210 protein-coding genes and 4 pseudogenes (2 of these 214 only partly in view) are annotated in these 226,797 nt (G+C 71.8%); 124 read left to right on the top strand and 90 right to left on the bottom strand.

The window, feature by feature from the left end; genetic code table 11:
- The 3 genes from IQ210_RS06370 to IQ210_RS06380 all read right to left on the bottom strand — a co-directional run.
- On the bottom strand, positions 1-638 hold the beginning of the coding sequence (locus tag IQ210_RS06370; protein ID WP_194078198.1) for a carbohydrate-binding protein. The gene continues 1,900 nt to the left of window position 1, outside the view; only the first 638 of its 2,538 coding nucleotides appear in the window; the start codon lies at positions 636-638; its stop codon lies beyond the left edge, outside the window.
- A gap of 110 nt (positions 639-748) precedes the next feature.
- Entirely contained in the window at positions 749-1,288 is a 540-nt protein-coding gene (locus tag IQ210_RS06375; protein ID WP_194077855.1) for a MarR family winged helix-turn-helix transcriptional regulator, read from the bottom strand.
- Positions 1,285-2,925, bottom strand: coding sequence for an FUSC family protein (locus IQ210_RS06380; protein ID WP_194077856.1), 1,641 nt, complete (start codon positions 2,923-2,925; stop codon positions 1,285-1,287). Before IQ210_RS06380 ends, IQ210_RS06375 begins: the two co-directional genes overlap by 4 nt.
- A gap of 153 nt (positions 2,926-3,078) precedes the next feature.
- Between IQ210_RS06380 and IQ210_RS06385 the strand changes: the two genes are divergently transcribed.
- The 6 genes from IQ210_RS06385 (at position 3,079) to IQ210_RS06410 (ending at position 7,541) form a co-directional block, all read left to right on the top strand.
- Positions 3,079-3,612 (top strand): DUF5134 domain-containing protein, encoded by a 534-nt coding sequence (locus tag IQ210_RS06385; RefSeq protein WP_194077857.1) that lies wholly within the window; start codon positions 3,079-3,081, stop codon positions 3,610-3,612.
- A 94-nt stretch (positions 3,613-3,706) separates the two neighbouring features.
- Positions 3,707-4,651: a M56 family metallopeptidase gene (locus IQ210_RS06390; protein WP_194077858.1), complete on the top strand. Its 945-nt coding sequence runs from the start codon at positions 3,707-3,709 to the stop codon at positions 4,649-4,651.
- A 132-nt stretch (positions 4,652-4,783) separates the two neighbouring features.
- A complete protein-coding gene (locus tag IQ210_RS06395; protein ID WP_194077859.1) occupies positions 4,784-5,455 on the top strand; it encodes a phosphatase PAP2 family protein in 672 nt (223 codons plus the stop codon).
- Positions 5,452-5,952, top strand: a complete 501-nt coding sequence (locus IQ210_RS06400; protein WP_194077860.1) for a hypothetical protein — start codon at positions 5,452-5,454, stop codon at positions 5,950-5,952. Before IQ210_RS06395 ends, IQ210_RS06400 begins: the two co-directional genes overlap by 4 nt.
- Before the next feature lie 9 nt (positions 5,953-5,961).
- On the top strand, positions 5,962-6,678 hold the full coding sequence (locus tag IQ210_RS06405) for an HAD family hydrolase (RefSeq protein WP_194077861.1): 717 nt from the start codon (positions 5,962-5,964) through the stop codon (positions 6,676-6,678).
- 173 nt (positions 6,679-6,851) lie between these two features.
- Entirely contained in the window at positions 6,852-7,541 is a 690-nt protein-coding gene (locus tag IQ210_RS06410) for a TetR/AcrR family transcriptional regulator (RefSeq protein WP_194077862.1), read from the top strand.
- On the opposite strand, the gene IQ210_RS06415 is transcribed toward IQ210_RS06410, so the two are convergent.
- The gene (locus IQ210_RS06415) at positions 7,529-9,031 is read right to left on the bottom strand and encodes an LVIVD repeat-containing protein (RefSeq protein WP_407699685.1); all 1,503 of its coding nucleotides are present in this window, start codon (positions 9,029-9,031) and stop codon (positions 7,529-7,531) included. The genes IQ210_RS06410 and IQ210_RS06415 overlap by 13 nt on opposite strands.
- A gap of 236 nt (positions 9,032-9,267) precedes the next feature.
- On the opposite strand from IQ210_RS06415, the gene IQ210_RS06420 reads away from it, so the two are divergent.
- The gene (locus tag IQ210_RS06420) at positions 9,268-9,861 is read left to right on the top strand and encodes a DUF305 domain-containing protein (RefSeq protein WP_194078199.1); all 594 of its coding nucleotides are present in this window, start codon (positions 9,268-9,270) and stop codon (positions 9,859-9,861) included.
- Between the two features lie 9 nt (positions 9,862-9,870).
- Here the strand turns inward: IQ210_RS06420 and IQ210_RS06425 are convergent, their stop codons facing one another.
- Positions 9,871-10,332, bottom strand: coding sequence for a DUF6214 family protein (locus tag IQ210_RS06425; protein WP_194077864.1), 462 nt, complete (start codon positions 10,330-10,332; stop codon positions 9,871-9,873).
- 200 nt (positions 10,333-10,532) lie between these two features.
- On the opposite strand from IQ210_RS06425, the gene IQ210_RS06430 reads away from it, so the two are divergent.
- Positions 10,533-11,876 carry an FAD-dependent oxidoreductase gene (locus IQ210_RS06430; RefSeq protein WP_194077865.1) on the top strand — a complete coding sequence of 448 codons (1,344 nt, stop codon included), beginning with the start codon at positions 10,533-10,535 and terminating at the stop codon, positions 11,874-11,876.
- A 130-nt stretch (positions 11,877-12,006) separates the two neighbouring features.
- Positions 12,007-13,377, top strand: coding sequence for a nucleobase:cation symporter-2 family protein (locus tag IQ210_RS06435; RefSeq protein WP_194077866.1), 1,371 nt, complete (start codon positions 12,007-12,009; stop codon positions 13,375-13,377).
- On the opposite strand, the gene IQ210_RS06440 is transcribed toward IQ210_RS06435, so the two are convergent.
- Positions 13,303-13,650 (bottom strand): ArsR/SmtB family transcription factor, encoded by a 348-nt coding sequence (locus IQ210_RS06440; protein ID WP_194077867.1) that lies wholly within the window; start codon positions 13,648-13,650, stop codon positions 13,303-13,305. The two genes, IQ210_RS06435 and IQ210_RS06440, sit on opposite strands and share 75 nt — an antisense overlap.
- 173 nt (positions 13,651-13,823) lie before the next feature.
- Here IQ210_RS06440 and IQ210_RS06445 point away from each other — a divergent pair, with 173 nt between their 5' ends.
- Positions 13,824-14,903, top strand: a complete 1,080-nt coding sequence (locus tag IQ210_RS06445; protein ID WP_194078200.1) for an NADH:flavin oxidoreductase/NADH oxidase — start codon at positions 13,824-13,826, stop codon at positions 14,901-14,903.
- 301 nt (positions 14,904-15,204) lie between these two features.
- Here IQ210_RS06445 and IQ210_RS06450 read toward each other — a convergent pair whose 3' ends face one another.
- On the bottom strand, positions 15,205-16,452 hold the full coding sequence (locus IQ210_RS06450; protein WP_194078201.1) for an extracellular catalytic domain type 1 short-chain-length polyhydroxyalkanoate depolymerase: 1,248 nt from the start codon (positions 16,450-16,452) through the stop codon (positions 15,205-15,207).
- A 352-nt stretch (positions 16,453-16,804) separates the two neighbouring features.
- On the opposite strand from IQ210_RS06450, the gene IQ210_RS06455 reads away from it, so the two are divergent.
- Entirely contained in the window at positions 16,805-17,608 is an 804-nt protein-coding gene (locus tag IQ210_RS06455; protein ID WP_194077868.1) for a pectate lyase, read from the top strand.
- A gap of 89 nt (positions 17,609-17,697) precedes the next feature.
- On the opposite strand, the gene IQ210_RS06460 is transcribed toward IQ210_RS06455, so the two are convergent.
- Positions 17,698-18,432 (bottom strand): PaaX family transcriptional regulator C-terminal domain-containing protein, encoded by a 735-nt coding sequence (locus tag IQ210_RS06460; RefSeq protein ID WP_194077869.1) that lies wholly within the window; start codon positions 18,430-18,432, stop codon positions 17,698-17,700.
- 65 nt (positions 18,433-18,497) lie between these two features.
- On the opposite strand from IQ210_RS06460, the gene IQ210_RS06465 reads away from it, so the two are divergent.
- The gene (locus IQ210_RS06465; RefSeq protein WP_194077870.1) at positions 18,498-20,150 is read left to right on the top strand and encodes an acyl-CoA dehydrogenase family protein; all 1,653 of its coding nucleotides are present in this window, start codon (positions 18,498-18,500) and stop codon (positions 20,148-20,150) included.
- A gap of 100 nt (positions 20,151-20,250) precedes the next feature.
- Entirely contained in the window at positions 20,251-22,260 is a 2,010-nt protein-coding gene (locus IQ210_RS06470) for a HEAT repeat domain-containing protein (RefSeq protein WP_194077871.1), read from the top strand.
- Positions 22,261-22,420: 160 nt separating this feature from the next.
- On the opposite strand, the gene IQ210_RS06475 is transcribed toward IQ210_RS06470, so the two are convergent.
- Positions 22,421-23,005, bottom strand: coding sequence for an Rv1733c family protein (locus IQ210_RS06475; protein WP_194077872.1), 585 nt, complete (start codon positions 23,003-23,005; stop codon positions 22,421-22,423).
- Between the two features lie 271 nt (positions 23,006-23,276).
- Here IQ210_RS06475 and IQ210_RS06480 point away from each other — a divergent pair, with 271 nt between their 5' ends.
- The 4 genes from IQ210_RS06480 to IQ210_RS06495 all read left to right on the top strand — a co-directional run bounded on the left by IQ210_RS06480 (position 23,277) and on the right by IQ210_RS06495 (position 27,340).
- Positions 23,277-24,362, top strand: a complete 1,086-nt coding sequence (locus IQ210_RS06480; protein WP_194077873.1) for a WD40/YVTN/BNR-like repeat-containing protein — start codon at positions 23,277-23,279, stop codon at positions 24,360-24,362.
- 73 nt (positions 24,363-24,435) lie between these two features.
- Complete coding sequence (locus IQ210_RS06485; protein ID WP_194077874.1) at positions 24,436-25,113, top strand: uracil-DNA glycosylase; 678 nt, start codon at positions 24,436-24,438, stop codon at positions 25,111-25,113.
- Between the two features lie 224 nt (positions 25,114-25,337).
- On the top strand, positions 25,338-26,300 hold the full coding sequence (locus IQ210_RS06490) for an N-acetylglucosamine kinase (RefSeq protein WP_194078202.1): 963 nt from the start codon (positions 25,338-25,340) through the stop codon (positions 26,298-26,300).
- 119 nt (positions 26,301-26,419) lie between these two features.
- The gene (locus IQ210_RS06495) at positions 26,420-27,340 is read left to right on the top strand and encodes a sirohydrochlorin chelatase (RefSeq protein WP_194077875.1); all 921 of its coding nucleotides are present in this window, start codon (positions 26,420-26,422) and stop codon (positions 27,338-27,340) included.
- Positions 27,341-27,442: 102 nt separating this feature from the next.
- Here IQ210_RS06495 and IQ210_RS06500 read toward each other — a convergent pair whose 3' ends face one another.
- Positions 27,443-28,474, bottom strand: a complete 1,032-nt coding sequence (locus IQ210_RS06500; protein WP_194077876.1) for a lactonase family protein — start codon at positions 28,472-28,474, stop codon at positions 27,443-27,445.
- Positions 28,475-29,100: 626 nt separating this feature from the next.
- Entirely contained in the window at positions 29,101-30,591 is a 1,491-nt protein-coding gene (locus IQ210_RS06505; RefSeq protein WP_194077877.1) for an FUSC family protein, read from the bottom strand.
- Between the two features lie 205 nt (positions 30,592-30,796).
- Between IQ210_RS06505 and IQ210_RS06510 the strand changes: the two genes are divergently transcribed.
- Together IQ210_RS06510 and IQ210_RS06515 are read left to right on the top strand one after the other, a co-directional pair.
- Positions 30,797-31,273, top strand: coding sequence for an Lrp/AsnC family transcriptional regulator (locus tag IQ210_RS06510; protein WP_126270403.1), 477 nt, complete (start codon positions 30,797-30,799; stop codon positions 31,271-31,273).
- 20 nt (positions 31,274-31,293) lie between these two features.
- Positions 31,294-31,989, top strand: coding sequence for an HAD family hydrolase (locus IQ210_RS06515; protein WP_194077878.1), 696 nt, complete (start codon positions 31,294-31,296; stop codon positions 31,987-31,989).
- A gap of 63 nt (positions 31,990-32,052) precedes the next feature.
- Here IQ210_RS06515 and IQ210_RS06520 read toward each other — a convergent pair whose 3' ends face one another.
- The 3 genes from IQ210_RS06520 to IQ210_RS06530 all read right to left on the bottom strand — a co-directional run bounded on the left by IQ210_RS06520 (position 32,053) and on the right by IQ210_RS06530 (position 37,163).
- Positions 32,053-33,468: an FAD-binding oxidoreductase gene (locus IQ210_RS06520; protein WP_194077879.1), complete on the bottom strand. Its 1,416-nt coding sequence runs from the start codon at positions 33,466-33,468 to the stop codon at positions 32,053-32,055.
- 102 nt (positions 33,469-33,570) lie between these two features.
- Positions 33,571-36,213, bottom strand: a complete 2,643-nt coding sequence (locus IQ210_RS47865; RefSeq protein ID WP_194077880.1) for an AAA family ATPase — start codon at positions 36,211-36,213, stop codon at positions 33,571-33,573.
- Between the two features lie 170 nt (positions 36,214-36,383).
- Positions 36,384-37,163, bottom strand: coding sequence for an SDR family NAD(P)-dependent oxidoreductase (locus IQ210_RS06530; protein WP_194077881.1), 780 nt, complete (start codon positions 37,161-37,163; stop codon positions 36,384-36,386).
- Between the two features lie 54 nt (positions 37,164-37,217).
- Here IQ210_RS06530 and IQ210_RS06535 point away from each other — a divergent pair, with 54 nt between their 5' ends.
- Both IQ210_RS06535 and IQ210_RS06540 read left to right on the top strand, forming a co-directional pair.
- The gene (locus tag IQ210_RS06535) at positions 37,218-38,822 is read left to right on the top strand and encodes an outer membrane protein assembly factor BamB family protein (RefSeq protein ID WP_194077882.1); all 1,605 of its coding nucleotides are present in this window, start codon (positions 37,218-37,220) and stop codon (positions 38,820-38,822) included.
- Positions 38,823-38,959: 137 nt separating this feature from the next.
- On the top strand, positions 38,960-41,764 hold the full coding sequence (locus tag IQ210_RS06540) for a beta-L-arabinofuranosidase domain-containing protein (RefSeq protein ID WP_194077883.1): 2,805 nt from the start codon (positions 38,960-38,962) through the stop codon (positions 41,762-41,764).
- Here the strand turns inward: IQ210_RS06540 and IQ210_RS06545 are convergent.
- The gene (locus IQ210_RS06545; RefSeq protein WP_194077884.1) at positions 41,761-42,528 is read right to left on the bottom strand and encodes a LysR family substrate-binding domain-containing protein; all 768 of its coding nucleotides are present in this window, start codon (positions 42,526-42,528) and stop codon (positions 41,761-41,763) included. The two genes, IQ210_RS06540 and IQ210_RS06545, sit on opposite strands and share 4 nt — an antisense overlap.
- Positions 42,529-42,595: 67 nt before the next feature.
- Here IQ210_RS06545 and IQ210_RS06550 point away from each other — a divergent pair, with 67 nt between their 5' ends.
- The 4 genes from IQ210_RS06550 to IQ210_RS06565 all read left to right on the top strand — a co-directional run bounded on the left by IQ210_RS06550 (position 42,596) and on the right by IQ210_RS06565 (position 48,324).
- Entirely contained in the window at positions 42,596-42,994 is a 399-nt protein-coding gene (locus IQ210_RS06550) for a DUF5997 family protein (protein WP_194077885.1), read from the top strand.
- A 659-nt stretch (positions 42,995-43,653) separates the two neighbouring features.
- Positions 43,654-46,569 (top strand): glycosyl hydrolase 115 family protein, encoded by a 2,916-nt coding sequence (locus IQ210_RS06555; RefSeq protein ID WP_194078203.1) that lies wholly within the window; start codon positions 43,654-43,656, stop codon positions 46,567-46,569.
- Between the two features lie 10 nt (positions 46,570-46,579).
- Complete coding sequence (locus tag IQ210_RS06560; RefSeq protein WP_194077886.1) at positions 46,580-47,332, top strand: SDR family NAD(P)-dependent oxidoreductase; 753 nt, start codon at positions 46,580-46,582, stop codon at positions 47,330-47,332.
- 239 nt (positions 47,333-47,571) lie between these two features.
- Positions 47,572-48,324 (top strand): helix-turn-helix transcriptional regulator, encoded by a 753-nt coding sequence (locus IQ210_RS06565; protein ID WP_194078204.1) that lies wholly within the window; start codon positions 47,572-47,574, stop codon positions 48,322-48,324.
- Here the strand turns inward: IQ210_RS06565 and IQ210_RS06570 are convergent.
- The 4 genes from IQ210_RS06570 to IQ210_RS06585 all read right to left on the bottom strand — a co-directional run bounded on the left by IQ210_RS06570 (position 48,313) and on the right by IQ210_RS06585 (position 56,534).
- A complete protein-coding gene (locus IQ210_RS06570) occupies positions 48,313-49,788 on the bottom strand; it encodes an MFS transporter (protein WP_194078205.1) in 1,476 nt (491 codons plus the stop codon). The two genes, IQ210_RS06565 and IQ210_RS06570, sit on opposite strands and share 12 nt — an antisense overlap.
- 184 nt (positions 49,789-49,972) lie before the next feature.
- Positions 49,973-53,347: a pyruvate carboxylase gene (locus IQ210_RS06575; RefSeq protein ID WP_194077887.1), complete on the bottom strand. Its 3,375-nt coding sequence runs from the start codon at positions 53,345-53,347 to the stop codon at positions 49,973-49,975.
- Between the two features lie 101 nt (positions 53,348-53,448).
- Complete coding sequence (locus tag IQ210_RS06580) at positions 53,449-54,615, bottom strand: cytochrome P450 (RefSeq protein WP_194077888.1); 1,167 nt, start codon at positions 54,613-54,615, stop codon at positions 53,449-53,451.
- Between the two features lie 428 nt (positions 54,616-55,043).
- Positions 55,044-56,534, bottom strand: a complete 1,491-nt coding sequence (locus IQ210_RS06585) for an MFS transporter (RefSeq protein WP_228047064.1) — start codon at positions 56,532-56,534, stop codon at positions 55,044-55,046.
- 511 nt (positions 56,535-57,045) lie between these two features.
- On the opposite strand from IQ210_RS06585, the pseudogene IQ210_RS06590 reads away from it, so the two are divergent.
- Positions 57,046-57,339, top strand: a pseudogene (locus IQ210_RS06590) (PLP-dependent transferase); the annotation flags it as partial.
- A pseudogene (gene metX, locus IQ210_RS06595) lies at positions 57,324-58,133 on the top strand (homoserine O-acetyltransferase MetX); the annotation flags it as partial. The pseudogenes IQ210_RS06590 and metX, both read left to right, overlap by 16 nt.
- On the opposite strand, the gene IQ210_RS06600 reads toward metX, so the two are convergent.
- Together IQ210_RS06600 and IQ210_RS06605 are read right to left on the bottom strand one after the other, a co-directional pair.
- Positions 58,066-58,653 carry a barstar family protein gene (locus IQ210_RS06600; protein WP_194077889.1) on the bottom strand — a complete coding sequence of 196 codons (588 nt, stop codon included), beginning with the start codon at positions 58,651-58,653 and terminating at the stop codon, positions 58,066-58,068. The pseudogene metX and the gene IQ210_RS06600 sit on opposite strands and share 68 nt — an antisense overlap.
- Positions 58,654-58,657: 4 nt before the next feature.
- Positions 58,658-59,863 carry a cysteine desulfurase-like protein gene (locus IQ210_RS06605; protein ID WP_194077890.1) on the bottom strand — a complete coding sequence of 402 codons (1,206 nt, stop codon included), beginning with the start codon at positions 59,861-59,863 and terminating at the stop codon, positions 58,658-58,660.
- A gap of 156 nt (positions 59,864-60,019) precedes the next feature.
- Between IQ210_RS06605 and IQ210_RS06610 the strand changes: the two genes are divergently transcribed.
- Positions 60,020-60,466: a DUF6174 domain-containing protein gene (locus IQ210_RS06610; RefSeq protein ID WP_194077891.1), complete on the top strand. Its 447-nt coding sequence runs from the start codon at positions 60,020-60,022 to the stop codon at positions 60,464-60,466.
- Here IQ210_RS06610 and IQ210_RS06615 read toward each other — a convergent pair.
- Positions 60,463-60,912, bottom strand: a complete 450-nt coding sequence (locus IQ210_RS06615) for a hypothetical protein (RefSeq protein WP_194077892.1) — start codon at positions 60,910-60,912, stop codon at positions 60,463-60,465. The genes IQ210_RS06610 and IQ210_RS06615 overlap by 4 nt on opposite strands.
- A 64-nt stretch (positions 60,913-60,976) precedes the next feature.
- The gene (locus IQ210_RS06620; RefSeq protein ID WP_194077893.1) at positions 60,977-61,816 is read right to left on the bottom strand and encodes a helix-turn-helix transcriptional regulator; all 840 of its coding nucleotides are present in this window, start codon (positions 61,814-61,816) and stop codon (positions 60,977-60,979) included.
- Between the two features lie 185 nt (positions 61,817-62,001).
- Here IQ210_RS06620 and IQ210_RS06625 point away from each other — a divergent pair, with 185 nt between their 5' ends.
- The 3 genes from IQ210_RS06625 to IQ210_RS06635 all read left to right on the top strand — a co-directional run bounded on the left by IQ210_RS06625 (position 62,002) and on the right by IQ210_RS06635 (position 65,664).
- Positions 62,002-62,772, top strand: coding sequence for an SDR family oxidoreductase (locus tag IQ210_RS06625; RefSeq protein WP_194077894.1), 771 nt, complete (start codon positions 62,002-62,004; stop codon positions 62,770-62,772).
- Positions 62,773-62,932: 160 nt separating this feature from the next.
- A complete protein-coding gene (locus IQ210_RS06630) occupies positions 62,933-64,285 on the top strand; it encodes an MFS transporter (protein ID WP_194077895.1) in 1,353 nt (450 codons plus the stop codon).
- Positions 64,282-65,664: an alpha/beta hydrolase family protein gene (locus tag IQ210_RS06635; protein ID WP_194077896.1), complete on the top strand. Its 1,383-nt coding sequence runs from the start codon at positions 64,282-64,284 to the stop codon at positions 65,662-65,664. Before IQ210_RS06630 ends, IQ210_RS06635 begins: the two co-directional genes overlap by 4 nt.
- Position 65,665: 1 nt before the next feature.
- Here the strand turns inward: IQ210_RS06635 and IQ210_RS06640 are convergent, their stop codons facing one another.
- The 3 genes from IQ210_RS06640 to IQ210_RS06650 are packed head-to-tail and all read right to left on the bottom strand — an operon-like array spanning position 65,666 to position 68,405.
- Positions 65,666-66,250: a hypothetical protein gene (locus IQ210_RS06640; protein ID WP_194077897.1), complete on the bottom strand. Its 585-nt coding sequence runs from the start codon at positions 66,248-66,250 to the stop codon at positions 65,666-65,668.
- Positions 66,247-67,716, bottom strand: coding sequence for a sensor histidine kinase (locus IQ210_RS06645; RefSeq protein ID WP_322656320.1), 1,470 nt, complete (start codon positions 67,714-67,716; stop codon positions 66,247-66,249). Before IQ210_RS06645 ends, IQ210_RS06640 begins: the two co-directional genes overlap by 4 nt.
- On the bottom strand, positions 67,713-68,405 hold the full coding sequence (locus tag IQ210_RS06650; protein ID WP_194077898.1) for a response regulator transcription factor: 693 nt from the start codon (positions 68,403-68,405) through the stop codon (positions 67,713-67,715). Before IQ210_RS06650 ends, IQ210_RS06645 begins: the two co-directional genes overlap by 4 nt.
- Before the next feature lie 390 nt (positions 68,406-68,795).
- Here IQ210_RS06650 and IQ210_RS06655 point away from each other — a divergent pair.
- A pseudogene (locus tag IQ210_RS06655) lies at positions 68,796-69,350 on the top strand (DUF3152 domain-containing protein); the annotation flags it as partial.
- 23 nt (positions 69,351-69,373) lie between these two features.
- On the opposite strand, the gene IQ210_RS06660 reads toward IQ210_RS06655, so the two are convergent.
- The 4 genes from IQ210_RS06660 to IQ210_RS06675 form a co-directional block, all read right to left on the bottom strand.
- Positions 69,374-69,724, bottom strand: coding sequence for an ArsR/SmtB family transcription factor (locus IQ210_RS06660; protein ID WP_194077899.1), 351 nt, complete (start codon positions 69,722-69,724; stop codon positions 69,374-69,376).
- A gap of 166 nt (positions 69,725-69,890) precedes the next feature.
- Entirely contained in the window at positions 69,891-70,298 is a 408-nt protein-coding gene (locus IQ210_RS06665; RefSeq protein ID WP_194077900.1) for a pyridoxamine 5'-phosphate oxidase family protein, read from the bottom strand.
- A complete protein-coding gene (locus IQ210_RS06670) occupies positions 70,295-72,025 on the bottom strand; it encodes a SulP family inorganic anion transporter (protein WP_194077901.1) in 1,731 nt (576 codons plus the stop codon). The genes IQ210_RS06665 and IQ210_RS06670 overlap by 4 nt, the downstream gene beginning before the upstream one ends.
- Positions 72,026-72,252: 227 nt before the next feature.
- Positions 72,253-72,612, bottom strand: a complete 360-nt coding sequence (locus tag IQ210_RS06675; protein ID WP_228047065.1) for a zinc ribbon domain-containing protein YjdM — start codon at positions 72,610-72,612, stop codon at positions 72,253-72,255.
- A gap of 46 nt (positions 72,613-72,658) precedes the next feature.
- Between IQ210_RS06675 and IQ210_RS06680 the strand changes: the two genes are divergently transcribed.
- Positions 72,659-73,543: a S1 family peptidase gene (locus IQ210_RS06680; RefSeq protein WP_194077902.1), complete on the top strand. Its 885-nt coding sequence runs from the start codon at positions 72,659-72,661 to the stop codon at positions 73,541-73,543.
- Between the two features lie 120 nt (positions 73,544-73,663).
- Here the strand turns inward: IQ210_RS06680 and IQ210_RS06685 are convergent.
- From IQ210_RS06685 to IQ210_RS06695, 3 genes and pseudogenes are all read right to left on the bottom strand, one after another.
- Positions 73,664-74,470: pseudogene (locus tag IQ210_RS06685) on the bottom strand (EamA family transporter); the annotation flags it as partial.
- A gap of 26 nt (positions 74,471-74,496) precedes the next feature.
- Positions 74,497-75,102, bottom strand: a complete 606-nt coding sequence (locus tag IQ210_RS06690; RefSeq protein WP_194077903.1) for a TetR/AcrR family transcriptional regulator — start codon at positions 75,100-75,102, stop codon at positions 74,497-74,499.
- Positions 75,103-75,182: 80 nt separating this feature from the next.
- The gene (locus IQ210_RS06695) at positions 75,183-75,611 is read right to left on the bottom strand and encodes a YjbQ family protein (protein ID WP_079309552.1); all 429 of its coding nucleotides are present in this window, start codon (positions 75,609-75,611) and stop codon (positions 75,183-75,185) included.
- A 122-nt stretch (positions 75,612-75,733) separates the two neighbouring features.
- Here IQ210_RS06695 and IQ210_RS48450 point away from each other — a divergent pair, with 122 nt between their 5' ends.
- The 5 genes from IQ210_RS48450 (at position 75,734) to IQ210_RS06715 (ending at position 79,679) form a co-directional block, all read left to right on the top strand.
- Positions 75,734-75,817 carry a putative leader peptide gene (locus IQ210_RS48450; RefSeq protein ID WP_313884353.1) on the top strand — a complete coding sequence of 28 codons (84 nt, stop codon included), beginning with the start codon at positions 75,734-75,736 and terminating at the stop codon, positions 75,815-75,817.
- A gap of 113 nt (positions 75,818-75,930) precedes the next feature.
- Positions 75,931-76,806 (top strand): ABC transporter permease, encoded by an 876-nt coding sequence (locus IQ210_RS06700; protein WP_194077904.1) that lies wholly within the window; start codon positions 75,931-75,933, stop codon positions 76,804-76,806.
- A complete protein-coding gene (locus IQ210_RS06705; RefSeq protein WP_194077905.1) occupies positions 76,779-77,519 on the top strand; it encodes an ABC transporter ATP-binding protein in 741 nt (246 codons plus the stop codon). Before IQ210_RS06700 ends, IQ210_RS06705 begins: the two co-directional genes overlap by 28 nt.
- A gap of 32 nt (positions 77,520-77,551) precedes the next feature.
- Positions 77,552-78,571 (top strand): ABC transporter substrate-binding protein, encoded by a 1,020-nt coding sequence (locus tag IQ210_RS06710; RefSeq protein WP_194077906.1) that lies wholly within the window; start codon positions 77,552-77,554, stop codon positions 78,569-78,571.
- A gap of 40 nt (positions 78,572-78,611) precedes the next feature.
- Positions 78,612-79,679 (top strand): NAD(P)-binding domain-containing protein, encoded by a 1,068-nt coding sequence (locus IQ210_RS06715; RefSeq protein WP_194077907.1) that lies wholly within the window; start codon positions 78,612-78,614, stop codon positions 79,677-79,679.
- Positions 79,680-79,691: 12 nt separating this feature from the next.
- Here IQ210_RS06715 and mltG read toward each other — a convergent pair whose 3' ends face one another.
- Both mltG and IQ210_RS06725 read right to left on the bottom strand, forming a co-directional pair.
- Positions 79,692-80,534, bottom strand: a complete 843-nt coding sequence (gene mltG, locus IQ210_RS06720) for an endolytic transglycosylase MltG (RefSeq protein ID WP_194077908.1) — start codon at positions 80,532-80,534, stop codon at positions 79,692-79,694.
- Between the two features lie 43 nt (positions 80,535-80,577).
- On the bottom strand, positions 80,578-82,386 hold the full coding sequence (locus IQ210_RS06725) for an ABC transporter ATP-binding protein (protein WP_194077909.1): 1,809 nt from the start codon (positions 82,384-82,386) through the stop codon (positions 80,578-80,580).
- Positions 82,387-82,479: 93 nt separating this feature from the next.
- On the opposite strand from IQ210_RS06725, the gene IQ210_RS06730 reads away from it, so the two are divergent.
- Positions 82,480-82,938: a MarR family winged helix-turn-helix transcriptional regulator gene (locus tag IQ210_RS06730; RefSeq protein ID WP_194077910.1), complete on the top strand. Its 459-nt coding sequence runs from the start codon at positions 82,480-82,482 to the stop codon at positions 82,936-82,938.
- A 55-nt stretch (positions 82,939-82,993) separates the two neighbouring features.
- Here the strand turns inward: IQ210_RS06730 and IQ210_RS06735 are convergent, their stop codons facing one another.
- From IQ210_RS06735 to IQ210_RS06745, 3 genes are all read right to left on the bottom strand, one after another.
- The gene (locus IQ210_RS06735) at positions 82,994-84,394 is read right to left on the bottom strand and encodes a cation:dicarboxylate symporter family transporter (RefSeq protein ID WP_194077911.1); all 1,401 of its coding nucleotides are present in this window, start codon (positions 84,392-84,394) and stop codon (positions 82,994-82,996) included.
- A 172-nt stretch (positions 84,395-84,566) separates the two neighbouring features.
- On the bottom strand, positions 84,567-86,150 hold the full coding sequence (locus IQ210_RS06740) for a peptide-N4-asparagine amidase (protein ID WP_194077912.1): 1,584 nt from the start codon (positions 86,148-86,150) through the stop codon (positions 84,567-84,569).
- A gap of 57 nt (positions 86,151-86,207) precedes the next feature.
- Complete coding sequence (locus IQ210_RS06745; RefSeq protein ID WP_194078210.1) at positions 86,208-86,888, bottom strand: L,D-transpeptidase family protein; 681 nt, start codon at positions 86,886-86,888, stop codon at positions 86,208-86,210.
- Between the two features lie 161 nt (positions 86,889-87,049).
- On the opposite strand from IQ210_RS06745, the gene IQ210_RS06750 reads away from it, so the two are divergent.
- On the top strand, positions 87,050-88,825 hold the full coding sequence (locus IQ210_RS06750) for an ABC transporter transmembrane domain-containing protein (protein WP_194077913.1): 1,776 nt from the start codon (positions 87,050-87,052) through the stop codon (positions 88,823-88,825).
- Entirely contained in the window at positions 88,822-90,603 is a 1,782-nt protein-coding gene (locus IQ210_RS06755) for an ABC transporter ATP-binding protein (RefSeq protein ID WP_194077914.1), read from the top strand. Before IQ210_RS06750 ends, IQ210_RS06755 begins: the two co-directional genes overlap by 4 nt.
- Positions 90,604-90,676: 73 nt before the next feature.
- Here IQ210_RS06755 and IQ210_RS06760 read toward each other — a convergent pair whose 3' ends face one another.
- Entirely contained in the window at positions 90,677-91,204 is a 528-nt protein-coding gene (locus IQ210_RS06760) for a COG4315 family predicted lipoprotein (RefSeq protein WP_194077915.1), read from the bottom strand.
- Between the two features lie 109 nt (positions 91,205-91,313).
- On the opposite strand from IQ210_RS06760, the gene IQ210_RS06765 reads away from it, so the two are divergent.
- The 4 genes from IQ210_RS06765 to IQ210_RS06780 all read left to right on the top strand — a co-directional run bounded on the left by IQ210_RS06765 (position 91,314) and on the right by IQ210_RS06780 (position 93,504).
- Positions 91,314-91,913 (top strand): RNA polymerase sigma factor, encoded by a 600-nt coding sequence (locus IQ210_RS06765; RefSeq protein WP_322656321.1) that lies wholly within the window; start codon positions 91,314-91,316, stop codon positions 91,911-91,913.
- Entirely contained in the window at positions 91,903-92,580 is a 678-nt protein-coding gene (locus IQ210_RS06770; RefSeq protein WP_194077917.1) for an anti-sigma factor, read from the top strand. The genes IQ210_RS06765 and IQ210_RS06770 overlap by 11 nt, the downstream gene beginning before the upstream one ends.
- 171 nt (positions 92,581-92,751) lie before the next feature.
- Positions 92,752-93,222, top strand: coding sequence for a DUF5709 domain-containing protein (locus tag IQ210_RS06775; protein WP_194077918.1), 471 nt, complete (start codon positions 92,752-92,754; stop codon positions 93,220-93,222).
- A gap of 15 nt (positions 93,223-93,237) precedes the next feature.
- On the top strand, positions 93,238-93,504 hold the full coding sequence (locus IQ210_RS06780; RefSeq protein WP_059198427.1) for a type B 50S ribosomal protein L31: 267 nt from the start codon (positions 93,238-93,240) through the stop codon (positions 93,502-93,504).
- A 35-nt stretch (positions 93,505-93,539) separates the two neighbouring features.
- Here IQ210_RS06780 and IQ210_RS06785 read toward each other — a convergent pair whose 3' ends face one another.
- Entirely contained in the window at positions 93,540-94,334 is a 795-nt protein-coding gene (locus tag IQ210_RS06785) for a metal-dependent hydrolase (protein WP_194077919.1), read from the bottom strand.
- A 145-nt stretch (positions 94,335-94,479) separates the two neighbouring features.
- Between IQ210_RS06785 and IQ210_RS06790 the strand changes: the two genes are divergently transcribed.
- Both IQ210_RS06790 and IQ210_RS06795 read left to right on the top strand, forming a co-directional pair.
- Complete coding sequence (locus IQ210_RS06790; protein ID WP_194077920.1) at positions 94,480-96,993, top strand: DEAD/DEAH box helicase; 2,514 nt, start codon at positions 94,480-94,482, stop codon at positions 96,991-96,993.
- A gap of 19 nt (positions 96,994-97,012) precedes the next feature.
- Positions 97,013-97,882, top strand: a complete 870-nt coding sequence (locus tag IQ210_RS06795; protein WP_194077921.1) for an acyl-CoA thioesterase — start codon at positions 97,013-97,015, stop codon at positions 97,880-97,882.
- A 42-nt stretch (positions 97,883-97,924) separates the two neighbouring features.
- Here the strand turns inward: IQ210_RS06795 and IQ210_RS06800 are convergent, their stop codons facing one another.
- The 7 genes from IQ210_RS06800 to IQ210_RS06830 form a co-directional block, all read right to left on the bottom strand.
- The gene (locus IQ210_RS06800) at positions 97,925-98,845 is read right to left on the bottom strand and encodes a DUF6397 family protein (protein WP_194077922.1); all 921 of its coding nucleotides are present in this window, start codon (positions 98,843-98,845) and stop codon (positions 97,925-97,927) included.
- A 126-nt stretch (positions 98,846-98,971) separates the two neighbouring features.
- Complete coding sequence (locus tag IQ210_RS06805; RefSeq protein WP_194077923.1) at positions 98,972-99,385, bottom strand: roadblock/LC7 domain-containing protein; 414 nt, start codon at positions 99,383-99,385, stop codon at positions 98,972-98,974.
- 152 nt (positions 99,386-99,537) lie between these two features.
- Positions 99,538-100,146: a GTP-binding protein gene (locus IQ210_RS06810; RefSeq protein ID WP_194077924.1), complete on the bottom strand. Its 609-nt coding sequence runs from the start codon at positions 100,144-100,146 to the stop codon at positions 99,538-99,540.
- A 147-nt stretch (positions 100,147-100,293) separates the two neighbouring features.
- Complete coding sequence (locus IQ210_RS06815) at positions 100,294-100,707, bottom strand: DUF742 domain-containing protein (protein ID WP_194077925.1); 414 nt, start codon at positions 100,705-100,707, stop codon at positions 100,294-100,296.
- 20 nt (positions 100,708-100,727) lie between these two features.
- Positions 100,728-101,162, bottom strand: a complete 435-nt coding sequence (locus IQ210_RS06820; protein WP_194077926.1) for a roadblock/LC7 domain-containing protein — start codon at positions 101,160-101,162, stop codon at positions 100,728-100,730.
- A complete protein-coding gene (locus tag IQ210_RS06825) occupies positions 101,159-103,702 on the bottom strand; it encodes a sensor histidine kinase (protein ID WP_194077927.1) in 2,544 nt (847 codons plus the stop codon). Before IQ210_RS06825 ends, IQ210_RS06820 begins: the two co-directional genes overlap by 4 nt.
- A 43-nt stretch (positions 103,703-103,745) precedes the next feature.
- A complete protein-coding gene (locus IQ210_RS06830; protein WP_194077928.1) occupies positions 103,746-104,522 on the bottom strand; it encodes an MHYT domain-containing protein in 777 nt (258 codons plus the stop codon).
- 152 nt (positions 104,523-104,674) lie between these two features.
- Between IQ210_RS06830 and IQ210_RS06835 the strand changes: the two genes are divergently transcribed.
- Positions 104,675-105,274: a class I SAM-dependent methyltransferase gene (locus IQ210_RS06835; RefSeq protein ID WP_194077929.1), complete on the top strand. Its 600-nt coding sequence runs from the start codon at positions 104,675-104,677 to the stop codon at positions 105,272-105,274.
- A gap of 97 nt (positions 105,275-105,371) precedes the next feature.
- Here IQ210_RS06835 and IQ210_RS06840 read toward each other — a convergent pair whose 3' ends face one another.
- Positions 105,372-106,127, bottom strand: coding sequence for an alpha/beta fold hydrolase (locus IQ210_RS06840; RefSeq protein WP_194078211.1), 756 nt, complete (start codon positions 106,125-106,127; stop codon positions 105,372-105,374).
- Between the two features lie 109 nt (positions 106,128-106,236).
- On the opposite strand from IQ210_RS06840, the gene IQ210_RS06845 reads away from it, so the two are divergent.
- On the top strand, positions 106,237-106,761 hold the full coding sequence (locus IQ210_RS06845) for a PadR family transcriptional regulator (protein WP_194077930.1): 525 nt from the start codon (positions 106,237-106,239) through the stop codon (positions 106,759-106,761).
- On the opposite strand, the gene IQ210_RS06850 is transcribed toward IQ210_RS06845, so the two are convergent.
- Positions 106,747-107,643 carry an oxygenase MpaB family protein gene (locus tag IQ210_RS06850; RefSeq protein ID WP_194077931.1) on the bottom strand — a complete coding sequence of 299 codons (897 nt, stop codon included), beginning with the start codon at positions 107,641-107,643 and terminating at the stop codon, positions 106,747-106,749. The genes IQ210_RS06845 and IQ210_RS06850 overlap by 15 nt on opposite strands.
- 102 nt (positions 107,644-107,745) lie before the next feature.
- Here IQ210_RS06850 and IQ210_RS06855 point away from each other — a divergent pair, with 102 nt between their 5' ends.
- The 3 genes from IQ210_RS06855 (at position 107,746) to IQ210_RS06865 (ending at position 110,604) form a co-directional block, all read left to right on the top strand.
- On the top strand, positions 107,746-108,042 hold the full coding sequence (locus IQ210_RS06855) for a hypothetical protein (protein ID WP_194077932.1): 297 nt from the start codon (positions 107,746-107,748) through the stop codon (positions 108,040-108,042).
- Positions 108,043-108,176: 134 nt separating this feature from the next.
- A complete protein-coding gene (locus IQ210_RS06860) occupies positions 108,177-109,040 on the top strand; it encodes a hypothetical protein (RefSeq protein WP_194077933.1) in 864 nt (287 codons plus the stop codon).
- A gap of 160 nt (positions 109,041-109,200) precedes the next feature.
- On the top strand, positions 109,201-110,604 hold the full coding sequence (locus tag IQ210_RS06865; RefSeq protein WP_194077934.1) for a tannase/feruloyl esterase family alpha/beta hydrolase: 1,404 nt from the start codon (positions 109,201-109,203) through the stop codon (positions 110,602-110,604).
- 10 nt (positions 110,605-110,614) lie between these two features.
- Here IQ210_RS06865 and IQ210_RS06870 read toward each other — a convergent pair whose 3' ends face one another.
- Positions 110,615-110,797, bottom strand: a complete 183-nt coding sequence (locus tag IQ210_RS06870) for a hypothetical protein (protein WP_059198412.1) — start codon at positions 110,795-110,797, stop codon at positions 110,615-110,617.
- 274 nt (positions 110,798-111,071) lie between these two features.
- Between IQ210_RS06870 and IQ210_RS06875 the strand changes: the two genes are divergently transcribed.
- From IQ210_RS06875 to IQ210_RS06885, 3 genes are all read left to right on the top strand, one after another.
- Complete coding sequence (locus IQ210_RS06875; protein WP_194077935.1) at positions 111,072-113,945, top strand: DEAD/DEAH box helicase; 2,874 nt, start codon at positions 111,072-111,074, stop codon at positions 113,943-113,945.
- On the top strand, positions 113,942-115,219 hold the full coding sequence (locus IQ210_RS06880) for an SWIM zinc finger family protein (protein WP_194077936.1): 1,278 nt from the start codon (positions 113,942-113,944) through the stop codon (positions 115,217-115,219). The genes IQ210_RS06875 and IQ210_RS06880 overlap by 4 nt, the downstream gene beginning before the upstream one ends.
- Before the next feature lie 135 nt (positions 115,220-115,354).
- Positions 115,355-116,695, top strand: a complete 1,341-nt coding sequence (locus tag IQ210_RS06885; RefSeq protein WP_194077937.1) for an esterase-like activity of phytase family protein — start codon at positions 115,355-115,357, stop codon at positions 116,693-116,695.
- Here the strand turns inward: IQ210_RS06885 and IQ210_RS06890 are convergent, their stop codons facing one another.
- Positions 116,696-117,292, bottom strand: a complete 597-nt coding sequence (locus IQ210_RS06890; RefSeq protein WP_194077938.1) for a hypothetical protein — start codon at positions 117,290-117,292, stop codon at positions 116,696-116,698.
- A gap of 486 nt (positions 117,293-117,778) precedes the next feature.
- Positions 117,779-118,945: a xylose isomerase gene (gene xylA / locus IQ210_RS06895; protein ID WP_194077939.1), complete on the bottom strand. Its 1,167-nt coding sequence runs from the start codon at positions 118,943-118,945 to the stop codon at positions 117,779-117,781.
- A 139-nt stretch (positions 118,946-119,084) separates the two neighbouring features.
- Between xylA and xylB the strand changes: the two genes are divergently transcribed.
- From xylB to exaC, 6 genes are all read left to right on the top strand, one after another.
- On the top strand, positions 119,085-120,521 hold the full coding sequence (gene xylB / locus IQ210_RS06900; RefSeq protein WP_194077940.1) for a xylulokinase: 1,437 nt from the start codon (positions 119,085-119,087) through the stop codon (positions 120,519-120,521).
- A gap of 42 nt (positions 120,522-120,563) precedes the next feature.
- A complete protein-coding gene (locus tag IQ210_RS06905) occupies positions 120,564-121,772 on the top strand; it encodes an ROK family transcriptional regulator (RefSeq protein ID WP_194077941.1) in 1,209 nt (402 codons plus the stop codon).
- A gap of 289 nt (positions 121,773-122,061) precedes the next feature.
- Positions 122,062-123,075, top strand: a complete 1,014-nt coding sequence (locus IQ210_RS06910; RefSeq protein ID WP_194077942.1) for an acetamidase/formamidase family protein — start codon at positions 122,062-122,064, stop codon at positions 123,073-123,075.
- A gap of 44 nt (positions 123,076-123,119) precedes the next feature.
- Positions 123,120-123,725, top strand: a complete 606-nt coding sequence (locus IQ210_RS06915) for an N-acetylmuramoyl-L-alanine amidase (RefSeq protein WP_194077943.1) — start codon at positions 123,120-123,122, stop codon at positions 123,723-123,725.
- A gap of 92 nt (positions 123,726-123,817) precedes the next feature.
- Positions 123,818-125,083 carry a GAF domain-containing protein gene (locus IQ210_RS06920; RefSeq protein ID WP_194078212.1) on the top strand — a complete coding sequence of 422 codons (1,266 nt, stop codon included), beginning with the start codon at positions 123,818-123,820 and terminating at the stop codon, positions 125,081-125,083.
- A gap of 77 nt (positions 125,084-125,160) precedes the next feature.
- Entirely contained in the window at positions 125,161-126,684 is a 1,524-nt protein-coding gene (exaC, locus tag IQ210_RS06925; protein WP_194077944.1) for an acetaldehyde dehydrogenase ExaC, read from the top strand.
- A 47-nt stretch (positions 126,685-126,731) separates the two neighbouring features.
- On the opposite strand, the gene IQ210_RS06930 is transcribed toward exaC, so the two are convergent.
- The 5 genes from IQ210_RS06930 to IQ210_RS06950 form a co-directional block, all read right to left on the bottom strand.
- Positions 126,732-129,665 carry a hypothetical protein gene (locus tag IQ210_RS06930; RefSeq protein ID WP_194077945.1) on the bottom strand — a complete coding sequence of 978 codons (2,934 nt, stop codon included), beginning with the start codon at positions 129,663-129,665 and terminating at the stop codon, positions 126,732-126,734.
- A gap of 2 nt (positions 129,666-129,667) precedes the next feature.
- Entirely contained in the window at positions 129,668-131,506 is a 1,839-nt protein-coding gene (locus tag IQ210_RS06935) for an HSP90 family protein (protein WP_194077946.1), read from the bottom strand.
- A gap of 157 nt (positions 131,507-131,663) precedes the next feature.
- Positions 131,664-132,653, bottom strand: a complete 990-nt coding sequence (locus IQ210_RS06940) for a hypothetical protein (RefSeq protein ID WP_194077947.1) — start codon at positions 132,651-132,653, stop codon at positions 131,664-131,666.
- Positions 132,654-132,756: 103 nt separating this feature from the next.
- The gene (locus IQ210_RS06945) at positions 132,757-133,374 is read right to left on the bottom strand and encodes a TetR/AcrR family transcriptional regulator (RefSeq protein WP_194077948.1); all 618 of its coding nucleotides are present in this window, start codon (positions 133,372-133,374) and stop codon (positions 132,757-132,759) included.
- Positions 133,367-133,837 carry a DUF1569 domain-containing protein gene (locus tag IQ210_RS06950; protein ID WP_194077949.1) on the bottom strand — a complete coding sequence of 157 codons (471 nt, stop codon included), beginning with the start codon at positions 133,835-133,837 and terminating at the stop codon, positions 133,367-133,369. Before IQ210_RS06950 ends, IQ210_RS06945 begins: the two co-directional genes overlap by 8 nt.
- 60 nt (positions 133,838-133,897) lie before the next feature.
- Between IQ210_RS06950 and IQ210_RS06955 the strand changes: the two genes are divergently transcribed.
- The 3 genes from IQ210_RS06955 to IQ210_RS06965 all read left to right on the top strand — a co-directional run bounded on the left by IQ210_RS06955 (position 133,898) and on the right by IQ210_RS06965 (position 138,916).
- Positions 133,898-135,298, top strand: coding sequence for an aldehyde dehydrogenase family protein (locus IQ210_RS06955; RefSeq protein WP_228047066.1), 1,401 nt, complete (start codon positions 133,898-133,900; stop codon positions 135,296-135,298).
- A gap of 71 nt (positions 135,299-135,369) precedes the next feature.
- Entirely contained in the window at positions 135,370-137,349 is a 1,980-nt protein-coding gene (locus tag IQ210_RS06960; protein WP_194077951.1) for a sensor histidine kinase, read from the top strand.
- A 244-nt stretch (positions 137,350-137,593) separates the two neighbouring features.
- Positions 137,594-138,916 carry an MFS transporter gene (locus IQ210_RS06965; RefSeq protein ID WP_194077952.1) on the top strand — a complete coding sequence of 441 codons (1,323 nt, stop codon included), beginning with the start codon at positions 137,594-137,596 and terminating at the stop codon, positions 138,914-138,916.
- Between the two features lie 325 nt (positions 138,917-139,241).
- Here IQ210_RS06965 and IQ210_RS06970 read toward each other — a convergent pair whose 3' ends face one another.
- A complete protein-coding gene (locus IQ210_RS06970) occupies positions 139,242-140,153 on the bottom strand; it encodes a LysR family transcriptional regulator (protein ID WP_194078213.1) in 912 nt (303 codons plus the stop codon).
- Positions 140,154-140,289: 136 nt separating this feature from the next.
- Between IQ210_RS06970 and IQ210_RS06975 the strand changes: the two genes are divergently transcribed.
- The 9 genes from IQ210_RS06975 to IQ210_RS07015 all read left to right on the top strand — a co-directional run bounded on the left by IQ210_RS06975 (position 140,290) and on the right by IQ210_RS07015 (position 148,571).
- Positions 140,290-141,270 (top strand): fumarylacetoacetate hydrolase family protein, encoded by a 981-nt coding sequence (locus IQ210_RS06975; protein ID WP_194077953.1) that lies wholly within the window; start codon positions 140,290-140,292, stop codon positions 141,268-141,270.
- Positions 141,267-142,223, top strand: a complete 957-nt coding sequence (locus IQ210_RS06980; protein ID WP_194077954.1) for a cyclase family protein — start codon at positions 141,267-141,269, stop codon at positions 142,221-142,223. The genes IQ210_RS06975 and IQ210_RS06980 overlap by 4 nt, the downstream gene beginning before the upstream one ends.
- Before the next feature lie 69 nt (positions 142,224-142,292).
- The gene (locus IQ210_RS06985; RefSeq protein WP_194077955.1) at positions 142,293-143,441 is read left to right on the top strand and encodes an FAD-dependent oxidoreductase; all 1,149 of its coding nucleotides are present in this window, start codon (positions 142,293-142,295) and stop codon (positions 143,439-143,441) included.
- Positions 143,438-144,448 (top strand): amidohydrolase family protein, encoded by a 1,011-nt coding sequence (locus tag IQ210_RS06990; RefSeq protein ID WP_322656322.1) that lies wholly within the window; start codon positions 143,438-143,440, stop codon positions 144,446-144,448. Before IQ210_RS06985 ends, IQ210_RS06990 begins: the two co-directional genes overlap by 4 nt.
- Before the next feature lie 4 nt (positions 144,449-144,452).
- Complete coding sequence (locus IQ210_RS06995) at positions 144,453-145,385, top strand: VOC family protein (protein WP_194077957.1); 933 nt, start codon at positions 144,453-144,455, stop codon at positions 145,383-145,385.
- A 63-nt stretch (positions 145,386-145,448) separates the two neighbouring features.
- Positions 145,449-146,420 carry a fumarylacetoacetate hydrolase family protein gene (locus tag IQ210_RS07000; RefSeq protein WP_194077958.1) on the top strand — a complete coding sequence of 324 codons (972 nt, stop codon included), beginning with the start codon at positions 145,449-145,451 and terminating at the stop codon, positions 146,418-146,420.
- Entirely contained in the window at positions 146,417-147,142 is a 726-nt protein-coding gene (locus tag IQ210_RS07005) for an SDR family NAD(P)-dependent oxidoreductase (RefSeq protein WP_194077959.1), read from the top strand. Before IQ210_RS07000 ends, IQ210_RS07005 begins: the two co-directional genes overlap by 4 nt.
- A gap of 26 nt (positions 147,143-147,168) precedes the next feature.
- Positions 147,169-147,924 carry a CoA transferase subunit A gene (locus tag IQ210_RS07010; protein WP_194077960.1) on the top strand — a complete coding sequence of 252 codons (756 nt, stop codon included), beginning with the start codon at positions 147,169-147,171 and terminating at the stop codon, positions 147,922-147,924.
- Positions 147,921-148,571 (top strand): CoA transferase subunit B, encoded by a 651-nt coding sequence (locus IQ210_RS07015; protein WP_194077961.1) that lies wholly within the window; start codon positions 147,921-147,923, stop codon positions 148,569-148,571. The genes IQ210_RS07010 and IQ210_RS07015 overlap by 4 nt, the downstream gene beginning before the upstream one ends.
- A 53-nt stretch (positions 148,572-148,624) precedes the next feature.
- Here IQ210_RS07015 and IQ210_RS07020 read toward each other — a convergent pair whose 3' ends face one another.
- Positions 148,625-149,731: an NAD(P)/FAD-dependent oxidoreductase gene (locus IQ210_RS07020; RefSeq protein ID WP_194077962.1), complete on the bottom strand. Its 1,107-nt coding sequence runs from the start codon at positions 149,729-149,731 to the stop codon at positions 148,625-148,627.
- A gap of 116 nt (positions 149,732-149,847) precedes the next feature.
- Positions 149,848-150,849 carry a LacI family DNA-binding transcriptional regulator gene (locus IQ210_RS07025; protein WP_194078214.1) on the bottom strand — a complete coding sequence of 334 codons (1,002 nt, stop codon included), beginning with the start codon at positions 150,847-150,849 and terminating at the stop codon, positions 149,848-149,850.
- Between the two features lie 179 nt (positions 150,850-151,028).
- Between IQ210_RS07025 and iolC the strand changes: the two genes are divergently transcribed.
- The 9 genes from iolC to IQ210_RS07070 are packed head-to-tail and all read left to right on the top strand — an operon-like array spanning position 151,029 to position 161,391.
- Positions 151,029-151,982, top strand: coding sequence for a 5-dehydro-2-deoxygluconokinase (gene iolC, locus IQ210_RS07030; RefSeq protein WP_194077963.1), 954 nt, complete (start codon positions 151,029-151,031; stop codon positions 151,980-151,982).
- Complete coding sequence (locus IQ210_RS07035; protein ID WP_456115054.1) at positions 151,975-152,844, top strand: Cgl0159 family (beta/alpha)8-fold protein; 870 nt, start codon at positions 151,975-151,977, stop codon at positions 152,842-152,844. Before iolC ends, IQ210_RS07035 begins: the two co-directional genes overlap by 8 nt.
- Complete coding sequence (iolB, locus tag IQ210_RS07040) at positions 152,841-153,710, top strand: 5-deoxy-glucuronate isomerase (RefSeq protein ID WP_194077965.1); 870 nt, start codon at positions 152,841-152,843, stop codon at positions 153,708-153,710. The genes IQ210_RS07035 and iolB overlap by 4 nt, the downstream gene beginning before the upstream one ends.
- Entirely contained in the window at positions 153,707-155,584 is a 1,878-nt protein-coding gene (gene iolD / locus IQ210_RS07045; protein ID WP_194077966.1) for a 3D-(3,5/4)-trihydroxycyclohexane-1,2-dione acylhydrolase (decyclizing), read from the top strand. Before iolB ends, iolD begins: the two co-directional genes overlap by 4 nt.
- Before the next feature lie 13 nt (positions 155,585-155,597).
- Positions 155,598-157,088: a CoA-acylating methylmalonate-semialdehyde dehydrogenase gene (locus IQ210_RS07050; RefSeq protein WP_194077967.1), complete on the top strand. Its 1,491-nt coding sequence runs from the start codon at positions 155,598-155,600 to the stop codon at positions 157,086-157,088.
- 21 nt (positions 157,089-157,109) lie between these two features.
- Positions 157,110-158,060, top strand: coding sequence for a TIM barrel protein (locus IQ210_RS07055; RefSeq protein WP_194077968.1), 951 nt, complete (start codon positions 157,110-157,112; stop codon positions 158,058-158,060).
- Positions 158,061-158,070: 10 nt separating this feature from the next.
- Positions 158,071-159,492: a sugar porter family MFS transporter gene (locus tag IQ210_RS07060; protein WP_194077969.1), complete on the top strand. Its 1,422-nt coding sequence runs from the start codon at positions 158,071-158,073 to the stop codon at positions 159,490-159,492.
- A 19-nt stretch (positions 159,493-159,511) separates the two neighbouring features.
- On the top strand, positions 159,512-160,528 hold the full coding sequence (locus IQ210_RS07065) for a Gfo/Idh/MocA family oxidoreductase (RefSeq protein ID WP_194077970.1): 1,017 nt from the start codon (positions 159,512-159,514) through the stop codon (positions 160,526-160,528).
- A complete protein-coding gene (locus tag IQ210_RS07070; protein WP_194077971.1) occupies positions 160,525-161,391 on the top strand; it encodes a sugar phosphate isomerase/epimerase family protein in 867 nt (288 codons plus the stop codon). The genes IQ210_RS07065 and IQ210_RS07070 overlap by 4 nt, the downstream gene beginning before the upstream one ends.
- Positions 161,392-161,447: 56 nt before the next feature.
- On the opposite strand, the gene IQ210_RS07075 is transcribed toward IQ210_RS07070, so the two are convergent.
- Positions 161,448-162,236 carry an SAM-dependent methyltransferase gene (locus tag IQ210_RS07075; protein WP_194077972.1) on the bottom strand — a complete coding sequence of 263 codons (789 nt, stop codon included), beginning with the start codon at positions 162,234-162,236 and terminating at the stop codon, positions 161,448-161,450.
- Positions 162,237-162,449: 213 nt separating this feature from the next.
- On the opposite strand from IQ210_RS07075, the gene IQ210_RS07080 reads away from it, so the two are divergent.
- The 3 genes from IQ210_RS07080 to IQ210_RS07090 are packed head-to-tail and all read left to right on the top strand — an operon-like array spanning position 162,450 to position 164,918.
- The gene (locus IQ210_RS07080) at positions 162,450-163,817 is read left to right on the top strand and encodes an MBL fold metallo-hydrolase (RefSeq protein ID WP_194077973.1); all 1,368 of its coding nucleotides are present in this window, start codon (positions 162,450-162,452) and stop codon (positions 163,815-163,817) included.
- Between the two features lie 22 nt (positions 163,818-163,839).
- A complete protein-coding gene (locus tag IQ210_RS07085; protein WP_228047072.1) occupies positions 163,840-164,178 on the top strand; it encodes a rhodanese-like domain-containing protein in 339 nt (112 codons plus the stop codon).
- Positions 164,175-164,918: a sulfite exporter TauE/SafE family protein gene (locus IQ210_RS07090; RefSeq protein ID WP_194077974.1), complete on the top strand. Its 744-nt coding sequence runs from the start codon at positions 164,175-164,177 to the stop codon at positions 164,916-164,918. Before IQ210_RS07085 ends, IQ210_RS07090 begins: the two co-directional genes overlap by 4 nt.
- A gap of 2 nt (positions 164,919-164,920) precedes the next feature.
- Here the strand turns inward: IQ210_RS07090 and IQ210_RS07095 are convergent, their stop codons facing one another.
- Positions 164,921-165,199 carry a metal-sensitive transcriptional regulator gene (locus IQ210_RS07095; RefSeq protein ID WP_194077975.1) on the bottom strand — a complete coding sequence of 93 codons (279 nt, stop codon included), beginning with the start codon at positions 165,197-165,199 and terminating at the stop codon, positions 164,921-164,923.
- Positions 165,200-165,272: 73 nt separating this feature from the next.
- Between IQ210_RS07095 and IQ210_RS07100 the strand changes: the two genes are divergently transcribed.
- Entirely contained in the window at positions 165,273-165,833 is a 561-nt protein-coding gene (locus tag IQ210_RS07100; RefSeq protein WP_194077976.1) for a rhodanese-like domain-containing protein, read from the top strand.
- Positions 165,834-165,977: 144 nt separating this feature from the next.
- Positions 165,978-167,294, top strand: coding sequence for a YhgE/Pip domain-containing protein (locus IQ210_RS07105; protein ID WP_194077977.1), 1,317 nt, complete (start codon positions 165,978-165,980; stop codon positions 167,292-167,294).
- A gap of 3 nt (positions 167,295-167,297) precedes the next feature.
- On the opposite strand, the gene IQ210_RS07110 is transcribed toward IQ210_RS07105, so the two are convergent.
- A complete protein-coding gene (locus IQ210_RS07110) occupies positions 167,298-167,753 on the bottom strand; it encodes an SRPBCC domain-containing protein (RefSeq protein WP_194077978.1) in 456 nt (151 codons plus the stop codon).
- Positions 167,754-167,814: 61 nt separating this feature from the next.
- On the opposite strand from IQ210_RS07110, the gene IQ210_RS07115 reads away from it, so the two are divergent.
- Together IQ210_RS07115 and IQ210_RS07120 are read left to right on the top strand one after the other, a co-directional pair.
- Positions 167,815-168,174 (top strand): DUF779 domain-containing protein, encoded by a 360-nt coding sequence (locus IQ210_RS07115; protein ID WP_194077979.1) that lies wholly within the window; start codon positions 167,815-167,817, stop codon positions 168,172-168,174.
- A 132-nt stretch (positions 168,175-168,306) separates the two neighbouring features.
- Entirely contained in the window at positions 168,307-169,494 is a 1,188-nt protein-coding gene (locus IQ210_RS07120) for a phosphodiester glycosidase family protein (RefSeq protein WP_256781250.1), read from the top strand.
- Positions 169,495-169,497: 3 nt separating this feature from the next.
- On the opposite strand, the gene IQ210_RS07125 is transcribed toward IQ210_RS07120, so the two are convergent.
- The 6 genes from IQ210_RS07125 to IQ210_RS07150 all read right to left on the bottom strand — a co-directional run bounded on the left by IQ210_RS07125 (position 169,498) and on the right by IQ210_RS07150 (position 174,736).
- On the bottom strand, positions 169,498-169,692 hold the full coding sequence (locus IQ210_RS07125; RefSeq protein ID WP_194077981.1) for a hypothetical protein: 195 nt from the start codon (positions 169,690-169,692) through the stop codon (positions 169,498-169,500).
- A gap of 117 nt (positions 169,693-169,809) precedes the next feature.
- Entirely contained in the window at positions 169,810-170,667 is an 858-nt protein-coding gene (locus IQ210_RS07130) for a phosphatidylinositol-specific phospholipase C/glycerophosphodiester phosphodiesterase family protein (protein ID WP_194077982.1), read from the bottom strand.
- A gap of 172 nt (positions 170,668-170,839) precedes the next feature.
- Entirely contained in the window at positions 170,840-171,913 is a 1,074-nt protein-coding gene (locus IQ210_RS07135; protein ID WP_194077983.1) for an acyl-CoA dehydrogenase family protein, read from the bottom strand.
- Complete coding sequence (locus tag IQ210_RS07140) at positions 171,910-173,094, bottom strand: acyl-CoA dehydrogenase family protein (protein ID WP_194077984.1); 1,185 nt, start codon at positions 173,092-173,094, stop codon at positions 171,910-171,912. Before IQ210_RS07140 ends, IQ210_RS07135 begins: the two co-directional genes overlap by 4 nt.
- The gene (locus IQ210_RS07145; protein WP_194077985.1) at positions 173,091-174,068 is read right to left on the bottom strand and encodes an NADPH:quinone oxidoreductase family protein; all 978 of its coding nucleotides are present in this window, start codon (positions 174,066-174,068) and stop codon (positions 173,091-173,093) included. Before IQ210_RS07145 ends, IQ210_RS07140 begins: the two co-directional genes overlap by 4 nt.
- An 86-nt stretch (positions 174,069-174,154) precedes the next feature.
- Positions 174,155-174,736 (bottom strand): helix-turn-helix domain-containing protein, encoded by a 582-nt coding sequence (locus tag IQ210_RS07150; RefSeq protein ID WP_194077986.1) that lies wholly within the window; start codon positions 174,734-174,736, stop codon positions 174,155-174,157.
- A 64-nt stretch (positions 174,737-174,800) separates the two neighbouring features.
- On the opposite strand from IQ210_RS07150, the gene IQ210_RS07155 reads away from it, so the two are divergent.
- The 8 genes from IQ210_RS07155 (at position 174,801) to IQ210_RS07190 (ending at position 182,482) form a co-directional block, all read left to right on the top strand.
- Positions 174,801-175,724 (top strand): NAD(P)/FAD-dependent oxidoreductase, encoded by a 924-nt coding sequence (locus tag IQ210_RS07155; protein ID WP_194077987.1) that lies wholly within the window; start codon positions 174,801-174,803, stop codon positions 175,722-175,724.
- An 80-nt stretch (positions 175,725-175,804) separates the two neighbouring features.
- Positions 175,805-177,343, top strand: coding sequence for an ATP-dependent DNA ligase (locus IQ210_RS07160; RefSeq protein WP_194077988.1), 1,539 nt, complete (start codon positions 175,805-175,807; stop codon positions 177,341-177,343).
- Entirely contained in the window at positions 177,340-177,801 is a 462-nt protein-coding gene (locus IQ210_RS07165; protein ID WP_194077989.1) for an NUDIX domain-containing protein, read from the top strand. The genes IQ210_RS07160 and IQ210_RS07165 overlap by 4 nt, the downstream gene beginning before the upstream one ends.
- Positions 177,802-177,868: 67 nt before the next feature.
- Positions 177,869-179,254, top strand: a complete 1,386-nt coding sequence (locus IQ210_RS07170) for an NADP-dependent succinic semialdehyde dehydrogenase (protein WP_194077990.1) — start codon at positions 177,869-177,871, stop codon at positions 179,252-179,254.
- Between the two features lie 25 nt (positions 179,255-179,279).
- A complete protein-coding gene (locus tag IQ210_RS07175; RefSeq protein ID WP_079309507.1) occupies positions 179,280-179,516 on the top strand; it encodes a DUF6213 family protein in 237 nt (78 codons plus the stop codon).
- A gap of 146 nt (positions 179,517-179,662) precedes the next feature.
- On the top strand, positions 179,663-180,748 hold the full coding sequence (locus IQ210_RS07180; RefSeq protein WP_228047331.1) for a type III polyketide synthase: 1,086 nt from the start codon (positions 179,663-179,665) through the stop codon (positions 180,746-180,748).
- 1 nt (position 180,749) lies between these two features.
- The gene (locus IQ210_RS07185; RefSeq protein WP_194077992.1) at positions 180,750-181,964 is read left to right on the top strand and encodes a cytochrome P450; all 1,215 of its coding nucleotides are present in this window, start codon (positions 180,750-180,752) and stop codon (positions 181,962-181,964) included.
- Positions 181,961-182,482, top strand: a complete 522-nt coding sequence (locus IQ210_RS07190; RefSeq protein ID WP_126270499.1) for a cupin domain-containing protein — start codon at positions 181,961-181,963, stop codon at positions 182,480-182,482. Before IQ210_RS07185 ends, IQ210_RS07190 begins: the two co-directional genes overlap by 4 nt.
- Here the strand turns inward: IQ210_RS07190 and IQ210_RS07195 are convergent.
- Positions 182,479-183,705: an acyl-CoA dehydrogenase family protein gene (locus IQ210_RS07195; protein ID WP_194077993.1), complete on the bottom strand. Its 1,227-nt coding sequence runs from the start codon at positions 183,703-183,705 to the stop codon at positions 182,479-182,481. The two genes, IQ210_RS07190 and IQ210_RS07195, sit on opposite strands and share 4 nt — an antisense overlap.
- 176 nt (positions 183,706-183,881) lie before the next feature.
- Between IQ210_RS07195 and IQ210_RS07200 the strand changes: the two genes are divergently transcribed.
- Positions 183,882-184,526 carry a TetR family transcriptional regulator gene (locus tag IQ210_RS07200; RefSeq protein ID WP_109500438.1) on the top strand — a complete coding sequence of 215 codons (645 nt, stop codon included), beginning with the start codon at positions 183,882-183,884 and terminating at the stop codon, positions 184,524-184,526.
- Positions 184,527-184,581: 55 nt separating this feature from the next.
- Here the strand turns inward: IQ210_RS07200 and def are convergent, their stop codons facing one another.
- Entirely contained in the window at positions 184,582-185,136 is a 555-nt protein-coding gene (def, locus tag IQ210_RS07205; protein ID WP_194077994.1) for a peptide deformylase, read from the bottom strand.
- Between the two features lie 105 nt (positions 185,137-185,241).
- On the opposite strand from def, the gene IQ210_RS07210 reads away from it, so the two are divergent.
- The 7 genes from IQ210_RS07210 to IQ210_RS07240 all read left to right on the top strand — a co-directional run bounded on the left by IQ210_RS07210 (position 185,242) and on the right by IQ210_RS07240 (position 193,065).
- Positions 185,242-186,480, top strand: a complete 1,239-nt coding sequence (locus IQ210_RS07210) for a MurT ligase domain-containing protein (protein ID WP_194077995.1) — start codon at positions 185,242-185,244, stop codon at positions 186,478-186,480.
- 17 nt (positions 186,481-186,497) lie between these two features.
- The gene (locus IQ210_RS07215) at positions 186,498-187,226 is read left to right on the top strand and encodes a type 1 glutamine amidotransferase (RefSeq protein WP_079309501.1); all 729 of its coding nucleotides are present in this window, start codon (positions 186,498-186,500) and stop codon (positions 187,224-187,226) included.
- Between the two features lie 201 nt (positions 187,227-187,427).
- A complete protein-coding gene (locus IQ210_RS07220) occupies positions 187,428-188,453 on the top strand; it encodes a 6-phosphofructokinase (RefSeq protein ID WP_194077996.1) in 1,026 nt (341 codons plus the stop codon).
- Positions 188,454-188,605: 152 nt separating this feature from the next.
- On the top strand, positions 188,606-189,556 hold the full coding sequence (locus tag IQ210_RS07225; protein WP_194077997.1) for a cytochrome c oxidase assembly protein: 951 nt from the start codon (positions 188,606-188,608) through the stop codon (positions 189,554-189,556).
- Between the two features lie 173 nt (positions 189,557-189,729).
- Positions 189,730-190,986 (top strand): PASTA domain-containing protein, encoded by a 1,257-nt coding sequence (locus tag IQ210_RS07230; RefSeq protein WP_322656327.1) that lies wholly within the window; start codon positions 189,730-189,732, stop codon positions 190,984-190,986.
- A gap of 28 nt (positions 190,987-191,014) precedes the next feature.
- Complete coding sequence (locus IQ210_RS07235) at positions 191,015-192,871, top strand: serine/threonine-protein kinase (RefSeq protein ID WP_194077998.1); 1,857 nt, start codon at positions 191,015-191,017, stop codon at positions 192,869-192,871.
- Between the two features lie 23 nt (positions 192,872-192,894).
- The gene (locus IQ210_RS07240; protein WP_015662072.1) at positions 192,895-193,065 is read left to right on the top strand and encodes a hypothetical protein; all 171 of its coding nucleotides are present in this window, start codon (positions 192,895-192,897) and stop codon (positions 193,063-193,065) included.
- A gap of 3 nt (positions 193,066-193,068) precedes the next feature.
- On the opposite strand, the gene IQ210_RS07245 is transcribed toward IQ210_RS07240, so the two are convergent.
- Genes IQ210_RS07245 through IQ210_RS07260 form a run of 4 tightly spaced genes read right to left on the bottom strand, consistent with a single transcriptional unit; the run spans position 193,069 to position 197,090 of the window.
- The gene (locus IQ210_RS07245) at positions 193,069-194,250 is read right to left on the bottom strand and encodes a sensor histidine kinase (protein ID WP_194077999.1); all 1,182 of its coding nucleotides are present in this window, start codon (positions 194,248-194,250) and stop codon (positions 193,069-193,071) included.
- Positions 194,247-195,959 (bottom strand): sodium/solute symporter, encoded by a 1,713-nt coding sequence (locus IQ210_RS07250; protein ID WP_194078000.1) that lies wholly within the window; start codon positions 195,957-195,959, stop codon positions 194,247-194,249. Before IQ210_RS07250 ends, IQ210_RS07245 begins: the two co-directional genes overlap by 4 nt.
- The gene (locus IQ210_RS07255) at positions 195,956-196,318 is read right to left on the bottom strand and encodes a hypothetical protein (protein ID WP_194078001.1); all 363 of its coding nucleotides are present in this window, start codon (positions 196,316-196,318) and stop codon (positions 195,956-195,958) included. Before IQ210_RS07255 ends, IQ210_RS07250 begins: the two co-directional genes overlap by 4 nt.
- A 1-nt stretch (position 196,319) precedes the next feature.
- A complete protein-coding gene (locus IQ210_RS07260; RefSeq protein WP_194078002.1) occupies positions 196,320-197,090 on the bottom strand; it encodes a LytR/AlgR family response regulator transcription factor in 771 nt (256 codons plus the stop codon).
- A gap of 113 nt (positions 197,091-197,203) precedes the next feature.
- On the opposite strand from IQ210_RS07260, the gene IQ210_RS07265 reads away from it, so the two are divergent.
- From IQ210_RS07265 to IQ210_RS07285, 5 genes are all read left to right on the top strand, one after another.
- Positions 197,204-197,701: an Lrp/AsnC family transcriptional regulator gene (locus IQ210_RS07265; protein WP_194078003.1), complete on the top strand. Its 498-nt coding sequence runs from the start codon at positions 197,204-197,206 to the stop codon at positions 197,699-197,701.
- A 154-nt stretch (positions 197,702-197,855) separates the two neighbouring features.
- Positions 197,856-198,680, top strand: coding sequence for a dimethylargininase (ddaH, locus tag IQ210_RS07270; RefSeq protein ID WP_194078004.1), 825 nt, complete (start codon positions 197,856-197,858; stop codon positions 198,678-198,680).
- On the top strand, positions 198,677-199,900 hold the full coding sequence (gene rocD, locus IQ210_RS07275) for an ornithine--oxo-acid transaminase (RefSeq protein ID WP_194078005.1): 1,224 nt from the start codon (positions 198,677-198,679) through the stop codon (positions 199,898-199,900). The genes ddaH and rocD overlap by 4 nt, the downstream gene beginning before the upstream one ends.
- Positions 199,901-200,173: 273 nt before the next feature.
- Positions 200,174-200,899 carry a lysophospholipid acyltransferase family protein gene (locus IQ210_RS07280; protein WP_194078006.1) on the top strand — a complete coding sequence of 242 codons (726 nt, stop codon included), beginning with the start codon at positions 200,174-200,176 and terminating at the stop codon, positions 200,897-200,899.
- Positions 200,900-200,972: 73 nt separating this feature from the next.
- Positions 200,973-201,989 (top strand): NAD-dependent epimerase/dehydratase family protein, encoded by a 1,017-nt coding sequence (locus tag IQ210_RS07285; protein WP_194078217.1) that lies wholly within the window; start codon positions 200,973-200,975, stop codon positions 201,987-201,989.
- A 44-nt stretch (positions 201,990-202,033) separates the two neighbouring features.
- Here the strand turns inward: IQ210_RS07285 and IQ210_RS07290 are convergent, their stop codons facing one another.
- The 8 genes from IQ210_RS07290 to IQ210_RS07325 all read right to left on the bottom strand — a co-directional run bounded on the left by IQ210_RS07290 (position 202,034) and on the right by IQ210_RS07325 (position 209,071).
- Positions 202,034-203,635 (bottom strand): alpha/beta hydrolase, encoded by a 1,602-nt coding sequence (locus IQ210_RS07290; protein WP_194078007.1) that lies wholly within the window; start codon positions 203,633-203,635, stop codon positions 202,034-202,036.
- A 115-nt stretch (positions 203,636-203,750) separates the two neighbouring features.
- Positions 203,751-204,506 carry an urease accessory protein UreD gene (locus IQ210_RS07295; RefSeq protein WP_194078219.1) on the bottom strand — a complete coding sequence of 252 codons (756 nt, stop codon included), beginning with the start codon at positions 204,504-204,506 and terminating at the stop codon, positions 203,751-203,753.
- Positions 204,503-205,180, bottom strand: a complete 678-nt coding sequence (gene ureG, locus IQ210_RS07300) for an urease accessory protein UreG (protein WP_194078218.1) — start codon at positions 205,178-205,180, stop codon at positions 204,503-204,505. The genes IQ210_RS07295 and ureG overlap by 4 nt, the downstream gene beginning before the upstream one ends.
- A 103-nt stretch (positions 205,181-205,283) precedes the next feature.
- Positions 205,284-205,958, bottom strand: coding sequence for an urease accessory protein UreF (locus IQ210_RS07305; protein ID WP_194078008.1), 675 nt, complete (start codon positions 205,956-205,958; stop codon positions 205,284-205,286).
- The gene (locus IQ210_RS07310; protein WP_194078009.1) at positions 205,958-207,679 is read right to left on the bottom strand and encodes an urease subunit alpha; all 1,722 of its coding nucleotides are present in this window, start codon (positions 207,677-207,679) and stop codon (positions 205,958-205,960) included. Before IQ210_RS07310 ends, IQ210_RS07305 begins: the two co-directional genes overlap by 1 nt.
- Positions 207,672-207,983 (bottom strand): urease subunit beta, encoded by a 312-nt coding sequence (locus tag IQ210_RS07315; RefSeq protein WP_059198332.1) that lies wholly within the window; start codon positions 207,981-207,983, stop codon positions 207,672-207,674. Before IQ210_RS07315 ends, IQ210_RS07310 begins: the two co-directional genes overlap by 8 nt.
- An 11-nt stretch (positions 207,984-207,994) precedes the next feature.
- A complete protein-coding gene (locus tag IQ210_RS07320; protein WP_010355509.1) occupies positions 207,995-208,297 on the bottom strand; it encodes an urease subunit gamma in 303 nt (100 codons plus the stop codon).
- A 111-nt stretch (positions 208,298-208,408) separates the two neighbouring features.
- Positions 208,409-209,071 (bottom strand): TetR/AcrR family transcriptional regulator, encoded by a 663-nt coding sequence (locus IQ210_RS07325; RefSeq protein ID WP_194078010.1) that lies wholly within the window; start codon positions 209,069-209,071, stop codon positions 208,409-208,411.
- 116 nt (positions 209,072-209,187) lie between these two features.
- Between IQ210_RS07325 and IQ210_RS07330 the strand changes: the two genes are divergently transcribed.
- Positions 209,188-210,201 carry an ABC transporter permease gene (locus IQ210_RS07330; RefSeq protein ID WP_194078011.1) on the top strand — a complete coding sequence of 338 codons (1,014 nt, stop codon included), beginning with the start codon at positions 209,188-209,190 and terminating at the stop codon, positions 210,199-210,201.
- Between the two features lie 118 nt (positions 210,202-210,319).
- Here the strand turns inward: IQ210_RS07330 and IQ210_RS07335 are convergent, their stop codons facing one another.
- Complete coding sequence (locus tag IQ210_RS07335) at positions 210,320-210,607, bottom strand: type II toxin-antitoxin system Phd/YefM family antitoxin (protein ID WP_097261012.1); 288 nt, start codon at positions 210,605-210,607, stop codon at positions 210,320-210,322.
- 63 nt (positions 210,608-210,670) lie between these two features.
- On the opposite strand from IQ210_RS07335, the gene IQ210_RS07340 reads away from it, so the two are divergent.
- The 3 genes from IQ210_RS07340 (at position 210,671) to IQ210_RS07350 (ending at position 212,649) form a co-directional block, all read left to right on the top strand.
- On the top strand, positions 210,671-211,306 hold the full coding sequence (locus IQ210_RS07340; RefSeq protein WP_194078012.1) for an ATP-dependent Clp protease proteolytic subunit: 636 nt from the start codon (positions 210,671-210,673) through the stop codon (positions 211,304-211,306).
- 7 nt (positions 211,307-211,313) lie between these two features.
- Positions 211,314-211,622 (top strand): hypothetical protein, encoded by a 309-nt coding sequence (locus tag IQ210_RS07345; protein ID WP_194078013.1) that lies wholly within the window; start codon positions 211,314-211,316, stop codon positions 211,620-211,622.
- Positions 211,623-212,175: 553 nt separating this feature from the next.
- Positions 212,176-212,649 carry a C40 family peptidase gene (locus tag IQ210_RS07350; protein ID WP_194078014.1) on the top strand — a complete coding sequence of 158 codons (474 nt, stop codon included), beginning with the start codon at positions 212,176-212,178 and terminating at the stop codon, positions 212,647-212,649.
- Between the two features lie 79 nt (positions 212,650-212,728).
- Here IQ210_RS07350 and IQ210_RS07355 read toward each other — a convergent pair whose 3' ends face one another.
- Positions 212,729-213,367: a LysE family translocator gene (locus IQ210_RS07355; RefSeq protein WP_194078015.1), complete on the bottom strand. Its 639-nt coding sequence runs from the start codon at positions 213,365-213,367 to the stop codon at positions 212,729-212,731.
- A 102-nt stretch (positions 213,368-213,469) separates the two neighbouring features.
- Here IQ210_RS07355 and IQ210_RS07360 point away from each other — a divergent pair, with 102 nt between their 5' ends.
- On the top strand, positions 213,470-214,390 hold the full coding sequence (locus tag IQ210_RS07360; RefSeq protein WP_194078016.1) for a LysR family transcriptional regulator: 921 nt from the start codon (positions 213,470-213,472) through the stop codon (positions 214,388-214,390).
- On the opposite strand, the gene IQ210_RS07365 is transcribed toward IQ210_RS07360, so the two are convergent.
- A complete protein-coding gene (locus IQ210_RS07365) occupies positions 214,387-214,845 on the bottom strand; it encodes an ATP-binding protein (protein WP_194078017.1) in 459 nt (152 codons plus the stop codon). The genes IQ210_RS07360 and IQ210_RS07365 overlap by 4 nt on opposite strands.
- A gap of 212 nt (positions 214,846-215,057) precedes the next feature.
- Here IQ210_RS07365 and IQ210_RS07370 point away from each other — a divergent pair, with 212 nt between their 5' ends.
- A complete protein-coding gene (locus IQ210_RS07370) occupies positions 215,058-215,927 on the top strand; it encodes a helix-turn-helix domain-containing protein (protein WP_194078018.1) in 870 nt (289 codons plus the stop codon).
- Positions 215,928-215,936: 9 nt separating this feature from the next.
- Positions 215,937-216,158 (top strand): DUF397 domain-containing protein, encoded by a 222-nt coding sequence (locus IQ210_RS07375; RefSeq protein WP_079309483.1) that lies wholly within the window; start codon positions 215,937-215,939, stop codon positions 216,156-216,158.
- 41 nt (positions 216,159-216,199) lie between these two features.
- Here the strand turns inward: IQ210_RS07375 and IQ210_RS07380 are convergent, their stop codons facing one another.
- Positions 216,200-217,333, bottom strand: a complete 1,134-nt coding sequence (locus IQ210_RS07380; protein ID WP_194078019.1) for an 8-amino-7-oxononanoate synthase — start codon at positions 217,331-217,333, stop codon at positions 216,200-216,202.
- A gap of 147 nt (positions 217,334-217,480) precedes the next feature.
- Here IQ210_RS07380 and bioB point away from each other — a divergent pair, with 147 nt between their 5' ends.
- From bioB to bioD, 3 genes are read left to right on the top strand one after another with little or no spacing between them, the layout of a single operon-like run.
- The gene (bioB, locus tag IQ210_RS07385) at positions 217,481-218,698 is read left to right on the top strand and encodes a biotin synthase BioB (protein ID WP_194078020.1); all 1,218 of its coding nucleotides are present in this window, start codon (positions 217,481-217,483) and stop codon (positions 218,696-218,698) included.
- A complete protein-coding gene (locus IQ210_RS07390) occupies positions 218,691-219,965 on the top strand; it encodes an adenosylmethionine--8-amino-7-oxononanoate transaminase (RefSeq protein WP_194078021.1) in 1,275 nt (424 codons plus the stop codon). Before bioB ends, IQ210_RS07390 begins: the two co-directional genes overlap by 8 nt.
- 1 nt (position 219,966) lies before the next feature.
- Complete coding sequence (bioD, locus tag IQ210_RS07395) at positions 219,967-220,683, top strand: dethiobiotin synthase (protein WP_194078022.1); 717 nt, start codon at positions 219,967-219,969, stop codon at positions 220,681-220,683.
- A 288-nt stretch (positions 220,684-220,971) separates the two neighbouring features.
- Here bioD and IQ210_RS07400 read toward each other — a convergent pair whose 3' ends face one another.
- Complete coding sequence (locus IQ210_RS07400) at positions 220,972-223,248, bottom strand: helix-turn-helix transcriptional regulator (RefSeq protein ID WP_194078023.1); 2,277 nt, start codon at positions 223,246-223,248, stop codon at positions 220,972-220,974.
- A gap of 115 nt (positions 223,249-223,363) precedes the next feature.
- Between IQ210_RS07400 and IQ210_RS07405 the strand changes: the two genes are divergently transcribed.
- Entirely contained in the window at positions 223,364-224,050 is a 687-nt protein-coding gene (locus IQ210_RS07405) for an esterase/lipase family protein (protein WP_194078024.1), read from the top strand.
- A gap of 74 nt (positions 224,051-224,124) precedes the next feature.
- The gene (locus IQ210_RS07410) at positions 224,125-224,805 is read left to right on the top strand and encodes a class I SAM-dependent methyltransferase (protein WP_194078025.1); all 681 of its coding nucleotides are present in this window, start codon (positions 224,125-224,127) and stop codon (positions 224,803-224,805) included.
- On the opposite strand, the gene IQ210_RS07415 is transcribed toward IQ210_RS07410, so the two are convergent.
- Both IQ210_RS07415 and IQ210_RS07420 read right to left on the bottom strand, forming a co-directional pair.
- The gene (locus IQ210_RS07415; protein WP_194078220.1) at positions 224,806-225,144 is read right to left on the bottom strand and encodes a fic family toxin-antitoxin system, toxin component; all 339 of its coding nucleotides are present in this window, start codon (positions 225,142-225,144) and stop codon (positions 224,806-224,808) included.
- A gap of 43 nt (positions 225,145-225,187) precedes the next feature.
- On the bottom strand, positions 225,188-225,415 hold the full coding sequence (locus IQ210_RS07420; RefSeq protein ID WP_194078026.1) for an antitoxin: 228 nt from the start codon (positions 225,413-225,415) through the stop codon (positions 225,188-225,190).
- Positions 225,416-225,613: 198 nt separating this feature from the next.
- Here IQ210_RS07420 and IQ210_RS07425 point away from each other — a divergent pair, with 198 nt between their 5' ends.
- Positions 225,614-226,507, top strand: coding sequence for an ABC transporter ATP-binding protein (locus tag IQ210_RS07425; protein WP_194078027.1), 894 nt, complete (start codon positions 225,614-225,616; stop codon positions 226,505-226,507).
- Positions 226,508-226,511: 4 nt separating this feature from the next.
- Positions 226,512-226,797: the start of an ABC transporter permease gene (locus IQ210_RS07430; protein ID WP_194078028.1), read on the top strand. The gene runs 2,282 nt beyond the window's last position; 286 of the gene's 2,568 nt are visible here — the first part of the coding sequence; it begins with the start codon at positions 226,512-226,514; the stop codon falls past the right edge of the window.

Below are 226,797 nucleotides of genomic sequence, written 5' to 3' on the forward strand. Positions count from 1 at the left end.
ACGTCGGGCAGGACGTCGTTCTCCTTGGCGAACCTCAGGAATCCCTTGATCTCGGGGTAGAGGACGCAGGTGTTGGGGCCGGCGATCCGGGCGTCCGGGTGGCGGTCCTTGATCATGCGGTACACGTCGCGCCAGGCGGCGAAGTAGTGGCGCGGGTCGGTGCGCCAGGAGGTGCGGTCGTAGCTCCACTCCCCCTCGCCGAACATGTTGCCCTCGGGTTCGTTGAACGGCACGAAGACGACGTGGGACGCCAACTCGCCCATCGTCAGGACCTGTTCGACCTGTTTGCGGATGCTCTCCTTGAATCCGGCAAGGCGTTCCTCGCCGGTCGCGCCGGGCCATTCGTAGGGGAAGCCGCGCAGGATGTCGGTCATGTAGAGGTAGACGTCCCGGCCGCCCGCCGCGACGAAGGCAGGGAGGATCTCCAGGCCGTCGGCTCCGGGGTGCTGGACGCCGTCCTGGGCCTTGGTCGCGACCGTGCGGACGTACATGCCCTCGACTACGGCCCGGCTCGGGACCCCGTCGCCGTACAGGCCGTAGAGCGTGCCACTGGCGCCGCCGTGGAAGGGGCCGGTCTCGGTCCCCAGGTCGACGGTGAGCGTCTCGGCTGCCACGGCGTCCCTCTTTCGCCAGGACATGCGCTTGTTCGGCATGTCGTACACCAGTCGGCAAATCGAACCGACCGTAGAGACCGGACGTGGATCACGTCAACGGTGCGCGCGCCTCCTGGGCACGTCCCTCGGCGGGATCAGGCGCGCAGCGCCCCCAGCCGCCCTTCCAACTGACCCAGCAACTCACCGAGCAGTCCCGCGAGTTCGCCCTGACGCCGCTGGTCGAGGACGGACAGGACGGCCGTCTCGTACGCGAGTTGCTCGGGCAGGATGCCGTCGACGATCTCGCGGCCCGCGTCCGTGAGGCGGACGTGGGCGACGCGGCGGTCCCGGGTGTCCCCGCGGCGTTCGACGAGGCCACGCTCGGTCAGCTGCTTGAGGCGCTTGGTGACGGCGGCGCCGGAGGAGAAGGTCTCCCGGGCCAGGTCGCCCGGCGTCAGTTCGTGCCCGGTGCGGCGCAGGGCGCCGAGCAGGTCGAACTCGGGGCGGCTGAGTCCGGCCCGGCGCAGTGGGGCGTCCTCGGCCTGCTGAAGGAGGGCGGCGCAGCGGTTGACGCGGCCGATGATCTCCATGGGGCCGGTGTCGAGACCGGGGTGGACGGCCTGCCACTGCCGGACGACCGCGGAGACGGTGTCGCCCCCGGTCGCGTCCGCCTGCCGTCCGTTCGGTGCCGTCATGGCCGTATGCCCTCCGTCGTCGTGCTCCGGCGCACCTCCTGGTGCCGTACCGTCGCGGCGAGCGTACGGTGTCCGGTCTGCTCGGCGCGCACGACCCGCTCCTGGGGCAGCGCGCCCTGCCACCACTCGCCGGACGCGGCGTCGACGGCGGCCCGCAGCTCCACCAGGTGGGCGGCGAGGGCGCGACGGGCCGACTCCAGGGCGCGGGAGTCGGGGTGCGGCTCGGCGAGGAGGCGGGCGGTGTGTTCGCGGGCGCGTTCCACGGCGGCCAGCGTCCGCTCGATGCGGTTGCCCGCGCGGCGGTTGGTGACGACGATCGCGGCGCCGAAGCCGACCAACGCGCCGACGAGGGTGTCCACGACCCGCTCGGTGATCAGCCGGCCGGGCTCCTGGAAGCCGGCGAACTCGGTGATGAGCAGCGCCATCGGGGTGACGCAGACGCTGCCGAGCCAGTAGTTGCGGCCGATGAGCGCCTCGGCGCCGAAGTTGAAGGCGAGGCAGACCAGGACGAGGGCGGCCGGGCCGAGGTGGGCGAGCGGGACGACGGCGGCGAAGAGGAGGACGCCGGCGAGATTGCCGACGACGCGCTGGACGCCGCGGCTCCAGGTGAGGGTGAGGTTGGCCTGGTAGAGCGAGGCGGCGGTGACCAGGGCCCAGTACGGGCGGCCGACGCCGAGCGCGAGGGAGGCGTATCCGGCGAGGGCGCAGCCGATGGCGGTGCGCAGGGCGAGCGGGGTCAGCGGGCCGAGCCGGCGCCACAACGGGGTGGCAGGGGTGGCGAGTTCGGCGTCGACGCCGAGGAGTTCGCCGTGGTCCTCGGTGGGCGGGACAGGACCGTTGCCGCGTAGGTCGCGGGCCCAGGCGCGCAGGCGTCGCGGGTCGGAGTCGACGGGGGCCGCGAGGGCGACCTCCGCGCGGACGACCAGCCGGTCCAGGGCGCGGCGGGTGGGGGTGCGGGCGCCGGCGGACAGCAGGGACTGCCAGGCGGCCTGGATCGCGGCGGCCGCGGCGGCCCTGCTCCGGGGGTCGCCCTGCTCGACGTACGCGGCCGTGGCGTTCAGGGCATGTGCGGTGGCCCGGCGCTCCGGGCCGTGCGGCCGGACCAGTCCGGGCGCCATGCCGACGATCCAGGCCCAGGCGCCCGCCGCGAGCGCGAGGGCGAGGTGGCCCGGCACCTGGGCGAGGGTCTGCGGGGCGAACAGGGAGGCCGCGGTGATGAAGGTGAGGACCACGTTGCCGGGCGGGCCGACCCGGGTCGCGTCGCACAGCACCTTCTGCACGGCGGCCAGCAGGGCGCCGACGGCGACCAGGACGGCGGCGCTCGTGGTGAGCGAGGCGGTGACGAGGGAGACGGCGAGGCCGCCGACCATGCCGAGCACCACCCAGGCCAGGGCGCGGGCCCGTGCGGCGTAGGGGCGGTTGTGGGCGTACAGCGCGCACAGGGAGCCGGCCATGGTGTACATCGCCAGGTCGAGACGGCCGAGCGCGAGCAGGGTGAGGTTCGGCGGGGCGACCGCGGCGACGACGCTCAGGGCGGGCTTGAACCAGATGTCCGAGGGGCGGCCGAGTCGGAGGACGCCGGCCAGGGGGAGGCGCCGGACGCGTGAGGGGGCGGGGGCGGGCGTGGCACTGCTCATGCTCATAAGCTTAACAGGTGTTTTACCTGTAAAAGATAGCTGGCGACCTGCTGTGCTCCGTCGAATGCTCCCCGTGTACACCCTTGCGCTTGCGTGCGCGCCGCGTGACCGGGGCATCCCCTCCCCGTCCGACCGTCTAGCGGGGAGGCGCGTGTGCACGGACCGGCTTCGCCCGGCTGGCTGCTGGTCGCGCTGTGCGCGGCGACCGGGGCCTACTGCCTGCTGCGGATGCGCAGCGACGTCGAGGAGCAGCGCCGCGCGGCGGGCGGCGAGGCGCTCATGGGCTTCGGCATGGCCGCGATGGCCGTCCCGGCCGCGGTGTTCACCCCGCCCTCGTGGGCCTGGGCGGCGTACGCGGCCGTGTTCGGAGCGGCGGCCCTGCGGGCCCTGTGGGCGGCGCGGACCAGCGCCCACCATCTGCATCACCTGGTGGGGGCGTCGGCGATGGTCTACATGGCGGTCGTGATGGCGGCGTCACCCGGGCATCACGGCGGCGGCTCCGGGGTTCCCGTGGTGACGGGGGTACTGCTGCTCTACTTCATGGGCTACGTGCTGCTCTCCGGCGTACGGCTGGTGCCCGCCACGGCCGGGGGCGGAACCGTCGGGTGGGGCGACCGGCCCGAAGTGGCGCGGGCATGCCGGCTGTCGATGGGGATCGCGATGGTGGCGATGCTGGCGACGCTCTGACGACTCCGCACCACTGTGGCCGTAGCCGTGTCCTGCGTCACTTTGCCGCGGGATGTCGTACCCGTGGGCGGCGGGCCGCTCATAGGGTGCTCCCATGATGGTCCCCGCGGCACTGTTGCTGCTCGGCGCCCTGACCGCCGTAGTCGCCCCTCGGCTACTCGCCCGGGCCGACTGGCCGGACCGTGAACCGGTGGTCGCGCTGTGGGCGTGGCAGTGCGCGGTGGCGGCCGTACTCCTGTGCTGCGCCCTGTCGATGACACTGAGCGCGGCGGCGGCCTGGCAGGCGGTGCGCGGCCATGTGTTCGCGCCGGCACCGCGCTCGGTGGTGGAGGCCTACGCGCTCGGGGCGGGCGGCACCTGGGCGGCGACAACGGCCGTGACGCTGGCGCTCGGTGGGGTGTGGAGCGCGGCGATGCTGGTGCGCGAGGTCGTACGGGCGCGGGCGCGGCGTCGGCTGCGCCGGGCCGAACTCCTGGTACGGGCCCCGCTGTTGCCCGGCGAGGAGGGCAGCACCGGTCGTCTCGTGGTCCTCGAGGGTGAGCGCCCCGACGCCTGGTGGCTGTCCGGTCCGGCACCCCAACTGGTCGTCACCACGGCCGCGTTGCGACGCCTGAAGGGCCGTCAGCTCGATGCCCTGCTGGCCCATGAGGAGGGGCACGCGCAGGCCCGGCACGACTGGCTGCTGCACTGTTCGTCGGCGTTGGCGGGCGGGTTTCCCCAGGTGCCGGTGTTCGCGGCGTTCCGCGACGAGATGCACCGGCTGGTCGAGCTCGCCGCGGACGACATGGCGTCCCGCCGCTTCGGCCGGTTGACCACGGCGCTGGCGCTGGTGGAACTCAACGAGGACCGCGGTGTGTTCGGCCCCGGCCCGACCCCGCAGGCCCACGTGCCCCAGCGCGTCCACCGCCTCCTCACGCCCCCGGACCGGCTGCCGCCCACCCGGCGCCTGGGACTCACCGCCACGGCGGCGCTGGTGCCGTTGGTGCCGCTGCTGGTGGCGTTCGTACCGGGGTTGCGGGCGCTGGGCTGGGGCGGCTGAGCGGCGGGCGCCACCCGGTCGTCGATCCCGGCGGTCCGGCTCGATACCTCGTCACCCTCGCCACCACGGCGTGATCCACGGGGCAACCGGCGGAATTGGCCTCCGGCCCCCATGGTCGGCGAGGATCGTTGTATGCACTCCCCGCCCGTCGACGCCCCGCCCAGCCCGCCGGACCACCGCATCGCCGTCCGGGCGGCCGGGGTCCTGACCGTGTGCTCCGTGCTGCTCCTCACGCTCGTCGCGGTCCGCTGGCATCCCCTGATGAGCTTCGACGGGGACATCGCCGACACGACCCATCGGTGGGCGGTCGAGGATTCCGGGCTGACCCACACGTTCCGCATCCTCACGGACTGGGTGTGGGACCCGTGGACGATGCGATTGCTGTGCGCGGTGGTCGTGGTGTGGCTGGTGTGGAGACGGGCGGCGTGGTGGACGGCGGGGTGGCTGGCGGTCACGTGCGCGGTCGGCACGTTGATCCAGCAGTCCCTCAAGGCGGCGGTGGACCGGCCCCGCCCGGTCTGGCCGGACCCGGTCGACACGGCCCACTTCGCGGCGTACCCCTCGGGTCACGCGATGACGGCCACGGTCGTCCTGGGCCTCCTCCTGTGGCTCCTGCACCACCACGGCGTGCGCCGCGCCCTGTGGCGCACGGCCCTCACCCTCTCCGTCGTCTCCGTCCTGGGCGTCGGCCTCACCCGCATCTGGCTCGGCGTCCACTGGACCTCGGACGTCCTCGGCGGCTGGCTGCTGGGCGCTCTGGTGGTGGCGGTGGCAGTTCTGGTGCACGGGCGTCGACAGGCGTGAGGTACACGTACGTGGGGCCGCCCGAGATCAGGGCGTCGGTGCGACCGGGCTCCGAGGGCCGCGCCATCCGCTCCGCCGCGGATCTCGACGTCTGGGTGTCCGAGCGGGGCGCGGACGAGGCGGCCGAGCCGTACACCTTCGTCGTCGACCTGGACGGCGTCCTGCGGCTCGCGCCCCGGCGCAGCGAGCATGTGGCGTGTGCCGGGGGTCGTGCCGTCCTGGCCGCGGGCGAGATGGCATTCGTCCGCGTCGCGGGGCGCTGGACCGTTCACGAGGTCAGCAACCACTCGACCGGCTACTGCCCGGACCTGGCGTCATGGGCGGCGGTCGCCCACGCGCTCGACCTGGCCGGTGTCGCCCGTCCCGGGCGCTTCACCCACGAAGTGGTGTTCCGGCGCTGCGAGGGCTGTCGTGCGTGTTCGGTCGTGCGCGAGGGGGATTTCGTCTGTGTGTTCTGTGGCGGTGAGCTGCCTCTGGAGTGGAACGTCGGCTCGTAGGATCTCCGCATGATCGCTGTGCTGTTCGACTTCTCCGGGACCCTCTTCCGTATCGAGTCCGCCGAGTCCTGGTTGCGGGGCGGGCTCGCCGAGGCCGGGATCGTGCTGGCCGAGCGGGAGGTCGTCGAGACGGCGCGGGCGCTGGAGGTGGCGGGGGCGCTGCCGGGTGGCACGAGCCCCGTGCGGGTGCCCGAGGAGATGGCCGGGGCGTGGGCGACGCGCGACGAGAGCGCCGAGCTGCACCGGGCGGTGTACACGGGGCTGTCGCGACAGGTGGCGCTGCCGGACCCGGCGCTGCACGACCTGCTCTACGACCGCCACATGTCCCCGGCCGCCTGGCGGCCCTACCCCGACGCCGGCAAGGTGCTGCGGGCGCTGCGCGAGCGCGGGATCGCCATCGGGGTCGTCAGCAACATCGGCTGGGATCTGCGGCCGGTGTTCCGGGAGCACGGGCTCGACCCCTACATCGACGCCTATGTGCTGTCGTACGAGCACGGCGTCCAGAAGCCCGACACCCGGCTGTTCGCCGCCGCCTGCGCCCACCTCGGCGCGGAGCCGCACCGGACGCTCATGGTCGGCGACGACCGGCGGGCGGACGGCGGGGCCGCCGCGCTCGGGTGCGCGGTGCACTTCGTGGATCATCTGCCGGTGACCGAGCGGCCGGACGGGCTGCTGCCGGTGCTGGATCTGGTGGACGAGGACGGAAACGCCTCGACGGCCGACTGAACGGCGGGCCAGTAAGTAGCCTCAGGCCACCAGTGGGGTGAGAAGAACCGTCCGTCTCGGACGATCCCCCGCGTCGCCCGAGACGGACGGTAGCCCTGACCAGCCGTTTCATCGGCCGATCCGGACGCGTTGAGTATAGTTGGCTGGCAGCCAGTCAACGCAGGAGTTACAGCATGTCCCCGCGCAGCGCCTCGGTCAATGAAGAATTGCGGCGGCGATCCCGTGAGCGGCTGCTCCAGGCGGCGGTCGAGGTGGTCAGCGAGCACGGGTACGAGGCGACGACGCTCGGCGACATCGCGGACCGGGCCGGCTCCGCGCGCGGACTGGTGTCGTACTACTTCCCCGGCAAGCGCCAGCTGGTGCAGTCCGCCGTGCACCGGCTGATGCACCGCACGCTGGAGGAGGCACTGGAGCGGGAGCCGCACACCGAGGACGGCCGGGAGCGGATGGCGCGGGCCATCGACGCGATCCTGGGCCTGGCCCGGGACCGGCCGGTGCTGATGCGCCAGCACATGGCGGGACTGCTGCAGGCCGAGGGGTTCATGCCGTGCCCGGAACAGCGACGCCTGGCCGAGCTGCTGCGGGACACCGTCGCACGGCACGGCTCGCCGGATCCCGACGCCGACTACCCCATGCTGCGGGCCCTGTTGATGGGCTCGGTCTACGCCGCCCTCGTGCCGGGCGTGCCGATGCCGCTGCCGGTGCTCCGTGCCGAACTGTTCAAACGCTACCGGCTGGACTGGGAGTTGGGAGTCCCGCCGGACACCGAGGCGGCGTCCGGCGGGACGGGCGACACGGATCTGTCGCGGTTCTTCGCGACCGGGGCCGCACCGGAGTGCGGCCCTGAGGGTCAGTCGAAGTAGTCGGGCTGCGTCTGGGTGTTGAGCTCCTTCAACCGGACCCACTTGGCGGGGTCGGTGCGCCGGTCGCTCAGCTTCAGGACGTCGAAGCCCTTGGCGATGTCGTTCGAGTAGATGTAACCGTTGTAGTAGTACGCCGACCAGGAACCGCCGACGGTGAGCGTGTCGGTGGTCAGCGGGCCGCGCTCGAAGTAGCCGATCTCCTTGGGCTTCGAGGAGTCGGTGAACTCCCAGACGGAGACGCCGCCCTGGTACCAGGCCTGGACCATGATGTCCTTGCCCTTGACCGGGATCAGCGAGCCGTTGTGGGCGACGCAGTTCTCGGTGTCGGCCTGGTGGCGCGGGATCTTGAAGTAGCTGCGGAAGACGAGCTTGCGCTTGTCGCCCTTGCCGACGATGTCGTAGATGCCGTCGGCACCGCGGTTCGCGCCGACCGTCGCGTTGCAGGTGGCGCCGACGCCGCCGCCCAACTCGTCGGTGAACACGACCTTGTTCGCCTTCTGGTTGAAGGTCGCCGAGTGCCAGAACGCGAAGTTCACGTTGTCCTGCACCTGGTCGATGACCTTCGGGTGCTCCGGGTCGGCGATGGAGAACAGGATGCCGTCCCCCATGCAGGCGCCCGCGGCGAGGTCCTTCGAGGGCAGCACGGTGATGTCGTGGCAGCCGGTGGTCTTGGAGACACCCGGGTTGGTGGGCGCGCCCGGGTTGCCGCCGCCGTCCGGGCCCTCACCCGGGAACAGCACCGGGAAGCCCACGACCGCCGCCTTCTCGGGGGCGTTGCGCGGCACCTTGATGACCGAGATGCCGTCGTGCGGGGGCTGGCAGTCGGGGTAGGAGGCGTTCGGTGAGTACGAGGAGACGTAGATGTAGACGTTCTTGCGCTCGGGCACCAGCGTGTGGGTGTGCGAGCCGCAGGCGGTCTCGACGGCGGCGACGTACTTGGGGTTGGTCTTGTCGCTGATGTCGAAGACCTTCATGCCCTCCCAGGAGGACTTCTCGGTCGCCGGCTGCGTGGTGCTGTTGCAACTGCTGTCGCTGCGCGAGGAGTCGGTCGACAGGAACAGCAGGTTGCCGGAGACGGAGATGTCGTTCTGGGAGCCGGGGCACAGCACCTGGGCGACCGTCTTCGGCGCCTTCGGGTTGCTGATGTCGAAGATGCGGAAGCCGTCGTAGTTGCCGGCGAAGGCGTACCTGCCCTGGAAGGCGAGGTCCGAATTGGTGCCGGGCAGCGCGTCCTTGGGGATGTTGGTCAGGTGCTCGATGTTGTCGGAGTGGACGACCTCGTCCTTGCCGGGTATCTCGCCGTCGGCTATCGCGGCCTTCACCTGGGCCTCGGTGCTCTGCGACACCTCCTTGCCGGAAGCGGCCGTGCCGTCCCCGGGGTCGGGGGTCGCGGCGGCCGGGACGGCTGTCAGCAGGGCCGCGAGGAGTCCGGTCGCGGCGGCGACAACTCCCAGGCGTCTGTGGCGGGTTCGGGGATCTTTCAGGATCACTGCTTCCTCCCTGGTTCCGTTCGCCTCGGAACGGTTCACACACCACCGAAGTATGGTCTTGACCATGCACACACCAACAGGGGGCAACAGAATCGCAATGAAGTTTTCTGCTCGATAAACCGCGGAAGCGTGCTAGGACAGTCACGGCACTCACGAGGTGCCACCCAACCCGCCTGCCACAGGAGGTCGTTGTGCTCATCCGCCGCGCGTCCCTCGCCACGGTGACCGTTCTGGTGATGCTCGGCCTCGGGGCCTGCGACTCCGACTCCGATGGCAAGTCGGCGGCGGCGACCGGACCTTCGGTGCTCGCACCCGGCGAGCCCGGCGAGGCGAACCGCACCCTGTCCGCCGAGGAGGCCGCGGATCAGCGGGCCGAGGACGACTCCCCCAACTCGGCGGACGTCTCGTACGCCCGGATGATGATCGTGCACCACACCCAGGCCCTGGAAATGACCGAACTCGTCCCGGACCGCGCCGAGTCCACCAAGGTCAAGAAGCTCGCCGAGCGCATCGCGGCGGCGCAGGAGCCGGAGATCGAGGCCATGGAGAGCTGGCTGACGTCGTACGACAAGGACACGAAGCCGGGCACCCACGACCACGCCTCGATGCCGGGCATGGCCACCGAGGCACAGTTGAAGAAGCTGAAGGCGGCCAGAGGGAAGGCCTTCGACCAGCTGTTCCTGACCCTGATGATCACGCATCACGAGGGGGCGCTCACCATGGCCACGGACGTGAAGGGGCAGGGCAACAACATCCGCATCGAGGAGATGGCCGACGACGTGGTCGCCCAGCAGACGAGCGAGATCTCCAGGATGCGGGACATGCTGTAACACGCGTGTTCAGCGGCGCGCGTGACGTGGTGTCAGGTAGCCGGCGTCACGGGCCTGAGCGATCATCCTGAGCGACTTGCGGCGGCTGTGCCCGGTCGCGCACATCACCGCGAGCACCGGGTCGACGCCCTCCTCCTGGGCCGCCCGGTACTCCTGCGCGACGAGCCACCGCCCCTCGACGCCCCGCGGCCACGCGGGCCGGGCCCGCCGCGAGACGCCCGGCTCACCCTCCTCCGGAACCGGTCCGAGGCCGCACGCCTCGAAGAGCGGACCCTCGATCCAGTCGGCGAGGACCGCGAGGTCGTCCAGGGAGAGCGCCGGCTGGGCCCGCACATCCTCCAGGGAGGCGCAGCCGTCGGCCACCACGGCCAGCAGGTCGACCCGGGCGCCGTCGGTGAACGCCAGCCGGACGTGGAACCACGAGGTGGCGACCTCGTCCTCCTGCACTTCCCACGCGGGCCACACGGACACGGCACCGTCCGTCGGACAACGATCAGAAAGATTAAGAAACGATGCTTCTAGCACACACGGAACGTAACCGCATGATCACTTTCCATACCAACGGACACGCGTCCCCGGCCGCGTACAGCACCCTGTCAGCGCAGCAGCCGCGGTGCGATGCTGGAGACATCAGCGATCTGCTCTGATCCCCACGGGTAAGGAGTACCGCCGTGCTTCGTGTCGCCGTCGTCGGCTCCGGGCCGAGCGGGTGCTACACCGCCCAGAGCCTCGTCCAGCTGGACCCCGCGGTGTACGTGGACGTCCTGGACCGGCTGCCGTGCCCGTACGGACTCGTCCGCTACGGTGTGGCCCCCGACCACGAGAAGATCAAGTCCCTCCAGAACAACCTGCGCACGGTCCTGGAGCACGAGCGGGTCCGCTTCCTCGGCGGCGTCAGGATCGGCGCCGGCGGAGTACCGACCGCCCGGCTGCGGGAGCTGTACCACGCCGTCGTGTACTGCGTGGGCGCGGCGACCGACCGGCACCTCGGCATCCCCGGCGAGGACCTCCCGGGCAGCTTCTCGGCCACCCAGTTCGTGTCCTGGTACAGCGCCCATCCGGACGCCGTCGACGACGGTTTCGTCCGCGCGGCCCGCTCGGCGGTCGTGATCGGCGTCGGGAACGTCGCCGTCGACGTGACCCGGATGCTGGCCCGCGGCCCCGCCGAACTGAGCCCCACGGACATGCCTCAGTCGGCCCTCACCGCACTGACCGCGAGCCGGGTGACGGACGTCCACATGGTCGGCCGCCGCGGCCCCTCCCAGGCCCGCTTCACCACCAAGGAGCTGCGCGAGCTGGGCGACCTCCCGCACACCCAAGTGGCGGTGGACCGCGCGGAGTTGGCCCTCGACCCCGCCTACCTGGACCCCTCACCGCTCCCCGCCGCCCAACGCCGCAACGTGGAGGTGCTGCGCGGCTGGGCCGACTCCCCACCGACGGAGACTCCGCGCCGCATCCACCTCCGCTTCTTCCTGCGCCCCGTCGAACTCCTCGCCGAGGCGGGCCGGGTGAGCGCGGTGCGCTTCGAGCGGACGGTGCCGGATGGGCACGGCGGCGTGACCGGCACGGGCCAATACGAGGAGATCGAGGCCCAGTTGGTACTGCGCTCGGTGGGCTACCGCGGAGTCCCCCTGGAGGGCCTGCCGTTCGACGAACAGAACGGCACGGTCCCCCATCTCGCCGGCCGCGTGCTGCGCGAAGGCGTGGTGTCGCCGGGCGAATACGTGGCCGGCTGGATCAAGCGGGGCCCGACAGGAGTCATCGGCACAAACCGCCCGTGCGCGAAGGAGACGGTGACGTCGCTGCTGGAGGACGCCGACATGCTCGTACGCGCGCAGCTCCCGGATGATCCACTCGCGGCGCTGCGGGCGGAAGGTGTCGAACCGGTCGAGTGGGCAGGCTGGTGCGCCATCGAACAGGCAGAGGCAGAACTCGGGGCTTCGCTCGGACGCGGAGTAGTGAAACTCCCTGACTGGGGAGCACTGCTGAACGCCGCGCACGGCAATGCCGGTTAGGGGCGCGGGGCTGTATCAATATGCGGCTCCGCCGCGTGGGCGCGACCAGCCACACACAACCCGCACCGAGCAACGCACCCGCAACACCCCCGAAATCAACAATCTGTTCAAGGAGCCTACGGTCCCACCCATGACCACGCACCCTGTCGACGAAGTCCCACCCGCCCGCCACCTCCTCGCCTTCGGCCTCCAACACGTACTCGCCATGTACGCCGGTGCCGTCGCCGTCCCCCTGATCGTCGGCAGCGCGATGAAACTGTCGCCCGCGGATCTGGCCTATCTGATCACCGCCGACCTCCTGGTGTGCGGCATCGCGACCCTCATCCAGTGCATCGGCTTCTGGCGCTTCGGCGTACGCCTGCCGATCATGCAGGGCTGCACGTTCGCCGCCGTTTCCCCCATGGTGCTGATCGGCACGACCGGCGGCGGCCTCCCCGCGATCTACGGTTCCGTCATCGTCGCGGGCCTCGCGATCATGCTGCTCGCGCCGGTCTTCGGCAGACTCCTCCGTTTCTTCCCGCCGCTCGTCACCGGCACCGTGATCCTGATCATCGGCCTGTCACTGCTGCCGGTCGCGGGCAACTGGGCGGCGGGCGGGGTAGGTTCGGCGGACTTCGGGGAGCCGAAGAACCTGGGCCTGGCGCTCTTCGTACTCCTCGTGGTGCTGGGCGTGCAGCGCTTCGCGCCCGCCTTCCTCAGCCGGATCGCGGTGCTGATCGGCATCGTGGTCGGGTTGGCCGTCGCCGTGCCGTTCGGGTTCACGGACTTCGACGGGGTCGGCGACGCCGACTGGCTCGGGATCAGCACGTCGTTCCACTTCGGGGCACCCACCTTCGAGGCCTCGGCGATCGCGTCGATGCTGGTGGTGGCGCTGGTGACGATGACCGAGACGACCGGTGACCTGATCGCGGTCGGCGAGATGACCGACCGCAAGGTCGAGCCCCGCACGCTGGCGGACGGTCTGCGCGCCGACGGCCTGTCGACCGTCCTCGGCGGTGTCTTCAACACCTTCCCGTACACGGCGTACGCCCAGAACGTCGGCCTCGTCGGCATGACCCGCGTCCGCAGCCGCTGGGTCGTGGCCGCCGCGGGCGGCATCCTCGTGCTGCTCGGTCTGCTGCCCAAGCTGGGCGCGGTGGTCGCGGCGATACCGGCGCCCGTGCTCGGCGGCGCGGGGCTGGTGATGTTCGGGACGGTGGCCGCCAGCGGCCTCAGGACCCTCTCGACCGTCGACTTCAAGGGCAACAACAACCTGACGGTGGTGGCCGTCTCGGTGGCGATGGGCATGCTGCCGGTCGGTGTGCCGACGGTCTACGAGAAGTTCCCGGACTGGTTCCAGACGGTGATGAACAGCGGTATCAGCGCGGGCTGCCTGACGGCGATCGTGCTGAACCTGCTGTTCAACCACCTTCCCTCGAAGTCGGATTCAGCCGAGCCGGACGGCCTGGCGGTCGGCGGCGCCGAGAAGGGCGTCCAGGAGCCCCGGGAAGAGGTCGTCTAGGTCGTCCTTGCGCAGGCCGTTCATCTTGGCCGTGCCCCGGTAGATCTGCCGGATCACCCCCGCCTCGCGCAGCACCCGGAAGTGGTGCGTGGTGGTGGACTTGGTGACGGGCAGCTCGAACTGCGAACACGTGAGCTCGTCACCGACGGTGGCGAGCTCTCGCACGATCGCGAGGCGCATCGGGTCGGAGAGCGCGTGCAGAACCGGCTCCAGCCGGATCTCGTCCCGGGCCGGGTGCGGCAGGTCACGGCTGCTGACAGCGGGCGAGGTCACGGCGGCTCCACCTCTTCGAGAAGGCTTCGGGAAGGCTTTCGGAAGCCTTCGGGATGGCTTCCGATGCCTTCGGGACGCCCATTGTACGAAACCCTTCGTAGTTTGACATCCACCGTAATACGATGGCTATCGTACGAGTCGAGCACTGGTCCCGTGACGAATTGGAGCCCGCCGTGAGCGCACTCTTCGAGCCCTACACCCTGCGTGACCTGACGATCCCCAACCGGGTGTGGATGCCGCCGATGTGCCAGTACTCCGCGGCACCCGAGGGCCCGGACACCGGGGCGCCCAACGACTGGCACTTCGCGCACTACGCGGCGCGGGCGGCCGGCGGTACGGGCCTGGTCATCGTCGAGGCCACGGGCGTGAGCCCCGAGGGCCGGATCTCGCCGTACGACCTCGGCATCTGGAACGACACCCAGGTCGAGGCGTTCCGCCGGATCACCCGCTTCCTGGTGAGCCAGGGCACGGTCCCGGGCATCCAGCTCGCGCATGCCGGGCGCAAGGCCTCGACGGAGCGACCCTGGAAGGGCGGCGCGCCGGTCGGGGCGGAGGGTTACGGCTGGCAGCCGCACGGGCCGAGCCCGGTGGCGTTCGACGAGGAGCACCCGGTGCCGACCGAGCTGACGGCCGCTCAGATCCGGGACATTGTCGGGCAGTTCGCGGATGCCGCCCGTCGCGCCCTCGCCGCGGGCTTCGAGATCGCCGAAATCCATGGCGCCCACGGCTACTTGATCGGCAACTTCCTCTCCCCGCACTCCAACCACCGCACCGACGCCTACGGCGGCTCGTACGAGAACCGCACCCGCTTCGCGCTCGAAGTCGTGGACGCCGTACGGAAGGTGTGGCCCGAGGACAAGCCGCTGTTCTTCCGGATCTCGGCGACGGACTGGCTGGAGGAGGGCGGCTGGACGCCGGACGACACCGTCCGGTTCGCCGCCGATCTCCAGGCCCACGGCATCGACCTGCTCGACGTCTCCACCGGCGGCAACGCCTCCGGCGTGCGGATGCCGATCGGCCCCGGCTACCAGGTGCCGTTCGCGGCCCGCGTCAAGGCCGAGACGACGCTGCCGGTCGCCGCGGTCGGCCTGATCACCGAGCCCGAGCAGGCCGAGAAGATCCTGGTCAACGGCGAGGCGGACGCCGTGCTCCTGGGCCGTGAGCTGCTGCGCAACCCGTCCTGGGCGCGGCAGGCCGCGCGGGAGCTGGGCGGGGACGTGCACGTGCCGGAGCAGTACCACCGGTCGGTCTGAGCCGACGGCCCGCGGCTTCGGGAGGACCGGGACCTGGGGAGTACGTGCCGGTCCTCCCGAAGAAGTAGGGCGGCCCCGGCGGTTGCTCCCCCCAGGTCAGGGGTAATGCCTTCCCAGGCACGATGTGCCAGGCGCCCGCGACAGCGAGGCTGTTGGTATCAGGCATGAGGAGGGCGTCATGAAGGGCCAGACCCGTATCCGTGTCATCCGCAGGCCCGCCCCGCGCCGGGACGAGACGATCGACCGCAGGACACCGTCGGGACGACTGCTGCCGTACTGACGGCACCTGCGGCCGGAGCCGTCAACCGACCGTGCAGGCCGTTCCGTTGAGACTGAAGGCACCCGGCGCCGCACTGTTCCCGGTGTGGGTCGCCTGGTAGCCGATGCTGACGCTCGCGTTCGGGGCGAGCGTCGCGTTGTACAAGGCGTTCGTCGCCGTCACCGCGCCGGAACTCGGCGCGTACGTGGCGTTCCAGCCGTTGGTGATCGTCTGCCCGCCGGGCAGCGTGAAGGCGAGCTGCCAGCCGTTGACCGTGCTCGTGCCGGTGTTGGTGATCGTCACGGACGCGGTCAGGCCGGTGTTCCAGGCGTTGGTGGTGACGGTCACCTTGCAGGGCCCGGCCGGGGGTTGGGGCACGGTGCCGCCGCTGTCGAGGCCGAAGAACGTGAGCACGCGGGCGGCCATCCCCCAGGCGTACAGGTTGTGGCCGACGCCCTGGAGGCTGATCGCCTCGACCTGGGCGCGGTCACCGGTGCCGCCGTAGCGGGTGCGGGTCCAGCCGGACTGGGGCGAGTCGGTGGCGGCCGGGGTCTGGCTCACCCCCTGCACGTTCGTCCACTGCTTGATCTCCTCGCCGAAGTTGGGATAGCGCAGCACGTCGTCCTCGGTGCCGTGCCACAGCTGCATGCGCGGGCGGGCTCCCGTGTAGCCGGGGTAGGCGGCGCGGGCGATGTCGCCCCACTCCTGCGCGGTGTGGGTGATCGTGCCCTGCGCGCAGGCGCTGTTCCACTCGGAGCCGTCGGTGGTCGCGAAGCAGCCGAACGGCACGCCGGAGAATGCGGCGCCCGCGGCGAAGACGTCCGGGTAGTCGCCGAGCAGGACGTTGGTCATCATCGCGCCGGAGGAGATGCCGGTGGCGAAGACGCGGCTGGTGTCGGCGTCGTAGGCGTCGACCGTCCAGTCGACCATGGACTTGATGCCGACCGGGTCGCTGCCGCCGCCGCGCTTGAGGGCCTGGGGCGAGGAGACGTCGAAGCACTTGCTGGAGCGGGTGACGGACGGGTACACGACGATGAACCCGTACTGGTCGGCGAGCGAGGCGTACTCGGTGCCGGAGTACATCGCCGGCCCGGAACCGGTGCAGTAGTGGACGGCCACCAGGATCGCCGGATGGGCGGTGACGGTCTCGGGGACGTACAGGTACATCTGCAGGTTGCTGGGGTTGGCGCCGAAGTTGGTGATCTCGGTGAGGGTCGCGGTCGGGGCGGCCTCCTTCGCGGCGGCCGGGGGTGCGGTGAGGAGCGCGGCGGCGAGTAACGCCACCAGCATTCCGTGGAGCGCGACAAGGACCGCGCGCAGCGGTCTCCTCGCGAGGGTGCCGGCAGTGGCGGACACGGTGGGGTCCCTTCGTGATGGCGGCTCGTGGGGGCATCGCTGAGGGGAGCAAAAGGAATGGTGGCATGCACATGGCCACCATGGAAGCGCTCCCACGCCACAGAAACCTTCTGCGCGAAGCGTTGACCAGAAAGCGCTTACCCTCTACGTTCCGTTCAGCAGGGTGACCGAACGGCGCGATTTTCCCTGGGAGAGCCGCATGGATCTGTGCGCGTCGTTCGTAATGGCACACATCGTTCATGTATGCGATCAACGACCAAACCCCCCGCACAGAAGGAATCGGGACATGACTTCTTCACCACCTCCCCGCACACACCGGCGCGCACTGACCGGCGCGACGGCCGCACTCGGCCTCTCAGTTGGCATGATCATGGCAATCAACACGCCGACCGCGAGCGCCGCGACCTGGCCCACCCCGACCAGCAGCAAGGCGGTCACCGCCACCATCTCGGTGTCCGGCACCAAGGACTACGGGATGCAGCGCCTGTACGGCTCAGGCGACCTGGGCAGCGGCAGCCAGGACGAGGACCAGGGCCCGATCCTGAAGCTCGCCGCCGGCACCGTCCTGAAGAACGTCATCATCGGCGCGCCCGCCGCGGACGGCATCCACTGCGAGGGAAGCTGCACGCTGCAGAACGTCTGGTGGGAGGACGTCGGCGAGGACGCGGCGACGTTCAAGGGCTCCTCGTCGTCGAACGTGTACACCATCTCCGGTGGTGGCGCGAAGGAAGCCAGCGACAAGGTGTTCCAGTTCAACGGCGCCGGGACGCTCAACGTCTCCAATTTCGCGGTGAAGAACTTCGGCACCTTCGTCCGCTCGTGCGGCAACTGCTCGACGCAGTACAAGCGGACGATCAACCTCAACACCATCGAGGCGACCTACAAGGGCAGCAAGCTCGTCGGCATCAACACCAACTACGGCGACAGCGCGACCCTGCGGGGCATCACCATCGTCGGGGACTCCAGCAAGAAGATCGTCCCCTGCCAGAAGTACATCGGCAACAACACGGGCAAGGAGCCGACCACCAACGGTTCGGGTCCTGACGGGACGTACTGCAAGTACTCGTCCTCGGACATCACGTACAAGTAGTCACGTCAGCCCGTCTCCCCCCACGGTGAAGGCGGCCGTCCGAAGCGTCCCCGCACGGCGCTTCGTACGGCCGCCGCATCATGTGCGGCTCACGGCGTCCCGAGTTCGCGCCGGTAGTCGGCGTACGCGGTGCGCAGGGCGCCTCCCGGCCAGTCGGCGGGCAGGAGTTCGGCGGGCAGGACCGGGTCCGCGAGCAGATGACGTACGACCGCCGCGAACGCGGTGAAGCGGTCGGCGGGGCCGTCCACGCGCGCGGTGTGGGCGAGCAGGGCCCGGCCCTTCGCGGCCCAGGCGTCCAACGGCCAGAGAGCCGCCGCCAGTTCGGCAGCGGGGCGCTCGGGACGGGCCGTGCACCGCTCCCCCACCTGGGCGAGGTCGTCCGGCAGCGGGCGGCTCAGATTGGCCGGGCGCAGCCAGACACCCTCCCGGAGCTCGGCGAGCCGCAGCGAGGCCAGCCGGGTCCGCAGATCGGCCCGTTCGGCGGGGCCGCGACCGGTCGCCGTGATCACGAACATCTCCCAGTCGCCGTCCCACGCGCGCGTGCGGGGATGCACGGCGTCGTCCTGGCGCCGCTGCCGCTCCAGGAGCCGGTCGCTCAGGCGGTGGACGGTGTCGGTGCGGCGCAGGTCACCGGCTGCGACCATGCGGCTGAGCGCGGCCCGCGCGGTGGAGCCGCCGACACCGAAGGGCTCCACCCGGCGGACCAGCTCCTTCACCGGCAGCTCGGGCGGATGCGCGCCCAGCAGCAGGCTCAGGACCACCGAGCGTGCGGACAAGGGACGCAGTTCGAGCTGGTCGGGCTGCTCAGCCTGGTTCGTCCGCATGGTCACGTACTGTATTGCGTATTGCAGCATTGCTACAGCCGTAGAGATAGTGCAACACTCGATCCATGGTCTTCTCACTGGCCCACGAGGGCAGCGCGACGCACGACGTCACCAATCAGCCCCCTCCCCTGGCCCCGTACGACGCGTCGGAGGACGCGGCCCTGCTGGAGGGGCTGCGCAGAGAGGGCGCCGGCTGGGCCGAGGAGGACGTACGGCGGATCGGCCGGCTCGCGGGCAGCGCCGAGGCGCAGGAGTGGGCCGCTCTCGCCAACCGTCACGAGCCCGAGCTGCGCACGCACGACCGCTACGGCCATCGCGTCGACGAGGTCGACTTCCATCCGAGCTGGCACCACCTGATGCGGACCGCGGTCGCCGAGGGGCTGGCCGGCGCGCCTTGGGCCGACGACCGCTCAGGCGCCCATGTGGCGCGTACGGCGGGCGGGTTGGCGTGGGGGCACACCGACGCCGGGCACGGCTGTCCGACCTCGATGACGTACGCCGCCGTCCCCGCGCTGCGTCACCAGCCGGACCTCGCGAAGGTCTACGAACCGCTGCTGACCGGCCGGGAGTACGAGCCGGACCTGCGTGTGCCCACCGAGAAGCGCGGGCTGCTGGCGGGCATGGGGATGACCGAGAAGCAGGGCGGCTCCGACGTCAGGACGAACACGACGGTGGCCGTGCCGACCTCGGAGCCGGGCGTGTACACCCTGCGCGGGCACAAGTGGTTCACGTCGGCGCCGATGTGCGACGTGTTCCTGGTGCTGGCACAGGCACCTCAAGGGCTGTCCTGTTTCCTGGTGCCGCGCGTCCTGCCCGACGGCAGTCGCAACACCTTCCGCATCCAGCGGCTGAAGGACAAGCTCGGCAACCGGTCGAACGCCTCCTCCGAGCCGGAGTTCGACGGGACCGCGGCCTGGCTCGTCGGGCCCGAGGGGCGGGGCGTGAAGACCATCATCGACATGGTCAACTGCACGCGCCTCGACTGCGTGATGATGTCGGCCACGCTGATGCGCAAGACGCTCGTCGAGGCGGGACACCACGCCCGGCACCGCAGCGCGTTCGGGGCCCGGCTGGTCGACCAACCGCTGATGCGCAACGTCCTCGCCGATCTCGCCCTGGAGTCGGAGGCGGCCACGACCCTGACCCTGCGGCTGGCGGGCGCGGCCGACCGGGCGGTGCGCGGGGACGTGGATGAGCAGGCGTTCCGGCGGATCGCCACCGCCGTCGGCAAGTACTGGGTCACCAAGCGGGGCCCGGCCTTCACCGCGGAGGCCCTGGAATGCCTCGGCGGCAACGGTTACGTCGAGGACTCCGGCATGCCCCGCCACTACCGCGAGGCTCCCCTGCTGTCGATCTGGGAGGGCTCGGGGAACGTCAACGCCCTCGACGTACTGCGGGCGTTGACGCGGGAGCCGGGGACCGCCGAGGCCCTGTTCGGTGAACTGGCCCTGGCGCAGGGGGCGGACGCCCGGCTGGACGCCGCGGTGAGCCGCCTGAAGGGCTTGTTGCGCGACGGCTCGGAGGCCGGGGCGCGGCGCCTGGTGGAGCAGATGGCCCTCACCCTCCAGGCCTCCCTCCTGGTCCGGCACGCGCCGCCCGCGATCGCCGATGCGTTCTGCGCGACCCGGCTCGGCGGCGACTGGGGGCACGCCTTCGGGACGTTGCCGGATGCGGCGGACGTGGGGGCGATCCTGGGGCGGGCGTTGCCCACTGGCTGAGCCGCATTGGCCGACAGACCGTCACCCCGTGATTCCGCTTCGTTGTCAGTGCCGTGGTGCAGACTCGGGATCACTTGGCACTACGCCTGGGGAGGGCAGCGTGTTCACGGGGATCGACGAGGTCGACTGGGCTTCGATGCGGCATGCGTACGGCAGCGCGGAGGACGTTCCGGGACTGCTGCGGGGGCTGGCCTCCGCGGACCCGGCCGAGCGGGAGATCGCGCTCGACGGGATGTACGGCGCCGTGCACCACCAGGGAGACGTGTACGACTCGACGCTCGCCTGCGTTCCGTATCTCTTCGCGCTCGCCGCGCGCGAGGAGGTGCGGGACCGGGGCGGGATCGTGGAACTCCTCGTCAGCATCGGTGGCGACGGGGAGGTCCCCGAGGGCGCGGGCGCGGGTCACGCCATGGCCTGTGCGGCGGTCCGGGCCGGCGCGGAGGTCTTCGTCCGGCTGGCCGCGGATCCGGACGCGAGAGTGCGCCGGACCGCCGCGAGCGCCGCCGTGCGCTTCCTCGACCGGCCGGAGCGGGTGCTGAGCCTGCTGCGCGAGCGGCTCACGGTGGAGCGGGACGACCGGGTGCTGCTCGCGCTGACCGAGAGCCTCGGTTTCCTGGCCCGTCGGCACCCCGGGCACACGGCGGAGGTGGTGGATCTCCTCACGGCCCTGAGCAGGGCGCCCTACGGCCCGGAGCAACGGCTGGCCGCGCTGGGGCAGTTGGCGGGCAGCGCGCCCGACCGGCTCCCCGCCGACCTGGTGCCCATGGCCGTCGGACTGCTCCGGGAGCGGTCCGGCCAACGCCTCGACCCGTCGTGCGAACCCGATCGTCCGGACACCAACACGCTGGTGGGCCGGCTGCGGCGGCTGCGCCCCTCGGACGAGGAGGGCTCCCAGCTGCTGCGGACCCTGCACACCGCGCTCGGCGGCCGGCTGGCCGACCGGATCGCCCTGCTGAACGGACAGTTGACGAGCCCGGACCCGACCGACCGGTGCAACGCGATGTGGATGTCCTCAGGGCTCTTCCGCGACTGGCGCGCCGACTACAGCACGCCCGTCGCCCTGATCGGCGCCCAGCTCGCCGCCGAGGAGGACCAGTTGCGCGATGCCGCGACCTACGTCCTCGAGAACCTCTACCATCTGGCCGCGCCCGCCGCCGACGATCTGCACGCCCTGGTGACGTCCCGCCCCGACCTGTGGGTGCGGCACTGGGAACACGGCGCGCCGACGCTGGGCGAGCCGCTCAGGGCGCTGGCCAGGTGCGGGGATCCGCGCGCGGTGCCGGTGCTGGGGCAGCTCCTGGCCACCTCCGACGCTCCCTACGACCTGGGGCAGGTCGTCGACCACCTGGGCCCGGCCGCCGCACCTCTCGCGCCGGCGCTGCGGGAGAGCCTCGCGGGTCTTTCCTTCGACGGCCCCGACGACCACAGCCGTGCGGTGGCGCTGCTGTCGGCGCTCACGGCACTGGAGGACACCAAGAGCGTGCCGGTGATCCTGCGGCTGCTGACCGGGCTGCCGGAGCACAGGATGCGGTCCTTCGTCATCGGTGCGGCGCTCCGCGCGCTCGGGGCGTCCGGTGCCGGGGCCGTCGAGGCGATACCTGTCGTGCGGAGGCTGTTGGCGGGGGAGCACGCGATCGAGGCCGCGGATGCGCTCTGGGCCCTGGAGGGCGACGCCGAGGCCGTCCTCCCCGTTCTGGTGATGCCCGAGGGCGATGGCGTCGCGCAGAGGAGGGCGGCCGAGGTGCTGGCCCGGCTGGGTCCGGCGGCCGCGCCCCCGAGGGCCGGACTCCGGCGGGTGGTCGAGGACCCGAACGTCTGGGTGCGGACGCCCGCGGCGTGTGCGCTGTGGCGGATCGGCGACGAGGCGGAAGCGGATCTGGTTCTTCCGCTGCTGCGGGACACCTGGACGGGGACGCCGGCCCTCCGGCAGCCCATCGTCGAGTGTGTCGCGGCCATGGGCCCGGCGGGGGCACCGTTGCACGATCTGCTGCGGGCGGAGCTGGCCGCCCCGCAGCGGCACACGGCCCCGTCCGAGGTGCACTCGCCCCTGGCCGTCCTCTCCGACGAGCAGTTGCTGCGGAGCTGCCGGGAGGCACTCGGCGTCGGCTGACGACCGAACTGCCTCAGAGCTGCCTCAGAGCTGCCTCAGAGCTGCCCGGGGGTGCCCCACCGCCTTGGTGAACTCGCGGAACAGGTCCCACACCTCGCGACGGACCGCGGGGGAATCGGCGCCGGCCGCTCGCTCGCCGTCCCGCGTCGGCGTCGGTCCCTCAACCCGCCGTCCGCCCCCGCTGCTGTCCGAACCGGGCCCACTCCGCGTCCCATTGGTCGATCCGGCGGCGTTCCAGGCGGGCGCAGAGGGTGCGGCCGCCGACGAACGGCACGATCGCCGCGCTCGCACCCACGAGGGCGCCGATCAGAGCCGAGCGGAGGTGGGCCTGCGCCGGGGTCGTGGGGCGGGTGACCAGGCGGCCCTCCGCGTCGGTCCAGACGCTGACCGGAGTGCCCGTGGCGCTGCCGGGGCGGACGCGGACCTGGCCGGTGTGCGAGGAGCCGTCCGGGGCCGCCCAGCGCACCTTCGCCCACACCTGATCGCTGCTCGCGGTGCCGGTCTGCCCGGCGAAGGTGCCGGGTGCCTTGGCCACGAGCCGGGCCTCGACCTGCCGCCACTCGACGCGCTCCCGGGCGAGGGTGCCCTCGACGGACCGGCTCGCCGCCAGGCCGGCGAACACTCCCGCGAGGGCGGTGAGCAGCCAGGCGCCGAGCACGACCCAGGCCTCCACCTTGTCGGCGCGACGCCGGAGCGGATTGCGCCGCCAACGCCACAGCCACACCTTCGAACCACGGAACGCCATCGAAGGCTTCCTCCTCATGTGCGCATGAACATGCCGGGCCGCCCTTCCATACGGGGGAGGTCGCCGAGGTGCTCACGGCGAGTCCCCACGACTCGACCGTCGCACAGGCCCCGCGGCCCCGTCCGGTCTTCGCGAAAGCGGCCCGCGGATCGCCGACACGCGTTACCATCACCGCCCTGACCTGCGACGGAGCCCTTTCCGGGGGTGACTGTCAGTGGCTGGGTGCAGACTGGCCGATATCTGAGACAAGGACGTCGCGGAGGTGATCGGCATGACCGAGGTACTGCTCGCCGTGGGAACCCGCAAGGGCCTGTTCATCGGGCGCAGGCGGGGTGGGACCTGGGAGTTCGACGAGAGTCCGTATTTCAACGCGCAGGCCGTGTACTCGGTCGCGATCGACACCCGGGGCGAGCGGCCGCGGCTGCTGGCGGGCGGCGACAGCGCGCACTGGGGGCCGTCGGTGTTCCACTCCGACGACCTCGGCCGCACCTGGACCGAACCGGCCCAGCCCGCCGTCAAGTTCCCGAAGGACACCGGCGCTTCACTGGAGCGGGTGTGGCAGCTGCATCCGGCGGCCGCGGAGCCGGACGTGGTGTACGCGGGCACGGAGCCGGCGGCGCTGTACCGCTCCGAGGACCGCGGCGAGACCTTCACGCTGGTCCGCCCGCTGTGGGAGCACCCGACCCGGTCGAAGTGGGTCCCGGGCGGCGGCGGGGAGGGGCTGCACACGGTCGTCACGGACAAGCGTGACCCGCAGGCGGTGACGGTCGCCGTGTCGACGGCCGGGGTGTTCAAGACGTCCGACGGCGGCGCGAGCTGGGCGCCCTCCAACTCCGGTGTCTCCGCGGTGTTCCTGCCCGATCCGAACCCGGAGTTCGGCCAGTGCGTGCACAAGGTCGCCCAGGACCCGGCGACTTTGGACCGGCTGTATCTCCAGAATCACTGGGGCGTCTACCGCAGCGACGACTCGGGTGCGCACTGGACCGACATCGGCGAAGGGCTGCCGTCCACCTTCGGCTTCGCGATGGCGACGCACCCGCGCCGCGGCGACACGGCGTACGTGTTCCCGATCAACGCCGACGCGGACCGGGTGCCCGCCGACCACCGCTGCCGGGTGTTCCGTACGACGGACGCGGGCAAGAGCTGGGAGCCATTGTCCGCGGGTCTGCCGCAGGGCGACCACTACGGCACGGTGCTGCGCGACGCGCTCTGCACCGACGACGCGGACCCGGCCGGGGTGTACTTCGGCAATCGCAACGGTGAGGTGTTCGCCTCGGCCGACGACGGCGACAGTTGGCAGCAGCTCGCCTCGCATCTGCCGGACGTGCTGTGTGTGCGGGCCGCGGTGGTGGGATGAGCCACGAGGGGGGACCACCGGGCCTTGGCCACCGGTTGATCGCCGTTGCCTGTACGGCAGTAGGGTGACGCCCGTGGCACCACGACCCTTGCATGAGATCGTCGAACCGGGCTGGGCGAAGGCCCTCGAACCCGTCGCCGGACGGATCGCCGAGATGGGCGACTTCCTGCGGACGGAGATCGCCGCGGGACGCACCTATCTCCCGGCCGGACCCAACGTCCTGCGGGCCTTCCAGCAGCCCTTCGACGACGTCCGCGTCCTGATCGTCGGACAGGACCCTTACCCGACGCCCGGTCATGCGGTGGGGCTGTCGTTCTCGGTCGCGCCCGAGGTGCGTCCGCTGCCCGGCAGTCTGATCAACATCTACCGCGAGCTGAACACCGACCTGGGGCTGCCGCAGCCCTCCAACGGTGATCTGACGCCGTGGACCCAGCAGGGCGTGCTGCTGCTCAACAGGGCGCTCACCACGGCCCCGCGCAAGCCGGCCGCACACCGGGGCAAGGGCTGGGAGGAGGTCACCGAGCAGGCGATACGGGCGCTGGCCGCACGCGGCAAGCCGCTCGTGTCGATCCTCTGGGGGCGCGACGCCCGCAATCTGCGTCCGCTCCTCGGCGACCTGCCGTCCGTGGAGTCGGCGCACCCCTCCCCCATGTCGGCGGACCGCGGTTTCTTCGGCTCCCGTCCGTTCAGCCGGGCCAACGACCTGCTGGTCCGGCAGGGAGGACAACCGGTGGACTGGCGCCTGCCGTGACCGCAAGGGGCGCGGGCGACGGGGGACTTGTGACCGGCGCAGGTGGTGACGGCGGCCTCCCGGCCCCGAGCGGCGCGGATCGCGAAAGGGGCTTCTTGCCCCCGGTCGGCGCAGGTGGTGACGGCGGCCTCCCGGCCCCGAGCGGCTCGGGTCGCGACAGGGGCCTCTCGACCCCGGTCAGCCCGGGTGGTGACAAGGGCCTCCCGGGCCCGGTCGGCCCGGGAATCCTCGCGGTCGATTCCGGCGGCTCCGGTCTGCGGGTCGCCCTCGGTACGGCGGAACGCGGTGCGCTGGGGCTGCGGGAGTCGCGGGTGCCGGTGCGTACCGGTGCACGGGGCATCGATCCCGCGCACCTGATGGAACAATTGGTGCCGATGGTTCGGGAGTTGGCCGCCGAGACGGGTGTGACCCGGCCGGGCACGGCCGTCGTGGGGGCCGCCGGACTGACCACGCTCGGCGACGCCCTGCGCGCCGAACTCCCGGGCGCGCTGCGGCGGGAGTTCGGGGTCGGGTCGCTCGCGCTCGTCGCGGATGCCGTCACCGCCTACGTGGGCGCCCTCGGGCCGCGGCCGGGGGCCGTGGTCGCGGGCGGTACGGGACTCATCGCCGTCGGCACGGATCTAACCGGCTGGCGTCGGGCGGACGGCTGGGGGCATCTGCTGGGCGACTGCGGCAGCGGTGCCTGGATCGGCCGGGCGGGGCTGGAGGCGGCCCTGCGGGCGTACGACGGGCGGCCGGGCGGCTCCGCCGGGCTGCTGGCCCGCGCCGAGGGCAAGTTCGGGCCGCTGCCCGGACTGCCCGGCCTGCTCTACCCGCGCCCGGACCGGCCCGCCGTCCTCGCCTCCTTCGCACCGCACGTCGCCGCCTGCGCGGACGCCGACGACCCGGTGGCCACCGGCATCCTGCACGCGGCGGCGCGGCACATCGCCGAGTCGGCGGCCGCGGTCTGTCCGACCGGCGGCGAACCCCAGGTGGCCGTCACCGGGGGGCTGTTCAAGATGGGCGCCCCGCTCCTCGTACCCCTGGAAGAGGAGTTGGCGAAACGACTGCCGCACGCGCTGCGCGTCGAGGCCGCCGGGGACCCGTTGCAGGGGGCCGTGCGGATCGCGACGGACCTGGCGTCGGGGGCGCTCACTCTGCCGAGTGATGCGTCGATGGTTCACGTGATGACCGGAACGGGCGACTGATCCCGACAGGGCGCCCGCTTCCGATCCGTACGTAACTCATCAGACAAAACCGGACGGATACCGCTCACCTGCACCCTCCCCGAACAGGGAAGCCCAGTAAGCCAGTAACATGCGGCGCCATGAGCTCCCCCACTGGGCCCGCCGGCCTGCCAGTACGAATGCCGCGCCCCCGTCAGCCCGGACGGCACCGCCGTCCCGAGCCGCTGGCGGCTCCCGAGGGCGCGCCCGCGCTCGTCCTCGCGGTGCCGGGCACGCCGAGCGCTGCCACCCGCAGCCTCGCCGAGGAGGTCGTGAGCATCGCCCGCTCCGAGCTCCCCGGCCTCGACGCGCGGATCGGCTACCTCGACGGGGACGACGCGGAGTTCCCCACGCTCCAGTCCGTGCTCGCGCACGCCGGCGAGGAGCGCACCGCCCGCTACGAGCAGGCCAGGGCCGCGGGACTCGACGTCAAGGAGCCCGAGGGCCCCGTCGCCGTCGTCGTGCCGCTGCTGGCCGGACCGGACAGCGCGCTGCTGCGGGTGGTCCGCCAGGCCGTGATGGACAGCCGTGTCGCGGCCGACCTCACCGATGTGCTCGGTCCGCACCCGCTGCTCGCCGAGGCGCTGCACGTGCGGCTGTCCGAGGCCGGTCTGGCCCGCGCCGACCGTGCCCGGCTGTTCACCGTGGCGACCGCCGCGGACGGCATCATCCTGGCCTCCGTGGGCGGTGACGAGGCCGTGCAGGCGGCCGGGATCACCGGCATGCTGCTCGCCGCGCGCCTCGCCGTGCCGGTGATGGCGGCCGCGCTCGACCAGGAGGGTTCGATCGCGTCCGTGGCCGAGCAGCTGCGGGCGTCGGGTTCGCAGCAGCTGGCGCTGGCGCCGTACCTGATAGGGCCGGAGATCGACCCGGGTCTGATCGAGGAGGCGGCCAAGGAGGCGGGCTGCTCCGCGGCCGAGGCGCTCGGCCCGTACCCGGCGATCGGCAAGCTGGCGCTGGCGAAGTACACGACGGCGCTGGGCATCGCCCCGCAGCAGCCGCAGGGGGCTCCGACGCGCTGAGACGCGCGTACGGGACGAGCATGACGTGAGCAATGCCGAAGGGCCCGCTCCCACTACGGGAGGCGGGCCCTTCGGCGTACGGCATCGACGGCCGGGGCCGTCTCAGTCGAGGACCACGCAGGACGCCGCCGGCACCTTCACCGCGCCGGCACGGGTCGGCAGCCCCGTCTCCGGGTCGAGCGTGAACCAGGTGACCTCGCCGGAGCGCTCGTTGGCGACGTACAGGAATCCGCCCGACTCGGCGATCGCCCGGGGCCAGTGACCGCCGCACGGAACGGTGGCGACGAGCCGCAGTTCGTCACCGGCGACGGCGAAGGTGGACAGGACGTCCTCGCCGCGGGTGGCGGTCCACACGAAACGTCCGTCGGCCGAGACGACGACGCCGGAGGGGTAGGCGTCGCCGGCCGGGGCGTCCGTGAGCACCTGGACCTCCGTCAGCGGCTTCAGCAGGCCTTCCGTGGCGTCCCAGCGGCAGACGGTGAGGGTCGGGGCGAGTTCGTTGACGACGTAGGCGTACGTGCCGTCCGGGTGGAAGGCCAGGTGGCGCGGTCCTGAGCCGGGGCGCAGGGCGATCTCGCGGTGCGGGTCGGGCGTGCCGCCGGTCAGCGTGCAGACACGTACGGAGTCCGTGCCGAGGTCCACGCTGACGGCCCAGCGTCCGCTCGGGTCGGCCTGCACCTGGTGGGCGTGCGGGGCCTGCTGGCGCCGGGTGTGCGGGCCCGAGCCGGTGTGGCGCAGGGTGCCGGAGGCGGGGCCGGCGAGGGTGCCGTCGGGGCGCAGCCGTACGGCGGTGACGCTGCCGGAACCGTAGTCGGCGGTCAGGACGTGGCCGTCGTACAGGCCGAGGTGGGTGGGGCCGGCGCCGACCGGTACCGGGCGTCCGGCGGGTTCGGGGCGGTCGCCGGTGATGCGGAAGGCGGCCACCGTGCCCTCGGCGGTCTCGCTGACCGCGTAGAGCGTGCCGCCGTCCGGCGCCAGGGCCAGGTAGGAGGGGTCGGGCAGGCCGTCGTGGCTGCTCAGGAGCGTGAGCGCGCCGGTGTCCGGGGTGATGGCCGCCGTCACGATTCCGGGGCCTCCGGCCGCCGTGAACGACCCGATGTAGGCCTTCCGCTGCCGCTCGCCACCGTCTGCCACCGCTGTCCCCTCTCGGTCCTGAGCCGTTGGGGGTGACGGTAGCAGCGGTCTAGACCATACGGCGAAGGTTTCGCCCCGCCACGGCGGAAGCGGCGGTGCCGGCGCGCGAAAGGACGGGGAAGCGCGGGCGGCGGATGGGCGACGGTCGATGTGCGCGCTTCCGAAGGTGCGGCGGTGAGTGGGCGTGGCGCCGCCCGCCTGGGGTCGGGGACAGCGGACAGAGGCAATCCACGAGCGGTCGAGTGCGGCGGCGCGTGGGCGGGCTCGCCGAGCGAGCGGCCGGTACGGGCGCACCGCGGTCGCGGCGCCGGTCCGGCGGCGGTCCGGCGGCGGTCCGGGGCCAGGGTGCCCATCCGCGACGGACCACGGCGGTGCCGGGCCCGGGGTGCCCACCCCGCGAGGGACCACGGCGGTCCCGGGTCCGGGGCCCACCCCGCGACGGACCACGGCGGTCCCAAGCCGCAGCGCCCACCGCACGGCACCCCAAAGCCAAGGCACCCGCCCCACGACGCCCCACGGCCGTCCCAGCCGCAACGCCCACCCCACGGCACACCCGAAGCCAGGCACCCATCCCACGACGCACCACGGCGGTCCCGGAACCGGAGTGACCCGGCGGTCCCGGTGGTTCAGGCTCCGACCAGCGGTGATCCCGGCGGCGTACGCAATGGCGTCGCCAGGTCGGCCAGTGCTCGCTCCAGGCTGTGCAGGTGGGCCAGGGCGGGGCCCTCGGCGGGTGGGTGGTCCGTGAGCGGCAGGTCGTCGTGGGTGCCGCCCGTGAGAGCCTCGACCGCGGCCTCCACACGCCAGCAGGCGGCCGCGAGGCGGGCGTCGTGGGACGCCTCGGGGTCGGCGGCGACGGCGACCAGGCCACGGATCTCGCGGGCGCAGTCGTCGAGGAGTGCGAGGACCCGGCGGGCGCGCCGCTTGCGGCCGAGCATCGGGTTCAGCGGGTGCACGAGCGGGGCCACGGAGAGCCGTACCCGGGCCAGCAGCTGCTCCAGTTCGGCCACGCGCGGGGCCGGATCGGCGTCCGCCCCGGCGAGGCGCGCGGCGGCCTCGGCGGTGCAGGCGTGGACGCAGCGCAGGGCGCGCTGGATCCAGGCGTCGGTCGTGGTGTGGGTGGTGACCGGCAGGACGAACAGCACGGCGAGGGCCGCGCCGAGTGCCCCGATGCCGGTCTCCGCCAGGCGCAGCGCGAGCAGGCCCGGAGTGAGGACGCCGAGGAGGCCGTAGAGCAGCTCGGCGAGGACCGTGACGCAGAGCATCATCCAGGTGTACGAGACCGCGGCCGTGTAGAAGATCCCGAAGACGCAGGCGGCGAGGAGCACGGCCGTGGGGAGCCCGGCCCCGTTCAGCGGGACGGCGACGAGCAGGCCGAGGCCGATGCCGATCACGGTGCCGAGGACCCTGCGGAAGCCGCGGACGAGGGTCTCGCCGCGTGAGGTGGTGTTGACGAAGACCCACCAGGTGGCGCCGACGGCCCAGTACCAGCGGTCCCCGGACACCAGCTGGCCCACGACGAGCGCGAAGGCCGCGCCGACGGTGGCCTGGACGGCCTGGCGGGTGGTCACCCGGGCCAGGCCGGTGCCGGCGGGCGGGGCGGGCACGGCGGGCGGGGGCAGTCGGCGCTCGTAGCACCACAGGCCGAAGCGCACGGCCGCCGCGACGGCCACGGAGAGCAGGACGGCGGCGAACAGCTCGGGCAACTGGTCGGTGCCGGCCCGCAGGAACTGCGCCACGAAGAAGGTCATGAACGCGAACACGCCGAGGCTGTGCCCGCGCGGACCCCACCGGCGCGCGTACACGCCCGCGCCGATCACGGCGAGGAAGGTGAGGTCGCGGGCGACGGGGTGGTCGTGCAGCGCGGCCGCGGCGGCCAGCACGGGCAGGCCCACGGCGGGCAGCAGCGCGGTGGTGACGGCCTGGCCGCGGACGGTGGCGTCGGTGACGGTGAACAGGGCGAGCAGCGCGGCGAGCCCGCCGGTGACGGCGCCGACGAGGGAGTGCCCGGCGACACCGCACACGACGACCGCGAGCCCGATGCCGACGACGGCCCGCGCCGCGAAGCGCAGCCGCACCCGGCCCGGGTCGGGAGCCACGAACACCCTCTTCAGCACTGCTTCCCGCCCCCTGCGTCTCTTGGCACACCGGCATGAAAAAGGCGCCGCGGGTGTCCGCAGCGCCATCGACGCGTTCATTGCAGCACCAGCCCCGCGACTGGCTCAAGTGGCGTCGAATATGCTGGGCCATTGGCACAGACAAAAGGGATCAGGCCCGTCCATCAGCGGGCCAACGGACCATGGACGAGGAGAGCTGGGCGCGATGGCCGTGGACGAGCTCGACACCCGCATCCTGCGGCTGCTGCTGGAGCAGCCGCGCACGAGCGTGCGCGAGTACGCCCGCATCCTCGGGGTCGCGCGCGGCACTCTCCAGGCCCGCCTGGACCGGCTGGAGCGGGACGGGGTGATCACCGGCACGGGGCCCTCGCTCTCCCCCGCCGCGCTCGGCCACCCGGTGCTGGCGTTCGTGCACATCGAGGTCACCCAGGGGCGGCTCGACGACGTGGGCGACGCGCTGGCCGCCGTACCGGAGATCGTCGAGGCGTTCTCGATCGCGGGCGGCGGTGACCTGCTGACGCGGGTGGTGGCGCGGGACAACGCGCATCTGGAGGACGTGATCCAGAAGGTGATCAGCCTGCCGGGCGTGGTCCGCACCCGTACCGAGGTGGCGCTGCGCGAGCGAGTGCCGCACCGGCTGCTGCCACTGGTGGAGTCGATCGGCCGCGCGGCCCGTAACTGACCTTTGACATCCTGGACGCCATGAGCAATCTCGGCCCGACCTCGGTCATCTTCGATCTCGACGGAACGCTCGTGGACAGCGAGCCGAACTACTACGAAGCCGGCCGTCAGGTCCTCGCCGAGTACGGCGTCCCCGGCTACACGTGGGCGGACCACGAGCGGTACGTCGGGATCAGCACCCTGGAGACGGTCGGGATCTGGAAGCGGGAGTACCGTCTCGCGGCCTCCGTGGCGGAGGTGTTCGACGCCAAGAACCGCCGCTACCTGGAGCTGGCCCGCGCCGCCACGCGCGCGTACCCCGAGATGCGCAAGTTCGTCGAACTGCTGGCGACCGAGGGCGTCCCGATGGCCGTGGCGTCGGGTTCGTCGCCGGAGGCCATCGAGGCGATCCTGGCGGGCACCGGTCTGGACGCCTTCCTGCGCACCGTCGTCTCCGCCGACGAGGTCGAGCGCGGCAAGCCCGCCCCGGACGTCTTCCTGGAGGCGGCCCGCCGGCTCGGCGCGGCCCCGGCCGACTGTGTGGTCCTGGAGGACGCGGCCCCGGGTGCCGCCGCCGCGCACGCGGCCGGGATGCGCTGCATCGCGATCCCGTACGTCGCCGCCCAGGCCGACGCCCCGGAGTTCGCGACCGCCGGCCTGCTGCTGCGCGGCGGCCAGGAGGAGTTCACGGCGCGGGGCGCGTACGACTGGCTGGCGGCGTCGGCCCGCCCGTCCTGATCGGCCGGCGACCGGCGCGGTGCCCCGCCCCGCAGCCGGGGCACCGCTCGCTCGACGTACGGACTACGGTCGTGACCCGTGCGTCGGCTTCGGGGCCGGCTGGATGTTCTGGTTGAGGCGGAAGACGTTGTCCGGGTCGCGGTCGGCCTTGATGCGGGCCAGGCGGTCGTAGTTGTCGCGGTAGCTGGCCCGGACCCGCTCCTGCCCCTCGTCCATCATCATGTTCACGTAGGCGCCGCCCGCCGAGTACGGGTGCAGGGCGTCGAAGTAGTCGACCGTCCAGCGTTTGATGAGCTCGGCGTTGGCGGGGTCGGGGTCGACTCCGGCGTACACGGACGCCCAGTTGGCGTGGCGGTAGGCCCAGGGCGTCTCGTCCTGGCCGACGTCGTGGGCGGCGCCGTCGATCGGGTAGAGGTGCATGGTCGACTGCATGGTGGGGACCTCGGCGCCGAACTTGGCGTGGAGGGCGACGGCGTCGTCGGGGACGGTCTCGACGAAGTCGGCGCGCCAGTACCACTGGTGGCCGGGCGGGTAGAGCCCGTCGAACATCGTCTGGAGTTCCGGGTGTTGCAGCACCATGGGCGCGTGCAGCAGCGGCGCGGGCAGTGCGTCGAGCAGGGGGGCCATCTCACGGGCGGCGGCCTCGGGGTCGGCGCCGGTGTGGCACCAGACGATGCCGGCGGTCTTGCGGAGCTGGATCTCCTCGGGGAACGGCGGGGCGGGCGGCACGGTGCCGTGCAGGAAGAAGCCGTTGAGTTCGCGAGGGGCGTTCGGGATGAAGTCCCGGTAGGCGGCGAGGACTTCGGCGCTGTCCTCGACGGCCCAGAAGGTGGGCCCGGCGACGACCGTGCTGATCTCGTGCAGCCGGAACAGGAACGAGGTGACGACCCCGAAGTTGCCGCCGCCGCCCCGCAACGCCCAGAACAGGTCGCTGTTCTCGTAGCCGCTGGCGGTCACCTTCCGGCCGTCGGCGAGGACGACCTCGGCCTCCAGCAGGTTGTCGATGGTGAGCCCGCACTTGCGGGTGAGGTGGCCGAGTCCGCCGCCGGTGGCGAGGCCGCCGACGCCGGTGGTGGAGATGATGCCGCTGGGCGTGGCGAGGCCGTGGGCGTTGGTGGCGCGGTCGACCTCGCCCCAGACGCAGCCGCCGCCGACCCGGACGGTGCGGGAGTCGGGGTCGACCTCGATGTCCTTCAGCGGGGACAGGTCGGCGACGACGCCGCCGTCGACGGTGCCGAGGCCGGCGCCGTGGTGGCCGCCGCCCCGTACGGCGAGGGGCAGGTCGTGGGCGCGGGCGAAGGCGATGACGCGGGCGACGGCGTCCGCGTCGGCGCAGCGGGCGACGAGGGCGGGGTGCCGGTCGATCATCGCGTTGTAGACGCCTCGGGCCTGCTGGTAGGCGGTGTCGTCGGGGCCGATCAACTCACCGTTGAAGGAGGTGAGTTCCGTGCGCGCCGCGTGGGCGATGGTGCTGGACATGCGGTCCCCCGTTTCGGAAATTCGGGTCGATTCGCCCGTTCTACTCGCGTCGTCACCGAACGGACATCCGTGTGCGTCACCCAGCTCGGGTCCGCCGGGTACCTACGTTTCGGCGTGCGGAAGCGGTCCCTCGGGCTCCGGTAGCGGGCCCTCGCCGTCCGCCAGCAGTCCGAGGCGTGCCGCGCGGTCGGCCGCGTGCCGTCGGGTGGGGGCGTCCAGCTTGTCGAGGACGGCCCGTACGTGGTTGTCGACCGTCCGCACCGACACCACGAGCCGGGCGGCGATCTCCGCGTTGGTCAGTCCGTCCGCGAGCAGCCGCATGACCTGGAGCTGGCGCCGGGTGAGGCCGGCGGGGTTCTCCCGGGTCGCGGCGAGCGGGCCGCGCGGGATGTGCCGTACGCCGATCCGGCGCAGCTCGGTGCGGAGCAGCCGGGCCCGCGGTTCGGCGCCGAGGGCGTCGAGGGTGGTGAGCGCGGTGAGTTTGTCGGCGGGGTCGGGGCTCTCGGCGAGCGCGACGGCGTGTTCGTAGGGGCAGCCCGCCTCCAGCCAGCGGGTGGCGGCCTGCCGCCAGAGGCCGCGGGCCTGGAGGGCGTACGGATGGTCCGAGTCGTCGAGCCGGACGGGGTGGCCCGCCTTGGTGAGCCAGTAGCCGAGCTCGGCGCGGTAGGGGACGCCGGGCAGGTGGTCGGCCTGGGCGTGGACGGGTCCGGCGGCCTCCGCGACGGTCGCGAGGTCGCCGCGCAGCCAGGCCGCCTCGGCGAGCGCCGCCGCGACCGGCCCGGTGCGCTGGAGTTCCCTGGTGCGTACGGCGATCTCGCGGGCCTCGGCGAGGAGTTCACCGGCGCCGGGGCGGCCGCAGCGGACGCGGACCCGGGCGAGGACGGTGAGCGCGGGGCAGCGGGCGGGGACGAAGTCGTGCATGCCGTACTCGGCGTGTTTCTCGGCGTCCTCCCAGTCGGCGGCGGCGAGACGGCGTACCGCCAGCTCGACATGGAGGTAGTTGAGGAAGCCGAGGTGTTCGGCGCGGTCGGCGAGGTCCATCGCCGGGGGCAGGAACAGGTCGGCCTCGTCGTACCGGAGGTTGTCGAGGAGGGTCCAGATGAGGTTGGCGTAGGAGCGGCAGGCGTGTTCGACCTCGCCCGCGGCGAGCGCCACCTCCAGGCTCTCCTCCAACTGGAGCCGCCCGCCGGGGTCGCCGCCGCGCCAGCGGGCCGTGCCGACGTTGTTGAGGGCGTGGGAGAGGATCGCCGCGTCGTCGGCCTTGCGGGCCAGGGCGATGGCGCGTTCGCCGTGTTCGACGGCCTCGGCGTAGCGGTCGGAGAGCATGCGCAGTTGGGCGGTGTTGCTGACGGCGAGGGCGAGGAGCCGGTCGTCGCCGGCGTGTTCGAGGACGGCGACGGCTTCGCGGGCGGCCTCCTGCGCCTGGTCGGCGTCGCCCGCCCACCAGTGGATGCGGGACAGCCAGCGCAGGTCGGCGCCGAGCCCGAGGGTGTCGCCGAGGGAGCGGCGCAGGGCGACGGCCTCGTGCTGGGCGGTGACGGCGGCGGCCGAGTCGGCGATGGTGTAGCTCTCCACGGCGTAGCGTTCGAGCAGGTCGGCGAGGTCGGCCGGGCCGTAGCGGTGCCGTTGGTGCAGGACGAGACGGAGTTGGGCGGCGGCCTCGCGGTGGGCGCCGGCGCACGCGGCGTCCTTGGCGGCGTCGGGTCCGTAGCGGGCGATGGCGTCCTGGTCGCCGGCCTGGTCGGCGTGGTGGACGATACGGGCGGCGTCGCAGCCGGGCCGGGCGACGAGCGCGGCGAGGACCGCACGGTTGAGGTCGATACGGCGGGCGGCGGGCAGGGAGTCGGCGACGGCTCGCCGGATCAGCTCGTGCCGGAAGGTCACCCGGTCCGGCTCCACCGTGAGCAGTCCGCGTTGCTCGGCGGTGGCCAGCACGGCCACGCCGTCCGTGAACAGGGCGTCCACCAGGGGCCGTTCGACGGCGGAGGGCACGACGGCGAGCTGCTCCAGCGCGTCCACCGTCGCCGGGTCCAGGCCCCGCAGCCGGGCCAGGACGGCGTCGACGACCGTCGGTGGCACTTCCCCGGTGCCGCCCGCGGCGACGATCTCGGCGACGAAGAACGGGTTGCCGGACGTCACCTCGTACACCTGGGCGGCATCGAGTCGGCGGGAGGCGCTGAGCGCCCGTACCGCGTCGAGGGAGAGCCGGGCGAGGGGCAGCCGGTGCACCCGGGACGTGCGGGAGACCTGGCCCAGCAGGTGGCGCAGGGGGTGTTCGCGGCTCAACTCGTCGTCGCGGTAGGTGAGGACGAGGAGCGCGGGCAGCCCTTCCATCCGGCGGACCAGGAAGCGCAGGGCGTCCAGGGAGGCCTCGTCGGCCCAGTGGACGTCCTCGACGACGAGGACCGCCGGGTGCGGGGTACCGGCGAGTTCGCCGTACAGGGCTTCGTAGACGCGGTGGCGGTCGCCGCCCTCCATGACGGCCCGGGCGAGGTCGGCGCCGACGCTGCCGACCAGGTCGCGGAACGGGCCGAGGGGGCGGCGGGTGGCGAGGTCGTCGCACTGGCCGACGAGGACGCGCGCCTGCGCGGGCAGCCGCTCCGGCATGGCCTTCACCAGGCTGGACTTGCCGATGCCGGCCTCACCGAAGACGAGCGCCACCGAACCGGCACCGGCTGCCGCCTCCCGGGCGGCCGCGGCCAGTCGCGTCAACTCGCACTCGCGTTCGAGGATCCACCGATCCACGGGCCGATTCTGCCAGAGCGCTCCGCTGGGGAGCCGGGTCGGGAAGGTGCCGGATGCGGACATCCTGCCGGGTGCGGTCGTTCTGCCGAGTGCGGCGCCGTCGAGGCTGGTCGCGCCCACGGAGGGTGCTCCGCGCCGCCAAGGAGCTGTACATCGACGTGCGGCGGGAGTCAGTGCACGGAGAGCCCGCCGTCCACGAAGATCGACTGGCCGGTGACGTACGCGGAGGCGCGGCTCGCGAGGAAGACCGCCGCGCCTTCGAAGTCCTCGGCGAGGCCGTTGCGCCCGATCATCGTGCGGGCGGCGAGCGCCTCGACCTTCTCGGGGTCATTCGCGAGGCGGGCGTTGAGCGGGGTCATCACGAAGCCCGGCACGAGGGTGTTGCAGGTGACGCCGTACGGCGACCAGGCCTCCGCCTGTGACCGGGCGAGCGACTCCAGGCCGCCCTTGGAGACGCCGTAGGCACCGCTCTGCACGAAGGCGCGGTGGGCCTGCTGGGAGGTGATGTGGATGATCCGTCCGAAGCCGCGCTCGGCCATGCCGGGGCCGAAGCGCTGGCCCAGCAGGAAGGGCGCCTCCAGGTTGACGGCCAGGGTGGTGTCCCACACGTCCTCGGTCAGCTCGCCCATCGGGGGCCGCAGGTTGATGCCGGCGGAGTTGACGAGGATGTCGGGCTCCCCGAAGGCCCGCACCGCCTCCTCGGCAGCGGTGCGCACGCCGTCGCGGGTGCCGAGGTCGGCGCTGACCCACGCGGCGCGGCAGCCGTCGGCGGTCAGTTCGTCCACGGTCGCCGCCAGCTCCGCCTCCTTGCGGGCCACGACGACGACACTCGCCCCGGCGCGGGCCAGGGCACCCGCGACGGCCCGGCCGATGCCCGAGCTGCCGCCGGTGACGAGAGCGACGCGGTTTTCGAGGGAGAACAGTTCCGAGAGGTAGGCCTGCGAGATCATGCCCGCACCCTATTTCAGTACCGTCGGACGTCCCTGATCACCGAAGATGCCCGTATGACCGCACCGCTGTCCGTCCGCCGTGTCCTCGGCGACCACCCCTTCGCCGAGATCGGGAAGCCCTCGGCCGTCGCCGTGAGCGAGGACCGAGGCCTCGTCGCCGTGGGCGGCGACCTCGGTTACCTCCAGTGGTCCGGCGACGGCACCGGCGGGAGCCGGTGGCGGCAGCACCGGGTCGGTGTGTACGGCACCGCGGATCTGCGCTGCCGCCACGTCGTGGAGTCCCGGTGGCCCGTGCACTCCGTGGCCTTCCATCCGACGCTGCCGCTCGTGGCCGTCGGCACGGGGTCGTACGACGGCGGGTACTTCTTCGAGGGCGAACTGCTGCTGGTCCACCTGGAGTCGGGGCGGGCGACTTCGGTGCTGCGCGGGAAGCGCGAGGTGCTGAAGCTGGAGTGGGAGAGCCCGGCGGAACTGCGGCTTCTGCTGGCTCCGCCGGACGAGGAGGAGGACGAGGAGAGGGCGCACACGCACGCGATCGAGGTGGTCGTGGAGCGGCCCGACTGGGCTGCTGTGGCGCCGGGTTCGGTGCGGCAGGAGGAGCTGGCCGGGCGGTGGATCGCGTACGAGCGGCCCGTGGGCGGCGATGACGTGGCCGAGCGGCTGACCGCCTTGACCGGGGAGCCCTGGTGGGAGCCGCGTCGGTTGGTCTGGGACGTGCGCGGTCTCGCGGACGGGCGGGTGCTGGCGTGTCTGGAGGAGGTGCTCGCCGAGGCCTGGCTGCCCGACGGTCGTCTGGACTGGTCCGTTCCGGACGAGGAGGGCGGCCGGCAGCTGGTCGTCCGTGAGCGGGACGCCTGGGTGAACGTGGAGCGGCGGCGGGTGCGCTATGTGGGGCGGGAGCGGGTGAGCGAGCCGCCGTTCGTCGCCCGGGTCTCGCTCACGGACGGCGAGCGGCTCGGCGCGCTCACGCTCGGCCGATCCGTCACGTTCAGCACGCGCCGGGACGGCTGGCTCGCGCTCCGCGCGACCGAGGCGGTCATGCGGCGGCGCCCGCAGCCGGTCGACCTGGTCCCGCCCGGCGGCGACACTCCGACCCGGGCCGTGACCCTGAACGGCTTCGACCTCTTCAACCACCCTTTCCCGATCCGCCGCGCCGGTCGGCTGCTCCTCCTCCAGGGGAGCGAGCGCGAACCATGGCGGGACAAGTGGGTGGTCGAGGTCGATCCGTACGGCACCGGCGAACCGCGCCGGCTGCTCCCGCTCGACTGGCGGACGCCCGCCAGGCATCTGTTCGGCGGGCCGGGTGTCGAGGTCGGTGGGGATCTGGTGCACGCGGGGGCGGTGCACGACGGTGCCGGGCTGCTGCCGGGCAACGCCTTCGTCGTACGGCGGAGTCTCACGGACGGGGCATTGCGCTGGGAGTTCGCCGCCGACCACCCCGCGACCGCCGTGGACGGCGACGAGGACACGGTGTACGTGGCGTACAACTCGGGTGAGCTCGTGGCCCTCAACGCCCTGGACGGGGCCATCCGTTGGCGGCAGCACCTGACGGTCGACGGGCAGCCCGTCGTACCGCTGTCTCTCGAACTCACCGCGGCGGGCCGGCTGTTGATCGGGACGGTGGACGGCCGGATTCTCGACTGTTCGGTCGCACCGTAGCGAACGTCCGGAACTGAACGCTCCCGACCCGTTGACGCTCCCCCGCCCCCTCCCTATCGTCTGGCCGACCATTCGAATGGCGTTCGTAATCCCGAACCATTCGAACCCCCTCCAGAGGATGCACCTGAGGAGCACACATGGCCCCGCCCCTCTCCAGACGACACCTCCTCCAGGCCGCCGCGCTCGCCGCGGTCGCGCCCGCGATCTCGTACACGACGAGCGGCAAGGCCGTCGCGGCGACCGCCGCCGCACCCGCCGCCTGGTCCGTACAGCCGTTCTCGCTGGACGAAGTCGCCCTGAAGGCAGGCGTGTTCGCCGACAAGCGGCAGCTGATGCTCGACCACGCGCGCGGCTACGACGTGAACCGGCTCGTCCAAGTCTTCCGCGCCAACGCCGGTCTCTCCACCGGCGGCGCGGTCGCGCCCGGCGGCTGGGAGGGGCTGGACGGCGAGGCCAACGGCAATCTGCGCGGGCACTACACCGGGCACTTCCTCACCATGCTGTCGCAGGCGTACGCGAGCACCGGCGAGCAGGTCTTCGCCGACAAGATCGCGACCATCGTGGGGGCGTTGACCGACGCCCGGGCCGCTCTGCGCACCGACCCCAAGATGCTTGCCGTCACCGGGAGATGGGGCGGCGCGCTGGAGAACGTGCGCGGCTCCTACCAGTACGTCGACCTGCCCGCGGCGGTGCTCGGCGGCGCCTCCGCGATCACCCTGTCGGTGTGGGTGAAGCCCACGCACGACGCCAACTGGCAGCGGGTCTTCGACTTCGGCAACAACACCACCCGGTACCTGTACCTGACCACCCGCAACGCGAGCGGTGTGCCCCGGTTCGCCATCACCACCAGCGGGGCCGGTGGCGAACAGGGCCTCAACGGGACGGCCGCGTTGCCGCTGAACCAGTGGAGCCATCTCGCGGTCACGATCTCCGGCAGCACCGGCACCCTGTACGTCAACGGCACGGCCGTCGCCACGAACACCGCGATGACCCTCAACCCCGCCGCGCTCGGCACGCTCACCAACAACTGGCTCGGCCGCTCGAACTACTCGGGCGATCCCGTCTACGCAGGCGGCTTCGACGAGTTCAACGTCTGGTCACGGGCGCTCACGCAGGCCGAGATCACCTCGTTGCAGTCCAACGAGGCCAAGCTCTCCACGGCCGGACTCGGCAACCTGGCGTCGTACTACTTCCAGGCCACGAGCGGCGGCACCTTCTCCGACGCGTCCGGCCGCGGCCTCACCGCCACGCTGCGCCGCACCTGGGGCGGGCCGAGCCACCCCGGGTTCCTGGCGGCCTACCCGGAGACGCAGTTCATCGCCCTGGAGTCGATGACCGCGAGCGACTACACCAAGGTGTGGGCGCCCTACTACACGGCGCACAAGATCCTGCGCGGTCTGCTCGACGCGTACACCGCCACCGGCGACGCCCGCGCCCTCGACCTCGCCTCCGGTATGGGCGACTGGATGTACTCCCGGCTGTCGGTGCTGCCGGAGGCGACGCTCCAGCGGATGTGGGGGCTGTTCTCCAGCGGGGAGTTCGGCGGCATCGTCGAGGCGATCGTCGACCTGCACTCCGTCACCGGGAAGGCCGAACACCTCCAGCTGGCCAAGCTGTTCGACCTCGACTCGCTCATCGACGCCTGCGCCGCGAACACCGACACCCTCAACGGCCTGCACGCCAACCAGCACATACCGATCTTCACCGGTCTGCTGCGGCTGTACGACGCGACGGGCGAGACGCGTTACCTCACCGCCGCGAAGAACTTCTGGGGCATGGTCGTCCCGAACCGCATGTACGGCATCGGCGGCACCAGCACCGGCGAGTTCTGGAAGGCGTCCGGACTGATCGCGGGCACGATCAGCGACACCAACGCCGAGACGTGCTGCGCGTACAACCTGCTCAAGCTCAGCCGGACCCTGTTCTTCCACGAGCAGACCCCGAAGTACATGGACTACTACGAGCGGGCGCTCTACAACCAGGTGCTCGGTTCCAAGCAGGACAAGGCCGACGCGGAGAAGCCGCTCGTCACCTACTTCATCGGGCTGACGCCCGGTCATGTGAGGGACTACACGCCCAAGCAGGGGACCACCTGCTGCGAGGGCACGGGCATGGAGAGCGCCACCAAGTACCAGGACTCGGTGTACTTCAAGGCCGCCGACGGCAGCGCGCTGTACGTCAATCTCTACAGCCCGTCCCAACTGGCCTGGGCGGAGAAGGGGGTGACGGTCACTCAGGCCACCGACTATCCGCGGGAGCAGGGCAGCACCCTCGCCTTCGGCGGCGGCAGCGCGTCCTTCGCGCTGAAGCTGCGGGTGCCGTCGTGGGCGACGGCCGGGTTCCAGGTGACCGTCAACGGCGGTGCGGTGAGCGGGACTCCGGTCGCCGGGAGCTACTTCACGGTGTCCCGGACCTGGAAGGCGGGCGACGTCGTCCGCGTCACCGTCCCCTTCCGGCTGCGGGTCGAAAAGGCCCTGGACGACCCGTCGTTGCAGGCCCTCTTCTACGGCCCCATCAACCTGGTCGCCCGCAACTCGGCCACCAGCTACCTCCAGTTCGGGCTGTACGCCAACGCGGCCCTCTCCGGCGACCTGCTGCCCACCCTGACCCCGGTGAGCGGCAAGCCCCTCCACTACACCCTGAACGGCACCGAGTTCGCGCCCTTCATGGAGGGAACGGAGGCCGCGACGCACGCCTACTTCCGGCGCGTTGAGCCCAAGGTCGTCTTCGGGAACCTCGACTCGGGCGTCGCCAACCCCGCGAAGTCCGACGGCACGACACTGCTCGACGACATCTGGGCGGGGGCGCCCTTCGCGAGCAAGAGCGCACTGGTCGCCAAGGTGACGAGCACCGTGAACGCGTGGGTGTCGGCCGGGCTGCTCACCCAGGCCAACGGCCAGGTGGTGATCAACACGGCGGGACAGGCGACCTACGTGTCCTAGGACCTGCGCTTGGGCTTGCCCCGCTTGGCGGCGGGCGGCTTGCGCCGTCCGCCGGCCGGGGCCGCCCGCTTCTGCTGCGGCTTCCTGGGCTGAGCGGACGACTTGGCCTTCGCAGGCTTCGCCTCGGCCTGCTCCTTGGCACGGCCCCGCGTGCTGTTGACCGTGCGGCCGCGGACGATGCCGATGAAGTCCTCGACCATGTCCGTGGTCGCCTCCTCCGGCCACGACAGGGCGACAGAGGACTCGGGGGCGTCCGTGACCGGCCGGTAGGTGAGGTCCCTGCGGTGGTGCAGGCGGGCCAGCGACTGCGGGACGACGAGCACCCCGATACCGGCCGCGACCAGCTCGATCGCGTCCTCCGTGGTAGCGGGCCGCTCGAAGGCGGGCTCCCCCGGCGGCTGCTCCCAGTCGAAGACGTCGTCGAGGGGGTGCAGCACGGTCTCGTCGGCCAGATCCTCCAGGGTCACCTGCTCGACGGCGGCGATGACGTGGTCCTTCGGGACGACGACGACCGTGGTCTCGGTGTAGAGGGGGATGGCGCTGAAGAACGTACGGTCGACCGGCAGCCGTACCAGACCGGCGTCCGCGGAGCCGTCCCGCAGCGCGTCGACCGCCTCGGCGCCGGAGAGCTGGAGGAGGGTCAGCGGGATGTCCGGCAGCCGCTCCTGCCAGATCCGCACCCACTTCGCGGGCGTCGCTCCCGGGACGTAGGCGAGCCGGAACGCCGGGGTTGCTTCCGGGCCTGTCTTCGGGGGTTCGTCCACGCCTGTCACCTGGCCAGGTTACCCGCCGTGGTCGGCGGAGGTTCACCCAGTCGATACCCTGGACACCATGACGCAGCACCAGAGCACCCAGACGATGAAGCCCGCGACCGCGGCCAAGAAGCTGGGTGTGTACCTCGAGGCCACCCCCGCCGAGTTCCGTGAGGGTGTCGTCTCGCGGGCCGAGCTCAACCAGCTCCAGGCCGATCCGCCCCAGTGGCTCCAGGACCTGCGCGCCAACGGCCCGCACCCCCGTCCGGTGGTCGCGGCCAAGCTCGGCGTGTCCATCGCCGGACTGGCGCGCGGCGGCGTGACCGAGCCGCTCACCACGGAGCAGATCGAGGCGCTCAAGCAGGAGCAGCCCGAGTGGCTGGTCAAGGAGCGCGCCACGCAGGCCGAGGTCCGCAAGGAAGGCGCCCGCGTCAAGAAGCTGCACGCCGAGAAGGCGGCCCGCGCCGCCCGCGACTGACGTAGGACGCTTGGTTCCTTTCAGGGCTGGGACAGCCGCCCCTGACGTCCGAGACTGAGGTCAGCGACCGCCACCTCCCACCGGAACGTCACGGCTGACTCCCTCGGCTCTGAAAGGACCGGAGGCATGACCAAGGACGTCAAGAGCACCGCAGCGTTAACCCCGCCCCACCCGGCCCAGCTGTCCGCGCGGCTCGATCCCGGGCTTTCCCGCTGGCTGTGGCTGGTGAAGTGGCTGCTCGCGCTCCCGCACTATCTGCTCCTGACCGCCTTCAGCGGGGGCCTGCGTGCCCTGAGCGTCCTGCTCACCCTGTACGCCGGGATCGCGCCGGCGTTCACCGGCGTCTACCCACGCGGCATCTTCGACCTGGTGATCGGCCTCAACCGCTGGGCCCATGCGGGTCGCCGTGTACGCGGCCCTGCTCACCGACACGTATCCGCCGTTCCGGCTCGACCAACGCGGTGCGGAGCCGGTGACGGCCTGACCCCGGCCTCTCAGGTCCTCCGTTTCCCCTGCTGCACCACTCTGGACGCCCCGCGAAACCCTGACCTACGCTGCGCGAGAAAGCGCTTTCTAGCCTGGCCATGCCAACGGAAAGGCAGCATCTCGTGCCGCACCACGAGTCATCGTCCTGGACGCGCAAGTCGTTCCTGAAGGGAATGGCCGCCGTGGGAGCGGCCCCCTTGCTCCCCGGCCTGTCGCCCACGACCGCGCACGCCGCGTCGGCGACCCGCCCCGACTTCCCGCTGGTCGACGCGGGCGCCGCCGTCGCCGTCTTCGTGGACGCGGCCGACGACCCCGCCGTGATCCGCGCGGCCGGCGATCTCCAGGCGGACATCGAGCGGGTCAGCGGCGTGCGCCCCGAGCTGCTCGACACCCTGCCGGACCGGGCGACGGGTCTCGTCCTCGTCGGCACCCTCGGATCGAGTCCCGTCATCGACAAGCTCGTCGACGACGGACGCCTCGACGTCTCTCACGTGCGCGGCCGCTGGGAAGCCTCCGTGACCCAGGTCGTCGAGCACCCGGTGCCCGGCGTCGAGCGCGCTCTGGTGATCGCGGGAAGCGACCGGCGCGGCACGATCTACGGCGTCTACGACACCTCGGAGCGCATCGGGGTCTCGCCCTGGTACTGGTGGGCCGACGTCCCGGTGGAACGCCGTGACACGGTGACGCTCCCCGCCGGCCGGTTCCTGCGCCGCGAACCCTCCGTCCGCTACCGCGGTGTCTTCATCAACGACGAGCAGAACCTGACCACTTGGTCCCACCGCACCCAGGAGCCGGACAAGAACATCGGCCCGGAGACGTACAAGCGGATCTTCGAGCTGCTGCTCCGCCTGAAGGCCAACTACCTGTGGCCCGCGATGCATCCGTACTCCGACTTCTTCAACAAGTACCGCGAGAACCCCGAACTGGCCGACGAGTACGGGATAGTCGTCGGTTCGAGTCACCCCGAGGCGCTGCTGCGCAACGGCGTCCACGAGTGGGAGCCGTGGGCCGCCGAGCACCCGAACGCCGACGGGAGTCTGCCGGTCTACGACTACACCGTGAACCCGGCCGTCATCTCCGACTACTGGAGAGCCCGCGCAAGACAGAACGCCGCCTACGAGAGCAGCTGGACGCTCGGCATGCGTGGGTTGCACGACAGCGCGCTGGAGACGAAGTACGCGACGACGGTCCCCGAGAAAGTCGTCGTGATGAACGACATCATCGCCGACCAGCGCCGCATCCTCACCGAGGAGGTCGGCGCCGCGGTCGAGCCGCAGATCTTCATCCCGTACAAGGAAGTTCTGGAGCTGTACAACGCGGGTGTCCAGATCCCCGACGACGTGACGCTGATCTGGCCGGACGACAACCACGGCAACATGCGCCAGCTGCCGAACGACACCGAGCGCGCCCGCTCCGGCGGCAACGGCATCTACTACCACCTCTCCTACTGGGGCCGGCCGAAGAGCTATCTGTGGCTGGACACCACCCAACTGGCCAAGGTCTGGCAGGAGTTGCGTCGGGTGTACGAGCATGGCGTGGAGCGCATGTGGATCTTCAACGTGGGTGATCTGAAGTCGATCGAGACCGGGCTGTCGTTCTCGATGGACATGGCCTGGGACGTGGACCGTTGGGGCCCGGACGAGGTCGAGGACTTCCTCGCCGAGTGGGAGGGGCGGCAGTTCGGGCGCCGGTACGGGCGGGAGATCGCCGCGATCCGTACCGAGTACTACCGGCTCGCGGCCGAGCTGCGCCCCGAGTTCATCGCGCCGGGCATCCTGTCCGTGATCCACCACGGCGACGAGGCCGGGCGGCGGATGGCCGCGTACCACGCACTGTTGGAGCGCGTGCGAGCCGTCGCCGCCAAGGTACCCACGGAGTACGCGGACGCCTTCTACGAGCTGGTCGAATACCCGGCGCACGGGGCGTACTTGATGAACCTGAAGTACTACTGGGCGGACCGCAACGCGCTCGCCGTCCGGCAGGGGCGCGGGGCCGGTGCGAACCGTTTCGCGGACCTGGCGCTGGCCGCGCACGCGGACGAACAGGCGCTCACGCTGCGGTACAACACCCAGGTGGCGGGCGGGAAGTGGGACGGGTACATCAACCCGTACCCCTCGCAGATCCCCAAGGCGCCGGGGCGGCCGACCGTCACCCGGGTGCCCCGGACGGAGACGTCCGGGCTCGGGGTGGCGGCGGAGGGGAACGAGACGGGGGTGGCCCGGCCGCTGCTCTTCTCCTCCTACACCCGGGACCGGCGGTTCGTGGACGTCTTCAACACCGGTTTCCTGACGCTGGACTGGGCGGCGGAGGCGGGTGCCTCCTGGGTGCGGCTGAGTGCGTCCGGCGGCTCGCTGACCGAGCAGACGCGGGTGTGGGTCGACGTCGACTGGGAGCGGGCGCCGGAGGGCACGCTCGACACCTCCGTCACCGTCACCGGTGGCGGGCGCAGCGTCGAGGTGCCGGTGCGGGTGGTCAACGACGGTGCGCGGGCGCGCCGGCGGGCCCGGGGGTTCGTCGAGGCCAACGGGTATGTGTCGATCGACGCCGCGCACTTCGAGCAGCGGGTGGCGCGGGGCGGGGCGCGCTGGCGGGTCGTACGGGGGCTCGGGCGTCGTACGGGAGCCGTGGAGGCGGTGCCGTCGACGGCGGCCTCGGTCACCTCGGACTTCGCCTCGCGGGCACCGGAGTTGAGGTACCGGGTACGATTCTCGTCGACCGGCACCTTCCCCGTGACCGTGTTCCGGCTGCCGTCGCTCGACGAGCGCGGGTATCGCCGGGTGGCCGTGGCGCTGGACGACCAGTCGGCCGCCGTGCTCACCGGACAGGCCGTCGCCACCGGCAACCGGGGCGACGCGTGGGCCCGTAACGTCGAGGACGGTGTGGAGAAGCTGATCACCACCGTGACCGTCGCCGAGCCCGGTGAGCATGTGCTGCGGATCTTCATGGTGGACGCGGCGATCGCCGTGGACCAGATCGTGGTCGACACCGGCGGGTTGCCCGTGAGTTACCTGGCCGCGCCCGAGAGTCATCACCCGGTGTTCAACCCCGAGCCGTCCTACGAGCCGGGGCTGGACGTGCCCGGCCAGTAGGTTGTCCGGCATGAGCGAGAGCACGACCCGGCTGGCCGGGAAGGTCGTTGTCGTCACGGGCGCCGCCCGCGGTCAGGGTGCCGCGGAGGCGGCCGCCCTGGCCCGGGCCGGGGCCCAGGTGGTCGCCACCGACGTACGTCCCGCGGGCGACGGCTGCCGTCGCCTCGACGTGAGCAAGGAGACCGACTGGGCCGAACTGGCCGCCGAACTCGAGGAGTCGTACGGGCACGTCCACGGCCTGGTCAACAACGCGGGGATCATCCAGCGCGGCCGGCTCGGGGAGGTGACGGCCGCGGACATGGCACAGGTCCAGGCGGTCAACACCACCGGTCCGCTGCTCGGCATCCAGCACCTCGCCCCGCTGATGCCGCCGGGCTCCTCCGTCGTCAACGTCGGTTCCTCCGCCGCCCTGACCGGCTACTACCCGGTCGCGTACACCGCCAGCAAGTGGGCGCTGCGCGGGGTGTCGAGGATCGCGGCGACGGAGCTGGGGCCGCGTGGCATCCGGGTCAACACGATCCATCCGGGGTACATCGAGACGGAGATGACCGCCGCCGCCACGGAGGCCTTCCGTGAGACGACCCTGCGGGAGACGCCGCTGGGGCGCAGTGGCACGGTCGACGACATCGCGCCGCTCGTGGTGTTCCTGATCTCCGACGAGTCGTCGTTCATCACCGGCGCGGACATTCCGGTGGACGGGGGGCTCACGGCGCACGGGGGCGTCAAGTCCATCTCGGACGCGATGCGGCCGGACGCCTCGTAGGCCGGCCGCCGTGCGGGCCGTCGACCGCCTTATACGCGGAGCTGCCGTGCGGGCCGCCGGTCCCCCGTTCCGGCGGCCCGCACGGAAGAGGGAGAGAACCAGGCACCCCCTCCGGGCCTGTTCTCCCCCAGCTGTTGCATTCTGGAACGGCGGGGTGACACGCAGGTATGGGTACAACTGCGTACGCGAGCGGGCGGAGAGGGAACGTGGCACAAGGGCTGGGCGGGGCCTACGAACAGATGCTGTCGGTGGCGGTGGCCGCACTCCACGAACGGGACCCCGACCTGCTCTGGCCGCTGGTGGCGGCCGCTCTCCCGGGGCTGTGCGGCGGCGAGGCGCTGATCTACAAGCTGGACGACTGGAGCGAGGACGGCGGCACGCTGGGCCTGTCCACCGATGTCGCCCCGGAGTTCGGCGGTCTCGGGGAGGAGGCGATGGCTTTGCTGCGCGCGGGCTACCCCTTCGCCGGGCACTACGCGGCCGTACCGGACCGGGCGCCGGTGACGGCGCGGACGGCCGCGGGGCGGGCGTGGGGCGCGAGCCGGACCGCGCGGCTGCTCGACGAGCTCATGGACGTCGACCATGTGCTGGGGATTCCGCTGCCGGACTCCGGCTCCCCCGTCACCGGCTGTCTCGTCTACCGCTCGGGCCGGGACTTCACCGAGGACGAGGTGCGGGTCGCCGGGCGGCTCCAGCCGCTTCTCGCCGGGATCGAACAGCAGCGGCAGCTCCTGGAACGCGCGCGGCGGACGGCGGTGCCGGACGCGGGGACGGCCGAGGCGGGGCTGACGCCCCGGGAGACGACCGTGCTGCTCCTGCTCACCGACGCGCTGACCGCCGCCGCCATGGGCCGCAGGCTCGGTATCTCGGAGCGGACGGTGCACAAGCACGTCGCGAACATCTACCGCAAGCTCGGCACCCACGACCGGCTCGGCACCGTACTGCGCGCCCAGCAGTTGGGCCTGGTGCCGACGCCCGCCTCACTGCGGTGAGGGCATCCCGCCGCCGTTGCCCTGGAGCCGCTCCAGGTCGGACGGCCGTACCTGGATGGCGAGTACGGCGATCAGCGCGGCGACCGCGGTGAAGATCGCCGCGACGATGAACGCGGCCGAGACACCGGCGGTGAGGACCTGGTCGGCCCACTTGCCGGGCAGTTGCCCCGTGCGCTGGAAGAAGCGCTGCTCGACCGGCGTGGCCTGCTCGAAGAACTTCTCGGTCTCGTTGCTGCTGGCCGTGCCGAACGTCGTCACCAGGATCGACAGCCCCAGCGAACCGCCCACCTGCTGGGTGGCGTTGAGCAGCCCGGAGGCCGCGCCGGTCTCCTGCACGGGCACGTCGGAGAGCGCCATCAGCGTCAGCGACACGAACTCCATGCCCATGCCGAGGCTGAACACCAGCATCGGGCCTAGGACACTGCCCGCGTAGGTGGAGTGGATGTCGGTCAGCGTCAGCCAGGCGAGACCGGCCGCGGCGAGGATCGCGCCCACCACCATGAACGGCTTGGGCCCGTAGACGGGCAGGAACCGCGAGGCCAGTCCTGCGCCGACCGCGATGACCGCGCTGACCGGCAGGAACGCGAACCCGGCCTGCAACGGGCTGAAGTCCAGCACGTTCTGCACGAACAGCGTGAGGAAGAAGAACATCCCGAAGATCGCGGCCGCGAGGCAGAGCATGATGCCGTACGTCCCCGCCCGGTTGCGGTCGGCGAACATGTGCAGCGGCGTGATCGGCTGCCGGGAGCGCCGCTCGATGAGGACGAACGCGGTGAGGACGACGACCGCCGCGCCGAACGACCCCAGCGTGTACGCGTCCCGCCAGCCCTCCTGGGCCGCCCTGATGAACCCGTACACCAGCAGGACCATGCCGACGGTGGAGGTCAGGGCGCCGGCGATGTCGAAGTGACCGGGATGGCGCTCGGACTCCCTGATCCAGCGGGGTGCGGCGGCCGCGATGAGCAGTCCGATGGGGACGTTGACGAACAGCACCCAGCGCCAGTTGAGGTACTCGACGAGGATGCCGCCGGCCAGCAGTCCGATCGCGCCGCCGCCCGCCGAGACGGCGGCGAACACCCCGAACGCCCGGTTGCGTTCGGGGCCTTCGCGGAACGTGGTGCTGATCAGGGCGAGGGAGGTCGGGGAGGCGATGGCGCCGCCGACACCCTGGAAGGCGCGTGCGGCGAGGAGTTGGGCCTCGTTCTGGGAGAGGCCGCCGAGCAGGGAGGCGAGCACGAAGAGCAGCACGCCCACGATGAACATCCGCCGCCGCCCGAGGATGTCACCGGTCCGCCCGCCGAGCAGCAGCAGCCCGCCGAAGGTCAGCGTGTAGGCGTTGACCACCCAGGACAGGCTGGTGGTGGAGAAGTCGAGCGAACGCTGGATGTCCGGCAGGGCGATGTTCACGATGGTGATGTCGAGGACCACCATCAGCTGACACGAGGCGATGACCAGCAGCGCCATGGCGTTTCCGCCACCCCCGGTGCCGGGGGTGGCCGTCTTCGCCGCGGAACTGGAGCTGGTCATGGGCGTCGCACTCTCGGGAGTGGCACCGTCACCACGGGTCAGTGAACGGTGCCGTCCACTAGACGACCGTACGCCGGTGTGACGCCCGTCACCACTCGATCGGGAAATCCGCCCGGGCGGCTCAGCCGATCACGAACAGCAGATCGCCGCCCTCCACCTGCTGGATCTTGTTGATGGCCAGCCGGGAGACCTTCCCCGCCTTGGGCGCGGTGATCGCGGCCTCCATCTTCATCGCCTCGATGGTGGCGACCGTGCCACCGGCCTCGACCTCGTCGCCCTCGGCGACCGCGAGGGTCACCACCCCGGCGAACGGGGCTGCGACATGGCCCGGGTTGGAGCGGTCTGCCTTTTCGGTGACCGGGATGTCGGAGGCGGCGGCGACGTCACGGACCTGGATGGGCCGCAACTGGCCGTTGAGCGTGGACATCACGGTCCGCATCCCGCGTTCGTCGGCCTCACCGACGGCCTCGAGACCCATCAGCAGCCGGACGCCGGGCTCCAGGTCGACGGCGTACTCCTTGCCCGGGCGCAGCCCGTAGAAGAAGTCTTTGCTGTCGAGGACGCTGGTGTCGCCGAAGGTCTGGCGGTGCGTCTCGAACTCCCGCGTGGGGCCGGGGAAGAGGAGCCGGTTGAGGGTGGCGCGGCGGTCCTTCTCCAGCCCGTCGCGGTCCTCGGCCGTCAGCTGCGGCGCGGGCTTGGGGGCGGCGCGGCCCTCCAGGGCCCGGCTGCGGAACGGTTCCGGCCAGCCGCCGGGCGGGGTGCCCAGCTCACCGCGGAGGAAGCCGATGACCGAGTCGGGGATGTCGAAGCGCTCCGGGGTCGCCTCGAACTCCTCCGGTGACACCCCGGCGCCCACCAGGTGCAGGGCGAGGTCGCCGACCACCTTGGACGACGGGGTCACCTTCACCAGATGGCCGAGGATCTTGTCGGCGGCCGCGTACATCGCCTCGATGTCCTCGAAGCGGTCGCCGAGCCCGAGGGCGACGGCCTGGGTGCGCAGGTTGGAGAGCTGGCCGCCGGGGATCTCGTGGTCGTAGACCCGGCCGGTCGGCGAGGCGAGGCCCGCTTCGAAGGGGGCGTAGATCCGGCGGACGCTCTCCCAGTACGGCTCCAGGTCGCCGACCGCGAGCAGGTCGAGGCCGGTGGGCCGGGCTGAGTGGTCGGTGGCGGCGACGATCGCCGACAGCGACGGCTGGGACGTCGTACCGGCCATGGAGGCCACCGCCCCGTCCACGGCGTCCGCGCCCGCCTGGATCGCGGCCAGGTAGGTGCCGAGCTGGCCGCCCGCGGTGTCGTGGGTGTGGATGTGCACGGGCAGGTCGAACTCCCGCCGCAGCGCCGATACGAGGGTGGCGGCGGCCGGCGCCCGCAGCAGACCGGCCATGTCCTTGACGGCCAGGACGTGCGCGCCGGCCTCGACGATCTGCTCGGCGAGCTGCAGGTAGTAGTCGAGGGTGTAGAGCCGCTCCGCCGGGTTGGACAGGTCGCTCGTGTAGCAGAGGGCGACCTCGGCGATCGCGGTGCCGGTCTCGCGTACGGCCTCGATGGCGGGGCGCATCTGGCCGACGTCGTTGAGCGCGTCGAAGATGCGGAAGATGTCGATGCCGGTGGCGGCGGCCTCCTCGACGAAGGCGTCGGTCACCTCGGTCGGGTACGGCGTGTAGCCGACGGTGTTGCGGCCGCGCAGCAGCATCTGGAGGCAGATGTTGGGGACGGCCTCGCGCAGGGCGGCGAGCCGCTCCCAGGGGTCCTCGGCGAGGAAGCGGAGGGCGACGTCGTAGGTGGCGCCGCCCCAGCACTCCAGGGAGAGGAGCTCGGGCAGGGTGCGGGCGACGACCGGGGCGACGGCGAGGAGGTCCTTGGTGCGTACCCGGGTCGCGAGCAGCGACTGGTGGGCGTCGCGGAACGTGGTGTCGGTGACGCCGATGGTCGGGGACTCCCGCAGCCAGCGGGCGAAGCCCTCCGGGCCGAGTTCGGTGAGCTTCTGCTTCGAACCGGCGGGCGGCACCTCGCTCGTGTGGCGCGGGAGCTTGGTGGTGGGGTCGATCAGCTCGGGACGCTCGCCGTGCGGCTTGTTGACCGTGACGTCGGCGAGGTAGGTGAGCAGCTTGGTGCCGCGGTCCGCTGAGGTACGGGAGGTCAGCAGGTGGGGGCGCTGCTCGATGAACGACGTGGTGACGCGGCCCGCCTGGAAGTCCGGGTCGTCCAACACCGCTTGGAGGAACGGGATGTTGGTGGCGACGCCGCGGATGCGGAACTCGGCGACGGCACGCCGGGCGCGCTTGACGGCGGTGGTGAAGTCCCGGCCCCGGCAGGTGAGTTTCACCAACATGGAGTCGAAGTGGGCGCTGATCTCCGTACCGGCGTGGGTGGTTCCGCCGTCGAGGCGGATGCCGGAGCCACCGGGCGAACGGTAGGCGCTGATGCGGCCGGTGTCCGGGCGGAAGCCGTTGGCGGGGTCCTCGGTGGTGATCCGGCACTGGAGGGCGGCGCCGTGCAGGGTGACCGTCTCCTGGGAGAGTCCCAGGTCGGCGAGCGATTCACCGGCGGCGATGCGGAGTTGGGACTGGACGAGGTCGACGTCGGTGACCTCCTCGGTGACCGTGTGCTCGACCTGGATGCGCGGGTTCATCTCGATGAAGACGTGGTTGCCTTCGGGGTCGAGGAGGAACTCGACGGTGCCGGCGTTGCGGTAGCCGATCTCTCGGGCGAAGCGGACGGCGTCGGCGCAGATGCGGTCGCGCAGCTCCGGGTCGAGGTTCGGTGCCGGGGCCAGCTCGATGACCTTCTGGTGGCGGCGCTGGACGGAACAGTCACGCTCGAAGAGGTGGATGACATTGCCCTGGCCGTCCGCGAGGATCTGCACCTCGATGTGGCGGGGGTCGACGACGGCCTTCTCCAGGAAGACGGTCGGGTCGCCGAACGCGGAGGCCGCCTCGCGGGCCGCCGCCTCGATGGACTCCCGCAGCTGCGCCGGGTCCTCGACGCGCCGCATACCGCGCCCGCCGCCACCGGCGACGGCCTTCACGAACACCGGGAAGCCGATCTCCTCGGCCGCCCGCACCAGCTCGTCGACGTCGCTGGAGGGCTCGGAGGAACCGAGGACGGGTACGCCGGCCGCGCGGGCGGCGGCCACGGCACGGGCCTTGTTGCCGGTGAGCTCCAGGATCTCCGCGCCGGGTCCGACGAAGGTGATCCCGGCTTCCTCGCAGGCGCGGGCCAGCTCGGGGTTCTCGGAGAGGAACCCGTAGCCCGGGTAGACGGCGTCGGCACCGGCTTGCTGGGCGGCGCGGACGATCTCCTCGACGGAGAGGTAGGCCCGCACCGGGTGGCCCGGCTCGCCGATCTCGTACGCCTCGTCGGCCTTGAGCCGGTGCAGTGAGTTGCGGTCCTCGTGCGGGAAGACGGCGACGGTCCTCGCGCCCAGTTCATAACCGGCGCGGAAGGCGCGAATCGCGATCTCGCCTCGGTTGGCTACCAGTACCTTGCGGAGCATTCCCGATCCCTTCGGCCTGCCGGTGACGGACACCATGGTCGCGGCTATGGCCTCCGGGTGCCATGAGAGGCAGGTCACTCGGAAACGGAGATTTGACCTGTTTACCCGTTCCGGCCCCATCGGACGTGGAGCGCGGTCGGCTTCCGGAAGACCAGACCGTACGGTGCCGCCGTGTGCTCCTCGTCCAGGCGCAGGTCCGGGAGGCGGGCGAGGAGCGTGCGCAGGGCGATGCGGGTCTCCAGGCGGGCCAGGTGCGCGGCGATGCAGTGATGGGGGCCGTGGGCGAAGGCCAGTTGAAGGCGGGCGTTCTCACGGCGGACGTCGAAGCGGTCGGGGTCGGGGAAGACGACCGGATCGCGGTTGGCGCCGGCGAGGGAGACGGTGACCAGGTCGCCGCGCCGGATCGTCGCCGGGCCGAGGTCGGTGTCGCGGGTGGCGTAGCGGTCGACGACGGCGGCGCCGGGTTCGAGGCGCAGGGACTCCTCGATCGCGCCGTCGAGGAGGTCGGACTCGGCCTGGACGAGGGCGAGTTGATCGGGGTGGCGCAGGAGGTGGAGGAGGGCGTTGGTGATCATCGCCTCGGTGGTCTCGATGCCGCCGAACATCAGGACCGCGGCGTTGGAGGCGACCTCGGGCAGGGACAGCCGGTCGGCGGCGCCGCCGAGCAGGGAGGACGTGCCGTGGGTGGCGTCGACGGCCGCCCGCAGCTGTGCGTAGGCGGCGGTGCCGGCGGGGCTGGGGGCGTGTCCGGCGGTGATGTCGGAGACCGACGCCACGATGGCCTCGTACCAGGAGAGGACGGTGTCGGTGCTGACGCCGGACAGGCCGAGCGCCTCGGTGACCACGGCGACCGCGAGCGGGCCGGCGAAGGAGCGGCGCAGCTCGGCGGCGCCGGCCGGTTCGAGGGCGGTGACGAGCCGGTCGGTCTCCTCTTCGATGAACGCGGCGAACCGGTCGTACGTCTGCCGTGGCTTGAAGGGCGCGGCGAAGGGCTCGCGGTGCCGGGCGTGCTCGGGGCCGTCGAGGGAGAGCATGCTCGGGCCGACGACCTGGGCGGTGGAGAAGCGGGGGTCGTCGACGGTGAAGGTCCGGGCGTCCCGCATCACCGTCAGGGCCAGATCCCGGCGGGTCACCAGCCAGCCGTCGAGCTCGGGCAACCAGGACACGGGCTCATGGGCGCGGAGCAGGGCGAGACGGGGGTGCGGGTTGTCGGCGAGCTCGGCGAGGGTGGTGGCTGCGCCGAGGGGGAAGCGGGCGGCGAGGGGCATGGGGCGTCCAGGGTGGGGCGGGGAGGGTGGCTGCTCGCGTCGGGGGAGGTCGGTGGGTGAGGGTTGATGGGTGGCGGCCTGTTGACGGGGGTCTGTTGACGGCGGCTTGCGGTGGTGGCGGCTTGGCGATGGCGGTGTTGACGCCTGCCGGCGGTGGCGGCGGCTTGCCACGGCGATGCGGTCGGCGACAGCGGTGGCGGCTTGGCAGCGGTGGTGGTGTTGGCCATGGCGGTCGTGACGCCGTGGCGGTGGCGGCGTGGCGTTGGCGGCTTGGCGACGGCGGAGGTGTCTTGGCAGCGGCGGTGGGGCTTGGCGACGGGCGGTCGTGACGCCTTGGCCATGGCGGTCGTGACGCCGTGGCGGTGGCGGCTTGGCGGTGGCGTGGCGGTGGCGGCTTGGCGGTGGCGGCTTGGCGGTGGTCGTCAAAGTTATCCCTCCCGGCGCGACGGGTCCGGGCCGGGTCCGAGGGGCGCCAGCGGGTCCGCGGGTCTCGGTGTCGCCGCTGTCCGCTGTGGGGCGGGGCCGCGCAGGAGCGAGAGGGTCAGGGCCACGGCGAGCAGACCGGCGCAGACGCAGGAGGCCAGTGCGTACGCCGTTCTCGGGGAGGTCGGCGCGATGTGGAGGTAGACCGCGGAGACCGCGCTGAGGCACACCGCGGCGGCGATGCGCTGTGCCATCTGAAGGAGGCCGCCGCCCACGCCCGCGGCCTCCGGCGGAGCGTGCTGGAGCACCTGGGTCTGGTTCGGCGAGACGGTGAGTCCCCCGGCGACACCGCCCAGCGCCTGTGTGGCGGCGAACGCGAGCGGCAGGGCCGCGACCGGCGCCCGCAGCGCGACCGCCGCCCCCGCGAGCGCGGCGCAGATCCCGAGGGCCAGTCCGACGGTCACCGTACGCGGCCCGATCCGTCCAACCAGCCGCCAGGCGAGTCCCGAGGAGACGCCCATGGCGATCGCCGACGGCAGCGCGACCGCCGCCGTCACCAGGGCGGACAGTCCGAGCCCGTCCTGGAGGAAGACGGTGAGCACGAGATACGACGACAGCGAGGAGCCGAACTGGGCCATGGCGACGGCCGTGCCCAGCACGTACGGCCGGGACGACGTCAGCGCCGGGTGCAGCAGTGGCCGACGCCCTCTGCGGATCCGGAGTCGCTGCTGTGCGGTGAAACCGGTGGCGAGGGCGGCGACCAGGGCCGCCCACCCCAGTGCCGCTCCCCCGCTGTCCGGGGTGCGGATGAACGGCACCATCAGGGCGAGGGTGCCCGCGCAGATCAGGGTGAGGCCGAGGACGTCGAGGCGGGAGTCGCGGGCGGTGCGCCGGGGCGGGGGCAGCCAGTGGGCGGCGAGGGCGAGGGTGACGAGGGCGCACGGGGTGCTCAGCAGGAGGCAGTACCGCCAGCCGGTGGCGGGGCCGAGGCCGGCGACGAGCGCACCGCCGAGCGGCGGGCCGAGCGCCGAGGCCACCCCGGCCGTCACCGCGTAGCAGCCCAGCGCGCGACCACGGTCCTGCCCCTGGAAGACGTCCTGAAGGGTGCCGATCACCTGGGAGTTGACCAGCCCGGCCGCGACGCCCTGCACCAGCCGGGCGGCGATCAGGGTCCCCGGTCCGCCGCCGGTCGCGGCCGTCACCCCCGCGAGGAGGAAGACGGCCATGCCGGCGAGGAAGAACCGCTTGCGCCCGTGCAGGTCGCCGAGGCTGCCGCCCGGTACCAGTGCCAGACCGAAGGTCAGTGAGTAACCGGCGACGATCCACTGGACGTCCGCCGCCCCTGCTCCGAGCGACTCCCGCATGCCGGGCACGGCGATGTTCAGCACCGCCTGGTCCAGCAGGGTCGTCGCACCGGCGGCCATGCACACCAGCAGCACCCGCCGGGCGGCTCGGTCCTTGCCGGGGAGCATGACGTCCTCTCCGCGGGTGCGCATCGCAACAGGCGGATGGCACGGCTGGTTGACGGCAGATCAGAAAGACACGGAGGAAGGGGAGTTGGCCGCGAACCGAATGGCGGCGGTCAGCGACAGACCTGGTCGAACTGGTCGGCGCGGCGGCTCACCCAGAACGGGTCGAGCAGCACCGTGTGTGCCTGGCCAGTGATCTCCATGGCCCGGATCAAAGCACACGCGGGAAGGTGCGTCCACCATACGTCCCGCACCATGAGACGTCCTCGGCATGCTGGCGCGGAACGCCCGCGCTGTGGTTGTCTGGCCGCATGACCGTGCTCGTGACCCGCCGCCACGTCGACTACGTGCGTGTCACCACCACGGGTTGTCGCGCCGCGAGCTGACGCCTCGCTCCGGCTTCCGACCAGCACCTTTCACCTTCTCTCAGCATCGCGCTGACCGCTTCACCGCTTCCCCCGCCGCCGCGTTCCGCCGTGGCCGTGGGCGCGGTCGCGCCTGCCTGCCCTCCTCCGCACTCCGTACAGGGAGCAGCACCATGAGCCAGCCCATCGACTCCGTCACCGCCGGCCACACCCCCGAGGAAACGTCCTCGGGGCCCGACACCTCGGCGTGGTCGTTCGAGACCAAGCAGATCCACGCCGGGGCCGCCCCCGACCCGACGACCGGAGCCCGGGCGACGCCGATCTACCAGACGACGTCGTTCGTGTTCCGCGACACCCGGCACGCCGCCGACCTGTTCGCGCTGGCCGAGCCAGGCAACATCTACACCCGCATCCACAACCCCACGCAGGACGTCTTCGAGCAGCGGATCGCCAGGGCAGCACCGGGCCCTCGTCGCTCACCCCGGCGGGGCGCCGTTGGGGCGGCGACTTCCCGTTCCTGACCCAGCGCGACCAGGTCGCCGTGGAGGCCGAGCTGGCCGACGCGCTCGGCATCGACAGCTGGGCGCTGGTGATCGGCGGGTCGATGGGCGGGATGCGGGCGCTGGAGTGGGCGGTGACGTATCCGGAGCGGACCCGGGCGCTGCTGCTGCTCGCCACGACGGCCGCCGCGAGCGCGGAGCAGATCGCCTGGGCGAACATCCAGCTCCACGCCATCCGCAGCGACCCGCACTGGCGCGGCGGCCACTACCACGACACGGGCCGGGGCCCGCACACCGGACTCGGCCTCGCCCGCCGTCTCGCCCACGTCACCTATCGCAGCGAGCCCGAACTCGCCGTCCGCTTCGGCCGTTCGCCGCAGGGCGACGAGATTCCGTGGCACGGCGGCCGGTACCAGGTCGAGTCCTATCTCGACCATCACGCGGCCAAGTTGACGCGCCGCTTCGACGCGGGCAGTTACGTCGTCCTGTCCGAGGCCATGAACAGCCATGACGTGGGGCGGGGGCGGGGCGGCCTGCGGAGCGCCCTGAGCCGGGTGACCGCCCGCACGCTGGTGGCCGGGGTCGACTCCGACCGGCTCTATCCGCCGTCCCAGCAGGCGGAGTTGGCCGCGGGCATCAGCGGCGCGGACCGGCTCCGGACGATCGAGTCGCCGTACGGGCACGACGGTTTCCTCATCGAGGTGGAGCAGGTGGCGGCCCTGGTGACGGAACTCGTCGGACAGGCCAGTCCTCGTCGGTGAGGGTCGCCGTCAGGCGTTCTCCGTCGCGGGCCACGCGCACGTCCATGCCGCTCGCCACGGCCGGGCCGAAGGCGGCGGGCGGGGTGTCGTCGAGGAGGAGGACGAAGTGCAGGGCGAACGCGGGCAGGTCCTGCGGCATGCCGTCGGCGTCGAGCCTCAGGTTGGCCTGCCAGGCGGCCTGGCACAGGACGGAGACGAACAGGCCGAGGAAATCGGCGCTCAGCATCGCGTCGGCGTGATCGATCAGCACGGCCGTCCCCTGCGGGCCGCCCCCGCGGAAGTGCCGGTCGTGCAGGCAGTCCGCCAGGGCGTCCCAGTTGCGGCCGAAGTAGGAGGGGAAGGAGAGTTCGTCGGCGAAGGCGGTGAACACGGCTGCCGGGCTGGACAGTTGGCGTCCGTCCAGGCGGAACACGTGTCCGCCCCGCGCCCGCAGCTCGGCGGTTTCCGCCGTCACCCAGGGGTCGTCGCGGCCGGCGACGACGACCCAGGGCGGGCGGCGGTCGATGAGCGTGGCGTGCACGGGCTCAACGCGCCAGGAAGTCGGCCAGGCCTGTCAGGAGCCGGTCGACGTCGTCCGCGTCGTTGTAGGGCGCGAGGCCGATGCGCAGGCCGCCGGTGTCGCCGAGGCCGAGTCGCCGGGAGGCCTCGATCGCGTAGAAGGAGCCGGACGGCGCGTGAACGCCGCGGTCGGCGAGGAAGCGGTACGCGTCCACCGTGCCGTGTTCCTCGAAGGTCAGCAGCAGGGTGGGCGTGCGGTCGGCCGCCCGGGAGTGGATCGTGATCCCGTCGAGCGCGGCCAGCCCCTTGTCCAACTGCGTGCGCAGGGCCTGCTCGTGCGCTTCGAGCTCCGCGAAGGACGCCTCCAGGCGCTGTCGTCGCGTTCCCGTGGCCTCGGCGTCCATGCCCGCGAGGAAGTCGACGGCCGCCCGGGTGCCGGCGAGGAACTCGTAGGGCAGCGTGCCCAGTTCGAAGCGTTCCGGGACGACGTCGGTGGACGGCAGGAGCTTGTCGGGGCGCAGGGTCTCCAGCAACTCCGGGCGGGCGGCGAGGACTCCGTGGTGCGGGCCGAGGAACTTGTACGGGGAGCAGATGTAGAAGTCGGCGCCGAGTCGTGACAGGTCGAGCAGGGCGTGCGCGGTGTGGTGGACGCCGTCGACGTAGGCCAACGCCCCTGCCTCATGGGCCAGTCGGGAGATCGCGGGGATGTCGGGGCGGGCGCCGATGAGGTTGGAGGCGGCGGTGACGGCGACGAGCCGGGTCCGCTCGGAGAGTACGGCACGGATGTCGTCGACTGTCAGTTCGCCGGTGGCCGGGTCGAAGTCGGCCCAGCGCACGACGGCTCCGACGCGTTCGGCGGCCTGCACCCACGGGCGGATGTTCGCGTCGTGGTCGAGCCGGGTGACGACCACCTCGTCGTCGGCAGACCAGGTCTTGGCGAGCGTGCGGGAGAACTCGTAGGTGAGCTGGGTGGCGCTGCGGCCGAAGACGATCCCGGACGCCTCCGCGCCCAGCAGGTCGGCGAGGGCGGCGCGGGTCTCGGTGACGATCGTCTCGGCGTTGCGCTCCCCCGGCACGCCGTGCCCGCGGTTCGACAGGGGGTGTGCCAGGGCGTCGGCGATGGCGTCGATGACCGGCTGGGGTGTCTGGGTGCCGCCGGGACCGTCGAAGTGGGCCGTGCCGGCCGCGAGGGCGGGGAACCGGGAGCGGAGGGCGGCGATGTCGTACGTCACGTGCAGCTCCTTCGATGGTGGCCGGTGCACGAGTCAACCTCATCGAGCGGACGCGGGCGACCTCGCCCCCCGCGCCAAGGAGCCCGAACGTCCGAGGGGTGAGCGGCGTCCCAGGAGTGACGTGCTCCAGGGGGGGCGACGAACGAAGGGACCACGATGACGGTCGTACGCACCTGTGCCGGGCTGCTCGCCACGGCCGGACTGATCTGCGCGGTGGCCGCCTGCGGCGCGGAGACCTCCGCGACCTCGGCCCGGGAGGAGGTGACATGGGAGGAGCCCGCCTCGTACAGCTACACCCTGAGGTCCAGCGAGGGCGAACGGTCCCTCATCGGCAGGTTCCGGGTCACGGTCAGGGACGGCAAGGTCACGGAGGCGGTCGGTCTGGACGACAGCGCACGCCGGTTCGTGGCCCGGACGCCGGAGCAAGTACCCACCCTCGGCGCCCTGTTGGGCGAGCTGGAGCAGGCCCGGAGCGACGACGCGGACATCGCGGAGGCCGAGTACGCGGCGGACGGGCACCCGGAGCGGATCTTCCTCGACCGGGACGAGAACGCGGTCGACGACGAGGCACGGTACGTCGTCGAGTCGTACGAACCCGCCTAGCTGCTCGCGCCCCGCAGCTGCTGGATGGTGCCGCCGATCCTGGGGCGGGCCTCCTTGAGGAGGTTCACCTTGGCGCTGACGGCCCAGCGCGTGCCGACGAGGTAGGTGCCGCCGTACAGGGAGGCCGCGTCCAGCCAGGTCAGTTTGAGGCGCTCCTCGGGGAAGGTCGTGATGAGGTAGTCGCCCTTGGCGCTGTGGCAGGTGCCTTCCCGCAGTTCGTCCGCCTCCGTGCGGATCTCGGCCTCGCAGCCGATCAGCCCGGCGATGACCTCGACCTTCGCCGGGGCCACGACCCCGGCCGAGGGGGCCGCCGTCACCGCCACGTCCGCGGCGGCTTTCCGGGCGTCGTCCTCTTCTCCCCCGCCGCAGCCCGCGGCCAGCGGAAGGAGGACGAGGCTGCCGACCGCCGCCGCGGTGCGCAGCGGGCGTGAGGTGGGCTGGGGCACGTACCTCTCCGTTTCGGGCGTGGGGTCCTGACGCCCAGAGGTACGGGAGAGCCGCCGGGGCCGTTCAGCGGATGCTCATGGCGTTGAGCAGCCGGAGCGAGGCGGCCGTCTCCGAACCCGGCTCGACGTTGTAGACGCACAGGGTCTGGTCGGTGTCGCCGGGCGGTTCGAAGGACTCGTAGGAGAAGCGCAGTTCGCCGACGAGGGGGTGGTAATAGTGCTTGGTGCCGTGGGTGCGGTGGAGGACCCGGTGGTCGTTCCACCAGCCGCTGAACTCGGGGCACTTCAGGGTGAGTTCGCCGACGAGGTCGGCCAACTGCCGGTCCTGCGGGTACCGTCCGGCCTCCAGGCGCAGCACGGCGACGGTGTCGGTGGCGATCTGCTCCCAGTCGCCGACGCGGGTACGGGCCTCGGGGTCGAGGAGGTAGTAGCGGGCCAGGTTGCGGCGGTTCGCGGGGAGCGCCTCGAAGTCGGTGAGGACCTCGCGGGCGAGGCGGTTGGCGGCCAGGACGTCGGTGCGGCGGCCGAGGACGAACGCGGGCACGTGGTCGAGGGTCTGGAGCATCAGGTGCAGGCCCGGCCGGACCCGCTGCGGGGCGACCGGGGCGCGGCGCGGTGCGGACGGGCGGGCCAGCAGGTCGGTGAGGTGCTCGCGCTCGGAGAGGTCGAGTTGCAGGGCGCGGGCGAGGGCCTCGACGACCTCGGGTGAGGGGTTCTGGGCGCGGCCCTGTTCGAGGCGGGTGTAGTACTCGGTGCTCACCCCGGCCAGGCGGGCCGCCTCGTCGCGGCGCAGGCCGGGGACCCGGCGGACTCGGCCGTCCTCGGGCAGCCCGGCCCGGTCGGGGGTGAGGCGGGCCCTGCGGGAGCGCAGGAAGTCGGCGAGTTCTCTGCCACGGTCGTCCATGCGGTCCAGTCTGCCGAAGGCGGACGTGACCTGCCCCGGCGTGGGTGGTCCTGCCAGTACCTGCCTCGCGGATACCTGCCCGGTCAGGGCACTTTCCGGCGCCCCGCGAGGGCCCGGCGGGCGGTTGTCTGGATGAGGGCCGCAGCGGCCCGCTGCATCTCTCATCGCTACGGAAGGCATCCCTCATGACCACCTCCGCACTCCCCCTCTCCGGCCGTGTCGCGGTCGTCACCGGCGCCTCCAGCGGCATCGGTGAGGCCTCCGCCGAGCACCTGGCCGCGCTGGGCGCCCGGGTCGTCGTACTGGCGCGTCGCGCCGGGCGGTTGGACGATCTGGTCGCCCGGATCGAGAAGAACGGCGGCCAGGCTCTCGCCCTCTCCGTGGACGTCACCGACGCGGCGGCGGTGCAGGCGGCGGCCGACCGGGTGGCGGCCGAACTCGGGGGCGCCGACCTGCTGTTCAACAACGCCGGCGTCATGCTCCCCGCTCCCGTCGAGGAGTTGGCCACGGAGCAGTGGCGGCAGCAGATCGACCTCAACGTAAACGGGCTGATGAACGCCATCGCGGCCTTCACGCCGCAATTGGTGAAGTCCGCCGCCGAGCGCGGTGTGGCCGACCTGATCAACACCTCGTCGATCGCGGCGCAGAACATCTTCCCGACGTTCGCCGTCTACTCCGCGACGAAGGCGTATGTCAGCCATCTCTCCCGGCATCTGCGGGCGGAGTTGGGCGCGAAGAACGTCCGTGTCTCGGCGCTGGAGCCCGGCATCGTCGGCACCGAGTTGCAGAGCCATGTCACGGACGAGGGCGCCCGCGCCTGGCTGGACGGTGCCCGGGAGTCGATGGAGTGGCTCGTCCCGCGGGACATCGCCGAGACCGTCGGATTCATCGCGTCGCTGCCGCCGCGGGTGAACGTCCAGCAGGTCACGGTCATGCCGACCGGCCAGGCGAGCTGATCGCCACGACAAGGGCTCCCGGAGGCCTCGGCTCAATGTTGTGCACTTTATTGACGGCAGTCATCTGAGGGCCTAATTTCGCGGTGTCCTTCCCCGCTCATGAGAGACCGCTCTCCAGGGTCACCGCTCTCATGGCAGACCGCCTCCAAGGGAGACCGCGATGCCCTCGTCCCCCGTCGCCGCACCGCCCACGGCCTCCGAACGAACCCGCCAGCTGCGCCGAGTGGCCCTCTCCGGGCTGCTCGGCACAGCCGTGGAGTTCTACGACTTCCTCGTCTACGGAACCGTCGCCGCGCTCGTCTTCGGCGAACTGTTCTTCCCGGGCGCCGATCCGGCCGTCGGCACGATCGCCGCCTTCGGCACCTTCGCCGCCGGTTATGTCGCCCGACCGCTCGGCGGCGTCCTCTTCGGCCACTTCGGCGACCGGCTGGGCCGCAAGTCGATGCTGCTGCTCACGATGGGCCTGATGGGCGGCGCCAGTTTCCTCATCGGGCTGCTGCCCACGTACGAGACGATCGGCGTGTGGGCGCCGGTCCTGCTGATCGCCCTGCGCGTCGTCCAGGGCATCGCGATCGGCGGCGAGTGGGGCGGCGCCACCCTGATGGTCGTCGAGCACGCCGGGGAGCGGCGCCGCGGCCTGTGGTCCAGCTTCACGCAGATGGGAGCCCCGCTCGGCTCCCTGCTGTCCACGGCCGTCGTGGCGTACGTCGTGACGCTGCCGAAGGAGGAGTTCGCGGCCTGGGGCTGGCGGCTGCCGTTCCTGCTGAGCGTCGTCCTGCTCGGCGTCGGCATGTTCGTGCGGCTGAAGGTGGTGGAGAGCCCGCTGTTCGCCGAGGTGAAGAAGGACAGCGCCGAGTCGCGGCTGCCGATCCTCGACGTGCTGCGCAACCCGCGCCCGGTGCTGTTGGCCTGCTGCGTGGGCATCGGCGCCTTCACCGCCCAGTCCCTGCTGACCAGTTACATGATCGCGTACGCCACCGGCATCGGATACGCCCGCCCGCAGGTGCTGGACGCCCTCACCGTCTCCGCCTGTGTCGCCCTCGTGGTGCTGCCGTGCGCCTCCGCGCTCTCCGACCGCGTCGGCCGCCGCCCGGTGGTCCTCGCCGGAGCCGTCGCCTCGGCCGCGCTCGCCTTCCCGGTGCTCTCGCTGGCCGACTCGAAGTCGCCGGGGCTGCTGATCCTGGCCGTGGTCCTCGGTCACGGCATCGCCCAGTCGACGATGTACGGCCCGCTGGGCGCGCTGCTCACCGAGATGTTCGGCACCAAGGTCCGCTACACCGGCGCCTCGCTCGGCTACCAGGGCGCGACCCTCATCGGCGCCGGCTTCTCCCCCATGATCGCCGGCAGCCTGGTGGCGGGCAGCGGCAGCGGCGCGCCGGTCGCCTGGCTGCTCTGCGGCGGCGCCGCGATCACCGCGCTGACCGTGTGCTTCGTCCGCGAGACCCACCGCACGACCCTCACCGAGCCCGCCGCACAGACCACCGCCCCCCACACGGAGGAGATCTCCGCATGACGACCCGTACCCGCACGGCGTCCGGGCTCGCACTCCTGCTCGCCGTCGCCGCCCTGCCCACCTCGGCAGCGGCGGCCGCCCCGGAGACCAGTCACATCGAGGGCCAACTCCCCTCCGGCGCGGCGTACATGATGGACGTGCCCGCCGACTGGAACGGCACCGTCCTGCTCTTCAGCCACGGCTACCGCCCCAAGGGCGCCCCCAACCCCGCCCAGAACGCCCCGGACGACTCCACCAAGTCCCTTCTGCTGAAGCAGGGTTACGCCCTCGTAGGCTCCTCCTACGCGAGCACCGGCTGGGCGGTGACGGACGCGGTGCCGGACCAGCTCGCCACTCTCGCCACCTTCAAGGACCGCTTCGGGGCGGCTCGCCGGACCATCGCGTGGGGGCAGTCGTACGGCGGGCTCGTCACCACCGCCCTCGCCGAGCGCGCCCCACGGCGCATCGACGGTTCCCTGGCGATGTGCGGACTCGTCCACGGCGGCGTCGCCAACTGGAACAACACCCTCGACCCGGTCTTCGCCCTCAAGACGCTGCTCGCGCCGGACTCCGGCATCCCGCTCGTCGACTTCCCGGACCAGGCCGCGGCCACCGACGCCGCCAACACCCTGACGTCCGCGGTGGATTCGGCCCAGGCCACGGCCGCGGGGCGGGCCCGCATCGCGCTGGCCGCCGCCCTGCACAACATCCCGGGCTGGAACGACCCCTCCCAGCCCCGGCCCGCCGAGACCGACTGGGACAGCCGGGAGGCCAACCAGTACGGCGCCCTCAAGGGCCTGGTGCAGCTCCCCGCGTTCAGCTGGCGGCTGGAGGCCGAGACCCGGGCGGGCGGGAACATGTCCTGGAACACCGGGGTGGACTACGCGCGGCTCCTCGGGAAGTCCTCCGTCCGCAAGGAGGTCACCGAGCTGTACAAGAAGGCGGGTCTGTCGCTGCGCGCGGACCTCGCCACCCTCAACAAGGCGCCGCGGATCGCCGCCGACCCGTCCGCCGTCGCCTGGATGAGCGGCACGAGCGCCTTCACCGGCAAGCTGACCAAGCCGCAGCTGGACATCCACACCATCGGCGACGCTCTCGTCCCGGTCCAGACGGAGAGCGCCCTCAAGCGCACGGTCACCGCCGCCGGAACGTCGGCCCTGCTACGGCAGGCGTACGTCGACAACGCCGGCCACTGCACGTTCAGCCCGGCCGAACAGCTCGGCGCCCTGCACACGCTGGAGGACCGCATCGGCACGGGCAAGTGGCGGGGCACGGACGCGGCGTCCCTCAACTCCCGTGCCACGGCGGCCGATCCCACGACTCCGGCCCGCTATGTGACGTACCGCCCGACGCCGTACCTGCGCCCCTACGACCTCGCGCACCCGGGCGACGGCCGGTAGTTCAGTCGACCGGGAGCGCGGGGCACCCCTCGTCGGACCCGCCGGCGTGCCATCCGCTGCCGTCGGTCACCTCGACGGTGACCGGGGCGGCGGACGGGGCGGTGACCCGGTGGGCCGCCGCGGCCGTGCAGATGACCTGCCGGGTCGCCATGCGGGTCAACGGGCCGGTGCCGAGAGGCAGTCGGAGGGTGAGCCGGTCGCCCCGCACGTCGGCGGTGGGCTCGTCGGTCGGTGTCTGCCATTGCAGGTCGGTGGGTGCGTCGGTCGGCGGCTCGCTGGGGGCCGACGTCGGTGATGCCGGTACCGACCGCCGCCCCCGGATCGCCGTGGTCAGACGCTTCCCCGCCTCCCCGGGCGTCGGCCCGCGCAGCAGCAACCGCACCGCTTCCCCGGCGTCCCCGGGCCACGCGGTCGTGCGCGGGACCGCGACGAGTGTGCCGTCGCGGACGAAGTAGACCGGCGTGACCGGCCTGATCCCGCTCGCGGGCTCACCGGCCTCCACCACGCCGGTCGTGGGGATGTCGCAGGACGCGAGCGCGAGAAGCGCCGGCACCGCGAGCAGCGCGAGGCGGCGTGCGGCCTTCATGACGGGTGCTCCTCGGACAACTCGTCCCGCTGCAAAGGAAGTTCTACGGTGAAGACGGCGCCGCCCGCCGGATGGTTCGCCGCGCGGACGGTGCCGCCGTGGATGCGGACGTTCTCGGCGGTGATCGCCAGGCCGAGGCCACTGCCCTCGGAACGGCTGCGGGCGGTGTCGGACTTGTAGAACCGCTCGAAGACATGCGGCAGGACGTCGTCCGGGATGCCGGGCCCGCTGTCGCGCACCTCGATGACGGCCTCGCGTTCGCCGGAGCCGTGCACGTCCAGGCGTACGCGCACCGGTTCGCTGCCGTGCTTGAGCGCGTTGCCGACCAGGTTGGCGACGACCACGTCGAGGCGCCGCGGGTCCACGCGTCCGCGGGCGGTGTGAGGGGGCGGCAGTTCTGTGTCGACCCTGTCCGACCAGCCGCGGGCGGCGAGCGTGCGCCGGATCGACTCGGCGAGGTCGATCTCGTCGAGGTGCAGCACCGCCGCTCCCGCGTCGAATCTGGACATCTCCATCAAGTCGTCGACGAGTCGGGTGAGTTTGACGGTCTCCTCGCTGATCAGCCGGACCGCGGTGGCCGTGTCGGGGTCCAGCCGGGCGGCGTCCTCGTCCAGGACGTCGGTGACGGCCGACATCGCGGCGAGCGGCGTGCGCAGTTCGTGCGAGACGTCCGCGGCGAAGCGCCGGGCCCGTGCCTCCATCTCGCGCAGTTCCGCCACCGACGTCTCCAGCGCGGCGGCCGTCTCGTTGAACGCGTGGGACAGTTCGGCGAGTTCGTCGGAACCGTTGACGTCGAGCCGGGTGTCGAGGCGGCCCTCGGCCATCCGCCGGGTGGCCTGCCGGAGCGCCCGCACCGGGACGAGCACACCCCGGGCGGCGAACAGCGCGAGCACCACGGCGAGGCCCAGGGCCGGCACCATGGCCCGCTCGACGGCGCTGACCAGGGCGTCGACGGAGGCCTGTTCCGTGGTCTGCGGCACGACGAGGAACACCCGGACGCCGGACGCCAGCCGGGACCCGTCCGGGTCGCCGAAGGTGACCGACATGCCGACGACGAGGGACGTACGGCCGCCCTCGCTCACCCGCTGGAAGACGGTGGCCCGGCTGGTGGCGACGGCCGTGCGGACGGCGGGCGTCAGCTCGGCGAAGCGGTCACCGGGCACGGAGGAGGCGCTCAGCTCCCGGTACGTCACCAGCACCCGCCAGCTGCCCGACGCGTCGGCCGCCGCGACGTCCGTCGCGAACCTCCGCAGCGCCGACTCGCCCGGAGGGTAGGGGAGTTCGGGGGCCCGCTCGCTCAACCGCGCCCGCAACTGCCCGATCACCGCGTCCTGGCTCTGCTGGAGGACTCCGATGCGGGCCTCCCGGAAGGTCAGCGCGCCGGTCGTGGCGGCGGCGACACCGGCGACCAGCCCGAAGGCGACGACGAGGCGCGGCCGCAGCCCGCGCAGTACGCGGCGCTTCACGGGGCGGCGAAGCGGTAGCCGAAACCGCGGACCGTGTGGATGTACCGGGGTGCGCGGGGCGGTTCGGACATCTTCGTGCGCAGCCGCTTGACGCAGGCGTCCACCAGCCGGGCGTCACCGTGGAAGTCGTGCTCCCAGACGGCCTCCAGCAGCTGCTGACGGCTGAACACCCGGCCCGGCGAGGCGGAGAGCGTGAGCAGCAACCGCAGTTCGGAAGGGGCGAGCGCGATCGGTTCGCCACCCAGACTGACCGTCAACCCGGCCCGGTCCACGGACAGTTCACCGTAGGTGTCGATCTTCGGCAGCCCTTCGCCGGCGGGCACACCGCCCGAGCGGCGCAGGACGGCGCGGATGCGGGCGTCGAGCACCCGGGCGGTCACGGGTTTGACGACGTAGTCGTCGGCTCCCGCCTCAAGACCGATGACGATGTCCACCTCGTCGCCGCGGGCCGTGGCCATGACGATCGGCAGCGCCTGGTCGACGGCGCGTATCGCGCGGCAGACGTCGAGTCCGGTCATGCCGGGCAGCATCAGATCGAGGACCACGATGTCCGGCCGGAACGACCGCAGTTGCGCCAGTCCCTCCTCCCCCGTCGAGGCGGCGGCGACATCGTGGTTCTGGCGGCGCAGGGCCAGGGCGACGCCCTCGCGGACGGCACGGTCGTCTTCGATCAACAGCACACGTGGCATGGGCTCAGTATCCACAAGGGCACCACCAGCCACGGGAGTTACCCTTTCGTTATCCGCCGGGCCAGGTCCGATCACATGGCGATCACAACGTGAGTGACCGTGACCAAGCACAAGCGAAAACCCGTCAGCAGCCATCGCCGCAGGGGCTCCGCGCCCGCCCCCGCACGGCGTGGCAGAGGCCGACTGGCGGTCGGACTGGCCGCGTTGACCGTCCTCGGGGCCGTCGGCTGCACGGTGGTGGCATGGCCGCGGTCGGGCCCGCCACCGCGATCCTCGGACAACTCCCTGTCGGAGCCGACCAGACGCCCGTCACCGGCTCCGACTCCGAGCAGCACGCCCCGACCTGAAACCTCCCCGAGCGCCTCGAAGCCCCCTGCCCTCCCCCGGCAAGGTCCCGGAACGTACGTCACGGCACCGGGCGGGAGCGCAAGAGTCGGCGAGGGAACGCCGTTTCGCTACCGGGTCGAGGTGGAGAAGAACATCGACCTGTCCGCCACGGAGACCGCCGAGGCGGTGGACCGCATCCTCGGCGACCCCCGTGGCTGGACCGCCGACGGGCACTCGGCGTTCCAGCGGGTCGCCGACGGCCCCACCGACTTCGTCGTCCGCCTCGCCACGCCCGCGACCGTCGACGCCGTCTGCGGGCAGAGCGGCCTCGACACGGGCGGCAAGTACAACTGCTCGGCGAACGACCAGGTCATGGTCAACCTCGACCGCTGGGTGCTGGCGACCCCGGTCTACGCCAAGGACGTCACCGCCTACCGCGCCCTGATCATCAACCACGAGGTGGGCCACTTCCTCCACCACGGCCATGTCACCTGCCCCGGCAAGGGCAAGCCGGCCCCCGCGATGATGCAGCAGATCAAGGGCATGCACGGCTGCGTCCCCAACGTCTGGCCGTACGACGCCGAGGGCCGGCTCATCACCGGCCCCGCCGCCCCGTGACACCGCGCCCGCCGAGGTCCCCGCTACCTCTGCTGCTTCGCCTCCCCCTGTGCCGCCTGGAGGTCGGCGAGCAGTTCGGCCTGGCCGGCCAGGACGCCGGAGAGGATGGTGCGGGCCACGCGGAGCAGCTCCACGACGTGCGGGCTGGTCAGCGAGTAGTAGACGGTCGAGCCCTCCTTGCGCGTCACGACCAGGTTGGCCCGCCGCAGCACGGCCAGCTGCTGGGAGAGGTGGGCGGGCTCGATGCCGACCTCGGGCAGCATCTCGGCGACGGCGTGCTCGCGCTCGCTCAGCAGTTCCAGGACCCGGATGCGGGCCGGGTGGCCGAGCGTCTTGAAGAACTCGGCCTTCAGTTGGTACAGCGGCGTACTCACCCTGCCGTCGCCTCCCCGGTGCGGCAGCACGGCCCCGTCGGCCGGCCCCCGGCCCCTCGCGTCCACCCACTCGTCACGTCCATGCGCCCCATCCTCGCCTGTGCGCCCGACAGCACCGAATCAGACCCGGTCGCCGGGGTCCGCGCCCCGTCCGCGTCGCCACCGGTCAGCCCGCCGCGCGGGTGAGGCGGAAGCCGGTGACGGTCTTGGGGTGCAGGCGCAGCAGGGTGTCGTGCGGGCCGTGGGTCCAGCCGGCCAGGGTGCGGTGGTGGTGGGCGGCCTCGTCGGGATCGGTGATCACCTCGGCGGGCCCGTGGACGGTGACGGTCCAGCCGGTGCCGTGCACCGCGCGGATCTCGTCCACCTGGTACGTCGCCGTCGCGGCCACCGACTGAGCCGGGACCGGCGTACGGACGACCAGGCGCCCGTACTCCCACACGTGCCGGGCGGGCCGGACCGTCGTCGCGTCCCGGTGGGCGTACACCAGCCGGCCCAGGCTGCTGCCCTCCAGCAGCCACAGGGCCTCCGCGCCGGAGAGCTCGACCATGCGCAGAAGGGGCGGGGGTGTGCTCATCGGGCGGCTTCCTCGCTGGACGTTCGGGACGGGGACGCGGCGCGGGCCGGCAGCAGTCCGGCCGTCTCCAGGTGGTCGCGGGCGGCGCGGATCGCCTCGGGTGTCGTGGCGTACTCCCGGCCCTCGTGTCGCAGCAGCGCCAGCGCGCCCGTGGAGTCGAGGACCTGGCGCTGGCCGGCGCGTATCCCGGAGGCGAGGACGAGGATGCCGCGCCGGTGCAGCCTCTCCACCGCGTCCTTCAGGAGCAGGGCGCCGGTGGCGTCCATGGTCGAGACCCGGGACATGCGCAGGACGACGACCCGGACATCGGCCACCTCGGTCAGTTCCAGCAGGAAGCGGTGGGCGGCGGCGAAGAACAGGGGGCCGTCGATGCGGTACGCCACGATGTGCTCGGCCAGCAGGGCGTGCTCCTCGGCGCTGTGGTCGCCGCGGTCGAGGGGCACCTGGTCGAAGCGGGCCTGCTTGGCCACGGCACGCAGGGCGAGGGCGCCCGCCGCGGCCAGGCCGATGATCACGGCGTACACCAGGTCCAGGACCAGGGTCGCGGCGGCGGTCAGGACGAGGATCAGCGCGTCGGAGCGGGTGGCCTTCGCCATCGCCCGCAGGGAGCCGGTCTCGACCATGCGGACGGCGGTGGCCAGCAGGACGCCGGCGAGCGCGGCGAGCGGGATCTTGGACACGAGCGGTGCCGCCGCGAAGACGATGACGGCGAGGATCGCGGCGTGGGTGAGGGCGGCCAGCCGGGAGCTCGCGCCGGTGCGGACGTTGACGGCGGTGCGGGCGATGGCGCCGGTCGCCGGGACCCCGCCGAACAGCGGGGCGGCGATGTTCGCCAGGCCCTGGCCGAACAGTTCCCGGTCCGGGTCGTGCTTCTGGCCCACCGTCATACCGTCCGCCACCGAGGCCGACAGCAGGGACTCCAGGGCCGCCAGCGCCGCGACCGCCACGGCTGGGGCGAGCAGCGTGCCGAGCGAGGCGAGCTCCAGGAAGGACAGCGAGGGAGCGGGCAGCCCGGACGGCAGGTCGCCGATCGGCCGCGCCGCGTCCAGGCCCACGGCCTGGGCGACCACCGTGGCGGCGACGACCGCGAGGAGGGAGAAGGGGACGGTGGGCCGCCACCTGGCGCCGACGAGCATGACCACCGCGACGCCGGCGGTGAATCCGACGGCGGTCCAGTTCGGGGACTTCGCGAACTCCTCGACCGCCCGCCAGGCCACCACCAGCACCCGGTCGCCCTCGGGCTTGGGCACGCCGAGCGCGTTGGGGATCTGCTGGAGGCCGATGACGCAGGCGATGCCGAGCGTGAACCCCTCGACCACCGGGGCGGGCACGTACTGCATGTACCGGCCGGCCCGCAGCGCGGCCAGGGCGACCAGCATGACGCCGGCCATCAGCCCCACCGTGAGGACGCCCGTCGGACCGTACTCCGCGACGATCGGGACGAGGACCACGGTCATGGCGCCGGTCGGACCCGACACCTGCAGATTCGATCCGCCGAAGACCGCGGCGAGCGCGCCCGCGACCACCGCGGTCGCCAGTCCCGCCGCCGCGCCCAGCCCCGAGGAGACCCCGAAACCGAGGGCCAGCGGCAGCGCCACGATCGCCACGGTCAACCCGGCCAGCAGGTCCCGTCGCGGATCGCGCCGCATCTCGGCGAGGTCGTCCCGACCGGGCAGCAGCGCGCCGATCCGGGCCCGGACGGCCCGGGCGCGGGCCGTCGCGCTCATCGCACGACGACCTTGGCCTCGTACGGCTGATACGGCTGATGTGGCTGGTGCACGACGCCTCGGCTTCCCCTGCGAGCCCCACCCCGGTGGCGGACGCGAAAGGCTGTGCCCGCGGCTACCTGCGAGCACAGCCAACCCAGCATCTAACCAATTGCGAAATTATGCAATTGCGCATCAAGCCATGACGCCCGCGACCCCGCCGGAGAGCGGGCTCGCGCCCCGGGGTGTCAGCCCTTCTTCACCACGCTGGACTTCAGCTGCATCGCCCCGAAGCCGTCGACCTTGCAGTCGATGTCATGCCCGTCGACGCCGTCGACCAGCCGGATGTTGCGCACCTTGGTCCCGGCCTTGATCCCCGAGGGGCTGCCCTTGACCTTGAGCGCCTTGACGACCACCACGGTGTCGCCGTCCTGGAGCACGTTGCCCACGGAGTCCTTGACGACCCGCTCACCGGCACCCGCCTCGGCCTCGGTCGAGGCTTCGGTAGGCACCCACTCATGGCCGCACTCGGGGCACACGATCAGGGCGTTCATCTCGTAGGTGTACTCGCAGGAGCACTTCGGACAGGGGGGAGGATTCTCGATCATCCCGTCAGGGTAGCCACCCACCCCATCGTGCTCATCGGAGGCATCGGTGTTCAGAAATCGACGCACCACCCTCAGGCGCTCACGCTTATCCACCACGGTCCTGGGCCTGCTGGTCCTCGCCGCCGTCGCGGGGTCCGGCACGGGAGCCGCCGCTTCGCCCGCGGCCGGCGCCTCGGTGACCGGCGCGGCCGCCGCCGTCGAATCGCTGGGGGTCGCCGGGACGAGCTGGGTCGTGGACGAACACACCGGGCGGTTACGGGTGTTCGCCGACTCCACGGTCTCGGACACGGACCTGACCAGACTGCGGCGGACCACCGGACGGTTCACCGGCGCCGCGACCCTCGCCCGGCTCGACGGCCGGCTGCGCACCCTCGTGTCGGGCGGTGACGGCATCTACGCGGCCGCCTGGCGCTGCTCGGCCGGGGTCAACGTCCAGAGCGGCAGCACGTACTACTTCGTCACCGCCGGCCACTGCACCGACGGTGCGGCCACCTGGTACACCGGCTCCGCCATGACGACGCCGATCGGCCCGACCACCGCCACCAGCTTCCCCGGCGACGACTTCGGCATCGTCCGTTACACCAACTCGGCCGTACCGCACCCCGGAACCATCGGCACCGTCGACATCACCGGGACCGCCACCGCCTACGTCGGCCAGACCGTCTGCCGCCGGGGAGCGACCACCGGCGTCCACTGCGGCAGGGTCACCGCGCTGAACGCAACCGTCAACTACGGGGGCGGGGAGGTGGTCTACGGGTTGATCCAGACCAACATCTGCGCGGAACCCGGCGACAGCGGCGGCCCGCTCTACGCCGGCGACAAGGTCCTCGGCATCCTCTCGGGCGGCTCCGGGAACTGCACATCGGGCGGGACCACCTACTACCAGCCGATCCAGGAGGCGCTGAACGCCTACGGGCTGTCGGTCTACTGAGCCCCGCGGTCGACGAGCCGCTCCCTCGCCGGGTCGGCGGCGGACGGTCGGCGCCGGGGTGGTGAGCACGGCGAGACAGGCGATGACGAACGCGATCCCGGCCCAGCCGGCGGCCGGGAGGCGCTCACCGACGACCAGGACGGCGAGCACGGCCGCGACCGCCGGTTCGAGGAGGGACAGGGTCGTGGCGGTGCTCGCCGGGACGTGCGCGAGCCCCCAGCCGAACAGCACGTACCCGGCGAACATGGGGACGACGGCCATGTAGGCGCCGACGGCGGCATTGGACCAGGAGCTGACGAGCGCGCCACCGGTCACCAGCAGGACGGGTACGAGGAGCAGCCCGCCGAGCCCGAACACGGCGCCCATCGCCGCGCGGGAGGGGATTCCACGGGTGATGAGCCGGTGCGCGGCCCAGGAGTAGAGGGCGTACGTCGTGGCGGCGACCAGACCCAGGCCGACACCGAGCAGTGTGGCCGTCATCGAGCCGGCGTCCGTGGCGTCGGCGTGGGCGGCCTCGGCGACGCACAGCAGGGTGGTGCCGAGCAGGCCCAGGGCGGCGGCGAGCAGCCAGCGCCGGGTGAGCCGGCGGCGGTCCAGGACGCGTTCGATGACCGCCGAGGCCAGCGGGGCGGTGCCGATGGAGACGACGGTGCCGACGGCGACTCCGGCCAGGTGCATCGAGGTGTAGAAGGCCAGCGGATAGATCGCCACCGAGACCGCGCCGAGGAGCACTGTGCCCCGCCGCGCACGCAGCCGGTCGGCGTCACGGGCGATCCGCGGTGCGGCGACGAGGGCCTGGAGGAGTCCGCCGAGGCCCATCGCGACGGCGCCGATGGCGAGCGGGCCGACCTGGGGGGCCAGGGTGGCGGCCGTGCCGGTCGTTCCCCACAGCACGGAGGCCGCCAGCACGCACAGGGCTCCGGTCATGGCGGAACCGCCGGGTGCGGTGCCCTTCACAGGCGGTCCAGCAGGGCCGCCGCGAGGGTGCGGGCGTGCCGGAGGCGCTCGCCGTCGCCTTCCAGACCGGCGCGGGCCATCGCGCCCTCCAGCAGGAAGGAGAGGTGCTCGGCCGTGGCGTGGGCGGTGTCGGGGCGGTCGGGCAGCAGCTCCTCCAGATGCCCGGCGATCAGGCGCTCGACCTCCTCCTTGTGGGCGCGGACCACGGCTCGGCCCTCGTCCCCGGCCGGGAGTTCGGCGGCGGCGTTGAGCAGCCCGCAGCCGCGGAAGCCGTGTTCGTAGGCGAACGCGGCGTGGTCGGCGTAGGCATCGAAGACCGCCAGCACGCCGGCCCGTGGCCCCTCGGCCCGCTCCAGACGCGCCCGGTACAGCCCGAGCCATTCCTCGTGCCGGGCGTCCAGATAGGCGCGGACCAGGTCGGCCTTGGAGGAGAAGTTGTTGTAGAGGCTCATCTTGGCCACACCGGCGTCGGCGGTGATCGTGTCGATGCCGGTCGCGGCCACGCCGTCGGCGTAGAACCGGCGGGCCGCGGCCGCCAGCAGCCGTTCCCGGGCGGGCCGCCGCCGCGGCTTCCCGGCGGCGCCCGCGTCGGATTCACTCATCACTGGGTCCAAACTAGGTAGGTAGGTCTACCTAGACTGTAGCGGACGGCGCCGCCGCCGGGCCCCTGGTTTCGACCGCCTCAGGAGCCCGCGAGGAATGTGAGGCGCACTTTGCGCTGCGGGTTGTCCTTGTTGGTGTCGACCAGGCACACCGACTGCCACGTCCCGAGTTCCAGCCGCCCGTCGATCACCGGCAGCGTCGCGTGCGGCGGCACGAAGGCCGGGAGGACATGGTCGCGGCCGTGGCCGGGGCTGCCGTGCCGGTGCTGCCAGCGGTCGTCGGCGGGGAGGAGGGTGTGCAGGGCGGAGAGCAGGTCGTCGTCGCTGCCGGCGCCCGTCTCGATGATCGCGATCCCCGCGGTGGCGTGCGGGACGAAGAGGTTGAGGAGGCCGTCCCGGCCGGCGGCGGCCTCGCGCAGGAAGGCCGCGCAGTCGCCGGTGAGGTCGACCACGCGCTCGGTCGATCCGGAGGTGATGTTCAGTACTCGGGTGGTGAACGCATCTGACATACCGCCATCGTCACCCATCCGTCCGGCCGCGAGGGTGATCCGCCGCCCGCCCTGCGATACGGCGGGTCCATTCCGCGAGACGCCATTGACCATGGCCACGCCATCTGGCTACGTTCTGCGGCATGTTGCGTTCAGCCCTGCTCACCACGCGCGGTCACATCGACCTGCTGCGGGTGGCCTCCGCCGCGTGTCGCCGCGGCCGCTGACGCCCTTCACCGCCTCCTCCCTGCTTCTCGCACCCGCGCCACCTCCTGCCCGTCCGCGTTTCTGACGCGGCGGCGCTGCGGCGCACCCCGCTCTCCCCCTCCGTGGAGCACTCATGAGCATCAGCCATGCCCCACCCAGCAAATCTGGGCCGGATATTTCCGATATACCCGGTAAAGACGCCCCGTTGGAGCTCGACCCCCTCGTCCCCACCTCCTCCCGCCGCACCCGCGTCCCCCGCTGGCTGCGCCGCACGACCGGCCCCGTGGTGCTGGTCCTGCTGTGGCAAGTCCTCAGCGCCACCGGCGTGCTGACCTCCGACGTGCTGGCCTCCCCCGGGCGGATCGCCCAGGTCGGGAGCGATCTGATCGCCGACGGCTCGCTGGCCTCCGCCATGGGCACCTCACTCCAGAGGGTCGCGGCGGGACTGCTCCTCGGCACACTCGTCGGCACCGGACTCGCTCTGGTCTCGGGCCTGTTCAGGATCGGTGAGGACCTGGTGGACGCACCCGTCCAGATGCTGCGGACCGTGCCGTTCGTGGGTCTGATCCCGCTGTTCATCATCTGGTTCGGCATCGGCGAGGCACCGAAGATCGCCATCATCACGCTCGGCGTGACCTTCCCGCTCTACCTCAACGTCTACGCCGGAATCCGCGGCGTGGACTCCCAACTCATCGAGGCCGGTGAGTCGTTGGGGCTGTCCAGGTGGGGGCTGGTACGGCACGTCGTACTGCCGGGCGCCCTGCCCGGTGCCCTGACCGGGCTGCGTTACTCCCTCGGCATCGCCTGGCTCGCGCTGGTCTTCGCCGAGCAGGTCAACGCGGACTCCGGGATCGGGTTCCTCATGGTGCAGGCGCGGGACTTCCTGCGGACCGACGTGATCGTGGTCTGCCTGATCGTCTACGCCTTCCTCGGCCTGCTGGCCGACTTCGTCGTCCGCTCCCTCGAAAGGCTGCTGCTGCAATGGCGACCGACGTTCACCGGCCGGTGACCGGACACGCGGCGGTGCGGGTCGAGGGACTGACCCGCTCCTTCGACGACCGCGCCGTCATCGACGATCTCCGACTCGATGTCCGACAGGGCGAGTTCGTGGCTCTCCTCGGCCGCAGCGGCTGCGGCAAGTCCACCCTGCTGCGCATCCTCGCCGGTCTCGACCGGGACATCGAGGGCACCGTCCTGGTGCCGCGCCGCAAGGCCGTCGCGTTCCAGTCGCCCCGGCTGATGCCGTGGAAGAAGGTGTGGCGCAACGTCCTGCTGGGTCTGCCCGGCAAGCCGGGGCGTGGCGTCGCCGACCAGGCGCTGGACGAGGTCGGCCTCGGTCACCGCGCGGACGCCTGGCCCAAGACCCTCTCCGGTGGCGAGGCCCAACGTGCCTCCCTGGCCCGGGCGTTGGTCCGGGAGCCCGATCTCCTGCTGCTCGACGAGCCGTTCGGCGCGCTCGACGCCCTGACCCGCATCAAGGCCCAGCGTCTGGTGGGCGAGTTGTGGCAGCGGCGCGGCTGCGCGGTCCTGCTCGTCACGCACGACGTCGAGGAGGCCGTCCTGCTCGCCGACCGTGTCCTGGTGATGGACGACGGGGTCATCGCCCATGAGCAGCCCATCGACCTCGACCGCCCGCGCGACATCACCGACCCGCGCTTCGCCGAGCTCCGCGCCCAACTGCTGGAACGGCTCGGCGTCGACACCGCCGCCGAAGCCGCCTGAACCACCGCCCCCACCCCATGAACGGAACCGTCATGCGACGACGCCTCGCCCCCGCCGCCCTGCTCCTCCCGCTCGCCCTCCTGCTCACCGCCTGCGGCGGCAGCGCCACCGCAGGCACCGGCTCCGACACCGACGGCCAGGGTTCGCTCACGCTCAACGTCGGTGACCAGAAGGGCGGTTCGGAGGCAATCCTGCGGGCCGCCGGTGAACTCAAGGGTCTCGACTACAAGATCAAGTGGTCCACGTTCACCTCGGGCCCGCCGCTGCTGGAGGCCGTCAACGCCAAGGCCGTCGACATCGGCGGGGTCGGCAACACCCCGCCGGTGTTCGCCGCGGGCGCGGGCTCGAAGATCACGGTCGTGTCCGCCTTCCACGGCACGTCCAAGGGCGACGCCATCCTCGTACCGAACGACTCGAAGCTGACGGCACCCGAGCAGCTGAAGGGCAAGTCCGTTGCCGTGGCGCAGGGTTCGTCCGCCAACTACCAGCTGGTGGCCTCACTGAAGAAGGCCGGGCTGAGCCTGTCCGACGTGAACGTGAAATACCTTCAGCCGGCTGACGCGCTCGCCGCGTTCACGTCCGGCAAGGTGGACGCGTGGGCGGTCTGGGACCCGTACACCTCGCAGGTGCTCCAGGCCAAGCAGGGGCGCATCCTGACCACCGGCGACGGGATCACCAACGGTCTGACGTTCCAGGTGGCGGCGCCCTCCGCCCTGCGGGACAAGAAGAAAGCGGCCGCCATCGAGGACTACCTGGAGCGGCTGCGGCGGGCCACGGCGTGGGTGCACGACCACCAGGAGGAGTGGGCGAAGGTCTGGGCGAAGGACACCGGGCTGCCCTACGAGGTCGCACTGGCCTCGGTCAAGCGGACCAACGCCACCCGGATCTCGGTCGCGGTCGACAAGCCGCTGGTCGCCTCCGAGCAGGAGATCGCCGACACCTTCACCGAGCTGAAGCTGATCCCGAAGAAGGTCGACTTCGCCGACTTCGTGGACACGCGGTTCAACGCCGATCTGCCGCCGTCGACCACGCCGGCGCGCGGCGAGGGCTGAGCCGGGGAAGATCCAGGACCCCGACACGGTTAGTAGAAGGGTGAACAACACTGAGGTCGTCGTCATAGGCGCTGGACAGGCCGGTCTGTCCAGCGCCTATCACCTGCGCCGGACCGGTTACGAGCCCGAGCGCGACTTCGTCGTGCTGGACCACTCCCCCGGCCCGGGCGGCGCCTGGCAGTTCCGGTGGCCCTCGCTGACGTACGGCAAGGTGCACGGGATGCACTCGCTCCCGGGGATGGAGCTCACCGACGCCGATCCCGCGCGGCCGTCCTCCGAGGTGATCAGCGAGTACTTCGCCACGTACGAGCGGACCTTCGACCTGCGGGTGCGGCGGCCCGTGGACGTGCAGGCGGTGCGGGAGGGCGAGGGCGGGCGGCTGCTCGTCGAGACCTCGGCCGGCACCTGGGCGACCCGGGCGCTGATCAACGCGACCGGGACCTGGGACCGGCCCTTCTGGCCGCGCTATCCGGGCCAGGAGACCTTCCGGGGGCGGCAGTTGCACACCGCGCAGTACCCGGGACCCAAGGAGTTCGCGGGGCTGCGGGTCGTGGTCGTGGGCGGCGGCGCGTCCGGCACCCAGCACCTGATGGAGATCGCCCCGTACGCGGCCGCCACCACCTGGGTGACCCGGCGGCCGCCGGTCTTCCGTGAGGGCCCCTTCACCGAGGACGTCGGCCGGGAGGCCGTGGCGATGGTCGAGGAGCGGGTGCGGCAGGGGCTGCCGCCGAAGAGCGTGGTGTCGGTGACCGGGCTGCCGCTCAACGACGCGATCCGGCAGGCCATCGCGGACGGTGTCCTCGACCGGCAGCCGATGTTCGACCGGATCACCCCGGACGGCGTGGCCTGGGACGACGGGCGGCACGTCGACGCCGACGTCATCCTGTGGGCGACCGGATTCCGGGCGTCCATCGACCATCTGGCACCGCTGAAGCTGCGCGAGCCGGGCGGCGGCATCCGCGTCGAGGGCACGCGCGCGGTCGCCGACCCGCGGGTCCACCTCGTCGGCTACGGCCCCTCGGCCAGCACCATCGGCGCCAACCGGGCGGGGCGGGCGGCCGTGCGGGACATCAGGCGGCTGCTGGCCGGGGAGCCGGTCGCCGCCTGACGCCCCGGGACGTCACTTCTTGGGCTGCGCGCTCTTCTTCTGGTTGGCGTTGAACTCGGCCACGTTGCGCAGGTGTTCCTGGTAGTTGGCGGTGAAGCGGGTGTCCCCTGGCTTCACCGTGACGAAGTACAGCCAGTCGCCCGGCGTCGGGGTGATCGCGGCGCGCATCGCCTCCTCGCCCGGGTTGTCGATCGGGGTCGGCGGCAGGCCCATGCGCTGGTACGAGTTGTAGGGGCTGTCGATCCGGGTGTCGGCGTCGGACGTCCTCAGCGTGGAGCGGTTCAGCGCGTAGTTGATGGTGGAGTCCATCTGGAGCGGCATCCCGCGCTCCAGGCGGTTGAAGATGACCCGGGCCACCTTGCCCATGTCGGCCTTGGCTGCGGACTCCGCCTGGACGATGCTCGCGATCGTGACGGCCTGGTAGACGTTCATCGCGTTGCGCTGGGCGCCGGCGGCGATCGGCGCCCCGTTGAACTTCTGGTTCGCGGTGTTGACCATGAACGACAGCAGCGACTCGGGCGTCGTCTTGTCGTTCAGCGGATACGTCGCCGGGAAGAGGTAGCCCTCCGGGTTGCCCTCGGCGTCGTTCGGCAGTTTCAGAGCGGCCCTGGCCAGCGCCTTCTTGGCGGTGCCGGCCGGTCGGGCGAGGGCCTTGTCGACGGCGTCGTACACCTGACTGGAGCGCCAGCCCTCCGGGATCACCAGCGAAGTGGGCTTGGCGTCCTTGTCGCTGTCCAGGCTCAGCAGCGGCACCGCCACGGCGGTGCCGGCCACGACGGCCCCGGTCGCGATGAGGACGAGTCGGCCCCGGCGCGTCAGTCGAATCGTGCTCCGTGACGGAGTGTTCTGGTACATGCGGGCACGGTAACCCTCAGATCGTTACAAACCCGGCATATCTTCAGCTTGTCGGTTCCAGTTGAGCATCCCGGCGTACGAGGGCCGCGTACCGCCCGTCCAGTTCCAGCAGTTCCTCGTGCGTGCCGCGTTCGGCGGTGCGGCCGGCGTCCAGGACCACGATCTGGTCGGCGCCCCGGACCGTGGAGAGCCGGTGCGCGATGGTGAGCGTGGTGCGGTTGGCGGACAGGGCGTCGATGGCCTCCTGGACGGCGCGTTCGGTGCGGTTGTCCAGGGCGCTGGTCGCCTCGTCGAGGATCAGGACCGGCGGATCGCGCAGGATCGTCCGGGCGATGGCCAGCCGCTGCTTCTCGCCGCCGGAGAACCGGTGGCCGCGCTCGCCGACGACCGTGTCGTAGCCGTCGGGCAGGCCCGCGATGTGGTCGTGGATCTGGGCCGCCTTCGCCGCCGCGTGCAGTTCCTCGTCGGTGGCGTCCGGCTTGGCGAAGCGCAGGTTGTCGGCGACCGAGGCGTGGAAGAGGTACGTCTCCTGGGAGACGACGCCGACCGCGCGCGCGAGCGTGTCGAAGTCGAGGTCGCGGACGTCGACGCCGTCGAGGGTGACCCGGCCGCCGGTCACGTCGTAGAGCCGCGGCACCAGGTGGCCCAGGGTGGACTTGCCGGCGCCGGTCGGGCCGACGACCGCGAGACTGCCGCCCGCGGGGACGGTGATGTCGACGCCTGTGAGGGTGGGGGCGCTCTTCTCGTCGTACCGGAACTCGACGTTTTCGAACCGGACCTCGCCCTTGACGGTGTCCAGGTGGACGGGGTGTTCGCGCTCGGTGATGTCTATCGGCAGGTCGAGGTACTCGAAGATGCGCTGGAACAGGGCGAGGGAGGCCTGTATCTGGACGCCGGTGCCGAGCAGGCTGACCGCCGGGCGGAACAGGCCCTGCTGGAGGGAGACGAAGGCGACGATGGTGCCGATCGAGACGTCGGGGCCGCCCATCTGGAGGGCGAGGCCGGCGGTCCAGTAGATGACGGCGGGCATGGCGGCCATGACGATCGTGATGACGGCCATGCGCCAGCGGCCCGCCATGTTCGACCGCACTTCGAGGTCGACCAGGCGCTCGGACTCCTCCGAGAAGGACTGCGTCAGCGAGTCGGAGCGGCCCATGGTGCGGCCGAGGAGGATGCCGCTGACCGAGAGGGACTCGGTGACGGTGGCGGCCATCGCGGCCATCTGCTTCTGGCGCTGGGTGGTGATCTTCTTGCGTTCGTTGCCGACCCGGCGGCTGATCCACACGAAGACGGGGAGCAGGAGCAGCGAGACGACGGTCAGTCGCCAGTCGAGGGCAACCATCGCGACGATCGTGGCGACGACGCTGGTGGCGTTGGAGACCAGCGAGGTCGCGGTGGAGGTGACGGTGGCCTGCATGCCGCCGATGTCGTTGGCGATGCGGGACTGGACCTCGCCGGTCCGGGTGCGCGTGAAGAACGCCAGCGACATGCGCTGGAGGCGGTCGTAGACGGCGGTGCGCAGGTCGTGCATGACGCGCTGGCCGACCGTGGTGGAGATCAGGGTCTGCAGGACACCGAAGACGCTGGTCAGCACGGCGCTGAGGATCATGCCGAGCGCCAGCAGGCTGAGCAGGCCGGTGCGGCCCTCGGGGATCGCGACGTCCAGCGTCTCCTTCAGCATGAAGGGCGTGGCGACGGAGACCAGCGAGGCGGCGCCGACCAGCAGGCCGACGACGGCGAGGCGGCTGCGGTAGGGGCGGAAGAGTTTCAGGATGCGGCGGACCTGCCGGGGCTGCTCCGCGGATTCGGAGTCGCCGAGCGGCGTCCATTTGGGGGCGTTGTCGGGGTGCATGGGCTCCTTCGGAGGCTTGTCGCAGGGGACTCACGGACCTTAGCTCATTGTTACCTATACTCACAATGCACATGGTCCTGTTATTGTTCCCATATGACCACCCCCGATTCCGACGGCTTGCTCGCCGAGCAGCTGCTCCGGTTCACCCGCCGTGTGCACCGCATCCAGAAGCGGCACATCGAGCAGAGCGGTCTGGGCGTCACACCGGCCCAGTCGCGGTTGCTGCGCACCCTCGCGCACTACGGCTCGCCGCCGCGGATGGCCGATCTCGCCGAGCGGCTCGAGGTGGTGCCGCGTGCGGTGACGTCGTTGGTCGACGGCCTTGAGGGGAGCGGCAAGGTGCGGCGGGTGCCGGATCCCGCGAACCGGCGGGTGATCCGGATCGAGCTGACGGACGACGGGCGCAAGGCGCTGCGCGAGCTGCGGGAGGCGCGGAGGTCGGCTGCGGCGGAGATTCTGGCGCCGCTGACGGAGAAGGAGCGCGCGGTGCTGGGCGTGTTGCTGGACACGCTGGTGGACGGGGACGTTCCTGAGGCGGGGAAGCGCTGTTGAGGGCATGAGGAAGGGCCGCGGCTGGTCGCCGCGGCCCCTTTTGTTGTGGGTGAGGTCAGCCGGCCTCGGTGACGGTCTCCTTGGTCGGCTGAGCGGGGGCCTCGGGAGCGGTGGCCTTCTCGGCCTCACCGGCGGGAGCCTCGGGAGTGGTTTCCTGAGCCTCTTCGACCTCGCCGTCCAGCACCCTCCTCGCCTTCTCCAGATCCAGCGCCCCCTCCCACCGGGACACCGCGAACACCGCGACGCAGTTGCCGAGCAGGTTCGTCACGACGCGCATCGAGTCCATGATCCGGTCCACGCCCAGCAGCAGCGCCACCGCACCGGCCGGGATCGCGCCCAGCGAGGACGCGGTCGCGGACAGGGCGAGGAAGGCCGAACCGGGGATGCCGGCCATGCCCTTGCTGGTGAGCATCAGCACGAGGACCACGGTGATCTGCTGGCCGAGGCTGAGGTCGACGCCGACCGCCTGGGCGATGAACAGCGTGCCGATGGACAGGTAGAGCGAGGCGCCGTCGAGGTTGAAGGAGTAACCGGTCGGCAGCACCAGACCCACGGCGTCGTCACGAGCGCCCGCCTTGCGCAGCTTCTGCATGACACGCGGCATGACCGACTCGGTGGACGCGGTGCCGAGCGCGAGCAGCATCTCGGCGCGGATGTAGCGCAGGAACTTCCAGAGGCTGAGCCCGGTGACCATGCGCAGGGCGACGGCGAGCAGAGCGATGAAGAACGCGGCGGCCGCGTAGCACAGGACGATCAGCTTGGCGTACGTCTCGATGACGCCGAGCCCGTACTGCCCGATCAGGACGGCCATCGCGCCGAAGACCGCGATCGGGGCGAGCCGCATGATGAAGCCGACGACCGCGAAGATGATCTCCTGGGCCTGCTCGACGGCGGGCAGCACCTTGGGCACCTTGGTGTGGCCGAGGTGGAGCAGCGCGGCGCCCACCAGGCAGGCCAGGATGAGCACTTGGAGGAGCTCGTTCTCGGCGAACGCGCCGATGAAACTGGTCGGGATCGCGTTGACGATGAACTCGGTCGTCGAGGGCAGCGAGCCCCCGCCGGTCTTCGCGTCGACGGCCGAGGCGTCGAGCGTCGAGGGGTCGACGTGCATGCCGGAGCCGGGCTGGACGACGTTGGCGGCGAGCAGGCCGATGACCAGTGCGAGCGTGCTCGCCACCTCGAACCAGATCAGGGCCTTGAGCCCGATCCGGCCGAACGCCTTGAGGTCACCGGCCTTGGCGATGCCGACGACGACCACGCAGAACACGAGCGGGGAGATGATCGTCTTGATGAGCCGGGTGAAGCCGTCGCCGAGCGGCTGGAGGTCGGCGGCGAAGCCGGGCCAGAGCTTTCCGACAACGATGCCGAGGACCAGCGCACAGAGGACCTGGACGAAGAGAGAGGTACGCAGTATGTGTGCGACGCGTCGCGGCAGGGACGGGACGGACGGCGGCACGGGCACTCCTTGTGGGGGACGTGGGCGCACAGAAGTCCATGGGGGAAACTTCTGCGATACGGAAAGCGGCTTCCGTGTCGATCACTTTGACCGCGCCGTTGATCTCCCACAAGACCGCCGTGTTTCGGCCGCGTAAATGACGCCTTGAGTGACGCATCGCACACAACTCCCGTCAGCAGCCCGCGCGATCCTCGGTGAGCACCCCCTGGACGCTGGTCAGCGAACGGTCGTAGCAGCGGCCCGGGCTCTCCAGCCGGTAGTGCTCGCTCGTCGTGCCGACGGCGTGCCGTTGGTCGCGCGGGACGTTGAGGGTCCAGGTGGCGTCGCCGGTGTAGGTGTCGTCGAGGCGCTGCCGCAGCCGTCCGTCCGCGACGACCGAGGCGCGGTCCCCGAGCGTCAGCACGGTCCGCAGCCGGTCGTCCGCGCCGATCGTCGTGGTGCCGTCCATCGTGTACGTCCGTTGCGTGCGCGTGGTGTGCGCCGGGCCGCGTCCGTCGACGGTGACCGACTCGGTGTCCGTCCAGGTCGCGTCGAGTCCGTCGAGGTTCTCGCCCTCGGTCCAGCGGTGCGTGGAGGTGTTCGTCAGCGACCGGCGGACGGTGGTGGCGACGCGGCCGTGCGAGGTGTCGACGTATCCGGCGACGGTGAGCCGATGGGCGCCCTCGGTGTCCAGGCGGTGCTCCGAACCGGGCGTGTGCGCCGAGGAGTTGGTGAGGTCGCCGACGGTGTGCGTGGTGAGCTTTCCGGTGACGTGCGCGCTCTTGGCATCCTGCCAGACGGCGACGTTCACGGGCGCGCTCCAACCGCTCTGTCCTTCGGGGACGCCGACGACATCGACCTGGAGGCGATGCGGCTTGCCGTCGTTGAGGAGACCGGCGAACGGTGTCAGGTCGTATTCGATCGGCTTGACGTCGAAGGCGCGCGGTCCCGGAATGACGTACCAGAGGAAGGGATTGGACCAGCCACCGGTCCACACGTGCGGGAACGGGGCGGCGATTCCGGCGAGTTGGCCGTCGACCTTGATCTGCACCTCGCGGTAGGGGCCGCCGGCCGCTTTGCAGGAGTACGGCGCCTCGTCGGGCACCGTCAGATACCAGTACTCCTCGCACCCGCCGCCGGACCCGGTGGCGTACACCTCGGCGACGATGCGTTCGCTGTTGCGCGGGGTGGTGACGGTGCCGTCGGTGAGGGGCAGAACCCGGTCGGGGGTCTTGGTCGCGTCCGGCCGGCCCGCGTAGAACGTCAGCGTGACCTTGACGTCGATGACACCCGTGTACGTGTCGTCGACGACGTTGCCGATGAGCATCTCGACGTCCTGGGCGGAGCGGAGGGTGTCGCTGTAGTGCGTGACGTCCTTCTCGACCGACCACTCGATCCCGTCGGGCGACGGCTCCGGAGTCGACGTACGGAAGATCTCGATCCCGCCGACGCGCAGATAGCCGAGCCGGTCGTACTGACGGCCCTTCACCTTGCCGTCCATCCGCAGGACGACCTTGCTCCAGCGGTCGCCGCAGCCGTCGGGAGGTGTGTAACTCCCCTTGTACGGCGTGAAGTCGCGGAACTGGGCTTCCGCGAGGGTGCCTTGGCAGGACTTGCCGGAAGGCTTGGTGACCGGCGGGGCAGCGGTGATCGGGTCGTGCCAGTCGCTGCCGAACTCGGCCGGTACGTCGGCGGATCGGGCCGGAGCCGCTCCCAGGAGGGTGCTCGCGAGGAGGGTCGCCCCGGCGAGCATGGACATGATGAGCCGTCTCTTCATGGCCGGTGTTCTACGGCGAGTCGGGCGCCCCGCGCAATGACGCCTCCCACGTGAGTACTAGCCGGCCAGGTCGGCCCTGTCCCCCATCACCACCACAGGATGCCGGTCCGGGTCGAGTGTGCGCAGCAGGTACTCCATCGCGGACCTGGACAGGCTGACGCAGGCCGACGTGCCGCTGCCGTGGTCCATGTGCAGCCAGATCCCACCGCCCTTGCCGTCGCCCTCGGGACGGGTCGGGTCGTTCGGCGGGGTGCCCCTGACGCGGTTGTAGTCGATGGCGATGACGTAGTCGAAGTCGTGCCAGTGCGACTTCGCCCACCAGCGCGGGGCCGTGAAGGCGGCGGACCGCGTGTACGGGAGTTTCGAACCCGGGTTCGTCAGCACGCCGCCCGCGTCGGTGAGCGTGAACACGCCCACGGGGCTGCGTTTGTCGCCCTCGTGGTGGTCGGTCGTCCAGCCCTTCTTGCCGTTGTGCGCGGGCCAACTGCGCGTGCGGTCCCAGCCGGTGCCCCGCTTCGTGTAGAGCACGACCGTGGAGTCCGGCGCGTCGACGCCGTCGCCGTAGACCGCGACGACCTGGCGGGCGTCGGCGCGGATGCGGCGCTGGAAGCGGTCACCGAGGTCGGGGATGCCGGTCGGGGCCGCGGTCGTGACGCGGGCCTGCGGTTTCGCCGGTGGTTCGGCGTCCCTCGGCCCCGCGCAGGCGGCCAGGGTCAGGGCCAGGGAGCCGCAGAGCATCGCACGCCGTACATCGATCGCCACCCCGCCATGGTCCCACCCGGCCGCGCGGAAAACCGGTTGCTTCCGACCACGCAATGACGCGAACCTTTCACGGTTTGCTACCGCCGTCCGCGGTCCCACCCACCCCCCTGACACGAGCCACTGGGACGTCATCCGTCATGCAGATTCAAGACCTTCCGTATCCCGACCCGGGAGTGCCGGACGCACGCTCGGGTCCCCGATTCCTGTGGTGGCTCTTCCGGAATCAGCTGGGCGGCCAGCTCAGATCACTGGCCTGGGGACTGGTGCACTTCCTGTCCGTGTCCGCCCTGCCGTTCTGTGTGGGCTTCGCCGTCCAGGCCGTCGTCGACCGCTCCGGCACCCGACTCGCCCTCGCGGGCGGGCTGTTGGTGCTGGCCTGCGCCGGCAACGCGATCGGCGACACCTTCCTGCACCGCGCCGCCATCACCAACTGGATCACGGCCGCCGCCCGCGTCCAGCAGCTGCTCGCCCGCAAGGCGTCGACGCTCGGCTCGGCGCTGACCCGGCGGGTCGCCGCCGGTGAGGTCGTGGCCGTCTCCACCGGCGACGTCGAGAAGATCGGCTGGTTCGTGGAGGCCGTCTCCCGGTTCACCGCCGCCGCGCTGACCATCTTGTTGGTGTGCGTGGGCCTGGTCGTCTACCAGCCCTCGCTCGGAGTGGTCGTCGCCGTGGGTCTGCCCGTGCTGGCGCTCGCGGTGCTGCCGCTGCTGCCCCGGGCGACCCGGCGGGCCGACTTCCAGCGCGAGAAGGCCGGCCGCGCCACCGAGCTGGCCTCGGACACCGTCGCCGGGCTGCGGGTGCTGCGCGGCATCGGCGGCGAGGAACTGTTCCTCGACCGCTACCGCAGCGCCTCCCAGGAGGTGCGGCACGCCGCCGTGCGCAGCGCCCGGATGTGGTCGCTGATCTCGGCGATCCAGGTGCTGCTGCCGGGACTGCTGCTCATCGCGGTCGTCTGGCACGGCGTGGGCCTCGCCCGCGAGGGCCGGATCTCCGTCGGCGAACTGGTCACCGTCTACAGCTCGGTCATGGTGATGACCTATCCGCTGCGGCACTTCGAGGAGATCGCCATGGCGTACTCCTTCTCGCGTCCGTCGGCCCGCCGGGCCGCGCGGGTGCTGTCGCTGCGGCGCGCCACCTCCGAGGACGGCTCGCTCGCCGGTACGGCACCCACGGGTGACCTGTACGACCCGGCGGCCGGACTGCTCGCGCCCGCGGGCCGGCTCACCGCCGTGGTGTGCGGGGACCCGGACGCTGCGGGGCGGCTGGCGGAACGCCTCGGCGGCCATCCGTCCTCGACCGAGGAGGAGCCGTCGGTGCTGCTGGGCGGCGTGCCGCTGGACGAGCTGCCGCTCTCCGCCGCGCGTACGGCCGTCCTCGTGCAGGACAAGGACCCGGTCCTGCTGTCCGGCACGCTGCGCGAGCTCCTCGACGTGCCCGCGTCGGGGGACGTCGACGCCCGTGAGGCGCTGACGGCCGCGCAGTGCGAGGACGTCCTGGCCGCCCTGGTACAGGGCTCGCTCGGCGCCGAGGACCCGCTGGACGCCCGGATCACCGAACGCGGGCGCTCCCTGTCGGGCGGTCAGCGCCAGCGGCTCGCGCTGGCCCGGTCGCTGTTCACCGACCCGGAGGTGCTCGTCCTGGACGAGCCGACCTCGGCCGTCGACTCGCACACCGAGGCCCGCATCGCCGAGGGCGTACGGGAGTTGCGGGCGGGCCGCACCACCGTGGTGTTCACGTCCTCGCCGCTCCTGCTGGACCGCGCGGACCGGGTCGTCCTGGTCCACGAGGGCGAGGTCGTGGCCGTGGGCGTGCACCGCGAACTCGTGCACAAGGAACCCCGGTACCGCGCGGTCGTGACCCGCGAGACCGAGTCCGTACTGGAAGAGCTGGAAGAGATCGAGGAGACGGCATGATCGGCGTGGCGCCACCGGCGTACGACCCGGCGGCCCCGACGACGGCGAACACCCTGCCCGTCGGGGGCTCCGCGACCGTACGCGCCTATGTGACCGAACTGTTCCGCCGGCACCGCCGCGCCTTCCTCGTCCTCGTCGCCGTCAACACGGTGTCGGTGATCGCGTCGATGGTGGGGCCGTGGCTGCTCGGCGGACTCGTGGACCGGGTCTCGGACGGGGCCCGGGAGGTTCATCTGGAGCTGACCGCGGGCCTGTTCGTAGCCGCGCTCGCCGTGCAGGCCGTGTTCGTACGGCAGGTGCGGCTGCGCGGCGCGATGCTCGGCGAGCGGATGCTGGCCGACCTGCGCGAGGACTTCCTCGTGCGCTCGGTCGGGCTACCGCCGGGCGTCCTGGAACGGGCCGGCACCGGTGACCTGCTGTCCCGCATCACCACCGACATCGACCGGCTGGCCAACGCGATGCGCGAGGCCGTGCCGCAGCTGTCGATCGGCGTGGTGTGGGTGGTGCTGCTGCTCGGCGGGCTCGTCGTCACGGCGCCGCCCCTGGCCGCGGCCGTGCTGCTCGCCCTGCCGCTGCTGGTGATCGGCTGCCGCTGGTACTTCAAGCGGGCGCCGTCCGCCTACCGGTCGGAGTCCGCCGGTTACGCCGCCGTCGCCGCCGCGCTCGCCGAGACCGTGGACGCCGGGCGCACCGTCGAGGCGCACCGCCTCGGGGAGCGTCGCGTCGAGCTGTCGGAGCGGCGGATCAAGGAGTGGACGGCGTGGGAGCGGTACACGCTCTGGCTGCGGTCGGTGCTGTTCCCGTTCATCAACGTCACCCATGTGATGATCCTCGGCTCGGTGCTGATGGTCGGCGGCGTGATGGTGCTGCACGGCTGGATCGACGTCGGCCAGTTGACGACCGGTGCGCTGATCGCGCAGATGCTCGTCGACCCGGTCGGGCTGATCCTGCGCTGGTACGACGAGTTGCAGGTCGCCCAGGTGTCGCTGGCCCGGCTGGTCGGCGTCCGCGAGGTCGAACCGGACGCCGGTGATGCCGCCGTGGCTCCTGAGGGACGCCATGTGCACGCCGACCGCGTGCACTTCGGCTACCTGGAGGGCGTGGACGTGCTGCGCAAGGTGTCCCTGGAGGTCGCCCCGGGCACCCGGATGGCGCTCGTCGGCCCGTCCGGCGCGGGCAAGTCGACCCTGGGCCGACTGCTCGCGGGCATCTACGCGCCCCGGGACGGCCGGATCACCCTGGGCGGCGCGGAACTGTCCCGGATGACGGCGGAGGGCGTCCGCTCGCATGTCGCCCTGGTCAACCAGGAGCACCACGTCTTCGTGGGCTCCCTGCGCGACAACCTCCTCCTCGCCCGCACGGGCGCCGAGGACGCCGAGCTGTGGGCGGCGCTGGGCGCGGTCGACGCGGACGGCTGGGCACGGGCGCTCGACGACGGCCTCGACACCGAGGTCGGCTCGGGCGGTCTCGCGCTCACCCCGGCACAGGCCCAGCAGATCGCGCTGGCCCGCCTGGTGCTGGCCGACCCGCACACGCTGGTCCTGGACGAGGCGACCTCTCTCCTCGACCCGCGCGCGGCCCGCCATCTGGAGCGGTCCCTGGCCCGAGTCCTCGACGGCCGCACCGTCGTCGCCATCGCCCACCGGCTGCACACCGCCCACGACGCGGACGTGATCGCCGTCGTCGAGAACGGCCGCATCAGCGAGCTGGGCAGCCATGACGAGCTGGTCGCGGCGGACGGGGCGTACGCGGCGCTGTGGAGGTCTTGGCACGGGTGAGTCGTGGCACGGGTGAGGAGCCCTGAGGGGGGCCGTCGTCTTTGAGCGACGGCCCCCTTTCAGTACCCGTCTTTCAGTACCCGTAGCCGCTGTCGCCGTCGCTGTCCGTCGAGGGAGCGGCCTGCTTCATCGCCGTGCCCTTCGCGTTCAGCACGTACCAGATCCCGTCGATCCCCTGCCCCTTGAGATCGCCCGGCGCCTTGTCCTTCGCGTAGTAGTAGAGCGGGTGTCCGGCGTACGTCGCCTGCGGCGCGCTGCCCTTCGTGGTGCCGATGAGGCCCGCGTCGGCGCCGGAACCGGCTTTCGGCTTGCCCTCCAGCGGCGGCCACAGCTTGAGGCACGCGGTGTCGCACTTCATGGAGTTGGTGTTCTTGCCGTCCGCCGTGAACAGGTAGAGCGTGCGACCGCCGCCGTCGACGAGGATGTCGCCGAGCCGCGAGTCGCTCACCTTCACGGTGGAGGTGTCCGCCGCGGCGGGTGTGTCGGAACCGCCACCACCGTCGGAACCACCGCCGTAGGAGCCGCCACCCCCGCCGCAGCCGGCCAGCCCCAGCGCCGCCACGAGTGCGATCCCGGTCAGGGTGATCCTGTTTCGCTTCATGATCCTCTCCGTCCCTTCCGGCGGAGGTTGTACGGCTGCCGTCGGCGGAGGGATTGCGGCCACGGACGACACCGCAATCCCTCCGCCCGGATCGGACGTATACAGAAGCGTGGAACTGTTCCCCCGCGCGGACCGGGTCGACGACGCCTCGCTCGTCGCCGGTTTCGCGCTGGGCGACGAGCAGGCCGCGACCGCCTTCGTCCGCCGCTTCCAGAACGCCGTCTACGGCCTCGCCCTGTCGGTGACCCGCGAACCGGGCCTCGCCGAGGACGTGAGCCAGGAGGTGTTCGTACGGGCCTGGCGGGCGGCCGGCAACTACGACCCCCGCCGCGCCTCGGCCCTCACATGGCTGCTGACCATCACCCGTAACGCCGCCATCGACGCCGTCCGCGCCCGCCGGCCCACACCGGAGCCGGCCGAGACCCTCGAACGGCTCATCGACGTCACATTGCGCGCCGACGCCGAGGAGGCCGACGGTACCGAGCGGCTCGCCCTGGTCGCCCTGGAGAGCGAGCGTGCCCTCACCCGGCTGCGGTCCCTGCCGGAGGAACAGGCACGGGCGGTCGCCCTCGCCGTGATCGGCGGCTGTACGGCGGCGGAAGTGGGCCGGCACGAGGACATTCCGCTGGGCACCGCCAAGACCCGGATCCGTACCGGCCTGCGCAGGCTGCGCGAGGCGCTCAAGGAGGGAGGCCGTGATGGCACGTGAGCCCGGGCCGGACACCCACCCCGACGAGGACGAACTGCTCGCCCTGGCCCTCGGCACCCTCCCCGGTGAGTCGGCCGAGCTGCTGCGCCACCTCACCGTCTGCCCGGCCTGCCGCTCCACGTACGACGACCTCTCTGCGGCCGTCGACTCCGTGCTGCCCGCGGCACCCTCCGTGGCGCCCCCGGCCGGGTTCGACGCACGGGTCCTCGAACGGCTGGAGCTGCCCGCGCCGGGGCCGCGCACGGGGCGGCGGCGGTCGTACCGGTTGCCGCTGCTGGTCGCCGCCGCCGCGGCGGCCGGGCTCTGTCTGGGGGCGGCCGGTGCGGTGGTCGTCGACCTGGGGTCGCCGCCCGCCTCCCAGGTGGCCGTGAGCGAGCGCGGGGCGCGGCTGGTCACCGGTTCGGGGGCGACCGTGGGGACCGTCGAGCCCAGCCGCTTCGGCACCGAGTCCGTCCTCGTCATGCAGATCACGGACGGCCGTCCCGGCACGCACTACACCTGCCGACTTCTCCTCAAGGACGGCAGCACCCGCGACGCGGGCCACTGGTGGCTCCCGTCCTCCGGCCGGGCCACCTGGATCGCCTACGGGGCCGCCGACTCCGTGGACCGGGTGGAACTGGTGACGGACGAGGGGCGGGTGTGGTCGTCGGCGGGGCTGGAGAGCTGACGGCGGAGGGGAGGCGTCGCCTGGTCGCGCCGGGGTCGGACCCGCTTGCCTGCACCCGTGCCGTTGCGCAGTCCCGAAAAGGGGTGGAAGGCTGGATAACGGCACCGCGCGGCGGCCCCGCGTCACCGGCCGCCGCGGGACCGGGCCCGTCCCCATCACCTGGAGGTACCCGTGAACAGCGCCGACGGATGGGGAGACGACGTCTACCAGCCCGACGGATCCGAGATCCAGGAGGACTCCGGGCTGCTCGACGTGGAGGACACGTTGGAGAACGACGGTGTCGACGACCCCCTCGACCGCGGCTGGTCCCCTCCGGACCGACCATGGGCCGTGGAGCACACCGGTGTGACGGCCGCCGAGCGGCGGCAGGGCGAGAGTCTGGAGCAGCGGCTCGCCGAGGAGATGCCGGACGCCCCCGTCCCCGACGGGGACGGCATCGGCGACTGTGACGGCACCGACGGCGAACTCCTCGACAACGAGGTCGGCGCGCGTCGCTCCGGCCGTCTCGTCGCGCCCGACGAAGGCGCTCACGAGGACGAGGAGAGCGCCCTGATCGCCACGGACGTGGGCATCGACGGCGCCGCCGCCTCCGCCGAGGAGGCCGCCATGCACATCGTCGACGAGGACGCCCTGTCCGGCTGACCCCGAGGAGCACGCATGCAGCAGGACAAGCACCCCGACTACCACCAGGTCGTCTTCCGTGACCGCTCCGCCGGTTACGCCTTCCTCACCCGGTCGACCGCGACCAGCGAGCAGACCATCGAGTGGGACGACGGCGAGACGTACCCGGTGGTGGACGTGGAGATCTCCTCGGAGAGCCACCCCTTCTACACCGGCAAGGCCCGCACGGTGGACACCGAGGGACGGGTCGCCCGCTTCGAGCGGCGTTACGGGAGTGCGGCGGGGCAGGACGCCGAGGGCTGAGCGGCGCTCCGCCGGCGCACAGTCCCGCCTCGCGGTCAGATGAAGTTCAGCGCCGCCGCGCAGCCCACCCCGCCCAGCACCATGAACGCCGGCATCAGCACCTTCAGCTCGACCCAGCTGCCGGCCCGGAACCGCATGGCCTTGGGCGGGCCGATCGGGTACCAGCGCTTGCGGCCCACCGGGATCGGCCACAGGATCGGGCAGCCCGACACCGTCAGCGCGTCCCCGATGTCGTGGACCAGCGCGCCGAGCACGATCGGCAGGCCCAGCCACAGGTACTCCTGGCCCGGGTCCGTGAACAGCCAGTCCGAGCCGTTGCCCGGCTTGTCCAGCACGCCGGCGATGATCCAGGCGCTGGTTGCGGCCAGCAGCCAGACCAGGACGTCGGCACTGGAGCCGCGGGTCGCCCGCCACAGCAGGCCCTCGATGGCGAGCACCATGTGCACGAAGAGGATCGCGAGGACGGCCCAGCGGCCACCGGTGATCGCCGCGACCGAGGCGCCCGCGCCGATCAGGACCGCCCACAGCCAGGTGTGGGTGAGCGTGCGGTGCCCACCGGAGCGCCGGGGGTCGCCCTGCTTCTTGGTGGCCTTGTAGACGGCGTAGGAGAGCTTGTCGACGATCTCGCAGAGCCCTCGCGAGATGGGTCCGAAGGCGCGCGAGATGGTGGCCGCCTTGTGGTCGAGGTCGGGGGCGAGCGCCGCCCCCGCGCAGATCAGGGCTCCGGCCAGCAGGACCGGCCAGGGCATCGTGTGCCCCGCCGCGGCGGCCGCCGCTCCGACGCCGAGCCAGGCCGCGGCCCCCGACAGTGAGTGTGCTGGTCCCATCATCGCCGTTGCCCGCCCCATTCCTCGTGTACCGCTGCGCAGTTGACCGGATGCCCTGACGCCTCGTCGGCGACACAGCGTACTGCTCGTGATCTTCGTACCCGCATCCGATTCCCCTGTAGTGGGGAAGGGCAGGCAAGATGGGTGGGTGACCCTCATCGATCAGCTGCCGCAGACCGCAGACCCCGACGCCCTCTACGAAGCCTTCGAGTCGTGGGCCGAGGAGCGCGGGCTCACGCTCTACCCCCATCAGGAGGAGGCGCTGATCGAGGTGGTCTCCGGTGCGAACGTGATCGTGTCGACGCCCACCGGCTCCGGCAAGAGCATGATCGCGGCGGCCGCGCACTTCGCCGCGCTCGCCCGTGACGAGGTCACCTTCTACACGGCTCCGATCAAGGCGCTGGTCTCGGAGAAGTTCTTCGAGCTGTGCAAGATCTTCGGCACCGAGAACGTCGGCATGCTCACCGGCGACGCCTCCGTCAACTCCGACGCCCCCGTCATCTGCTGCACCGCCGAGGTGCTCGCGTCGATCGCGCTGCGCGACGGCAAGCAGGCGGACGTCGGCCAGGTCGTGATGGACGAGTTCCACTTCTACGCCGAGGGCGACCGCGGCTGGGCCTGGCAGATCCCGATCCTGGAGCTGCCGCAGGCACAGTTCATCCTGATGTCGGCCACGCTCGGCGACGTCTCCATGTTCGAGAAGGACCTCACCCGCCGCACCGGCCGCCCGACGGCGGTGGTCCGCTCGGCGACCCGTCCGGTGCCGCTGTCCTACGAGTACAAGTTCACCCCGCTCACCGAGACGCTGACCGAGCTGCTGCAGACCAGGCAGGCGCCGGTCTACATCGTGCACTTCACCCAGGCGCAGGCCGTGGAGCGGGCGCAGGCGCTGATGAGCATCAACATGTGCTCGAAGGAGGAGAAGGAGCAGATCGCCGATCTGATCGGCAACTTCCGCTTCACCACCAAGTTCGGCCGCAACCTCTCCCGTTACGTCCGGCACGGCATCGGGGTCCATCACGCCGGCATGCTGCCCAAGTACCGGCGGCTGGTGGAGAAGCTCGCGCAGGCGGGTCTGCTGAAGGTCATCTGCGGTACCGACACGCTCGGCGTGGGCGTCAACGTGCCCATCCGCACGGTGCTGTTCACGGCCCTGACCAAGTACGACGGCAACCGCGTCCGCACCCTGCGCAACCGGGAGTTCCACCAGATCGCCGGCCGCGCCGGGCGGGCCGGATTCGACACGGCGGGCTTCGTCGTCGCCCAGGCGCCCGAGCACGTCATCGAGAACGAGAAGGCACTCGCCAAGGCCGGCGACGACCCGAAGAAGCGGCGCAAGGTGGTCCGCAAGAAGGCGCCGGAAGGCTTCGTCGGCTGGACGGAGAATACCTTCGAGAAGCTGATCGCCTCCGAACCGGAGCCGCTCACGTCCCGCTTCCGGGTGACGCACACGATGCTGCTGTCGGTGATCGCCCGCCCCGGCAACGCCTTCGAGGCCATGCGGCATCTGCTGGAGGACAACCACGAGCCGCGCAAGGCGCAGCTGAAGCACATCCGCCGGGCGATCGCCATCTACCGCTCGCTGCTGGACGGCGGCATCGTCGAGAAGCTGGACGAGCCGGACGCCGAGGGCCGTATCGTCCGCCTCACGGTCGACCTCCAGCAGGACTTCGCGCTGAACCAGCCGCTGTCCACCTTCGCCCTCGCCGCGTTCGAACTCCTCGACCCCGAATCGCCGTCCTACGCCCTGGACATGGTCTCCGTCGTCGAGTCGACGCTGGACGACCCGCGGCAGATCCTCGTCGCCCAGCTGAACAAGGCGAAGGGCGAGGCCGTCGCCGCGATGAAGGCCGACGGTGTGGAGTACGAGGAGCGTATGGAGCGCCTCCAGGACATCTCGTACCCGAAGCCTCTGGAGGAGCTGCTCTTCCACGCGTACAACACGTACCGCAAGAGCCATCCCTGGGTCGGCGACCATCCGCTCTCCCCGAAGTCCGTCATCCGTGACATGTACGAACGGGCGATGTCGTTCACGGAGTTGGTGTCCTTCTACGAGCTCGCCCGCACCGAGGGCATTGTCCTGCGCTACCTCGCCAGTGCCTACAAGGCGCTGGACCACAACATCCCGGACGACCTCAAGTCCGAGGATCTCCAGGACCTGATCGAGTGGCTCGGCGAGATGGTCCGTCAGGTCGACTCCAGCCTGCTGGACGAGTGGGAGCAGCTCGCCAACCCGGAGGAGATGACCGCCGAGGAGGCCCAGGAGAAGGCCGACGAGGTCAAGCCGGTCACCACCAACGCGCGCGCCTTCCGTGTCCTGGTCCGCAACGCCATGTTCCGCCGCGTGGAGCTCGCCGCCCTGGACCAGGTGGAGGAGCTCGGCGAGCTGGACGCCGACGCCGGCTGGGACGCCGACGCGTGGGGCGAGGCGATGGACAAGTACTGGGACGAGTACGACGACCTCGGCACCGGCCCGGACGCCCGCGGCCCGAAGCTGCTCATCATCGAGGAGCAGCCGGAGAACCGCCTGTGGCGCGTCCGGCAGATCTTCGACGACCCGAACGACGACCACGACTGGGGCATCAGCGCGGAGGTCGACCTGACGGCCTCCGACGCGGAGGGCCGCGCGGTCGTCCGGGTCACCGACGTCGGCCAGCTGTGAGCACAGGAGAGACGCGGTCATGACGACGAACCCGGCCGAGCGACTGGTCGACCTTCTCGACCTGGAGCAGATCGAGGTCAACATCTTCCGGGGCCGCAGCCCGCAGGAGTCCCTGCAGCGGGTCTTCGGCGGACAGGTGGCGGGCCAGGCGCTGGTCGCCGCCGCCCGCACCACCGAGGGCGACCGGCCCGTGCACTCGCTGCACGCGTACTTCCTGCGCCCGGGCCGGCCGGGCGTGCCGATCGTGTACCAGGTCGAACGGGTGCGGGACGGCCGGTCGTTCACGACCCGTCGGGTCACCGCCGTGCAGCAGGGCCGCACGATCTTCAATCTCACCGCCTCCTTTCACAAGCCTGAGCAAGCGTCGTTCGAGCATCAGCTGCCACCGGCCCGCAAGGTCCCGGACCCCGAGTCCCTGCCGACGGTCACGGAGGAGATCCGCGAGCATCTGGGCGCGCTGCCGGAGCAGTTGGAGCGCATGGCGCGCCGTCAGCCCTTCGACATCCGCTATGTGGACCGGCTGCGCTGGACGCCCGAGGAGGTCAAGGACGCCGAGCCGCGCAGCGCGGTGTGGATGCGCGCGGTCGGGCCGCTCGGGGACGACCCGGTCGTGCACACCTGCGCGCTGACCTACGCCAGCGACATGACGCTCCTGGACGCCGTGCGCATCCCGGTGGAACCGCTGTGGGGGCCGCGCAGCTTCGACATCGCCTCGCTGGATCACGCCATGTGGTTCCACCGACCGTTCCGCGCGGACGAGTGGTTCCTCTACGACCAGGAGTCCCCGATCGCGACCGGCGGACGGGGCCTGGCGCGCGGGCGGATCTACGACCTGGAGGGGCGCCTGCTGGTGTCCGTCGTCCAGGAAGGGCTCTTCCGGGCGCTGTAGGTCCGGGGCCGGGCGGGTACGTGGCGTGCACGCGCCTTTCCGTCATGCGCTTCTGCGACGCAGCCAGCCCAGCAATCGTCGGGGCGATTCCGCGGGGGCGGCTTCGTCGGGCGGGGGCGGTGGTGTGGTCGGCCGCCGCTCCCCTGTGGGGCGCGGCTCGGTCGGCCGCTGCTCCCCCGCCGGGCGTGGCGCGGGCCGGAGGGTGCGGGCGTCCTCCATGGTCCGGGCCAGTTCGGTCCGCAGTCGGCTGATCTCGTCCGGGTCGTCGGCCGTCATGATCCGCTCGGTGAGGTGCGCGGCCGGTGTGCCCGGGGCGCCCTGGTTCGGCGGCACGGGGCGAAAGCGGTTCAGATAGGAGCGCTCGTACGGGTCGCGGACGAGCTCCGCGATCTGGGCGGGGTCGAGGAAGGCGGCAAGGGCTCCGGCGCTCTCCCACGGGCCGTCGGCCACCCGCAGCAGGAACTCCCGGTGCCGGGCACGCCAGTTGCGGGGACGCAGGTCCACACCCTCCTCCAGCAGGCCCCGCATGCCCTCGGGTGTGCGACGGGCGTGCAGCAGCGGGGTGTTCCGCTCGTCGGCGGCGAACTGCTCGAGTTCCTCGGCGAGATAGAGCCAGACGACGGCCCGATACCGGTTGAGATAGAAGCGCACCGGCGCCACCACACCGAGGCGTGCCAGGCGGGTGAACCTGCCGACGGGGATGTCCATGACGTCCGCGCCCTCGGTGGTGCCCACGACCCGCACCCGCTGCTGGAACGCTTCGGGGAAGTCGTCCTCCGCGCGGAGCCGGTCCAGTTCGGTGCGGGGGACCCGGCGGCCCCCTCCCCCTTCGTCGGGCACGGTCCGGATATGGCCGAGATGCACGCCCAGGTCGAACTCGTTGCGCTTCAGACCCAGTTCGCGCGCCGCGCGGCCCGGGGTGAGAGTGAGCTGCTGAGGCCTGGTGAGGGTGCTGCCTGTCATCGTCGTACTCCCCCGTGGAGTCGGTGCTCACGCTGTGTGCGTTCGCCGTGACAAAAACCGTAGCCGGTCGGGCGAATCTCGGAGCGGGCCTGTGGATAACTCCACGGGAGATGACGAATCAGCAGGTCAGAGGTCTATGGCCGAACTCCGCTCGGGCTGGCGGACGTCCACGCCGAGGTGCTCGCCGACCCGGTTGACGAGCAGCGTCATCTCGTAGGCGATCTGACCGATGTCGGCCTGCGCGCCGCTGAGCACGCACAGGCAGCTGCCGGTGCCCGCCGCGGTGACGAACAGCACCGCGTCGTCGAACTCGACCATCGTCTGGCGGACTCTGCCCGCGCCGAAGTGCCGGCCGGAGCCCTTGGCCAGGCTGTGCAGTCCGGACGAGACGGCGGCGAGGTGCTCGGCGTCCTCGCGTCGCAGACCCGTGCTGGCCCCCGCCACCAGGCCGTCGTTGGACAGCACCAACGCGTGCCGGACGTGGTCGACACGCTCGGTCAGATCGTCCAGCAGCCAGCCGAGTCCCTGGTTCTGCGCCATGTCTCCGTCTCCCCGTGTGACGTCTCCCCCTGGCCGGAGGAGTTCCTCGCCACCCTTCCCGACGACCGGTGCCGGGGGCAAGGAGAACAGGGCATGGCACAGGTAAGAACGGCGGCCTTCGGTCAGTTCGCCGCCGAAGCGCTGACCGGGGCTCAGCCCACCGAGTCGAGGAGCCGGGCGGTGTGCATCCGACCGGCGTACTCGACGAGCCGGATCAGCACCTCCTTCCCCGAGTCGCGGTCCCGGGCGTCGCACAGCACCACCGGGGTGCCGCGGTCCAGGTCGAGGGCGCGCGAGACGTCCTGAGCACCGTAAGTGCGGGCACCCGTGAAGCAGTTGACGGCCACCACGAACGGGATGTGGCGGTGCTCGAAGTAGTCGACCGCGGGGAAGCAGTCCTCCAGCCGCCGGGTGTCCGCGAGGACCACGGCCCCGAGGGCTCCCTGCGACAACTCGTCCCACAGGAACCAGAAACGGTCCTGCCCGGGGGTGCCGAAGAGATAGAGGGAGAGGCCGGAGCGGATGGTGATGCGGCCGAAGTCCATGGCGACCGTCGTCGTGACCTTCTGGTCCACGCCGTCCGTGTCGTCGACCAACTGACCGGCCTCGCTGAGCAGTTCCTCGGTCCGCAGCGGCCTGATCTCACTGACCGCGCCCACCAGGGTCGTCTTGCCCACGCCGAATCCGCCGGCGACCAGTATCTTCAACGCCAGCGCGGCCTGCTCGCCGCCGCCCTGGGCATCGGAAGTCTCGGAGACCATCGATCACTTCTCTCGGGAGTGCCGGCAACGGTCGGCGGTGCAGGTGCGTGAAGTCAGCATGATGACAACTGCGGCACCCCTTCGAGGGGTTGGACCGCTATTAGACCGATGTGACCGAGTCGTGGGCATGCGCTTTCGAGGTTTCATCTACAGAGCTCGCAGTCCTTCGATGACCTCGCGCAGAATCCGTTCGTCAGGAAGCTGCGCGGGCGGCACGGGGCGGCTGACGGTGACGCAGCCGAGTTCCAGGAGGTCACCGAGCAGCACCCGGACCACGCCCACGGGCAGGTCCGCGCCCGCGGCGAGTTCGGCGACGGACTGGGTCTCCAGGCGGCACAGTTCGATCAGCGCCCGGTGTTCCGGCCCCAGCGACGTGTCCTCGTCGGGGCCGGGTGCCGCCGCGTCCAGCGTGACGAGGGCGATCAGGTCGAAGCGCACCCCGGTGGGGCCGGGTTTGGTCCGTCCGCCCGTCATGGCGTACGGGCGGACGAGGGGTCCGGCCTCGCCGTCGTACCACTGGCTGCCCTGCTCGCGCGGGGCGCCCGTCATGTCCTCCGTCATGGGCGGACCGCCTTCTCGTCTCATCCGGCGGGCGGCCGTGCGGCTACCCGCGGCGCCGTGTACAGGTGCTCGCCGACGCGTTTGACCAGGCGGGCCATCTCGTAGGCCACGAGGCCGATGTCGGCGGTCACGGCCGTGAGGAGGGCGAGGCAGGAGCCGTCGCCGGCGGCGGCCACGAAGAGGAAGCCGTCGTCCATCTCGACCATCGTCTGCCGCACCCCGCCTGCGCCGAAGTGGCGTCCGGCTCCCTTGGCGAGGCTGTGGAAGCCGGAGGCGACCGCGGCGAGGTGTTCCGCGTCCTCGCGGCGCAGGTCGGTCGACGCCCCCACGGCGAGGCCGTCGTTGGACAGCACCACGGCGTGCCGTACCTCGCTGACGCGCAGCACCAGGTCGTCCAGCAGCCAGTCGAGTTCGCCGGACCGCTGAGCGGCCCTCATGGCCGGGTCCTGGATCATGCGGGGTCTCCTTCGCTGCTGTCTCTTGGCGCGGGGGAATCCGGGGCGGCGCCGTGTCCGGGCCGGCGGCCGCCGCCGCGCGCCCAGCCGTCGCGGTAGGCCGCCATCCGGTCCCGTACGAGCTCGGGGGTGCGCCGGTCGTCGCCCGGTGGCGCGGGCCGCGGTTCCGGTTCCTCGGTGCGCGGCGCACGCAGCTGAGGAGCCAGGCTTGCCTGCCGGACGCGACGCGGGAGGTCGTCCGAGGCGTCCGGTCCTTCGGGGTCCTCCTGGGGACGGTGCAGCCGCAGGGTGGCGACGCCGGGGGGCGGGGTGTCACCTGCGGACTCCGCCCTCGCCGTCGCCCTGTTCTCGGCCGGGGCCGGTGCGGGGGCCACCAGTGCGGGTCGGTCGGCCGGCGCGTGGACGGATTCCTGGAGCTGGGCGGCGCCGGGCACGCGCGCGTACTCGCGTTCCGCGTCGGCCGCCTTGCGGGGGGAACGTTCCTCCGCTCCGCTGTGCAGCAGGGCGGTGGGCAGCAGGACGACCGCGGTGGTGCCGCCGTACGGCGAGGTGCGCAGGTGCACCTTGATGCCGTGCCGGGCCGCCAGCCGGCTGACCACGAACAAGCCGAGCCGGTCGCTGTCGAAGAGGTCGAGCGCCTCGGACTGCTCGATGCGGCGGTTGGCCTCGGTGAGGGTGTCCTTGCCCATGCCGAGGCCGCGGTCCTCGACCTCGACGGCGTAGCCGTTGCCGACGGGTTCGCCGGTGACGCGCACGCGCGTGTGCGGCGGTGAGAACTGTGCGGCGTTCTCGACGATCTCCGCGAGCAGGTGGGTGAGGTCGGCGACGGCGCCGCCGACCACGGACGCCTCGGGGAGCTGGCGTACCTCCACGCGCGCGTAGTCCTCGACTTCGGAGACGGCCGCGCGGACCACGTTGGTCAGGGAGACCGGCATGCGCCAGGCCCGGCCGGGTGCGGCGCCGGAGAGGATGATCAGGCTCTCCGCGTGCCGGCGCATACGGGTGGTGAGGTGGTCGAGGCGGAACAGGTCGCTCAGCTCGCCCGGGTCGTCGGAACGGCGCTCCATGCTGTCCAGGAGGCTCAGCTGACGGTGGACCAGGACCTGGCTGCGCCGGGCGAGGTTGACGAACACCCCGGAGATGCCGCTGGCCAGCTCGGCACGCTCCACGGCGGCCCGCAGCGCGGCCCGGTGCACGGTGCCGAGGGCCTCGGCGACCTGACCCGTCTCGTCCTCGGAGGGCGGCCCGGACGGGGCCTCCGCGCGGATGTCGATCTCCTCCCCGGCCCGCAGTTTCCGCATGGCCTCGGGGAGTTTGCGCCGGGCGATCTCCAGGGCGCTGTTGCGCAGGCTCACCAGCTCGACGACCAGACCGCGTCCGATGCGCACGGAGATGACCAGGGAGGCGGCGACGGCGATGAGACCGAGCAGGACGGCCGCGCCGGCCGGGGTGAGCAGTCCGCGGGTGAACGGGTCGGCGCGGTCGGCGACCCCGCGTCCCGCGTCGGCCTCGATCGTCCGCATGCCGTTCTGCACGCGCGCGTGTGCCTTCGTCCAAGTGGCTTCAGGTGCCGCGTTGATCGCGGAAGCGCCCGCGCGGCTCGTGAGGACCCTGTCCTCGACGGTGGCGACGGCGACGTAGTCACCGCCGTCGGCGAGGTCCCGCCAGGCGGTGCGTTCGGAGCCGCGCAGATCGGCGACGGCGGACTCGGTGAGGGCGCGGCGGGTGTCGACGGCGCCGGTGAACAGCCGCAGCCGCGTGCCGTCGAGGCGTCCGGCGAGCCGTGCGCTGGAGAGCACCACGTCCTCCTGGGCCAGGGCCTCGCCCGCGCGGGAGAACTCGAGCAGCACGCGCGCGTCGGAGCCCAGTTGGGCGTCCTGGATGCCGGTGAGGGCGCCGCCGACGGAGAAGGCCGTCGAGATGGTGCGGGTGTAGCGGCCGTAGGTCTCGTCCCAGCCCGCGCGGCGGTCGAGGACCGCGGTGCGCAGGGAGCTCAGTTCCTCGGCGCCGCTGACGAAGGCCTCGAGGCGCTGGGCCACTCCGGCGGGCAGCTCCTCGCTGTCCGCGACGGTGTTGCCTTCGCCGAGCCGCAGTTCCGCGACGGCCTTGTCGGTGCGGTCCGCGAGGGCCTTGAGGTCGTCGGCGCGGTTGGCGGCCGGGTCGGTGGCATAGCGGACCGCGGCCGCGCGCTCGGCCTGGAGGGCGGCGACGGCCGCCGCGACCGGGGTGCGGATCTCGGAGTCGACGCGCTGCAACTGCCGTAGCCGGGAGACGTCCTGGGCGGTGCTCACGGTGGCGTACGCCCACAGGGCTAGCAGGGAGACCACCGGCACCATCAGCAGGCAGACGATCTTGGCGCGCACGGTGCGCGGGCGTATCCGCCAGCCGCCCACGCGCGTGGGCGGGTCGTCGGGGACGGCGCCCATCGGTTCGTCCGGCCCTTCGTCGGCCGGTGGTCCGGCGTGTGCGCGGCGGCCGCGGGCCGGGCCGGCGTTCGGTGGCTCGGAGCCGGTCGTGGGGGTCCTACGGGGTGTTCGCATGGCCTCCTGCCTCGGAGAGTGGTTCGGCTCGCCCGGCGGGCCCTCAGTGGGCGGCGGCGTTCTCGATCGGCCGCTGGGCGGAGGCGGATGCCTCGCGCTCTCCCGTCGAGGGCGACAGGGCGACGAAGGCCGAGGTCAGGAACAGATAGGACCCGAGCCCGACGGCGAGCGGGAAGATGAACTGCATCGCCGTCGCCCCGGCCAGCGCGGCGCCGGACGGGGTGACGCGCACGCTCACCGCGAACATCCCGGTGTAGTGCATGCTGCTCACCGCGGCGCCCATGATCAGGGAGGCGATGGTGACGGCGACGGGCGACTTGATGTTGAGCGCCGCCCACAGCGCGGCGGTCGCGGCCACCACGGCGATCAGGACGGAGAGCCCGACGAGCACCGGGTCGTAGCGCACCTGACCGTGCAGGCGTACGGCGGCCATGCCCAGGTAGTGCATGCTGGCGACGCCGAGTCCGGTGGTGAGGCCGCCGAGGAAGAGCGCGCGGGCGCGGTCGCGGCTGTAGCCGACGGCGAAGACGCCGGCACAGACGACGATCATGGCGACGAGCAGGCTCACGATGGTGAGCGGCACGTCGTAGCGGATGTCGGTGCCGCTGACGCTGAAGCCGAGCATGGCCACGAAGTGCATGGTCCAGATGCCGGTGCCGATCGCCGAGGCCGCGGTGATGAGCCAGTTGCGCCGCGAGCGTCCGGTGGCGCCGAGCGCGCGCATGGTGCAGCGCAGGCCGAGTGCGGCGCCGATGCAGGCCATCACGTACGACAGCACGGGGGTCAGCCAGCCGAGGGCTGCGTGGTCCAGGTGTCCCATGGCCCCGGGACGCTAGTCGGGGCACGGGAGCACAAAGGGGGCGCATTTCGAAAGCTGTTGGAATATGACGCAGCGATGTACCTGAACGATCGCGTCCCGCTCGAACGTGCGCACAGAAGCGTCACCCTTGTCGGTGAGGGATCATGCGGAACATGAGCGACGACCACACACATGTCCAGGAGTTCTTCGGCGCCCGGGCGGCCGACTGGGACGCCCGGTTCCCCGACGACGGTCCCGCCTACGCGGCCGCGGTCGCCGAGCTCGGTCTGCGCGAGGGGGACCGCGTCCTCGACGCCGGCTGCGGCACGGGACGCGCCCTGACGCCCCTGCGTGCGGCCGTGGGCCCCTCGGGAGCGGTGCTGGGAGCCGATCTGACCCCGGCCATGCTCCAGGCCGCCGTACGGGCGGGGCGGGACCGGGACGGGCAGTTGCTGCTCGCCGACGTGGCCGCGCTGCCGTTGCGCTCGTCGTCCCTGGACGCGGCGTTCGGGGCGGGGTTGATCTCCCACCTGCCCGATCCGGCCGAGAACCTGCGGGAGTTGGCGCGCGTGGTGCGCCCGGGCGGCATCCTGGCGCTGTTTCATCCGATCGGCAGGGCGGCGCTCGCGGCGCGGCAGGGCCGTCGGATCACTTCGGAAGACCTGCGCGCGGAGCCCAACCTCCGGCCCCTGCTGGCCGGTTCCGGGTGGCGGATGACGTCGTACGTCGACGAGGACGCGCGGTTCCTGGCGCTGGCCGTCCGCGAGGGCTGACCATGAGGGCCGTCCGCGAGGGCCGACCATGAGGGCCGACCGCGAGGGCCGACCATGAGGGCCGACCGCGAGGGCCGACCGCGAGGGCCGTCCGCACTCACAGCCGCCCGGCGACCGCGGCCACGTACGCCTCGGGGTTGTCGAACATGACGTTGTGGCCGGCGCCGGGCACGGTCACCACGCGCACGCCCGCCTCCTCCAGCCCCTCCCTGCCGTCGAGTTCGCCGCTCGACTCGCCCTGCAGGTACACGCGGTCGACGGTGAGCCCTTCGAGGATCGTGCGCATCACGGGGTCGGACCCGCGCCGCAGCCCGGCCGCCGAGCGGTGCAGGGCGCGCGGGTCGGCCAGCCGCATGGTCGCGGCCCACAGCGGCCCGACCGCCTCCAGCACGCGCGCGTGGCCGCCGTCGACGAAGGCGTCCTCCTCGTAGGAGGCGATGCCGCTGCTGCCCGCGGCCGGCGGCGGGAAGGGATCCAGGTTGGCCTCGGTGAGCACCAGGCGGGAGACCAGTTCGGGCCGCCGGTGGGCGAGCACGATCGCGACGGCGCCGCCCATGCTGTGCCCGATCACCTCGGCGCCGGTCAGTTCGGCCGCGTCCAGTGCCGCGGCCAGGGCGTCGGCGTGCTCTTCCAGCGTGTAGCCGAAGTGCTCGGGCCGGTCGCTGATGCCGTGCCCCGGCAGGTCCACGAACAGGCTGCGCCTGCCCGCGAGTTCGGGCCGGGCGGCGATGTGGGCGTGGTACACGGAGGACATCGACCCCAGTCCGTGCACGTACACGCGCGCGGGTTCCTCGCCGGGCACCTCCGTCCAGCGGATACGGCTTCCCTTGCTGTCGAACTCGGCCTGCTCCATCGCGTCCTCCCTCGTCGACGTCGACGGCAACAATACATCGGTCACGAGGTATAGAGAAGCCGATGTATTCACTGAGCGATGTACACCGGGCGTACGGCAGAATGCGGGCATGCTGGAGCTCGCCATCCTCGGATTCCTGTACGACACCCCGCTGCACGGCTACGAGCTGCGCAAACGCATCACCGCGCTCACCGGGCACGTGAAACCGATCGCCGAGAGCACGCTCTACCCGGCGATCAAGCGCCTGGAGAAGGCCGGGCTGCTGGAGCGCGCCACGGAGCCCGGTTCCGTCGCCGCGCCGCGCCACGTGCTGACGCTCACCGAGGACGGCCGTCACGAGCTGCGCCGACGGCTCGCCGAGCCGGCGCAGCGCGACATCACCGACGAGAACCGCTGGTTCACGCTGCTCGCGTTCCTCCGGCACCTGGAGGACGCGCCCGCGCAGGCGGCCGTGCTGCGGCGCAGGCTGGCGTTCCTGGAGGAGCCGGCGAGCTTCTTCTACGAGGGTGACCGGCCCCTGAGCGCCGAGGAGTTGGACGATCCCTTCCGGCGCGGGATCCTGACGATCGCGCGTGCCACGTCCCGCGCCGAACTCAGCTGGCTTCGGGACACCCTGGCGTCACTCGACGGCTGAACCGTCCAGGGGCCGTACGGGGCATCCACGTACGCCCGGAACGGGGCGGGTGCCCAGGTCCGCCAGCCGGTAGCCGTCCGGGTAGCCCTTGATCTCCCAGTTCTGCCGGGCGAAGTGCGGTGCGCTGCGCGGCGGGAGCAGCCGGACCGCGCGGCCGCGCAGGCGTACCACGCCCCGTACGAGCCGGCGGGTCGCCGCGCCAGGTGTCGGGTAGCGGAAGGCCCGCAGCAGGGGTTCGTCGAGGAGGGCGAGCGTCGAGGTCCGCAGCAGGGGCGCCAATGGGCGCGGGTACCAGGACGCCATCAGGTCGAGCGTGGCGTCCGAGACGCGCCGCGCTCCCTCGTCCCAGCCGAAGTGCGCCTCCTCGTAGGCGTCGAGACAGTCCGCGAACTCCTCGTAGGTCTCCGGGATGTCCCTGATGCCCATGTGCCGCCCCAGGGTGCGGTAGTGGACGGCCGAGGCGACGATCTCGTGACGGGACAGCCGGCGCCATCCGTAGGCGTCGATCCACCGTCTGGGCATCACCACGAAGGTGCACAGGACGTAGCGCATGTCGTCGTTCGTGATGTCGTAGCTGCGGTGCATCTGGTTGATGCGGCGGACCGCCGTGCGGCCCTCCTCGCTGCCGAAGCCGTGCTCGACGACGGCGTCCAGGAGCAGCGAGGTGTCGTCGTATCGTTTCTGCGTCCGGTCCGTGAGCTCCGCCGTCTCGGCGAGCAGTCGGCCGATGCTCGGGACGGCGTAGGTGCGGTAGAGGGCCAGCTCCAGGGAGCGGGTGAAGTCCCAGGGGAACTCGTACGCGGCCATCAGCCGGTAGATCTCCGAGGCGTCCTCGTACGGGTCCATCCGCCGTATCTGCTCGAGCCGCTCGAACCGCTTCACCGCGGCGTCCCCCTTCTGCCGTCGAAGCTCCAACTCTACGTTGAGTAGGAGGAGATGAACGATCAGTACAGGCGGCAACCACGCAGGGGGAAGGTGGTCAGCATGTGGGGCAGGATGCGCAAGGCGTTCGCCAGATTCGTCAACACCGTGCGCGCCGACATCGACGACGGCCGGGACAGGCGCACGCACAACCTGTTCGAGGCCGCGGCGGCCTATGTGTCGGCCTGCGCGGAGGACGACCAGGAGCAGATCGACGAGGCCGCGGGCTGGGTGTCACCGGAGGCGTTGTCGTTCGGGGTGAGCGAGCTGGCGTGCCGGGCCGTCATCGCGCTCGCGCGGGAGCGCGACGAGTCGCCGCAGACCGTCGCCCGTGCCCTGCTGGGGCTTCCGGCGGCCTGACGGACGGGTCAACCGCGGTCGATTCGCCCCGTCCGGTCGGAAAACTGCAGCTCCGGGGTGCATGGGAGTCGTGACAAGCTGCTTCCGCTCGCACTAGGGTGCGCGCCGTTGGACGAACCGATGGGGAGGCTGGGATGGCCGGGACGGACGAGGACGCCGTCGCCGCCGCGGACGATGCGCTCTATGTGCTCACGGCGGTGCTGCTGACGCCGGCGAAGTTCCCGAGCGTGCTGGGCGACGACTATCCGGAGGCCTGCGCGGCGCTCGGTCTCGCGCCGCTCGCCGACGGGTACGGCCTGGTGCTCGGCCAGGACGGCGACGGCTCCCGCTGGACGGTCGTCATCGACGACGTCTCGCTGGTCGCCGTCGCCATCGCGTCGTGGGACTGCGGCATGGAGTACGACCTGTCTCCCGACGAGCACACGGTCGTCGCCGCCCTGCCGGGCTGGCCGCTCGCCGTGGCCGTCGCCGCGCCGGGCGTGCCCGCGCCGCACGATCCCGGCCCGGAGGTGGCGGACCGCCCGCCGTTGACGCCGCCGGACACCTCCACGTGGGGGCCGGCCCAGCGACGTCTGGGCGCGGACGAGATCGCCGTCCAGTGGTCGCTGTGGCGGGACCAGATCGACGACGCGGAGTTCCCCATGCCCGGGGCGGCCGCCGCCGACGACGCCGAGACCGACGAAGCGTCGGGGACGACGGAGAGCTCAGAGAAGACCGAGGGCAACAGCGGCCACCAGGGCGTCCGGCGCGTTCTCGCCGAGGCCCGCGGGTACGTGGACACACCGCCGCCGCTCGGCCGGGTCCGGTCGTCCTTCGCGCCCGGGGACGCCCGCACGCTGCGCGCGGACGGCCCCGGCTGGTCGCTCGTGGCTCGCACCGACGACATCGCCTTCGTCCTGCTGGACGAGGAACCGGGCGAGGTCCTCCCGGTCGGGCGAGGCCCGGAGCTGCCGGGGCTGCTGGAGGCGCTCGACAAGATGGCGGTACGGCCGCTCTGAGCGAGGTCGGCTGGGTCGGCTGATCCAACTGACGGGCCGTGCGCGGTGGAACACCCATGTCGCGGCGTCATTCCATGTGGTCCCACCCCATGGATGACGCGGCGGCGCACTCGCAGGATGGGGCAGCTCTCGACTCCCCGTCCCGTCCTGGAGGCCGGTCATGCGTGTGTCCCGAGGTGTTCCCGTCGTCGCCACGACGTGGGTGGCGACAGCCCTCACGGCAGCCCTCGCCCTGCCGACTCCCGCCGCGGGCGCGGGCGTCGAGACGAGTCACTGCGCGCACCAGGGGCGAACGCGCGTACCGGGCGCGGCCTTCCAGCAGAGCGCCTGCCTCGCGGACCTGACCACGACCGGGCTCGCCGGTACGCCGTACACCGACGCGACCGACCAGGCGGGGCTCACGGCCCAGGGGACACGGACGCCGTCCGGGGTGCCCGGTGTGCAGATCGACGGCTATTTCCCGGACTCGTCGAGCTTCAACGCCACCCATGGCTGGCGGCACGACGCCCAGTTCGTGATCCGGCTGCCGGACCACTGGAACGGCGGGCTGGTCGTCACGGGCGCCCCGGGGACGCGCCGGCAGTACGCGACGGACAAGGCGATCTCCGACCGGGTGCTCGCCCAGGGCTATGCGTACGCCGCGACGGACAAGGGCAACAACGGCGCCGACTTCTACCGCGACGGCACCCGTCCCGGCGACGCGGTCGCCGAATGGAACACGCGCACCACCCAGCTCACGCGCGCGGCCAAGCGCGCCGTCGCCCAGCACTACGGGCGGTCACCGCGGCGGACCTACATGACCGGGATCTCCAACGGCGGCTATCTGACGCGCTGGCAGCTGGAGAACCACCCGGAGCTGTACGACGGCGGCGTGGACTGGGAAGGCGCCCTGTGGACCGAGGACGGCCCCAGCCTGCTCACCTCGCTGCCCACCGCCGTGGCCCGCATGACGGGTTCGGCGACGGACGACGACCTCTACGCGGTGGGGTTCGCGCGCGGCTCCGAGTTCCTGTGGCCGTACCACGAGAAGGCCTACTGGGGTGTCACGCAGAAGATCTACCGCGCCGAGTTCGACCCGTCCTACGACCCCGACTGCCCGGGTCCGACGGCCGGGACGACCACGGAACAGGTCCTGGCGCCCTGTGCCGCGGACGCCGCCTACGACCTGGCGTCGCGCCCCGAGTCGGTCCGGCGGGCCGTGGCCAGGGTCGCGCTGACCGGTCGCATCGGGCGCCCGCTGATCACGCTCCACGGTGACCTGGACGCGCTGCTGCCCAAGGCGGCGGACTCCGACGTGTACGCCCGCATGATCGACGCGCGCGGGAAGGGCCGTCTCCACCGCTATTACACGGTCCAGGGCGGTACGCACGTCGACGGGCTGTACGACACCTATCCGGACCGGCTGCGTCCGATCCTGCCCTGCTACCGGACGGCCTTCGACGCGCTGGTGGCGTGGGTGGAGCGGGGCACCCCGCCGCCCGCGGACCAGGTCGTGGACCGGCCCGCGAGCGGCGACGTGGTCGACTCCTGCGCCCTGGACCACCGGGCCGCGGCGGCCCGGTAGCCCGCGGGTCTCAGCGACCGAGCTCCTTGCGTGTGACACGGCGCAGCCTGCGCCGCTGCGAGGGGTCCAGCGTGAGGTACGCGGCGGCCGGGACTCCCAGGACGATCAGGAGCGCGGCCCACCACGGCAGCCAGAACAGCAGGATGATGCCGACCGCCACACCGCCTGCGGCGATCTTCGCGTTCTTCGACATGTGTCGCCTCCTTCGCGGCCACTGCCGCTCTCTGTCCTGAAAACGGGCCCGCGCTCCCCGCGGTTCCGCACCACGACCCTGAGACGTCCCTGAGGAGCGACCCCTACACGTCCCTGAGACGCACGTCCCTGATACACGTTCCTGAGACGGGGATACCCATCCCGTTGCCGAAGTGACCCGGCTCACAGCCGGGTCATGCCGGGCTCCCTCGGACGGTGCTGTACCCTCGGCCATCGCGCATCGAGTAGTCAAATTTGAGGAGTGCTGCATTCCTGTGCCGAGGATTCCCGCGGCAACACCGTCCGAGATCTCTCAACTGGCCCGCTGCTGTGCCGTGTTCGTACCCGGCGACCCGGCCCGTACCGGCCGCGTCGCCTTCTGGGACCCCGAGGCCGACGCGCCGCCCGGCGTCGCGTCGGGCACCGCGGAGGACCTGAGCATCGTCGTGCCCGGCGAGGGCGGCGTGGAGGCGGTGGTCGTGCCGGCGGTGCTGCTGCCGGTGCGGTCGGCGCTGCCGGTCCTCACGCGTGCGCGTGCCGTGGCCGACGGTCATCGGGCGGCCGTGTTCTGGGGCGCCGCCGCCGTGCACGCCCTCCAGCTGGCGGCCCGCGGGCTGCTGCTGCCAGGCCTGTCCGAGGGCGACCACGACGCCTGGCGGGCAGGGCCGCTGCGCACCGAGGACGTGGAGCGCATCCGCGCACTCGCCGCCGCGATGCCGCCTGAGGCGCACGCCGTGCCGCTGGGTGACGGCGAGCCGGCTGGCGGCTCCGACTCTCTGCGCCTGCCCGACCCGGAGCGGCTGCTGCGGGCCTTCCTGGACGCCGTGGCCGACGCCCTGCCCCGCTCCCCCGCGGCCTCGCTCGTGACGGGCGGTCCCGCCTATGCCGCGCGTGAACCTCGGCATCTGCCCGACCTCCGCCCCTGGGCCGCCGATGTGGCCGCCGGCCATGACGCCGGTGTGCGGCTGTCGCTGCGGATCGAGGTGCCCGGCCTCGAGACGGCGACCCAGGAGGACGCGGGCCTCGTCTTCCGGGCCGTGCCGCAGGTGCACAGCGTGAGCGATCCGGGTCTGGTCGCGGACGCCGCCGCGGTGTGGACCGGCGCGCAGGACGCGTTCGGCCCGCGCGCGCGGATGGACGCACTGCTGGCGCTGCGCCGCGCGGCCCGCGCCTGGCCTCCGCTCGCGCCCCTGCTGTCGGCGCCCGTGCCGGACGCCGTCGAACTCGCCGACGACGATGTCACCGACCTGCTCGCGGAGGGCGCCCGGTCGCTCGGCGCCGCCGGGGTCGACGTCCACTGGCCCAAGGAGCTGGCCCGCAAGCTGACGGCCCGCGCGGTGGTCGGCCCGCCCGACGAGGAGCCAGGCCCCGGGAGGGGCTTCTCCGCCACTCCGTCGTTCCTGTCCGCCGACGCGCTCCTGGCGTTCAACTGGTCGTTCGCGCTGGGCGAGCAGCAGCTCACCCGCGAGGAACTGGACCGGCTCGCCGAGGCCAACCGCCCCGTCGTGCGACTGCGCGACCAATGGGTCCTCATCGACCCCCAGGAGGTGCGCCGGGCCGCCGAGCGGCAGGACCGCAAGGTCACCCCGATCGACGCGCTCGCCGCCGCTCTCACCGGCTCCACGGAGGTCGACGGCCGCCGGGTCGACGTACAGCCCACGGGGTGGCTGGAGAGCCTGCGGGAACGTCTCGCGGACCCTGAGACGCAGGAGCCGGTCGGGCAGCCGGCGGCGCTCGCGGCTACCCTGCGCGACTATCAGCGGCGGGGCCTCGACTGGCTGGCCCGGATGACCTCCCTGGGGCTGGGCTGCTGTCTCGCCGACGACATGGGGCTCGGCAAGACCATCACCCTCATCGCGCTGCATCTGCACCGGCAGACCGAGCCCTCGGCCGCCGGTCCCACGCTCGTGGTGTGTCCGACGTCCCTGATGGGCAACTGGCAGCGCGAGATCGAGAAGTTCGCGCCCGGCACGCCCGTGCGCCGCTTCCACGGGCCGCGCCGCGACCTGGACGCCCTCGCGGAAGGGGAGTTCGTCCTCACCACCTACGGCACGATGCGGCTCGACGCGGGCCGGCTGGCCGCCGTGTCCTGGGGCATGGTCGTGGCGGACGAGGCCCAGCACGTGAAGAACCCGTACTCGGCGACGGCACGGCAGCTGCGGTCCATCGACGCACGCGCGCGTGTGGCGCTCACCGGAACCCCGGTGGAGAACAACCTGTCCGAGCTGTGGGCGATCCTCGACTGGACGACCCCCGGCCTGCTGGGCCGCCTCGGGACCTTCCGCACCCGGTACGCGCAGGCCGTCGAGAGCGGCCAGGACCCGGCCGCCGCCGAACGGCTCTCCCGGCTCGTGCGCCCCTTCCTGCTGCGCCGCCGCAAGTCGGATCCGGGGATCGCCCCCGAGTTGCCGCCGAAGACGGAGACCGACCGCGCCGTCTCGCTCACCCCGGAACAGGCCGGGCTGTACGAGGCCGTGGTGCGCGAGACGCTGGCGGAGATCTCCGGCGCCGACAGCATGGCGCGCCGCGGACTGATCGTGAAGCTGCTCACCGGCCTCAAGCAGATCTGCAACCATCCGGCGCAGTTCCTCAAGGAGGAGCAGCCGGCCATCGCCGGACGGTCCGGCAAGCTGGAACTCCTCGACGAGCTGCTCGACACGATCCTCGCCGAAAAGGCGGGCGTGCTGGTGTTCACCCAGTACGTGCAGATGGCCCGCCTCATCGAGCGGCACCTCGCGGCGCGCGGAGTGTCCTCGCAGTTCCTGCACGGCGGTACGCCGATCGCCGCGCGCGAGGCGATGGTGCAGCGCTTCCAGGACGGTGAAGTGCCGGTCTTCCTGCTGTCGTTGAAGGCCGCCGGCACCGGGCTGAACCTGACCCGGGCCGAGCACGTCGTGCACTACGACCGCTGGTGGAACCCCGCCGTCGAGGCACAGGCCACCGACCGGGCGTACCGCATCGGCCAGCACCGGCCCGTGCAGGTTCACCGGCTGATCGCGGAGGGCACGATCGAGGACCGCATCGCCGACATGCTCAGCCGCAAGCGGGAGTTGGCCGACGCGGTGCTCGGCGCCGGTGAGGCGGGACTCACGGAGCTGACGGACGCGGAACTGGCCGATCTGGTCGAACTGCGAGGGGGCGGGCGATGAACACGTACGACGGGACGAACCCGTATGACGACACAACGGAGCGGACGTTCGCCGCGTTCCCGCCCGCGCAGGGGCGGGGCTTCGCCCGGAGCTGGTGGGGGCAGGCCTGGCTGAAGGCGCTGGAGGACACCGCGCTCGACACGAAGCAGGTGAAGATCGGACGCGCGCTCGCGCGCGCGGGGGCCGTCGGCGCGGTGTCGGTGCGGCCGGGCAGGCTCACCGCCGTCGTCCAGGACCGCGACCGCACCCCGCACCGGGCGGACGTGCTGCTGGAGCAGCTGTCCGGCGAACAGTGGGACCGCTTCCTGGAGACGGCCGTGGAGCGGGCCGGGCACATCGCGGCGCTCCTGGACCGCGAGATGCCTCCGCACCTGGTCGAGGACGCGGCGGCCGCAGGCGTCGAACTCCTGCCGGGCCTGGGCGATCTGGAGCCGGAGTGCGACTGCGGTGCCTGGGACCACTGCGGGCACACCGCGGCGCTCTGCTACCAGGTGGCACGCCTGCTGGACCAGGACCCCTTCGTCCTGCTGCTGATGCGCGGACGCTCCGAACGGGCCGTGCTGGACGACCTCCAGGCCCGCACCGCCGCACCCGCGCCGTCCGAGACGCCGGCCCGTCAGGAGGGCGTGGACGCCGCGGAGGCGTTCACGGCCGGGGACATCCTGCCGCCGCTCCCCGCGCTGCCGGAACTCCCCGCGGAACCGGGCACACCGCCGTCGCTCGACACGGGGACACCGGCCCCGCCCGGCGTCGACCCGGCCGCTCTGGAGTTCCTGGCGGCCCGGACCGCTGCGGAGGCGCACCGTCTGTTGATCGAGGCGGTGCGTGAACAGGGTTCCGTGGAGGAGGAGTTGACGATCGGGCAGGACGCGGTCCGGCTCGCGCTGGGCGACCCCTGCGGGGCCGTGGCCGAGCGGTTGGCCGTGGGGTCGGGGCGGGACCCGGCGGAGCTGGAGTCGGCCGTGCGCGCGTGGCGGTACGGCGGCGTGGCCGCGTTGTCCGTCCTGGAGGAGGAGCGCACGGTCGAGGGCGAGGAGCTGGCACGCGCGCGTGCCGTCCTCGACGCGGCATGGGACGAGGACGAACGCCCGCCGTTGTCCGCGCGGGGCTGTCGTTGGACCGTCGCCGACGCCCGCAGCCAGTTGCGCCTGGGGCGCGACGGCCGCTGGTGGCCGTACCGGGAGGAGCGGGGACGCTGGGTGCCCGCCGGCCCGTCGGCCAACGACCCGGCGACGGCGCTGGCTTCGGCGGAGGAGGCCACCTCCACCGGTTGACCTACGGGGCTCGTCGAAGTGCCGCACGCGAGCTCGACGAGCCCCCGCCACACCCCGTTCACCCGGCCGTCGTACGGCGTTCCGCGCGGGGCCCAAATCTGGCCGCTGTCAGCACACTTGTTCCCAGGAGGCCCGATGTCCCCGCACGCCACCGGCAGGCGCCGCGTCCACCGTTCCGTCGCGGCGGGCGTGCCCCTCGCCGTGCTGGCCGCGCTCGTGGCGACCACCCCCGCCGAGGGGGCCACGCCCGAGGCAGCGCACGTGACGCGTACCGCGACCCTCGGGGACATCCCGCTGGGCACCTTCAGCAACACCCTGCTGCCCGGCACCGTGGACGACGACCGGGGCGTGGACCTCGGCGGCATCGGCAGCGACCTCTACCCGGCGGGCCGCAAGGGCGAGTTCTGGACGGTCACCGATCGCGGACCCAACGGCCAGATCAAGATCGACGGCAAGAAGCGCCGCACGTTCCCCGTGCCGGGCTTCGACCCGGCGATCGTGAGGATCAGGGTGTCCGGGGACACCGTCGAGGTGCTGGACGCGATCCCGGTCACGACCTCGTCCGGCAAGCCCGTCACCGGGCTGTCCAACCAGGAAGGACGCGACGAGGCGCCGTACACCTATGACGCGCGGACGCGGCTGGCGTACGACCCGAACGGGCTGGACACCGAGGGCGTCGTGCGGGCCGCGGACGGGAGTTTCTGGCTCGTGGACGAGTACGGGCCGAGTCTCGTGCACGTCTCCGCGCGCGGGAAGGTGCTCACCCGGTACGTGCCGCAAGGGCTGAACCTCACCGGCACCGACTACCCGGTCGTCGAGGCGCTGCCCTCCGTGCTGCTGCACCGGAAGATCAACCGCGGCTTCGAGGGGCTCGCCCAACTCCCGGGCGGCGACCTGGTGATGGCCGTGCAGAGCCCGCTGTCCCTGCCGGACACCGACGCCGGCGAGGCGTCGCGCACGACCCGTCTGCTGCGTTTCTCGCCCAGGAAGCAGGCCGTCACGGCCGAGTACGCGTACCGCTTCGACCCGGTGGACGTCGTCGACCCGGGCGAGGACGACACCTCGGAGCTGAAGATCTCCTCGGTGGTCGCCGTGGGCGGCGACCGGCTGCTGGTCGAGGAGCGCACCGACAAGGCCGCGCGGCTCCAGCTCGTGCGCCTGGAGCGGGACGCGGACATCCTCGGCGGCCCTTGGGACGACGACACGACGTCCCCGTCGCTGGAGCAGCTCGACGACCCGGCCGTCGCGGGGGTGCCGGTGCTCGGCAAGCGCCTCGTCGTCGACCTGGGGACGGTCGACGGAGTGCCCGGGAAGATCGAGGGGATCGCGCGCGTGGACCACGACACGCTCGCCCTGATCAACGACAACGACTTCGGGATGACCGACGGCGCGGGCGCGTTCGACGCGCAGGGCCGGCTGGTCGACAGCGGTGTGGAGACGACGGTGACGTACGTGCGGCTGCCGCGCGGGATCTGATCACGTCAGGGGTTGCGTGAGCTTTCGGCTGCCGGCACCCGTGTCGGCGGCCAGGCTGCACGCGACGTCGTCGATGCCGACCCGGTACCCGGTGGTGTCCGGGTACTGCACGAGGGTGCCGCGCACGGTGTCCTCGGGCTGGCTTTCCGCCTTGCTGTCCAGGGTCCGCTCGCAGAGGGCCGACGCGGCCTTTTTCAGGGCGCTGTCGGTCGCGTAGTCGCCTTCCAGCTCCGCCACTTTCACGACCTCGGCGTCATGCGGCTCCCGGCAGGAACGCTTGGCGGCCTGTCCGGGCCGGGCGGCGTCGGTGTCGAAGCAGTCGCCCGCCTGAAGCGTGTAGTAGGGCACCTCGTCGGCCGCCAGCGACGGGATCAGCGACTCCAGGCCGCTCGGGAACTCGCTCGGCAGCTCGGTGGGGAACTGCGACGGCAGCTTCGTCGGCACCTCGCTGGGGAGCTTGCTCGGCAGTTCGCTCGGCAGGCTCAGCGTGGGGCTGGGTGAACTGCTCGCGCTGGAACCGGGCTTGTCGTCGGGTGAGTCGTCGCCCCCGGCCGCCATCAGGACGACCGCGGCCACGGCGGCGCCCGCCACGAGCACGGCGAGCAGGATGAACAGCGGGTTGCGTCCCGGACCGCGCCGCCCGCCCGGGCCCTCGGGCGGGTCCGGCGGAGGCGGGGGCGGCTGCCATCCTCCGTAGGAGGGCGGGCCGTCGCCTCCGGGAGGAGGGCCGTACCCTCCGGGAGGCCCGTAGCCCCCTCCTGACCCGGGGCCGAAGCCCTCAGGGGGCGGTCCGAAACCGCCGCCGGAAGGCGGTGTGTCACCCGGCGGCCCGGGCGGCTGAGGCGGTACAGGCGGCATGGCCATACCGTCCAGAGTCGCCGCGAAGCGGGCAGGGCGCGACCCCCGCACGGAAGTTGATACGGACTCATGCCATGGACCGCATGATTCCGGAGCATTCCGTGCGGACCGTTCCGTGCGGAGGTCGGTCGCCCCTACACGCGCGCGTGCCTGACAAAACCTGCGGCGGCAGATGCGCCGCAGGCCCACGCGCGCGTGCGTTCATGACGTGCGCACGCGCACGTGTCAGCCGCGCGCACCCAGCAGGTGGTCCATCGCCAGCTGGTCGAGCTGCTCGAAGGCCATGCCGCGCGCTGCGGCCGCGTCCACGTCGAAGTCCTCGAACGCGGTGCGGTCGGCGAGCAGCGACTTCAGGCCGTCCGCCGCCGTGGGCTGCGCCAGCTCGTCCAGACGCGCGGCACGCAGCGCCTCCTGGACCGCAGGGTCGGCACGGAAGGCGGCCGAACGCTCCTTCAGGATGAGGTAGTTGCGCATGCAGCCCGCGGCCGACGCCCAGACGCCGTCGAGGTCCTCGGTGCGCGGCGGCTTGAAGTCGAAGTGCTTCGGGCCCGCGTAACCGGCGCTCTCCAGCAGGTCGACCAGCCAGAAGGCGGCACGCAGGTCGCCCGCGCCGAAGCGGAGGTCCTGGTCGTACTTGATGCCGGACTGGCCGTTGAGGTCGATGTGGAAGAGCTTGCCCGCCCACAGGGCCTGCGCGATGCCGTGCGGGAAGTTCAGCCCGGCCATCTGCTCGTGGCCGACCTCGGGGTTGACGCCGTAGAGCTCGGGGCGCTCCAGGCGCTCGATGAACGCCAGCGCGTGGCCGACGGTCGGGAGCAGGATGTCACCGCGGGGCTCGTTCGGCTTGGGCTCGATGGCGAACTTCAGGTTGTAGCCCTGCTCGGTCACGTACTCGCCGAGGAGGTCGAAGGCCTCCTTCATGCGGTCCAGCGCGACGCGTACGTCCTTGGCGCCACCGGACTCGGCACCCTCGCGGCCGCCCCAGGCGACGTAGGTCTCGGCGCCGAGCTCGACCGCCAGGTCGATGTTGCGGATGACCTTGCGCAGCGCGTAGCGGCGCACGTCACGGTCGTTGGCGGTGAAGCCGCCGTCCTTGAAGACCGGGTGCGTGAAGAGGTTGGTGGTGGCCATCGGCACCTTCATGCCGGTGGCGTCGAGGGCCTCCCGGAAGCGCTTGATGTGCCCCTCGCGCTCGCTGTCCGAGGACCCGAAGGGGATCAGGTCGTCGTCGTGGAAGGTCACACCGTGGGCGCCGAGCTCGGCCAGGCGCTGCACGGTCTCGACAGGGTCCAGGGCACGCCGCGTGGCGTCGCCGAACGGGTCCCTTCCCTGCCAGCCGACGGTCCACAGGCCGAAGGTGAACCTGTCCTCGGGGGTGGGCTGGTAGTTCATGCCGCGGCTCCTACTCGCTGACGACTGCTCTCCACGACTATTTCGTCATGGCGGTTTACAAATTAGTATGCCCACACGTCTCAGGGAAGAGACAAGATGTCTCCAGAGGGAGACACGCCGCACATGAGGGAGAAACCCGATGTCAGCTGCCGAGGGTCCGCTCGTCGTCGGCGTGGACACGTCCACGCAGTCCACCAAGGCCCTGGTCGTCGACGCGTCGACCGGCCGGGTGGTCGCGAGCGGTCAGGCGCCGCACACCGTGTCGTCCGGCGCCGGCCGCGAGAGCGACCCGCGTCAGTGGTGGGACGCCCTGGGCGAGGCCCTGCGCCAGTGCGGCGACGCCGCGCACGAGGCCGCGGCGGTGTCGATCGGCGGCCAGCAGCACGGCCTGGTCACTCTGGACGAGCAGGGCGAGCCGGTGCGCCCGGCCCTGCTGTGGAACGACGTCCGCTCGGCGCCGCAGGCCGCGCGGCTGATCGAGGAGCTGGGCGGTCCGAAGGCCTGGGCGGAGCGCACGGGCAGCGTGCCCGGCGCGTCGTTCACGGTCACGAAGTGGGCGTGGCTGGCCGAGCACGAACCGGACGCGATCCGCGCGACGAAGTCGGTGCGCCTCCCGCACGACTACCTCACCGAGCGCCTCACCGGCCAGGGCACGACCGACCGCGGCGACGCCTCCGGCACCGGCTGGTGGGCGTCGGCGACCGAGTCGTACGACGCCGAGATCCTCGCCCATGTGGGCCTCGACCCGGCGCTCCTCCCGCGCGTGGTCCGCCCCGGCGAGGTGGCGGGCACCGTGCGCGACAGCCACGACCTGCCGTTCTCCAAGGGCACCCTGGTCGCCCCCGGCACCGGCGACAACGCGGCCGCCGCCCTGGGCCTCGGCCTGCGCCCCGGCACCCCGGTACTGAGCCTGGGCACCTCGGGCACGGTGTACGCGGTGTCCAAGCACCGCCCCGCCGACCCGACCGGCACGGTGGCGGGCTTCGCCGACGCGCACGGCGACTGGCTGCCGCTGGCCTGCACCCTGAACTGCACCCTCGCCGTCGACCGCGTCGCCGCCCTCCTCGGCCTGGACCGCGAGGCCGTGGAGCCCACCTCCGACGTCACGCTCCTGCCGTACCTGGACGGCGAGCGCACCCCGAACCTGCCGAACGCCTCGGGCCTGCTGCACGGGCTGCGCCACGACACGACCGGCGGCCAACTGCTCCAGGCCGCCTACGACGGTGCCGTGCACGCGCTCCTCGGCGCGCTCGACCTGGTCCTGGACGAGGACGCGGACCGTTCGACGCCGCTGCTGCTGATCGGCGGCGGCGCCCGGGGCCGGGCCTGGCAGGAGACCGTACGACGACTGTCGGGGCGGCCCGTCCAGGTGCCGGAGGCCAAGGAGCTGGTCGCGCTCGGCGCCGCCGCGCAGGCCGCAGGCCTGCTGACCGGCGAGGACCCGGCCGCGGTCGCCCGGCGCTGGAACACGGCCGCCGGGCCGGTGCTGGAGGCCGTGGAGCGGGACGAGGCGACGATGGCGAGGATCTCCGGGGTACTCTCCGACGCGGCTCCGCTGCTGGCGGGCGGTCATTGAGCACCACACCCGATGACCGAGGACTGAGGGACTGAGGGAGGCATGACCGCACCGCTGCACGACACCCACCCGGCCGGTCCGGGGCGCTCGCTGCCCGACACCCAGCAGGGCATGCGCCGCCGCAACCTGGCCCGGGTGCTGCACACGGTCAGCGCCGAGGGGCCGCTGTCCCGTGCCGCGGTCGCCTCCCGGATCGGGCTGACCCGTGCCGCCGTGTCCAGCCTCGTCGACGAGCTCATACGCTCCGGCCTGCTGGAGGAGCTGGGACCCGAGCGGCCGGGCCGGGTGGGCCGCCCCGGGTCGGCACTCGCCGTCAGCGGGCACGGCCCCGCCGGGATCGGCGCCGAGATCGGCGTCGACCATCTCGCGGTCTGCGCGGTCGACCTGCGCGGACGAGTGCGGGCACGGGCCGAGCGGCACGTCGCGAACCGCGGCCGTGCCCCCGGGCCCGTGATCGAGGAACTGACCGAGCTGGTGCACCGGGTCGTCGCCGAGGCGCAGGGCGAGGGGCTGTGGCCGGCGGGGCTCGCGGTGGCCGTGCCGGGCCTGGTCGCCCGCGACGCCAGCACCGTCGTCCGCGCCCCGAACCTCGACTGGCACGACACCGATCTCGGCGCCCTGCTGCCCTCGGCGTACCCGCTCACCGTGGACAACGAGGCGAACTTCGGCGCCCTCGCGGAACTCTGGCTCGGGGACGCCACGCCGCACGACTTCCTGCATGTGTCGGCGGAGATCGGTATCGGTGCGGCGCTCGTCGTCGCCGGCGGTCTGCTGCGCGGGACCCGCGGCTTCGCGGGCGAGCTGGGACATGTGCCGGTGCAGCCGGAGGGTCCGCCCTGTCCGTGCGGGGGGCGCGGGTGTCTGGAGCAGTACGCCGGTGAGGAGGCGGTGCTGCGGGCCGCGGGGCTCGAACTCGGCGAGGACCGTGTCGGGCTTCTCGCGGGCCGTGCCGCCGACGGTGACGAGGACGTACGGCGGGCGCTGCGCGAGGCGGGGGCGGCGCTCGGCGTCGCGCTGACGGGGGCGGTGAACCTGCTGGACCCGGAGAGCGTCGTGCTCGGCGGCGCGCTGTCGGGGCTCGCGCCCTGGCTGCTGCCCTCGCTGGAGGCCGAGTTGGACCGGCGGACCGCGGGCCCCGCCTGTCCGGTGTCCGTGTCGCGGCTCGGCCCCGAGGGACCGCTGCTGGGTGCCGCGCACTCGGTGATCCGCGGGGTCCTCGACGATCCCGCCGCGGTGGCCGAACGGGCCTGATCCCGAGGTCGCCTCATGGCCGAACGGGCGTCTGATCCCGAGGGCGTCTCGTGGCCGAACGGCCCTGAACCCAGGCCCATTTCACCCCTGTGGGTGATCGAGATATCCACAGATCGGGCGTCGTCCACCGAAACCCGCCGCACCCTTCTGCCCACCCCGCCCGCGCCGTACCGTGATGCACGCGAGGCACAACTGCCATGACAGCGGTCGGGGACGAGGGGATGCTGATGTCGGGGGAAACGGTCACGGAGCTGCGGCACGATGCCGTCGGTCTGCGCGAGGTGCGGCGATGAGCGACCTCCGCGTCCTGACGGTCCGGCCCGAACCGGGCGAGTACGCCTGGACGTTCGGCGGCGCGCCGCCGGTGGCGCGGATCGCGCCCGGCACGGTCCTCGACCTGTACACCGAGGACTGTTTCGCCGGCCGGGTGCGGTCCGAGAAGGACCTGGTGTCCGAGGTGTGCGAGTTCCCGTTCCTGAATCCGCAGACCGGCCCGTTCCACATCGAGGGTGCCGAGCCGGGCGACACGGTCGCCGTGCACTTCGTGTCGATCGAACCGGCGAGGGACTGGGCCGCGTCCACCACCGTCCCCCTGTTCGGCGCGCTCACCTCCACGCACACCACGGCCACCCTCCAGCCGCCGCTCCCCGAGACGGTGTGGATCTGGCAGCTGGACCGGACACGTCGCACGGCGTTGTTCCGGGCGCGCGACAGCGACATCGAGGTCGAGCTGCCCATGGACCCGATGCACGGCACGGTGGGGGTGGCCCCGGCCAATCTGGAGGTCCGCTCGGCGCTGGTGCCCGACGCGCACGGCGGGAACATGGACACCCCGGAGATGCGGGCCGGCGTCACCTGCTACCTCGGGGTCAATGTGGAGGGAGCGCTGCTCAGCCTCGGCGACGGGCACGCCCGGCAGGGCGAGGGCGAGACCTGCGGGGTCGCCGTCGAGTGCGCGATGAACACGGTGGTGATCGTGGAGCTGCTGAAGGGGCTCGCCACGCCCTGGCCGCGCATCGAGTCGGACACCCACATCATCTCGACGGGGTCGGCACGCCCCCTGGAGGACGCCTTCCGGATATCCCAGCTCGACCTGGTGCGGTGGCTGGTGCGGGACTACGGGTTCAGCGAGCTGGACGCGTATCAGTTCGCCACCCAGGCCGTCGAGTCGCCGCTGGCCAACGTGTGCGACACCAACTACACGTGCGTGGCGAAGATCCGCAAGGAGTGGCTGCCCGCGCGGGAGACCCACCGAGGCGTGCACGCGCGGCTCCGGGAGACGGCTGCAACCCTGCTCGCCTGAGCCGCGTCTCGATCAACACCGCACCACCGAAAGGCTCTTCGACCATGGAACGGGCAAGACCCCTGCCCAGCAGGCGCCGGCTGCTCAAGGGCGCCGCCCTCGCGGCCGTCCCGTACGCCCTGCTGCCCGACCCGCCGGCGGGCGCGGAGACCCACGCCGTCGACCACACCACCGCCGAGTGGCAGCCCGCGACCACCGCCAACTACACCACCGCGGACGTCCTCACGCCCCGCCCCGTCGACCTGGTGATCATCCATGTCACGCAGACCAGTTACCGCAAGACCCTGGGCGTCTTCCGGAGCCCCGCGAAGAAGGTCTCCGCGCACTACGTGGTCCGCTCGCGGGACGGGAACATCGCGCAGTGCGTCCGGGAGGCCGACATCGCCTGGCACGCGGGGAACTGGGAGTACAACACGCGCAGTATCGGCATCGAGCACGAAGGGTGGGTGGACCAGCCGGCGTACTTCACCGGCGCCCTCTACGAGCAGTCGGCGGCGCTCACGGCGGACATCTGTGTCCGGCACGGCATCCCGGTCGACCGCGCGCACATCATCGGACACCACGAGGTACCGGGCACGGACCACACCGATCCGGGGCCGCACTGGGACTGGGGGCACTATCTGAGATCGGTCGAACAGGCCGCCCGGTGACGTCGTTCGGGTGACTGCGGTCGAAAAGGTTGTCCGGGCGCGTACCGGGAGTGACGATGGCACCAGCCGCATCGCCGTTCGGGGAGGCCGAGTTGACCGATCCGTGGGTGGCCCTGGAGCCGGGGGCCGACCCTGCCGAGCACGTGCGCATGCTGCGCCGGGCGCACGAGACATTCACCGAGGGAGGTGCCGTGCCGCGGCCGGTGCGTCCGGTGGTGGCGGACTCGTGGCGGCGTTCCGCGCGGGCCGGCGTCGGTCCGGACGCCACCGCGAGCGTGGAGCTCCTGGACGGCGACCTCGGCGCCTACCGGGCCGAGCATCCGCTGGCGCGGGTGATGCCGCTCTTCCGTGAACTGCTGGGCACGTTCGCGGCGGACGGCGAGCATCTGCTCGCGGTGTGCGACGCGCACGGCCGGCTGCTGTGGGTCGAGGGGCACGCGTCGACCCGACGGCGGGCGGACCGGATGAACTTCGTGCCGGGCGCGCGCTGGGCGGAGACCGCGGTGGGGACGAACGCGCCGGGTACGGCGGTGGCCGTGGACCGGCCGGTGCAGGTGTTCGCGGCCGAGCACTTCATACGGCAGGTGCAGCCGTGGACCTGCGCGGCGGCCCCGGTGCACGATCCGCGCACGGGCCGGGTGCTCGGTGCCGTCGACATCACCGGCGGGGACGGGCTCGCGCATCCGCACAGCCTGGGGTTCGTGCAGGCGGTGGCGCGGGCCGCCGAGTCCCAGCTGGCGCTGCTCGCGCCGGAGATGCCCGCCGCCGACCTGCCGGAGCTCAGCGCGCTGGGCCGCGACGAGGCGCGGCTGCTGGTCGGCGGGCGCGGGATCAGGCTCAGCCGCCGGCACAGCGAGCTCCTCGTGCTGCTGTCCCGCCATCCGGAGGGGCTGACCGGCGACGAGCTGCTGTGCGCGCTGTACGAGGACGAGTCGGTGACACCGGTGACGCTCCGGGCCGAACTGGCGCGGCTGCGCCGGGTGCTCGGGCCGGGGCTGCTGGAGTCACGCCCGTACCGGCTCACGGTGCCGGTCGAGTCGGACGTGGCCGTGGTGGAGCGGCGGTTGGAGACCGGCGCGGTGACGGCCGCGGCGGCGGCGTACTCCGGTCCGCTGCTGCCCTCCTCGCAGGCCCCGGCGGTGGTGCGGCTGCGGGAACGGCTCGCCGACGGGCTCCGGACGGCGCTGATCGCCCGCCGCGACCCCGACCTGCTGGCGGACTGGGTGCACACGCCCTGGGGCGAGGACGACTTCGACGTATGGCGGGCGCTGGCGGCGGCGCGGCCGACGGCGGCGGTGCGGGCCCGGCTCGCGGCCCTGGAGTCCGAGCTCACGTGGCGGCGGCCGGCGGCAACGTAGTTGCAACGTCCGCTTCCCTAGCCTCGCGCCGAGAGCTGCCCAACGGCGGGCAGCGCTTCGCAGGGAGGCAGAGCAGCATGACCCGTTACGCGGCGCCCGGCACCGAGGGCGCGATCGTCTCCTACCAGGCGCGCTACGACCACTTCATCGGCGGCGAGTATGTGCCCCCGGCCCGCGGGCAGTACTTCGAGAACCCGTCGCCGGTGAACGGGCAGCCGTTCACCGAGGTCGCGCGGGGCACGGCGGAGGACGTGGAGCGGGCGCTCGACGCGGCGCACGCGGCGGCGCCGGCCTGGGGGCGGACGTCGGTGACCGAGCGGTCCGACATCCTGCTCAAGATCGCCGACCGTATGGAGGCGTATCTCGAACCACTGGCCGTGGCGGAGAGCTGGGAGAACGGCAAGCCGGTGCGCGAGACGCTGGCCGCGGACATCCCCCTGGCGATCGACCACTTCCGCTACTTCGCGGGCGCGATCCGCGCGCAGGAGGGCTCGCTCGGCGAGGTCGACGACGACACGGTGGCGTACCACTTCCACGAGCCGCTCGGCGTCGTGGCACAGATCATCCCGTGGAACTTCCCGATCCTGATGGCGACCTGGAAGCTCGCGCCGGCGCTCGCCGCGGGCAACGCGGTCGTGCTGAAGCCCGCCGAGCAGACCCCGGCGTCCATCCACTACTGGCTGAGCCTGGTCGCGGACCTGCTGCCGCCGGGCGTGGTGAACATCGTCAACGGGTTCGGCGTGGAGGCGGGCAAGCCGCTGGCGTCCAGCCCGCGGGTGGCGAAGGTGGCGTTCACGGGCGAGACCACGACCGGCCGGCTGATCATGCAGTACGCGTCGGAGAACATCACCCCGGTCACCCTCGAACTCGGCGGCAAGTCCCCGAACATCTTCTTCGAGGACATCTGGAGGGCCGACGACGACTTCCGCGACAAGGCGCTCGAAGGCTTCACCATGTTCGCTCTCAACCAGGGCGAGGTGTGCACGTGCCCGTCGAGGGCGCTGGTGCAGCGCGGGCACTACGCCGAGTTCATGGAGGCCGCGGTCGCCCGCACCGAGTTGATCAAGACGGGCCACCCGCTCGACACGGACACGATGATCGGCGCCCAGGCCTCCAACGACCAGCTGGAGAAGATCCTCTCCTACCTGGACATCGGCCGGCAGGAGGGCGCCAAGGTCCTCACGGGCGGTCAGCGCATCGAGCACGACGGCGAGTTGAAGGGCGGCTACTACGTCCAGCCGACCATCTTCGAGGGCGACAACCGTATGCGGATCTTCCAGGAGGAGATCTTCGGCCCGGTCGTGTCGGTGACCTCCTTCGACGACTTCGACGACGCCATCAAGATCGCCAACGACACGCTGTACGGCCTCGGGGCCGGCGTGTGGACCCGGGACGTCAACACGGCGTACCGCGCGGGCCGCGCGATCCAGGCGGGCCGGGTGTGGACGAACTGCTACCACGCCTACCCGGCGCACGCGGCGTTCGGCGGCTACAAGGGCTCGGGCATCGGCCGCGAGACGCACAAGATGATGCTGGAGCACTACCAGCAGACGAAGAACCTGCTGGTGTCGTACTCGCCGCGGAAGCTGGGCTTCTTCTAGGGACGGGTTCCGGTGCCGGGGCGGACGGTGGCCCCGGCACCGGTCCGTCAGGCCTCGTCGCGGAGGCGGGCCGCCAGGGCGGTCAGGGACTCCGTGTCCTCGGCGTGGCCCAGGGCGGTCAGGCGGGTGATCGCCGCGTCGAGGCGGGTGAGGGCCGGGGCGGGGCGTTCCAGGTAGAGGCCCTCCACGGCGCCGGCGAGGCGGACGCACTCGGCCCACTCATCGGCGTGGCCGTCCTCCCGTCCCGGCTCGCCGAGCAGGGCGAGGGCCTTGTCCAGGGCGGTCAGCGCGTCCTCGTACTCACCGGCGTAGGCGTTGACCCGGCCGTGCTCGTAGGCCAGGGCGCTGTCCAGGGACCGGCCGTGGGCCTCGTACTCGGCGGCGCGGGCCTCGTCGGCGATCCGGCCGGCGTCGGTGAGGAAGGCGCGGGCGTCGGCGAGACCGTCGGGGCCCTGCTGCTGGGCCTGGAGGCGGGCCAGTTCGCGCAGGCAGTTGCTGAGCAGCTCGTAGCGCGGCGCCTTCGCATGGGCGGCGAGTGCCTGGTCCGCGGCCGCGCGGGCCCGGTCGAACTCGCCGGACTCGCCGAGGAGTACGGCCGTCTCCGCGGCGATCATGGCGTGGCTGCCCGGGTCGTCGTCCCAGCCCGCCGACTCGGCCGCGAGGGCGACGAACTCGGCGGTGGCGGCCTTGAGGTCCTCCCCCGTGCGCAGCGCGCGGGCGCGGGTCAGCCGCAGCTGGGCGACGAGCCGGTCGTCCAACTCACCCGAGACCACGTCCGGTTCGATCAGCAGGGAGTCGAGCAGCGCGATGCAGTCCTCGACGCGGCCCAGGTCGAGGCTGAGCTGGGCGGCGTTGCTGTAGGAGCAGAACGCGTCCGTCCGGCTGCCGCGGCGCAGGTCCGCCTCGGCCGAGCGCGTCAGGTGCCGCAGGGCCTCCTCGGGGCGGCCCAGGCGCATGCTCGCCTCGGCCAGGTCGCCGAGGAGCCGGGTGGTGTCGACGGTGTCGGCCGGCCAGTCGGCGGCCAGCCGCAGACCCTCGCTCAGGTCCGCGTACGCGGCCTCGGCGTCCCGGAGGCCGAGCTGGAGCCGGCCGCGCAGCCCGAGCGTCCGCGGAATGTGCCAGGCGGGGCCGTGCTCCTTCAGCCAGTCGAGGACGGTGTCGATCTCGGTGACGGCGGTGGGCAGGTCGCCGGAGACGGCGTGGGTGCTGGCCCGCAGCAGCAGCGCCCCGGAGATCTGCCCGGCGATCTCGTGCCGGGTGGCGAACGTGTGCAGCAGGTCCACTTCGGCGTGGACCGGCGCGATGTGCTCCTCCTTCCCCGACGTCTGGAGGCGTACGGCGAGCGTGGTGGCCCGCAGCCGGAGCAGTCGGGCCTCCTGGTACGGGGCGAGGTCGGGCGTCTCCTCGTGCAGCCGGACCATGGCGGCGTGCGCGTCGGTCAGCCCGGCCACCCGCGCCTCGACGGCGTCCTCGCCCTGCGGGGGGATCTCGGCCGTGGCGAGCAGCGCGCAGGCGCGGGAGACGGCGGCGTCGGCCGGTTCGCCGGCGTCGTCGTACAGGGCCGCGGCCTCCTCGTGGAGGGCGGCGGAGTCGGCGTACTCGTCCTTGACGCCCGCCCGGTGGGCTTCTTCGGCCAGCAGGTCCGCGCGGAGGCGGACGAGGGGGCCGACGGCCGGGTCGTCTGGGTGGCTGTAGTCGGGGGCGGCGACGAGGGTGCGCAGGCGGGCCCAGCAGGCCTGCGCGTCCGGGTGCCCCACCTCGTCCAACTCCCGTGCCCGGAGGATGAGTTCGGGCAGGGACTCGGGTACGGCGGCCGCTGCGGGGATAGTGGGCGCCGCTACCGGGGTGGCCGGGGCCACGTCGTCCAGCTCCCGCGTGCGCAGGGTCAGTTCGAGTCTCTCCAGCAGCGGGGCCCTGTCGAGGCGGGCCCTGCGGCGGTCGGCGTGGGTCGTGGTCCCGTTGCGGGCGTCGAAGCGGGCGGCGAGGTCGTCGGCGCGGCCGCGCACCTCGGCGCGCAGCCCGGCCACCGTCCAGGTGCGGCCCGGGTATCCGGCGGCGGGCAGGTCACCGTGGCCGAGGCCCTCGACACGCTGGAGGAGGACCTCCACGCCGGTGAGGAAGCCGAGTTGGTCGAGCGGCGAGTCGACCTCGTCGAACAGATTCCGGTTCTCGGCGAGCAGTTCGAGACCGCGGGCCTCGTTGCCGGTGAGCGCGCAGAACTCCAGGTGCCGGCCGACCTCTTCGGACATCGAGGGGTTGCGGCGGCAGGCGCGGTAGCCGGTGAGGTGCAGTTCGCGGGCCCGGTCGGTGGCACCGGTGCGCAGCAGCGGCAGCAGCGCGTACGAGGCGGAGCGGGCGGGCTCCTCCTTGCACGACTCCTTCCCCGCGAGGACCGGCTCGAAGGCGCGCAAGGCCCCTTCGTCGTCGCCCGCCCGGAGCAGATACCGGGCACGCTGGCAGGTCTCGCATGCCTCGCAGTCGCTGAGCCGGGTACGGGTGCGGGCCGCCCACAGGTCGTAGGCGAGGGCGGTGTCCTCGCCCACGTGCGCGGCGAGTTGGTACGCCTGCCCGTAGTACGGCTGGAGGCCGAGGTCGGCCTTCTCGTACCGCTCGCGCATCTCCGTGAGCCACTGGCGCAGGCTGGTCAGCGGGATCTCGGGGAGCTGGCGCAGGGCGTGGGCCACCCACTTGAACCGCCAGAACAGCTGGTGGCGCAGGCGCTCGTCGAAGACGTCGGGCTGCTCGTCGAAGAGGGTGAGCAGGCGCGCGAAGACGACGGGCGACTTTCGGGGTTCGGAGCCGTAGGTGTACGCCTCCTGGAGTTCGAGGAGCGCGTCGATGAGCGGGCCGGGCTCCGCGAACTGCTCGGCGGCGTCGACGAGTTCCTCGGCGGTGACGGTGCGGGTGCGGCCGTAGGGGCGCCGGTCGTTCTCCTGGAGCGCCTGGTACAGCTCGTCGGTGGTCTGGGGTGCGGTCGTCATCGTCAGCTGTCCTTGCGGAGGGCGTGGGCGAGGAGGTCGAGGAAGGAGCGGTTGATGAGGCTCGACTCGGCGGGCCGCAGGGGGCGCCGGGACAGCATCGCGGCCTGGCCGTAGAGGGCTTCGGCGCTGGTGCGGGCCAGTTCGGGCTCGTCGATGGTGACGGCGGTGCGGACCAGCGGGTTCAGCTGGTTGAGGATCAGCTGGGCGCGCGGGGCCTCCTGGCGCAGGGCGCCGAGGATGTCGCCCCACAGGCCGCCCTCCTGCTCGCGGGCGAGCTGGGAGCGGGTGCGTTCGTGCCGGGCCTCTCGGCTGTCGACGAGGAGCGCGGGGGCGGACGCGGGCTGGAAGGTGCGCAGGGCGACGTCGCAGTCGAAGACCGCGAGGGCGTCGCGGGCCTGGGCCAGGTAGGCCGCGGCGGCCAGCTCCGTCTCCCGGTCGACGGGGTCGAGGTGGGCGGTGAGAGTGGCCGGGTCGAGGTCGGCGACGGTGACCTCGGGCCTGATCTCGGGCAGCCGGTGGACCAGTTGGCGGTCGTAGGTGTAGCCGCCGTTGACGACACCGAGTCCGGCGGCCGAGGCGATGGCCGCGACCTGGCGGAACTCCTCGACGCTGGACGTGACGAGGACGGTGCGGTGGGTACGGGCGAACTCGTCGAGGGTGCAGTGCCCGGCGGTGGTCTCGAACGGCAGCCAGGGCAGCAGCATCCGCAGGATCTCGTCGTCGTGCACGGCGAGGGACTTCACGGCCAGGTGGTGGGCCTGGAGGAAACGGTTGAGGAGTTCGGGGTCGCTGGCGGCGGCGCGGGCGATCCAGGCGCGCAGCCGGTCGGCGAGGGCGTCGCGGACGGCGGCGAGGGTGTCGTCCTCGTAGAGCGCCTCGCGGGACGCGGTCGGGCGCAGGCTCTCGGCGTCGACGACACAGCGCACGAAGAACGCCCACTCGGGCAGGATCTCCTCGGCCTGCTCGGACAGCAGCATGCCCTTGACGTGCACGCGGTGTCCGTGGCGCCGCCCGGCGGGCACCGCCTCGGGCAGCACACAGGCGATGCCCTTCAGGCCGACGGCTGGGAGGTCCAGCTCGATGGTGTCCAACGGCGTGAATCCGAAGACCTCTTCGCCGTACGCGGCCAGGGCGCGGGAGCGGGCTCCGGGGGTGGGGTACGTGGCCGACCAGGGCGCGGGCTCGGGGTTCACCGGTACGGCCGCGCCGCCCGAGCCGTCGTGGAAGGTCACCGGGTGGCGCAGCAGGGAGCCGAAGTGGCGGGCCAGCGCGTGGACTTGGGTCGGGCGGGTCCACTCGCCCGCGTCGGCGCGCGGCGTCAGCGTGACGGTCGTACCGGGCCGGGGGCGGGCGGAGGCGGGCAGGGTGCGGACGGTGTAGCTGCCGTCGCCGCGGCCGCGCCATTCCACGGCGGGGGCGTCGGGGGTGCGGGCGGAGCGGCTGACGACGTGGATCTCGTCGGCGACCAGGAAGCAGGAGAGCAGGCCGATGCCGAACTGGCCGATGAAGTCGGCGCGTTGCTCGGCGACCTGGTCGGCACGCTTGCTGCTGCGGCCGATCGTGGCGAGGAAGGTGTGCACGTCGGCCTCGGTGAGACCGACGCCGTCGTCCTCGACGCGCACGGTCGCGCCGTCCGCGTACAGGCGGATGCCGAAGCCGCCGCCCGGCTCGACGGCGTGCCGTGCGGTGAGGGCGTCGACCGCGTTCTGCATCAGTTCGCGCAGGTAGACGCGGGGGCTGGAGTAGAGGTGGTGGGAGAGGAGGTCGACCAGACCGCGGAGGTCGACCTGGAAGGTGCGGTCGGTGGCGGCGGGCTCGGCGGCGTTGTGACGCAGGGGCATGGGGTAGTCCGGGGTGAAGGAAAGGGCGGAGGCGGGCGGTGGCTCAGAAAGCCTTGCGGAGACGTGCGTACGCCTTCTGATCGGCCGGGTGGGCGGTGGCTCAGAAAGCCTTGCGGAGACGCGCGTACGCCTTCTGATCGGCCGGGTGGGCGGAGGCTCAGAAAGCCTTGCGCAGGCGTGTGTACGCCTTCTGCGGATCCGACATGAAGACCCACGGCCACTCCGTGTACGCGCCCTCCAGCTCACGGAAGACATTGGAGGCCGTGCTGCTGCCCGCCAGCGCGAGGGCCATCGCGAAGATGTTGTAGTCGCCCTGCCAGCCCAGGCGACGCTCGTAGGCGTGGTGCAGGATGCTGCGCTCCGCCGCCTCTCTCAACTCGGTGCGGATCCGCGGGTCCTGGAGGCAGTCGCGGTGGTCGGACTCCACCCACTCCTCGATACGGGCCATGGCGACGACACAGCCCAGCCGGTGCCCGTCGGGGGCGGCGGCGAAGGCCTTCTGGGCGAACTCCAGGGCCTGGCCCGGCTCTCCGCCCCAGCGGGGCTGGAGGTGCGACACCCACTCCAGGTGGATGTCCACATTCAGCGGGTCACGGCGCAGACCGGCGGCGAGGCGGGCGTCCTGGACGTTGTCGTCGAGGGACATGCCGCGTCCCGAGGTGATCAGTTGGCGCCAGGGCGTGACCCAGTCGGGCCGCAGCTCGGCGGCTTCGAGCAGGTGATCCTCGGCGATGCGCAGCCGCTCGTAGAAGGTCTGCCACTGCTCGCGGCTGACGTCCACGGCACGCGCGGAGGTGCGGGCGTCCCAGCCCCAGGAGATGTGGCGCGCACCCGAGATCAGCAGGGCGGTCGCCCGGAGCTCGTCGTCGCCCTTGTCCTCGTCGGCGGCACGGACGATCCACTCCTCCACACCGTCCACCACGGACAGTTGCCCCAGGACCGCCTGCTCGCTGCCAAGGTCGAAGGGGGCCATGGCCGCCTTGACCGCCGTCCAGTCACCCGCGCGGGCCGCCTCGACCAGCGCGAGCACCCGCGCGTCCCCCAGCGCCTGAAGCTTGTAGACCCCGCCCCGCTGTCTGCGCGGGACGGGAAGCGCGTGCGGATGCTCCGCCGAGCCCGCGCTTCTCCCGAACAGCTTCCCCAACATGCCGTGCCCTCCCCTGGCCCCGCCTGATCGTTCGGTGCAGCATAAACGGCACCACCGACACCGCTTCCACAGGGTTTTCACACCCGCCGCACGCCACCGAGCCCTATGCCTTCGCCTTCCCGCCCACCGCACGCAGCACGAACGGCAGCAGCCGGTCCGCCGCCGCCCGCGCCGTGGCCTCGGCGACCTCGTGGGGCGGTTGCGGGGCGAGGGTGAACATGCTGACGACCGGGCCTATGACCAGGTCGCCGACCAGGTCGCGGTCCTTCAGGGGCGGGATCTCACCGCGGGCGACCGCACGCTCGACGATCACGTCCACGCGCTCCCGCACCGGCGTCATCAGTGCCGCCGTGAGCGCCTCGGCCAGGGCGTCGTTGTGGGCGGCCTCGCCGATCAGGGTGCGGATCAGCTGACCGCTGCGGCCGGTCAGCGCGACGGCCTTGTCCCGCAGGAGGACCCGCAGGTCGCCGTCGAGCGTGCCGGTGTCGGGCTGGGCCCCGAGGTCTCCTGCGTAGGCGGCCACGGCGGCGATCACCAGGTCCTCCTTGGAGGACCAGCGGCGGTAGAGGGTGGCCGTGGAGACACCGGCGCGGGCGGCGACGGCGGCCGTGGTCAGCCCGCCGTACCCGCTCTCGGCCAGGACGGCGAGCGTGGCCTCCAGCAGGGCCCGGTCGCGCGCGGCGTCACGGGGCCGGCCCCGCTGCGGTACGGCGTCAGCCACGCGTCAGTCCCGGCAGGTGCTCGGCGAGGTGGAGGGCGTGCAGGCGCTCGAACTCCTCGTGCGTGCAGCGGCCGTACGCCGGATGCGGTGCGTGGTCCGCGGTGTGCGCGGTGAACAGGTTCACGGCGTCCTCGAAGTCGGCGACGGCCTCCGCCACCGGCCGGTCCGCCACCAGCGGTGGGGCGCCGTCGATCTCCGCGCCGAGCGGGTGCCGCATCGCGCCGCGGCGCAGGAAGAGCCGCTTGGCCAGCGCTCCGGCGGTGGCCCGGAACAGGGCGGGCTTGAGGCGCGGGTATCCGACGACGGAGTAGCGGACGGTCTGGGCGCAGTGCTGGAGCGTCTGGGAGAGGTTCCACGGGCCGCCGGGGGCGAGCAGCTCCCGCTCGGGGCGGTCGAGGGCGCCGCGGAGCAGCGCCGCTGACTCGTGGAGGGCGGGAGGACTGGACGAAGTGGCCGAACTCATGGGTCACAGAATAACCCAATACCGAAACGAAAAGCTTTCGTTTCGTTTATGCTCGCCCGCATGCCCTCCTCCACAGACCTGGCACGCCCCGACACGGCGGCCGGCACCGTCTCCCGCCTGAACGCCGCCTTCGCCACCGGCCTGACCCGCCCCGTGGCCTGGCGCAAGTCCCAACTCCGGGCACTGCGCCGGATGTTGACCGAGCACGAGGAGGTGTTCGCAGCGGCCCTGCGCGCCGACCTCGGCAAGAGCCGCACGGAGGCGTACACCACCGAGATCGGGTTCCTGGTCAACGAGATCGACCACACCCTGCGCCATCTGGACCGCTGGCTGCGTCCGCGCCGGGTCGGCGTCCCCCTCGCCCTGGCGCCGGCCCGGGCCCGCACCGTGCGCGAGCCGCTGGGCACGGTGCTGGTCATCAGCCCCTGGAACTACCCCCTCCAGCTGGCCCTGGCCCCGGTGGTCGGCGCGCTCGCGGCGGGCAACTGCGCGGTCGTGAAACCGAGCGAGCTGGCGCCCGCGACGTCGGCCGCTCTGGCCGAGTGGCTGCCCCGGGTGCTGAACCCCGAGGCCGTCGCCGTCGTAGAAGGGGGAGTGGCAGAGACGACAGCCCTGCTGGAACAGCGGTTCGACCATGTCTTCTACACCGGCAACGGCACGGTCGGACGCATCGTCATGGCCGCAGCGGCCCGGCACCTCACCCCCGTCACCCTGGAACTCGGCGGCAAGAGTCCCGCCGTCGTCGAACCCGGTACCGACCTCGCCTCGGCCGCCCGCCGCATCGCCTGGGGCAAGTTCATGAACGCCGGGCAGACCTGCGTCGCGCCCGACTACGTACTGGCCGTCGGCGACACGGCCGACGGCCTCCAGGACGCGCTCGCCGCCGCGATCCGGGAGATGTACGGCGCGGACCCGGCCACGAGCGAGGACTACGGCCGGATCGTCAACGAGCGTCACTTCGACCGGCTCGCCGCGCTGCCGGCCGGCGGCCGGGTCGTGGTCGGCGGCGAACACGACCGCTCCCGGCTCTACTTCGCGCCCACCGTCCTCGCCGACGTCGACGTCGACTCCCCGGTGATGCGGGAGGAGATCTTCGGGCCGATCCTGCCCGTCGTGCGGGTCCCCGACCTGGACGCGGCGATCGCGTTCATCACCGCGCGGGAAAAGCCGCTGGCGCTCTACGCGTTCACCGCCTCGGCGGCGTCCAAGCGCCGACTGACGGGCGAAACCTCGTCCGGCGCCCTGGCGTTCGGGGTGCCCAACGCCCATCTCGCCGTGCCGGGGCTGCCGTTCGGCGGGGTCGGCGAGAGCGGACTGGGCCGCTACCACGGGACGTACTCCATCGACACGTTCAGCCACGTCAAGGCCGTGCTGGACAAGCCGCGGCTGCCGGACACCCTGCGGCTGGCGTACCCGCCGTTCACCCGCGGCAAGGACCGGCTGCTGCGCCGGTTCACCTGACCCGACCGAGAAAGGCCGTCACGCACGTGAGAACAGCAAGCCGGGCCCCCTTATCCATGCGGAACTGGCGCATGGCGAAGCGCCTGTACGTCGTCCTCCTCATCCCCGTGCTCGTCGCGCTGTCCCTCGGCGCCTTCCGGGGGAAACGCTCGATCGACACACTGCAGGACGCCGAGGACGCCGTGCGGGTCGCCCAACTGGTGCAGACGGCCAACAAGTACGCGAGCGACGTCATCAACGAGCGGGACGTCTCGGTCGTCCCGCTGCTCAAGGGGAAGCGGTCGGACAGCGCGATCACCAAGGCCCGCGCGATCACCGACCAGGACCGGAAGGACTTCGACAGGGCGGTGGCGAACATGCCGCGCTCGACTCGTCTCCTCAAGCGCGTCGCGGCGGTCCGCACCGGTGAAAAGGCGCTGACGGAGTTGCGCGAGGACGCCTTCACGGCCAAGCTCCCCGGCGTCCAGACCGAGGAGAAGTACCACCTCATCCAGCACCCCCTGATGGAACTCTCCAACGAGCTGGGGTTCGGCAGCAGCAACCAGGCGAGCTTCGGCCGCACCCTGTACGCCCTCTCCCTCACCCAGGCCGCCGAGTCGCTGACCCGGGCCATCGGCCAACGCGTCCTCGTCCAGGACCGCGACGACCTGGCGGACGGTGAACTGGACGTCCAGCTCGCCACGTTCCGCTCCTACGCCTACCTCCAGCAGGTCGCGCTCCAGGAGTTCGCCGGCGCCGGCACCAGCGAGGACATGGACCGCCTCGACCAGGCCATGGCGGCCGCCCGGAAGAAGGGCGAGTCACTCGCGGCCGAGGCGGCGCAGAAGGCCGAGGACGCCGGGAAGCCGTTCGTCGCCCCGCCGCCGCTGGAGGAGATGATCCAGCGGATCTCGTCCGGCGCCACGGCAGAGAAGCTGGCGGCCGAGGGCATCACCCCGGAGTCGTTCTTCACCGCCTCGACGCTCGCCTTCGACGCCTACCGGCGCGTCGAGGTGCAGCTCTCGGACACGGCGCTCGCCAAGGCCGAGGAGATCTCCGACGACGCCCGGCGGGACGCGCTCGTCAACTCCGTGGTCGTCGTGGCCGCGGTCGTGCTGGCCTTCCTGCTGGCCATGTGGGTCGCGCGCTCGATGACCGGCAGCATGCGCCGGCTGCGCGGGGCCGCCCTGGACATCGCCCAGACGCAACTGCCCGCACTGGTCGAGAAGTTGTCCCAGCCGCGCCCTCATCCGGTGAACACGCGCGTCGCCCCCATCCCCATCGACACCAGGGACGAGATCGGCGAGGTCGCCAGGGCCTTCGACCAGGTCCACCGCGAGGCCGTCCAACTCGCCGCGGAACAAGCCCTGTTGCGCGGCAACGTCAGCGCCATCTTCACCAGCCTCTCGCGCCGGTCGGAGGCACTCGTCGAGGGACAGCTGCACCTGCTGACCGACCTGGAGAAGAACGAGGCCGACCCCGACCAGCTGGAGAACCTCTTCCGCCTGGACCACCTGGCGACGCGTATGCGCCGCAACGGCGAGAACCTGCTCGTGCTCGCCGGGGAGGAACCCCGGCACCGCTGGGACCAGCCGATGCCGCTCATCGACACCGTGCGGGCCGCCGCGTCCGAGGTCGAGCAGTACGAGCGGGTCCAGATCTCCGGCATCCCCGAGACGCTCGTCCACGGCCGCGCAGCGACCGACCTCGTGCATCTGCTGGCCGAACTCCTGGAGAACGCGACCACGTTCTCCTCGCCGCGAAGCCCGGTACGGGTCACCGCGGCCCAACTCCCGGACGGGCGTGCCATGGTGGAGATCCACGACGAGGGAGTCGGCCTGACCTCGCAGGACTTCGCCGAGCTCAACCGTAAACTCGCCGACCCACCGACCGTGGACGCCGCGATCTCCCGGCGTATGGGGCTCTTCGTGGTCGGCAGGCTGGCCGAACGGCACGGCATCCGGGTCCAGTTGCGGCCCGCCCGGGCGGAGTACGGGGCCATCGCGCTGGTCATGCTGCCGTACACCACGCTGGCGGACGAGGGGGCACCTGCCGCGTACAGCAACCTCTGAGGCGACGGCACAAGCAGCGCGGCGCAGGGCGGCCCATTCATCGGGTGGATGAGCCGGATACGGGATTCGGATCGCGGGAGGGATGGCGGTGGGTGGGCCCGGCCACTCATAGTCGTCCCCACCTGGCCGTCCCCACCGCATGCCGCTGTCTGCCCCGGCGGGAGCTGCCACGGACGTCCCCGCATGCCGTGCGCCCTCGGCGCCCCGACCGGCATGCCCGCTCCCGCCCGTCCCTGGAGTCGCCATGCCCGCTTCCGTGCCCCAGTCCCCCACCCTCACGGACGACGACGAAACATCCGCGTCCCCCGTCGCCGTCGTGGGCCCGGCCCATCTGCTGCGCGTGACGCTGCTCATGGCGGGCAGCTGTCTGCCGATCCTCGGAGCGGTGCTCATCGCCCCGGTCCTGCCGAAGATGCAGGACCACTTCGCTTCGGTGCCCGGCGCCAAGGCGCTCGTGCCGCTGGCCCTGACCGTCCCGGCGCTGGCGCTCGCGCTGCTCGCGCCGTTCGCCGGGGTGATCGTGGACCGGCTGGGCCGCAGGCGGCTGCTGATCGTGGCGACCCTGCTGTACGCCGTGTTCGGCACGGCCCCGCTGTGGCTGGAGTCCCTCGGCGCGATCATCGCGAGCCGGGCGCTGGTCGGGGTCGCGGAAGCCGCGATCATGACGTGCTGCACCACGCTGATCGGCGACTACTACAGCGGGCAGCGGCGCGTGAAGTACCTCGCCCTGCAGACCATGTGCGCCTCCGCGTCGGCCACCGTCTTCTTCGTGCTCGGCGGGGCTGTCGGGTCGGCGGGCTGGCGGGTGCCGTTCTGGGTGTACGCCGTGAGCCTGGTCCTGGCGCCGCTGATGGCGTCGGCGCTGCCGGCACCGGCGAGGGGCGGAGCGGCGGCGGTCGGAGCGGCGCCGGCCGGGGCGGCGGTGGCCGGGGCGGCGGCGGCCGGGGCGGCGGCGGCCGGGGCGGCGGCGGCTGTCGAACCCCGACGCACCTTCCCCTGGCGGCAGTTGGGTGGCATCTGCGCGCTCACCTTCTTCGGTGCGATGGTCTTCTACACGGTCCCGGTCGAGATGTCGTACCTCCTCGACGACCTCGGCGTGGAGAGCTCCGGCGTGATCGGCCTGGCCACCGCCGTCGCCAGTGCGGCAACCGTGGGCGGGGCGGTCACCTTCGCGCGGCTGAAGCGCGCGCCCGAGCCTCTGCTGCCCGGGGTGCTGGCGGTGTGCGCCGTCGGCTTCGGGGTGATGGCCGTGGCCGGGAACGCGGCGCTGCTGGTGGTCGGCGCGGTGATCAACTGCGTCGGTACGGGGATGCTGCTGCCCGCCCTGCTGACGAGCGCGATGTCCCGGCTGGCGTTCGAGGACCGCGGCCGGGGGACGGGCCTGTGGATGGCCGCGTTCTTCGGCGGGGAGTTCGTCTGCCCGCTGGTGCTGTTGGGCGGGGAGGCCGCGGTGGGGAGCCTCGCGGGGGCGGTGGGGATGCTGGGGGTCGCCGCGGCGGCGGTCGCGGGCGGACTGCTGACGGCCGGGCGCCGAGGCCGAACCGCCGAGCCGCAGCCCCGGTCCTGACGCGCTGCGCCGAGGTCGGAGGACCGAACCGCAACCGCGGTTCTGACACGTCCGCGAGGAGGCCTGGCCATCGAGCCGCAGCCGCTCCCCCAACGCGTCCGCGCCAAGACCGGAAGACCGAACCGCAACCCCCGCCCCGACACGTCCGCCAGGAGGCCCGGCCATCCAGCCACAGCCGCTCCCCCAACGCATCTGCGCCAAGACCCGGAAAACCGAACCGCAACCCCCGCCCCGACACGTCCGCCAGGAGGCCCGGCCATCCAGCCACAGCCACTGCCCCAACGCGTCTACGCCAAGGCCGGAGGCCCGAACCCCAGCCACCGCCCTAACGCGACGCCGTCAGCCCCGCCCCCACCTCCTCCGCCTTCCTCCGCAGCCAGATGTGCGCCGCGTCCTGTGCGTGCACCGGGTGCCACCACATCGCCTGGCCCACCGGGACCGCCTCGAAGGGGCACGGCAGGACCCGTACCGCCGCGGAGCGGACCGCCCGGCGGGCCAGGCGTTCCTGGATCATCGCGATCCGGCGGGTGCCCTCGACCATGTGCGGGAGCAGTTGGAAGGTCTGCACGGACACCTCCACGCGCGGGCTGATGCCGAGCATGCTGAGCTGCCGGGCGACGGGGGCGTCGTAGGGGCGCTGGTATACGGCCCAGGGCAGCCGGGCGAGGTCGTCGAGGGTGAGTTCCTCGCCGACGTCGGGGTGGTCGTCGGCGAGCAGGCACAGCCAGCGGTCCTGGTAGAGGTCGACCGCGGGGAAGCCGTCGATGACGCCGTGCGGCATCAGCAGGCCGTCGACGGTGCTGAGCACGGCCGCGGTGTTCTCGACCACCGACGGCGCCGGATGCTGGAAGGTGAGCCGGACGCCAGGTGCCTCCTCGTGCATCGCGCGGGCCAGTGAGGCGCCGAAGACGGCCGCGCCGTAGTCCGAGGCGAGCAGCGTGAACTCGCGGGTCTCGGCCGCCGGGTCGAAGTCGGCCTGGCTGGAGAAGAGACGTTCGAGCAGGTCACAGGCGCTGGCGCTGCGGTCGCGCAGGGCGACGCCGAGCGGGGTGAGCTCGTACGAGTTTCCCGTCCGCGCCAGCAGTTCGTCGCCGAAGTGCCGGCGCAGCCGGGACAGCGCGGCGCTCATCGCGGGCTGGCTGAGCCCGACCCGCTCGCCGGCCCGGGTGACGTTGCGCTCCTCAAGCAGCGCGCGCAGGGCGACGACGAGGTTGAGGTCGAGTCGGGACAGGTTCACCGGGCACCACCAGGGACGTTCAGGGCGGTCCATGGAAGGGCTATCCATGGCGTGGATGCGGCTCATCCGCAGGATCTATTTCCGTGATTCGCCGATCGAGGTCAGAGTAGACCGCATCCCAGCAGGAGGAAATCTGATGTCAACGCTCGCGCAACCTGCCGGCCCCTTCGCGCTCGGCACGTTCTCCACCCCGGACGGGGCCCCCTTCCCCGGCCTCCTGGCCCGGGAGCGGGTGCTCGACCTGCGCCGGACCCTGCCGTGGGCGCCGTCCGACGTGCGGGCCGTGGTGGAGCGGTGGGACGACGCGCTGCCCCTCCTGCACGGCCTCGCGGACGACGACACCCTCGACCGGCTGCCGCTGGAGGGGCTGCGCGTGCACGCCCCGCTGGAGCCCCGGCAGATCTTCCAGTCCGGCGCCAACTACCGGCAGCACGTGATCGACCTGGAGGTCGCCCACCGCTCCCCCGACGACCCGCGCACGGTCGAGGAGGCCCGCGCGGAGATCGCCGCGATCATGGACCGCCGGGCCGCCGAGGACCTGCCGTACGTCTTCATCGGTCTGCCGAGCACGATCGCGGGGCCGTACGACGATGTCGTCCTCCCCGCCTGGGCCGAACAGCCGGACTGGGAGCTGGAGTTGGCGGCCGTGATCGCCAAGCCCGCCTACCGGGTGTCCGTCGAGGAGGCCTTGGAGCACGTCGCCGGGTACACGATCGCCAACGATCTCACCGACCGGGCGACCGTGTTCCGTCGGGACATGAAGGCCATCGGCACCGACTGGCTGCGCTGCAAGAACGCGCCCGGGTTCACGCCGCTGGGCCCCTGGCTGGTGCCGGCGGAGTCGATCGCGGACCCGGGTGAGCTGCGGGTGACCCTCAAGCTCAACGGCGACACCATGCAGGACGAGTCCACCAAGGACATGCTGTTCGGGGTGGCCCGGCTGGTGTCGTACATCTCGCAGAGCTCCCGACTCCTGCCCGGCGACCTGGTGTTGACCGGCAGCCCGGCCGGGAACGGCCTGCACTGGGGGCGGTTGCTGCGCGACGGCGACGTCATGGAGGGGTCGATCACGGGCCTCGGCGTGCAGCGCACGCGGTGTGTCGGGGAGAGCGCGTGAACCGGCACGACCCCGAGGGCGCGATCGTCGAGGCCGCCAAAGAGTTCTCGAACTGGGGGCGCTGGGGCGCGGAAGACGTCCTCGGCACCCTCAACTTCCTCGACGAGGCCAAGCGACGTGAGGGCGCGGCTCTGGTCCGCCGGGGTGTCAGCTTCTCGCTCTCGCAGCGCTTCGACATGAACGGCCCGCAGAAGGGCTGGCGTCGGCGGACCAACCCCGTCCACACCATGCTCGACACGGGCACCGACGCCGCCCTCGGCAACCAGGGCTTCCCGCACGGCATCGGCGGCGCCGACGACGTGATCGCGATGCCGTTGCAGTGCTCGACCCAGTGGGACGGGCTCGGGCACATCTTCGACCACGGCAAGGCCTGGAACGGGCGAGCGGCGGAGCAGGTCGTCACCTCCGACGGTGACCTCGTCACCGGCATCGAGCACATGGCACCGTACGTCGCCGGTCGCGGCGTCCTGCTGGACGTGGGTCAAGTCTGCGGGGACGGGGGCGAGTTGCCGGACGCCTTCGCCATCACGGAGGAGCATCTCACCGCGACCGCCGAGGCTCACGGGGTGACCGTGGGGCGCGGTGACATCGTCCTCGTACGGACCGGGCAGCTCGCTCGCGTACGGCGCGACGGCTGGGGCGACTACGCAGGCGGACCCGCGCCGGGGCTGTCGTTCACCAGCGCCGGCTGGCTGCACCGCACCGAGATCGCCGCGATCGCCACCGACACCTGGGGGTTCGAGGTGCGGCCCAACGAGTTCGACAACGCCTTCCAGCCGCTGCACCAGGTCGTCATCCCCAACATGGGTCTGCTGATCGGCGAGATGTGGGACCTCGACGCGCTGGCGGCGGACTGCGCCGACGACGGCGTGTACGAGTTCTGGCTCACGGCTGCTCCGCTGCCCATCACCGGCGCCGTGGGTTCTCCGGTGAACCCGATCGCCGTCAAGTAACCCCTCTCGCCCTCCATCTGCCCCCGCCGCCCGACGTCGCGCGGCCCCACCCCGGGAGGAATCCCCGACATGGCTGACCGCCGCACCCCTTCCGTCCTCATCATCGGCGGAGGCACCTCCGGAAACGCCCTGACCGTGCTGCTGCGCCGGGCCGGGATCGCCGTCGACCTCGTCGAGGCGAGCGCCGACTGGAAGGCCGCCGCCGGCTCGGGCATCACCCTGCAGGGCAACGCCCTGCGCGTGCTGCGCGAGGTCGGTGTCCTCGACACGATCCAGAAGGAGGGCTACAAGGCCGAGGGCGTCGCCATCCTCACCCCGGACGGCACCGTGCTGGCCGCCCACGAGGAGCTCCGTACCGGTGGCGACGACCTGCCGGCCCACATCGGCATGCAGCGCCCCCGGCTCCAGCAGCTCCTGATCGACGAGGTCCTCGCCTCGGGCGCCGACGTCCGCCTCGGCACCAGAGCCACCGCCTTCGCGCAGGACGGCGAGGGCGTGGACGTCACCTTCACGGACGGCACGAGCCGCCGCTACGACCTGGTCGTCGGCGCCGACGGCCTCGGCTCCGCCACCCGCCGGATGATCGGCGTCACCGACGAACCCCGCCCCACCGGCATGGGCATCTGGCGCGCCCCCGCGCCCCGGCCCGCCGCCGTCCGCCGCACCGAGATGGTCTACGGCGGCCGGTGTTTCATCGCCGGGTACTGCCCGACCAGCGAGGACACGGTCTACGCGTACCTCGTCGAGCCCGCCCGCGACCGGGCCACGATCGACCCGGCGGCCTACGCCGCCGAGATGCGGGCGCTCAGCGAGGGCTACGGCGGGGCGTGGGACGAGATCCGCCCGGCCCTGACCGATCCGACGGTCGTCAACTACACCTGGTTCGACCGGCACTTGGTGGAGGGACCCTGGCACCGCGGCCGGGTCGTGCTGGTCGGCGACGCCGTGCACTGCTGCCCGCCGACCCTCGCCCAGGGCGCCGCGATGTCCCTGGAGGACGTCCTCGTCCTCGCCGAACTGCTGACCGGCCTCGACGACTGGACCGCCGCACCCCTCGACCGGCTCCTCACCGACTACCACGCCCGGCGGCTCCCCCGCGTGCGTCTGGTCGTCGACGCCTCCGTCCAACTCGGCCAGTGGCTGCTGGACGGGGTGCGCGACGCGGACGTGCCGGGGCTGATGCACCGCACCATGACCGCCCTCAAGGAACTCCCGTGACCACGCCCGCACTCCGGCTTCCGACCATCGACGTCCACGCCCACCTCCTGCTCCCGGAGGTCGACGAGGCCGCCGCCGGTCACCCCGGCCTCGCCGAGGCACGCGCCCTGGACGCCCGCCGCAACGGCCCCGCCGCCCTTGCGGTGAACGGCCCCATGGTCGGCGCCCGCATACCGAAGCTGACGGACGCCGCCGTACGGCTGGCGGCGATGGACGCGCAGGGCGTGGACGTCCAGCTGGTCAGCCCCTCCCCGTCGCACTACCACTACTGGGCTCCCCCCGAACTGGCCGCGACAATGGGCAAGTTGGCCAACACCGGCACCGCCGAGCACTGCGCCAAGGCCCCCGACCGCCTGCTCGGTCTCGGACTCGCCCCGCTCCAACACCCGGTCCTCGCCGTCGAGTTGCTCGATCACGCGCTGGAACTGGGCCTCCGGGGCGTCGAGATCTCCTCGCACGCCCCCGGCCACGAACTGTCGGACCCGGCGTACGAACCCTTCTGGTCCCGGGCGGAGGAGACGGGCGCCCTCGTCTTCCTGCACCCCTTCGGCTGCACGCTCGACGAGCGCCTGGACCAGTGGTACCTGTCCAACACCGTCGGCCAGCCCACCGAGAACGCGATCGCGCTGTCGCACCTGATCTTCTCCGGCGTCCTGGACCGCCATCCGGGCCTGAAGCTCATCGCTGCGCACGGCGGCGGCTACTTGCCCACCCACATCGGCCGCTCCGACCACGCCTGGCGGGTCCGCCCCGACGCGCGGCGCTGCACACGGGAGCCGAGCAGCTATCTGCGGCAGCTGTACTTCGACTCCCTCGTCCACGACCCGGCCGTGCTGCGCGCGCTGATCGCCACGGTCGGCGCCGACCGTGTCCTGCTCGGCTCCGACTTCCCCTTCGACATGGGCACGGACGATCCGCTGGGCGCGCTGCGCGCGGCGGGCCTGTCCGACACCGACCTCGACGCCGTACGGGGCGGAAACGCGGCCGCCCTCCTCCGGAAGGACTGACATCATGCGTCTGCTCACCCATCTTCGGCACGTCGACCTCGCCGTGCCCGACTACGACAAGCAGCTCGACTTCTACGCCGGCGTCTGGGGCCTGACCAAGGTCGAGGAGGACTCCGGCATCTCCTTCCTGGCCGCCGAGGGCAGCCCCGAGCGCTATGTGATCCGGCTGCGCAAGGCCGCGGAGAAGCGCCTCGACCTGGTGTCCTACGGTGCGGCCTCGGCCGCCGACGTGGACACGCTCGCCGAGCAACTGCTGGCCGGGGGCGTGCAGTTGATCTCCCAGCCGGGCAAGGTCGACACCCCTGGAGGCGGCTACGGCTTCCGCTTCTTCGACGTCGACGGCCGCACCATCGAGGTCTCGGCGGACGTGGAGGTACGGCGGCACCGCAGGATCGAGGAGAAGGAGTCGATCCCGGTCAAGCTGTCGCACGTCGTGCTCAACTCCCCTGATCTGAACCGCACTCGGGAGTGGTACGAGACCCACCTGGGCTTCCGTCTCTCCGACACGCTCTCCTCGCCCCACATGGGCGAGGTCATGCACTTCATGCGGATCAGCAACCAGCACCACTCGATGGCGATCGCGCAGGGCCCGCACACCGCGCTGCACCACGTCTCCTTCGAGATGCGCGGCATCGACGAGTACATGCGCGGTTCGGGTCGTGTGATGCGCTCGGGGGCCCGCAAGGTCTGGGGTCCGGGCCGGCACATGGCGGGCGACAACACGTTCACGTACTTCCTCGACCCGCACGGCAACACCGTGGAGTACACGACGGAGTTGGAGAACCTCGACGAGGACACCTGGCACCCGCACGTCTACGACTTCTCGCAGCCCGAGGTCACCGACCAGTGGGGCACGGCCAATCCGATGAACGAGCTGGTCGCCAAGGAGTCGTTCAACGACGTCGACCGCGGCTGCTTCGTCGCCCCACCGGTCTGATCCGACCCGCTCGCCTGCCCCGCCCCACCGGTCTGATCCGGCCCTCCCGACAGGACCCCTTCCATGCGTTTCGCCACCTACGAGTTCCGGAACCGGCGGCATGTGGCCGTCGTCGAGGCGGACGGCACGCTGTACCCGCTGTCGGCCGTGCGCTCCCTGACCGGGCTGCTCGCCGAGACGGGCGGCCTGGACCGGCTGCTCGACGCGGGCGCGACCGCCCTCGACGTGCCGCCCGGACCGCACGTCTCCGAGGTGCGGCTGCTGCCGCCTCTCCAGCCGCCGACCGTGCGGGACTTCGTGACCTTCGAGGAGCACGTGGAAGGGGTACGCCGGTCCATCGACGGCAACGCGGGCGTGCCCGAGCAGTGGTACGCGGCCCCGACCTTCTACTTCACCAACCCGTACGCCGTGTACGGCCCTTACGACGACATACCCGTGCCGCCCGGGTCGGCCGTCCTCGACTTCGAGCTGGAAGTCGCCGCCGTGATCGGCCGGGAGGGCCGGGACCTCGCCCCGGAGGAGGCCCCCGAACACATCGTCGGCTACACGGTCTTCAACGACTGGTCCGCCCGCGATCTCCAGTCCGCCGAGATGAGGGTCAACCTCGGCCCGTGCAAGGGCAAGGACACCGCCACCACCCTCGGCCCGTACCTCGTCACGGCCGACGAGATGGAGCGGTACCGCGACTCGGACGGCTTCCTGCGTCTCGCCCTCACCGCCTCGGTCAACGGCGAAGTGGTGGGCAAGGACCTGCTGTCCAACATGAGTTGGACCTTCGAGGAGATGACCGCATACGCCTCACGCGGCACCTGGGTGCGCCCCGGTGACGTCCTCGGCTCGGGCACGTGCGGCAACGGCGGCTGTCTGGCCGAGCTGTGGGGCGTACGCGGCCGCCAGGACCCACCACCGCTGAAGCCGGGTGACACGGTCACGCTCGCCGTCGAGGGCATCGGCACCATCTCCAACACCGTCGTCGCGGGCGCCGCACCGGTGCCGCTCCCGACCGGTCGGCGGCGGGGCCGGGAGCGGCCGTGAAGCGGCTGCTGGGCAAGGTGGTCGTCGTCACCGGCGCCGCCCGCGGCCAGGGCGCGGCGGAGGCGGAGGCCCTGACCCGGGAGGGCGCCCGGGTCATCGCCACCGATGTGACGGACGCCCCGGGCTGCCGCCGCCTCGACGTCACCAACGAGAAGGAGTGGGCCGAACTCGCCGCCGAACTCGGGGAGTCGTACGGCCAGGTCCACGGCCTGGTCAACAACGCGGGCATCACCTGGCGCGCCCGCCTCGACGACGTACGACCCGAGGACTTCGACCGCGTGCACGCCGTGAACGTCACCGGACCGCTCCTCGGCATCCAGCACCTCGCCCCGCTGATGCGGCCGGGCGCCTCGATCGTCAACGTGGGCTCCACGGCGGCCCTCACCGGCCACTATCCGGTGGCGTACACGGCGAGCAAGTGGGCGCTCAGGGGCCTGTCGAAGGCGTCCGCCCTGGAGCTCGGCCCGCGGGGCATCCGGGTCAACACCGTCCATCCCGGGTTCATCGAAACCGAGATGACCGCGTCCGCCGCGCCTGCCTTCCGCGAGGCGAACCTCCGCGAGACGCCGCTCGGCCGCACCGGGACCGTCGACGACATCACCCCGCTCGTCGTCTTCCTCCTCTCCGACGCGGCGTCCTTCATCACCGGCGCCGAGATCCCGGTCGACGGCGGCCTCACCGCGCACGGCGGGGTCAAGTCGATCTCCGAAGCACTCCAGTAGCGAACAGCGCAAGAACGGAAAGGCCCATGGACAAGGTCAGCGCGAGCGCCGCCGAGGCGGTCGCCGACATCCCCGACGGCGCGTCGCTGGCCGTCGGCGGCTTCGGCCTCAGCGGCGTCCCCGACGTGCTCATCCAGGCCCTGCACGCCCAGGGTTCCCGCGGCCTGGAGGTCGTCTCGAACAACTGCGGCGTGGACGGCCGCGGCCTCGGCATCCTGCTGGCCGCCGGCCGGATCGCCCGCGTGACCGGCTCCTACGTCGGCGAGAACAAGGAGTTCGCCCGCCAGTACCTGTCCGGCGAACTGGAGGTGGAGCTGGTGCCGCAGGGCACGCTGGCCGAGCGGCTGCGGGCCGGCGGCGCGGGCATCCCCGCGTTCTACACCCCGGCGGGCGTCGGCACCCAGGTCGCGAACGGCGGCCTCCCCTGGCGGCATGCGCCCGACGGCTCGGTGGCGGTCACCTCGCCCCCGAAGGAGATCCGCACCTTCCAGGGCCGCCCGCACGTCCTGGAGCACGGCATCACCACCGACTTCGCCCTCGTACGGGCCTGGCGCGGCGACCGGCACGGAAACCTGGTGTTCCGCAGGTCCGCCGCGAACTTCAACCCGCTCGCCGCCATGGCGGGCAGGATCACCGTCGCCGAGGTCGAAGAGCTCGTGGAACCGGGCGAGTTGAGCCCCGAAGAAGTGCACGTCCCCGGCATCTTCGTCCAGCGGGTCGTCGAGTTGACGGCGCGTCAGGCCGCCGACAAGCACGTGGAGAAGAGGACCGTACGAGCATGAGCTGGACCCGCGACCAGATGGCCGCCCGCGCCGCCGCCGAACTCACCGACGGCTCCTACGTCAACCTCGGCATCGGCCTGCCCACCCTGATCCCCGGCCATCTCCCACCCGGCGTCCAGGTCGTCCTGCATTCCGAGAACGGCATCCTCGGCACCGGCCCCTACCCCACGGAGGCCGAGGTCGACCCGGATCTCATCAACGCCGGCAAGGAGACCGTCACCGTGCTGCCGGGGGCGTCGTTCTTCGACTCGGCGCTCTCCTTCGGCATGATCCGCGGCGGCCACATCGACACCGCCGTACTCGGCGCCATGCAGGTCTCCGAACACGGCGACCTCGCCAACTGGATGATCCCCGGCAAGATGGTCAAGGGCATGGGCGGCGCGATGGACCTGGTCCACGGCGCCCGCCGCGTCGTCGTCCTCATGGAGCACACCGCCAAGGACGGCACCCCGAAGATCGTCAAGGACTGCACGCTGCCGCTCACCGGCGAGCGCTGTGTGCAGCGGATCATCACCGACCTGGGCGTCCTCGACGTCACGCCCACCGGCCTCGTCCTCGTGGAGTGCGCGCCGGGCGTCACCGCCGAGGACATCGCCGAACGGACGGAGGCGCCGGTGGCGCTACCCGGGAGTCACGCCGCCGGATAGCCCGATTGCCGCCCGCAGTTACGCGGCCGCGTAGCCCTTGCGGCCGCCTGCCGTCACGCGGCCGTGTACCCCAACTGCCGCCTCATGTAGGGGGTCATGAGGGTCTTCGCCTTGGCCAGTGTGGTCGTGCGGCCGCCGAGGACCGCGTTCTCGCCGCCCGGCACGGGCAGCAACGTCAAGCCGTCGGCCGCGCCGAAGGGCACGATGAGCGGGGTGCGGCGCACCGCCCGGTAGGACCGCGGGTTCTTGCTGTGCCTGCCCGAACTCCGCAGATAGGAGCGGATGTTGTGGGCGGCCACCTCGGCCTGGGCGAGGGCGGCCGGGGTGACCTTGAGTTCGCCGACGTCGTTCACGTCGCCGACCGCGAACACGTCGGGGTGTCCCTCGACCTGGAGCATGGCGTCGACCTTGACGTGCCCCGACCCGTTCAGCCAGGCGCCGTGTCCGGCCAGCCTCAGCCAGAGCGTGTTGGGCGTGGTGCCGGTCGCCCAGAAGGAGGCGTCCGCTTCGACGATGGTGCCGTGGGCGTCGCGGTAGGTGCCGAAGTCGTTGCCGGGGGACATGAAGGAGTCGAGCCGCACCTCCACGTCGTGCGCCTCCAGCCAGGCCCGGGCCTTCTGACCGGCGCGGGCGCTGCCCGTGGAGTGCAGCAGCTCGGGGCCGGAGTGGGCGAGGGTGACCCTGGCGTCGGGGCGGGCCAGGCGGATCTCGGCGGCGAGTTCGACGCCCGAGGGTCCGCCGCCGACGACGAGGAGGTGCTGGGCCGTGGCGACCTTCCGCTGATGCTCGCCGAACGACTTGGCGGCCTCCTCGGCGGTGGTACCGGCGAAGCGCGCGGGCTCGGGGTAGTCCGCTCCGGTGGCGATCACCAGCACGTCGTACGGCAGGCGTTCGCCCGTGGCCAGGTGCACCTCGCGCCCGTCGCTGTCGATGCGGACCGCCTTGCCGGTGACCACCCGGCCGTGGGTGAGCAGACGGTCGTACGGGATGAAGGGGGTCACCGTCCACTCGGGGCGCACGCCGGCCCGTAGCGAGGCGATGCGGTGGAAGAAGACCTCTTTGCGGTCGACGAGCGTGACCCGTGCCGTCGTGTCCAGTCGCTTGGCGAGGCGGACGCCCGCGTAACCGCCGCCGATCACCACTACGTTGCCGTCTTGCACAACGGAACTCCTGTGCCTGGTGGGGGGAATGAGCGCGACGGTAACACTTGAAACCTAAAGCAATGGGCGGGCCGTGTGCGAGTCCCGTGAAGAAAGAGGCGGCGGGTCTGCCGCGCTCAGCGCGCGGCCTCCGGGGCCGGTCCGCTGGTACCCCGCACCACCAGCTTGGAGTCCAACACAGCCTCGCGCGGCTCCAGTTCGGGCTTCTCCAGGCGTTCCACCGCGAACCGCACCGCGTACTCCGCCATCAGCCGCGCGTCCTGGCGGACCGTCGTCAGCCCGATCGGCATCAGGTGGGAGAGGTGGCTGTCGTCGTAGCCGACGACGGACAGGTCGCGCGGTACCTCGACGCCGCCGCGCGTCATCGCCATCAACACGCCCATCGCGCAACGGTCGTTGCCGGCGAGGACCGCCGTGGGCAGCGGCAGCCCCTGGTCCCGCTCGGCCAGCAGCAGCCGCCCCGTCTCGATGCCCGACTCCTCCGTGTGCTCGCCGGGGATCACCCGTGCCTCGGACTCCAGCCCGTGGCGCCGCATCGCCGCCCGGTAGGCGCGCCGCCGCTCGGCCGACCCCGGCCCCCGGCCGCCGTCGATGTGCACGATGCGGCGGTGCCCGAGCTCGACGAGGTGGTCCATGGCCAGCCGTACACCCTTGCCCTCGGCGGAGTGCACGAAGTCCACCCGGGCCTGCGGGACACGGCGGCTGACCGAGACGGTCACCGCCCGCCGCCCCAGCTCGTCGAGATAGGCGGCCTCGGCGTCCGAGCCCAGCAGGATCAGCGCCTCGCAGCGGTGCGCGAGCAGCGCCTCCACGGCCTTGGCCTCGCTGCGCCCCTCGGCGGCGGCGGAGAGCAGCACGTCGTAGCCGAGCCGCTCCGCCTCCGGGTAGATCCCCTCGATGAGGTCCGTGTGGAAGGTCTGGTGGACGGTGAACATCACGCCGATGGTGCGGCTGCGCCCGCGCGCGAGCAGCCGGGCCGCGTTGTCGGGCCGGTAGCCGATCTCGTCCGCGACCCTCAGCACCCGCTGCCGGGTCTCCTCGCTCGCCCCCGGCTGGTTGCGGAACACGATCGAGACGAGCGCCCGGGAGACGCCCGCCTTCTCGGCGACGTCCGCCATCGTGGGCCGCTGCTTGCCCGATGCATCCACCTGTGAACCCACCCTCCGACGGCGCCCAGCCTAGCTGGCTCCCGGGAAATCTCCCTGCAACAAGCTATTGACAGGACATTTGGACAGGGGTCATCGTACTCGCACTAGAGCGCGCTAGTAGAGCGCGACAGTGAAAGGAAACCAGTGTGATGCCGTTCGAAGTGCTGACCATGGGCCGCATGGGGGTGGACGTGTATCCGCTCCAGACGGGAATCGGGCTGGCCGATGTCACCTCGTTCGGCAAGTACCTGGGCGGCAGCCCGACGAACGTGGCGGTGGCCGCGGCCCGGTACGGCCGTACCGCCGCCGTGATCACGAAGACGGGCCGGGACCCGTTCGGGGACTTCGTGCGCTCGGCGCTGGAGGGCTACGGCGTGGACGGCTCCTTCATCGGTACGTCGGACATCGCACCGACGCCGGTGACGTTCTGCGAGATCTTCCCGCCGGACGACTTCCCGCTGTACTTCTACCGCCTCCCCAAGGCCCCCGACCTGGACATCCGGCCGGAGGAGCTGGACCTGGACGCGGTGCGGGACGCCGCCGTGTTCTGGATGACCGGCACCGGCCTGAGCGAGGAGCCCAGCCGCTCGGCGACCCTGGCCGCGCTCGCGCACCGGGCGAAGGCGGGCACGACCGTCTTCGACCTGGACTGGCGGCCGATGTTCTGGGCTGATCCCGCCGAGGCCCGTACGTACTACGCCGAAGCCCTGCACCACACGACGGTCGCCGTCGGCAACCTCGACGAGTGCGAGGTCGCAACCGGTGAGCGGGAGCCGTACGCCGCCGCCGAGGCGCTGCTGGCCGCCGGTGTGCAGCTGGCGGTGGTCAAGCAGGGTCCGAAGGGCGTCCTGGCGATGGACCAGGACGGCTCGACCGCCGAGATCCCGCCCGTTCCCGTGGACGTCGTCAACGGCCTCGGCGCCGGCGACGCCTTCGGCGGCGCCCTGTGCCACGGGCTGCTGTCCGGGTGGGACGTACGGCGGACGGTGTCCTTCGCCAACGCCGCCGGCGCGATCGTCGCCGGCCGGCTGTCCTGCTCCGATGCGATGCCGACCGAGTCCGAAGTCAACGCCAAGCTCGACGAGGTGCCCAGTGCTGTCTGAGAAGCTGAGCCGGATCGTGACCGCCCGGGTGGGCGACCCCGGCGCCATCGCGGCCGCCGCCGCCCGGCGTGTGAAGGCCACCTCGCTGCTCGGCGAGCACGGCAAGGCGATGATCATCGCCGCCGACCATCCGGCCCGCGGCGCCAACGGGGTGGGCGGCGACCCCAACGCCATGGCCGACCGCGCCGAACTGCTGGACCGGCTGTGCGTCGCGTTGGAGCGGCCCGGGGTGACGGGTGTGTTGGGCACCGCCGACATCCTCGAAGACCTGCTGCTGCTCGGGGTGCTGGACGGCAAGACCGTCTTCGGCTCCATGAACCGCGGCGGGCTCGCCGGTTCGTCCTTCGAGATCGACGACCGGTTCACCGGATACGACGCACAGACGATCGCCGAGATGGGCTTCGACGGTGGCAAGACACTGACGCGGATCGCCCTCCAGGACCCCGCGACGCCGTCCGCGCTGATGGACACGGCGAAGGCGGTCAACGAGCTCAACGACCGTCAACTCATCGCCATGGTCGAGCCGTTCGTGTCGGTCTGGGAGAACGGGCGGATCCGCAACGACCTGTCCACCGACGCCGTCGTCAAGTCGGTCACCATCGCCTCCGGACTGGGCCGCCGCACCGCCTACACCTGGCTGAAGCTGCCGGTGGTCCAGGACATGGAGCGCGTCCTGGCCTCCTCCACCCTGCCCGCCCTGCTGCTGGGCGGCGAGGTCAAGGACGCCGAGGCGGCCTTCGCCTCCTGGGGCAAGGCGCTCAAGCAGCCCACCGCGCAGGGCCTGGTCGTCGGCCGCTCCCTGCTCTACCCCGCGGGCGGCGACGTCGCCGGTGCGGTCGACAAGGCGGTGAGCCTGCTGTGACGTCCAAGTACCACTGGCCGAAGGGCACTTCGGCCGACGCCGACTACGACCTCGTGGTCACTCCAGAGTCGGCGGGCTGGGGATACTCCGGGCTCAGGATCCTGACCCTGCGGCCCGGCGAGGCGCACGCCCTGTCCACGCATGACTCCGAGTTCCTGGTCCTGCCGCTGACGGGTTCCTGCACCGTCACCACGGAGGGCAGGACCTTCGAACTCGAAGGCAGGGCAGACGTGTTCGCCTCGGTCACCGACTTCGCCTATCTGCCGGGCGGGTCGGAGGCCCTGATCAGCAGTGCGGACGGCGGGACGTTCGCGCTGCCCTCCGCCCGTACCGAGCTGGGAGGTCACTCGGCTCGGTACGGGCGCAAGGAGGACGTACCCGTCGAACTACGCGGCGCGGGTGCGTGTTCCCGTCAGGTCAACAACTACTGCCTGCCAGGGACCTTCGACGCCGAGCAGCTGTTGGTCTGCGAGGTGCTCACGCCGGGCGGCAACTGGTCGTCGTACCCACCGCACAAGCACGACCAGGCCCGGCCGGGCGAGGAGTCCGAACTGGAGGAGATCTACTGGTTCCAGGTCGCCGGCGGCGAAAACGGCTTCGGCTACCAGCGGGTCTACGGCACCGAGGACCGGCCCATCGACGTCCTCGCCGAGGTCCGCTCCGGCGACGCGGTGCTGATCCCGCACGGCTGGCACGGCCCCTCGATCGCCGCCCCCGGCTACGACCTCTACTACCTCAACGTCATGGCCGGTCCGGGTCAGGACCGCGCCTGGCTGATCTGCGACGACCCCGCCCACGGCTGGGTCCGCGCCACCTGGGACACGCAGGACGTCGACGACCGCCTGCCCTTCGGAGAGAACTCATGAACACCGTCCGCCTGACCACCGCCCAGGCCCTGGTCCGCTTCCTGGCCGGCCAGTACAGCGAGCGCGACGGCCAGGAACAGCGCCTGATCCCCGGCGTCTGGGGCATCTTCGGGCACGGCAATGTCGCCGGCATCGGGCAGGCCCTGCTCCAGGCCGCGATCACTCAAGAGGCCGATCTGCCCTATTACTTGGCTCGCAACGAGCAGGGCATGGTGCACGCCTCGGTGGCCTACGCCAAGATGCGCGACCGGCTGGCGACCTTCGCCTGCACGGCGTCCACCGGGCCGGGTTCGACGAACATGATCACCGGCGCGGCGCTGGCCACCACCAACCGCATCCCGGTCCTCCTGCTGCCCTCCGACATGTTCGCCACCCGCGCCGCCGACCCGGTGCTCCAGCAGCTGGAGGACACCCGGGGCGGGGACGTCACGGTCAACGACGCCTTCCGCGCGGTGTCGAAGTACTTCGACCGCATCCAGCGCCCCGAGCAGCTCATCCCGGCCGCGCTGGCCGCGATGCGGGTGCTGACCGACCCGGTGGAGACCGGCGCGGTCACCCTCGCACTCCCCCAGGACGTGCAGGCCGAGGCGTACGACTGGCCGGTCTCCTTCTTCCGACGCCGGGTGTGGCATGTCGGCCGCCCGGTGCCGGAGCCCCAGGCAGTGCACAGGGCCGCGGCCCTGCTGAGGAACGCCAGGAAGCCCCTGATCGTCGCGGGCGGCGGGACGGTGTACTCCGGTGCCGAGACCGCGCTGCGCGCCTTCGCCGAGGCCACCGGCATCCCGGTCGCCGACACCCACGCGGGCAAGGGCGCGGTCCCGTGGGACCACCCCTGTGCCGTGGGCGGCATCGGCTCCACCGGCGCCTACGCCGCCAACGAGCTGGCGCGCGAGGCCGATGTCGTTCTAGGGATCGGCACCCGGTACTCCGACTTCACCACCGCCAGCCACACCGTCTTCGCCAACCCCGACGTCACGTTCGTCAACCTCAACGTGGCCCGCCTGGACGCCGTCAAGCACTCGGCGGAGCCGCTGGTCGCCGACGCCCGCCTCGGCATCGAAGCGCTGGCCGACGCACTCACCGACTGGGAGGTGGAACCGGCCTACCGGGCTCACACCGGCCAACTCATCGCCCGTACAAGGGAGATCGAGGACAAGTGCTTCACCGTAGGCCACGGCCCGCTCCCGGCGCAGACCGAGATCCTCGGTGCCCTCAACGACGTCCTCGACGACCGTGCCGTGGTCATCAACGCGGCCGGTTCCATGCCCGGTGACCTCCAGCAGCTGTGGCGGGCCCGGGACCCGAAGGCGTACCACGTCGAATACGCCTACTCCTGCATGGGATACGAGGTCGCCGCCGGGGTCGGCGCGAAGATGGCCGACCCGTCCCGTGAGGTCGTCGTACTCGTCGGTGACGGCTCGTATCTGATGATGGCTCAGGAGATCGTCACCATGGTCTCCGAGGGCCTGAAGGTCATCATCGTCCTGGTCCAGAACCACGGCTTCGCGTCCATCGGCGCGCTCTCGGAGTCCCTCGGCTCACAGCGCTTCGGCACCAAATACCGCTACCGCAACGACGATTCGGGCCAGCTCGACGGCGACGTGCTCCCCGTCGACCTCGCCGCCAACGCATCGAGCCTGGGCGCGGACGTCCTGCACGCCGCCGGCGTCGAGGAGTTCCGCGCGGCGATGGAGAAGGCCAAGGCATCGACGAAAACGACCGTCGTGCATGTCGAGACCGATCTCTACGGCCCCAACCCGCCCGGCCACGGCTGGTGGGACGTCCCCGTCAGCGAGGTCTCCGCCCTGGAGTCCACCCAGCGCGCCTACGAGACCTACGCCGCCCACAAGCAAGCGCAACGCCACTACCTGTAAGGACACCGCTTCCGTGAACACCATCCCCCACTGGATCAACGGCTCCCCCGCCACCGGCGAGACCACCCAGGCCGTGTTCAACCCGGCCACCGGCCAGGAGCAGGCGCGGGTCGTCCTCGGCGGCGGCGCCGAGGTGGACGCCGCCGTCCAGGCCGCCGCCAAGGCCTTCGAGACCTGGTCGGAGTCGTCCCTCAGCCAGCGCACCCAGGTCATGTTCACCTTCCGTCAACTCCTCGTCGAGCACGAGGAGGAGCTGGGCCGGATCATCTCCGCCGAGCACGGCAAGACCGTCGACGACGCCCGCGGCGAGATCGTCCGTGGCCGAGAGGTCGTGGAGTTCGCCTGCGGTCTCGGCGACGTGCTGAAGGGCTCCTTCTCCGACCAGGTCTCGCGTGGCGTGGACGTGCACGACTTCCGCCAGCCGCTCGGGGTCGTCGCCGGCATCACGCCCTTCAACTTCCCGGCCATGGTGCCCCTTTGGATGCACCCCATCGCCATCGCGACCGGCAACACCTTCATCCTCAAGCCGTCCGAGCGCGATCCTTCGGCCGCCAACTTCGTCGCCGCCCTCTACCAGAAGGCCGGCCTGCCGGACGGCGTCTTCAACGTCGTCCACGGCGGCAAGGACGCGGTCGACGCGATCCTGACCCACCCCGGCATCGAGGCCGTCTCCTTCGTCGGCTCCACGCCGATCGCCAAGTACGTGCACGAGCAGGCCACTTCGCACGGCAAGCGCGTCCAGGCTCTCGGCGGCGCCAAGAACCACGCCGTCGTCCTGCCCGACGCGGACCTGGAGTTCGCCGCCAACCACATCACCGCCGGCGCCTACGGCTCCGCGGGCGAACGTTGCATGGCCGTCTCCGTCGCGGTCGCGGTGGGCGAGGCGGCGGACGCGCTCGTCGGCATCCTCGAGCGCAAGGCGAACGAGGTGAAGGTCGGCCCCGGCGACCAGCCCGGTACCGAGATGGGCCCCCTGGTCACCAAGGCCGCCCAGGAACGCGTCGAGAACGCGGTCGGCGTCGCCCAGACGCAGGGCGCCACCGTCGTCGTCGACGGCCGTGGCCTCAAGGTCGAGGGCCACGAGGACGGCTTCTTCACCGGCCCCTCCCTCCTGGACCACGTCACCACCGGGATGGAGGCGTACAAGGAGGAGCTGTTCGGCCCGGTTCTCGCGATCGTCCGCGTCGACTCCCTCGACGAGGCGATCGACCTCGTCAACGCCAACCCCTACGGCAACGGCACCGCCCTGTTCACCGGCTCCGGCGAGGCCGCCCGCCGGTTCCAGCGCCGCATCAAGGTCGGCATGATCGGCATCAACGTCCCGGTCCCGGTCCCGATGTCGTACTACTCCTTCGGCGGCTGGAAGGACTCCCTCATCGGCGACCACCCCATCCACGGCCCCGAGGGCATCCGCTTCTACACCCGCCCCAAGGTCGTCACCACCCGCTGGCCCCAGCCCGCCCAGCAGGTCGCCGCCGGCTTCACCTTCCCCACCTCCAGCTGACCTCTCCCCTAAGGACAGACCATGGCAACGGCGCCATCCCCGCTCCGCACCACCGTCGGCAACCTCTGCCTCGGCTCGGCCCCCGACTCCTGGGGCATCTGGTTCCCCGAGGACGAGCACCAGGTCCCGTACACCCGCTTCCTCGACGAGTTGGAGCAGGCCGGGTACGAGTGGTTCGAGCTCGGTCCCTACGGCTATCTCCCCACCGACCCGCAGCGGTTGAAGGAGGAGCTCGACGTCCGTGGCCTCAAGGTCTCCGGCGGCACCGCCTTCGGCGCGCTGCACCGGCCCGAGGCCTGGGACGACATGCTCGCCCACGTCCGCCAGGTCGCCACGCTGACGCAGGCGGCCGGGGCGCACCACCTGGTGCTCATTCCGCCCATGTACCGGGACGAGAAGACCGGCGCGTTCACCGAGTCGCCGGTACTCACCGCCGAGCAGTGGGCGGGCTTCGGCAAGGCCGCCGACCGGCTGGGCAGGCTGCTGGTGGACGAGTACGACGTACGGCTGGTCGTCCATCCGCACGCGGACAGCCACATCCAGACGCAGCCGGAGATCGAGCGGCTGCTGAACGAGTCAGACGGCCGGTACACCAACCTGTGTCTGGACACGGGCCATGTGGCCTACGGCGGTGGCGACAACGTCGACCTGATCCGCCGCTTCGGCGAGCGCGTCGGGTACGTCCACATCAAGCAGATGGACCCGGAGATCCTCGCCCAGGTCGCCGCCGAGGACCTCGGTTTCGGCGAGGCGGTCAAGCGCGGCGTCTGTGTGTCGCCGCCCGCCGGGGTGCCGAACCCGGCCGACGTCATCGCCGAACTGGCCGAGCTGGACGCCGAGTTGTTCGTGATCGTCGAGCAGGACCTGTACCCGTGCGCGCCCGAGGTGCCGCTGCCGATCGCGGTGAGCACGCGTGAGCATCTGGCCGGCTGCGGGCTGACGGGTACCCGACGCCCGGCCCTCGACCGTTAAGGAGGCGGCCATGGTTGTCCGGGACGACGCCACCCAGGCCCCCGCCCTGACGCAGGACACCCCGCCGGCCGTCGCGCGGCGGCTGCGGGTCATCACGATCGTCGCCACCTTCGGCGGTCTACTCTTCGGCTACGACACCGGCGTGATCAACGGCGCCCTGCCGTACATGACCGACGACCTCGGCCTGACCCCGGTAACCGAGGGCATGGTCACCAGCTCGCTGCTGCTCGGCGCGGCGCTCGGGGCCGTGGCCGGCGGCCGGTTGTCGGACGCGCGGGGCCGCCGCCGTACGATCCTCACCCTCGCCGTGCTGTTCTTCGTCGGCGCGCTCGCCTGCACCCTCGCGCCGACGACGGCCGTGATGGTCGTGGCCCGGTTCGTGCTCGGCCTCGCGGTCGGCGGTGCGTCGGTGACCGTGCCGGTGTACCTCGCGGAGATCTCGCCCGCCGAACGGCGCGGTGCGCTGGTCACCCGTAACGAACTCATGATCGTCAGCGGGCAGTTGCTGGCGTTCACCTCGAACGCGATCATCGCGCAGGTGGGCGGCGAGTCCGGTGGCGTGTGGCGCTGGATGCTCGTCATCGCCACGATTCCCGCCGTGGTCCTGTGGTTCGGCATGCTGGTCATGCCGGAGAGCCCGCGCTGGCTCGCCTCGCAGAGCCGGTTCTCCGAGGCGCTGGAGGTGCTCAGGCAGGTCCGGTCACGGCAGCGGGCCGAGGCCGAGCTGAGCGAGGTCTCCGCGCTCGCCGTCAAGGACGAGCAGGAGAAGCTGGGCGGCTGGCAGGACATGAAGTCCGTGCCGTGGGTACGGAAGTTGATGTTCGTCGGCTTCGGCATCGCGATCGTGCAGCAGATCACCGGCGTCAACACGATCATGTACTACGGCACCCAGATCCTGGAGGACGCGGGCTTCGCCTCCGACACCGCGCTCACGGCGAACATCGCCAACGGCGTCATCTCGGTGGTGGCCACCTTCGTCGGCATATGGCTGCTGGGGCGAGTCGCCCGGCGTCCGATGCTGATGACCGGTCAGATCGGCACCACCAGCGCCCTGTTGCTCATCGGCGTCTTCTCGCTGGTGCTGCCCTCCGGCGATCCGCGGGCCTATGCCGTGCTCGCCATGACGGTCACGTTCCTCGCCTTCCAGCAGGGCGCGATCTCGCCGGTGACCTGGCTGATGCTGTCGGAGATCTTCCCGATGCGGATGCGCGGCTTCGGCATGGGGGTGGCGGCCGTCGTGCTGTGGCTGACCAACTTCGTGATCGGGCTGGTCTTCCCGTCGCTGGTCGACGCGATCGGGATCTCCAACACCTTCTTCCTGTTCGTCGCGGCGGGGATCTTCTCGCTCACCTTCGTGAAGCTCTACGTCCCCGAGACCAAGGGCCGCACCCTCGAAACCCTCGAAGCCGAACTCCGGGCGCGCTTCTCCTGAACCCCCTCAAGGAATGACCATGACTGTACGTGTAGGTGTCATCGGCGCCGGCTGGATCGGCACCGAGCACATCAAGCGGCTGACCGACACCGTCACCGGCGCCCGGGTCACCGCCGTCACCGACATCGACGCCGCCCGCGCGGCCGAGGCGGCGGCCCCGGTCGGCGCCCGTGTCCTGCCCGACGGCGCGGCCGTCGTCGCGGCCGACGACGTGGACGCCGTCCTCGTCACCTCCTGGGGCCCGACCCACGCCGAGCACGTGCTGAACGCGATAGCCGCCGGGAAGCCGGTGTTCTGCGAGAAGCCCCTCGCCACCACCGCCGAGGACTGCCTGAAGATCATCGAGTCCGAGCAGGCGCACGGCCGCCGCCTGGTCCAGGTCGGCTTCATGCGCCGCTACGACGTGGGCTACCGGCAGCTGAAGCAGGTCATCGACTCGGGCCGAATCGGCGAGCCGCTGATCGTGCACTGCGCGCACCGCAACCCGACCGTCCCGGAGTCCTACACCTCCTCGATGGCCGCCCTGGACACGGCCGTTCACGAGGTCGACGTCCTGCGCTGGCTCCTCGACGACGAGATCGTCTCCACTCAGGTACTGACCCCGCGCGCCACCAGCAAGCGGTTCGCGCACCTCAAGGACCCGCAGATCATGCTGTTCGAGACGGCGAAGGGCGTCCGCATCGATCTGGAGGTCTTCGTCAACTGCCAGTACGGCTACGACATCCAGTGCGAGGCCGTCGGCGAGGAGGGCCTGGTCCGGCTGCCCGACCCGGCCGCCGTCGGGGTCCGTACCGCCGCCGCGCACAGCACCGAGGTGCTGACCGACTGGGTGGGCCGGTTCCGGGACGCCTTCGACACCGAGTTCCGGGAGTGGATCACCGGGATCGCCGCGGGCGAGGAGCCCACCGGGCCGTCCGCCTGGGACGGTTACGCAGCCACCGTCATCACCGCCGCGACGGTCGAGGCCTTGGAGTCGGGCCGTGTCGTCGCCACCGACCTCAAGCCCCGTCCCGCCTTCTACGGAGGTGCCGCGTGAAGATCGCCCTCGACCCGTACATGTTCCGCGCCCTGCCGATCGACGCGATGGTGCGCACGGTGGCCGAACTCGGCTACGAGTACATCGAGTTGTCGCCCCGCGACGACTTCATGCCGTTCTTCCTGCATCCGCGGGCGGACGACGAGCGGATCGCGGAGCTGAAGAACGCCCTGCGCACGCACGGCGTCAAGCTGTCCTCCGTACTCCCGCTGTACAAGTGGTCGTCGCCGGACGAGACCGAGCGGCAGGCGGCCGTCCGCTACTGGAAGCGGATGATCGAGATCACCTCGGACCTCGAATGTCCGCTGATGAACAGCGAGTTCAACGGCCGTCCCGAGCGGGCCGCCGAGAGCGAGGCCGCGTTCTGGCGCTCGCTGGAAGAGCTGCTGCCGGTGTTCGAGCGGGAGGGCATCGCGCTGAACCTGGAGGCCCACCCGGACGACTTCTGCGAGGAGAACACCCCCGCCGTCGACCTCGTCCGCGCGATCAACAAGCCGTGGGTGAACTACCTCTACTGCGCCCCGCACTCCTTCCACCTCTCGGGCGCCGACCCGGCGGCGGACATCGCGGCGATGATGCGCTACGCCGGTGACAAGCTCCAGCACGTGCACATCGCGGACTCCTTCAACCACAAGGGTTCCTCCGGGCTGCGCTACATCCTCAACCCGCCCGGCACCACCGCCCGCATCCACCAGCACCTGGACATCGGCCAGGGCGAGGTGGACTGGGACGCCTTCTTCGGCACGCTGCGCGAGCTGGACTTCGACGGCGTCGCCACGGCCTGCGTCTTCGCCTGGGAGGAACGCGCCCGCGAGTCCTCGGCGTTCATGCTGGACCGCATCCGCAAGGAGCTTGCGGAGTAACCCCGTGAGACAGAAGTGCGCCGGACCTCCGCACGGGTCCGGCGCACTTCGCGTTTCTACTTCCGGCCGACTCCCCCGTAGAAGCCGATCGAGGCGGCGTTCTCCGGCAGCGGCCCGTCGGGGCGCCAGAACGGGACCTGGGTGAGTCCGGGGTCGACGAGGTCGAACCCGTCGAAGAAGCGCTCGACCTCGGCGTGGCCGCGCAGGTTCATGCTGGCCGTCGCGTTGTTGTAGACGGCCTGCGCGTCGCTGCGTTCGAAGAGGTCCCCGGTGGCGTGCGAGAGGACGAGGAAGCTGCCGTCCGGGAGGGCGTCGCGCAGGGTGGAGACGATCTCCGCCGGCTTCTCCGCGTCGGTCACGAAGTGCAGGATCGCGACGAGCAGCAGGGCGACCGGCTCGTCGAAGTCGATGATCCGCCGCACCTCGGGATGGTCCACGACGCTCCGCGGATCGCGCAGGTCGGCGAGGACGATGCTCGTCTCGCCCGTGCGGCTGAGCAGCGCGTCGGCGTGCCGCTTCACGATCGGATCGTTGTCGACGTAGGCCACGCGCACGTCGGTCGCCGCCTCGTGGGCGATCTCGTGCACGTTCGGCGAGGTGGGCAGCCCGGTGCCGATGTCGAGGATCTGCCGGACGCCCTCGCCGACGACGTACCGCACGGCCCGCCGGAGGAAGTCCCGGTTGGCCCGCACACTGACCCGCGCCTCGGGCGCGACGGAGACGAGCCGCTCGCCCGCCTCCTCGTCCACCTCGTAGTGGTCCTTGCCGCCCAGCAGATAGTCGTAGATCCGGGCGGGGTGCGGCCTGCTGGTGTCGATCTCCCCGACGATGCCGTCCTGCGTCACGTTGCACTCCCCTTGATGATCGACATGTGTGATCGACTGACGACAGTTTCACACATCAACTTCTGTGCGGGCAGACGGAGTTCGCCCGGCGGCCCAGCCCCTTCCCCGCGCTCCCTCCGGATGACGCGATTTATACCCCCCGGGGTATCTGTTACTTTGGAGGACAGATACCCCCGGGGGTAATTTCCACGAGTCCCGCGAAGGAGAAGTCCCGTGTTCTTTGTCGACACCCTGGAGACCGAAGGGCTGGGCAACCGCAGCTATCTGGCGGGCGGCGCCCGGACCGCGGTGGCCGTGGACCCGCCCCGCGACATCGACCGCGTCCTCGCCCGGGCGGCACAGCGCGGGGTGCGGATCGTGGCCGTCGCCGAGACCCATGTGCACAACGACTACGTCACCGGCGGCCTGGAGCTGGCCCGCCTGACCGGCGCCCGCTACCTGGTGCCGGCCGGCGCCGAGGTGGCGTACACCCGCGTCCCGGTCGCCCACGGGGACCTGGAACCGGTGGACGAGGACCTGACGCTGCGGGCGGTGGCCACGCCCGGACACACCCCGCACCACACCTCGTACGTCCTCCAGGAGGCGGGGCACGCGGTGGCCGCGTTCACCGGCGGTTCGCTGCTGATCGGCAGTGTGGGCCGGCCCGACCTGGTCGAACCCCGGCTGACCGAGCGGCTGGCCCGGGCCCAGCACGCCTCCGTGCACCGGCTCGCCGCAGAACTGGCCGACGAGGTCCCCGTCCTGCCCACGCACGGCTTCGGCAGCTTCTGCTCCTCCTCCGCCGCGGGCGGCGAGGACGGCACGATCGGCGGCGAGAAGGCCTCCAACCCGGGGCTCCTCCAGGACGTGGACACCTTCGTCAAGGAGCTGCTGGCCGGGCTCGACGACATACCCGCCTACTACGCCCACATGGGCCCGGCCAACACCGGCGGCCCCGCTCCCGTGGACCTGACGCCGCCGCGCCGCGCCGACGCCGAGGAGATCGCCCGGCGGCTCGCGGCCGGCGAGTGGGTCGTGGACCTGCGCGGCCGGGTCGCCTTCGCCGCCGGGCATGTCGCCGGGGCGTTCAACTTCGAGGTCGACGGGCAGCTGGCCACGTATCTCGCCTGGATGATCCCGTGGGGCAAGCCGGTGACGCTGCTCGCGGAGAGCGCCGAGGACCTGGCCCGCGCCCAGCGGGAACTGACCCGGGTGGGCATCGACCGCCCGGCCGCCGCGTCCGTCGGCACCCCCGCCGACTGGATCGCCGACGGGACCGCACCCGCCTCCTTCCGCCGGGCCACGTTCGCCGACCTGGCCGCCGCCCGTGAGCGCGGCGAGGACGTGGTGGTCGTCGACGTGCGCCGGGACGGCGAACGCGCGGGCGGCTGGATCGAGGGCAGCGTCCACCTCCCTGTCCACCAGCTCCACCACCGTCTGGACGAGGTGCCCGCGGGCACGGTGTGGGTGCACTGCGCGGGCGGCATGCGCGCCGCCATCGCCGCGTCCGTGCTCGACGCGGCCGGCCGCGAGGTGGTGGCCGTGGACGACGGCTACGCGGCGGCGGGCGAGGCCGGCCTCACGCTCTGTACCAACGGCTGACGCGCGGGATCGGGAAACACGCATGATGTACGACTCCCACGGCACCCCACGTGTCACCGCCACCGAGGCGCAGCGTCTGCTCCGCGACGCCGGGGCCGTCCTGGTCGACGTCCGCGAGCCGGACGAGTTCAGGGCCGGTCACGCGCCCGGCGCCCACCATGTCCCCCTCTCCCGGATCGCGACCGCGGACCTCCCAGGCACCGGCCCGCTGGTGCTGATCTGTCGCTCGGGCAACCGTTCCCGGCAGGCCGCGGCCCTGCTCGCCGCACGCGGTGTAGCGGCGGTCGACGTGATCGGCGGTATGCGGGACTGGGCCGCACAGGGCCTCCCCGTCGAGGGCGCCCACGGGGCCGTCATATGACGGCCCTCGTCCTGGCCCTGATAGCAGGCGGCCTGGTCGGTCTCGCGCTGGGCGCACTGGGCGCGGGCGGGAGCATCCTGACCGTCCCGGCACTGATCTACCTGCTCGGTTTCAGCCCCGCGGCCGCGGCCACGGGCAGCCTGGTCATCGTGATCGTCACGTCGGTCACCGCCCTGGTGGCCCATGCGCGGGCGGGGGCGGTGCGCTGGCGGGCCGGGCTGCTGTTCGCGGCGGCCGGTCTGCTGCCCGCCGTCGCGGCCGGCGTCCTCGCCGCGCGGCTGCCCGAGGCCCTGCTGACGCTGATGTTCGCGGCGCTGGCCGCCCTGGCCGCCGTACGCATGCTGCGTCGTCGTACGCCCCACGGGACCGGAACGGTGTCGACCGGCCGGGCGGCGGCGGCCGGGGCCGGACTCGGGGCGGTGACCGGGTTCCTCGGGGTCGGCGGCGGCTTTCTCGCCGTACCCGCGCTGGTGACAGTGCTGGCGGTGCCGATGAGCGCGGCGGTCGGGACGAGTCTGCTGGTCATCGTCGCCAACGCGCTGGTGGCGCTGATGGCCCGGGCGCAGTCGGCGGTCCAGCTGGACTGGGCGCTGATCATGCCGTTCCTGGCGACCGCCGTCCTGGGGGCGTGGGACGGCAGGCGGCTGGCCGCGAAGGTGTCCCCCGCGGCGCTTCAACGGGCCTTCGGAGCCGTCCTGCTGACGATCGCGTTGGCCATGGCCGTCACAGCGGCCTGGTGAACTCAGGCCAGTGAGAGAAAGAGCTTCTCCAGCCGGGACCGCATCTGCGCGGAGTTGCGCACCTCGGGGTCCTCGCTGGTCATGCACTGCTCCAGGCCGGTCGCGATGATCGAGAACCCGGCCCGGTCCAGGGCCCGGGAGACCGCCGCGAGCTGGGTGATGACGTCCTCGCAGTCCCGCCCCTCCTCGATCATGCGGATGACTCCGGCCAGCTGGCCCTGAGCGCGGCGCAGCCGGTTGAGCGCCGACTTCAGCTCCTCGGCGGACATGTCGAGTTGCACGTTTTCTCCTCCTCTATACCCCCACGGGTATCCTACCCGTGTGGGGCAACACCTCATCGAAGGGTTCTGTTCCATGACCACCCCCGTCACCGTGGCCCCCGCCCGGCTCGCCGAGTTCACCGTCGTCGACGTGCGCACGCCCGGCGAGTTCGCCGGCGGCCATGTCCCCGGCGCGTACAACATCCCGCTGGACCGGCTCGACGAGGCCGCGAGCGCGCTCCGGGCGGCCGCGGCGCGCGGCCCGCTGCTGATCGTGTGCGCCTCCGGGGCCCGCTCCGCCCAGGGCTGCGACCGGCTCCGGGCCCTCGGCATCGAGGCGCTCTCCCTGGACGGCGGCACCGGCGCCTGGGTCACGGCCGGCCACCCGGTCGAGCGCCCGGCGGGGGCCCGGACGCCGTGGCCGATGGACCGGCAGGTGCGGCTCACCGCCGGTTCGCTGGTCGTGGCGGGCTTCGCCGCCGGGTTCGCCTGGCCGCCCGCGCACTGGCTGTCCGGGCTGGTCGGCGCCGGGCTGGTCTTCTCCGCCGTCACCAACACCTGCGGCATGGCGATGCTCCTGGCCAGGCTTCCGCACAACCGGCCGGGCGCGGACGCGGTGCCCTTCGAGGAGACGCTGCTGCGCCTGGCCGGGTGAGCCGCCGGGGGCGGGGGTGATTCCGGCCCCCGCCTCTCGCCGTCTGGGTGCGGGCGGGGCCGTGGTCGCGTACCTATGAAGGACACGTCCTCATGAGGGCACCGCGTCCCCATGAAGCGCGTCGCCGCGACCCGACGGAGAGCCATGACCGACGCAGACCCCAAGGCCCCCGCCCCGGCCGATCCCCCGGACCGTGCCCCCGCCCCCGCCGCTCCCCAGGCCCGTGCCGCCACCCTGCTGCGGCGCCCCAAGCTCTGGATCGTCCCGACCGTACTGAGCGGACTGCTCGCCCTGCTCCTGTCCCTCCTCTACATGGGCGGCATCGTCAACCCGCAGGGCGACCTCAAGGACCTGCCGATCGCCCTGGTCAACGGCGACACCGGCAAGCCGCTGCCCGGCCAGCGGCAGAACCTCGGCACGCAGATCACCCGGTCGATCCTCGCGGACACGTCGAACGACAAGGCCGAGTGGCGGCAGCTGAGCCGGGCCGAAGCCAAGGACGAACTGGACTCCGGCAAGGTGTACGGCGCGCTCGTCATCCCCTCCGACTTCACGGACTCGGTCGCCGCGCTCACCACCACCGGCGCCGCCGAACGGCCGACGATCACCGTGCTCACCAACCCCGGCAAGGGCAGCCTCGGTTCGTCCCTCGCCAGCCAGATCAGCACCCAGGCGGCGCACCAGGCCTCGCAGACCATCGGCAAGGAGCTGGTCCGATCCGCCCCGCAGGCCACCGCCACGGACAAGCTGCTGCTCGACGACCCCGTGACCGTCGCCACCCAGGTGGGCCATCCCCTCGGCGACCACAGCGGCCTCGGGCTGACCGCGTTCTACTACACGCTGCTCCTGGTGCTGGCCGGCTTCATGGGCGCCAACGTCATCAGCAACGGCGTCGACACCTCGCTCGGCTACGCCGACAACGAGATCGGCCCCTGGCACACCCGGCTCCCCACGGTGCCGATCAGCCGCACCCAGACGCTGCTCCTGAAGATGGCGATGACCGCGGGCATCACCCTGATCACCGTGTCCCTGGTGATGCTGGCCTGCGTCACCCTCCTCGGCATGGACGCGACCCATCTGCCGCTGCTGTGGATCTACTCGTACTGCGCCTCGCTGGCCGTCGGCATCGGCGTGCAGGCCATCAACGCCGCGTTCGGCGGCATCGGCCAACTGGTCTCCATGTTCGTGTTCATCGTCCTGGGCCTGCCGTCCTCGGGCGCCACCGTCCCGCTCCAGGCGGTCCCCGGCTTCTACCGCTTCCTGTCCCACTTCGAGCCCATGCGCCAGCTCAGCGACGGCGTCCGCGCGATCCTCTACTTCGACGCGCGCGGGGACGCCGGTCTGAGCCGCTCCTGGCTGATGATCGCGATCGGCACGGCCGTGGGCCTGCTGTTCGGCTTCGCGATGACCCTCTACTACGACCGCAGGGGCCACCGACGCCTGACGCCGCAGCCCGCGTGAGGCTCAGTCCTCGACCAGCCGGGCGAGATTGGCCAGCGCCATCCTGGTGCCCTCCTCGTTCTGGTCGGCGGGCACGGCGTCGGGAATCCCCTCGTGCAGGACAACGACTTCCGTTCCGCCGTCCACCTCGGTGAGCGTGGTCGTCATCGTCATCGTGCCGCGCAGGGCGGGGTCCCCCGTCTCGAACTCGAACTCCTCGACGACCAGTTCGTCCGGCACCAGCTTCAGGAACCGGCCGTGGTAGGTGTCGGTGTGCGAGCCGGACTTGCCGGTACCGGTGGGCAGGTCGTAGGTCAGCGAGATCCGGAAGGCACCGCCCTCGCGCGCCTCGAAGGCGTGCACCTGGCTGGTCATGCCGTGCGGCACCCGCCACTTCGCGAGTGCGTCGGCGTCCACGAGCATCCGGTAGACCGCCGCGCGGGGTGCCTTCATCCGCCACGAGACCCTCGTCGAGTACATGGGCCCACCCTGCTCCGGGCTGCAACCTTGTCGCAACCTCCCGTGTGGTGCGCTGGGTCGTATGGATGAGGAGATCCCGCGCGTCGAGCTCACCCCCGCGGCCGCCGACCTGCTGCGCAGGCTGCGCGAGGCGCACGGCCCGCTGATGTTCCATCAGTCCGGCGGCTGCTGCGACGGCAGCGCCCCGATGTGCTACCCGGAGGGCGAGTTCCGCACCGGCGCCTCGGACGTGCTGCTCGCGGAGCTGGACGTCGAGGGCGTCGCGGAGCCGGTGACGTTCTGGATGTCCCGCAGCCAGTACGCGGCCTGGAGCCACACCCGGCTCATCGTGGACGTCGTCGAGGGCCGCGGAAGCGGTTTCTCCCTGGAGGCGCCCGAGGGCGTACGGTTCCTGATCCGTTCACACCTGGTCGCCCCCTAGTCACCCCCCGGACGGCCCTCGCCGTCTGGTGCGCTCCCCTTGGGTCCTGGGACAGTTGACGGGACCTCAGGGGGGACTGTGACGCATCGTCGAACAAGGTTCCGGGCGGGCAGACGGGCACTGACGTTTCTCGTGGCATTCGGCGCGCTGGCCGGTGCGGCCCTGACGGGGGCGGCACCGGCCGGTGCCGTGCAGGCCGCGGCCGTGCGGCTCGCGTCGGGTGTCACGTACCGGCAGTACGACGTACAGGCGGCCAAGGGCCCGACGCGCATCCATGTGATCAGGGCCGACCTGCGCGATCCGAAGGTCCGCCTCGACCTGCTGTATCCGGGGGCGGTGGCCGCGCGGGCGCCGGTGTCCCAACTCGCCGACGCCCGGGGCGCGGTGGCGGGGGTCAACGGCGACTTCTTCAACATCACCGAGACCCAGCATCCCGGCGTGGAGGCGACCGGGGCGAGCGTGGGACCGGCGATCGCGAGCGGGCAAGCCCTGAAGGCGGCGGTGCCGGACGGGCAGCGGTTCGGGCCCGCGCTGCCGCCCGGCACCTCGACGCGGGACGTGCTCGGCATGGGCGTCGACCGGCGGGTCCGGCTCGACGGCCTGACCCTGACCGGCACCGTGCGCGGCTGGGGCGGGAAGCTGCCGCTGGGCGGGTTCAACCAGTACGCGCTGCCAGTGGGTTCGATCGGCGCCTACACCAGCGCCTGGGGCAGCATCTCCCGGCTGCGCGCCACCTGCGGCACGGACACCGACCGGGCCGCCCCGTGCAGCACGGACACCCACGAGGTGACGATCCGCCACGGCCGGGTCACGGCGACGGCCGACACCCCGGGCAGCGGCCCCATCGACGCAGGAACCACCGTCCTCGTCGGCCGGGAGGAGGGCGCACAGCAGCTGCGCAAGCTGTCCGTGGGCGAACCGGTACGGGTACGGCACCGCCTGGTGCCGGCCACGAGCCGGGTCCCGTACCGCTTCGCCGTCGGCGGCTACCCGGTCCTGAGGGGCGGGCTGCCGCTGCCCGGCCTGGACGCCACGACCTCGGCCGTACGGACCGCCGTGGGCGTCTCGGACGGCGGCCGACGCCTGCTGCTGCTCGCGGTGGACGGGGCGCCGGAGTACCGCACCGGACTGACGATCGCCGAAGTGGCGGACACCCTGCGGGACTTGGGTGCCGTGGACGGCTTCAGCCTGGACGGCGGCGGCTCGTCGACACTGGTCGCCCGCGACCCCGGCGCGACCGCCGTGACGGTACGCAACCACCCCACGGGCGGCGCCGAACGTCCCGTCCCGAACGGCATCGGGGTCTTCTCGACGAACTGAGCCTCAGGGTCTGAGAGTGCCGACGATGTCCGCGGTGGCCGTCAGGCCGCTGCTGATGGTGGGCGCGATGCTCGTACCGGCCAGGAAGAACCCGAGCAGCGCGCACACCAGGGCGTGGGAGACCTTCAGCCCGCCGTTGCGCAGGAAGATCACCGCCAGGATCAGGAGCAGCAGCACCACTGAGATGGAAATCGCCATCGCCAACCTCCTCCGCCACGCCGTCCCGTCCGGTTCACGGCGTTCGGCCGCAAGTGTGGCGTAGCGGAGGGTTCGTCCGGGCAGCTGACCTGTCCTCCGAACGTGTGGTTTCCCGGCCTAGCGACGGGCGTCGAGGAAGGCCTCCAGGCCAGCCAGGTCGTCGGTGTTGAGGTAGTCGACGTCGGCGGCGAGGAGTTCACCCCACAGGGCGTCGCGGGCGGGTCCGGCCACGTCGGGAGTGGCCCAGAAGCGGACCTGCTGGCCGCGCGCGTGGGCGGTGTCGACGATGCCGTGCAGCTTCTGCCGCTCGGCGTCCGGGAAGGCGCCGACGCCCTGCCAGGTGAAGTTGAGCGTCCAGTTGTCGCTGATCAGCGAGATGAAGGAGGCGGGCGCCGAGGAGCCGAGGTCGGTGAGGCGGCCGTCGTAGAAGGCGCGCCGGACGGTCTGCGCCTCCATGGGCGTGCGGGCCGCGCGGTCACCGGAGATGACGGCGGTGACCGGCCCGGGGAACACCCTGCCGTGGGCGTAGGTCGTGAACAGGTGCTTGTACCGCTGGAGATGGCGGTCCAGCTCCAGGTACGTGGACGAGCCCTCGGTCTTGATGTCGATGAGCAGTTGCAGCGGCCTGCGCCAACCCCGGTACACCGAGCCGTGGTTGGCCTTGACGATCCGGGCCAGCGGGTCGAGGTAGAGGGACTCCAGGGTGCGGGTCGGGTCGAGGTCGTCCACGGTGTGGCCGATGAGCAGCTGGTCGCCGACGAGGAAGATGTCGGCCTCGACGCTGCCGAAGCGGTGGTCGAGGGCGTCGAGGAGCGGCCGCGGGTGCTCGTAGTCGTTGTGGGCGTGGGCGCGCCACAACGGCCGCGGCCGGTGCTTCTGTTCGCCCGCGAAAGCCTGCGTGGCGGGCAGGGCGACCGCGCCCGCGAGGGCGGCGCCGATGGTGGTGAGGGCTCTGCGACGGGTGGTGAGGGCCATGCTCTGCCTCCCTTTGGGGCGGTACGAGACATGGGCGAGTATGCGGTCGCGGAGCCGTCAATAGGCATGCTCGTGACAGGAGTTGGCCGGACTGCCGCTGTGTGTTCACCGTGCCCGCGCGGGGCGCACGAAAAAGCCCGCCCCAGGTGGGGCGGGCTTTGTCCGGTGAACGTCAGGGGGCTTGCAGGTCCACGAGTTCGGCCAGGGCCTCGCGGTGGACACCCGCGGTTCCGTACGCGATCGAGTCGGACTTGGCCCGCTTGAGGTACAGGTGGATCGGGTGCTCCCACGTCATGCCGATACCGGCGTGCAGCTGGAGCGCCTCCTCGGCGGCGTGCACCGCGACGGGCGCCGCGTAGGCCTGCGCGACGGCGACCGCCACATCGACGTCCGTCCCGGTGCTGAGCGCGTCGGCGGCGTTGCGCGCGGCGGCCCGGAGGTTGACGACCTCCAGCCACACCTGCGCCAGCCGGTGCTTGAGCGCCTGGAACCCGCCGACGGCACGGTTGAACTGCTTGCGCTCCTTGAGGTAGCGCACGGTCTCCGTCAGCACCCAGTCCGCGACCCCGAGTTGCTCGGAGGCGAGCAGCCCGGCACCGGCCCGCAGCGCGCGGCGTACGGCGGGTTCGGCGTCGCCGAGGAGCCTGCCGGGCGTCCCGTCCAGGGTCACGGTCGCGAGCGGCCGGGTCAGGTCGAAGGACACCTGCGGGGTGACGGTCGCGTCGGCGGCGTCCACCGCGTACAGCCCACCGTCGTCCGCGGGCACGAGCAGCACATCGGCGACCGCGGCATCCGCGACACCGGTCACCTCCCCGTGCAGGGACCCGCCTTCATGCCGTACGACCTGGTAGGCGCCGCCCGCGGCGACGTTCAGGGCGACGGCGAGGGCGCCGATCCTCCGCCCCGCGGCCAGCTCGGCGAGCAACGTCTCGTCCCCGACCTCCAGCAGGGCCTCGGTGGCGACGACCGCGCTGGTGAGATACGGGACGGGAGCCACCGCGCGCCCCAACTCCTCCAGCACCACGGCGACTTCGCGATGCGTGGCGCCCTGGCCGCCCTGCGCCTCCGGCACCAGCAGGCCGGCGAGGCCCATGCCGTCGGTGAGCGCCTTCCAGGCGGCGAGGTCGTGCGGGGCGTCCGACTCGGTGCGGGCGATGACGCCGGGGGCGTCGCAGTGGTCGGCGAGCAGGTCCCGTACGGCGGACCGGAGCGCCTCTTCCTCCTCGGAGTACAGCAGGTCGCTCATCGGGCCAGGTCCTTCCATGCGACGTCCTTGTCGGTGCGCGGCTCGGACGGCAGGCCCAGGACGCGCTCGGCGACGATGTTCAGCAGGACCTCGCTGGTCCCGCCCTCGATGCTGTTGCCCTTGGAGCGGAGGTAGCGGTAGCCGGCGTCGCGGCCGACGAAGTCCACCAGCTCGGGCCGGCGCATGGTCCAGTCGTCGTACAACAGGCCCTCCTCGCCGTGGAGTTCGACCTCCAGGCCACTGATCTCCTGGTTGAGGCGGGCGAAGGCGAGCTTCATGCCGGCGCCCTCGGGTCCTGGCTGGCCCAGCGCGAGCTGCTGGCGCAGGCGTTCGCCGGTGAGGCGGGCGACCTCGGCCTCGACCCAGAGCTTGAGGAGGCGCTGGTGGAGGTCGTGGGTGCGCAGTTCTGGGCGTTCGCGCCAGGTCTTCGAGACCGGGCCGATCATGCCGCCCTCGCGGGGCAGCCGCATGCCGCCGATGGCGACGCGCTCGTTGTTGAGCGTGGTCTGCGCGACCTTCCAGCCGTCGCCGATCTCCCCGAGGCGACGCGAGTCGGGGATGCGGACGTCGGTGAGGAAGACCTCGTTGAACTCGGCCTCGCCGGTGATCTGGCGCAGCGGCCGGACGTCCACGCCCGGGTCGGTCATGTCGCACAGGAAGTACGTGATACCCGCGTGCTTGGGCACGTCCGGGTCGGTGCGGGCGATGAGGATGGCCCAGCGGGCGTTGTGTGCGCTGGACGTCCACACCTTCTGCCCGTTGACCACCCAGTCGCCGTCGCCCTCGCGGACGGCCCGGGTGCCGAGCCCGGCCAGGTCGGAGCCGGCGCCGGGCTCGCTGAACAGCTGGCACCAGACTTCCTCGCCGGTCCACAGGGGCCGCAGATAGCGCTGCTTCTGCTCGTCCGTGCCGTACTTGAGGATGGTCGGCGCGGCCATGCCGAGGCCGATGCCGTTGCGCCGGGGGTCGTTGTCGGGGGCGCCCGCGGCCTCCAACTCGGCGTCCACGACGGCCTGGAGGGACCGTGCGGTGCCGAGTCCGCCGAGGCCCTCGGGGTAGTGCACCCAGGCGAGCCCCGCGTCGAAGCGGGCCCGCAGGAAGTCCAGGCGGTCGGTCGTGGCGGGCGGATGGGCGGCCAGCAACTCCGCTGTGCGGCGCTTGAGTTCGGCTGCGTCGATCATGCGGCGGCTCCCTTGCCGAGGGCCGGGACGACGGCGACCCGGCCGGTGGTCACCCCGTCGCCGACGCGCTGCACCGCGGCGGCGGCCTCCGCCAGCGGCACGCGCTCGCTGACCAGGGGCTTGATGGCGCCCCGGGCGGCGAGTTCGGTGAGCTGCTCGTGGCAGTGCTGGACCAGCTTGGGGTTCTTGGTGTTGTACAGGCCCCAGTGCAGGCCGAGGATCGAGTAGTTCTTCACCAGGGCGTGGTTGAGGCCCGGGCTGGGGATGGTCCCGCTCGCGAAGCCGACGACCACGATCCGGCCCTCGAAGGCGACGACCTTGGTGGACTGGGTGTAGGCGTCGCCTCCGACCGGGTCGTAGATCACGTCGGCGCCCCGCCCGCCGGTGGCCTCCTTGACCGCGGCGACGACATCCTCGGCACGCCGGTCGATGACGACGTCGCAGCCCAGCTCCCGGGCCACGGCGGCCTTGTCGGCCCCGCCGACGACACCGATCACGTGGGCGCCGGCGGCCTTGCCGAGCTGCACGGCCGCGCTGCCGACACCACCGGCGGCGGCGTGGACGAGCAGCGTCTCCCCCGCCTCCAGGTGGGCCCGCCGGTGCAGTCCGAACCACCCCGTCTGGTAGCCGATGTGCAGCGCGGCGGCCTCGGCGTCGTCCAGCGACTCGGGCGCGGGCAGCAGAGCGGCGGCGTCCGCGACGGCGTACTCGGCGAAACCGCCGTACGGCAGCGCGGGGTTGGCGAGCACCCGGCGTCCGTCCTCGGTCTCGCCGCAGATCTCCACGCCCGGCGTGAACGGCAGCGGGGGCCGGACCTGGTAGTGGCCGCGGCACATCAGCACGTCCGGGAAGTTGATGTTCGCGGCACGCACCTTCAGCAGGACCTGGCCGTCGCCGGGCGTGGGCGTCTCGACGTCCGCGAGCCGCATCACCTCACCCGGCTCACCGTTCTCGTGCACTTGCCATGCCTGCATGCGATGCCTCCACGCGACTACGTCGTACGACCTGGGGTAGTCGCATACTAAGCGGTCGCTTGCCGATCAGGGAACAGTAGTGTGCGTCACGACCGCTTCGGCTTGGCGCGTACGTGCATCCGCTCCCCCTGCGGCCCGAACAGACTGAGGAACTCCGCCGGCCCCTCCCCCGTCGACCCGAACCAGTGCGGCACCCGTGTGTCGAACTCGGCGGCCTCCCCCGCGCTCATCACCACATCGTGGTCACCGAGGACGACCCGCAGCCGCCCCGCCAGCACGTACAACCACTCGTAGCCCTCATGGGTACGCAGCTCGGGCTCCTCGTTCCGCTGCGGCACCAGCACCTTGTACGCCTGGAGGCCGCCCGGCTGCCGGGTCAGCGGCCAGTAAGTGCGCCCGTGCCGCACCAGCGGCGTGGCCCGCACCCGCGGGTCCCCCACCGGCGGCGTCCCGACCAGCTCGTCCAGCGGCACCTGGTGCGCCTGCGCGATCGGCAGCAGCAGCTCCAGGCTGGGCTTGCGCAGCCCCGACTCCAGCCGGGACAGGGTGCTGACGGAGATGCCGGTCACCTCGGACAGCGCGGAGAGGGTCACCTCGCGCTCCTTCCGGATCCGGCGCAGCCGGGGACCCACGTCGGCGAGAACGCCCTCTACTTCTTCGGTACTCATGTCCGTATTGCAGAATCGGCAAAGACATTTGTCAATCCCGCACCGGCGGAGCGACCGTGGCGGCATGACTGACACCCACGCATACGAAGTGATCGTGATCGGTGGCGGCGCGGCCGGCCTCTCCGCGGCGCTGGTCCTGGGCCGGGCGAGGCGCCGTACGCTGGTCGTCGACGCGGGCGAGCCCCGCAACGCGCCCTCCGCCCACATGCAGGGCTATCTGACCCGGGACGGCATGTCCCCGGCCGAGTTCCTGGCGACCGGCCGCGAGGAGATCGCCCGGTACGGGGTCGACCTGGTCCGGGACCGGGTGGTCGAGGTGGCCGAGGGCTTCACCGTGACCCTGGAGAGCGGTCGCACGCTCCGGGCCCGCCGCCTGGTCGTCGCCACCGGCCTCAAGGACGAGCTCCCGGCCGTCCCCGGCGTGGCCGAGCGCTTCGGCAAGGACGTCCTGCACTGCCCGTACTGCCACGGCTGGGAGGTCCGCGACCAGGCCTTCGGCGTCCTCGCGACGACGCCGCTGAGCGTGCACCAGGCGCTGATGGTGTCCCAGTGGTCGAAGGACGTGACCTTCTTCCTGCACACGGTCGCGGAGTCGGACCTGTCGGACGACGACCTGCGCAGGCTCGCCGCGGCGGGCGTGAAGGTGGTGCCGGGCGAGGTCGAGGCGCTACGGATCGAGGTCGACCGCCTGACGGGCGTACGCCTGACCGACGGCTCGGTACACGCACGCGAGGCCCTGTTCGTCGCACCGCGCGCGGTTCCGCAGAACGGGCTGCTGACCCAGCTCGGCGCCGAGATGAACGAGACCCCGTTCGGCGCGTACCCGGTGGTCGACGCGACGGGCCAGACGACGGTCCCGGGCGTGTGGGCGGTGGGCAACGCGATGGGCTTCGCCGAACAGGTGATCAACGCGGCGGCGGGCGGCTACAGGGCAGGAGCCACCATCAACGGGGATCTGCTCTTCACCGACCTCGATGCAACCCCCTAGGGGCGCGGGGAACTGCGCGACCAGCCACAACGAGCCCGCAGCCGAAAGACAACTGTTCCTCGGCATGTAAGTCTGGACGCATGCTTCTTGCCCGGCTGGCCCAGGTGTCCCAGGAGGTCGCCGCGACGTCGGCACGGTCGAAGAAGACCGCGCTGCTCGCGGAGCTGTTCCGGGAGGCGGAGCCCGACGACGTACCGATCGTCATCCCGTACCTCGCCGGACGGCTGCCGCAGGGCCGGCTCGGGGTCGGCTGGAAGGTGCTGAGCCGCCACGTCACCCCGGCCACCGAGCCGTCCCTCACCGTCCACGACGTGGACACGCTGCTGAGCACGCTGAGCAACGTCTCCGGCACCGGCTCCCAGGCCGAACGAACAAGACTCGTCGGCGAGTTGATGGGCGCGGCCACCGAGCCGGAACAGCGCTTCCTGCTCGGCCTGCTCAGCGGCGAGGTGCGGCAGGGCGCCCTGGACGCCGTCGCCACCGAGGGCCTCGCCCAGGCGACGCAGACCCCACCCGCGGACGTCCGCCGCGCGGTCATGCTCGCCGGCTCCCTCCAGACGGTCGCCGAGGCGCTGCTCGCGGACGGCCCCGAGGCCCTCGACCGCTTCCGTCTCACCGTCGGCCGTCCGGTCCTGCCGATGCTGGCGCACAGCGCCACGTCCGTGGCCGAGGCGGTCGAGAAGCTCGGCGCGTGCGCGGTCGAGGAGAAGCTCGACGGCATCCGCGTCCAGGTGCACCGGGACGGCGAGACCGTCCGCGTCTACACCCGCACCCTCGACGACATCACCGACCGCCTCCCCGAACTGACCGCCGCGGCACAGGACTTGAGGGGCGGCCGTTTCATCCTCGACGGCGAGGTCATCTCCTTCGACGCGGCCGGGCGGCCCCGCTCGTTCCAGGAGACGGCGGGCCGCGTCGGCTCCCGCGTGGACGTGGCCACGGCGGCCGAACAGGTCCCCGTCTCCCCCGTGTTCTTCGACGCCCTGTCCGTCGACGGCCACGACCTCCTGGACCTGCCCTTCGCGGAACGGCACGCGGAGCTGGCCCGGCTCGTCCCCGAGCCGATGCGGGTGCGCCGGACGCTGGTGTCCGGGCCGGACGACGTCGGCGCGGCGGAGTCCTTCCTCGCCGAGACGCTGGAGCGCGGCCACGAGGGCGTGGTGGTGAAGTCCCTCGACGCCCCCTACAGCGCGGGCCGCCGCGGCGCGTCCTGGCTGAAGGTCAAGCCCGTCCACACCCTCGACCTGGTCGTCCTGGCCGCCGAGTGGGGCCACGGCCGCCGCACCGGCAAGCTCTCCAACCTGCACCTGGGAGCGCGGCAGGAGGACGGCTCGTACGCGATGCTCGGCAAGACCTTCAAGGGCATGACCGACGCGATGCTGACCTGGCAGACGGAACGGCTCCAGGAGCTGGCCACCAAAACTGACGGCTATGTGGTGACCGTACGCCCGGAGCTGGTCGTGGAGATCGCGTACGACGGTCTTCAGCGGTCCACCCGCTACCCGGCCGGTGTCACCCTCCGCTTCGCCCGCGTGGTCCGCTACCGGGAGGACAAGCGCCCGGAGGAGGCGGACACCGTGGAGACCCTGCTGGCCGCGCATCCGGAGGTGAAGCCGTGAGGACGAGCGCCGGTCTGCTGCTGTTCCGGCGCACCGGTGCCGGCGTCGAGGTGCTCCTGGGCCACATGGGCGGTCCGTTCTTCGCGCGCCGGGACGCCGGGGCGTGGACCGTCCCTAAGGGCGAGTACGTGGCCGACGAGGAGCCGGCCTGGGAGGCCGCCCGGCGTGAGTTCCAGGAGGAGCTCGGGCTGGCGCCGCCGGACGGGGACGCCGTACCCCTCGGCGAGGTCAGGCAGTCGAACGGCAAGCTCGTCACTGTCTGGGCGATCGAGGCCGACCTCGACCCCGCGACCGTCGTACCGGGCACGTTCCGTATGGAGTGGCCGCCGAGATCGGGGCAGGAGCAGGAGTTCCCGGAGCTGGACCGGGTGGCCTGGTTTCCCCTCGACCGCGCTCGCGAGGTGATCGTGAAGGCACAGGCCACGTTTCTCGACCGGCTGGCGGAGCACTCGCCCTGACACGTTGCGGCGGGGCCCGCCGCGCGGGAAGGTCGAAACACAGCTCCGTTCCCCCAGGAGGTCGGTCATGCCCATCGCGACGGTGAACCCGGCGAACGGCGAGACGCTCAAGACGTACGAGGCCATGGGCGCCGAGGAGATCGAGCGCCGGCTCCAGCTCGCGGAGGCCACCTTCCGCACCTACCGGACGACGCCGTTCGCCGAACGCGCCAAGCTGCTGCACCGGGCGGCCGAACTGCTCGACGGCCTCCAGCAGGACATCGGCCGGGTCATGACCACCGAGATGGGCAAGCCCATCAAGCAGGCCCGCGCCGAGGCCGCCAAGTGCGCCAAGGCGATGCGCTGGTACGCCGAGAACGCCGAGTCGCTGCTGGCCGACGAGGAGCCCGCCGACGCCGATGTGAAGGACTCCGGCGCCTCCCGGGCCCTCGTGCGCTACCGGCCGCTGGGCCCGGTGCTCGCGGTGATGCCGTGGAACTTCCCGCTCTGGCAGGTCATCCGGTTCGCCGCGCCCGCGCTGATGGCGGGCAACGTCGGCCTGCTCAAGCATGCCTCGAACGTCCCCCAGACCGCCCTGTTCCTGGAGGACCTGTTCCACCAGGCGGGCTATACGGAGGGCACCTTCCAGACCCTCCTCATCGGCTCCGGCGCGGTCGAGGAGATCCTGCGCGACGAGCGCGTCAAGGCCGCCACCCTCACCGGCAGTGAGCCCGCGGGCCGCTCGGTCGCCTCGACCTGCGGTGACATGGTGAAGAAGACGGTCCTCGAACTCGGCGGCAGCGACCCGTACGTGGTCATGCCGTCCGCGGACATCGACCGCGCGGCCGAGATCGCCGTGACGGCACGGGTGCAGAACAACGGACAGTCGTGCATCGCCGCCAAGCGCTTCATCGTGCACGCCGACGTGTACGACGCCTTCGCCGAGAAGTTCGTGCGGGGCATGCAGACACTGAAGGTCGGCGACCCGATGGACGAGGCCACGGACGTCGGCCCGCTCTCCAGCGAGCAGGGGCGCGCGGACCTGGAGGAACTCGTCGACGACGCCACGCGCAGCGGTGCGCGGGTGCTGTGCGGCGGCGAACGACCCGAGGGCGACGGCTGGTACTACCGGCCGACCGTCCTCACCGACATCACGCGCGAGATGCGCATCCACCGCGAGGAGGCCTTCGGTCCGGTGGCCACGCTGTACCGCGTGCACGACCTCGACGAGGCGGTGCTGCTCGCCAACGACTCGCCGTTCGGCCTGAGTTCGAACGTGTGGACGCGGGACGAGGCCGAGGTCGACCGTTTCGTACGGGATCTCGAAGCCGGTGCCGTGTATGTCAACGGGATGACCGCGTCGCATCCGGCGTTCCCGTTCGGCGGCGTGAAGCGGTCCGGGTACGGGCGTGAGCTGTCCGGGCACGGAATCCGCGAGTTCTGCAACATCACGACGGTTTGGCACGGAGCGTGACGCTTGCGCGGCTAACATCCCCGGTGTGAACCGTGAAGTGACTCTGCCGCTGATCGTCGACGACCGGGGCACCTTGCAGGTGGCTGCGGCCGATGTGAGCAAGTTGTTGCGCACGGTCGGGGGGCGGTGGCTGCATCTTGTCGAGGCGGGTGAGGACGGCCTCGACGAGGACACGGTGGCGGCGTTGACCATCGAGTTGGCGAAGCTTGCCGATCGCATTGATGTGGCCTGCATTGCGCACAGTAGCGGTGGTGCGTCGTAGGGGTTGATCTTTGTCGCCGGGTGCCGGTCCGTTGTGGCTGGTCGCGCAGTTCCCCGCGCCCCTGAGGCTTCTCCACTCGTCCCGCGTTCGGAGTAACCCCGCGCGAAGTCGCCGCCCCTCCGGGTGATCGTGGACTGGACCACCCTCTGAGGCGAAAGCAGGCACGGATCATGGCGACTTTGTGCAGACCCTCGGTGTCCGTTCCAGAGCACGTGATCACGATGGAGGAGACGCTGGAGCTGGCGCGCTCCCGTCACGCGGACCATCCCCAACTGCCGCTGGCGCTCCGGTTGATCGAGAACACCGGGGTCCGCACACGGCACATCGTGCAGCCGATCGAGGAGACCCTCAAGCATCCCGGCTTCGAGGAGCGCAACAAGGTCTATGTGGCCGAGGCGAAGGCCAGGGTGCCGGCGGTGGTGCAGCGAGCACTGGACGACGCCGAGGTCCTGGCCTCCGACATCGATGTCATCATCTATGTCTCCTGCACGGGCTTCATGATGCCGTCGCTGACCGCCTGGCTGATCAACGAGATGGACTTCGACAGCACCACCCGGCAGATCCCCATAGCCCAGCTGGGCTGCGCGGCCGGCGGTGCGGCGATCAACCGGGCGCACGACTTCTGCACGGCCTACCCGGAGGCCAACGCGCTCATCGTGGCCTGCGAGTTCTGCTCGCTGTGCTACCAGCCCACCGACCTCGGCATCGGGAACCTGCTCTCCAACGGCCTGTTCGGCGACGGCATCGCGGCCGCCGTGGTGCGCGGCAAGGGCGGCGAGGGCATCGCGCTGGAGCGCAACGGCTCGTATCTGATCCCCAAGACCGAGGACTGGATCATGTACGACGTCCGGGCCACCGGCTTCCACTTCCAGCTGGACAAACGGGTGCCGGCCACCATGGAGCCGCTGGCGCCGGCGCTCCAGGAGCTCGCCGGGCTGCACGGCTGGGACGCCGCCGACCTGGACTTCTACATCGTCCACGCGGGCGGTCCGCGAATACTCGACGACCTCAGCAAGTTCCTCCAGGTCGACCCGCACGCCTTCCGGTTCAGCCGGGCCACGCTCACCGAGTACGGGAACATCGCCAGCGCTGTCGTACTGGACGCGCTGCGGCGACTGTTCGACGCGGGCGGGGCGCACCACCGGGCGCGCGGGCTGCTCGCCGGGTTCGGGCCCGGCATCACCGCGGAAATGACCCTGGGCCGCTGGCAGCGCACCGACGAGACGGACTGACATGACCGAAGAGACGATCACCGAGATCCTGCCGCCGATCCGGCACTGGCCGGCCCTCGACCTGAGCGGGACCGACTTCGACCCGGTGCTCACCGAGCTGATGCGGGAGGGCCCGGTCACCCGGATCCAGCTGCCCAACGGCGAGGGCTGGGCCTGGCTGGTCACCCGGTACGACGACGTACGGATGGTGACCAACGACCCCCGGTTCAGCCGGGAGGCCGTCATGGACCAGCCGGTCACCCGGCTCGCCCCGCACTTCATCCCCGAGCGGGGCGCCGTCGGCTTCCTGGACCCGCCGGACCACACCCGGCTGCGCCGCACGGTGGCCGCCGCGCTGACGTCGAAGGGCGTGGAGCGGGTACGGGAGAAGTCGCGCCGGATGCTGGACGAGCTGGTCGACGAGCTGGTGCAGGACGGGCCGCCCGCCGATCTCACCGCCACCGTGCTGACCCCGTTCCCCATCGCCGTGATCTGCGAGCTGATGGGCGTCCCGGCGGCCGACCGGCACGTCATGCACACCTGGACCCAGCTGATCCTGTCCTCCGCGCACGGCAAGCAGGTCAGCGAGAAGGCCAAGAAGGAGATGGGCGCCTACTTCGGCGATCTCATCGGGCTGCGGGAGGGCAGCACGGGCGAGGACGTCGTCTCGCTGCTCGGCGCCGCGGTGGGCCGGGACGAGGTGACGCTGGACGAGGCCGTGGGGCTCGCGGTGCTGCTCCAGATCGGCGGCGAGGCGGTGACGAACAACAGCGGGCAGATGTTCTATCTGCTGCTGACCCGCCCGGACCTGGCGGACCGGCTGCGTACGGACCCGTCGATCCGCCCCCGGGCCATCGACGAGCTGCTGCGCTACATCCCGCACCGCAACGCGGTCGGCCTGTCGCGGATCGCGCTGGAGGACGTGGGCATCCGGGGCGTGCGCATCCGGGCCGGTGACCCGATCTACGTGTCGTACCTGGCCGCCAACCGCGATCCGGACGTCTTCCCGTTCCCGGAGACGATCGACTTCACCCGCAGCCCGAACCCGCACGTGTCCTTCGGTTTCGGCCCGCACTACTGCCCGGGCGGCATGCTGGCCCGGCTGGAGTCCGAACTGCTGGTGGACGCGCTGCTGGACCGGCTCCCGGGGCTGAAGCTGGCGGTCCCCGCGGACCAAGTCCCCTTCAAGAAGGGTGCGTTGATCCGCGGTCCCGAGGCGCTTCCGGTGACGTGGTGACGGCTCCCGAAGGGCTGCTGGTCCCCCCGGGGCATGGCCGGGTCGTGCAAACCCCTGCCCAGCACGTGACGTTCAAGGTGACCGGGTCGCACTCGCGCGCGGCCTCCACCTTCGAGGTCGTCGTGCCGCCCGGCTTCGACGTGGGCGCCCATGTGCACACCCGCAGCGAGGAGTTGTTCTACGTCCTCGAAGGCGAGCTGGACGTGCTCGCCTTCGAGCCGAGGGTGCGCACACCCGACAACTGGCAGCACTGGGAGTCCAGTTCGGGCAGCCGGGTGGTACGGGCGACACCGGGCACGGTGATCGTCGTACCCCCGGGCTGTCCGCATGCGTTCGCGAACCCGACGGACACCCCGGCCAAGATGTTCTTCCAGGCGTCCCCGCCACCGGATCACGAGCGGTACTTCGAGGAACTGCTCGAGATCCTGGGCGGCGGGGGCCCGCCGGATCACGCGGCGATCGAGGAACTGCGCCGGCGGTACGACATCGAGCAGCTGACGCCGCTCAGGCACCGCTAGCGGATCGGCATCCCCGAGAGCGTCCGGGCGATCACCAGTCGCTGGATCTCGCTCGTGCCCTCGAAGATCGTGTAGATCGCCGCGTCACGGTGCATGCGCTCGACCGGGTACTCGCGGGTGTAGCCGTTGCCGCCGAGTATCTGGACCGCCTGGGCGGTGACCTTCTTGGCCGTCTCGCTGGCGAACAGCTTCGACATCGAGCCCTCGGCCGCGGTGAACGGCTTGCCGTTGATCGCCATCCAGGAGGCGCGCCAGACCAGGAGCCGGGCGGCGTCGATGGACGTACGCATGTCGGCGAGCTGGAAGGCGACGCCCTGGTTGTCGATGATCGGGCGGCCGAACTGCTCGCGGGTCTTGGCGTAGTCGAGGGCGACCTCGTACGCGGCCCGGGCGGTGCCGACGGCCATGGCGCCCACCGCGGGGCGGCTCGCCTCGAACGTGGCCATCGCCGCGTTCTTCACGCGCTCGCCGCCCTGCTTGGCCCGCTCGCGGGCCCGGGCGAGGCGCTCGTCGAGCTTCTCCTTGCCGCCGAGGAGGCAGGAGCCGGGCACCCGCACGTTCTCCAGGACGACCTCGGCGGTGTGCGAGGCGCGGATGCCGTGCTTCTTGAACTTCTGGCCCTGGGACAGGCCAGGCGTGTTCGGCGGGATGATGAAGGACGCGTGGCCCTTGGAGCCGAGCTCCGCGTCGACCACGGCCACGACCACGTGGACGTTGGCGATGCCGCCGTTGGTCGCCCAGGTCTTCGTGCCGTTCAGCACCCACTCGTCCTTGGCCTCGTCGTACACCGCGCGGGTGCGCATCGAGGCCACGTCCGAACCGGCGTCCGGCTCGGAGGAGCAGAACGCCGCGACCTTGACGTCGTTGGCGTCGCCGTACATCTGCGGGATCCAGGTACCGATCTGCTCCTCGGTGCCGTTGGCGAGGACGCCCACGGCGGCGAGACCGGTGCCGACGATCGAGAGCGCGATGCCCGCGTCGCCCCAGAAGAGCTCCTCCATGGCCATCGGGATACCGAGACCGGTGGAGTCGAAGTACTGCTGGGCGTAGAAGTCGAGCGAGTAGATTCCGACCTTGGCGGCCTCCTGGATGACCGGCCAGGGAGTCTCCTCACGCTCGTCCCATTCGGCGGCCGCGGGGCGGATGACGTCGGCGGCGAAGCCGTGCAGCCAGTCCCGGACCTCCTTCTGTTCGTCGTTGAGCTCCATGGTGAACTCGGCCATGTCCCCTCCAGCGGCGGCGGTGCGACTTGCGTGTTACTAGCGGTAACACGAGTGTGTTACCGGTGGGTAGGAAAAGTCAACTCCTGATGACCGCTCGGCAGCCCGTTCGATGCATGGGGCATGGTGAGTGTTAGTTTGCGCAGGCGTCACCGAATCAGCACGGGTGGGGAGAGCTCATGGACACCACGCAGCGGACCGATCAGCAGCGGTCCGCCGACCGCCGTCGGCGCGAGCTGCTGGAGGCCGCGGACCGGGTGGTCCTGCGTGACGGACCGCAGGCCTCCATGAACGCGATCGCCGCGGAAGCGGGCATCACCAAGCCGATCCTCTACCGTCACTTCGGTGACAAGGGGGGACTCTACGCGGCGTTGGCCAAGCGGCATACAGACGCGCTGCTGGATTCTCTGCGGGCCGCGCTGGACGCTCCCGCGGATCGGCGCGAGCGGGTGGAGGCCACGCTCGACACCTACCTCGCCGCGATCGAGGCGCGGCCTCAGGTGTACCGGTTCCTGATGCATCCCGCGGAGGGGTCTCAGGTCGGGGACCAGGGGTTCGACGTCGGGAAGCACTCGGCTCCGCTACTGCGGCGGATGGGCGAGGAGTTGGCGCAGGTCATCGAGGATCGGCTGGATCTCGGGCCCGGGAGTCAGCAGTTGGCTCGGGTGTGGGGGCATGGGATCGTCGGGATGATGCACGCGGCCGGGGACTGGTGGCTGGGGGAACGGCCTTGTTCTCGGGCTGAGTTGGTGCGGAGTTTGGCTGACCTGTTGTGGGGGCGGCTTGCGGCTGCGGGGGACAAGGTGGGGGGTCCGGGGTTCTGAGGGTTGTGCGTCGTCTGCGGGTGAGTGGGGGCTTGTCGCGCAGTTCCCCGCGCCCCTAACGGCATGCACTTCCCCGGCGCCATGAAGCTCGGTTCACTTGACGCATCAGCTTGCTGTGGCGCCAACCCTTCAGGCGGTCCGCATACACCTTGCCCTCCAAGTGGTCGCACTCGTGCTGCAAGCACCTTGCGAACCAACCCGTGCCATGCACCGTCACCGGCTCGCCCGTCATCGTGAAACCCTCCACCACCGCGTGGTCGTAGCGTTCCGTACCCGCCTCCAGGCCCGGCAGGGACAGGCAGCCTTCCGGGCCCCGGATCACCACGCCGTCGGCCTCCACCAGGCGCGGGTTCACCATGTGGCCGAGGTGTCGTACGTCCTCGTCGTCCGGGCAGTCGTACACGAACACCCGCAGCGACTCGCCCACCTGGTTCGCGGCGAGGCCTACTCCCTGGGCCGCGTACATCGTCGCGAACAAGTCCTCCACGAGCGTCGCCAGTTCCGGGCCGAAGTCCGTGACGTCCTCGCACGGGGCGTGCAGGACGGGGTCACCGAGCAGGGTGAGGGGCCGGACGCGGCCGCGGGTGCCCGGAATGGAGCCGTTTCGCATGGCCGCAAGGGTACGGCGATTCGGGACTGCGAATGGATCTCGATAGGCTGACCACCACCACGTTGCCGTCAGGCGCGGCGCGTACGCAAGGAGGATCGAGAACTGATGGCAGGCAACTCGGACCCGCTCACGCCGCGGGCCAAGATCGCCGTGACCGCCGGTAAGGCGGTCGCAGCGGCATCGCGCGCCGCAGGGCGCGGCAGCGGTTCGGTGATCGGCGGCCGGGTGGCGCTCAAGCTCGACCCCGACCTCCTCGCCCGGCTCGCCCAGAACCTGGATGTGGTTCTTGTCTCGGCGACCAACGGCAAGACCACGACCACCAGGCTGATCGCCGAGGCGCTGCGGGCCGCCGGGCCCGTCGTGTCCAACGCGCTCGGCGCCAACATGCCCGCCGGCATCACCTCGGCGCTCGCCGGCAGCTCGGACGCGCGTTACGGCGTCATCGAGGTCGACGAGAAGTACCTCGCAGGCGTCGCCCGGGACACCGACCCGAAGTGCATCGCGCTGCTCAACCTCTCCCGCGACCAGCTCGACCGGGCCGCCGAGACGCGGATGCTCGCCGAGAACTGGCGCGAGGGGCTGGCCGGCAGCAAGGCCGTCATCATCGCCAACGCCGACGACCCGCTGGTCGTGTGGGCCGCCTCCTCCTCCCCCAACGTCGTCTGGGTCGCCGCCGGGCAGATGTGGAAGGACGACGCCTGGTCCTGCCCGTCCTGCGGTGGCGTGATGCAGCGGCCGGGCGACGACTGGTTCTGTGGGGAGTGCGGGTTCCGGCGGCCTACGCCCAGCTGGGCGCTGTCCGGGGATCATGTGCTGGACCCGCACGGTTCCGCCTGGCCGATCCACCTTCAGCTGCCCGGCCGCGCCAACAAGGCCAACGCCGCCTCCTCGGCCGCCGTCGCCGCCGTGTTCGGCGTACCGCCGCAGGTCGCGCTGGAGCGCATGTACCAGGTGCAGGCCGTCGCCGGACGGTATGACGTGGTGCAGTTCCAGCAGCGTGATCTGCGGCTGCTGCTCGCCAAGAACCCGGCCGGGTGGCTCGAAACGTTTAGTCTCATCGATCCGCCGCCGACCCCGGTGATCCTCTCGGTGAACGCGCGCGGCGCCGACGGCACCGACACCTCCTGGCTGTGGGACGTCGACTACACGCGGCTGACCGGCCACCCGATCTGCGTCATCGGCGACCGCAAGCTCGACCTCGCGGTACGCCTGGAAGTCGCCAACCAGCACTTCCAGGTCTGCGAGAACCTCGACCAGGCCGTGCAGCTGTGCCCGCCGGGCCGTATCGAGGTCATCGCCAACTACACCGCCTTCCAGGATCTGCGCCGCCGCGTCGGCAACTGACACTTCAGGGGACTTTTGTGAGCGACAACCAGCTGCGGGTCGTCTGGATCTATCCCGACCTGCTCAGCACGTACGGCGACCAGGGCAACGTCCTCGTCGTGGAGCGCCGGGCGCGGCAGCGGGGCCTCGACGTGGCCCGGCTCGACGTGCGCAGTGACCAGCCGATCCCGACCTCCGGGGACATCTACCTCATCGGCGGTGGCGAGGACCGTCCGCAGCGGCTCGCGGCGGAGCGGCTGCGCCGGGACGGCGGACTGCACCGGGCCGTGGAGAACGGCGCGATCGTGTTCTCGGTGTGTGCCGGGTACCAGATCCTCGGGCACGAGTTCATCAACGACCTCGGTCAGCGTGAGCCGGGTCTCGGGCTGCTCGACGTCGTGTCCGTGCGTGGTGAGGGCGCGCGGTGCGTCGGTGACGTCCTAGCCGACATCGACCCGCGCCTCGGGCTGCCCCCGCTGACCGGCTTCGAGAACCACCAGGGCGTCACCCACCTCGGCCCCACCGCCCGCCCGCTCGCCAACGTCCGCCTGGGCAACGGCAACGGCACGGGGGACGGCACGGAGGGCGCGTACAACGACACGGTCTTCGGTACGTACATGCACGGTCCCGTGCTGGCGCGGAACCCGCTCATCGCCGACCTGCTGCTGAAGCTGGCGCTCGACGTGAACGCGCTGCCGCCGACCGACGACCGCTGGTACGAGGCGCTGCGGAACGAGCGCATCGCCGCTGCGCAGCAGCCGGCGTAGGCCTGGTTGAGCTGGGGGTTCATCTGCGCTCCAGCCGCGTTTTACCAGCCCGTCTGACGATGTGTCCGCACACCTGAGCGGGGCCGTCCAGCAGGCGGACGCACGGTTCGGTCCCGCCCCCTCCTGCCGCTAGGGTGGCGGGGATCGAGCCGGACAGCGTGGTCCGGTCCCCGGCCCACGTTGAGAAGGTTGTTTCGGGCTATGCGCATTGGTGTCCTCACGTCCGGCGGCGACTGCCCCGGCCTGAACGCCGTCATCCGGTCCGTCGTGCACCGTGCCGTCGCCGACCACGGCGACGAGGTCATCGGCTTCCGGGACGGCTGGAAGGGCCTCCTGGAGTGCGACTACCTCAAGCTCGACCTCGACGCGGTGGGCGGCATCCTCGCCCGCGGCGGCACCATCCTCGGCTCCTCCCGGGTCCAGCCCTCCCATCTGCGTGACGGGGTGGAGCGGGCCAAGGGGCATGTCGCCGAGCTCGGGCTCGACGCGATCATCCCGATCGGCGGCGAGGGCACGCTGAAGGCGGCCCGGCTGATGTCCGACGCGGGTCTGCCGATCGTGGGCGTGCCGAAGACCATCGACAACGACATCGCGGTCACGGACGTCACCTTCGGGTTCGACACGGCCGTGGGCGTGGCCACGGAGGCCCTGGACCGACTGAAGACCACTGCCGAGTCGCATCAGCGTGTGCTCGTCGTCGAGGTCATGGGGCGGCACACCGGCTGGATCGCGCTGCACTCCGGCATGGCGGCCGGCGCGCACGCCATCGTCGTACCGGAACGGCCCTTCGACATCGAGGAGTTGGCGCGGCGGGTCGGCGAGCGGTTCCAGGCCGGCAAGCGGTTCGCGATCGTCGTCGCGGCGGAGGGGGCGAAGCCGGCGCCGGGGTCCATGGCGTTCGACGAGGGCGGCAAGGACATCTACGGGCACGAGCGCTTCGCCGGGATCGCGCGGCAGCTGTCCATCGAGCTGGAGCAGCGGCTGGGGAAGGAAGCGCGGCCGGTGATCCTGGGGCATGTGCAGCGGGGCGGTACGCCTACCGCGTACGACCGTGTTCTCGCGACTCGGTTCGGGTGGCATGCGGTGGAGGCCGTGCATCGGGGGGAGTTCGGGCACATGACGGCTCTTCGGGGGACCGACATCGTGATGGTGCCGTTGGCTGAGGCCGTGGAGACGTTGAAGACGGTTCCTGAGGAGCGGTACGCGGAAGCGGAGTGCGTGCTCTAGCCGTATGGCGGGTGCGGGTCGTTCGTGGTTGCTCGCGCAGTTCCCCGCGCCCCTAGGGCGTTGACTGCCCCCGGTGTCAATAGGCGCCGGGGGCAGCTTTAGTCTTGGGGCGGACGTAAGCGCACAACCCCCACGAATCAGGAGCCGGCGTAATGGATCACAGCGGGCACGGCATGACCATGGATCTGCCGCCGTTCACGCTGGGGCGGGGGCTTCAGTGGTCGGCCGACCCGTTCTTTCTCGTCGCCTGTCTGGTGGGGCTCGGGCTTTACGGGTACGGGGTCTTCCGGCTGCGGCAGCGTGGGGACGCCTGGTCGGCGGGGCGGACCGTCTCGTTCGTCGTCGGCGTGCTGACGATCATGCTCGTGATGTGCACCCGGCTCAACGACTACGGCATGGTCATGTTCAGCGTGCACATGGTGCAGCACATGGTCATCAGCATGCTGTCGCCGATCCTGATCCTGCTCGGCGCTCCCGTGACCCTCGCGCTGCGGGTGCTGCCCGCCGTCGGCAAGGGGCGCAAGGGGCCGCGTGAGCTGCTGCTGGCGCTGCTGCACAGCCGGTACATGCGGATCATCACGCATCCGGCGTTCACCATCCCGCTGTTCATCGCGAGCCTGTACGCGCTGTACTTCACGCCGCTCTTCGACTTCCTGATGGGGTCCAAGACCGGGCACCTCGCGATGATGGTGCACTTCCTCATGGTGGGTGTGGTGTTCTTCTGGCCGATCATCGGCGTCGACCCGGGGCCGCACCGGCCGGGTTATCTGATGCGGATGCTGGAGCTGTTCGCGGGCATGCCGTTCCACGCGTTCTTCGGGATCGCGTTGATGATGGCGTCGACCCCGATGGTCGAGACGTTCAAGAACCCGCCCGCCTCGCTCGGCATCGACGCGCTCTCCGACCAGAACGCCGCGGGCGGGATCGCCTGGGCGTTCAGCGAGATCCCGTCCGTGCTGGTGCTGCTCGCGCTGCTGTTCCAGTGGTACGGCTCGGAGCAGCGGCAGGCCCGCCGCAAGGACCGGGCCGCCGACCGGGACGGCGACAAGGAACTCGAGGCATACAACGCCTATTTGGCCTCATTGAACGCACGTGGGCGCTGAAAGGCCTTTTGCGACTGGGTCATTCAGTAGCATGAAGCGCGTTGGGGGAACCGCCGGGGGGAGCGGTGATGACATTTCGCGCATTTATGCAAAGGCTCGCGACAAAGATTGCTTGTCTGCTGGTTCTCGTTCTCGCGGTGAGTGGTTGCGACAGAGGGGCACCCTTGCTGGCGGTGAAGGCGGTCGCGGCCGGTGTGCCCTCGCTCGCGCCGTTCTTCGACGAGAAGAGCGGGCTCGGCGAGGACGCGCAGGACGTCAAGGCGCAGCCCGTGCGAGGCAGCCTGCAACAGGGCGACACTCCGGGGCTGTACGGCGGCTCGAAGCAGCCGACGGTCTGTGACGTCGACAAACTCAAGGCATTCCTCACCGATCCCAGGAACGACCAGAAAGCACAGGCGTGGGCGCGTGCCCTGGGAATCACCACCGGCGAGATACCGGAATACCTGGATCGACTCACACCGGTTCTGTTGCGTCACGACACTCTCGTGAAGAACCACGACTACAAAAAGGGAAAGGCCGTTCCCTACGACTCACTGCTCCAGGCCGGAATCGCGATTCTCGTCGATCAGCAGGGGCAGCCGGCCGCGAAGTGCAGCTGCGGAAATCCACTGCGTCCTTTCACGGGTGACACGAACCGCATCTCGGTGAAGTTCGAGGACGGCAACAAGGAGTGGAAGGGGTACGACCGTTCCTCGGTCGTGGCCGTACGGCCCGCGGCCCGTGCGCTGGAGAAGATCGCGCTGGTCGACGTGGACGATCCCGACCGCGGGATCAACCGGCCGGTCGGCACCGGGGGCGCGAAGGACGACACCTTCGACACCCGGAAGACCGAGGCCGTACCCAGCCTTGCGGGGAAGACCTTCGGCGAGGCTCGTCAGGCGCTGGCCGACAAGGGGCTCGCGACCGGGTACGACACCGGGTCGATGCCGGCGGACGGCGCCCGGGTCACGGCGACCGATCCGCCGGCCGGGACCGAGCTGCGGTTCGGGCAGTACGTGATGCTGAGCGTGGCGGAGGGGGCGTCGCCCCGAGGCGGCAGCACCACCTCTCCCCCGCCGTCGACGCCGGGGACCTCGGCGCCTGGGACCTCGGCACCGGGGTCGAGCGGCAGCACGTCGAAGTCGCCGTCCACCGATCCCTCGACGAGCGCTCCGTCCGGCCCGTCGACGTCGACGTCACCCTCAGCCCCGACGTCACCCTCGACCCCGGTGACGAGCCCGCCGCCGGCCGTGACCAGCTCGCCCCCGCCGACGACGACCAGCGCCCCGCCACCGTCGCCGCCTCCGCCGGAGACCACGAGCGCGCCGCCGGTGACGACCAGCGCTCCGCCACCGGTGACGACCGTCGCGCCACCGCCGGAGAGCACCGGCGCACCGCCGCCCGTCAGTGAGTCCGCGCCCACGGAGCCCACCGCGAGCGTCGCCACGTAGCGCCTCCGCAGAACCCGGGAGTCACCGGATGCCTTCAGGACCATCGACATCGGGAGTGGGCCGGGTCATCGCCGGCCGCTATCTGCTGCTGAACCGGCTGGGCAGCGGCGGCATGGGCCATGTGTGGCTCGCCCACGACCAGAGACTCGCCTGTGAGGTCGCGCTCAAGGAGATCGTCTTCCGGGACCCGTCCGAGGCCGGTCACGAGCGGGAGGCCCGGGTCGCCCGGGCCCGCGCGGAGGCCCGGCACGCGGCCGGGCTGCGCGGTCATCCGCATGTGGTGACCGTGCACGACGTGCTGGAGCACGACGGGCTGCCCTGGATCGTCATGGAGTACGTGCCGGGCGCGGTGGACCTGCGTGAGCTGGTCGCCCGGCGCGGCCCGCTGGCGCCCGCCGAGTGCGCCCGCATCGGGCTCGCCGTCCTGGACGCGCTGACGGCCGGGCACGAGCGGGGTGTCATGCACCGGGACGTGAAGCCGGCGAACATCCTGCTCGCGCCGGACCGCACCGGGGCGCCGTACGGTCGCGTCCTGCTCACCGACTACGGCATCTCGGTGCAGCCCGACGCCGGGGAGACGCGCTACACGCTGACGTCCGTGCTCGTCGGTACGGCCGGATATCTGGCTCCTGAGCGGGCGACGGGCGGGTCGCCCACTCCGGCCGCCGACTTGTTCTCGCTGGGGTGCACGCTCTACCACGCGGTGGAGGGGTGCGGTCCCTTCGAGCGCGACTCGCACTTCGCGGAGATCAGCGCGGTGGTGACGGAGGAGCCGCGGCCACCGGTGCGGGCGGGCGCCCTGGCCCCCGTACTGGCGGCGATGCTGGTCAAGGAGCCGGGGCTGCGGATCTCCGCCGCGCAGGCGGAGGCGGCGCTGTCGCAGATCGTCACGCCGCAGGCCGACCCGTACGCCCGCACCCGGACCGACCTGGGTTCGCAGCCGCCGTGGGCGCAGCCATCGCCGCCGGGTCCGGTGGCACCGCCGCCGCAGCCCGTGCCGCAGGGGTTCGGGCCGCTGGTCACCAGCGGAGGTGGGAGTCGGCGTCGTACCCGTCCGCGGGCCCTGCACTCGGCCCTCGCCGGGCTGCTGGGGCTGGCGCTCGCCGGGGGCGGGGTCTGGTACGCCGTGGCGCAGCAGCCGCCCGGGAAGGGTGGTGGCGGCAGCAGCGCTACGGCGGCGCCGTACGGGACGGACGTCGGGCTCGGCAGAGCCCTGCGTGACGGGGACTGTGTGACCGTGGACTGGCCGGGTGAGGCGCCCTTCCAGGGGACGCCACGGGTGGCGCTGGACGCGAAGTGCGGCGGTCCGCCGGACGGGCAGGTGATGGCCTTCGTCGGTGCCGCGTCGGCGGCCGAGGCGCGGGCTCAGGGCCCGACGCGCTGCGAGGAGGCGACCCAGGAGCTCCGCGGGAAGCTGGCCGATGTACGCAGCCTCGCCCTCGTACCGACCGCGGACGGGTTCACGGCCGCGGGACGCCGTACGGCCTGTCTGGTGGTGGGCGCGCACGGGCCGGTGTACGGGCCGCTCGGCGGGCACCGCAAGCCGGGGACGAAGTTCCTCGACGTGTCCTCCATGCAGAAGCGGGACTGTCTGGACGTGCGGTCCAACCGGGACGCGCGGCTGGTGTCCTGTGCGGGGCCGCACGACGAGGAGGTCCTCGGGTTCACCCGACTGGCCGAGGACGTGACGCTGGACGAGGCGCGGGCCGAGGCGGCGGATCTGGCCTGTGGCCGGGACGTGGCGCCGGGCGACTACGGCTTCGATCCGTCGGTGTACCGGGCGGGGTCCTGGACGAGCGAGGGCCCGTGGAAGGCGGGCACTCATTTCGTCGTCTGCACCGTCAGGAAGCAGAACGGGGGCACCATGGAGGGGGACGGTTCCTGAGGAATCCCGAGGAGGGTGTCGCGATGCCCGGTTCCACGGACGGCTCGACCAGAACGATGGGGGTGCTCACCGTCGGCGGACTCGTCGTGGTGACCGCCTACACGGTGGCGCTCGGCAGCAACGGCTGGCTGTGGTTCGGCTGGGTCGTGCTGGGCCTGATCACGCTCGGCATGGTCGTCACGCGGAGCACATGAACCTCAGTGCACGCCCGGCTGGTACTTCGGCAGCCGGGCGGTGATCCGCATGCCAGCGCCCACGGCGGTCTCGATGACGAGGCCGTAGTCGTCGCCGTACACCTGGCGCAGCCGGTCGTCGACGTTGGAAAGCCCGATGCCGCCCGAGGGGCTGACCTCGCCGGCGAGGATGCGGTGCAGTACGGAGGGGTCCATTCCCGCGCCGTCGTCCTCGATGACGACGAGGGCTTCGGCACCCGCGTCCTGCGCCGTGATCTGGATGTGGCATTTGTCGGACTTGCCTTCGAGGCCGTGCTTGACGGCGTTCTCGACGAGCGGCTGGAGGCAGAGGAAGGGCAGGGTGACCGGCAGTACTTCGGGGGCGATCTGGAGGGTGACGGAGAGGCGGTCGCCGAAGCGGGCCCTCACCAGCGCCAAGTAGTGGTCGATGGCGTGGAGTTCGTCGGCGAGGGTGGTGAAGTCGCCGTGCCGGCGGAAGCTGTAGCGGGTGAAGTCGGCGAACTCCAGGAGCAGTTCGCGGGCGCGCTCGGGGTCGGTGCGGACGAACGACGCGATCACCGCGAGGGAGTTGAAGATGAAGTGCGGGGAGATCTGGGCGCGCAAAGCCTTGATCTCGGCCTCGATGAGGCGGGTGCGGGACTGGTCGAGGTCGGCGAGTTCGAGCTGGACGGAGACCCAGCGGGCGACCTCTCCGGCGGCCCGTACGAGCACGGCGGACTCGCGGGGCGCGCAGGCCACGAGGGCGCCGTGGACGCGGTCGTCGACGGTGAGCGGGGCGACCACGGCCCAGCTCACGGTGCAGTCGAGGGCGTCGCAGGTCAGCGGGAAGGCCTCGCCGCGGCCGGTCTCCAGGGGACCGGCGAGGCGTTTCATGATCTCGTCGCGGTGATGGCCGCCGACGCCGTCCCAGACGAGGACCCGCTCCTGGTCGGTCAGGCACAGGGCGTCCGTGCCGAGCAACGTCCGTAGTCTGCGGGCCGACTTGCGGGCCGTCTCCTCCGTCAGGCCCGCGCGGAGCGGCGGCGCGGCGAGGGACGCCGTGTGCAGGGTCTCGAAGGTGGCGTGCTCGACGGGGGTGCCGAGGCCGCCGAGGTTCTCGGGGCGCGCGGTACGGCGGCCGAGCCAGAAGCCGGCGGCCAGCAGGGGCAGGATCGCCACGCACAGCCCGGCGAGGAATCCGCTCACGCCTTCACCTCCGTCCGCAGCTCCTCCGGCAGATGGAACCGCGCCAGGATCGCCGCCGTCCCGGCCGGGACCTTGCCCGGGGTCGCCAGGGACACCAGGACCATGGTGAGGAAGCCCAGCGGCACCGACCAGAGGGCCGGCCAGGCGAGCAGGGCGTGCAGCGCGCCGGAGCCCGGGAAGCCTGCCATGGTCGCCGCGACCGCCACGAGCGCGGAGCCGCCGCCGACCAGCATCCCGGCGGCCGCGCCCGGCGGGGTCAGCCGGCGCCACCAGATGCCGAGGACGAGCAGCGGGCAGAAGGAGGAGGCCGACACGGCGAAGGCCAGGCCCACCGCGTCGGCGACCGGCAGCCCGCCGACCAGGGCGCTCGCCGCCAGCGGTACGGCCATGGCGATGACTGTGCCAAGCCGGAAGTGCCGTACGCCGCGCGACGGAAGCACGTCCTGGGTGAGCACGCCCGCGACGGCCATGGTCAGCCCCGAGGCGGTGGAGAGGAACGCGGCGAAGGCGCCCCCGGCGACCAGCGCGCCGAGCAGGTCACCGCCGAGGCCGCCGATCACCCGGTCCGGCAGCAGCAGGACGGCGGCGTCCGCGTCCCCGGTGAGGGTGAGCTCGGGGGCGTAGAGGCGGCCGAGGGCGCCGTAGACGGGCGGCAGCAGATAGAAGGCGCCGATCAGGCCGAGGACGGCGACGGTGGTGCGGCGGGCGGCGACGCCGTGCGGGCTGGTGTAGAAGCGGACGACGACGTGCGGCAGGCCCATGGTGCCGAGGAAGGTCGCGAGGATCAGTCCGTACGTGGCGTACAGCGGGCGTTCGCCGCGGCTCTCGGCCTGTGAGGGCGACAGTCCGGCGTCGCTGCGGCGGTCGGCCTCGGGGACGGGGTCGCCTGCGGCGAAGGTGAGCCGGGTGCCGGCGTCGATGTGGTGGGTGCCGGCGCGGAGGCGGAGCGCGGTGTCCGTGTGGGTGCGGCCGTCCACCGTGCCGTCGACCGTCACCGTCAGCGGGCGGTCGAGCTTCACGTCGAGGCTGTCGCCGACGCGGACGACGCGTTGCTCGCGGAAGGTCGCCGGTTCCTCGAAGGCGTGGCTGGGGGCGCCGTCGCCCTGCCAGGCGAGGATCAGGAAGAGGGCGGGGACGAGGAGGGCGGTGAGCTTGAGCCAGTACTGGAAGGCCTGCACGAAGGTGATGCTGCGCATGCCGCCGGCGGCGACGGTCGCGACGACCACGACGGCGACGATGACTCCGCCCAGCGAGTCGGGGGCGCCGGTCAGCACCTGCAACGTCAGTCCGGCGCCCTGGAGTTGGGGCAGCAGGTACAGCCAGCCGACCCCGACGACGAAGGCCCCCGCCAGCCGGCGTACCGCCTGCGAGGCGAGCCGGGCCTCGGCGAAGTCGGGGAGCGTGTACGCGCCGGAGCGGCGCAGCGGGGCGGCGACGAAGAGCAGGAGGACGAGGTATCCGGCGGTGTAGCCGACCGGGTACCAGAGCATGTCCGGGCCCTGGACGAGGACGAGTCCGGCGATGCCGAGGAAGGAGGCCGCCGACAGGTACTCGCCGCTGATGGCGGCCGCGTTCAGCCGTGGCCCCACGGTGCGGGAGGCGACGTAGAAGTCGGAGGTGGTGCGGGAGATGCGCAGGCCGAAGGCGCCGACGAGGACGGTGGCGACGACGACGAGGGCGACCGCCGGAACGGCGTAGCTGGAGTTCATCGGTCCTCTACGAGCCGCACGAAGTCCCGTTCGTTGCGTTCCGCGCGCCGCACGTACCAACGGGCGAGCAGCACCAGCGGGACGTAGACGCCGAAGCCGAGGACGGCCCATTCCACGCGGCGGGCGTCGGGCATCGCGGCGAACAGCAGCGGGAGCGGGCCGATGAGGAGGCCGAGGACGGCGAACACGGTGAGTCCGGCGCGGAGTTGGCTGCGCATGAGGGAGCGGACGTAGGTGTGGCCGAGGGTGGTCTGTTCGTCGATCTCGGTGCGCGGGCGGTAGTAGCCGGAGGCGCGGCGGGTGCGGCGGGGCGGGCCGGTGACGACCACGCGGCGTTCGGCGGGGTCCTGGTGCGGCATGTCAGGTCCTCCGCATCAGCAGGTCGCGCAGTTCGCGGGCGTGGCGTCGGCTGACCTGGAGTTCCTCGCTTCCGACCAGGACGCTGACCGTGCCGGCGTCGAGGCGGAGTTCGCCGATGTGGCGCAGGGCGACCAGATGGCGGCGGTGGATGCGGACGAAGCCGCGGGAGCGCCAGCGCTCCTCCAGGGTGGACAGCGGGATGCGGACGAGGTGGCTGCCCTTGGTGGTGTGCAGCCGGGCGTAGTCGCCCTGGGCCTCCACGTGGGTGATGTCCTCGACGGAGACGAAGCGCGTCACGCCGCCGAGCTCGACGGGTATGTGGTCGGGGTCGGGTTCGTGCACGGGGATGCGGGGGGCCTGGTCGCCGGGTTCGGCGGGGCGTCGTACGAGTTCGGCAGCGCGTCGTACGGCCTCGGCGAGCCGCTCCTTGCGGACGGGCTTGAGGACGTAGTCGACGGCCTTGAGGTCGAAGGCCTGGACGGCGAAGTCCTCGTGGGCGGTGACGAACACGACCAGCGGGGGCTTGGCGAAGCCGGTGAGCAGCCGGGCCAGGTCGAGGCCGTCGAGGCCGGGCATGTTGATGTCGAGGAAGACGACGTCGATCGCCTCCGGACCGTCCGGGCCGGACTCCAGCGCGCGGTTGATGCGGCGCAGCGCCTCGGTCGCGTCGCCGGCGCCCTCCGCGCTGCCGATCCGGGGGTCGGCGTTGAGGAGGTAGAGCAGCTCCTCCAGCGAGGGGCGTTCGTCGTCGACAGCCAGGGCGCGCAGCATGAACCCGGAGTGTAGGAGTAATTCGTACGTCTGGACATGTGCGGAGGTGTGGACGTTCCCGCTGGGTACGGTGCTGGGGCGCTGGTGGGTCCGGTGCTGGATACAGTGCCGCCATGAACAGCAGGACCCCCGCGTTCGACGAGCTCGACCGGAAGATCATCACCGCGCTGATGGCGAACGCGCGGACGTCCTTCGCGGAGATCGGCGCCGCGATCGGGCTGTCCTCCACGGCGGTCAAGCGGCGGGTGGACCGGCTCCGGGAGACCGGGGTCATCACCGGGTTCACGGCGACCGTGCAGCCGTCCGCGCTGGGCTGGCGCACGGAGGCGTACGTCGAGGTGTACTGCGAGGGCGCGGCGCCGCCGCGGCGGCTCGCGGAGGTGGTGCGCAACCATCCGGAGATCACGGCGGCGATGACGGTGACCGGCGGCGCGGACGCGCTCCTGCATGTGCGGGCGCGGGACGTGGAGCACTTCGAGGAGGTGCTGGAACGCATCCGCGTGGAGCCCTTCATCCGCAAGACGATCAGCGTGATGGTGCTGTCCCATCTGCTCCCGGAGAGCCCGGAGGCGGGCGCCACCCAGGCGGCTCCCGCAGCATCACCCGAATAAACATCCGAGCACGCAGCGAAGCTGCGCGTTCACGGTCGAAGACGCAGCATTCCTGCGCAGACACGCAATTCTCGTTGCTTGTCGGGTGTGACCGTCACTTCCTACCTTGGTGTCAACCCCCAGTCGACACCGCAGGAAGCGGAGGAACCCCTCTGTGTCCGACTCCCGTGTGCCGCGCCGACGGCGATTCCTCGTCTGCGAACCCAGACATTTCGCCGTGCAGTACGCGATCAATCCCTGGATGCAACCCGATGTCCGCGTCGACGTGGACCTGGCCCGGGAACAGTGGCAGGCGCTGATCGGCGCCTACCGGGCCCACGGCCACACCGTCGACAGCGTGGAGCCGGCCCCCGGTCTCCCGGACATGGTCTTCGCCGCGAACTCGGCGGTCGTCGTGGACGGCCGCGTCTTCGGCTCCCTCTTCCACGCGCCCGAGCGGCGCCCGGAGTCCCTCCACTACGACACCTGGTTCAAGGCGGCCGGCTTCGACGTCCATCGTCCCGAGGCCGTCTGCGAGGGCGAGGGCGACCTGGTCTGGACGGGCCGGTACGTGCTGGCCGGCACCGGTTTCCGCACCACCCGGGAGGCGCACCGCGAGGTGCAGGAGTTCTTCGGGCACCCGGTGATCAGCCTGACGCTGGTGGACCCGCGCTTCTACCACCTGGACACGGCGCTGTTCGTCCTCGACGACTCCACCGAGGGCAACAACATCTCCTACTACCCGGAGGCGTTCTCGCCGGGCAGCCGGGAGGTGCTCGCGCGCCTGTACCCGAACGCGGTGCTCGCCACCCTGGACGACGCGCTGGCCTTCGGCCTGAACTCCGTGTCCGACGGCCGCAACGTCTTCATCGCGCCCCAGGCCGAGTCCCTGTCCTCCGCCCTCGCCGACCGCGGCTATGTCCCCGTGCCCGTCGACCTGTCCGAGTTCCGCAAGGCAGGCGGCGGCATCAAGTGCTGCACTCAGGAGATCCGTTCATGACCGCTCCCGTGACCACGCGCACCTCCGCCGACCTGATCCGCGCCGAGGAACCGGTCCTGGCGCACAACTACCACCCGCTCCCGGTGGTCGTCGCCCGCGCCGAGGGCACCTGGGTCGAGGACGTCGAGGGCCGCCGCTACCTGGACATGCTGGCCGGGTACTCGGCCCTCAACTTCGGCCACCGCCACCCGACCCTGATCGAGGCCGCCCACCGCCAGCTGGACCGCCTCACCCTCACCTCCCGCGCCTTCCACAACGACAAGCTGGCCGAATTCGCCGAGCGGCTGGCCGAGTTGACGGGCCTGGACATGGTGCTGCCGATGAACACGGGCGCCGAGGCGGTCGAGTCCGGCATCAAGGTGGCCCGCAAATGGGCGTACGACGTGAAGGGCGTCCCGGCCGACCGGGCGACGATCGTGGTGGCGGCGGAGAACTTCCACGGCCGTACGACGACGATCGTGTCGTTCTCCACGGACGAGACGGCGAGGGCGGGCTTCGGCCCCTTCACGCCGGGCTTCCGGATCGTGCCCTACAACGACCTGGCGGCCCTGGAAGCGGCGGTCGACGAGACGACGGCGGCGGTGCTGCTGGAGCCCATCCAGGGCGAGGCCGGCGTGATGATCCCCGACGACGGCTATCTCACCGGCGTCCGTGAACTCACCCGCCGCAAGGGCTGCCTCTTCATCGCCGACGAGATCCAGTCGGGCCTCGGCCGCACGGGCCGCACCCTCGCCGTGGACCACGAGTCGGTCGTCCCGGACGTCCTGCTCCTGGGCAAGGCGCTGGGCGGCGGCATCGTGCCGGTGTCGGCGGTGGTGGCCCGGCGTGACGTCCTGAGCGTGCTGCGCCCCGGCGAGCACGGCTCGACGTTCGGCGGCAACCCGCTCGCGGCGGCGGTCGGCACGGCGGTGGTGGAACTCCTGGAGACGGGCGAATTCCAGCACCGGGCAACCGAGTTGGGAGTGGTCCTGCGCGACGGCCTGACAGAACTGGTCGGCAAGGGCGTCCTCGGCTTCCGGGCACGGGGCCTGTGGGCGGGCGTCGACATCGACCCGGCCTTCGGCACGGGCCGCGAGATCGGCGAACGGCTGCTGAAGGAAGGGGTGTTGGTGAAGGACACCCATGGCTCGACGATCCGATTGGCGCCGCCGCTGACCATCACGGCGGACGAACTCACCGACGCGCTGGGAGCGTTGGAGAAGGTACTGACGCGGGACTGAGCCGGCGGTGCGGCTCTCCGGTGGCGGAGAGCCGCACCTCGCGCTGCACAAGACCCCCACATCCGCCACTCATACTCGTCTTTTCCGTCATCGTGCACTCGATCACGTTGCCGCCGGACCCTCACCCGCACCAGGCTGTCCCCGCGGTCATCCCCACCCGCGTCCCCGTTCCCCGCGCTCCCGCATGCACTTACACTGGCACCCCCACGACACGCCGGTTGACCTGCTGGAACGCGGCGGTTGAGCCGATATGCCGGAGTGAGGAGCGTCCCCTTGTTCTATTACCTGCTCAAGTACGTGTTGCTGGGGCCCCTGTTGAGACTGGTGTTCCGGCCTCGGATCGAGGGTCTTGAGCATGTGCCGGCCAGCGGCGCGGCCATCGTCGCCGGGAACCATCTGTCCTTCTCGGACCACTTCCTGATGCCGGCGATCCTCAAGCGGCGCATCACGTTCCTCGCCAAGAAGGAGTACTTCACGGGCCCCGGCGTGAAGGGCAGGCTCACGGCGTTCTTCTTCCGGAGCGCCGGGCAGATCCCGGTCGACCGTACCGGCAAGGAGGCGGGGCAGGCGGCCATCCGCGAGGGACTCGGGGTGCTCGCCAAGGACGAGCTGCTGGGGATCTACCCGGAGGGCACGCGGTCGCACGACGGGCGGCTGTACAAGGGCAAGGTCGGCGTCGCGGTGATGGCGCTCAAGGCCGGGGTGCCCGTCATCCCGTGCGCGATGATCGGCACCTTCGAGGCGCAGCCGCCCGGGAAGGTCATCCCCAACATCCACCCCGTCGTCATCCGCTTCGGCGAGCCCCTGGACTTCTCCCGCTACGCCGGCATGGAGAACGAGAAGGCGATCCTGCGCGCCATCACCGACGAGATCATCTACGCCATCCTCAGCCTCTCCGGTCAGGAGTACGTCGACGAGTACGCGGCCGTCGTCAAAGCGCAGGAGGCCGAGGCCAAGGCGGAGAAGGAGCGGCGGTTCCCGCGGATGCCGCTGGGGTGAGCTCTGCCCTGGGCAGAGATCCCGGGACAGCGGGGCCCGGTCGTCGTAGCGTCGCCGTATGACACGACGAGCTGTGGTGATCGGGGCCGCCGGACAGATCGGGCGGGCGGCGGTGGGTGTGCTGGCCCGGGACGGGTGGGAGGTCACCGCGCTTTCGCGGGGTGGGGGGCGTGACGACGGGTGGCCCGAGGAGGTGCGGGCCGTGCCGGGCGACCGGGAGGACGACGCCGTGCTCGCCGAAGCGGTCGGTGACGGATGCGATGTCGTCGTCGACGTCGTCGCCTACGGAGGCGGCCACGCACGGCAGTTGGTCTCCCTCGCCGACCGGATCGGGTCCGCCGTCGTCATCTCGAGCGTTTCGGTGTACGAGGACGACAAGGGGCGGAACTTCGACACGCAGGAAGAGCCGGACGGTTTTCCCGAGTACCCGGTGCCGATCACCGAGCGGCAGCGCACGGTCCGGGCCGGCGACACCTCGTACAGCACGCGCAAGGTCGTCCTCGAACGTGAACTCCTCGCCGCCGGTGAGCAGTTGCCCACGACCCTGCTGCGGGCCGGTGCCATCCACGGGCCGTACTGCCGGACGCCGCGCGAGCTGTACTTCGTCAAGCGCAACCTCGACGGGCGGGCCCGGCGGGTCCTCGCGTACGGCGGGGAGAGCCGGTTCCATCCCGCGAGTGTGCACAACATCGCCGAGTTGATCCGGCTGGCCGCCGCCCGCCCGGGCAGTCGTGTCCTCAACGCGGTCGATCCGGACGCGCCGACGGTGGCGGAGATCGCCCGGGCCATCGACGACGTCATGGGAGTGGAGCAGCGGGAGGACGTGCTCGTCGACGGGCCACCGCCCGCGCCCACGGTCGGCGACACCCCGTGGTCGGTCCCGGCGCCCGTCGTCTGCGACATGGCCGCCGCCGAGCGGGAGTTGGGGTACCGGCCGGTGGTGCGGTACGCGGACCGGCTCGCCGAGTCCGTCGCCTCGATCGAGGAGCAGCTGTCCGGTCGGGACTGGCGGGAGGCGTACCCGAGGATGCTCCAGGCGTACGGCGACCTCTTCGACTACGCGGCGGAGGACGCCTGGTTGACGGCATGAAAGAGGGGCGGCCCGTCTCCGGGCCGCCCCTGCCTGTCACACCCTTACGGCTTCGGCGTGGCGTGCGGACCGCACGTCACGTCGGCGGCGTCCAGCTTGCCGCTGAGCAGGTAGGCGTCCACCCGCTCGTTGATGCACGGGTTGACCAGGCTGGTCACACCGTGGGAGCCCGCGTCCTTCTCGGTGATCAGGCGGGAGCCCTTGAACCGCTTGTGCAGCTCGACCGCACCGCCGTACGGCGTCGCCGCGTCCCGCTCGGACTGCACGATCAGCACACCCGGCAGACCCTTGCCGGTCTTGACGTCCACCGGCGTCTGCTGCTTGACCGGCCAGGTCGCGCACGGCAGGTTCATCCAGGCGTTGGCCCAGGTGAGGAACGGATAGTCCTTGTGCAGACGGGTGTTGTCCCGGTCCCACTTCTGCCAGCTGGTGGGCCACTTGGCGTCGGTGCACTCGACGGCCGTGTAGACGGCGTTGCCGTTCTCCGAGGCGATGTTGCCCGCGGTGTCGGTCATGTCGGGCGCGGCCGCGTCGACGACCGCCTGGGTGTCACCGGCGACGTACTTGCTGAGCACCGTGGCGGTGGAGACCCACGCGGAGTCGTAGTACGGGGCGCTCTGGAAGAAGCCGATCAGCTCGGCCGGGCCGACCACGCCACCGATGGGGTTCTTCTTCGCGGTGGCCCTCAACTCCAGCCACTTCGCCTGGACTTCGGCGCGGGTGGTGCCGAGGTGGAAGGCGGCGTCGTTGGCGGCGACCCAGTCCTGCCAGTCGTTCCAGCGCTTCTCGAAGGCGACGTCCTGGTCGAGGTTGGCCTCGTACCAGATCTTCTCCCGCGACGGGTTGACGACGCTGTCGACGACCATGCGACGGACGTGGCCCGGGAACAGCGTGCCGTAGACGGCGCCGAAGTAGGTGCCGTAGGAGACGCCGAGGAAGTTGAGCTTCTTCTCGCCGAGCGCGGCACGGATGACGTCCAGGTCACGCGCGGAGTTCGGCGTGGTCATGTGCGGCAGCATCTCGCCGCTGCGCTCGTAGCAGCCCTCGGCGTACTCGCGGGCCAGCTTGCGCTGGGCGCGCTTGTCGGCCTCGGAGTCGGGCACCGGGTCCATCTTCGGCGCCTTCACGAACTCCTGCGGGTCGATGCAGGAGATGGGCGCCGAGTGGCCGACACCGCGCGGGTCGAAGCCCACGAAGTCGTACGCCTTGGACGTGTTGACCCACACCGGCGCCTTGGTGGTGACGCGGCGCGGGAAGCGCAGGCCCGAGGCGCCCGGTCCGCCGGGGTTGTAGACGAGCGCGCCCTGACGCTCGGCGGGGGTCCCGGTGTTGCCGATGCGGTCGACGGCGAGCTTGATCTGCTTGCCGTTGGGCTTCGCGTAGTCGAGCGGAACGGTGACCCAGCCGCATTGGATGGGCTTCTCCAGCCCCCAGTCCGCGGGGCAGTCCTGCCAGTCGATGCCGGCCTTCTCGGCCCGGGCGGCGGCGATGGCGGCGCCGCGGGCCTCACGGTCCTGGCCGTGCCGTGCGCCCGCGCTCGCGTTGGCGGTGGGCGCCGCCACGGCCCCGGCTATCAGGGTCGCCGTGACGAGCACTCCGGCGGAGCCGAACGCCGTGGCCCGCCTTGTCGGTCTGTGGTGCTTCAAGTGCGACCTCCCCGTACGTCATTGATGAGTACGGGGATCCTCTCGGCTGTGGGTTCCCTGAGAACAGGGTCCGGCAGCGTTCTTTGCCAATCCGATAAACGGAGAGGGTTGTTCGCTAACCGAGCGACGTCAGGGCGTCGTCCAACAGCTTCCTCAGACGGAGTGCGTCCGGCGCCACCGCGCTCACCAGAGCGGCGGGTCCGGCCAGCGGCATGACCACGGCACCGTCCCCCAGCACCCGGGAGGCCGCCGGATCGGCGGCGAACTCCGGTCGTACGACGACGAGTTGGCCGACCGCTCGGTGCCCCGCCAGCACGGCCGGGCCGTCCCATCCGCCCGGCGCCCCTGGCCCGCAGGCGAGCTCCTGGTCCAGCACGGTCCGCCCGCCGACCCGCAGCACCAGCCTGCTGCTCAGCCGCCCCGGCTCCTCGGCGACCCGCCCCAGCACCTGCTCCTCGCGCAGCACGAGTCGACCGTACGCACCGACGTCGACGTGTGTCGAGACGTACAGTTCACTGCCGTTCGCCGAGATCAACTGTTCGGGCAGCCAGCGCAGTTCACCGCCGTCGGCGACGGTGAGGCGGACGTCGTAGCGCGCCTCGCCCTTGGCCTGCCCGGGCAGGGCGATGGTGGCGGCGGCCGACCCGACGTGCAGCCGGGCGCCCTCCTCCACCGCGGCCTCGACGGTGAAGTGGTCGCCGCCGAGCGGTCCGCTCATCGCGCCGACGAGCATGACCCGCGCCTCGGCGCCGCGCCCCCGCGTCCGGCGCAGCGCCAGCGGCCCGTCGCCCTCCAGGACGGGAAGCGAGGTGCCGCCGCGACCGTCGTCGCGGGCGAGAATCCGCGCGGTCGCCTGGACGCCGCCGCTCATGCCGTCCACGCGGCGAGCTGCGCCCGCACCCACGCGGCGACGTCCGTGACCCCGGCCTCGGTCCGCAACGACTGGAAGACGACCGGCAGTTCGGCGCGCTGCGCCTTGGCGTCGGCCGCCATCCGCGCGAGGTCCGAGCCGACGTACGGGGCGAGGTCGGTCTTGTTGACGACGAGCAGGTCGGCGGTGGTGACGCCGGGACCGCCCTTGCGCGGGATGTCGTCCCCGCCTGCCACGTCGATGACGAAGATCTGCGCGTCGACGAGCCCCTTGGAGAAGGTCGCGGTGAGGTTGTCGCCGCCGCTCTCGACGAGCACGAGGTCCAGCGGGCCGACCTCGTCCTCCAGGTCCTCTACGGCTTCGAGGTTGGCGGAGATGTCGTCCCGGATCGCGGTGTGCGGGCAGGCGCCCGTCTCCACGGCGGTGATCCGCTCGGGCGGCAGCACGGCCTCCCGGAGCAGGAACTCGGCGTCCTCGCGGGTGTAGATGTCATTGGTGACGACGGCGAGGGACAGCTCGTCGCGCAGGGCGCGGCAGAGGGCGGCGACGGTGGCGGTCTTGCCGGAGCCTACGGGGCCGCCGAGGCCGATGCGGAGCGCTCTGCGGGAGCCGTTTGGGCGGTGAGCGTCGGCGCTGACTGCGGCGGGGCCGTCGTGGTGGTGGTCGAGGTGCATGTGCGGCTCCTGGGGGGCTAGTTCGTCGTCGGGTGCGGGTGCGTGGGGGCTGGTCGCGCAGTTCCCCGCGCCCCTGAAAAGAAGGTGGGTCATCTGAGGGTCGCTATGAAGCGAACAGCCTCACTGGCCACGCCGCGTGCAGCTCCGCGCCGATCTCCAGCAGCGGCGCCGAGGCTGACGGCAGCGCGTCAACTCCGTGGTCTACGACCCTCCCGGCTGCTTCGACCGCCTGGTCCGCTACTCGGTCCAGCTCCGGTGCCAAACGGGCCAACACCGCCGTCGCGTCGAAGGGGTCGAGGCTCAGCAACCGAACCGTCGCACTCGCCGGGCCGCTCACGCTCTCGTACGCCGCGCAGTGAGCGGCATCCACCGCATCGAGCCCCGCCACCCTCGCCGTGACCCCCAACACCACCGGCTGATGCGCCCCCTTGGGGAACTCCCGGGCCAGCGCGTCGAGTTCCACCGACGGCCAGGTCGCCCGAGCCGCCCGCATCAGCTGGCGCCCCAGCTTCCGCGCGGCGACCCGCAACGCGGGTGACGGCGTACGGGCGTCCGCCGCCGCGTCCAACTCCATGGGATTCACACCGAGTACGGCGGCCGCAGCCAGCGACGCCGACACCAGTCCCGCCGTGTGCAACCGCCCACGGCAGAACTCCTCCAGGCTCGACGCCCCGGTGATCCGCCCGGCCTTGACGGCCGCCTCCGCCCCGCCGGAGTGCGCGTGTCCCCCGGCGGGAAAGCGGCCGTCGGCCAGGACCAGAAGTGCAGCCCTGGACATCAGAACAGGAAGTAACGCTGGGCCAGGGGCAGTTCGGCCGCCGGAGTCGCCTCGACCAGCTCCCCGTCGATGTGCACGGCGAAGCTGTCGGGATCGACCCGCACCGAGGGACGCGCGTCGTTCTCCCGCATGTCCGCCTTGGTCACCCCACGCGTCGACTCGATGGCGACGAAGCGCTTGCCGAGTTGCAGCCGCTCCGGCAGCCCGTCCTCGATCGCCAGCGGCGCGACGAAGTTGAACGAGTTGGTCGCGGGCGCCCGCCCGATCGCCCCGTACATCGGGCGCGGCAGGATCGGCTGCGGGGTCGGGATCGACGCGTTGGCGTCGCCCATCTGCGCGTAGGCGATCTGCCCGCCCTTGACGACGAGATGCGGCTTGACGCCGAAGAACGCGGGCTCCCACAGCACGAGGTCGGCGAGCTTGCCGGTCTCCACCGAGCCGATCTCGCGGGCCAGGCCCTGTGCGATCGCCGGGTTGATCGTGTACTTGGCGACGTACCGCCGGACACGGTGGTTGTCCGCGCGCCCGTCCCCGGGCAGCGCACCACGCTTGCGCTTCATCACATGCGCGGTCTGCCAGGTCCGCATGACGACCTCGCCGACCCGGCCCATCGCCTGGGCGTCGGACGAGATGATCGAGATCGCGCCGAGGTCGTGGAGGATGTCCTCCGCGCCGATGGTCGTCGGCCGGATCCGGGACTCGGCGAAGGCCAGGTCCTCCGGCACCGCCGGGTTCAGGTGGTGGCACACCATCAGCATGTCGAGGTGTTCCTCGGCGGTGTTGACGGTGAACGGGCGGGTCGGGTTGGTCGAGCTGGGCAGCACGTGCGGCTCGGAGACCACGGTCATGATGTCCGGCGCGTGCCCGCCGCCCGCACCCTCGGTGTGGTACGCGTGGATGCCGCGTCCGGCGATCGCGGCGAGCGTGTCGCCGACGAACCCGGCCTCGTTCAGGGTGTCGGTGTGGATGGCGACCTGGATGCCGGTCTGGTCGGCGACCGTCAGCGAGGCGTCGATGACCGCGGGCGTCGAGCCCCAGTCCTCGTGGAGCTTCAGCCCCAGTGCCCCGCCCCGGATCTGGGACAGCATCGCCTCGTGCGAGACGGTGTTGCCCTTGCCGAGGAAGCCGATGTTGAGCGGGTACTGCTCCATCGCCTCCATCATGCGGGCGAGGTGCCACGGGCCGGGCGTCACCGTCGTGGCCTTCGAGCCCTCGGCCGGACCGGTGCCGCCACCCATCAGGGTCGTCACACCGGCGGCCAGCGCCTCGTCGGCGATCTGCGGGCAGATGAAGTGGACGTGCGCGTCGACCGCGCCGGCCGTCAGGATGCGCCCGTTGCCCGCGATGATCTCGGTCTCGGGGCCGAGGACCAGGTCCGGGTGGACGCCGTCCATGGTGTCGGGGTTGCCGGCCTTGCCGATGGCGGTGATCCGGCCGTCGCGGATGCCGACGTCGGCCTTGACGATCCCCCAGTGGTCGATGATCACGGCACCGGTGATGACGGTGTCCGGGGTGCCGTCTGCGCGCGTAGCACGCGCCTGCCCCATGGACTCGCGGATCACCTTGCCACCGCCGAACACGGCCTCGTCACCGGCGAGTCCGGGCCCGCCGGAACGGTCCTCCTCGATCTCGACGATCAGATCGGTGTCGGCGAGCCGGATACGGTCGCCGGTCGTCGGGCCGAACAGGTCGGCGTACGCAGCACGCGAGATCTCAGGCATCGAGGGCACCTCCGGTCTCCCCGCGCAGCCCGGGCACGATCCGGGCACCGGCCAGCGGGACGAGTTCGACGTCGACGGGAATGCCGGGCTCGAAGCGCACGGCGGTGCCGGCGGCGACGTTCAGCCGCTTGCCGCGCGCGGCGGCGCGGTCGAACTCCAGGCCGGGGTTGGCCTCGGCGAAGTGGTAGTGGGAGCCGACCTGTACGGGGCGGTCGGCGGCGTTGAGGACGGTCAGGCGGGTGACCTCACGGCCCTCGTTGTAGACGATCGGGTCCTCGGCGAAGAGGATCTCTCCGGGAATCACGGCAGCCCCCGTCAGACGATCGGGTCGTGGACGGTGACGAGCTTGGTGCCGTCCGGGAAGGTGGCCTCGACCTGGACGTCGTGGATCATCTCGGGGATGCCCTCCATGACGTCGTCCCGGGTGAGCAGCTTGCGCCCGGAGGCCATGAGTTCGGCGACCGTACGGCCGTCACGTGCGCCTTCGAGGATGTGCGACGTGATGAGGGCGACCGCCTCGGGGTGGTTGAGCTTGAGCCCGCGGGCCCGGCGCTTCTCGGCGACGTCGGCCGCCACATGGATCAGCAGCCTCTCTTGCTCGTGCGGGGTCAGTTGCACGTCCCACCTCACAGTCCTCGCTCCGGACCGTGCGGGGTCCGGTTGCCGCAGCCGCCGGGCAAAGTCCCTGGTGGCGTGCCGGAAGGCTAGTTGGACCGGGTTTCAAGCAAGTTAACCGAGCTGTGATCCGTCGGTCGTGCCGCGGCCCTCACCGTCGGGGAGGTCCCGCACGCTCATCAACGCCCGCAGCCCGCCCTGGAGGATCTCGCTCGGCATCGGCCCGAACAGCGCCTGCTGGGCGAGGAAGCCCATGGCCGCGGACATCATGGTGCGGGCCACGTGGTCCGCGGGCACGTCCGACCGCATCAGCCCGGCGTCCTGGTAGGCCTGGACGATCCGCCCCCAGGTGTCCTGCACCGCGCCGTAGCCGTCGCGCAGGACGGCCGCGAGTTCCTCATTGCGCAGTGTCTCCGTCCATACCTGGACGACGAGCCGCGGGAACGCGGGACGCCCGTCCACGGTCAGGAACTCCTTGGTGGCGAGGATCCGGCCGAGCACCGTCGCCACCAGGACGTCCGGCGGCGGGGGCGGGCTGCTGAGGGCCGCCTCGTCGAAACCGTCGCGGACCTCGCGGAGCACCTCCTCGACGATCGCCGTGATGAGGGCCTCCTTGCCGCTGAAGTAGCGGTACACGGCCCCGGCCGACAGATCGACCTCCTTCAGCACGTCCTGCATCGAGGTGGCGTGGAAGCCGTTGCGGGCGAAGCAGACCGCGGCACCGTCGAGGATCTGCCGGCGGCGGGCGTCGAGGTGTTCCTGGGATACGCGGGCCATGGCCCAAATTTAAAACGAACGTTCCTTCTTGACAAGGCGCGCGCCCGGCAGGACGGTGAGAGGGAAAGAAAAACGAACGATCCTTCTCTTTAAATCTGAACCAGGAAGGCCACCTCATGTCCACCGCTTCCGCTACGACCCCCACCGGCGCCCCCCGCCGCCTACTGGCGGTCGCCGTCCTCGTACCGCTCCTCGCGGCGCTCGCCCTCTGGGCCTTCGCCTGGCCCGCCGCCCGCACCGCACCCCGCGACCTGCCGCTCGGCATGGCCGGCCCCTCCGCCGCGACCGCCCAGGTGGAGCAGCAACTGGCTGGGCACAAGGGCGCGTTCGAGATCCACCACTACGCGGACGAGGCCGCCGCCCGGGACGCCATCGAGGACCGGACCGTGTACGGGGCGGTCGTCGTCACCGCCCAGGGCCCCGAGCTGCTGACCGCGTCGGCCGCGAGCCCGGTGGTGGCGCAGCTGCTCCAGCAGGCCGTGGCGGAACCGGCGGCGGCCCAGGGCACCCAGGTCAGGACGGTCGACGTCGTGGCGGCGCCCGCGAAGGACCCGCGGGGCGCGGCCCTGAACGCCAGTGTGCTGCCGCTGGCCCTGGCCGGGATCGCCGCGGGTGCGGTGGTGACGTCGGTCGGGCTGCGCGGGACGCGTGCCGTGGTCGCCCTGGTCGGCGCCTCGACCCTGGCGGGCATGGCCGTCGCCGGGATCGCGGACAGCTGGCTCGGCGTCGTCACCGGCAACTGGTGGGCGGAGGCGGGGGTGTTTGGGCTCGCGACGCTCGCGGTGAGCAGCGCCGTCGCCGGTCTCGCCGCGCTCCTGGGCACCGCCGGGATCGGGATCGCGGCCGGCGTGATCATGCTTCTCGGCAACCCGTTCTCCGGGGCGGCCTCGGCGCCGCAGCTGCTCCCCGAGCCGGTCGGCACGATCGGTCAGTGGCTGCCGCCGGGCGCGAGCGCGACCCTGCTGAGGTCGGTGGCGTACTTCGACGGGGCGGCGGCGAGCGGCCCTGCCCTGACCCTGACCTGGTGGGCCGCGCTCGGCCTGGGCGCCGTACTGCTGGGGAACGCGCTCAAGGCGCGGAAGAAGAGCGCCGCGCTCGCGGCCGAACGGGAGCTGGTGCCCGCCGGCTGACCCGGGCACCCTGGGACGGACCGCGCACCTCCGCTGTAGCGGACGGGGGTGTGCGGTCTTTTTCGTGTCGCGCCAGGAACCCCACGAGCCTTACGAGCCCCACGAGCCTTGAGAAGTCTTACGAGGCGCCCGTGCCCCGGTGGTGGGCCGCGATGCCGAACCGCTGCGGCTCGCGGGGCGGCGAGGACAGCTCGCGCACGGTCGAGACCGCGCTGATCACCTGCTCCTCGGCGGGCTCCGGAAGCTCCTGGAGCTCCTCCAGCCGTTCGAGATCGGCGGCGGAGACCAGGGCGACGAGCGGCTTGCCGTGCCGCGTGACGACGACACGCTCACCGCCGTACACCACTCGGTTGATCAGGTCGGCGAGTTCAGCCCTGGCTTGCGTCACCGGAATCTCGTAGGCCATACCCCCATCATAACGTCACGTACGTCCTGTACATTTTTTACAGACGCCGAAGGAGGGGTACCCATGACCCGACCGACCGCCCGCCATGTCCTGCCTGAGTTCACCGAACGCACGAGCTCCGGCAGCAAGACGATGGACCCGTACTCGAAGCTGCTGGAGGAGCGGATCGTCTTCCTCGGCACACCGGTGGACGACATCTCGGCGAACGACGTGATGGCGCAGTTCATGCACCTCGAGTACCAGGACCCGGACCGGGACATCTCGCTCTACATCAATTCCCCCGGCGGCTCCTTCAGCGCGATGTCGGCGATCTACGACACGATGCAGTTCGTCACGTGCGAGGTGGAGACGATCTGCCTGGGGCAGGCCGGATCGTCCGCGGCCGTGCTGCTCGCGGCCGGCACCCCCGGCAAGCGGTTCGCACTGCCGGGCGCCCGCATGGTGATCCACCAGCCCTCCCTGCCCGAGCCGGTGGAAGGGCAGGCCAGCGATCTGGCCATCCAGGCCGAGGAGTTGGGGCGCGTCCGCGAGCGCCTGGAGGAGATGCTCGTACGACACACCGGGCGCACCCGGGAGCAAGTCACCGAGGACATCGAGCGGGACAAGATCCTCACCGCTCAAGAGGCCCTGGAATACGGCCTGGTGGATCAGATCATCCCGAGCCGCAAGGCCTCGGGCCCCGCGCCCGGCACCCGGTGAGCGGGCGATGCTGCCACCCGAACTCCCGCCGCTGCCCGCGCTGACGCGCGCCGAGGGCGAGTTGATCGACCGTTACCTCGACGTCGTCGATCTGCTCGGCCGGATCAACCCGGCGCACCACGGCGACACCTACCGCGGACTGCGGGCCGCGCAGGCGCTGGTCGCCAAGGCGGCCGAGCTGCGTGACGCGCTGACGCTGATGCACCAGCGGGGCGAGACGGAGCTGCATGCCGCAACCCTGGCGCGGGCGCTGCGCGTCCTGGACGGTGAGCGGCGCACGGCACGGGTCACGGTGCCACCGCACTCCGGCAGTTGACGCGGACGCAGCCGGTCCGGACCGTCAGCCCCGTCGGCGAAGCGTCCGGACCGGCCTTCAAACGGACCAAAAGACGTACCCCCATTTGGAGTAGTCGCCGGTCGTTCTGTGGGGCCGTCAGGGTTGCGCAACGCGCGTAGCCCGAGGGCGGAATGGATTGTTCCGCCGCTGGTCCGAGGCTCCTCGACCCCCTCGACGGTCGCTCGAACAGAGGAGTGTCCACCCGAACGGGTGAGTGGTGAGTAACGCCACAAATCCCCGATTCCATTGGGTTTTTCGTGTGTCCGTGCGTGAAGATCCCTGTCTGACGACAAGCCCCCGCCGCAGCGGCGGGGCGGTCCGGGTGGACGCCGAGTCCTGCCGCCACCCGGATGACCGGTCGACAGGAGTGGATCGGCAGGAGTGGAGGACCCAAGCACGACGGGTCGCCGGAACAGCGCTCAACGGCCGTTCCGAGCAGCCCTTGGGGTGAAGCCGCAGTACGCGGCCGGGCAACTTCGCCAGCCCGAATCCGACAGGTCATCCTTCACAGGCGGCTGACGAAGGGTTGCGCATGACTGCGCTCAATCGTGTCCCGTCGCTGATGGCCCGAGCCGGTACCGCCTCGGCCCTCACCATCGCCGCAGTGGGCGGCTCCATCGTGGTCCCGGGCGTCGCCTCCGACGCCGCGGCCGCGACACCGGCGACGAAGGCACTTCAGATCGCGGCCTCCAAGAAGGGCTCCCCGTACAAGTGGGGCGCCGCGGGGCCGCACAGGTTCGACTGCTCCGGGCTCACGCTGTACTCGTACAGGAAGGCGGGCAAGAGCCTGCCCCGGACGGCGGCCCAGCAGTACAACAAGACCCGCCACATCTCGGCCGGCAGCCGCAAGGCCGGCGACCTCGTGTTCTTCCACTCGGGGTCGAACGTGTACCACGTCGGCATCTACGCCGGGAAGGGGAAGATCTGGCACTCCCCGAAGAGCGGGGAGGTCGTGAAGCTCCAGAAGATCTGGACGAAGAGCGTCTGGTACGGCCGGGTCAAGTGACCTTCCCGCGGGGGTGGCGGCGACCTGACCCGCCGTCACCCCTGCGGGGCCTGACCCGCCGTCATCCCCCTGCGGGACCTCACGCCGATCCTCGCCCGAGGGCGAGCAGCGGTTCGAGGAGCAGGACCACGCCCAGCACCGTCAGCGCGGTGCCGGTGACGGCCGCGACGAGCCGCGCGGCGCGCGGCCGCCTGAGCCAGCGGCCCAGCCGGTCCACGAGCAGCGCCACCGCCGGGAACCACACCAGGGCGAGGGCGACCACGATCAGCGCCAGCAGCAGCGTGCGGGGCAGCGCGGGTTCGCCCGTCGGTACGAACTGAGGCAACAGGCTCAGGAAGGTGATGGGCGCCTTCGGGTTGAGGGCGTTGGTGACGAACCCCTGCCGCAACGGCCGTACGGCGCCGGTCCCGCTCTCCTCCTCGACCGCCGTGTCCGCGCGGCTCAGTGAGCGCAGCGTCCGTACCCCCAGGTACAGCACATAGGCGCCGCCCAGGAGTTGGAGCGCGCGGAACAGTGCCGGTACGGCCGCGAGGACCGCGGCGACTCCGGCCACCGCCAGCGCCGTGTGCAGCAGCAGCCCGCCGGCGACGCCGAGGGCGCTCGCGACCCCGGCCCGGCGGGAGACCAGGGCGTTGCGTACGACGACGGTGAAGTCGGCACCGGGCATGGCGACCATGCCGGCGGCGACTCCCGTGAAGGCGATGAGCTGTCCGTCCATGCCGTCCAGCGTGCCGTGCGGAAGCCTTCAGCAGGTATGTCGAATATTCTGGGTCTGCCTTAAGCGTTGCTTTAGGCTCACCTCTCGGACCCGGGACTCGACATGTACGACCCCAACCGGCTCGCCGCGCTGGTCTCGGTCGCCGAGGCCGGCTCGATCACCCGGGCCGCCGAGCGCCTCGGGTACACCACCCCCGCGCTCTCCCAGCAGCTGGCCAAGCTGGAGCGGGAGGCGGGCACCGCTCTTCTCGTACGGCATCACCGCGGCGCGCGGCTCACGGGAGCCGGTGAACTCCTGGTGGCCCGGGCCCGCCGGGTGCTGGACGAGATGGAGCAGGCCCGCCATGAACTCGCCCGGCTGACCGGGCTCTCCGGCGGCACGCTGCGGCTCGGCACCTTCCAGACCGCGGGTATCCAGCTGCTGCCGCCCGTGCTGAGCGCGTTCCGCCGGGCGCATCCGGACGTGGAGCTGACCGTCGCCCATCTCGAACCGCCGGCCGGGGTGGCGGCGGTGGCGGCCGGTGACGTGGATCTGGCGCTGACGCACTCCTATGAGCCCGCGGACCCGGTAGCGCTGCCCGCGTCCGTCAGCGTGGAGCCGGTCCTGGTGGAGGAGCTGGTGCTGGTGACCGCCCCGGGGCATGTCCTCGCCGACGGCACCGCACGCCTGCCGCTGACCGAGCTCGCCGGTCAGCCGCTGATCAGCATGGCCCCGGACCATCCCGCCCGGCGCGGCGTGGAGGCGGTACTCGCCCGGGTCGGGGCGACTCCGTCCGTACTGGTGGCGACTCCGGTGTACGCCTTGGTGTGCGCGCTGGTGAGTGCGGGGCTCGGGGTCGCGGTGGTGCCGGAGATGGTGGCGCGGACGGCGGTGACGCCGGTGGGGATGCGGCTGCTGGAACCGGGGGATCTGCGCCGTACCATCTCGGTCGCCCACCGCACCGACGAGTCGGCTCCGGCGGCGGACGCCTTCCGAGCGCTCCTCAGGGGCGCGTTCGGCCGCGCCAAGCACACCGCAGGCTAGGGCTCCTGCTGCCCCGCTGCCGACACCGGCTCCGCCGGTACCGTCCACGGGAGTTCGATGGAGACCGTCTTGCCGCCCTCGCGGGTGGGGCGGACTCTCAGCTTGCCGCCGCACTCCGCGGTCAGCCAGCGGATGATCACCATGCCGCGGCCGTTGTCCTGCTGGACGGCGGCCGGGAGCCGTTTGGGGAAGCGGGGGTGGCTGTCGGTGACTCCGATGCGCAGTTGCTCGTCGCGGTCGAGCTGGATGTCCACCGTGAAGGTGGGTGACTGTCCGAAGGTGTGCTGTACCGCGTTGGTGGCGAGTTCGGAGACGATGAGCCGGATCGTCTCCGCCGCCTCCGTGTCCGCCGGCAGGCCCCACTCCGAGAGGGTGCTCAGGACGTAGGCGCGGGCCGCGGAGACCGAGGCGGGATCGCTCGGCAGAGTGACGGATGCTTCCAGATGGTCTGCCATGGCGAGGTCGTCCCTTTCCCACGGGACCGCAGTCCGACACGGAGCGGATGGTTCGAGTACGGTCCCGGACTGGTGCTTCTTCGCCAGACTGCCATTACCAGGCCGGTCACGGTGCCGATCCACCAAGATATGCATATATCTGTCGCTCGAAGCGGTGAACTCTCCGACGGAAGACCGTATTTGGGCGGCCCGGAAGGAGTAAGGAGTAGCCCATGCAGCACGGTCCCGCGGTACGCCGCCGGAAACTGGGCGCCGAACTGCGTGCGTTGCGCACCGGTGCGGGGCTCACCAGTGGTGAGGCGGCCCGGCTGGTGGGCTGGCACCAGTCCAAGGTGAGCCGGATCGAGACCGGCGCCAGCGGCGTGAAACCGGCCGATGTGCGGTTACTCCTGGACGTCTACGAGGTCGACGACAGCCAACTCAGGGAGTTGCTCCTGGTGTTGGCGGGGTCCGACGAGGGCGGCGGACGCCACCACTGGTGGCACGCCTACCGCGGGGTGCTGCCCCCGACGTACCGCGATTTCATCAGCCTGGAGTCGCAGGCGAGCGCGATGCGTACGTTGGAGATCTCCGTCGTCCCCGGACTGTTGCAGACGCCCGAGTACGCCCGTGCGGTCACCCGGGCCGCGGTCGGCGGCCTCGACGGCGAGACCGACGAACGGCTGGACGCCCTGGTCGAGGTGCGGCTGGCCCGGCAGGACGTGCTGCGGGCCGACCCGCCGCTGGAGCTCGCCGCGGTGCTGGACGAGGGCGTGCTGCGCCGGGAGATCGGCGGGCCCGAGGTGATGGCCCGGCAGCTGCGGCGGCTCGTCGAGGCGGCCCGGCTCCCTCAAGTGAGGCTTCAGGTGCTGCCGTTCGCCGCGGGAGAACACATCGGCATCACCGGCCCTTTCGTTATCTTCTCATTTTCGCGCACTTCTGATCTGGACGTGGTTGTTCTCGACCACTTGACGAGTAGCCTCTACCTCGAGCGGAAAGAAGACCTCCGGGCCTACACCGAGGCCTTCAACGCCCTTCAGATCCACGCCCTTTCGCCCGAGGACTCGTTGGATTACATCGCCGGGATAGGTGACGGCGCGTAAGGAGGCACCATGTCTGCACTGCCTCGGAACGTACCTACCAGTACCGATCTGCTCGACGTGCGCTGGCTGCGCAGCAGTTACAGCACGGGAGCGAACAACTGTGTCGAGACCGCTCGGCCAGGGTCGGGCCCACGGGCCGGACTCGTCGCCGTACGCGACTCCAAGGACCCGTCCGGACCCGCGCTGCTCTTCTCCCCCGGGAGCTGGGCGGAGTTCACGGCCGCGTTCTGATCAGTTCCGATCCTGAACCGACACGGCCGTGTCACGCCGACTCATGGTCGTGTCTCACCGATCACACGTACAGCGCGTTCGATCTGCGCCTCGGAGAGGTCCGCGCGGGCGGTCAGCCGCAGCCGAGAGATGCCGTCGGGCACGGAAGGAGGACGGAAACAGCCCACGGACAGGCCTGCCGCACGGCAGTCGGCCGCCCACTGCACGGCCCCCTCCGGGGACGGCGCGCGCACGGAGACCACCGCGGCGTCCGGTCGTACCGCCTCGTGCCCCGCGGCGGTCAGGCGTGCGTGCAGTTCGGCGGCCACCTCGCGTGCCCGGGCCGCCCGCTCGGGCTCGCGGCGCAGCAGGCGCAGCGCCGACAGGGCGGCCCCGGCCGCCGCCGGGGCCAGCCCGGTGTCGAAGATGAACGTCCGCGCCGCGTTGACCAGGTGGTCGATCACCCGGGCCGGGCCGAGCACCGCTCCGCCCTGACTGCCCAGCGACTTGGACAGCGTGACCGTCACGACGACGTCGTCGGCGCCCGCGAGCCCCGCCGCGTGCGGGGCGCCCCGGCCGCCGTCGCCGAGCACGCCGAGGCCGTGGGCGTCGTCGAGCACCAGACCGGCGCCGTACTCCCGACATGCCTCGGCGTGCGCGGCCAGCGGGGCGGCGTCGCCGTCGACGGAGAAGACCGTGTCGGACACGAAGACGGCCGGGCCCGGTCCCTCATGCGTCTGCAACGCCTTGCGCACGGCGTCCGGGTCGGAGTGCTCCACCACCTGTGAGGTGCCCCGGGCCAGCCGGCAGCCGTCGATCAGCGAGGCGTGGTTGCCGGCGTCGGAGACGACCAGCGAGCGGAGCGGGGCCAGCGCGGTGACCGCGGCGAGGTTGGCCGCGTAGCCGGAGGAGAAGACGAGGGCCGCCTCGAACCCGCAGAAATCGGCCAGCTCGCGTTCCAGCTGAGCATGGAGCTCGGTCGTGCCGGTGACGAGTCGAGATCCGGTGGAGCCTCCGCCCCAGGTCCGGGCGGCCCGCGCGGCCCCCTCGACCACCTCGGGATGACGGGTCAGCCCCAGGTAGTCGTTGCTCGCGAGATCGAGCAGCGGCGAGTCGGCGGGGCGCGGGCGCAGCGTGCGCACCAGGCCCCTGCGGGTGCGCACCCGCACCTGCTGGTCGATCCAGCCGAACGCCATGGCTCCTCCGGGGGTTTTGTAGGCAGCGAACAGACACTAGTGGGACAAGCAGCCGCCCACTGTGTGGCAATACCCACACAGCGAATGGCCGCTGTTGTACGAACTCTCCTTGGCCGGAGACGGCTCCTTAGGACAGGATCAGCTTTCATGGACCTGCTGAACACGCTGGTGGACAAGGGGCTTCGGCGCGAGCTGCCGACCCGCGACGAGGCGCTCGCCGTCCTCGCCACTTCCGACGACGACCTGCTCGACGTGGTGGCCGCGGCCGGAAAGGTGCGCCGGCACTGGTTCGGCCGACGCGTGAAACTGAACTACCTCGTCAACCTCAAGTCCGGCTTGTGCCCCGAGGACTGCTCCTACTGCTCGCAGCGGCTCGGCTCCGAGGCCGGGATCCTGAAGTACACCTGGCTCAAGCCCGACGAGGCCTCCAAGGCCGCCGCCGCGGGCCTCGCCGGTGGCGCGAAGCGGGTCTGTCTGGTGGCGAGCGGGCGCGGCCCGACGGACCGGGACGTGGACCGGGTCGCCGGCACCATCAAGGCGATCAAGGACCAGAACGAGAACGTCGAGGTGTGCGCCTGCCTCGGGCTGCTCTCCGACGGCCAGGCCGAGCGGCTGCGCGAGGCGGGCGCCGACGCCTACAACCACAACCTCAACACCTCCGAGGCGACGTACGGCGACATCACGACGACGCACACCTACGCCGACCGCGTCGACACCGTGCAGAAGGCGCACGCGGCGGGTCTGTCGGCCTGCTCGGGCCTGATCGCGGGCATGGGCGAGTCGGACGAGGACCTGGTCGACGTGGTCTTCTCGCTGCGTGAGCTGGACCCGGACTCGGTTCCGGTCAACTTCCTGATCCCGTTCGAGGGCACGCCGCTGGCCAAGGAGTGGAACCTCACCCCGCAGCGCTGTCTGCGCATCCTGGCGATGGTCCGGTTCGTCTGCCCGGACGTCGAGGTCCGGATCGCGGGCGGCCGTGAGGTGCATCTGCGCACGATGCAGCCGCTCGCCCTGAACCTCGCCAACTCGATCTTCCTCGGCGACTACCTGACGTCCGAGGGCCAGGCGGGCAAGGCCGACCTGGAGATGATCGCGGACGCCGGCTTCGAGGTGGAGGGCGCGGGCGAGGTCACGCTGCCGCAGCACCGGGCGGACGTGGCGGCCGCGGCTGCCGGGGGTGGGTGCGGTTCGCACGAGAGCGCCGGTGGGTGCGGGTCGCACGAGGGCGCCGGGTGCGGGACCGGCTGTGGTTCGGTGTGCGGTTCCCATGAGCCCGCCGCCGTTCCCGAGGTCAACGAGCCGCGCACGGATCTGGTCGCCGTACGCCGTCGCGGTGCCGGGACGGATCTCGCGCCCAATGCCTGAGCTGCCCGTGTCCGAGCTGCTGGAGCTCGACCGGCGGCATGTGTGGCATCCGTACGGGCCGATGCCCGGCCGCGTGGATCCGCTCGTCGTGGAGTCGGCGAGCGGGGTGCGGCTGCGCACCTCCGCCGGGGAGCTGGTCGACGGCATGTCGTCCTGGTGGTCGGCCATCCACGGCTACAACCACCCGGTCCTCAACGAGGCCGCCGCCGGGCAGCTCGGCCGGATGAGCCACGTGATGTTCGGCGGGCTCACCCACGAGCCCGCCGTACGCCTCGCGAAGCACCTTGTCGACATGTCGCCCGAGGGTCTGGAGCATGTGTTCCTGGCCGACTCGGGTTCGGTGTCCGTCGAGGTCGCCGTGAAGATGTGCCTCCAGTACTGGCGCTCGCTGGGGCGCGGCGGCAAGCAGCGGCTGCTGACCTGGCGGGGCGGCTACCACGGGGACACCTGGCAGCCGATGTCGGTGTGCGACCCCGAGGGCGGCATGCACGACCTGTGGACCGGTGTGCTCCCGCGCCAGGTGTTCGCGGACGCGCCACCGACCGAGTACGAGGAGTCGTACGCCGACCATCTGCGCGAGCTGATCGAGCGGCACGCCGATGAACTGGCCGCGGTGATCGTGGAGCCGGTGGTGCAGGGCGCCGGCGGGATGCGGTTCCACTCCCCCGCGTATCTCCGGGTGCTGCGCGAGGCGTGCGACGCGCACGACGTGCTGCTGGTGTTCGACGAGATCGCGACCGGCTTCGGGCGCACGGGCGCGCTGTTCGCGGCGGAGCACGCGGCGGTGACGCCGGACGTGATGTGCGTGGGCAAGGCGCTGACCGGCGGCTACATGACGATGGCGGCCACCTTGTGCACGGCACGCGTGGCCGACGGCATCTCGCGGGGCGAGGTCCCGGTGCTGGCGCACGGACCGACGTTCATGGGCAACCCGCTCGCGGCGGCCGTGGCCTGCGCGTCGATCGAGCTGCTGCTCGGGCAGGACTGGCAGGCCGAGGTCAAACGGATCGAGACCGGGCTGGCGGAGGGCCTGGCGCCGGCGCGGGAGCTGCCCGGCGTCCGGGACCTCCGCGTCCTCGGCGCGATCGGCGTGGTCCAGCTCGATCACGAGGTGGACATGAAGGCGGCCACGGAGGCGGCCGTGCGCGAGGGCGTGTGGCTGCGGCCGTTCCGCGACCTCGTCTACACGATGCCGCCGTACGTCACCGGTGACGAGGACGTGGCGCGGATCGCGCGGGCCGTGTGCGCGGCGGCGGGAGAGGGTTGAGATGCCTGTACTGGTGATCACGGGCACCGGCACGGAGGTCGGCAAGACGATCACGACCGCCGCGGTCGCGGCCACGGCGGTCGCCGCGGGCCGGTCGGTGGCCGTGCTCAAGGCGGCCCAGACGGGCGTACGGCCGGACGAGCCGGGCGACGCCCAGGAGGTCGCGCGCCTCGCGGGCCCGGTCACGACGGCCGAACTCGCCCGCTACCCCGAGCCGTTGGCCCCGGCGACGGCCGCGCGACGCGCGGGCCGCGCCCCGGTGCACCCGCAGGAGATCGCCGAGACGGCCGCCAAGCTGGCCACCGAGCACGATCTGGTGCTGGTCGAGGGCGCGGGCGGGCTGCTCGTACGGTTCGACGAGACGGGCGGGACGCTGGCGGACGCGGCGCAACTCCTGGGCGCACCGGTGCTGGTGGTGGCCACGGCCGGACTCGGCACGCTCAACACCACTGACCTGACGGCCCGTGAACTCCGCTCCCGCGACCTGGAGTTGGCGGGCGTCGTCATCGGCGGCTGGCCCGACTCGCCCGATCTGGCGATGCGGTGCAATGTGACAGACCTGCCCGAGGTCGCCGGGGCGCCGCTGCTGGGGGCGCTGCCCATGGGCGCGGGTGCGCTGGCACCGGCCGACTTCCGTGCGGCGGCACCGAGTTGGCTAGCGCCACGGCTGGACGGGATGTGGGACGCGGAGGAGTTCAGGGGGCGGGAAGCCGCCTGAGTCCGAACAGCGGCGCAGCAGCGGGTCGTAAGGGGCGCGGCCCGCGGCGGCGTGGGGGCGGTGACCGCCTCGCGTCTGGCGCGGCCCGCGGCAGCGTGGGGGGTGATCGCCCCGCGTTGGCTCGACCCGCGGCACCGCAGGGGGTGACCGCCCCGCACCTGGCTCGACCCGCGGCAGCGTGGGGGGGGTGACCGCCCCGCCCCTGGCTCGACCCGCGGCACCGCAGGAGGTGACCGACCCGCGCCTGGCTCGACCCGCGGCAGCGCGGGGGCGGTGATCGCCCCCGCGTCATCTCACCCCCTCCCCCTCCGCCAGCAGCCGCACCAGTTCGATCCGTGACCGGATGCCCAACCGTGCGAAGACGCCCCGCAGATGGTGGTCGATCGTGCGGGGGCTGAGGGCCAGTCTCGTCGCGATCTCGCGGTTGGTGGCGCCCTCGGCGGCCATGCGGGCGACCATGAGCTGCTGGGCGGTGAGGCGGGTGGTGGGGTCGTCCGGAGCCGCCGCCGCGGGAGTCGCCGGGGTGCCCAGGGCGCGGAGTTCCGCCCGGGCCTGGGCGGCGCAGTGCGGGGCGCCGAAGTGTTCGAAGGCCTCCAGGGCGCTGTGGAGGCGGTCGCGGGCCTCGGTGCGGTGCCGCAGTCGGCGCAGCGCGCCGCCGAACAGCAGCTCCGTGCGGGCGCGTTCGAAGTCGCGGGTGCCTCGGGCGTGCAGGTCGAGTGCGGTGCGGTAGTGGTCGACCGCTTCGGCGCCGGGCGCCAGCAGGGCCCGGCAACGGGCGCTCAGCGCCAGGTCGTCAGGGCTGCGGACGGCGCTCGCCCATCGGTGGTAGTCGGCGTGCGCGACCCGGGCCACCCGGGTGTCGTCGGTGCGTACGGCGGCCTCGACGTAGTGCGGGGTGGCCAGGTGCCGGATGGCCCGGTGACCGTGACCGGGGCCGAAGCCGGCGAGCGCCCGCAGCCGGGCCGCCGCCGCGGCGAACCGCCCGCTGCTGAGGTCGAGATAGGCGAGCGCCCACTGGGCGAGCGCGGCGGGCAGCCCGAGACCGCGGCCGAGGGCGTACGACCGGGCCGTCGCCGCGCGTTCCCGGCACACGTCGGCGTCGCCCGTGAGCGCCGCGAACATGGCCAGGGCCGCCTGGAGATGGCAGGCGCCGTTGTCCTGGCCGGTGGCGTACGCCTGCCAGAGCGCGTCGGCCGCGGCGGCCTCCCCGGCGCGCGGGCGCCCGGTCCAGAAGTCGGCGTAGGCACGGAACTCCATCGCCTGCGCCACGGCGACCGTCGCGCCGCGCACGCGCGCGGAGGCGGCCGCGCGGACGGTCGCCGCGGTGGCCCGCGTGTGGTCGCCGAGCAGGAGGGCGGCGATGCCCGCGTGGATCAGGAGGGTCGGGTCGCCGCCGGGGCCGCAACGCCCGGCCGTCGCGCCGAGCAGGTCACGCGCGTCCTCGTACCGTCCCTCGAAGGCCGCCGCGAGCCCGCCGAGCGTGCCGGGCGGCTCGATCCCGAGCCTGCGCGCCACCCGGTCGGCCTCCCGGCATCGCCGCAGGTCACCGGTGTAGATGGCGGCCTCGGTGGCCCGGGCGAGGAGGTGCAGGGCGGGGTCGGGGACGTCGAGGGTGGTGACGGTGAGGCGCGATGTGTCTGGTGTTGCGGAAACGTTCCGGCCAACGGGGTCAGGAGCGTCACCGTCGGCACCCTCCTCCCGCACCACAGCCGTCAGCAGCGCGTCGAACGCCTCCGCCGCGTTCCCGGCCCGCAGGGCGAGTACGCCGGTCAGCGCGTCGTCCTCGGTGCGCGCGGTCAGGGCGCGCGCCCGGTCGCCCGCGCCGGACTGCCAGGCGTACACGGCGGCACGTGTCAACAGACGGGTTTGCTCGGCCCGGTCGGGACAGAGCGCGGCCGCGCGTTCGGCGAGGGCGCGGGCCAGCGGGAGGCGGCCCTCGTCGCGGGACCTGGCGGCGGCCGTGGCGAGTTCCGCGGCGAGCCGGGAGCTGGGGCCGAGGGCGCCCGCGCCGCGGTGCCAGGAGCGCAGCGGCGTCTCGCCCTCCGTGCGCAGGACGCGGGCCAGCAGCCGGTGGACGTCGCGTCGGTCGGCCGGGGAGCCGGTCTCGTACGCGGCGATCCTCGTCCAGGCGTCGCGGAAGACGACCCCGTCGGCGCTCGCGTGGGCGAGCCCGGCGGCCTCGGCGGCTTCCAGGGGGCGGGTGTCGAGGCGGGCGGCGGCGACCGCGCGCAGGAAGGCGTGGGTGGCGACCGGGTACTGGTCGGCCGCGGCGAGGAGCAGCAGGAGGCGGGTGTCGTCGGGCAGGGCGCGGATCTCCGCGCGGTGGGCGCGCAGCAGTGAGGGGGCCAGTTCGGCGGGTTCGGCGGGGAGGGGGTCGAGGCCGGCCGAGCGGCGGTCGCCGAGCAGCCGTACGGCCTCGACGGCCGCGCGCGGATCGCCGTGCACGGCGTGCAGGAGCCGTACGCGGACGCCCTCGGGCAGCGCGGAGAGCAGGCCCGGCCACGCGTCCGTGGGGGGCGGTGGCGAAGTGGGGGCAAGGGGCGGGGGGTTCACCGGAGTCACCACGCCATCGACGTTACTGGCGAGTTAATTGACACGTAAAGACCGGCGATTTCGCCGATGCGGCGCGCGTAGACCCGGCCGCACCCTCCTGACAACCCCACCCGTATCAGGAGGCATCATGCAACGCCGCATGCGCCGCATGTCAGCGGCCGTCTCGGCCGTGGTCACCTCGCTCCTTCTGTCGCTCTCCCTGTCCGCGGCCCCCGCTCAGGCCGCGACCCACAATCCGATCGTCTTCGTCCATGGTTTGAGCAGTGACGCGAGCAGTTGGGACGACTGGATCGCCGACTTCAAGGCCGACGGCTACACGTCCTCGGAGCTGTACGCGTTCTCGTACGACTGGTCCAAGTCGAACGTCACCACGGCGAGCCAGCTCTCCACCTACGTCAAGTCCGTGCTCTCCTCGACCGGTGCCTCGAAGGTCGACCTGGTCGTGCACTCGATGGGCGCGCTGAACTCCCGCTACTACCTGAAGAACCTGAGCGGGACGTCGTACGTGGACGACTTCGTGTCGGTGGCCGGGGTCAACCACGGCACGACGACCGCGTCCTGGTGCTCGTGGCTCTACACGTCGTGTGCCGAGATGTACACGGGCAGTTCGTTCCTGACCTCGCTCAACTCCGGCGACGAGACCCCGGGCAGCGTCTCGTACGCGAGCTACTGGTCGAACTGCGACGACGCGCTCACCCCGGACACCACCGCGATCCTCAGCGGCGCCACCAATGTCGAGGTCGGCTGCATCTCGCACACCGACATGAACAACGACTACGGCGTGTACCAGCAGGTGCGCGACTTCGTGGCGTAGCTCCCGGGCGGGAGGTGCACGGATCGTGTACCGGGGGACAATCACGGTAGGGCCCGTCCTTTCGGGAGGTCGCCATGCCGCTACGGTCCGCCGGCTCGGGCAGGTTGCCGAGTGATCCCGTGCACCACCCGCTGTTCGCCCGTTACTACGCCCGTACGAGCGTGGCCGCCGAGACCCGCTGGGGCATGGCCGGGGTGCGTGACCGGCTGCTGTCCGGCCTTTCCGGGCGGGTCATCGAGATCGGCGCGGGCAACGGACTGAACTTCGCGCACTATCCGCGCACGGTCGCGGAGGTCGTGGCGATCGAACCGGAGCGCGGTCTGCGGCAGTTGGCGGTGGAGTCCGCCCTGCGCTCCGGGGTGCCGGTGGACGTGGTGCCGGGCGCCGCGGAGGCGCTGCCGGTGAAGAGCGAGGCCTTCGACGCGGCCGTGGTCTCGCTGGTGCTGTGCAGCGTGCGCGATGTGCCGCGGGCGCTGGCGGAGATACGGCGGGTGCTGCGGCCCGGTGGTGTCCTGCGGTTCTTCGAGCACGGCCGGGGCGGCGGAGCGGCGATGCGCTTCACCCAGCGGGCGCTGGACCGGACGGTGTGGCCACCGCTCGCCGGAGGCTGCCATCTGTCCCGGGAGCCGGTGGCCGCGCTGCGCGAGGCGGGGTTCGAACTCGGGCCCTATCGGCGGGTGTTCATGCCGGAGAACGGGCCCAGGACACCGGCGTCCTTCTGCGTGCTCGGCACCGCCTGGCGCCCGACCGAATGATCACCGGCTCCACTGCCGCAGTTCCTCCGCGATGTCGTGCACCGAGGCCTCCCCGCTCTTGACGAGCCGGGCCAGGTCACGGACCTGCTCGGGCGAGGTGATGACCTTGAGGCCGCTGGCGACGAGGTAGGCGTAGGCGACGGAGGACGCGAACAGCGCGTTGGAGCGCTCCAACGCCGGTACGTGGATCAGGAGTTGGAGCAGGGCGGCAGCGCGGGCCTGCGGGCTGTCGTAGACGGGGACGTCGAATATCTCGGCCTGGTGGCGCGCGACGGCCGCGACGAGGGCGCCCCAGTCGACGACCTGCGGGTCACCCGGGGTCTTCTGTTCGGCGAGCATGAGCAGCCAGGCGAGGTCGATCTTCAATGGGTCGCTCAAGGGATCAGCGACGCCCCGCGCGGTCGTCCCCGAACTCCTCGGCGAACACGCTCTCGTACTGCTTCATGAAGTCGGCCGCCGCGTCCACGAAGGTCTGCCCGACCTCCCCCGCGTCCTGCTTGACCAGTTCTTCGATGTAGCGGTTGACGCTCATGCCGCGGGCCAGGGCGCGTTCGCGAGCCGCGCGGGCGGTGCCCTCGTCCACCCGTACGTTCAGCTGGGTCTTCGCCATACCTAGACGCTAGCGCCGAACCGCTAGCACCGGCAAGGGGTCCACCCGGGGATGGAGATTGCCCCTTACATCGGTATCAGGGGCCCGACCTGGGGTGGAGACGGCCTTGCACTCACGGGGGATATCGGGTGTGGGCGGGGTCACATTACCCTCGGCCGGACAAGGGAGTCGGTACGTCCAGCGAGCGAGGAGGCAGTCTTGTCCACATCTGCTGCGGAGCACGCCCCCGGCCATGCCTCGGCCGACGGGATCGCGGCCCGCGCCCGCGGACTGACCAAGGCGTACGGCTCGGGCGAGACCACGGTGCTCGCCCTGGACGCGGTGGACGTGGACATCGCGCGCGGCCGCTTCACCGCGGTCATGGGGCCGTCCGGCTCCGGGAAGTCGACCCTGATGCACTGCCTGGCCGGGCTCGACAACGTGTCCGCCGGTCAGGTCTGGCTCGGCGACACCGAGATCACGGGGCTGAAGGAGCGCGAGCTGACGCGGCTGCGGCGGGACCGGATCGGGTTCATGTTCCAGTCGTTCAACCTGATCCCGACGCTGAACGCGGCCGAGAACATCACCCTGCCCATGGACATCGCGGGCAAGAAGCCCGACGAGAAGTGGCTGGACCAGGTCATCGACACGCTCGGGCTGCGGGACCGGCTCAAGCACCGGCCCGCCCAGCTCTCCGGCGGTCAGCAGCAGCGGGTGGCGTGCGCGCGGGCGCTGGCCTCCCGGCCGGAGCTGATCTTCGCGGACGAGCCGACCGGCAACCTCGACTCGCGGGCGGGTCTGGAGGTGCTCGGCTTCCTGCGCGACGCCGTGGACGACCTCGGGCAGACCGTCGTCATGGTCACCCACGACCCGGGTGCCGCCGCCCACTCCGACCTGGTGCTCTTCCTCGGGGACGGGCGGATCGTCGACGAGATGGAGCGGCCGACGGCGGAGGCGGTGCTGGAGCGGATGAAGCGGTTCGACGTGATCCGCGGCCAGGCGGACGCCGCCGAGGGCCGGCCCGGCGACGGCGCGCCGCCCGGCGCATCCCCTGACGCCTCCCCCGACATCTCCCCTGACGCGTCCTCCGACGTCTCCCTCGACAAGGACTGAATCGGTGCTGAAGGCGACGCTCCGCAGCTTCCTCGCGCACAAGGGACGGCTGCTGCTGTCCGCGCTGGCCATCGTCCTGTCCGTGGCCTTCGTCGCGGGCAGCCTGATCTTCTCCGACACGGTGACCCGCACCTTCGACCGGCTCTTCGCCTCCACGTCCGCCGATGTGACGGTGGAGCCGAAGGACGACCTCGACTCGCAGGTGCCGACCGGCGAGGCCCGCACCCTGCCCGCCTCCCTGGCACAGCAGGTGGCGAAGGTCGACGGCGTCGCCTCGACCCACGCGGACG

The sequence above is a fragment of the Streptomyces justiciae genome (assembly GCF_015163075.1).
Taxonomy (GTDB): Bacteria; Actinomycetota; Actinomycetes; order Streptomycetales; family Streptomycetaceae; genus Streptomyces; species Streptomyces justiciae.

Coding starts and splice junctions, on each gene's coding strand:
- IQ210_RS06375 (WP_194077855.1), bottom strand. CDS start 1,288: ATGACGGCACCGAACGGACGGCAGGCGGACGCGACCGGGGGCGACACC.
- IQ210_RS06380 (WP_194077856.1), bottom strand. CDS start 2,925: ATGAGCAGTGCCACGCCCGCCCCCGCCCCCTCACGCGTCCGGCGCCTC.
- IQ210_RS06390 (WP_194077858.1), top strand. CDS start 3,707: ATGATGGTCCCCGCGGCACTGTTGCTGCTCGGCGCCCTGACCGCCGTA.
- IQ210_RS06395 (WP_194077859.1), top strand. CDS start 4,784: ATGCACTCCCCGCCCGTCGACGCCCCGCCCAGCCCGCCGGACCACCGC.
- IQ210_RS06405 (WP_194077861.1), top strand. CDS start 5,962: ATGATCGCTGTGCTGTTCGACTTCTCCGGGACCCTCTTCCGTATCGAG.
- IQ210_RS06410 (WP_194077862.1), top strand. CDS start 6,852: ATGTCCCCGCGCAGCGCCTCGGTCAATGAAGAATTGCGGCGGCGATCC.
- IQ210_RS06420 (WP_194078199.1), top strand. CDS start 9,268: ATGCTCGGCCTCGGGGCCTGCGACTCCGACTCCGATGGCAAGTCGGCG.
- IQ210_RS06435 (WP_194077866.1), top strand. CDS start 12,007: ATGACCACGCACCCTGTCGACGAAGTCCCACCCGCCCGCCACCTCCTC.
- IQ210_RS06450 (WP_194078201.1), bottom strand. CDS start 16,452: ATGCTGGTGGCGTTACTCGCCGCCGCGCTCCTCACCGCACCCCCGGCC.
- IQ210_RS06455 (WP_194077868.1), top strand. CDS start 16,805: ATGACTTCTTCACCACCTCCCCGCACACACCGGCGCGCACTGACCGGC.
- IQ210_RS06460 (WP_194077869.1), bottom strand. CDS start 18,432: ATGCGGACGAACCAGGCTGAGCAGCCCGACCAGCTCGAACTGCGTCCC.
- IQ210_RS06465 (WP_194077870.1), top strand. CDS start 18,498: ATGGTCTTCTCACTGGCCCACGAGGGCAGCGCGACGCACGACGTCACC.
- IQ210_RS06475 (WP_194077872.1), bottom strand. CDS start 23,005: ATGGCGTTCCGTGGTTCGAAGGTGTGGCTGTGGCGTTGGCGGCGCAAT.
- IQ210_RS06480 (WP_194077873.1), top strand. CDS start 23,277: ATGACCGAGGTACTGCTCGCCGTGGGAACCCGCAAGGGCCTGTTCATC.
- IQ210_RS06495 (WP_194077875.1), top strand. CDS start 26,420: ATGAGCTCCCCCACTGGGCCCGCCGGCCTGCCAGTACGAATGCCGCGC.
- IQ210_RS06510 (WP_126270403.1), top strand. CDS start 30,797: ATGGCCGTGGACGAGCTCGACACCCGCATCCTGCGGCTGCTGCTGGAG.
- IQ210_RS06515 (WP_194077878.1), top strand. CDS start 31,294: ATGAGCAATCTCGGCCCGACCTCGGTCATCTTCGATCTCGACGGAACG.
- IQ210_RS06520 (WP_194077879.1), bottom strand. CDS start 33,468: ATGTCCAGCACCATCGCCCACGCGGCGCGCACGGAACTCACCTCCTTC.
- IQ210_RS06530 (WP_194077881.1), bottom strand. CDS start 37,163: ATGATCTCGCAGGCCTACCTCTCGGAACTGTTCTCCCTCGAAAACCGC.
- IQ210_RS06535 (WP_194077882.1), top strand. CDS start 37,218: ATGACCGCACCGCTGTCCGTCCGCCGTGTCCTCGGCGACCACCCCTTC.
- IQ210_RS06540 (WP_194077883.1), top strand. CDS start 38,960: ATGGCCCCGCCCCTCTCCAGACGACACCTCCTCCAGGCCGCCGCGCTC.
- IQ210_RS06550 (WP_194077885.1), top strand. CDS start 42,596: ATGACGCAGCACCAGAGCACCCAGACGATGAAGCCCGCGACCGCGGCC.
- IQ210_RS06555 (WP_194078203.1), top strand. CDS start 43,654: ATGGCCGCCGTGGGAGCGGCCCCCTTGCTCCCCGGCCTGTCGCCCACG.
- IQ210_RS06560 (WP_194077886.1), top strand. CDS start 46,580: ATGAGCGAGAGCACGACCCGGCTGGCCGGGAAGGTCGTTGTCGTCACG.
- IQ210_RS06565 (WP_194078204.1), top strand. CDS start 47,572: ATGCTGTCGGTGGCGGTGGCCGCACTCCACGAACGGGACCCCGACCTG.
- IQ210_RS06570 (WP_194078205.1), bottom strand. CDS start 49,788: ATGGCGCTGCTGGTCATCGCCTCGTGTCAGCTGATGGTGGTCCTCGAC.
- IQ210_RS06575 (WP_194077887.1), bottom strand. CDS start 53,347: ATGCTCCGCAAGGTACTGGTAGCCAACCGAGGCGAGATCGCGATTCGC.
- IQ210_RS06580 (WP_194077888.1), bottom strand. CDS start 54,615: ATGCCCCTCGCCGCCCGCTTCCCCCTCGGCGCAGCCACCACCCTCGCC.
- IQ210_RS06585 (WP_228047064.1), bottom strand. CDS start 56,534: ATGCGCACCCGCGGAGAGGACGTCATGCTCCCCGGCAAGGACCGAGCC.
- IQ210_RS06610 (WP_194077891.1), top strand. CDS start 60,020: ATGACGGTCGTACGCACCTGTGCCGGGCTGCTCGCCACGGCCGGACTG.
- IQ210_RS06620 (WP_194077893.1), bottom strand. CDS start 61,816: ATGGACGACCGTGGCAGAGAACTCGCCGACTTCCTGCGCTCCCGCAGG.
- IQ210_RS06625 (WP_194077894.1), top strand. CDS start 62,002: ATGACCACCTCCGCACTCCCCCTCTCCGGCCGTGTCGCGGTCGTCACC.
- IQ210_RS06630 (WP_194077895.1), top strand. CDS start 62,933: ATGCCCTCGTCCCCCGTCGCCGCACCGCCCACGGCCTCCGAACGAACC.
- IQ210_RS06635 (WP_194077896.1), top strand. CDS start 64,282: ATGACGACCCGTACCCGCACGGCGTCCGGGCTCGCACTCCTGCTCGCC.
- IQ210_RS06640 (WP_194077897.1), bottom strand. CDS start 66,250: ATGAAGGCCGCACGCCGCCTCGCGCTGCTCGCGGTGCCGGCGCTTCTC.
- IQ210_RS06650 (WP_194077898.1), bottom strand. CDS start 68,405: ATGCCACGTGTGCTGTTGATCGAAGACGACCGTGCCGTCCGCGAGGGC.
- IQ210_RS06665 (WP_194077900.1), bottom strand. CDS start 70,298: ATGAGCACACCCCCGCCCCTTCTGCGCATGGTCGAGCTCTCCGGCGCG.
- IQ210_RS06670 (WP_194077901.1), bottom strand. CDS start 72,025: ATGAGCGCGACGGCCCGCGCCCGGGCCGTCCGGGCCCGGATCGGCGCG.
- IQ210_RS06675 (WP_228047065.1), bottom strand. CDS start 72,612: ATGATCGAGAATCCTCCCCCCTGTCCGAAGTGCTCCTGCGAGTACACC.
- IQ210_RS06690 (WP_194077903.1), bottom strand. CDS start 75,102: ATGAGTGAATCCGACGCGGGCGCCGCCGGGAAGCCGCGGCGGCGGCCC.
- IQ210_RS06695 (WP_079309552.1), bottom strand. CDS start 75,611: ATGTCAGATGCGTTCACCACCCGAGTACTGAACATCACCTCCGGATCG.
- IQ210_RS48450 (WP_313884353.1), top strand. CDS start 75,734: ATGTTGCGTTCAGCCCTGCTCACCACGCGCGGTCACATCGACCTGCTG.
- IQ210_RS06700 (WP_194077904.1), top strand. CDS start 75,931: ATGAGCATCAGCCATGCCCCACCCAGCAAATCTGGGCCGGATATTTCC.
- IQ210_RS06705 (WP_194077905.1), top strand. CDS start 76,779: ATGGCGACCGACGTTCACCGGCCGGTGACCGGACACGCGGCGGTGCGG.
- IQ210_RS06710 (WP_194077906.1), top strand. CDS start 77,552: ATGCGACGACGCCTCGCCCCCGCCGCCCTGCTCCTCCCGCTCGCCCTC.
- mltG (WP_194077908.1), bottom strand. CDS start 80,534: ATGTACCAGAACACTCCGTCACGGAGCACGATTCGACTGACGCGCCGG.
- IQ210_RS06725 (WP_194077909.1), bottom strand. CDS start 82,386: ATGCACCCCGACAACGCCCCCAAATGGACGCCGCTCGGCGACTCCGAA.
- IQ210_RS06730 (WP_194077910.1), top strand. CDS start 82,480: ATGACCACCCCCGATTCCGACGGCTTGCTCGCCGAGCAGCTGCTCCGG.
- IQ210_RS06740 (WP_194077912.1), bottom strand. CDS start 86,150: ATGAAGAGACGGCTCATCATGTCCATGCTCGCCGGGGCGACCCTCCTC.
- IQ210_RS06745 (WP_194078210.1), bottom strand. CDS start 86,888: ATGCTCTGCGGCTCCCTGGCCCTGACCCTGGCCGCCTGCGCGGGGCCG.
- IQ210_RS06750 (WP_194077913.1), top strand. CDS start 87,050: ATGCAGATTCAAGACCTTCCGTATCCCGACCCGGGAGTGCCGGACGCA.
- IQ210_RS06755 (WP_194077914.1), top strand. CDS start 88,822: ATGATCGGCGTGGCGCCACCGGCGTACGACCCGGCGGCCCCGACGACG.
- IQ210_RS06760 (WP_194077915.1), bottom strand. CDS start 91,204: ATGAAGCGAAACAGGATCACCCTGACCGGGATCGCACTCGTGGCGGCG.
- IQ210_RS06770 (WP_194077917.1), top strand. CDS start 91,903: ATGGCACGTGAGCCCGGGCCGGACACCCACCCCGACGAGGACGAACTG.
- IQ210_RS06780 (WP_059198427.1), top strand. CDS start 93,238: ATGCAGCAGGACAAGCACCCCGACTACCACCAGGTCGTCTTCCGTGAC.
- IQ210_RS06785 (WP_194077919.1), bottom strand. CDS start 94,334: ATGATGGGACCAGCACACTCACTGTCGGGGGCCGCGGCCTGGCTCGGC.
- IQ210_RS06795 (WP_194077921.1), top strand. CDS start 97,013: ATGACGACGAACCCGGCCGAGCGACTGGTCGACCTTCTCGACCTGGAG.
- IQ210_RS06800 (WP_194077922.1), bottom strand. CDS start 98,845: ATGACAGGCAGCACCCTCACCAGGCCTCAGCAGCTCACTCTCACCCCG.
- IQ210_RS06805 (WP_194077923.1), bottom strand. CDS start 99,385: ATGGCGCAGAACCAGGGACTCGGCTGGCTGCTGGACGATCTGACCGAG.
- IQ210_RS06810 (WP_194077924.1), bottom strand. CDS start 100,146: ATGGTCTCCGAGACTTCCGATGCCCAGGGCGGCGGCGAGCAGGCCGCG.
- IQ210_RS06815 (WP_194077925.1), bottom strand. CDS start 100,707: ATGACGGAGGACATGACGGGCGCCCCGCGCGAGCAGGGCAGCCAGTGG.
- IQ210_RS06820 (WP_194077926.1), bottom strand. CDS start 101,162: ATGATCCAGGACCCGGCCATGAGGGCCGCTCAGCGGTCCGGCGAACTC.
- IQ210_RS06825 (WP_194077927.1), bottom strand. CDS start 103,702: ATGCGAACACCCCGTAGGACCCCCACGACCGGCTCCGAGCCACCGAAC.
- IQ210_RS06830 (WP_194077928.1), bottom strand. CDS start 104,522: ATGGGACACCTGGACCACGCAGCCCTCGGCTGGCTGACCCCCGTGCTG.
- IQ210_RS06835 (WP_194077929.1), top strand. CDS start 104,675: ATGAGCGACGACCACACACATGTCCAGGAGTTCTTCGGCGCCCGGGCG.
- IQ210_RS06840 (WP_194078211.1), bottom strand. CDS start 106,127: ATGGAGCAGGCCGAGTTCGACAGCAAGGGAAGCCGTATCCGCTGGACG.
- IQ210_RS06845 (WP_194077930.1), top strand. CDS start 106,237: ATGCTGGAGCTCGCCATCCTCGGATTCCTGTACGACACCCCGCTGCAC.
- IQ210_RS06855 (WP_194077932.1), top strand. CDS start 107,746: ATGTGGGGCAGGATGCGCAAGGCGTTCGCCAGATTCGTCAACACCGTG.
- IQ210_RS06860 (WP_194077933.1), top strand. CDS start 108,177: ATGGCCGGGACGGACGAGGACGCCGTCGCCGCCGCGGACGATGCGCTC.
- IQ210_RS06865 (WP_194077934.1), top strand. CDS start 109,201: ATGCGTGTGTCCCGAGGTGTTCCCGTCGTCGCCACGACGTGGGTGGCG.
- IQ210_RS06870 (WP_059198412.1), bottom strand. CDS start 110,797: ATGTCGAAGAACGCGAAGATCGCCGCAGGCGGTGTGGCGGTCGGCATC.
- IQ210_RS06880 (WP_194077936.1), top strand. CDS start 113,942: ATGAACACGTACGACGGGACGAACCCGTATGACGACACAACGGAGCGG.
- IQ210_RS06885 (WP_194077937.1), top strand. CDS start 115,355: ATGTCCCCGCACGCCACCGGCAGGCGCCGCGTCCACCGTTCCGTCGCG.
- xylA (WP_194077939.1), bottom strand. CDS start 118,945: ATGAACTACCAGCCCACCCCCGAGGACAGGTTCACCTTCGGCCTGTGG.
- xylB (WP_194077940.1), top strand. CDS start 119,085: ATGTCAGCTGCCGAGGGTCCGCTCGTCGTCGGCGTGGACACGTCCACG.
- IQ210_RS06905 (WP_194077941.1), top strand. CDS start 120,564: ATGACCGCACCGCTGCACGACACCCACCCGGCCGGTCCGGGGCGCTCG.
- IQ210_RS06910 (WP_194077942.1), top strand. CDS start 122,062: ATGAGCGACCTCCGCGTCCTGACGGTCCGGCCCGAACCGGGCGAGTAC.
- IQ210_RS06915 (WP_194077943.1), top strand. CDS start 123,120: ATGGAACGGGCAAGACCCCTGCCCAGCAGGCGCCGGCTGCTCAAGGGC.
- exaC (WP_194077944.1), top strand. CDS start 125,161: ATGACCCGTTACGCGGCGCCCGGCACCGAGGGCGCGATCGTCTCCTAC.
- IQ210_RS06930 (WP_194077945.1), bottom strand. CDS start 129,665: ATGACGACCGCACCCCAGACCACCGACGAGCTGTACCAGGCGCTCCAG.
- IQ210_RS06935 (WP_194077946.1), bottom strand. CDS start 131,506: ATGCCCCTGCGTCACAACGCCGCCGAGCCCGCCGCCACCGACCGCACC.
- IQ210_RS06940 (WP_194077947.1), bottom strand. CDS start 132,653: ATGTTGGGGAAGCTGTTCGGGAGAAGCGCGGGCTCGGCGGAGCATCCG.
- IQ210_RS06950 (WP_194077949.1), bottom strand. CDS start 133,837: ATGAGTTCGGCCACTTCGTCCAGTCCTCCCGCCCTCCACGAGTCAGCG.
- IQ210_RS06955 (WP_228047066.1), top strand. CDS start 133,898: ATGCCCTCCTCCACAGACCTGGCACGCCCCGACACGGCGGCCGGCACC.
- IQ210_RS06960 (WP_194077951.1), top strand. CDS start 135,370: ATGGCGAAGCGCCTGTACGTCGTCCTCCTCATCCCCGTGCTCGTCGCG.
- IQ210_RS06965 (WP_194077952.1), top strand. CDS start 137,594: ATGCCCGCTTCCGTGCCCCAGTCCCCCACCCTCACGGACGACGACGAA.
- IQ210_RS06975 (WP_194077953.1), top strand. CDS start 140,290: ATGTCAACGCTCGCGCAACCTGCCGGCCCCTTCGCGCTCGGCACGTTC.
- IQ210_RS06985 (WP_194077955.1), top strand. CDS start 142,293: ATGGCTGACCGCCGCACCCCTTCCGTCCTCATCATCGGCGGAGGCACC.
- IQ210_RS06995 (WP_194077957.1), top strand. CDS start 144,453: ATGCGTCTGCTCACCCATCTTCGGCACGTCGACCTCGCCGTGCCCGAC.
- IQ210_RS07000 (WP_194077958.1), top strand. CDS start 145,449: ATGCGTTTCGCCACCTACGAGTTCCGGAACCGGCGGCATGTGGCCGTC.
- IQ210_RS07010 (WP_194077960.1), top strand. CDS start 147,169: ATGGACAAGGTCAGCGCGAGCGCCGCCGAGGCGGTCGCCGACATCCCC.
- IQ210_RS07015 (WP_194077961.1), top strand. CDS start 147,921: ATGAGCTGGACCCGCGACCAGATGGCCGCCCGCGCCGCCGCCGAACTC.
- IQ210_RS07025 (WP_194078214.1), bottom strand. CDS start 150,849: ATGGCGGACGTCGCCGAGAAGGCGGGCGTCTCCCGGGCGCTCGTCTCG.
- iolC (WP_194077963.1), top strand. CDS start 151,029: ATGCCGTTCGAAGTGCTGACCATGGGCCGCATGGGGGTGGACGTGTAT.
- iolD (WP_194077966.1), top strand. CDS start 153,707: ATGAACACCGTCCGCCTGACCACCGCCCAGGCCCTGGTCCGCTTCCTG.
- IQ210_RS07055 (WP_194077968.1), top strand. CDS start 157,110: ATGGCAACGGCGCCATCCCCGCTCCGCACCACCGTCGGCAACCTCTGC.
- IQ210_RS07060 (WP_194077969.1), top strand. CDS start 158,071: ATGGTTGTCCGGGACGACGCCACCCAGGCCCCCGCCCTGACGCAGGAC.
- IQ210_RS07065 (WP_194077970.1), top strand. CDS start 159,512: ATGACTGTACGTGTAGGTGTCATCGGCGCCGGCTGGATCGGCACCGAG.
- IQ210_RS07085 (WP_228047072.1), top strand. CDS start 163,840: ATGATGTACGACTCCCACGGCACCCCACGTGTCACCGCCACCGAGGCG.
- IQ210_RS07090 (WP_194077974.1), top strand. CDS start 164,175: ATGACGGCCCTCGTCCTGGCCCTGATAGCAGGCGGCCTGGTCGGTCTC.
- IQ210_RS07100 (WP_194077976.1), top strand. CDS start 165,273: ATGACCACCCCCGTCACCGTGGCCCCCGCCCGGCTCGCCGAGTTCACC.
- IQ210_RS07105 (WP_194077977.1), top strand. CDS start 165,978: ATGACCGACGCAGACCCCAAGGCCCCCGCCCCGGCCGATCCCCCGGAC.
- IQ210_RS07110 (WP_194077978.1), bottom strand. CDS start 167,753: ATGTACTCGACGAGGGTCTCGTGGCGGATGAAGGCACCCCGCGCGGCG.
- IQ210_RS07115 (WP_194077979.1), top strand. CDS start 167,815: ATGGATGAGGAGATCCCGCGCGTCGAGCTCACCCCCGCGGCCGCCGAC.
- IQ210_RS07125 (WP_194077981.1), bottom strand. CDS start 169,692: ATGGCGATTTCCATCTCAGTGGTGCTGCTGCTCCTGATCCTGGCGGTG.
- IQ210_RS07130 (WP_194077982.1), bottom strand. CDS start 170,667: ATGGCCCTCACCACCCGTCGCAGAGCCCTCACCACCATCGGCGCCGCC.
- IQ210_RS07135 (WP_194077983.1), bottom strand. CDS start 171,913: ATGAGCGACCTGCTGTACTCCGAGGAGGAAGAGGCGCTCCGGTCCGCC.
- IQ210_RS07140 (WP_194077984.1), bottom strand. CDS start 173,094: ATGATCGACGCAGCCGAACTCAAGCGCCGCACAGCGGAGTTGCTGGCC.
- IQ210_RS07145 (WP_194077985.1), bottom strand. CDS start 174,068: ATGCAGGCATGGCAAGTGCACGAGAACGGTGAGCCGGGTGAGGTGATG.
- IQ210_RS07150 (WP_194077986.1), bottom strand. CDS start 174,736: ATGAGTACCGAAGAAGTAGAGGGCGTTCTCGCCGACGTGGGTCCCCGG.
- IQ210_RS07155 (WP_194077987.1), top strand. CDS start 174,801: ATGACTGACACCCACGCATACGAAGTGATCGTGATCGGTGGCGGCGCG.
- IQ210_RS07160 (WP_194077988.1), top strand. CDS start 175,805: ATGCTTCTTGCCCGGCTGGCCCAGGTGTCCCAGGAGGTCGCCGCGACG.
- IQ210_RS07170 (WP_194077990.1), top strand. CDS start 177,869: ATGCCCATCGCGACGGTGAACCCGGCGAACGGCGAGACGCTCAAGACG.
- IQ210_RS07185 (WP_194077992.1), top strand. CDS start 180,750: ATGACCGAAGAGACGATCACCGAGATCCTGCCGCCGATCCGGCACTGG.
- IQ210_RS07195 (WP_194077993.1), bottom strand. CDS start 183,705: ATGGCCGAGTTCACCATGGAGCTCAACGACGAACAGAAGGAGGTCCGG.
- IQ210_RS07200 (WP_109500438.1), top strand. CDS start 183,882: ATGGACACCACGCAGCGGACCGATCAGCAGCGGTCCGCCGACCGCCGT.
- def (WP_194077994.1), bottom strand. CDS start 185,136: ATGCGAAACGGCTCCATTCCGGGCACCCGCGGCCGCGTCCGGCCCCTC.
- IQ210_RS07210 (WP_194077995.1), top strand. CDS start 185,242: ATGGCAGGCAACTCGGACCCGCTCACGCCGCGGGCCAAGATCGCCGTG.
- IQ210_RS07220 (WP_194077996.1), top strand. CDS start 187,428: ATGCGCATTGGTGTCCTCACGTCCGGCGGCGACTGCCCCGGCCTGAAC.
- IQ210_RS07225 (WP_194077997.1), top strand. CDS start 188,606: ATGGATCACAGCGGGCACGGCATGACCATGGATCTGCCGCCGTTCACG.
- IQ210_RS07235 (WP_194077998.1), top strand. CDS start 191,015: ATGCCTTCAGGACCATCGACATCGGGAGTGGGCCGGGTCATCGCCGGC.
- IQ210_RS07240 (WP_015662072.1), top strand. CDS start 192,895: ATGCCCGGTTCCACGGACGGCTCGACCAGAACGATGGGGGTGCTCACC.
- IQ210_RS07250 (WP_194078000.1), bottom strand. CDS start 195,959: ATGAACTCCAGCTACGCCGTTCCGGCGGTCGCCCTCGTCGTCGTCGCC.
- IQ210_RS07255 (WP_194078001.1), bottom strand. CDS start 196,318: ATGCCGCACCAGGACCCCGCCGAACGCCGCGTGGTCGTCACCGGCCCG.
- IQ210_RS07260 (WP_194078002.1), bottom strand. CDS start 197,090: ATGCTGCGCGCCCTGGCTGTCGACGACGAACGCCCCTCGCTGGAGGAG.
- IQ210_RS07265 (WP_194078003.1), top strand. CDS start 197,204: ATGAACAGCAGGACCCCCGCGTTCGACGAGCTCGACCGGAAGATCATC.
- rocD (WP_194078005.1), top strand. CDS start 198,677: ATGACCGCTCCCGTGACCACGCGCACCTCCGCCGACCTGATCCGCGCC.
- IQ210_RS07295 (WP_194078219.1), bottom strand. CDS start 204,506: ATGAGCGGCGGCGTCCAGGCGACCGCGCGGATTCTCGCCCGCGACGAC.
- ureG (WP_194078218.1), bottom strand. CDS start 205,180: ATGCACCTCGACCACCACCACGACGGCCCCGCCGCAGTCAGCGCCGAC.
- IQ210_RS07305 (WP_194078008.1), bottom strand. CDS start 205,958: ATGTCCAGGGCTGCACTTCTGGTCCTGGCCGACGGCCGCTTTCCCGCC.
- IQ210_RS07310 (WP_194078009.1), bottom strand. CDS start 207,679: ATGCCTGAGATCTCGCGTGCTGCGTACGCCGACCTGTTCGGCCCGACG.
- IQ210_RS07325 (WP_194078010.1), bottom strand. CDS start 209,071: ATGGCCCGCGTATCCCAGGAACACCTCGACGCCCGCCGCCGGCAGATC.
- IQ210_RS07330 (WP_194078011.1), top strand. CDS start 209,188: ATGTCCACCGCTTCCGCTACGACCCCCACCGGCGCCCCCCGCCGCCTA.
- IQ210_RS07335 (WP_097261012.1), bottom strand. CDS start 210,607: ATGGCCTACGAGATTCCGGTGACGCAAGCCAGGGCTGAACTCGCCGAC.
- IQ210_RS07340 (WP_194078012.1), top strand. CDS start 210,671: ATGACCCGACCGACCGCCCGCCATGTCCTGCCTGAGTTCACCGAACGC.
- IQ210_RS07345 (WP_194078013.1), top strand. CDS start 211,314: ATGCTGCCACCCGAACTCCCGCCGCTGCCCGCGCTGACGCGCGCCGAG.
- IQ210_RS07350 (WP_194078014.1), top strand. CDS start 212,176: ATGACTGCGCTCAATCGTGTCCCGTCGCTGATGGCCCGAGCCGGTACC.
- IQ210_RS07355 (WP_194078015.1), bottom strand. CDS start 213,367: ATGGACGGACAGCTCATCGCCTTCACGGGAGTCGCCGCCGGCATGGTC.
- IQ210_RS07360 (WP_194078016.1), top strand. CDS start 213,470: ATGTACGACCCCAACCGGCTCGCCGCGCTGGTCTCGGTCGCCGAGGCC.
- IQ210_RS07365 (WP_194078017.1), bottom strand. CDS start 214,845: ATGGCAGACCATCTGGAAGCATCCGTCACTCTGCCGAGCGATCCCGCC.
- IQ210_RS07370 (WP_194078018.1), top strand. CDS start 215,058: ATGCAGCACGGTCCCGCGGTACGCCGCCGGAAACTGGGCGCCGAACTG.
- IQ210_RS07375 (WP_079309483.1), top strand. CDS start 215,937: ATGTCTGCACTGCCTCGGAACGTACCTACCAGTACCGATCTGCTCGAC.
- IQ210_RS07380 (WP_194078019.1), bottom strand. CDS start 217,333: ATGGCGTTCGGCTGGATCGACCAGCAGGTGCGGGTGCGCACCCGCAGG.
- bioB (WP_194078020.1), top strand. CDS start 217,481: ATGGACCTGCTGAACACGCTGGTGGACAAGGGGCTTCGGCGCGAGCTG.
- IQ210_RS07390 (WP_194078021.1), top strand. CDS start 218,691: ATGCCTGAGCTGCCCGTGTCCGAGCTGCTGGAGCTCGACCGGCGGCAT.
- bioD (WP_194078022.1), top strand. CDS start 219,967: ATGCCTGTACTGGTGATCACGGGCACCGGCACGGAGGTCGGCAAGACG.
- IQ210_RS07405 (WP_194078024.1), top strand. CDS start 223,364: ATGCAACGCCGCATGCGCCGCATGTCAGCGGCCGTCTCGGCCGTGGTC.
- IQ210_RS07410 (WP_194078025.1), top strand. CDS start 224,125: ATGCCGCTACGGTCCGCCGGCTCGGGCAGGTTGCCGAGTGATCCCGTG.
- IQ210_RS07415 (WP_194078220.1), bottom strand. CDS start 225,144: ATGCTCGCCGAACAGAAGACCCCGGGTGACCCGCAGGTCGTCGACTGG.
- IQ210_RS07420 (WP_194078026.1), bottom strand. CDS start 225,415: ATGGCGAAGACCCAGCTGAACGTACGGGTGGACGAGGGCACCGCCCGC.